Origin of the sequence: Micromonospora ferruginea, assembly GCF_013694245.2 — a bacterium.
GTDB lineage: Bacteria > Actinomycetota > Actinomycetes > Mycobacteriales > Micromonosporaceae > Micromonospora > Micromonospora robiginosa.
Genome location: NZ_CP059322.2, coordinates 3,100,769 through 3,324,311, shown reverse-complemented (window position 1 = coordinate 3,324,311; position 223,543 = coordinate 3,100,769). Strand labels below are relative to the sequence as shown.

Below are 223,543 nucleotides of genomic sequence, written 5' to 3'. Positions count from 1 at the left end.
GACCGATCAGTGCGGCCAGGCCCGTCACGTCCCCCGGCCGGAACAGGGCGTCCGGGGCGAGGAGTTCGGGGATGCCGCCCGCGGTGGAGCCGACCGCCGGCAGGGCCCGGGCCATCGCCTCGATCAGCGCCCGCGGCAGCCCTTCCGTACGCGAGGGCATGACGAACAGATCCGCGGAGTCCAGTTGATCGCGTAGGGCGTCCACCCCCGGCAGCCATCCGACGAACCGGATCCGGTCGGCCACGCCCGACCGCACCGCGAGGTCCTCCAGAGCCGCACGGCTCCGGCCGACCCCCACGTGCACCAGGTGAACCGGCGGCACGGTGGCGTCCAACCGTGCGATTGCCTCGATCAGGGTGTCGATGCCCTTGTAGAGCTGTTCCAACGAGCCCACCGACACCAGGGTCGGCCGCTGGGGGGCCGGCCCGACCACCCGCGGGGCGGCGACGTAGGCGTCGTCCGGCAGGTCGACCGAGGAGATCCCCATCGCCGGCACGTCCGGCCGCGCGGGATAGCGGGCCTGGAGCGTACGGGTGGTCTCGTAGCTGACCGCGACCGCGCTGCGACACTGTCGGCGCATGGCGCCGGTGCACCAGCGACGCAGCACGGGGCGCAACGGGTGGTCGACGACGCCGGGAGCGAACACGTCGTACGGGTCGCCGATGACCTCGAGCGCGTAGGGCCGGCCCCGCCGGTCCAACCAGTTGCTCAGCATGGTGGCCATCGGCGACGGCACCCGGAGGATCACCGCGTCCGCGCCGTCGGTCGCGCCGATCACCGCCCGCCGGATCCCGGGCAGGTTGCGGACGTAGCCCGCCGGGCCGACGTAGTGCGGCAGGGCCCGGACGTGGACGCCCGGGCCGTCGACCCGGTTGGCGCCGGCCGGGGCTTCGGCCACGTCGAGGACGCGGGCGACGACCCGCACCTCGTCGAACGCGGCGAGGTAACGCGCCCAGATGGCGTGGTCGGGGCCGATCTCGATCCACACGTGACCGTCCGGAGTGCGGAGGAACCGCGACTCCGCGGTGACCGCGACCCTCATCGGGTCACCTCCGCCAGTTGCCGAACCACTCCGGCGCCGGCGTCGGCCGACCGGTGCGCCGCGCCGCAGACCCGCTCGACGTACTCGGCGGAGTCGGGCAGCTCGTCGAACTCCGACCGGAGGATCGCCACCCGAAGCAGGTCGCGCCAGTCGCCACGGCGGAAGACCGCCTGCCGCTCCCGGCCCTCGATCCGCCAGCCGCACCGGCGGACGTACGCGCCGAGGCTGGCCGCGTTGAAGTCCAGGATGGTGCTGTGCAGGCGGCGCAGGCCCACCTCGTAGAAGCTCCACGCCATCATCAGCATGATCGAGTCGGTGCCCGCGCCCTTCGGGGCGCGTCCCGGCATCAACTTGACGGCACTGAGTGCCGAACGGTTGTGCCAGTCGATCTCCCACAGGCCGGTCATCCCGATCGGCTCGTCGGTCGCCGCGTCGGTGACGGTGAGCCTGCGGTTCCGCCCGTCACGGTGGGTCTGGGCGAGCCATTCACGTTGGGCGTCGACCGTCACCGGCCAGTCCCAGCCGACGACGTGGGTCCGTACCGGGCCGGCGTTGGTGAGGTCGGCCAGGAACTCGAGGTCGGTGGCGACCATGGGCCTCAGCGCCACCAGTCGGCCAGTCAGCATTCCATCACCTCTCGCGTATCTGTCGGATCGGGCGTCGGCCCCGTCACCGGAGCGAGGACGTCGTGGATCCGAGCGGCGACGCGGAGCATGTCCTCCGCGCGCCAGCGGTGGTCGGTGTGCAGGTGCAACATCCGACGGGAGTAGTCCAGGTGGCGCGCGGGCGCGTCCGGCGGCTGCGGCCACAGGACAGCCGGATAGACGCGGCGGGCGACCAGGGCCGTCCGCAGCGCCTCACGCAGCTCGCCGGAGTCGCACTCCACGACGACGCCGAACGGGTGGACATGCGCCCGCAACCCGACGACGCCGGCCAGCGCGTCACCGAGAACCACGGCGTTGGCCGTCCGTTGCCGGCGCCACCGGTCCACCGGCATGGCCGGCAACGCCTCACGGGTGTAGTCGCTGGCCCCGCTGACCGAGGTCGACCCGTACGCTGCCTCGCCGGCGGCGAAGGCGGACAGGAACGCGTTCTTCTCGACCGGGGAGCCGGACAGGTACGTCGCCTTGAGGCACATGGCGGCCAGGACCTGACCGGCCGCCGCCCGGTGCCGGACCGAGGGCGCGGGCTGCGCGGGCAGGTGATGGCCCGCCGGCGACCACAGCGCGGCCCCGTCGGGCAGGGGCAGCGTCTTGCGCAGGGCGGCCAGCACGTAGTCGGCGCCGGTCGAGGGCAGCCAGGGCGCGAACGGGTCGTGGGTGCTGTCGACCACCAGCGCGGCGCCCCGGGTGACCGGGTCCGCCGGGCGATCACCGAAGTACGACACCGCGACGACCGCCTCGGTCGGACCGGGGCGGGGCGGGTCGACGTGCCCTCGCGGACCGGCGTCGTACCGCCGCACCGGGAGCACGGTCGCGGCGGCGTCCGCCACCGGCGGGCAGTAGTAGGCCGGCAGGTGCACCGCGGTCCAGCCCAGTTCCGTCCTCCCCATCCGCAGGAGGGCGAGCAACGCCTGCCGGCCGGTGCCGTACAGCCGGAGCGGGCTCGGCAGGCGCGTCGTGCCGGGGCCGGCGGCGTGGGTGAGGGGGAACGACGACCCGACCTCCCACCGGTCGTCGGGGTCGGTCCGTGGCCGCGCCCGCAGATGCCGGTCGCCGGGCACTCAGGCTCCGCCGAAACGGTAGGCCGGGAAGTAGCCGCTCTGCCGCAGGTGCGCCGCGGGCAGGCCGAGCCGGGCGGCGCGCTCCTCGGTGAGCCGGTCGTACCGCTCGTGGTCGAGGATCACGGTGCCGGTCCAGAACGGTGTACGCAGCCCGCCGAACGCGCGTTTGAACCGGAAGAGGTTGTCGTCGGCCTGCAACCCGCCCCCGAGGTGGACGACGTCCGCCCCGGTCTCCGCCGCCCACTCCAGGATCGTCCACACGAGCATGTTGTTGGCGCCCTCGCGGGCGGCCTCCGGTCGTGACCCGGCGAGGTGGTAGTGCACCCGGCCGCCGTGCCGCAGCACCAGGGCCGCCGCCACCACGGCCGAGGTGCCGTCGCGTACCTCCGCCAGCAACAGTGACGGGCCGAGCCCGGTCAGCAGGCGCCGGTAGTACGCCTCGGGGAAGAAGTAACCGGCCGCACTGCCGACGCGGGTCATGGTCGACTCGTACAACTGGCGGAAGGGGGACGCGGCAGCCACGTCCTCGGCTTCCGCCGGTCGTACCGTGCCGTGCATGCCGCCGCGCCGCGCCTTGCGGATCGCGGTCCGGGACCGACCCTCCATGTCGTCCCAGATCTCCGTCGGCGTCGCCCGCACCGGCACGGTGACCGTGTCCGCACGCCGGGTCAGGGACATGCCGTCCAATCCGCGAACCGCATCGACCGATGCCGGGTCGAGCGGCGAGAACCGGAGGAAGAGACTGACCACGCCCTCCGCGCGCCACCGGTCACCCAGCGCGGACCAGAACGCGACCAGATCGCTCGGGCGACACTCCGGGGCGACGTGGATGCCGCAGTAGCCGTACGGACTCACCGCGTCGGCCGCGTCATCGCCCAACGGCCGGAGCAGGTACGGCAGCAGCACCAGGTCGTCGTCGTGGTGGGCCAGGCGCCACGATCCCGAGCCGTCGGCGGCCACCGCCTCGCCGTACCCACTGGTGAAGTACACGTCGGGGCGGCGGGAGTCGGTGGCGGGGTCGATCGGGCCGGCGTCGGTGACGTCGACGGTGACGGTCATCGGTGCTCCAGGAATCGGACGACGGCCCCTTCGACGCGGTCCATCTCGGCGTCGGTGAGAGCCGAACCGCTCGGCAGGTTGAGACCGTGGGTGAAGAGGTCTTCGGCGGCTCCGGTGACGAACCGGGCGGCCCGGGCGAAGACCGGTTGCAGGTGCATCGGCTTCCAGACCGGGCGGGTCTCGATGTCGACGGACGCGAGCCAGCGGCCCAGCTCGGTGGCGGACCATCCGGCCCGTTCCGGGTCCACCACGATCGTGGTCAGCCAGCAGTTCGAGCCGGTGTCGGCCTCGTTGAGCAGCCGCACGCCAGGGATCGGCGCGAAGAGCTTGGCGTACCGTTCGCGCAGGTGACGGCGACGAGCGATCATGGCGTCGAGCCGATGCAACTGGGCCCGGCCGAGCGCGGCGAGCAGGTTGCTGAGTCGATAGTTGTAGCCGATCTCGACGTGTTCGTAGTGCGGGACCGGCTCGCGCGCCTGGGTCGCCAGATGGCGGCACCGGCCGATCAGGCCGACGTCGTCGGAGACGACCATGCCGCCGCCGGAGGTGGTCATGATCTTGTTGCCGTTGAAGGAGAACGCGGCGACCCGCCCGAACGAACCGGCGGCCCGGTCGTGATGGGTCGCGCCCAACGCCTCGGCGGCGTCCTCGACGACCGGCACGCCCGCGGCGGCGCACGCCGGCAGCAGGGCGGTGTAGTCGACGCAACCGCCGAACAGGTCCACCGTCATGACGGCGCCGACCCGGCGGCCGTGGGCGCCCAGCCGGTCGAGGGTGTCGAGGAGCAGCGGCACGTCGAGGTTTCCGGTCTGCGGGTCGCAGTCGACGAAGACGGGTTCGGCGCCGGTGTAGACGACCGCGTTGGCGGAGGCGGCAAATGTCAGGGTGGGAACGACCACCACCTGTCCCCGGCCGACGCCGAGCGCGAGCAGAGCCAGGTGTAGGGCGGCCGTGCCGCTGCTCACCCCGACCGCCGCGGCCACACCGGCCCGCGCGGCGACCTCGCGCTCGAAGGCGTCCAGATCCGGCCCGACCGGTGCCACCCAGCCGGAACGCAGCGCGCCGAGCAGGTAGGACTCTTCCAGACTTCCGACGTCCGGAGCGGACAGGAAGATGCGGCCGGCCATACGGCTCCAATCACACGCCTGCGGTGAATTCTATCCTATTGGTAGCTATTTGTCGGTATTTGGAGTTGCGGGTGTCGTCGTCCTCAACGCACCGCTCCCGCTGCGGATACGCTCGCGCGGTCACCTCGGTCGGAAGCGACGGCCACCCGGAGTAGAGTGCGTCGGCCACGCAGGAACGTTCCCGAGCACAGGAGCCTCGATTGCTGCACCTGAGAGTGATCGCTCCCGGCGACCGGTCGTCGGCCGTGGTCGAGCTGCTGACGGCCGACCCCGGAGTGACCCACCTGGTGGTGTTCCCCGGGGCGGCCCGCCAGCCGGCCGGCGACTACGTCACCTGTGACGTCGTCCGGGAGAACGCGGACAAGGTGCTGCGTGAGCTTCAGGAACTCGGCATCGAGACGCACGGGGCGATCGCCGCCGACGACGTGGAGCTGACGCTCTCCGAGGCGGCCGACCGCGCCGCCGAGGACGCGCCCGGACACGGTGAGGACGCCGTGGTCTGGGACGAGATCGCCGCGAAGACCGGCGAGCAGACCGTGCTCACCGGCACCTTCCTCGCCCTGATCGTGGTCGCCACCATGATCGCTGGAATCGGCGTGCTGCTGGACCAGCCCATCCTGATCGTCGGCGCGATGGTGGTCGGCCCCGAGTTCGGGCCGCTCGCCGCGCTCTGCGTGGCGTTGCTGCGGCGTCAGCCGCCGGTCGTCGGCCGGTCGGTGCAGGCCCTGACGGTAGGCTTCCTCGCCGCCATGGTGGCCACCGTGCTCAGCACCTGGGCGCTCGACGCGGCCGGGCTCGTCGACCGGGACATGCTGCTGGCCGAGCGGCCGTTGACCGATTTCATCTGGCGCCCGGACGCCCTCTCCTGGGTGGTCGGACTGCTCGCCGGCGTCGCCGGCATGCTCTCACTGACCTCGAAGAAGTCCGGTTCGCTGGTCGGGGTGCTGATCTCCGTGACCACCGTGCCGGCGGCGGCGAACGTGGCCGTCGCGACCGCGTACGGGGTGTGGCACGAGGCGGCCGGGTCCGCCCTGCAACTGGTGATCAACCTGGCCGCCATCGTGCTGGCCGGCCTGCTCACCCTGGTCGTCCAACTGTGCTGGTGGCGGCACGTGGCACGACGGGCCGGCCACGCGGTGCCGCGACAGCGGGTCGAGCGTGGCGCGACGCCGGTCAGCGCCAGCCGTCGCCCGCCTCGAGACGCCGGCTGAGCAGCGTCGCCAGCGGCACCGACTCGCCGTCCCGCCCACCCCGCCCGACGATCAGCGGCGGCGCGGTGGGCCGGGGCTCGGCCCCGAGCAGCCGGGAGCGCAGGCTCGGCGGCACGGTGAGCAGGTAGTACCGCCCCTCGGTGTCCACCGCCCGGCTACGCGCGCGATCGACGTACCAGCCGGTGAGCCCGGTGCGGTAGCGGCCACGCCCGTCGTGGCCGGTCGCCGTCAGGCGGTCGACCGGCAGCCCGCGCCGCAGTGCCTCGGCGGCGAACCGGGTGACCAGCTCCGTGGCCTGCGCCTGCTCCGCCGCCCGTTCCCGGGCGGCGGCCTCCGCGTGTGCCCGCACCGCCTCACGTTGCCGTTCCCGCCACCGCGTGTCGTCGTCCCCGCCCACACCGGCGAGGGTACGCCGGCATCCGCGCCCTCCGACCGACCCGTCGACTCCCCGCGCCGGGCCCCGCCGAGCTGAGTCGGGCGTGACATCAGCTCGGCGGGCCGCGACGAGGTCAGGCCAGGCCGGCCCGGCGCAGCGCCTCCGCCATGGCGTCGTTGACCGGTGCGGACGCCCCGCCGCCGCGTCCCTGCCGCTGCTGCGGACCGCCGCGTGAGCCACCTCGGTCACCGCGCTGGCCGCCGCCCTCACCACCACCGCGCGGGCCGCCGCCCGGTCCGCCCCGGCTCTGACCGCCACCACGCGGACCGCCACCCTGGCCGCCGCGCTCCCGCCGGCCGTCGCCGCCCGCAGGACGCCCGCTCCCGGCCGGCGCCTCGTCCTCCAGCCGCAACGTCAACGAGATCCGCTTGCGCGGCACGTCCACGTCGAGCACCCGCACCTTCACCACGTCGCCGGACTTCACCACGTCGCGCGGGTCCTTGACGAACGTGTGCGACATCGCCGAGACGTGCACCAGGCCGTCCTGGTGCACGCCGACGTCGACGAACGCGCCGAACGCGGCCACGTTGGTGACCACGCCCTCCAGCACCATCCCCGGCGTCAGGTCGCCGATCTTCTCCACGCCCTCGACGAACGTCGCGGTGCGGAACTCCGGTCGCGGATCCCGGCCGGGCTTCTCCAGCTCGGCCAGGATGTCGGTGACGGTGGGCAGGCCGAACGTGTCGTCCACGAAGTCGGTGGCGCGCAGGCCGCGCAGGATGGCCGACCTGCCGATCAGCGCGCGCAGGTCCTGCCCGGTGGAGGCGAGGATGCGGCGCACCACCGGGTACGCCTCGGGGTGCACGCTGGACGAGTCGAGCGGGTCGTCGCCGCCGGGGATGCGCAGGAAGCCGGCGCACTGCTCGAACGCCTTCGGTCCGAGCCGCGCCACCTTCTTCAACTCCGACCGGCTGCGGAACGGCCCGTTGGCGTCGCGGTGCAGCACGATGTTCTCGGCCAACCCGGCGCCGATGCCGGAGACCCGGGTGAGCAGCGGTGCGGAGGCGGTGTTGACGTCCACGCCGACCCCGTTCACGCAGTCCTCGACCACCGCGTCGAGGGAGCGGGACAGCTTCACCTCGGACAGGTCGTGCTGGTACTGCCCGACGCCGATGGACCGCGGGTCGATCTTCACCAGCTCGGCGAGCGGATCCTGGAGGCGACGGGCGATGGAGACCGCGCCGCGCAGCGAGACGTCGAGGCCGGGCAGCTCCTGCGAGGCGTACGCGGACGCGGAGTAGACCGACGCGCCGGCCTCGGAGACGACCACCTTGGTCAGCGTCAGCTCCGGATGCTGCTTGATCAGGTCGCCGGCCAGCTTGTCGGTCTCCCGGCTGGCGGTGCCGTTGCCGATCGCGACCAGCTCCACGCCGTGTGCGGCGGCCAGCGTGGCGAGCGTGTGCAGCGACGCGTCCCACTGGCGGCGCGGCTCGTGCGGATAGATGGTGTCGGTGGCGACCACCTTGCCGGTGGCGTCGACCACGGCCACCTTCACGCCGGTCCGCAGGCCCGGGTCGAGGCCCATGGTGGCGCGTGCGCCGGCGGGCGCGGCGAGCAGCAGGTCGCGCAGGTTCGTGGCGAAGACCCGCACCGCCTCCTCCTCGGCCGCCTGCCACAGCCGCATCCGCAGGTCCGCGCCGAGGTGGATGAGGATCCGGGTACGCCAGGCCCAGCGCACCGTGTCGGCCAGCCACCGGTCGGCGGGCCGCCCCCGGTCGCTGACGCCGAACCGGCCGGCGACGGCCGCCTCGTAGCGGCTGGGCCCGGTGGCCGCGCCGGCGTCGCCCTCGGCCTCGGGGTCCATGGTCAGCTCCAGCACGCCTTCCTTCTCGCCCCGGAACATGGCCAGGATCCGGTGCGAGGGCAGCTTCGGGTACGGCTCGGCGAAGTCGAAGTAGTCGGCGAACTTGGCGCCGGCGGCGTCCTGGCCCTCGCGTACTCGGGAGACCAGCCGGCCCCGCGACCACATCTGCTCGCGCAGCGTGCCGATCAGGTCGGCGTCCTCGGCGAAGCGCTCGATCAGGACGGCCCGCGCCCCGTCCAGCGCGGCGGCCGCGTCGGCGACGCCCTTCTCGGCGTCCACGAAGCCGGCCGCGACCGTCTTCGGGTCCTGCGCCGGGTCGGCGAGCAGCGTGTCGGCCAGCGGCTCCAACCCGGCCTCGCGGGCGATCTGCGCGCGGGTCCGCCGCTTCGGCTTGTAGGGCAGGTAGATGTCCTCCAGGCGGGACTTCGAGTCGGCCGCGAGGATCTGCGCCTCCAGCGCCTCGTCCAGCTTGCCCTGGCCCCGGATCGACTCCAGCACCGCGGCGCGCCGCTCGTCCAGCTCCCGCAGGTAGCGCAGCCGCTCCTCCAGCGTGCGCAGCTGCGCGTCGTCGAGGGTGCCGGTGGCCTCCTTGCGGTAGCGGGCGATGAACGGCACGGTGGCGCCGCCGTCGAGCAGCTCCACGGCCGCCCGGACCTGACGCTCGGCGACCCCGAGCTCCTCGGCGATCCGCTGGTGCACAGACTGAGTCACGATCTTGATCCGCCTTCTCCGGTGGGTTCCGCCCTGCATTGTGCCGCTCCCGTCCGACCGGCTGTGCCCGGCCCGCCGCCGGCTGCGCTAGCGTGGCGATCATGGAGGCACCTGCGGATCCGCGGGCCCGGCGGCTCTTCGGGGGCAGCGCCCGGGCGCTCGGCGACCTGGCCGCCGGCCCGTTCCGGGCCGACCGGGACCGGATCGTCTCGTCGCCGTTCTTCGCCCGGCTCAACGGCGTCACCCAGGTGATCAGTCCGGGCGGTTCGGGGCTGCTGGTGCACAACCGGCTCACCCACAGCCTGAAGGTGGCGCAGGTGGCCCGGGCGATCGCCGAGCGGCTGACCGCCGACCCGGCGCACCGGGACCTGCTGGAGAAGCTGGGCGGCTGCGACCCGGACGTGGTGGAGGCCGCCGCGCTCGCCCACGACCTCGGGCACCCGCCGTTCGGGCACCTGGGGGAGCGGGTGCTTGACCGGCTGGCCCGGCAGCGGCTCGGGCTGCCCGACGGCTTCGAGGGCAACGCCCAGTCGTACCGGATCGTCACCAGCACCGAGATCCGCGGCGCGGCGACCACCGGGCTGGACCTGACCGCGGCGGTCCGGGCGGCGATGCTGAAATACCCGTGGACCCGGCTGGACCACCCCGACCCGCACCCGCGGCACCTCGACCCGGCGCCCCGGGGCGCGGCCGGCCCGCCGGACGACCCGGAGAGCGGGTCGGTGAAGTTCGGCGCCTACCGGACCGAGGTGGACGACCTGCGGCAGGCCCGGGAGCCGTTCGCCGGCCGGATCCCGGACTGGCAGCAGACGCCCGAGGCGTCCGTGATGGACACCGCCGACGACATCGCCTACGCCATCCACGACGTGGAGGACTTCTATCGCGTCGGGGTGCTCCAGCAGGGCACCGTGGCGGCCGAGCTGATGGCCTGGCAGCGGGAGAGCGGGCACCTGCGCTCGATCACCGCCTCGGCGCTGGACACCGCCGGTCGTCGTCCGGGCGCGGCGATCGAGCGGCTGCGCCGCCAGTTGCACCGCAAGGACGGCTGGATCGCCGACGACGACGCGTTCGCCGCGGCCGTCGAGCACGTCCGCGAGGAGTTGGTGGAGGGGCTGCTGGCGCTGCCGTTCGACGGCTCGATCGAGGCGGAGCAGTACGTCGCCCGGTTCTCGGCCCGCTGGTCCACCCGCTTCGTGGACGCCATCACGGTGACCCCGGAGCCGCACGTGCGCTCCGGGTACGTGCTGCTCGGCAAGGCGCAGTGGCACGAGGTGCAGGTGCTGAAGTTCGTCCACCACCGGTTCGTGCTGGCCCGCCCCGACCTGGCGCTGCACCAGCGTGGGCAGGCCCGGCTGCTGGACACGCTGGTCGAGGCGCTCTGGGAGTGGTTGCTCGACCCGGAGGAGGAGTCCCGGCTACCCCGCCGGCTGCACGACCTGGTCGAGCTGGCCGAGGCGGAGCTGCACCCGCGCACCCCGGACCGGATCGGCCGGGCCCGGGGGCGGGCCATCGTCGACTTCGTCGCGCAGCTCACCGACGGTCAGGCGGTGGCGATGCTGGACGCGCTGTCCGGGCGCTCGGGCGCGCTGTGGACGGACGCGTTCGTGCTCTGAGCCGCCTCGGGCGACCGCGCCGGCTCAGGCGACCGCCTGCCACCAGCCGTCCACCGCCGGCGGCTCGTCGACGACCACCCGCTCGCCGGGGCGGGGCACGGCCAGCCGGACGTCCCGGGCCTTGGCCTCGGCCCAGAGCCGGTCCACCGGCTCCGACCAGTCGTGCAGGGCCAGGTTGAACGTGCCCCAGTGCACCGGCACCAGCAGCTCGCCGCGCACGTCGAGGTGGGCGGCGACCGCCTCCTCCGGGAACATGTGGATGTTCGGCCAGGCCCGGTCGTACGCGCCGATCTGCATCAGCGTGACGTCGAACGGGCCGTGCTCGGCGCCGATGCCGGCGTAGCCGTCGAAGTAGCCGGAGTCACCGGTGTAGAAGACCCGGCGGTTCGCGCCGGCCACCACCCAGGAACTCCACAGCGTGCCGTCGCGACGCAGCCCGCGCCCGGAGAAGTGCTGCGCGGCGGTGGCGGTGAGGGTCAGCCCGCCGACCCGGTGGCTCTCCGACCAGTCCAGCTCCACGACGCGGTCCGCCGGCACGCCCCACCGGTCGAGGTGGGCGCCGACGCCGAGCGGCACCAGGAACGGCGCCGACTGGTGCGTGAGCAGCCCCCGGACCGTCGCCATGTCCAGGTGGTCGTAGTGGTCGTGCGAGATGAGGATGGCGTCGAGCCGGGGCAGCTCGTCCAGGCGGACCGGCGGCTCGTGCAGGCGTCGCGGGCCGACCAGCGTCGACGGCGAGCACCTGTCGCTCCACACCGGGTCGAGCAGCACCCGATATCCCTCGATCTCCACCAGCGTGGAGGCGTGGCCGTACCAGATCACGTTCAGCTCGCGGGCCGGGTCGACCGGCGCGGCGTCGGCCGGGCGCAGCAGCGGCACCGCGCTGCCCGGCCGCCGCTTCTGCTTGCCGAAGATCAGCTCCCGGACCAGGTTGCGGCCCGGGTCGGCGACCATGGTGGCGCCGGTGCCGGTCGGGTTGTGGAACGTGCCGTCGCGGAACCGCGGCGACCGGGCTGCCCGTTCCGCCCGCGCGCCGGTGAGCCGCCCGCCGAGCTGGGCCGGCACGTCCCGCGCCGCCCACGCCAGCCCGGCGACGGCGGCCAGCCCGGCGATCCGCCACCCCCGGCCGCCGCCCGCCGTGTCCGGTTCCCGCTCCGCTGGTGCCCGCATGCTCGTCCCCTCCGCCGTGTCCCGCACTCCACGGTAGCCATCCCCGCGCCCGTGCGGGAAACGACGGGCGCGGGGGCTGGCTCAGCCCAGCCTCCGCCGCATCGCCGACCCGGCCGCCGCGGTCGCCCCGACCGCCGAGCGGACCGCCCGCGACACGTCGGGCAGCCAGCCGCCGCGCGTCGCCTCGCCGGCCGGATTGGGCGCGAACACCACGCCCTCGGTCGGCGGCACCGGGCGGCCGGTGAGCCCGCCGAGCCGCATCAGCGGCCCGACCAGGACGTCGTAGACCGCCGGCAGCGCGGTGAAGCCGACCCGCATGAGCAGGTTGACCGGGCCCACCGAGATCTCCCGGCGGGGTCTGTCGGCGCAGTGCGCGATGGCCCGGGCCACCCGTTCCGGGGTGGTGATCGGCAGCGGCGGCCGGCCGATCCGCCCCACGTAGTTCGCCGCCTGCTGGTAGACCGGGGTGTCCACGCTGCCGGGGGTGACCAGGCAGACGTTGACGCCGGGCAGGTCCCGGGACTCCTGCTGCAACGCCCGGGCCAGCCCCTGCAGGCCCCACTTGCTGGTGACGTACCCGCTCATGTAGGGCGCGGTGATGTGACCGAGCACGGAACCGGTGAGGATCAGCGTGCCCGCGCCGGTCTCCTTGAAGTGCCGCAGCGCCACCCGCGCCACCCCGGCGGAGCCGAGCAGGTCGGTGCGGACCACCTGGTCGAAGACCTCCGCCGGGATCTCCTCGAAGCGCCCGTACGCCATCACCGCAGCGGTGTGCACCCAGACGTCGATCCGGTCGACCTCGGCGGCCAGGGCGTCGAGCGCGCCGGGTTCGGTGACGTCGGTGGGCACGGTCCGGACCTCCGCCGCGCCGGCGTCGGCGCACTCCCGGCGCACCTCGGCGAGCGTCTCGGAGGAGCGGGCCGCGAGGACCAGCCGGTCCCCGCGGCCCGCGAACTCCCGGGCCGCCGCCCGGCCGATCCCGCTGGTCGCGCCGGTGACGACCACCGTCCGGGTCACGGTGCGAGCACGACCTTGACGCAGCCGTCCTCCTTCTTCTGGAACATCTCGTACGCCTGCGGCGCCTGCGCCAGCGGCAGCCGGTGGGTCCGCAGGTCCTCGACGCCCAGCGGGTCGTCGTCGCCCTCCAGCAGCGGGATGATCTCGTCCACCCAGCGCCGCACGTGGCACTGCCCCATCCGCAACTGGATGCCCCGGTCGAACATCTCCATCAGCGGCATCGGGTCCTGCTCGCCGCCGTACACCCCGGAGATCGAGACGGTGCCGCCGCGCCGGACCGCCTTGAGCGCGGCGTGCAGCACCACCAGCCGGTCCACGCCGGCCGCGTCGATCATCGGCTGGGCCAGCTTGTCCGGGAGCAGACCCGCGGCCGCCTGAGCGATCTTGCCGACCGGCGCGCCGTGCGCCTCCATGCCGACCGCGTCGATCACCGCATCCGGGCCGCGCCCGTCGACCAGGTCGATGAGCGCGCCGGGCACGTCGTCGAGCTGGCTCACGTCGAGCACCTCGATGCCGTGCCGGCGGGCCATCTCCAGCCGCTCCGGCACCAGGTCCAGCCCGATCACCCGGCCGGCGCCGAGGTGCCGGCCGATCCGGGCGCTGAACTGCCCGACGGGGCCGAGCCCGAACACGGCCAACGTGCCGCCGGGCGGGGTGTCCGCGTACTTCACCGCCTGCCACGCGGTCGGCAGGATGTCGGAGAGGTAGAGCCACCGCTCGTCCGCCCCGGTCGGCGGGATCTTGATCGGACCGAACTGGGCCTGCGGGACGCGCAGGTACTCGGCCTGGCCGCCCGGGACCGAGCCGTAGAGCGAGGTGTAGCCGAACAGCGAGGCGCCCTTGCCCTCGGCGGTGACCTGCGTGGTCTCGCACTGCGCGTAGAGCTGCCGCTCACACATCCAGCAGTGCCCGCAGGAGATGTTGAACGGGACGACCACCCGGTCGCCCTTCTTGAGCCGGGTCACCCCCGACCCGACCTCCTCGACGACGCCCATCGGCTCGTGCCCGAGCACGTCGCCGGGCTTGAGGTACGGCCCGAGCACCTCGTACAGGTGCAGGTCGGAGCCGCAGATGGCGGTCGAGGTGATCCGGATGATCGCGTCGGTCGGCTCCTCGATCCGGGGGTCCGGGACGTCCTCCACCCGGACGTCACGCTTGCCGTGCCAGGTCAGTGCCTTCATGCCTGTGTGTCCCTCCTCGGTGCCGTCCATGGGACTGCTACCCGGGAGGATCGAGTTGAACCGGAGACGTTCGGGCCGTGTCCGGCGTGGCACACGTGTCAGCGGCATGGCCTGGCGCAGCCTTTCGAGCTGATGCCAGGAACGACTCGCCGGGGTGCCGACCTGGCTCGCGTCGGCTGCGTCGGGGTGTCCTGGTGTCCTGGTGTCCTGGTGTCCCGGTGTCCTGGTGTCCTGGTGTCCCGGTGTCCCGGTGTCCCGGTGTCCCGGTGTCCCGGTGTCCCGGTGTCCCGGGTGAGCGTGCGATATCAGGAACGACTCAGCTCTAAAGGCAGTCGAGGAGCGACTTCTCTGGACCCGGTGACGGACGTGACGATGGCCGGGGAGGGGAGGCGGGTCGGCGGACCGCTGCGCGGTGCGTACCCCCGGAACGGGCGACCGCCGCGCCCCCGGTTGCGGGGCGCGGCGGTCGTGGTCGGCGGCGGGTGGCCCGCGGTGGGCTCAGGAGCCGGGGGTGCCGGCGCGCTTCGTCGTCGCCTTGAGGTAGTCGCGGTTGAGCCGGCCGATGGTGTTCAGCGGAATGCCCTTCGGGCAGGCCGTCGCGCACTCGCCGATGTTGGTGCAGCCGCCGAAGCCGGACTCGTCGTGCGCGTCCACCATGCCGATCACCCGGGTGTAGCGCTCGGGCTGGCCCTGGGGGAGCAGCGAGAGCTGGGTGACCTTGGCGGCGGTGAACAGCATGCCGGAGCCGTTCGGGCAGGCCGCCACGCAGGCGCCGCAGCCGATGCAGGCGGCGGCGGAGAAGGCGGCGTCCGCGTCCTCCTTGGCGACCGGGGTGGAGTGCGCCTCGGGGGCGCTGCCGGTCGGCGCGGTGACGTAGCCGCCAGCGGCGATGATCTTGTCGAACGCGTTCCGGTTCACCACCAGGTCCTTGACGACCGGGAAGGCGCGGGCCCGCCAGGGCTCGATGTCGATCGTCTCGCCGTCGGAGAACTGCCGCATGTGCAACTGGCAGGCGGTGGTGCCGCGCTGCGGCCCGTGCGCCTCACCGTTGATCATGAGGCTGCACGTGCCGCAGATGCCCTCGCGGCAGTCGTGGTCGAAGGCGACCGGCTCCTCGCCGTCGAGGATCAGCCGCTCGTTGAGGACGTCGAGCATCTCCAGGAACGACATGTCCGGGGACACGTCCGGCACCGGGTAGGTCACCATCCGACCCTTGTCCTCGGGGCCGGTCTGCCGCCAGATGCGCAGGGTCAGGTTCACTTGTAGCTCCGCTGCGAGGGGTGGACGTATTCGAAGGTCAGGTCTTCCTTGTGCAGCACCGGCTGGCCGTCGCCGGCGTACTCCCAGGCGGCCACGTAGGCGAACCGGTCGTCGTCGCGCTGCGCCTCGCCGTCCGGGGTCTGGTACTCGGCCCGGAAGTGGCCGCCGCAGGACTCCTCGCGGTGCAGGGCGTCGATGCACATCAGCTCGGCCAGCTCGAAGAAGTCGGCCACCCGGCCGGCCTTCTCCAGCGACTGGTTGAGGCCCTCGCCGTCGCCCGGGACGCGCACCCGCTGCCAGAACTGCTCGCGCAGCGCCCGGATCTCGTCGATCGCCTTGCGCAGCCCGGCGTCGGAGCGCTCCATGCCGCAGTGCTCCCACATGATCTGGCCCAGCTCGCGGTGGAACGAGTCCACCGTGCGGTCGCCGTTGATCGCGAGCAGCCTGCGCAGCCGCTCCTCGACCTCGGTGCGCGCCGCGACCGCCTCCGGGTGGCTGGCGTCGACCTTGTCCAGCGGGCCGGACGCGGCCAGGTAGTTGGCCAGCGTGCTGGGCAGCACGAAGTAGCCGTCGGCCAGGCCCTGCATCAGCGCCGAGGCGCCGAGGCGGTTCGCGCCGTGGTCGGAGAAGTTGGCCTCGCCGATCACGAACAGGCCGGGGATGGTCGACTGGAGGTCGTAGTCGACCCAGAGCCCGCCCATCGTGTAGTGCACGGCGGGGTAGATCCGCATCGGCACCTGGTACGGGTCCTCGCCGGTGATCCGCTCGTACATCTCGAAGAGGTTGCCGTACTTGGCTTCGATGGCCTTGCGGCCGAGCCGCCCGATCGCGTCGGCGAAGTCCAGGTAGACGCCGAGGCCGGTCGGGCCGACGCCGCGCCCCTCGTCGCAGACGTTCTTCGCGGCGCGCGAGGCGATGTCGCGCGGGACCAGGTTGCCGAAGGAGGGGTAGATCCGCTCCAGGTAGTAGTCCCGCTCGTCCTCGGGAATGTCGCGCGGGCCGCGGTCGTCGCCCTTGGCCTTCGGCACCCACACCCGGCCGTCGTTGCGCAGCGACTCGCTCATCAGGGTCAGCTTCGACTGGTGGTCGCCGGAGACCGGGATGCAGGTCGGGTGGATCTGGGTGTAGCAGGGGTTGGCGAAGTACGCGCCCTTGCGGTGCGCCCGCCAGGAGGCGGTGACGTTGCAGCCCTTGGCGTTGGTGGAGAGGTAGAAGACGTTGCCGTAGCCGCCGGAGGCGAGCACGACCGCGTCGGCCATCTCGGTGCTGATCTCGCCGGTGACCATGTCACGGACCACGATGCCGCGGGCCCGGCCGTCGATCGTCACCAGTTCGAGCATCTCGTGGCGGGCGTTCATCTCCACGTTGCCCAGGCCGATCTGCCGCTCCAGCGCCTGGTACGCGCCGAGCAGGAGTTGCTGGCCCGTCTGGCCCCGGGCGTAGAAGGTGCGCTGCACCTGCGCGCCGCCGAAGGAGCGGGTGTCGAGCAGGCCGCCGTACTCGCGGGCGAACGGGACGCCCTGCGCGACGCACTGGTCGATGATGTTGACCGAGACCTCGGCCAGCCGATGCACGTTCGACTCGCGGGAGCGGAAGTCGCCGCCCTTGACCGTGTCGTAGAAGAGACGGTGCACCGAGTCGCCGTCGTTGCGGTAGTTCTTCGCGGCGTTGATGCCGCCCTGCGCGGCGATCGAGTGGGCCCGGCGCGGGCTGTCCTGGTAGCAGTAGGACTTCACGTGGTAGCCCTGCTCGGCCAGCGTCGCGGCGGCGGAGCCGCCGGCCAGGCCGGTGCCGACCACGATCACGGTGAGCTTGCGGCGGTTGGCCGGGTTGACCAGCTTCATCTCGAAGCGGTGCCGGTCCCACCGGGTCTCGACCGGGCCGTCCGGGGCCCGGGTGTCGGCGATCGGGTCGCCCTCGGTGTAGAGATCCATGTCAGGCCACCAATCCGGTGAGTACGGCGAACGGGACCACCAGGTAGCCGGCGCAGAGCGCGACGGCGAAGACGAGCGCGGCGGCGCGGGCCCGGCGCTCGCCCTTCGGCGTCTGCTGGCCGAGGCTGCGGAACGCGCTGAACGCGCCGTGCCGCAGGTGGAAGCCGAGGGTCACGATGGCGAGCGTGTAGAAGAGGGTGACGTACCAGCGTTCCGGGGCGAAGTCGGCGACCACGTTGCCGTAGGGGTTGGCCGAGTCGCCCTGCGGGTTCAGGTGACCGGTGGTCAGGTCCAGGATGTGGTAGATCACGAAGAGCAGGATGATCACACCACCCCAGCGCATGGTGCGGGCCGCGTAGTTCACGTGGATCTTGCGGCGGTGCGCGTACGCCACCGGGCGGGCGGCGCGGGCGCGCATGGCCAGCACGACGGCCGCCCCGATGTGGGCCAGCACCGCCACGGTGAGCACGGTGCGCTGGATCCACAGGTACCAGGTGGTCGGCAGCAGCGGCGTGCCGAGATCCCGCAGCCAGTGCGCGTAGTGGTCGAACGACGTCTCGCCCGTGAAGATCTTCAGGTTGCCGAGCATGTGCACGATCAGGAACAGCACCAGGAGGATGCCCGTCACCGCCATGACGGCCTTCAGGCCGACGTTCGAGCGGATGGGCGACCGAGTTTTCGTGATTACCACATGACCGACGCTAGGAGCAGTTCGATCAGGCGTCCAATGCATCGAAATCACAGTCTTGATAGCCGTAGGCTATAGAGATGCAGCTCCATCAGCTCCGGTACTTCGTCGCGGTCGCAGAAGTACGACATTTCACCCAAGCGGCCGATGTGGTCGGCATAACCCAGCCCTCGTTGAGTAAGCAAATTCACGCCCTGGAGGCCGACCTCGGGGCCCCGCTGTTCGAGCGGGTAAGGGGCAACATCGCGCTCACCGCGGCCGGCGAGGTACTGCTGCCGCTGGCCAAGCGGATCCTCGCCGACGTGGACACCGCCACCCGCGAGGTGCAGGAGCTGGTCGGGCTGCGTCGCGGCCGGGTCCGGCTCGGCGCCACGCCCAGCCTGGCCACCTCGCTGGCGCCCCCGGTGCTGCGCCGCTTCCGTGACGCCCACCCGACCGTCGACCTGCGGGTCGAGGAGGGTGGCTCGCAGGACCTGGTCCGCGACCTGCTCCGCGGCGACCTCGACCTGGCGCTGGTCATCATGCCCTCCGGCGGCGCCGACCCGGGGCTGCGCGTCGATCCGATCCTGGCCGAGAGCCTGGTGGTCGCCTCGGTGGACCCGCTGCCCGGCGCCTCGCCCGAGGGCGAGCTGCGCATCACCGACCTCCGCGACCAGCCGCTGGTGATGTTCCGGGAGGGCTACGACCTGCGCGACGCCACGCTCCAGGCGTGCCGGGCGGCCGGCTTCGAACCGACCCTGTCGGTGGACGGCGGCGAGATGGACGCCGTGCTCAGCTTCGTCGAGGCCGGTCTCGGCGTCGCGCTGGTGCCCGGCATCGTGGTGGCCCGCCGGGCCGGCATCCGGGTCACCCGGCTCGTCCCGCCCGGCGTCCGCCGGACCATCGCGGTGGCCCGCCGCCGCGACGTGGTGCCCACCCACGCCGGCCGCGAGCTGCGGCGCATCCTCCTGGAGTACGTGCACGACGCGACCGCCGCCGACCGGCTCCCGGCCGGCGTGGAGCCGCTGGCCTAACCGGCGTCGGACCCGGGCCAGTTGCGCAACAGGGCGTCGACGGCGTCCAGGACCCGCTCCCAGCTCTCCGCCGGGGCGGGCGGGCTGTGGTCGAAGCTGCCCCCCAGCTCCAGGCCGACGAAACCCTGGAAGACGCTGCCGAGCAGGCGGACGGCGTGCGTCTGGTCCGGCTCGGGCAGGTGGTAGCCGCGCAGGATCGCCCGCATCATCGTCGAGTGCCGGAAACCGGCGCTGTCGGCGGCGGTCTGCGGGTCGAGCCGCAACTGGGCCGCGGCCCAGCGGCCCGGGTGCCGGTGGGCGTAGTCGCGGTAGACGTTCGCGAAGGCGGTCAGCGCCTCCTTGCCGGCCCGCCCGGCCAGCGCGTCGGCGGCCCGGCCGGCGAGGTCGTCCAGCGCGAGCAGCGCGATCCCGGTGCGCAGGTCCTGGGAGTTGCGCACGTGCGAGTAGAGGCTGGCGACCGTGACGCCGAACCGTCTGGCCAGCGCCGAGACGGTCACCTGGTCGAAGCCGACCTCGTCGGCCAGCTCCGCTCCGGCCTGGATCAGGCGTTCCCGGTTCAGTCCCGCACGTGCCATGAGTCCCCTCTCACCAAAGCCTATTATGCCTTTGCCTAATACCTTTAGGCAAACTACCCTCGGTTTTATGCAACCCTTGACCGAACCCGAGATCCGTGCCGCCTTCGTGAACTGCACCAAGGGCGAGGCGAAGCGGATGCACGTCCCGCGTGACCTCGGCACCCGCCCCTGGGACGACCTCGACTTCCTCGGCTGGCGAGATCCGCAGGCGCTCGACCGCGCCTACCTCGTCGCCGTCCTGGACGGCCGCCCGACCGGCCTGGCCCTGCGCCGCCCGAGCCCCGGACCCGGGCAGCAGCGCCGCAACATGTGCTCGGTGTGCCTGACCAACCCGGCCGGCGGCGTCAGCCTGATGGTCGCGCGCAAGGCGGGCAAGGCCGGGCAGCAGGGCAACTCGGTGGGCATCTACCTCTGCGACGACCTCGCCTGCTCCCTGTACGTGCGGGGCCGCAAGGACGCCGGCCCCGGCGCCCGCCTGCCCGAGTCCCTGACCCAGGAGGAAAAGATCACCCGCACCGTAGCCCACCTAACCGCCTTCGTAACCCGGGTAACCACCTAACCCCACCCCGTCCCCGCCCCTGCTTGCGCGTCGATCTTGCACTTGGTGCCCCGGCAAACGGGGCGAATGCCCTGAATCGAGGGCCGCAAGTGCAAGATCGACGAGGTGGGGCGGGGAGGGAGGGAGGGGTGGGTCGGGGTGGGGCGGGGAGGGGGTCAGCGGGACTCGGCTTCGTCCATGGCGCGGTAGATGCGCTGCTCGGAGACCGGGTAGGGGGTGCCCAGGGCCTGGGCGAAGACGTTGACCCGCAGCTCCTCGATCATCCAGCGGATCTGCCGGGCCGCCGGCGACGCGCGCCGGGCCGGGGGCAGCGCGGCCAGCATGTCCTGGTATTCCTTCTGCACCACGGCGATCCGGTCCTGCTGCTGCTTGTCGCGCTGCGGGTTGCCGGGCAGCCGGTCCAGCCGGCGCTCGACCGCGGTGAGGTAGCGCAGCAGGTCGGGCAGGCGGGCGTAGCCGGCCTCGGTGACGAAGCCGGCGTGCACCAGCCCGCCGAGCTGCGCGCGCACGTCGGCCAGCGCGGCCACCACGGCCAGGTTCCGGGTCGCGCCGAGCCGCTGCTCCACCGCGTACCCGGCGGCCAGCACCTGCCGGACCCGGTTCATCACCTCGACCACGGTGTCGACGAGGTCGGCGCGGACCCGTTCCCGCAGCGCCGCGAACCCGTCCGCGTCCCAGGCCGGGCCGCCCGCGTCCGCCACGAGTTTGTCGATCGCGGCGCCGGTGGCGTCCTCGATCAGCGCCGGCACCCCGCCGTGCGGGTTGCGCGACAGGGCCAGCTTCGCCTCGTTGCTGAGCCGGCCCTGGAGGAACTTCGCCGGCGACGGCAGCGTCAGCCGGAGCAGCCGGCGGGTGCCCGCCCAGTGCGCGGCCTCCTGCTCGGCGGCGGAGTCGAACACCTTCACCCCGACGGTGGCGCCCTCGTCCACCAGCGCCGGGTACGCGGTCACCGCGAAACCGGCGCGGACCTGCTCGATGGTGCGCGGCAGCGTGCCGATCGACCACGCGGTCAGCCCGCTGCGGGCCACGTCCGGCGCGGCGGCGGCGACGACCTGGCGTACCTCCTGGCGCAGTTCGCGTTGCAGCGCCGGCAGGTCCTTGCCCTCGGCGACCGGCTTGTCGTCGTCGCCGAGCACCCGGAAGGTGACCCGCAGGTGCGGCGGCAGCCTGGCCGGGTCCCACGCGTCCGGCGGCACGGTCACGCCGGTCATCCGGCGTAGCTGCCGGGTCAGCGCGGCCAGCAGCGGCTCCTCGCCGGGCGTGATCGCGGCCAGCGCGGCACGCGCGTAGTCGGGCACCGGGACGAAGTTGCGCCGGAGAGGTTTGGGCAGCGAGCGGATCAGCGCGATGACCAGCTCCTCGCGCAGCCCCGGCACCTGCCAGTCGAAGCTCTCCGCCGGCACCTGGTTGAGCAGCGGCAGCGGGATGTCCACGGTGACGCCGTCGGTGGGCGCGGTCGGGTCGAACGTGTAGGTCAGCGGCAGCGTGACGCCGTCGGCCCGCCACTCGTCCGGATAGTCCTCCTCGTCCACGCCGCCGCGGCCGGCGTTGACCAGCAGCTCCCGGGTGAAGGTGAGCAGGTCCGGCCGCTCCCGCCGGGTCTTCTTCCACCAGGTGTCGAAGTGCCGGCCGGACACCACGTCGGCGGGGATCCGCTCGTCGTAGAAGGCGAAGATGGTCTCGTCGTCGACCAGGATGTCGCGCCGGCGGGCCCGGTTCTCCAGCTCCTCGACCTCGGTCAGCAGCTTCTGGTTGTCCCGCCAGAACTGGTGGTGGGTCTGCCAGTCGCCCTCGACCAGGGCGTGCCGGATGAACAGCTCCCGGCTCAGCGCCGGGTCGATCCGCCCGAAGTTCACCTTGCGGGAGGTGACCAGCGGGATGCCGTAGAGCGTGACCTTCTCGTAGGCCATCACCGCGGCCTGCTTCTTCTCCCAGTGCGGCTCGCTGTGGCTGCGCTTGACCAGGTGCTGGGCCAGCGGCTCGACCCACTCCGGCTCGACCCGCCCGGCGACCCGGCCGAACAGCCGCGACGTCTCCACCAGCTCGGCCGCCATCACCCAGCGCGGCGGCTTCCGGAACAGCGCCGAGCCCGGGAAGATCACGAACTTCGCGCCCCGCGCGCCCAGGTACTCGTGCTTCTGCGCGTCCTTGAGCCCCAGGTGCGACAGCAGGCCGGGCAGCAGGGACTGGTGCACCTTCGGGGTGTCGATCTCCTCCGGCAGGTCGGCGCCGGCGCCGCGCCGGCCGTCACCCTTGTCGCCGGTACGCAGCACCTGGCGCACCTGGCTGACGATGTCCTGCCATTCGCGTACCCGCAGGTAGTTGAGGTATTCGGCCTTGCACATCCGGCGGAACGCGCTGGAGGACAGCTCGCGCTGCTTGTCCCGCAGGTGCCGCCAGAGGTTGAGGAACGCGACGAAGTCGGACTCCTTGTCGGCGAACCGGGCGTGCGCCTGGTCGGCCTGGGCCTGCTTGTCGGCCGGTCGCTCGCGCGGGTCCTGGATGGAGAGCGCGGCGGCGATCACCACCACCTCGGTGGCGCAGCCGTTGCGCTCACCCTCGATCACCATCCGGGCCAGCCGCGGGTCGACCGGGAGCTGGGCCAGCCGCCGGCCCAGCGGGGTGAGCCGCTTCGCCGGGTCGGTCTCGGTCGGGTCGAGCGCGCCCAGCTCGTGCAGCAGGTTGACGCCGTCGGTGACGTTGCGCCGGTCCGGCGGGTCGATGAACGGGAACGCGGCGACGTCGCCCAGCCCGATCGACGTCATCTGGAGGATGACCGAGGCCAGGTTGGTGCGCAGGATCTCCGGGTCGGTGAACTCGGGACGGGAGTCGAAGTCCTGCTCGTCGTAGAGGCGGACGCAGATGCCGTCCGAGGTGCGCCCGCAGCGGCCCTTGCGCTGGTTGGCGCTGGCCTGGGAGACCGGCTCGATCGGCAGCCGCTGCACCTTGAGCCGGCTGGAGTAGCGGGAGATCCGGGCGGTGCCCGGGTCCACCACGTACTTGATGCCGGGCACGGTCAGCGAGGTCTCCGCGACGTTGGTGGCCAGCACCACCCGGCGGTTGCTGTGCGCGGCGAAGACCCGGTGCTGCTCGGCGCTGGAGAGCCGGGCGTAGAGCGGCAGGATCTCGGTGCCGAGCAGGGATCGCTTGGACTGCACCAGCTTGCCCAGCGCGTCGGCGGTGTCCCGGATCTCCCGCTCGCCGCTGAGGAAGACCAGGATGTCGCCCGGTCCCTCGGCGGCCAGCTCCTCGACCGCGTCGCCGATGGCCTGGATCTGGTCGCGGACGTTCTCCTCGTCGGCCTCGTCCTCCTCCTCGGCCTCGGTGACCTCGACCAGCGGCCGGTAGCGGACCTCCACCGGGTAGGTGCGCCCGGACACCTCGACCACCGGCGCCGGGTTGCCCTCGGCGTCGGCGAAGTGCTTGGCGAACCGGTCGGTCTCGATGGTCGCCGAGGTGATGACCACCTTGAGGTCGGGCCGGCGGGGCAGGAGCTGCCGCAGGTAGCCGAGGATGAAGTCGATGTTGAGGCTGCGCTCGTGCGCCTCGTCGATGATCAGCGTGTCGTACTGCCGGAGCATCCGGTCGGTCTGCAGCTCGGCCAGCAGGATGCCGTCGGTCATCAGCTTGACCAGGCTGGTGTCGCCGACCTGGTCGCTGAAGCGCACCTTGTAGCCGACCACGCCGCCCAGCTCGGTGCCGAGTTCCTCGGCGATCCGGTCGGCGACCGTACGGGCGGCCAGCCGGCGGGGCTGGGTGTGCCCGATCAGGCCGGTGACGCCGCGCCCCAGCTCCAGGCAGATCTTGGGCAACTGGGTGGTCTTGCCGGAGCCGGTCTCGCCGGCCACGATCACCACCTGGTGGTCGCGGATCGCCGCGGCGATGTCGTCCTTGCGCTCGCTGACCGGCAGTTGCGCCGGGTAGGTGATCGCCGGCACCGCGGCCCGCCGCGCCGCCAGCCGCGCCTCGGCCCGGGTGACCTCGGTCGCGATCTCGGCCAGCGTCGACTCCCGCCGCTGCGGGTCGCGCAGCTTCCGCGCGCCGTCGAGCCGGCGCTGGAGGCGGCGCTGGTCGCGGAACATCAGGGCGGCGAGGCGGCGGTGCAGGTCGCGGGCGGTGGCGGGAGCGGCGGGTACGGCTGGATTCTGCATGTCGTCGCCAAGGATAGGCAGCCGCGCGGCGGACCGCCCCCGGGTTACCGCCCGCTGGCGTGCCGTCCGCTGCCGGCGCGTCCGACGCGGATAAAGTTGCCGCCGACGAGGTCGACGAGGACGGGGATGATCATGCGGGACACCGACCGGGCGCTCGTGCAGGCCGCCACCGCCGTCGCCAAGCTCCGCTGTCGCAGCGACAACCACACCGTCGCCGCCGCCGTGCGCAGCACCGACGGGCGGGTGTTCAGCGGCGTGAACGTCTACCACTTCACCGGCGGCCCGTGCGCCGAGGTGGTGGCGCTCGGCGCGGCCGCCACCCAGGGCGCCGGGGAGCTGGAGGCGATCGTCGCGGTGGGGGACCGGGGCCGGGGGGTCATCCCGCCGTGCGGGCGCTGCCGCCAGGTGCTGCTCGACTACTTCCCGTCCATCCGGGTGATCGTCGGGCCGCCGGACGGGTTGCGCGCGGTGCCGGTGTCCGACCTGCTGCCGGAGACGTACGTCTGGTCGGACCACCAGGTCGAGGTGCCGGCCGGCCCGCGTACCGGGGTGTGGCCGCAGCCGGTGGTGCCGGGCAGCCGCCTGTCGGCGGAGGACTGACGCCGGGCCTGACGGCCGCTTTCCCACGTCACCCGCCGGCCGGTCGGGCGCGCAACGCCCGGATCGCCCAGTCCAGCACCGGCGCCAGGCTCTCGACCGGCGGCCACCCGTTCACCACGCCGAGCAGGTGCTCGTACCGCTCCCGCCGGGGATCGTGCGCCGCCTCCAGCCGGTCGAGCAGCCGCCGCCGCAGCCCGGCGTCGTCCGGCCGGCCGCACAGCCCGGCGTAGCGGGCCGTGGCCCGGGCCAGGACCGGATCGGCGCGGGGCGAGACCGGGTCCACGCCGCCGGCCAGCGCCGGGGCCACCTCCGCCCGGACCAGGGCGACCGCGTCCCGGCGTACGCCCGCGACGCCCTCCCGGTCGGCCGCGTGTTGCTCGGCGAGCCGGCGCAGGTCGGCCCGGAAGCCCGGGTCCAGCGCCAGCTCGGCCAGTTCCACCCACGCCTCGATCCGGTGGTCGTCGGCGTCGTCGGGCAGGTCCGGGGTGAGTGAGCGGCGGATGCCCGCGAACCCGGGGTCGGCGAGGCCGGCAAAGGTGGCGTCGAGGAACTCGCTGACCAGCCGCCGGCGCTCCCGCGCGGCCAGGCCGGCCAGCCGGTGCAGCAGCTCGGCCTGGGCCGGGGTGGACCCGCGCCGGGCGATCAGGGTCAGGGCCGCGCGGCGCGACCGCAGCACCCGGATCTGGGCGGCCAGCGCGTCCGCGTGCGTCGCGGCCACCTGCGGCAGGGTGACCTCCAGCGCCACCACCCGGCGCACCGTGGCCAGGTCCACGCCCAGCTCGCGCAGCGTGCGCACCAGGTCGACCCGGGCCACCGCCGCCGGGGCCCAGCGACGGTGACCGGTCGGACCACGGTCGGTGGGCGGCACGATGCCCCGGTCGGACCAGAAGCGGATGGTCTTCACCGGCACGCCGGTCCGCCGGGCCAACTCGCCGATCTCGTAACGCTCGTCACCGTCCATGCCGCCCACCCTCCCGCCTCCCCCCGGTGGAGGCGCAAGCCCATCGACAATGCCGAGTTAGGTTCGCCTTACCTGGTCAGTTAAGGTAAGGCGAACCTAATCGGAAGGCGTACACCCCCGTGACCACCGTCGCCGTCCGGCCCGCCCCGGCCGACGCACCCGCCCGACGCGGCGCCCCCCGCCGCGTGGCGGTCACCGTGGCGGCGGCGCTCCTGCTCGTGCTCGCGCTGCTGGCCAGCCTGGCGCTCGGCAGCCGCCACCTCCCGGTCGACGAGGTCTGGCGCGCGCTGGTGGCCCCGGACGCCGGCGACGCCACCACCGTGGTCCGCGAGCTGCGGGTGCCGCGTACCGCCCTCGGGCTGGTCGTCGGTCTCGCGCTGGCGTTGGCCGGGGTGCTGTTCCAAGCGGTCACCCGCAACCCGCTGGCGGAGCCGCGCATCCTCGGCGTCAGCGCCGGCGCGTCCTTCGGCGTGGTGCTGGCCATCGCGGTGTTCGGGGTGAGCACGCTCGCCGGGTACGTCTGGTTCGGCATCGCCGGGGCGCTCCTCGCCGGGCTGCTGGTCTTCGCCGTCGCCAACCGCACCCGCGACGGCGCCAGCCCGGTCACCCTCGCGCTGGTCGGCGCCGCCCTCGACGCCGGTCTCGGCGCGATCGTGTACGCGCTGCTCAGCATCGACGCGCGCACCTTCGAGGAGTACCGCTTCTGGGTGGTCGGCGGGCTGACCGGCCGGGACGTCGGCGTGGCCGGGCAGGTGCTCCCGTTCGTGCTGGCCGGGGTGCTGCTCGCCGCGCTTGCCGCCCGGGGCCTGGACGCGCTCGCCCTGGGCGACGACGTGGCCCGCGGGCTGGGACACCGGGTCGCCCTGGTCCGGCTGGCCGCCGGCGGCGGGGGCGTGCTGCTCACCGGCGCCGCGGTGGCCGCCGCCGGCCCGATCGCGTTCGTCGGGCTGGCCGTGCCGCACCTGGCCCGGGCGCTGGTCGGCGCGGACCACCGCTGGACGCTGCTGGTCGCCGCGCTGCTCGGTCCCGCGCTGGTGCTCGCCGCCGACGTGACCGGCCGCCTGGTCGCCCCGCCCGGCGAGATCCCCGCCGGCATCGTCACCGCCCTGCTGGGCGCCCCCCTGCTGGCCGTCCTGGTCCGCCGAGCCAAGGTCCTCACCTCATGACCACCCCCACCCCCACCCCACCCCCACCCCCGCCCCACCCCCGCGATCTTGCAGTTACTGCCCCGGCAAAGCGGACAAGTGGCGCGTTCCGGGGCCGAAACTGCAAGATCGCGGGGAGCGGGGTGGGGCGCCGGCGGGGAAGGCGCTGCTGCGCGTGGGGGCGGTGGCGGTGCCGTTCCGGTGGCGGGCGGTTGTTGTGGCGGGGGTGCTGCTGGTGCTTCTTCTCGGGGCGGTGGTGCTCAGCCTGTCGCTGGGGACGCCGTACGTGGCGCCGGGTGACGTGCTGCGGTCGCTGTCGGGGGCGGGCACGCCGTACGACCTCGTGGTGCGCGACCTGCGGCTGCCCCGCGCGGTGCTGGCGGCGCTGGCCGGGGCGGCCTTCGGCGTGGCCGGCACGCTGATCCAGAGCGTGGCCCGCAACCCGCTGGCCAGCCCCGACGTCATCGGCGTCACCCAGGGCGCCGGGCTGGCCGCCACCATCGCACTGACCAGCGGCGCCGCGGCGGTGCTGGTGGCACCGGCGGCGCTGCTCGGCGGCCTGGCCGCGGCCGTGCTGGTGTTCGCGCTCGGCGCCCGGCACGGCCTGGCCGCCCAGCGATTCGTGCTGGCCGGCGTCGCGGTGGCGTTCGCGTTCCGGGCGCTGATCGAGGTGGTCATGCTGACCGCCGACCCCATCGACGGCCTGCGCGCCCAGCTCTGGCTGATCGGCACGCTCGCCGGCAAGGGCTGGACCGAGGCGGCGTGGATCGCCGGCACGCTCGCCGCGCTGCTGCCGGTGCTGCTCTGGGCCGGCTGGGCGCTGCGCGGCTCGGCCCTGGACGACGACACCGCCCGGGGGATCGGGCTGCGCCCGGTGGCCCGCCGGATCGGCCTGGCCGGCACCGGCGTGCTCGCCGCCGCCGCGGTCACCGCCCAGGTCGGCGCGGTGGACTTCGTGGCGCTCGTCGCCCCGCAGGTGGCCCGCCGGCTGGTCCGCGCCGAGCGTCCGCCGATGCTCTGCGCCGCGCTGCTGGGCGCGCTGCTGCTGGTGCTCGCCGACCTGGCCGGACGCCGGCTGTTCGCCCCCACCCAACTGCCGGCCGGCGTGCTGACCGCGGCCATCGGCGGCCCGTACCTGATCTTCGTGCTGCTGCGCACCCGAGGGAGGCGGTCGTGACCGCGCTGCTGTCCACCCGCGACCTGGTCGTCGGCTACGAGGGCCGGACCGTGCTGGACGGGTTGGAACTCGACCTGCCGGCCGACGCGTTCACCGTGATCGTCGGCCCCAACGCGTGCGGCAAGTCGACGCTGCTGCGCACCATGGCCCGGCTGCTCACCCCGCGCCGCGGCGCGGTGCTGCTCGACGGCGCGCAGATCCGCGACCTGCCCACCCGGGACGTGGCCCGGCGGGTCGGCGTGCTGCCGCAGAGCCCGCTGGTGCCCGAGGGGATCACCGTGGCCGACCTGGTGGGGCGCGGCCGGCAGCCCTACCAGCGGTGGTGGCGGCAGTGGTCGGCCGAGGACGGCCGGGCGGTCGACGAGGCGATGCGGCTGGCCGACGTGACCGGGCTGGCCGACCGCGCGGTGGACACGCTCTCCGGCGGCCAGCGCCAGCGGGTGTGGATCGCGATGACCCTCGCCCAGGACACCGACGCGTTGCTGCTCGACGAGCCGACCACCTTCCTCGACCTGGCCCACCAGGTGGAGGTGCTGGACCTGCTGCACCGGCTGCGCGCCGAGCGGGGCCGGACCGTGGTGGCCGTGCTGCACGACCTCAACCAGGCCGCCCGGTACGCCGACCACCTGGTCGCCATGCGCGACGGCGCGGTGGTCGCCGCCGGCCCGCCGCGCGAGATCCTCACCGCCGACCTGGTCCGCGACGTCTTCGGGCTCGACTGCGTGGTCGTGCCCTGCCCGGTCACCGGGGCCCCGCTGGTGGTCCCCGCCCGCACCCAGACCTCGGCCGCTCCGGCCGGCACGCCGGCCCCGGTCGGCGCCCCCGTCGGCGACGCCTGAGCGCGCCGGCTGACACCCGCACCACGGAAAGGAACCTGATGCGTCGCCTCGCCGCCGTACTCACCACCGCCCTCGCCCTCGGCGTCGGGCTCACCGCCTGCGGGGAGAGCGACCCGGTCGCCGACGCCGGCGCCGGGCAGACCCGGGAGATCACCCACGCCATGGGCGCCACCAAGGTGCCCGCCGAGCCCAAGCGCGTGGTGGTGCTCGACACCGACAAGATCGACACCGCGCTGTCGCTGGGCGTCACCCCGGTCGGCGCGGCCACCGCCGGTGAGGCGAAGAGCTGGCCCACCTACTTCGGCGCGGACAAGCTCGCCGGCATCACCGAGGTCGGCGTGCTCACCGAGCCGGACCTGGAGGCGATCAACGCGCTCAAGCCGGACCTGATCCTCGGCAGCAAGTTCCGCCAGGAGAAGTTCTACGACGAGCTGTCCGCCATCGCGCCGACCGTGTTCACCGAGAAGGTCGGCGTCACCTGGAAGGAGAACTTCCTCCTCGACGGCGCGGCGCTCGGCAAGGAGCAGCAGGCCAAGGACCTGCTGGCCGCGTACGAGAAGCGGGCGAAGGACTTCGGCGCGAAGCTCGGCGACGCGGACGCCCGGAAGATCTCCATCGTGCGCTTCATCCCGGGCAACATCCGGGTGTACGGCCCGGACTCGTTCTCCGGCATCGTGGTCGGTGACACCGGCCTGGGTCGCCCGGAGCGGCAGCGCCTGGAGGGCAAGGAGGACAAGCGCTTCGACCTGGTCAGCGCCGAGCGGGTCAACGAGGTCGACGGCGACGTGGTGTTCGTGACCGCGTACGGCGAGAAGGCCGCCGCCGAGCAGGCGAAGGTCACCACCGGCAGCCTGTGGCAGGGCCTGTCCGCGGTCAAGGCGGGCAAGGCGCACGTGGTCTCCGACGAGGTGTGGATGACCGGCATCGGCGTCGGCGCCGCCAACAAGATCCTCGACGACCTGGCGAAGTACCTGGCCGCCTGAGCCGTCGCGCCGTCCCCGCGCCCGTCCGGTCCCCGCGACCGGGCGGGCGCGGGCGCGCTCAGGCGAGCAGTTGCCGGAGCAGGAACGCGTTGAGCGCCACCACGAGCCCGGTGACGGCCACCGCGGCGACGGTGGTGGCCCGACGATTGACCAGGCTCCCCATCAGGTCCCGGCGGCGGGTGAAGGTCACCACCGGCACCAGCGCGAACGGGATGCCGAAGCTCAGCACCACCTGGGACAGCACCAGCGCCCGGGTCGGGTCGACGCCGACCGCGAGCACGGCCAGCGCCGGCAGCAGCGTGACCGTCCGGCGCGCCACCAGCGGGATCCGGCGGCGCAGGAAGCCCTGCATGATGACCTCCCCGGCGTACGTGCCGACGCTCGTCGAGGCGAGGCCGGACAGGAGCAGCGCGACGGCGAAGCCGACCGCCGCCACCGTGCCGAGCGTGCCGGCGAGCCCGGCGTGCACGCCCTCCAGGGTGTCGGTGCCCGGGATGCCGCTGCCGTGGAAGCTGGCCGCGGCGACCAGCAGCATGGCCAGGTTGACCGCCCCGGCGACGCCGAGCGCGATCAGCACGTCGACCCGCAGGCCCTTCGCCACCACCCGCCGTTCGGCCTCCCCGCTGGTGGGGATGCGGTTCGGGGTGAGCGCCGAGTGCACGTAGATCACGTGCGGCATCACCGTCGCGCCGAGGATGCCGGCGGCGAGCAGCATGCTGTCGGTGCCCGCCGTCCGGGGGAGCAGCCCGCCGGCGGCGGCGGACAGGTCCGGGCGGGCGGTGAGCAGGTTGACCGCGAACGCCAGCACGATCACCCCGAGCAGCACCGTGATGGCGATCTCGAACGTCCGGAAGCCGCGGGCGCGCAGCGCCAGCACCGCGAACGCCGCGGCGCCCACGATCAGGCCACCCGGCAGCAGCGGTACGCCGAACAGCAGGCGCAGCGCGACCGCCCCGCCGATCACCTCGGCCAGGTCGGTGGCCATCGCGACCAGTTCGGCCTGCGCCCACATGAGGCGGTTGAGTGGTCGGGGCAGGTGCTCGCGGCACAGCTCGGGCAGGCTGCGCCCGGTGGCCAGGCCGAGCTTGGCGGTGAGCGTCTGCACCAGCATGGCGGAGAGGTTCGCGGCCACCACCACCCAGACCAGCAGGTAGCCGTAGCGCGCGCCGGCGGTGGAGTTGGTGGCGAAGTTGCCCGGGTCGACGTAGGCCACCGCGGCCACGAACGCCGGCCCGAGCAGGATGAGCCGCCCGCGTATCGGGCCGTGGGCGGCCGGCAGCGTGGGCGCGACGGGCAGGTCGTTCGTGACCACGGGTGCTCCTCGGCGGACCTGATCAGGCGGGCTCGTGCCGGCGCGCCGGCCGGACCGCGGAGGCCGGGTCGCGCTCCAGCCCGTCGGCGAGCGGGATCAGCGCGGTGAGCGCGGCCAGCGCCAGGACCGCGGGCGGGGCCAGGCCGACGCTCCACGCGGCGACGGTGAGCAGGGCGAACGCGGTGAGCTTGGCGCGGTTGCGGGCGGACATGGCAGCGGTCTTCCCGACACCGGCTCACATACACCGCTCGAAAGGAGGAATCGGACGCCAGGCACGGCCGAACGGCCGCCCCCGGGATCGGGGACGGCCGTTCGGGTGGGTGAGGTCAGGCGGCGGCGGTGGACCAGATGGCGCGGAACGCGGCGGCCTCGCCGGCCAGCCACTGCTCGATCTGCTCGGGCTTGGCGTCGGCGGGCATCCGGTGCGCCTCGCCGCGCCGCACGTCGACCAGCACCGGCTCGGCGTGCGGCAGCACGGCGTCCATGTGCCGGGCCATCAGGTGCAGCGTGGCCAGGGTGGCCTCCTCACTCGGCGGCGCCTCGTCGAAGTGCAACCGGATCGCCTCGGCCCGACCGTCGGCGTAGCGCACGCCGAACTGCGGGTTGATCTTCACTGGCAGGTCGCCCAGCATCGCCAGGGCGTCGCGAGCCTGGGCCAGGTCGACGCCGGCCGGCTCGCCGAGCGAGTGCAGCCAGCGGGTCGCGCCGGGCACCAGCGCCTCGTAGAGCGGGCGCCACCGCGGCTTGACCAGGTCGACCACCTGGGTCAGGTGGGTGCCGCCGGTGTGGAACGCGACGTCGGCCTTGAGGGCCTTGACGAACTGCCCGTGCGGGTTGAAACCGTGCCGGCTCGCCCGCTGCCGGCGCAGGCCGCCGACGAACGTGGCCTTGGTCGGGCCGGTGCGGTCCACGTAGCGGGTGAATCCGAGCAGGGTGGCGTAGGGGGTGACAGGGGCGGCGGAGGTGGGCGCAGTCACGAGCATCCTCCCAGGTCAACAGCTCGTTTAGTACATACATTCTAATCGACGGGTCTGACATCGCCCAGGGTCTCGGCGGACCCGGACGTGCGGATGGCGCACGTTCCCCCGCGCTGTCGTCCAGCCGACGGCACCGGGCCCGGCACCGGCCTACGCTGAGCGCCGTCACCCCCCGGTTGACCAGGCCGGACGACGCCGAGGAGCACCCCATGAAGCCTCCGCACCGCAGGTTCCGGACCCGGTTCTGGGTCGAGGCCGCCGCCGCGTCGCTCTTCGGCGCGCTGTTCCTGCTGACCCTGGTCTGGAAGGACTGGCTGGAGGCGTTCGGCATCGAGCCCGACAACCATGACGGCACGGTCGAGTGGCTGCTGGTCGCCGGCCTGTTCGTGCTCTGCGCCGGCTGCGCCGTCTCCGCCCGGCTGGAGTGGCGCCGGACCGCGCCGGCGCGGTGAGGTCGACATGACCACGATCGACGACGTCAGCCCCACCCGCGCCAACACGCCGAGCCGCAAGTCGGGGCAGTTCACCACCGGCCGGATGCTCTCCCTCGACAGCTCCGACGACGGCCGGTTGGTCTTCGCCGGGTCCTTCTCCAGCGACCTCTGGGTCTCCGAGGACGGCGGCGAGTCGTGGGCGCAGATCGCGCGACCCCAGCCGGCCGCCGACCAGTTCGGCGTGCCGGGCGCGATCGGCGGCTACTGCGTCACCTCGATCGCCGTCGCGCCGGACGTGGCGCGCTGGTCGGTCGCGCGCAACCCCCGCCTGCTCGGCCGGATCTCGGCGGCCCCCGGCGCCGGCATCGTCGGCTTCGGCGACACCGGGGTGTGGACGGCGACGAGCGGATCCGACGGCACGTTCGCCGCGCCTCGGCTGCTGTCCGCGGACTTCGGGACGCAGGCCGGTGGCTGGCGGGTGGACCGGCACCCCCGGTTCGTGGCGGACGTGACGGGTGACGGTCGGGCGGACATCGTCGGGTTCGGTGACGACGGTGTGTGGGTGGCGTTGAACAACGGCGACGGCACGTTCGCGCCGCCCCGGTTCGTGCTCGCGGACCTGGGCTACAACTCGGGGTGGCGGGTGGAGAGGCACGTGCGCGTGCTCGCGGACCTGACCGGGGACGGCAAGGCGGACATCGTGGCGTTCGGCGACGCCGGGGTGTACGTGGCGCTGAGCCAGGGGGACGGGAGTTTCGCGTTCACGCCGGTGCCGGCGGTGGCGGGTTTCGGCTACGCCGAGGGCGGCTGGCGGGTGGACCGGCATCCCCGGTTCGCGGTGGACGTGACCGGGGACGGTCGGGCGGACATCGTCGGGTTCGGCGACGACGGCGTGTGGGTGGCGTTGAACCACGGCGACGGCACATTCGCCGCCCCCCAGTTCGTGCTCGCCGACCTGGGCTACCACTCCGGTTGGCGGGTGGAGAAGCATCCACGGTTCCTCGCCGACCTCACCGGTGACGGCAGGGCCGACATCGTGGCGTTCGGCGATGCCGGGGTCTACACCGCGCGCAGCAACGGCGACGGCAGCTTCGCGTTCACCCCGGTTCCCGCCCTGGCCGACTTCGGCTACCACGCCGGCGGGTGGCGGGTCGAACGACACCCGCGCCTGGTCGCGGACGTGACCAGCGTCGGCCACGCCGACCTGGTCGGCTTCGGCAACGCCGGCGTGCACCTCGCCCGCAACAACGGCGACGGCACCTTCGCACCCCGCCGGCTGGTGGTCGCCGACTTCGGCTACGACCAGGGCTGGCGGGTGGAGAAGCACCCCCGGTTCCTGGTCGACGTGACCGGCGACGGCCACGCCGACGTGGTCGGCTTCGGCGACGCCGGTGTCTACGTCAGCCTCGCCAACCGCACCGGGTTCGACCCGCCGCGCTTCGTGCTGCCGAACTTCGGCGCCGAGGCGACCGTACTCGCGCTGGCGCAGAGCGACCGGGAGACGCAGGACGCGGGCGTTTGGCGGTCGAGCGACCGGGGCGCCACCTGGGCCCGGGTGCACACGTTCCCCCGGTCCACCGGCAGCGCCCGGCTGCCCGGGGCCGGCCAACTCGTCTGGGCGCCCGGCACCGCCGACCTGGTCTATGCCGCCGGCGGCAGTTCGCTCGCGGTGAGCACCGACGGCGGGGCCACCTTCACCGACGTCCTGCGCCGGCCGACCGGCGACCCGCAACCGGTCAGCCACGTGGCGGTCGCCGAGACGCCCGCCGGCACCCTCCGGCCCCCGATCGTGTACGCCCTCACCAGCGGGAAGGTGTTCGTCTCCGTCGACGCCGGTACGACCTGGACGCCCGACGCCGGCGGAGTCCCGGCCACCGTCGGCGGCGCCACCGGCCTGGCCAACGCCCCGAACGAGCGCGTCATGGTGGTGTCCGCGCGCTCGCCGCTGGAGGTCTTCGCCACCGGCGACGCCAACCTGGTCCCGCCCCAGCTCTGGCGCGGCGACTACGCGCAGTTCGCGCAGACCGGCGCGTCGCAGTGGACGCCGGTGCCGCTGCCGATCCTGGGCCAGCAGTACAGCGGCAACGTGTTCGTCGCGGCCACCCGGCCCGGCCGCGGCGACGTGCTGTTCTACGGCCCGCAGCGCGCCAAGGTCTTCGCCGCGCCGCTCGACCCCGCCTCCGCCGCCGACTGGCAGGAGCTGGACGACGGCCAGCACGCCCACGTCGACCTGCACGGCGTCTTCCTCTCCGGCGACTTCGCGGCGACCTTCCGGGACGGCTCCTACACGCCGACCGCCGGCACGCTCTGGCTGGCGAGCGACGGCGGCATCTTCCGCAGCACCGACGGCGGCCGGCACGTCCACGCGGCCGGCAGCATCAGCACGCTGTCGGTGGTGAACATCGCCGGCCTGGCGCTGCCGGGGCGAGGCCCGGTGATCTCGCTCAACACCGGCGACAACGACGGCTTCGCCTCACCGGACGGCGGGCGGACGTGGCGGCCGCAGGATTACGGCGGCGGCGACAACGACTGCTCCTTCGCCGACCCGCTGCGACCGACGCAGATGCTGGTCTTCACGCCGCGCTGGAACACCGACGGTGGGCTCGCCGTCGGCGGCACCGGTCAGACCCTGGCCCTGTACGGCGCCGCCGAGGGGGAGCTGCCGGACGTGACCGGCACGGCACGCCGCCAGATGATCCCCGGCCCGACGCTCCGGCCGGGCTCGCGGATCTGGAACGCGAGCAGCCCGTTCGTCATCCGCGGGTACCGCCCGGTCGTGCTCGGCCTGCCCGGCGACCCGCCGCAGCCCGACGACCACGTCTTCATCCGCTTCTTCGGCAACTTCTCCTCGTCCGACCTGGGCTCGTTCCCCAACAACCTGGCCGTGCTCCTGCGGGTGCGCGACCTGCGGGCGGTGAAGAAGCGCACCGACTGGGACACCCCCGGCGGCTGGCGGGTGGACCGGCATCCGCGTCTGCTCGGCGACCTGACGGCGGACGGCCACGCCGACATCGTCGGCTTCGGCGACGCGGGCGTGTGGACGGCGTTGAGCACGTCCGGCGGTTCGTTCGCCGATCCCCGGTTCGTGCTGGCCGACCTGGGCTACGACTCGGGGTGGCGGGTGGAGAGGCACGTGCGCGTGCTCGCGGACCTGACCGGGGACGGCAAGGCGGACATCGTGGCGTTCGGCGACGCCGGGGTGTACGTGGCGCTGAGCCAGGGGGACGGGAGTTTCGCGTTCACGCCGGTGCCGGCGGTGGCGGGTTTCGGCTACGCCGAGGGCGGCTGGCGGGTGGACCGGCATCCCCGGTTCGCGGTGGACGTGACGGGGATGGTCGGGCGGACATCGTCGGGTTCGGTGACGACGGTGTGTGGGTGGCGTTGAACCACGGCGACGGCACGTTCGCGCCGCCCCGGTTCGTGCTCGCGGACCTGGGCTACAACTCCGGGTGGCGGGTGGAGAAGCACGTGCGCGTGCTCGCGGACCTGACCGGGGACGGCAAGGCGGACATCGTGGCGTTCGGCGACGCCGGGGTGTACGTGGCGCTGAGCCAGGGCGACGGGAGTTTCGCGTTCACGCCGGTGCCGGCGGTGCCCGGGTTCGGGGCGCAGGCCGGTGGCTGGCGGGTCGACCGGCATCCCCGGTTCGCGGTGGACGTGACCGGGGACGGTCGGGCGGACATCGTCGGGTTCGGCGACGACGGCGTGTGGGTGGCGTTGAACCACGGCGACGGCACGTTCGCTGCCCCGCAGTTCGTGCTGGCGGATCTGGGCTTCAACTCGGGTTGGCGGGTGGAGAAGCACGTCCGGGTGCTCGCCGACCTGACCGGTGACGGGAAGGCCGACATCGTGGCGTTCGGCGACGCCGGGGTCTACACCGCGCGCAGCAACGGCGACGGCAGCTTCGCGTTCACCCCGGTTCCCACCCTGGCCGACTTCGGCTACCACGCCGGCGGGTGGCGGGTCGAGCGGCACCCCCGCGTGGTCGCGGACGTGACCAGCGTCGGGCACGCCGACCTGGTCGGCTTCGGCGAGGCCGGTGTCCTCGTCGCGGTCAACAAGGGCGACGGCACGTTCACGCCGCGTCCGCTCTTCGTCGTCCCCGGCTTCGGCGCCGGCCCGAGCGGGCCGTTCACCCAGCAGGGGCCGTTCCTGCCGGACCCGGACATCGGCCTCGTGCAGGCCTCCGGCGGGCACCGCGACACCGTCTTCCACGTCGGCGGCGACTCCGCCCTCCGGCTGTGGAAGTGGACCGAGGGAATGCCCGCCTGGCAGCAGCTCGTTCCCGGCGGCGGCGCCGGGCAGGCCCGCCGGTTCTTCGTCGACCCGTACCGGCCGAGCCTGCTCTACCTGCTCGACCAGGACCATGTGCGACGCTCCGACGACGGCGGCCTCACCTGGCAGGTCGACGCCGCGCTGGAGCGGATGCTCACCTGCGACGGCCGGATCGAGATCGGCCGGGGCGAGGACGCCGACGGTCAGGGCGACCACTACGGCGCCGTGCTCAACGACATGCAGTTCGACCCCCACGACCCGGGCCGGCGCTTCGCCGTCGGCCTCGCCGGGGCGTTCACCACCGCCGACGGTACGACCTGGACGCGCCTGCTCGACACCGGTGCCCTGCGGGGCCGGCCGGCGAACTGCTGGTACGACCCGGTCTCGAACCCGGCCGCCCCGGCGCTGTACGTGTCGTTCGCCGGCCGGAGCATCGTGCGGATCACCGGGTTCGCGCCGACCGGCGCCCCGCCGATCCCGGTCGTCCCGGCCCGGTTCGCCGACGCGTCCGCCGAGCCGCGCCGCGCGGAGGTGCGCACCCGCGACGGGCGGGCCGGCACCGCACAGGCCCACCCGGACGGTCGCGCTTCGGTCACCTTCGACGACGGCGGGTCCGCCGTCGTCGACGCCGACGACCTCACCCCGCCCGACGACGCCGGCTGAGCCATCGGACCAGGCGACCTCACCCCGCCGACGACGCCGGCTGAGCCGTCGGACCAGGCGACCTCAGGCCGCCCGCCGACGCCGGCTGAGCCGTCCGGCCGGGCGACCGCACCAGGCCCGGCCGCGTCGGCCGGACCGGGCGCGCCAGGTCAGAGCTGACCGACGTCGGTGACCCGGACGACCGCCGCGCCCACCTCGTCCGAGGCGGCCAGGTCCACCTCGGCGCTGATACCCCAGTCGTGGTCGCCGTCCGGGTCGTCCAGGATCTGGCGTACGGTCCACCGCTCCCGCCCCTGCTCGATCATGAGCAGCGCCGGCCCGCGCGCGTCCGGCCCCACCCCGATCGAGTCGTACGCGTCGAAGTACGGCTCCAGCGCGTCGGCCCACGCGTCGGCGTGCCAGCCCTCCCCGGCGTCCAACTCGCCGAGCAGGTCCCAGCGGCGCAGCGCGGCCAGCTCGACGCGGCGGAACAGCGCGTTGCGCACCAGCACCCGGAACGCCCGCGCGTTGCGGGTGACCGCCGGCGGCCGGTCGTCCAGCGAGGCGGCCACCTCGGCCACGTCGGACGGGTTGCGCAGCCGCTCCCACTCGTCGATGAGGCTGGAGTCGACCTGGCGGACCAGTTCGCCCAGCCACTCGATGAGGTCGACCAGCTCCTCGGTCTTGGCGTCCTCCGGGACGGTCTGCCGCAGCGTCTTGTACGCGTCGGCGAGGTAACGCAGCACCAGCCCCTCGGACCGGGACAGCCCGTAGAACTGGACGTACTCCGGGAACGTCATGGCCCGCTCGTACATGTCCCGGACCACGGACTTCGGGGCCAGCTCGTGGTCGGCGACCCACGGGTGGCCCTGCCGGTACATCTCGTACGCGCCCTCCAGCAACTCGGCGAGCGGCTTCGGCCAGGTCACCTCGTCGAGCAGTTCCAGGCGCGCCTCGTACTCGATGCCCTCGGCCTTCATCGCGGCGACCGCCTCGCCACGGGCCTTGAACTGCTGCGCGGACAGGATCTGCCGCGGGTTGTCCAGGATCGCCTCGATCACGCTGAGCACGTCGAGCGCGTACGACGGGGACTCCCGGTCGAGCAGCTCGATGGTGGCCAGCGCGAGCGGCGACAGCGGCTGGTTGAGCGCGAAGTCGAGCTGGAGGTCGACGGTGAGGCGGACCCGCCGCCCGGTCTCGTCCGGCTCGGGCAGCTCCTCGACCACGCCGCCGGCGCGCAGCGCCCGGTAGATGGCGATGGCCCGGCGGATGTGCCGGCGCTGGGCGGCCGGGTCCTCGTGGTTGTCGGTGAGCAGGTGCCGCATCGAGGCGAACGCGTCGCCGGGGCGGCCGATCACGTTGAGCAGCATCGAGTGGCTGACCTGGAAGCTGGACGTGAGCGGCTCCGGCTCCGCCTCGACCAGGCGCTGGAACGTCGGCTCGCCCCAGCCGATCGAGCCCTCCGGCGGCTTCTTCTTCACCACCTTGCGGCGCTTCTTCGGGTCGTCGCCGGCCTTCGCGAGCGCCTTCTCGTTCTCGATCACGTGCTCGGGGGCCTGCACCACGACCCGGCCGATGGTGTCGAAGCCGGCCCGCCCGGCCCGGCCGGCGATCTGGTGGAACTCGCGGGCCTTGAGCAGGCGCGTCCGCACCCCGTCGTACTTGCTGAGGCCGGTGAAGAGCACGGTGCGGATCGGCACGTTGATGCCGACGCCGAGCGTGTCGGTGCCGCAGATGACCTTGAGCAGGCCGGCCTGGGCGAGCGTCTCCACCAGGCGGCGGTACTTCGGGAGCATGCCGGCGTGGTGCACGCCGATGCCGTGCCGGACCAGCCGGGACAGCGTCCTGCCGAAGCCGGAGGTGAACCGGAAGTTGCCGATCGCCTGCGCGATCATGTCCTTCTCGGCGCGGGTGCAGACGTTCACGCTCATCAGCGCCTGGGCGCGTTCCAGCGCGGCGGCCTGGGTGAAGTGCACCACGTACACCGGGGCCTGCTTCGTCTCCAGCAGCTCCTCGAGCGTCTCGTGCAGCGGCGTGGTCGCGTACGAGAAGATCAGCGGGACCGGCCGCTCGGCCGAGCGCACGACGGCGGTCGGCCGCCCGGTGCGCCGGGACAGGTCGTCGACGAAGCGGGTGGTGTCGCCGAGCGTGGCGGACATCAGCACGAACTGGGCCTGCGGCAGCTCGATCAGCGGCACCTGCCAGGCCCAGCCGCGGTCCGGCTCGGCGTAGAAGTGGAACTCGTCCATGACCACCTGGCCGACGTCGGCCCGGCGGCCCTCCCGCAGCGCCAGGTTGGCCAGGATCTCCGCGGTGCAGCAGATGATCGGGGCGTCGGCGTTGACGCTGGCGTCGCCGGTGAGCATGCCGACGTTCTCCGCGCCGAAGACCTCGCAGAGCGCGAAGAACTTCTCCGACACCAGCGCCTTGATCGGCGCGGTGTAGAAGCTGGTCCGGTCGTCGGCCAGCGCCGCGAAGTGCGCCGCGATCGCCACCAGGCTCTTGCCCGAGCCGGTCGGCGTATTCATGATCACGTTCGCGCCGGAGACGATCTCGATGACCGCCTCCTCCTGGTGCGGATAGAGGTCGAGACCGCGCTCGGACGCCCAGGAGGCGAACGCGTCGTAGAGGGTGTCGGGGTCGGCGGTCTTCGGCAGCGCGGCGGTGAGAGTCATGGCGGCTCCCATCGTGCCTGGATCCCACCACGCCGCGCCAACCGGGTTCAGCGCCGCCGGTGGATCAGGTCGAAGACCTCCCGGCCCGCGGTCTGCGCGCGCCGCTCGAACTTGGTCACCGGCCGGTGCGCCGGCCGGGGCGCGTAGCCGCCGTGCACGTCGACCAGCTCCGGGTCGGCGGTCAGCGTCTCGCGCATCGACTCCGCGTACTCGGCCCAGTCGGTGGCGCAGTGCAGCGTGCCACCGGGCGCCAGCCGGGATCGCAGCAACGCCACGTGCGCCGGCTGGATGATCCGCCGCTTGTGGTGCCGGGTCTTCGGCCACGGGTCCGGGAAGTAGACGTGCACCGCGTCCAGGCACCCCTCCGGCATGGCCCGGACCAGGTCCAACGCGTCGCCCTCGGCGACCCGTACGTTCGCCAGCCGGTGCCGCTCCACCAGCTCCAGCAGGTTGGCGATTCCCGGCGTGTGCACCTCGACCGCCAGATAGTGTCGGCTCGGGTCGGCCGCCGCCATGGCGGCGGTGGCGTCGCCCATGCCGGAGCCGATCTCCAGCACCAGCGGCGCCCGCCGTCCGAACAGCGCCGCCGGATCGCACGACCCGTCGAGGGCGGCGATCTCCAGGCCGTACGCGGGCCAGAGCCGGGTCAGCGCGTCGCGCTGCCGGTCGCTCATCCGCCCGCGACGCGGATGGAAGGTGCGGATGCGGGCGGCGGGAACGTCGGTGGTGGTCACAGCGACCCGAGCCTACGCGACCGTCGCGCCGATCGGATGTGAGGTGCGGCCGGGGGTGAGAGGATTCATCCCGTACGCCGGGAGGGGTCATGGGGTCAGTCAGGGGACGTGCGGCGTTGCTGGCCGCGATGGTCGCGTGCGCCGCCCCGCTGTTCGGCGCGGCGGCCGTCCAGGCCGCGCCGCGCGCCGCCGAGCCGGTGCCCGAGCAGCAGCCCGCCGACGTGGTCTTCGTGGAGGTCACCCCGAGCACGGTGGAGCCGGGCTACCTGGTCGGCATCCGGGCCAGTTGCCGTGACAACTCGGTGCCGGCGATCGTGGCCTCCGACGCCTTCGGCAAGATCCAGGTGCAGCCGCAGCGCGGCCTGCTCACCGCCTCGCCGATGGTCAACGAGCGCACCCGGCCCGGCAACTACCGGGTCAAACTCGAATGCCCGAGCGGGGAGACCGCGTCCACCATGCTCCAGGTGGTCAAGCAGGGCCAGCACACCCGGCCGCCGAGTCACTTCCCCAGCCGGGGCCCGGCCACCGGCTTCGGCGGCACCGCCGGCCCCGGCCTCGGCGGCCTGCTGGTGCCCGTCGGGCTGGCGCTGACCGTGGTCGGCGCCGGGCTCGGCGTGGCCGCGTCCCGCCGCAACTCCGGCGCCGCCCGGCCCTGAGTCACGCCATGGCCGACTACTCCGCCCCGCCGCCGGCCGGCTCCCGGCGTTCCGGCTGGCCCTTCCTCGCGCTGCCCCCGGCCGCCTCCCCGCCCCCGCCGGAGCGCCTCCCCGATCCGGCCCTCGCCCGGCCGCCGGTCCGCGTGCCGACGCCGCGCCGTCCACCGGATCCCGGCCGTGGAGTCCGTCGCCGGCCGGTGCGCCGCCCGCCGACGAGCCGCCCGCCGGCGCGGCGTCATCCGCCGGTTCGCGTGCCGGCGCGGCGTCGTCCACCGGTTCGCGTGCCGGCGCGGCGTCGCCCGCCGGTTCGCGTGCCGGCGCGGCGTCGCCCGCCGGGTCCGGAACGTCCACCGGATCCCGGCCGTGGAGTCCGCCCGTCGCCCCGCCGTTCGCCGACGAGCCGTCCGCCGGCTCGGCTCCGTGGAGTCCGCCCGCCGGCTCGCGGCCGGCGCACGCCCCGCCGGCCGGCTCGCGGCCCTGGTTGCCGCCGCCGGCCGCGTCCCGCCCCTGGCAACCGCCGCCGGCCGATCCGCCGGCCGCCCGGGCGCTGCCCGCCGGCTCGCCGCCCGCCGCCGGGCCACCGGGGGCGCCTCCCGTTCCGCCGACGGGACGGGACCGGACGCGGAGCCCCTGGTCGAAACCGATGGCCGTGGTGCTGGTGCTGCTCGGCGTGTTCGCCGTCGGGGCCGGACTCGGCCGTACCGCCGGGCCGTTCGACTTCGCCGACGCCTCGGCCGGGTCGAGCGCCGTGGCGCCCCCACCGGCCTCGTCCGCCGCCCCGGCCCGGAAGCCGGCCAGCGTGCCGGTCCGTCTCTCGGTACCGGCCATCAAGGTGGCCGCGCCGGTCACCCCGGTCGGCCAGGCGCGCGACGGTTCGGTGGACGTGCCGCCGCTGACCGAGACCGACCAGACCGGCTGGTACAACCGGGGCGCGGTGCCGGGGGAGCCGGGCCGGGCGATCATCGTCGGTCACGTCGACACCAAGAGCGGGCCGGCCGTGTTCTACCGGCTGCGCGACCTGAAGCCGGGCGCGCGGATCCAGGTGACCCGCGCGGACCGCAGCGTGGTGACGTTCAAGGTCGACAGCGTCGAGTACTTCGACAAGGCGAAACTGCCCGCCGCCCGGGTCTACGGCGACTCCGGCCCGGCGGAGCTGCGGCTGATCACCTGCGGCGGCACGTGGCTCGGCGGTCGCACCGGCTACGAGGACAACGTCATCGTCTTCGCCTCCCTGACCCCCCGCTGACCCCCGCACCCCGAGTGCGGCGAACTCCGCCGATCTTGGACTTGTGGCGCCCAAGATGCGGCATACAGAGCCTTTGCGAGGTGCCACAACTCCAAGATCGACGAAGCGTGGGCAGGGCGAGCCCCGCTACCCCTCGGGCCCGTCGATCATGAAGTTGGCGGCGGACAAACAGGGCGACCTGTGCGGCCAACTTCATGATCGACGCGGGTGGGGCGGGGCGGGGTGGGGTGGGTGGGGTGGGGTGGGTGGGGTGGGTGGGGGAGTCAGGAAGGGGAGGTGGGGATCTGGAGGGCTACCTCGAACTCCAGGAGGGTGGCGCCGGTGGCCACCGGCTGGCGGGGCTCGCCGCCGCCGGCGGCGTGTGCGGCGCGGGAGGGGCCCTGCGCCCAGGCCTGGTAGGCCTCCTCCGTCTCCCAGCGGGTGTAGACGAAGTAGCGGGTCTCGCCGGCGACCGGGCGCAGCAGCTCGAAGCCGAGGAAACCGGGGGAGTTCTCCACCGCGCCGGCCCGGGCCGCGAACCGCTTCTCCAGCTCCTCGCCGGCGCCGGGCGGGACGTCGATCGCGTTGATCTTCACGACTGCCATGCGGTCCACCCTACGGCGGCTCAGAGCGCCTCGACGGCCGGCACCAGGTCGGCGTCGACCACGATCGGGGCGTGGTCGGAGGGGCCCTTGCCCTTGCGGGCCTCCCGGTCGACGTACGCGGAGCGGACCGCGTCCGCGAACGGCGCGGTGGCGTACACCAGGTCGATCCGCATGCCCTTGTTCTGGTGGAACATCCCGGCCCGGTAGTCCCAGTAGGTGTACGGGTGCGGCCCCTTCATCGGGGTGGGCACCACGTCCGCCAGGCCGAGGTCGCGCAGCGCGGCGAGGGCGGCCCGCTCGGCCGGCGTGACGTGGGTGGAGGTGGCGAACAGCGCCGGGTCCCAGACGTCGGCGTCGGTCGGCGCCACGTTGAAGTCGCCGCAGACGGCGAGCGGGCGGCCGGCGGCCACCTCCGGTTCCAGCGCGTCGCGCAGCGCGGCGAACCAGGCCAGCTTGTAGGCGTAGTGCGGGTCGTCGGGGGCGCGGCCGTTCGGCACGTACACCGACCAGACCCGGACCCCGTCGCAGGTGGCGGCGATGGCGCGGGCCTCGGGCTCGGGGAAGCCGGGTTCGCCGGGGAAGCCGACCGTCACGTCGGCCAGCCCGACCCGGGACAGCACGGCCACGCCGTTCCACCGGCCGTCGCTGTGGCTGGCCACCTCGTAGCCCAGCTCACCCACCTCGGCGACGGGGAACGCCCCGTCCGGGCACTTCGTCTCCTGCAGGCAGACGACGTCCGGCTTCGTGCCGGCCAGCCAGTCGAGCAGCCGGGGCAGGCGGGCCTTCACCGAGTTGACGTTCCAGGTCGCCAGGCGCATGGCCCCAGCCTGCCGCATCGGGTTCGGCCCCGCCCGCTCAGCGCTCCGGGGTGTCGCCCGGGTGGGTCTGCTCGGCGAGGAAACGTTCCAGCTCGGCGCCCAGCTCGTCGGCGGTGGGCAGCGGGCCGGTCTCGGCGGCGAGCAGGTTCTTCTCGCCGCGTCCGCGGGCGAACGCGTCGTACTGCTCCTCCAGCGCCCGGACCAGCGTGGCCGCCTCCTCGGTCTGGGCCACCTGGCGGTCGATCTCCACCCGGATCGTCTCGGCCGCGGCACGCAGGCCGTCGCGCGGCAGCAGCAGGCCGGTGCCCTTGGACACGGCGGCGAGCAGCGCCTCGGCGGCGGCCGGGTATTCGGTCTGGGCGACGTAGTGCGGCACGTGCGCGGCGAAGCCAAGCGCGTCGCGCCCCAGCTCGCCGAGCCGGTATTCGAGCAGGTGCCCGACGCTGGCCGGCACCTGCACCTTCTGCAGCCAGGGCTCGTGCCCGGCGATCAGCTCCGGCCGGGTGGCGTGCGCGGTGACGCCGCTGGGCCGGGTGTGCGGCACGGCCATCGGGATGGAGTTGAGCCCGACGGTGAGCCGGACGTCGAGGCGGGTCGACAGCCCGGCGACGGCGGCCACGAAGCGTTCCCACTGCAGGTCCGGCTCGGGGCCGGTGAGCAGGAGGAACGGCGTCTCGTCGTCGTCGTGCAGCAGGTGCAGTTCGAGTTCCGGGGCGTCGTACTCGGCCCAGTGGTCCTCGACGAAGGTCATCACCGGCCGGCGGGAGCGGTAGTCGAACATCTGGTCGACGTCGAACCGGGCGATCGTCCGCGCGTCCAGCGAGGTGAGCAACTGCTCCCGGGCCAGCCGGGTGGCGCTGCCCGCGTCGACGAAGCCGGTGAGCGCCTGGATCAGCACCGGCTGGCCGAGGTCGGGCAGCTCGTCGGTGAGTTCGTAGAGCTCGTGTGGGTCGAGCACCGGTGGGTCCTCCCTGTCGACGCGTACGGGGAGTGCCGCGCGACGGCGTCCCCGATTCGGCAAACGTACCGGGGGGCGTGGTCCATTCCGTTACGGACCCGTCCGGCGCCCGGATCGTGATCACAGTTCGGCCACGCCCCGGTCGTGCGGTCCATCCCGGGTCGGCCGAAAGGACGAGTTAGTCGATCATCGGCGGCGGGTGGAGCGGTTGCGAGGATCCTGCCCGAGCGCCCCCGCCCCGTGGCGTACCGGAGGTTCGCCCGGTCCGCGTGGTTGGTGCCGGACCGGGCCCGCGCTTCCCGCGATGTCCGGCTGAGAGGGGATGAAGTGTGGTGAGGGCCACCGTTTGGGCCTGGGTGATCCCGGTTTGCCCTGCCTAGCCTCGTCGGATGCGTGACGACGGCACCCTCGACGACTCGAACGGCCCCGCCCGCCCGACTGACCGTTCGGGGAGACCCCCTCCACCGAACGGGTAGACGGTACCCCCTTCATCGACCGCACCGCCGCCCCGCAGGGCGCCGGAACCCGGCGTACCCGCCTGCGGGGCGCGATGAACCGCCGTACCAAGCTGGTGGTCGCCACCGGCGCGGCCTGCTGCCTCGGGCTGGTCGGCGTCAGCCAGGTCGGCTTCGGCGCGGCCGACCGCGCCACCCGGCCGGCGCCCGCGGCGGAGGTCGCCGAGCGGGCGGCGCTCGACGCCGCCTCGCGCAGCCTGGCCCGGCCGAGCACCGCCCCGACCACCCCCAGCGCCGCCCCGTCCCCGACCGCCACGCCGAAGGCGAAGGTCAAGCCCAAGCCGAAGCCCAAGCCGAAGCCCCGCCGGATCGTCCCGGTCGCCGGGTTGGACCGCGTCCAGATGGACAACGCGGTGAAGATCGTCCGGGCCGGCAAGGAGATGGGCGTGCCGCGCCGCGGGCTGGTCATCGCGGTGGCCACCGCGATGCAGGAGAGCACCCTGCTCAACTACGCCAGCGGCGTGCTGCCCGAGTCGCAGAACTACCCGCACCAGGCCATCGGCTGGGACCACGACTCGGTCGGGCTCTTCCAGCAGCGCCCGAGCAGCGGCTGGGGCACCATCGAGGAGCTGATGGACCCCGAGTACGCGACCAGGGCGTTCCTGTCCGCGCTGGAGGAGATCCCCGGCTGGCAGGACCTGCCGCTGTCGGTCGCCGCCCAGGCGGTGCAGATCTCGGCGTTCCCCGACGCGTACGCGCAGCACGAGTGGAACGCGGGCCAGGTGGTGGCCGAGATCCTCGGCTGAGGAGAGTGGACGGTTGCCGGAACGCCGGTTCGGGTATCAGTGACTTGCCGGTTCCAGGTACACATGATGGGAACCGCGGACTGGAGGACGCCATGTCGCTGATGCAACGGATCACCGCCTTCCTCCGCTCGCCGCGCGGCCAGCAGTTGGTCGACCGGGGTCGGCGCGAGATGGCCAAGCCGCAGAACCAGGCACGCCTGCGGCAGCTCGCCAACCGCCTGTCCTCGACGCGTCGCCGCTGACCGGCCCGTCCACCCCGCCGCACGACCCCCGGAGCGTCCCGTGACCGACCCCGCCCCCGTCGACGGGGAACCCACCGTTCCCGCCACTCCGGTCCCACCGGTCGAGGCGCCCGAAGGCCCCCCGGCCACCCTGTGGGACCGGATGCGGGAGGACCCGCAGTACGCGCCGGAGCACCTCGCCCTGGAGGCGGTGCGCCGGCTCGGCCCGGAGGCCGCGCAGTGGGCGGCCCGGGAGCGGGCGCAGCGTCCGGACGCGCCGCCCGAGCAGTTGGCCGACCAGGCGGTCCGCAAGTTCGTCAACCACGCCCGCCTCTCCGGCGCGGTCTCCGGGGCGGCCGGGCTGCCCGGCGCGGTGATCGACGTGGGCGTGCTGGCCTGGACCCAGGCCCGGCTGGTGCTGCACGTGGCGGCCGCCTACGGCGCCGACCCGACGAGCCCCGACCGGGCCACCGACCTGCTGGTGCTCCAGCGGGTGCACAAGGCCGCCGAGACCGCCCGGCTGGCGCTGGGCGTGGCCGCCGGCCGGGAGCGGGCCGGCGCGCTGTTCGGCTCCTCCGGTGACCGGGCGCTGGGCCGGGTGATGCTCCAGCTCGGCGTGCGGCTGGCCCGGATGGCCGGGGTGCGCGCCGCCAAGCGGATGTTCGCCAAGGTCGTCCCCGGCGCCGCGATCATCCTCGGCACCTGGGCCAACTCCTCGGCCACCAAGGAACTGGCCGACCGGGCCCGCGCGCTCTACCGCGCCGCCGGCCCCCGGCAGCTTCCCGGCCCACGCCGGCCCTGACCGGCCCGGTTCAGTCGCGCGCCCAGCCGGACGCGTTCCAGGCCACCTCGGCCAGCCGGCCCTGACCGGCCGCGTTGGGGTGGAACCAGTCCAGCGCGTTCACCTGGTCCAGGCTGAACCGGTGCCGGTGCACCGCGCCGCCGTCCCAGCGGCAGCGCGACCCGTATCCTCGGCAGGCGGCGCGGAGCTGGTCGTCGTACGCCTCGATGCGTTCCTTGACGCGGGCCCGGCGGGCCGCCGCGGCGGGCGCGGTCGACGTGGCGTCGGCCAGCAGCGCCGGGCAGACGCCCCGCTTCCAGGCCCGCACGGCGCGTGCGTCGGTGTGCCCGATCTCCCAGAGCCGGTGCAGGTCCGGAATGCTGACCACCAGCACCCGGGCCTTCGGCCGGCCCTTGCGCAGCACGGTGAGCGCGGCGTCGACCTGATCGCGGAACGTGGCGACCGGCGTCATCGCGTCGACGTCGCCCCGGCAGACGTCGTTCGCCCCGATCAGCACCGTGACCAGGTCGGCCTTGTCGCGTACCGCGGCCCGGGCCTGGTCGGCGAGACCGGCCGCGCGGGCCCCGGGCACCGCCCGGTTGTACGCGCGCAGCGTCGGCGTGTCGGCGCGCAGCCGCCGGTAGAGGCTCTCCACCCGCAGGCTGTCCCCGGTCGACCAGGAGTTGCGCTCGCAGCTCACCAGCACGAGGCAGGAGCCGAAGCCGGTGCTGACCGAGTCGCCGAGCGCGGTCAGCGCCCGGGGCGCGCCCGGGCGGGTCGACTCGGTGGGGCGGGGCGACGCCGAGCCGGAGCCGTCGCAGGCCAGCGCGACGAGCGCGGCGAGGCAGGCGAGCGCGGCGATCCACCGTCGCGGCATGCGGTCCTCCGTCCGGCGGCACGCAGGGGCGGATCGACCCTATGCGCCTCGACCGTCGGTACGGGAGGTCTGTCGCCTTTCCGGCATCGACACCTGTCGTTCACATTCGTGTGCGGCGGACGGTGGTCAGCGCCGCCAGGGGGCCGGCTGGCCGTGCAGCCACCAGTGCAGCGCCCGGGTGATCCGGGGCAGCACCAGATAGGTCATCAGCGGGGTGAGGACCAGCGTCATCAGCAGCGTCCGGCCGGCGAGCGGCACGCCGGCGGCGAACCGGGCGGTCAGCAGCGTCGCGGTGAGGCTCAGCGGGAAGAACGCCAACCAGATGGTGACCGCCTGCTTCCAGCGCGGCGGCGCGGCCGGGACGGCCGGCTCGGGCTCGCCGAACGTCTCCACCACGTGGTCCACCGGCGCGTCGAACCAGCCCTCGATGCCGGTGCGGCGCTCCACCCGGGTGTGCTCCACGATGCCCTGCGCGGAACTCAGCCACCAGTGCCGCTGCGGCGAGTCCTCCCAGTGGTGCAGCGTGTCCGCGTCGGCGAAGCGGTACATCACGTGCCATTCCCCGGACCCGGGCGCGCTGCGGACGAAGCCGGCGCCCAGGAACCCGGGGAAGCTCTCCGCGAGCGCCGTCCCGGCCCGCATCCACGCCACCATCTCCCCGGTACGCGCCGGGTCGGCGCGCCGGGACACGGCGACGGTCACGGGCCCCGCCTGCATCGTGGTCATGCCATCCTCTCCACCGCCGCGGGATCTCCGCCTCGGCCGGCAGCACGATCCAACGCGGCCACCCGGTGATCGCATCCGCCGCGTACCCGTTCCGTGTCCCGGATCACCGGTGCCGCGGCGGGCGCCGGTTAGTCCCGCCGGTGCCGGGGTAGCCGGGAAGAATGACCCGATCACAGCCCCGCCGCGCCCGAGGCACGGTCGGCCACGCGAACAGCGCGCTCAACCTGCGCCTCGCGCTGGCGCTGTTCGGCCTGGTCGTGATGGCCGTCCTCGCGGTGTTCGCGTTCGCCGCCGACCTGGCCTGGCTGGGCGTCGTCTGCGCGGTCCTCGCCGTGGTGGCCGTGGTCGATCTGGTCGTCATCCAGCGCCGTCGCGCCGCCCGCCGCCGGGAGGAGCCGGGCGTGCGGCACTCGCTGTTCGAGTGACAGGAGTACGACATGCCCATCGCCACCACCAATCCCGCCACCGGACAGGTGCTCAAGACGTACGACGCGATGTCGGACGAGCAGATCGACGCCGCGATCGAGCGGGCCGACCTCGCGTACCGGCAGTTGCGTGACACCACCATCGCGCAGCGGGCCCGCTGGCTCACCGCCGCCGCCGACCTGCTCGACGCCGAGCGCGACGAGACCGCCCGGCTGATGACCACCGAGATGGGCAAGACGTTCGCCGCCGCGAAGGCGGAGGTCACCAAGTGCGCCACCGCCTGCCGCTTCTACGCCGCGAAGGCGCCGGAGATGCTCGCCGACGAGCCCGCCGACGCCGCCGCGGTCAAGGCGAAGCGGGCGTACGTCCGCTACCAGCCGATCGGCCCGGTGCTCGCGGTGATGCCGTGGAACTTCCCGCTGTGGCAGGTGATGCGCTTCGCCGCGCCGGCCCTGATGGCCGGCAACACCGGCCTGCTCAAGCACGCCTCCAACGTGCCGCAGACCGCGCTCTACCTGGAGGACGTGTTCCGCCGCGCCGGATTCCCCGAAGGCGCGTTCACCACGTTGCTGGTCGGCTCCGACGCGGTCGAGCGGGTGCTCACCGACCCGCGGGTGCGCGCGGCCACGCTCACCGGCAGCGAGCCGGCCGGCCGCTCCATCGCCGAGATCGCCGGCCGGGAGATCAAGAAGACCGTGCTGGAGTTGGGCGGCAGCGACCCGTTCGTGGTGATGCCCTCGGCCGACCTGGACCGGGCCGCCGAGGTGGCCACCACCGCCCGCTGCCAGAACAACGGCCAGTCCTGCATCGCGGCCAAGCGGTTCATCGTGCACACCGACGTCTTCGACGCGTTCGCCGAGAAGTTCGCGGCCCGGATGTCGGCGCTGCGGGTCGGCGACCCGATGGACGAGAACACCGACGTCGGCCCGCTGGCCAGCGAGCGCGGCCGGGACGAGGTGCACGACCAGGTGACCGATGCGGTGAACCAGGGCGCGACCGTGCTCTGCGGCGGCGAGAAGCCGGCCTCCGACGGCTGGTTCTACCCGCCGACCGTGGTCACCGACCTGCGCCCGGAGATGCGGATGTGGGGCGAGGAGGTGTTCGGCCCGGTCGCCGGGCTCTACCGGGTCGGCTCGTACGACGAGGCGATCGAGGTGGCCAACGGCACCAGCTTCGGCCTCGGCTCCAACGCCTGGACCACCGACCCGGCGGAGCAGGAGCGCTTCGCGGTCGACCTGGACGCCGGCAACGTGTTCGTCAACGGCATGACCACGTCCTATCCGGAGCTGCCGTTCGGCGGCGTGAAGAACTCCGGGTACGGCCGGGAGCTGTCCGCCCTGGGCATGCGCGAGTTCTGCAACACCAAGACGGTGTGGATCGGCGAGGGCGAGGCCGGGGCGGGCGCCGGCGCGCACGCCGAGTGAGGTGAGTGTTAGGCGGGGCCCCCGCCTCTACCGGAGGCGTTAAGCGGGGGCCCCTGCTTACATCTGTGCCGGCGTGGGTAGGAGTGCTGCCCATGACGGCGTTCGGCTTCCACGCATCCCACGAGCAGATCCACCCGGCCAAGCTGCTGGAGGCGGTGATCCACGCCGAACGCGCCGGCTTCGACGCGGCCATGTGTTCCGACCACTTCTCGCCGTGGAGCGAGCGGCAGGGCCAGTCCGGGTTCGCCTGGTCCTGGCTCGGCGCCGCGCTCCAGGCCACCAACCTGTCCTTCGGCGTGGTCAACGCGCCCGGCCAGCGCTACCACCCGGCGATCATCGCGCAGGCCATCGGCACGCTCGGCGCCATGTACCCGGGCCGGTTCTGGGCCGCGCTCGGCACCGGCGAGGCGAGCAACGAGCACATCACCGGCGAGGTGTGGCCGCGCAAGGAGCTGCGCAACGCCCGCCTGCGCGAGTGCGTCGACGTGATCCGCGCGCTGCTGGCCGGCGAGGAGGTCAGCCACGACGGCCTGGTCACCGTGGACCGGGCGAAGCTGTGGACCCGCCCCGAGGAGCCGCCGGCCCTGGTCGGCGCCGCGGTCAGCGTCGCCACCGCCCGCTGGTGCGCCGAGTGGGCCGACGGGCTGATCACGGTCAACGCGCCGCTCGACCACCTTCGCCAGATGATCGACGCCTACCGGGACGCCGGCGGTCGCGGGCCGCTGCACCTCCAGGTGCACGTGAGCTGGGCGCCCGAGCAGGCCGAGGCCGAGGCGATCGCGTACGAGCAGTGGCGCAGCAACGTCTTCGCCCCGCCGGTCTGCTGGGACCTGGAGACCGCCGAGCACTTCGACGTGGCCAGCGCGGACGTGCCGATGTCGAAGGTCACCGACACCGTCAACGTCTCCGCCGACCTGGGCCGGCACGTCGGCTGGCTCCAGGACTACGTGGAGCTGGGCTTCGACCAGATCGCCCTGCACCACGTCGGGCAGGAGCAGCGCGCGTTCCTGGACGCGTTCGGCGCCGAGGTGCTGCCGAAGGTACGCCCGACCGCGTGATCACACGCGGAACCGGGGACGCCTAGGCTCGTACCCCATGGAAGCTCTGTTCGAGGTCGTGGTGATCCTCGCGATCGCCACGTTCGGCGCGGCGCTGGCCCGCCGGCTCGGGTTGCTCGCCCCGATCCTGCTCGTCGTACTCGGCCTCGCGCTGTCCTTCCTGCCGTTCTTCCCGCACGTGCGGCTCGACCCGGACCTGGTGCTCGTCGGCATCCTGCCGCCGCTGCTCTACGTGGCGGCGGTGAACACCTCGGTGCCGGCGTTCCGGCTCAACCTGCGGCCGATCCTGCTGCTCGCGGTCGGGCTGGTGATCTTCACCGCGTTCGTGGTGGGCACCGTCGTGCACCTGTTCCTGCCCGACCTGCCGTACGCGATCTGCCTGGCGCTGGGCGCGGTGGTGGCGCCGCCCGACGCGGTCGCCGCCACCGCGGTGGCCCGCCGGGTCGGGCTGCCCCGGCGGGTGGTCACCATCCTGGAGGGCGAGAGCCTGGTCAACGACGCCACCGCGCTGGTGCTGCTGCGGGTGGCGATCGTCGCCGCCACCGCCAGCAGCGGCGGTGTCGGCGTCGGCGAGGTGGCCCGGGAGGTGCTGGTCGCCGCCGGCGGCGGCATCGTGGTCGGGCTGCTCGGCGTCGTGGTCTTCGGCTACCTGCACAAGCTCATCACCGACCCGGTGCTCGACAACGCGCTGTCGCTGATCGTGCCGTTCGCCGTGGTGTACGCCGCCGAGGAGATCCACGCCTCCGGCGTGGTCGCGGTGGTGGTGACCGGGCTCGGCATCGGGCACAAGCTGCCGATGCTCATGTCGGCCGCCTCCCGCCTGCAGGTGACCGCGTTCTGGCGGCTGATCCAGTTCCTGCTGGAAGGGCTGGTGTTCCTGCTGGTCGGGCTGCAACTGCCCGAGGTCGTGCGCGACCTCGACGAACCGTTCGGGTCGCTGGTCGCGATCACCGCCGGGGTGCTGGTCGCCGTCTTCCTGGCCCGGTTCGTCTGGATGTTCCCGGCCACCTACCTGGCCCGGCTGGTGCCCCGGGTGCGGCAGCGCGACCCCGCCCCGCCGGTGCAGTTCCCCATCGTCATCGGCTGGGCCGGCATGCGCGGCGTGGTGACCCTGGCCGCCGCGCTGGGCCTGCCGCTCACCCTCGCCGACGACCGGCCGTACCCGCGTGCGCTGCTCATCTGGCTGGCCTTCGCGGTGATCGTGGCGACCCTGGTCGGGCAGGGCGCCACGCTGCCCTGGCTGGCCCGGCGGCTGCGACTGCCCCCGGACGACCCGGTGCAGGACGCGCTCTCCGCCGCCGGCGTGCAGCAGCGGGCCAGCCGGGCCGCCCTCGAACGGCTCGACGCGATGGCCGACGACGCGCCGCCGGCCGTGGTGGAGCGGCTGCGCGGGTTGACCACGTCCCGGTCCAACATGGCCTGGGAACGGCTCGGCGGCACCGACCGGGAGACCCCCTCCCAGGCGTACGCGCGGCTGCGACAGGAGATGATCGACGCCGAGCGGGAGGTGTTCCGGGCCGCCCGCGACTCCGGCCAGATCCCGGAGGAGGTGCTCACCCGCGCCTACCGTGATCTGGACCTGGAGGAGTCCCTGCTACGACAGGAGGTTGCCGAATGAGCTGCCAGCACCTGACCGACACCGGTGACGCCGAGCCGGTCACCACCACCGAGTGCCCGGACTGCGTGGCCGTCGGCAACCGGGACTGGGTGCACCTGCGCGCCTGCCTGAGCTGCGGGCACGTGGGCTGCTGCGACTCCTCGCCCTACCAGCACGCCAGCAAGCACTACGAGTCGGCCGGACACCCGGTGATGCGCTCGATCGAGCCCGGGGAGTCGTGGCGCTGGTGCTTCGTCGACGAGGAGATCGGCTGACGTCGGCGGCGCTCAGTCGAGCCGGCGGGCCAGCACCTGCCCCGGCCACGGCGGCCGACCCGGCCGGACCACCGTGAACGGGTCGGTGGCGGTGAAGCCGCAGCCCTCGTAGAAGCGCACCAGCGCCCGGTCCGGGCTGCGGAAGCAGTCCACCCGCAGCAGGCCCAGCCCGCGCTCGCGGGCCAGGTCCGCCGCGTGCGCCAGCAGCCGCGCGCCGACCCCCCGGCCCGCGTACGCCCGGTCCGTGACCAGCAGGTTCACGTACAGCTCGGGCTCGGTGGCCGCCGGCACGTACTCCGTCGCCGCGCCGACCACCAGCGCACCGGCCGCCGTGCCGTCGATCTCGGCGAACCACAGGCCGTCGCCGTGGGCGTAGCCCTCGGCCTGGTCGATCCGGCGCGGATCGGTCGAGGCCGCGTCGGTGCCCCACTGCTCCGGCCGGCCGCGTTCGGTCAGCCAGGCGATGGCGCTGTCGAACAGCCGCAGCACGATCGGCGCGTCCGCCGGGCCGCCCGGTCGGATGGTGATGTCTCCCCGTTCGGTCATGCCGTCATCCTGCTATCCGGATGCGACGGGCTGCCCGGTGGCGTCCTGCTCCCCGGCGGGCGCCGGGCGGCTCGCCGCCGCGCCGGTCGGCGCCGGGCGGCTCGCCACCGCGCGGCGGGCCAGCGTCGGGGCGGCCAGCCCGACGACCGCGTACACCGCGCCGAGCACCAGCCAGCCGGCCACGCCCCCGCCCAGCACCAGCAGCGTGAGCAGGCCACGGCCGAGCGCCTGGGCCAGCCCGGCGAGCAACCCGTCCGCCCCCTGGTAGGCGCCGATCGCCCCGGGCGGGGCCAGGTCGTAGGCGAGGCCCGCCCCGGCCGACCCGTGCCACAGGTCGCCCACCGTCCACACCGCGGTCGCCACCAGCAGCAGCACCACCGCCGGGAGCACCGGCAACCCGGCGGTCACCGCGTACAGCGGGCTCGCGGCGGCCAGCACCAGCCCGGCCCGGCGCAGCTTGCCGGCGGCCGGGGCGGCGGTGTCCGCGCCCCGGCTCAGCCGCACCGCGAGCAGCACGGTGAGCACCGTGTTGACGAGCAGCACCGCCGACACCACCGGCGGCGGCGCGCCGGCCCGGCCCACCGTCCACAGCGGCACGACCAGCACCAGCACGGTGACGTGCGTGCCGAGCACCGCCGACGCGCCGCTCACCGCCAGGAACCGGCCGTCCCGCAACGGCCCGGCCCGCCGCGTCCCGCCGCCCGCGGGCCGGGGGGACGCCGCCGGGCGCCTGCGCCGGCAGCCGCAGCAGCAGCGCCGCCGAGACCAGGTAGGTGACCGCGTTGCCGACCACGAGCACCTGGTACGCCCGGTGGGTGTCCACCGCCAGCGCGAACCCGGCCAGGCCGGTGCCCACGCTGATGCCCAGGTTCGCCACCGCGCGCAGGGTGGCGAACGCGTGCACCCGACCGGTCGGGCCGCCGACCGCGGCCACCAACGCCGCCCGTACCGCCAGGTTGCCGGCGGCCAGCAGCGCCTCCGGCACCGCCACCACCAGGAACGTCGGGAGCGAGTCGACGAGCAGGTACGCCGCGGCGACGAGCGCCTGGCCCACCTGGAGGGCGGCGCGTAGCGTGCGCGGGTCCCACCGGTCGGCCAGCCCGCCCATCGGCACGCTGGCGGTCAGCCCGACCACGCCGGCGACGGTCAGCCCGGCGCCCACCGAGGCGGGGGAGAGTTCGACGTCCCGGGTCAGGTAGAGCGCGCCGCCGGCCAGCCACAGCCCGGTGCCCACGGTGTTGGCCAGGGTGGCGAACGCCAGGGTGCGCAGCGCCCCGGACGCCGGGACGACCCTCACCCGCGCCGGACCGGCACGACGTCCTCATCGACAGTCATCCTCCCGACGCTAGACGCAGCGCCTCCCCGCCGAGGCCCCCACCACCGCGACGCCGCTCACACCGACCCGCGTCCGTCCTCCCCGCCCGCGCCCGTCGATCTTGCAGTTGTGGTGCTTGACAAACCCGGCATTCAACGCGTGCCAGGCACCACAACTCCAAGATCGACGAGAATCGGTGGGGCGGAGGGGCGCGGTCAGGACCTGTGGGTGCGGGTGCGGGGTGGGGACCCGGACGGAGGGCATGCCGGCGGCCGTGGCGGCCTCGACGCCGAGGGTGGTGTCCTCGAAGACCAGGCAGTCGGCCGGGGCCACGCCGAGCCGTCGGGCGGCCAGCAGGTAACCCTCCGGATCGGGCTTGGGGCGGGCGCAGTCCTCGGCGCAGACCAGCGTGTCGAAACGGTCGAGCAGGCCGAGCGCGGTGAGCGAGGCGGTCACCGACTCCCGGGTGCTGCCGGAGACGACCGCGAACGGCAGTCGGCCGTGCGCGTGCTCGATGTGCGCCAGCACCTCCGGCACCGCGGTCACCCCGGGCAGCAGCTCCTGGAACAGGTCCTCCCGGCGGCGGGCCACCGCCTCGACCGGCATGGTCAGCCCGTGCCGCCGGTTGAGGTCCACGACGATGTCGGCGACCGGCCGGCCGCCCCAGGCGTAGAACAGGTCCTCCGGGAACTCGCAGCCCCACTCGCCCAGCGCCGCGCACCAGGCCCGGTGGTGCACCGGCATCGAGTCGACGATCGTGCCGTCGCAGTCGAACAGGTACGCGCGGAAGTCGCCGGCCGGCAGCGGGAGGGTCACCGGTGCAGGGTACGCCGAAATCCGCTCGCCCCGTCCGGCCCGCTCTGCCAGGGTCGGCGCCGTGGAGCACAGCAGCAGGATCGCCCGGCCCGACGAGCTGGCCGAGGTGCAGCGGATCGAGGTGGCCTCCGGCGCCCCGTTCCGGGAGATCGGCATGGCCCGGGTGGCCGACATGCCACCGCTGCCGCGGGAGGCGTTGGCCGCCGGGCAGCGCGCCGGCCGGTTGTGGGTGACGGTCGACCCGGCCGACCGCCCGATCGCGTTCGCACTCGTCGACCTCGTCGACGGGGCCGCGCACGTGCAGCAGCTCAGCGTCGACCCGGCGTACGCGCGGCGCGGCATCGGACGGAGACTGCTGGACGAGGTGGCGCGGTGGGCGGCCGGGGCGGGCCTGCCGGCGTTGACGCTGACCACGTTCCGGTCGGTGCCGTGGAACGGGCCGTACTACGCGCGCTGCGGCTTCCGCGAGCTGGCCGCGTCCGAGCTGACCCCGGGGCTGGTCGGGCTGCTCGCGGCCGAGGCGGCGCTCGGGCTCGACCCGGCCGACCGGATGGCGATGCGCCGGCCGGTCGGCTGAACGGTTGTGTCGAGGTTGGGCGTGTAGCGGTGAGGCCGCCGGCGGTCGCGGCGATCCGGTCAGCCGGGCGGCGGCAGGCGTTCGGTGGCGAGGCACGAGACGAGACAGCGTTCCTTGGCGTCGCCCAGCAGACGGGAGGTCCAGTCGGTGAAGCCGCCGTCGCCGACCTCGTCCTCGCCGTCGGCCAGGGTGAGCCGCAGCGCGGCTCCCCGGTAGTAGCCGTGCCCGTGTTGCCGCCGGGGCTCGTCGTGCAACGGGACCGGACCGGGGCCGAGCGCCGGGCGGACCGTGTCGGCGAGGCGTTCGGCGACCACCGGGTCGAGCGCCGTGACGTGCAGCCGGGGCGCGGCGGCCGGGGTCAGGTCGGCCAGGACCGTACGCCAAAAACGCAGGTGCCGGGTGAGCAGCCGGGCCTCGGTGCGCCCCGAACCGGTGTCCCGCGCGGTGGAGACCAGCGCACAGAGCCTGAAGTGCGCGGACCGGCCGGGGCCGAAGTCCTGCGCGCGAAGCACCCGGTGCACCGCGGCGAGATGCACCTCGTCGGCGTGCCGCCGGCGCGCGGCGGCCTCGACCGCCAGGGCGTTCGTCGGATCGCTGACCACCTCGGTGGCGCGCACGGTGGAGACGATCCGGTGCTGGCTCACCGGCGCGACGGCGACGCAGGTGCCGAGCGGCGCCACCGGCGACAACTCGACCCCCTGCACGTCGTCGGGCAGCAACGCCCAGATCCGTCCCTCCACCCGGGACAACGCGCGCGGGTCGGTGGTCGCCGGCCTGACGAACCGGTCCTCCCGCCAGCGTCGCAGCACCTGAGCCGGCCGGACGGTCGTGGCGCGGTCACGAGCCACGGTGAGCAGAAGCGTCCGCAGGTCGGCCGGGGTGAGTGCGGCGAGAGCCGCGCGGGTGCCGGCCGGCATCCCCGCCCATACTCGACCTTCCGCCTCCCCGGTCACGCGCTCACCCTCGCGTACGCGCCCGTCCGCGTCCACCGGTTTACGGTGACCGACACCAGTTCGGCGACGTGGCGGCATTCGAGTCGCCGTGATGCCACCACGTCGCCGAGCTCGAGTTGATCAGGCCGGAGTCAGTGGGCGCCGCCGAGGTTGAGCACCACCACGCCGGCGATGACCAGGCCCGCGCCGACCACCTTCGTCACGCTCAGCGGCTCACCCAGGAACGCCGCACCGACCACCATGATCGCGGCGGTGCCCAGCCCGGACCAGATCGCGTACGCCACGCCGACCGGGACGTCGCGGACCACGAGGGCGAGCAACCCGAACGCGGTCAGGTAACACGCCACCAGGCCGACCGTCGGCCAGAGCCGGGTGAACCCGTCGCTCGCCTTGAGCAGGCTGGTGCCGATCACCTCGGCCGTGATCGCGAGCGCCAGCAGCAGATACGCCATCTGCGGACCGTACCCGGGGTCCGGTCATTTGTGGGCGGGCTCGGCGGTCTCGCCGACCTCCGCCATTGCGATTCGCCTCGCCGCGCTGATCATGGAGTTGTGGCACCGGACGGAAGCCGCCGAAGCGACATCCTGGGCGCCACAACTCCATGATCGACGAAACGGTTGGCGTCAGGAGACCGTGCAGGCCTTTCCGTTCAGGGTGATCAGGGTGGGGTCGGGGTTGGGGGCGGTGGAGCCCGTGCCGTTCAGGCCGAACGTGGTGGACGCGCCCGGTGCCAGCTTGGCGTTCCACGGCAGGTTCTTCGCGGTCACCGTGGCGCCGGTCTGGCTGACCTGCGCCGACCACGCGTGCGTGACCTTCTGGTCGGTGGTGAAGGCCCACCGCAGGCTCCACCCGTTCACCGCCTTCGTGCCGGTGTTGCGCACCGTCACCTGGGTGGTGAAGCCGGTCGCCCAGCTCCCGTGGGTGGTGTACGTGACCGCGCAGGTGGGCGCCGGCACGGCCGCCGCGTCACCCTGGTCGGCCAGGAACGAGGCGAGCCAGGCCAGCGCCGAGTTCCAGTTGATCGCCACCTCGTTGGTCGCGTACGAGTTGATGTTGTCGACGTAGCAGAACATCGGCGCGCAGCCGGCCAGCAGGTTCGCCGCGTACGGGTCCTGGAGGGCGGCGTTCGGGCCACCGGCGAGCGAGCCGGCCGGCGGGTTCGGCAGCGCCGGGTCCAACTGGTTGCCGAAGATCCGGCTGTGCTGGTTGTGCGCGTTCTGCTCACCCCAGCCGGTCACGTACGACATGTTCAGCGCGTTGCGGCCGAACAGGTAGTCGGCGCTCTGCACCGCCCCGTCGCGGTACTTCGCGTCCCGGCTCAGGTCGAACGCGGTGGCCAGCACGATCGCGTTGTTCACCAGGTTGCTGTTGCTGCCCCAGACGTACGCGTCGGCGGTGCCCGGCATCGCCAGCCCGTACGCCTGGTCGGCGACCGTGGCCAGGTAGCGGTCCGCGGCGGCGGTGACCGAGGCGCGGATCCGGGTCTTCTCCGCCGCCGGCAGCGTGTTCGGCACGGTGGCCAGGTCGAGGCGGCCCAGCGCGGCCACGCTCTGCCAGCCGAACGCCCCGTTGGCGGTGAACACGTCGGCGGTGTGCAGCGGCGAGCCGGTGACGTCGGCCAGGTAGGCCTTGTCGCCGGTGGTCAGCCACAGCTCGACCGCCGCCCAGTAGAACTCGTCGGTGACGTTCGAGTCGTCGTACGCGCCGCCGCCGGTGCCGTCGCTGGCCGAGGCGTAGATCGCCGGGTGCGCCTTCGCCGCCGCGTACGCGGTCTTCGCGGCGGTGCCGCAGCGGGCCGCGTAGGCGGCGTCGTACGGGGCGAACAGCCGCGCGCACTGGGCGGCGACGGCGGCCAGGTTGAGCGTGGCGGCGGTGGACGGCGGGTGCAGCTCACGAAGCTGCGGGTCGTCCTGCGGGGCGAGCGGCAGGCCGGTCCAGTTCTGGTCGTGGATCTTGTGGTGGACCATCCCGGCCAGCGGCTTGCCGGCCGGCACCTGCATCCGCATCAGGAAGTCCAGCTCCCAGCGGGCCTCGTCGAGGACGTCCGGTACGGCGTTGCCGCGCTCGGGCACCCGCAGCGTGGCGTCGCCGAGGGCCGCGCCGCCGTCGGCGGTCTCCGCGGTCTTGGTCCGCTCGAACGTGTTCAGCAACTGATAGGTGGCGATGCCGCCGTTGACCACGTACTTGCCGTGGTCGCCGGCGTCGTACCAGCCGCCGCGCACGTCCAGCTTGTAGTCGCAGACGCCGGGCTGGCAGGGCACGTCGGTGTCACCCTTGTTGGGGGCGACGTCGAGGTGGCCGGCCGGGCGGGCGTACTCCTCGCCGATCAGGTCGCCGTCGATCGCGATGCCGCTGCGCTGGGCGTAGAAGAACTGCAGCGAGTCGGCGCGCAGCCGGTCGTAGAGCGTGCCGGAGATGTCGAACGGGTGGCTGGTCTCGCCGTCGACGGTCAGCGTGTAGCCGGTGCCCGGCGTGCGGTAGGCGGAGAAGTCGACGGTCTGCACGTTCTGCGCGGAGGCGTCGTCCACCCCGCGCGGCGTGGTCTCGCCGCTGGCCACCACCGCGCCGGCGGCCGACGTGAGCTGCCAGCGCAGCGCCCCGGTGGCGTCGGTGACCACGGTGGCGTGCTTGGGGCCGCCGGGCAGGTAGCCGACCTGGTTGACCCGGACCCGGGGCCCGGTGTCCGGCTCGTACGGCGGGGCGGCCTCGCCGCCGCGCAGCGACACGTTGTCGAGGCAGAACGTCTGCGCCTGGGCGCTGCCGCCGACCTGGAAGATGAGCTGGGCGCCCGCGTTGTCGGCCGGCGCGGTGAACGTGGTGCTGACGTGCTTGGCGGTGCCGGTCGCGGTGGCGTCGACGCTCGCGTACGTCGTGTAGGGGGCGCTGCCGAGCTGGAGCACGGCCTTGAGGGCCGCGCCGGGGGTGGCGGAGACGTCGAAGGACAGCTCGTACTCGGCGCCGGAGATCAGCGGCACCGCGTCCTGGCCGATGCCGGCGTCCCACGGGTTCGCCGTGCCGGCGGCGACCGTGGTGCAGAGCCGGCCGTCGGTGACCGCCAGCTCGCCGGTGCCGTAGGAGAACCAGGGGGAGACGCCGGCGCTGAAGTCGCCGTTGCGTAGTTGTTCGGGGGCGTCCGGGGGTACTTCGGCAAGGGCCGGACCGGCGGTGGCGCCGGTGAGGGCCAGCGCGGCGGCCGCGGTGAGCGCGACCAGCCGACGACGGGATCGGGTCACGGAGGTTCCTTCCGTGCTCGGGGGTGGTGGGAGAGAGCACGGGAGCTGGGAGCGCTCCCAATATCAGGCCGATGTTTCCACCGCGTTCCGCCCCTGTCAATCGATCCGGTCCGATGGCGATCGTGCGCCCGTGCGCAGTGAGATTCACCGCGCCACGTACGATGGTGGTGATCTCCTAGAGACAACCGAGTCCCCGACCTGGCAGGCTGCGTCCCATGACCCTGAAGCTTCGTTCCGTCGGAGCGAGCGACCGTGGGCTGATCCGCAGCGGCAACCAGGACGCCCAGCACGCGGGCCCCTGGCTGGTCGCGGTCGCCGACGGCATGGGCGGCATGGCGGCCGGCGACCTGGCCAGCCGCATCGCGATCGACGCGATCGCCCCGCTGGACGTGGAGACGCCGGAGGACGCGCTGGTCGCCGCGCTGCAGGGCGCCATCGAGCAGGCCACCGTGGGCATCCGCCGGGCGGTCGAGGAGGACCCGGAACGCCAGGGCATGGGCACCACGCTGACCGCGCTGCTGTTCGCCCGCACCGGGAGCTGCCTGGCGCTGGCCCACGTCGGCGACTCCCGGGCCTACCTGTTCCGCGACGGCGTGCTCAAGCAGGTCACCCGCGACGACACGTTCGTGCAGATGCTCGTCGACCAGGGCCTGATCACCCCCGACCAGGCCAGCAGCCACCCCCGCCGCGCGGTGGTCACCCAGGCGTTGCAGGGCGACCAGGTCTCCCCGGCGTACGCGACCATGGTGCCCCGCCCCGGCGACCGCTGGCTGCTGTGCAGCGACGGCCTCTCCAACGTGGTCCGCGCCGACACCCTCACCGAGGTGCTCGGCGAGCGCCTGGAGCGCGACGCCTGCGCGGCCCGGCTCATCGACCTCGCGCTGCGGGCCGGCGGGCCGGACAACATCACCGTGGTCATCGCCGACGTCGTCGAGGAGTGAGCCGGGCGGCTCAGCGCCGGCGCGGGCTGGCCCGGCGGGTCGGCTCGGCCGTGGTCGGGTCCTCCGGCCACGGGTGACGCGGGTAGCGTCCGCGCAACTCGGCCCGCACCTGCGGATAGCCACCGCGCCAGAACGAGGCCAGGTCGGCGGTGACCGCCACCGGCCGACCGGCCGGCGAGAGCAGGTGCAGCAGCACCGGCACCCGGCCGTCGGCGATCCTCGGCGCGTCCCGCCAGCCGAACGTCTCCTGAAGCTTCACCGCGAGCACCGGGGCCGCCGGGTCGGCGTAGTCCACCCGCACCCGCGACCCGCTCGGCACCGGCAGCCGTTCCGGCGCCAGCTCGTCCAGCCGCGCCGCCTGCCGCCAGTCGAGCAGCCGGCGCAACGCCGAGGCCACGTCCACCCGGCCCAGGTCGGCCCGCCGCCGGGCCCGCGCCAGCTCCGGACCCAGCCAGACCGGCGCGGAGTCCAGCAGCGCGGCGTCGGACACGTCCGGCCAGTCGTCGCCGAGCGCCTGCCGGCAGAAGGCCAGCCGGCGGCGCAGCCCGATCGCCTCCGGCGTCCACCGCAGCAGCCCGGTGCCCTCCTGCCGCAGCCCGTCCCGCACCGCGGCGGCGACCAGCCCCGGCTCCGGCGCGGACAACGGCCGGTCGACCAGCGTGACGGCGCCGAGCCGAACCACCTCCCGCGCCACCACGTCCCCGCCGGACCAGGCGACCTCCCGAACGGTACGCAGCAGCGCCGACCCGGCCTCGCGGGCGGTGGGCTCGTCGACCGGCGCGGCCAGCCGCACCCGCGCGGCCGGCGCGCCGGGGGAGCGGTCGGCCACCGCGACCGCCAGCCACGTCGACCCGGCCAGCCCCGACCCGGCCGCCAGCTCCGCCTCGGTCCCGCCCGCCATCAGGTACGCGGACCCGCCGGCCCGCCGCACCCGGGCCAGCCGTTCCGGGTACGCCAACCCGGCCAACAACCCCGCGGACAGATCGTCGGGCAGCCGCTCCCTCCGGGCGTCCTCCGGTCGGCTGGTCGCCGGCAGGGCCGCGCGCATGCGGCGTACCTCGTTCCGCCAGCGGGCGGTGGCCGCCGGGTCGACGGCGGCCCGCAGCCGGCGCCAGCGGGCCGGAAGGTCGTCCCCGGCGCCGCCCAGCGTCTCCTCGGCGAGCATCGCCACCACCTCGGCCGCCCGGTCGGCCCCGACCCGCGGCGCGCCGTCGAGCAGCGCCCGGGCCAGCCGGGGATGGGCGCCCACCGCCGCCATCGCCCGTCCCCGCGCGGTGATCCGACCGTCGACGTCGACCGCGCCGAGCGTGGCCAGCGTCTCCCGGGCGACGGTCAACGCGGCCGGCGGCGGCGGGTCGGGCAGGGCCAGGCCGGTGCCGTCGGGCGCGCCCCAGGCGGCCAGCTCCAGCGCGAACCCGGTCAGGTCGGCGGTGGCGATCTCCGGCTCCGGCTGCGGGGCCAGCCGGGCGTGCGTCGCCTCCGACCAGCAGCGGTAGACCGCGCCCGGCGCCTCCCGCCCGGCCCGCCCGGCCCGCTGGGTGGCCGCCGCCCGCGACACCGGCACGGTGACCAGGGCGCCCAGCCCTCGGGCCAGGTCGGTACGCGGCACCCGGCTCAGCCCGGCGTCCACCACGACCCGCACCCCGGGCACGGTCAGGCTGCTCTCCGCGACCGCCGTGGCCAGCACCACCCGCCGCCGTTCGGCTGCTCTCCCGCCGTTCCCGCCGGCGGCTCCGGTGGCGGTGCTGGCGGCGTCCGTCCCGGCGTCGTCGGCGGCCGGTGCGCGGGGTGGGGCCAGCGCCGCGTCCTGGGCGGCCGGGGAGAGCCGGCCGTGCAGCGGCAGCACGTCGACCGTGTCACGCAGGTCCGCCAGCCGCCCCGCCACGGCCGCGATCTCGCCCGCGCCGGGCAGGAAGACGAGCACGTCGCCGGCGCGTTCGCGCAGTGCCCGGCGGACCGTCGCGGCCACGTGGTCCAGCAGCGCCGGGTGCACCCGGCCCGCGCCCGGCGGGACGACCGGTCGCGGCGGCGGCGCCCAGATCCGCTCGACCGGGTGCAGGGCGGCCTCGGCCCGGACGACCGGCGCGGCCTCGTCGCCGCCGAGCAGCGCGGCGAACCGGTCCGCCTGCGGGGTCGCCGACATCGCCAGCAGCCACAGGTCCGGGCGCAGCGTGGCCCGGGCCTCCACGCTGAACGCCAGCGCCAGATCGGCGTCGAGCTGCCGCTCGTGGCACTCGTCCAGCAGCACGGCGGCCACGCCGGGCAGCTCCGGGTCGTGGTGCAGCCGGCGGACCAGCAGGCCGGTGGTGACCACCTCGATCCGGGTGCGCGGCCCGGCGCGCCGCTCGCCGCGTACCGCGTAGCCGACCCGTTCGCCGACCCGCTCCCCGAGCAGGGCGGCCATCCGGTGCGCGGCGGCGCGGGCGGCCACCCGTCGGGGCTGGGCGATCACCACCCGCCCGTCGACCGCGTCGGCGACGGCGAACGGGGCGGTGGTGGTCTTGCCGGTGCCCGGCGGCGCCACCAGGACACCGGTGCCCCGCTTGCGGAGCGCGGCGACCAGGGTGGGCAGCACCGGCCGGACCGGCAGGTCGAGGAACACGTCGGCGAGCACGCCCCCACTCTCGCACCCGCCCCGGAGGAAGGCGGGGGCCCCGCTTAACGCATTCGGTAGAGGAAGGGCCCCCTTTTAACGCTGCCCACCGGCGGCGCTGCCGAACGCCCGCGACTCCCGGTTGGGTGAGCGGCGCGCCGGAAGCGGGGTGTTAAGCGGGGCCCCCGCCTCTACCGAATGCGTTAAGCGGGGGCCCCTCCTTGCACGCGGCGGCCCGGGCGGCGCGTCGCCGACCGGGCCGTTGCGTGTGTGTGCTCAGTAGGTGCCGGCGAGCTGGCCGCGCAGCTTGGTCAGCGCCCGGGCCAGCAGCCGGGACACGTGCATCTGCGAGACGCCGATCTGCTCGGCGATCTGCGACTGGGTCAGGTTGCCGTAGAAGCGCAGCGTGAGGATCTTCTGCTCGCGCGGGTCGAGGGTGGCCAGCGCCGGGCCGAGGGCGACCCGCATCTCGGCCAGCTCGAACTCGCCGTCCTCGCCGCCGAGCAGGTCGCCCAGCTCGGTGGCGCGCTCGCCGTCACCGGTAGGGGTGGACAGCGACACCGCGTTGTAGGCGCGGGCGCCCTCCAGGCCCTCGAGCACCTCTTCCTCGGTGACCTTGAGGTGGGCGGCGATGTCGGCGACCGTCGGCGAGCGGCCGAGGGTCTGGAGCAGCGTGCTGTTGGCGTCGGAGATCGCCAGCCGCAGCTCCTGGAGCCGGCGCGGCACCCGGATGTCCCAGGTGCGGTCGCGGAAGTGCCGCTTGAGCTCGCCGATGATGGTCGGGATGGCGTAGCCGGCGAAGTCGACGCCGCGGGACGGGTCGAACTTGTCGATCGCCTTGATCAGGCCGATCGCGGCGGTCTGCGCCAGGTCGTCGTTGGGCTCGCCCCGGCCGCTGTAGCGGTGGGCGAGGTGGTTGGCCAGCGGCAGCCACGCCTCGATGGCGCGGTCGCGCAGGGCCGCCCGCGAGGGGTGGTTCGCGGGCAGCGCCGCCATCGTGTCGAGCAGGTTGGCGGCGCTGTCGGTGAGCGAGCGGGGGTCGAGCTTCGCGGAGCCGGCCGGCCTTGTCGTCGCCGGGGCGCTCATCGTGTGGGCGGTCATGGTGGTCCTCCCTGCACCTCGTCCGCGGAGAAAAAAGAAGAGACGCTTTGGTTTAGGTTTAACTGGTCCGTTCGGGAGCAACCGTAACCTGATCGGTCGACAAAAATCCAGCCGAAAGTACGATGTACTTAAGGTGCGTCGGGGTAGGAAGTGCCCGGATGGGGGCATAGTCGGCGCAGATGGTCCACCGATCGGTCAAGGGAGAACCCGACAGGCGGCGCACACTGTCGCCTTTCTGTCGTTGTCCCGCCAACGGGACCGCCCGTAGCGTCCGTATGGACACGTCTACGGAGGCACCGTGCTGGATCCCGCCGCGCCGCAACTCGTCATCAACGCCCGGACGCTGCTGTTCAGTTGGCTCCCGGCGGACCCCGGCGCGGCCGAGGCGCTCGTCCCGGCCGGGCTCCGCCCGGACCCCGAGCGACAGGTCTTCTGCTGCCAGTACGTCGTCGACGACGAGACGCAGACCTCCGGCTTCGGCGCCTACTCGCTCACCTACCTCGGTGTCTCACTGGCGGACATGGCGCCGCCGGACGGCGAGACCCCGGGCGGCTGGTGGACGCACTACCTGGCGTCCAGCACCCGGGTGAGGCACTACGCCGCCGCGCGCGGCGCCCCGGCCGCCGAGGGCGTGACCCAGATCGAGCTGCGGGGCGGCCGGCTCACCGCCGAGACCTGGGCCGACGGCCGACCGCTGATCCGGGTCACCGCCCGCGCCGGGCACACCGGCACCGCCGCGCACAGCGGCCACCACCGCTACCTCACCCGCCACGACGGCGAGCTGATCGTCACCGACTATCCGTACGTGGCCGAGCCGGTCTCCCCGTTCGAGGTGGAGTCGGTGGAGTTCCTGGCGCCCGAGCACCCGGTCTACGCGCTGCGCCCGGCCAACCCGCTGCACGTCTGCTGGGGCTTCTACTCGCCGCGGGTCTCCTTCGCGTACCCGGCCCGGCCGAACCCGCTGGACGAGCCGGTGCCGGTTCACCAGGTGCCGGCGCGCCGGGCCCGCAGCGGCCTGCCGTCCGGGTCGTAGACCAGCCGGTACGCCGGCAGCGCCCAGACCCGCGTACGCCAGGGCAGTCGCTCCGGCCGGTGCGGCCGCAACCGGCCCGGCGGGCGGGGACCGACCCGGCCGCCGGCGTGCCAGCGGTCGAGTTCCTCCGCCGCCGCGTCGATCGCCGCCACCGCGTCCGCCGGGTCCAGCAGGTCGTCGTCCTGCGTGCCGTCCGGGTCGCGGTCCAGGTGCTCGCGCCACAGGCGCAGCCGCAGGTCCCGGGCGAAGGTCCGGGCGCCGTCGCCCAGCCCGGCCGGGTCGGTGGGCGCCCGCTCGTCGCGGGTGTCGTCGAGAACGGCGCAGGACAGCTCGCTGTCGTGGGTCCAGGAGCGGCGGTTGAAGTTGTCGCTGCCCACGCTGGCCCAGACGTCGTCCACCACGCAGGCCTTGGCGTGCACGTAGACCGGGGTGCCCTCGTGGTTCTCCACGTCGAACACGTGCACCCGCTCGGGGGCGGCCCGGCGGCAGAGCGAGAGCGCCTGCTCGCGGCCCACCATGTTCGGCGGCAGCGCCAGCCGCCCGTCCACGTCGGGATGCCGGGGCACCACGGCCACCAGGTGCAGCTCCGGGTGCTCGCGCAGCGCCTGGGCGAACAGCTCGGCCACCTCGGTGGACCAGAGGTACTGGTCCTCCAGGTAGATCAGCCGCCGGGCCCGGCGTACCGCCTTGGTGTAGCCGCGGGCCACGGTGCGCTCGCCGTCCGGGGCGAAGGAGTAGCGCGGGCGGACCGCCGGATAGGTGCGCAGCACCTGCACGTGGTGCGGGCCGAGCGGCGGCGGGTCGGCCGGCTGCTCGGGCAGCGGGTCCGGGGTGAGGTCCGAACCGCGCAGCCGGTCCCGCAGGTAGGCCAGCGGGTTCTCCGAGTCCAGCGGCATCGGGTCGGTCCACCGCTCGCGGAACGTGGTGTCGAGCGCGCCGACCACCGGCCCGCGCAGCGCGAGTTGCAGGTCGTGCCAGGGCGGGGTCGGGCCGTACCGGGGGGACATGCCCACCGGCTGCGGGTCGCCGGCGTGGGTCGCGTCGTCGCGGCGGCTGTGGCACAGGTCGATGCCGCCGGCGAACGCGACGTCGCGGCTCGGGTCGTCGGGGTGGCGCAGCACCACCAGCTTCTGGTGGTGCGAGCCGCCGCGGCGGACGCGCTGGTCGAGCAGCACCTCGCCGCCGGCCGCGTTCACGGTCTCGCTGAGGTCGCGGTTCTCCGCCTCGCTGTAGGACAGCGTGTCGAGGTGGGAACGCCAGAGCAGGCCCTTGACGATCACCCCGCGCTGGGCGGCCTGGGCGAACAACTGGGCCACGGTCGGGCCGTCCGGGCGCATCCGTTCGTCCGGGTCGCCCCGCCAGTCGGTGAAGAACAGGTGGTCGCCCTCGCGCAGCGCCTCCACCTCGCTGACCAGCCGGTCAAAGTACGCGGCACCGTGAATGAGCGGCTCGACGAGGTTTCCATCGGTCCAGACGGGTAACTCAGACCCTGGGTTGGCGCGTTCCTGTGCGGTGAGGAACCAGTCCCGCAGGGTCACGTTCCAGCCTCCCGAGGTCGACGACGTCCTCAACACGGTAGGACCCCCGGCAGGGCCCCGCACCACGACGCAGCAGGTCGGCGGCGGTGGTACGCGCCTGGGGTACCCCGGACCCCTGGATCGCGAAACTCAAGGAGGCACCGACATGCCCGCCGAGACGACGAACGCCGTGACCGACGACCGCGACCGGGCGGTGGAGGGGGAGCGGGGTGCGCTGGTGGCGGTCCTGTTGATGGTGATCCTCGGGGTGGCCGGGATCTTCGCCGTCTCCTGAGGCACCGCCCGGGCGCCCCGGTGGACCGGAGCGCCCGAACGTGCTCAGCAGGTCAGGGGCGGTCGCCCTGGCCGTCGCTGTGCGGCAGCCGTCCGCTCGGGATCACCCCGAGCCGGCCGGCCTGGAAGTCCTCGACCGCCTGGATCAGCTCGGCCCGGGTGTTCATCACGAACGGGCCGTAGTGCGCCACCGGCTCCCGGATGGGCAGGCCGCCCATGAGGTAGAGCTCCAGCGTCGGGGTGTGGCCGTCCTGCGACCGGTCGGCGGTGATCCGCAGCGCGTCACCGGGCCCGTGCACGGCGAGCTGACCCAGGTGGATCGGCTGCCGGTCGGTGCCCACCGTGCCGCGACCGGCCAGCACGTAGACCAGCGCGTTGAAGTCCGGCCGCCAGGGCAGGCTCAGCTCCGCCCCGGGCTGGAGCGTCACGTGCGCGATGGTGATCGGGGTGTGGGTCGAGCCCGGCCCCCGGTGCCCGGCGACCTCGCCGGCGATCACCCGGATCAGGCCGCCGCCGTCCGGCGTGGTCAGCAGTGCCGACTCCCGACCGCGGATGTCCTGGTAGCGCGGGGCGCTCATCTTGGCCACCCGGGGCAGGTTGACCCAGAGCTGCAGGCCGTGGAACAGGCCGCCGCTCGTCACCAGGTGCTCCGGCGGCGCCTCGATGTGGAGCAGGCCGCTGCCGGCCGTCATCCACTGCGTGTCGCCGTCGGTGATGGTGCCGCCGCCTCCGGTGGAGTCCTGGTGGTCCATGATGCCGTCGATCATGTAGGTCACCGTCTCGAAGCCCCGGTGCGGGTGCCACGAGGTGCCCTTCGGCTCGCCCGGCGCGTAGTCCACCTCGCCCATCTGGTCGAGGTGGATGAACGGGTCGAGATCGGTCATCGAGACCCCGGCGAAGGCCCGCCGGACCGGGAAGCCCTCGCCCTCGTAGCCGCTCGGCGCGGTGGTGACCCGGCGGACCGGGCGGTAGCTGGTGGTCTCGTCGAGCTTCGGCAGGCGGGGCAGGACGAGGACGTCGTCGACGGTGATCGCGGGCATCGCGGTCTCCTTACTTGTCGGTCGGGGTGGACGACGCGACGCGGTCGGCGCGTAGGCGCCGGCCGAGCCGCTCGAAGACCCGGGTGAGGCAGGCGACCTCGGCGTCGTCGAGATCGTCGATCAGGTGGGTGCGCACGGAGCGCCTGTGGTGCGGCGCGGCCTCGCGCAGGGTCAGCAGGCCGGCCGCGGTGAGCACGGCCTCGCTGCCGCGCCGGTCGGCCGGGCAGGACTCCTTGGCCACCAGGCCGCGCTTCTGCATCGTGGTGATCTGGTAGGTCAGCCGGCTCGGCGAGAACACCAGCCGGTCGGCCAGCTCACCCATCCGCAGCCGCTGCCCGGGCGCCTCGGAGAGCAGCACCAGCACGTGGTAGTCGGCGAAGCTCAGCTCGCTGTCGGCGCGCAGGTCGTCCTCCAGTTGGGTGAACAGCCGCTGGCTCGACTCGATGTAGGCGCGCCAGCAAGCCGTCCGCTCCGCGTCCAGGCTCTCCGTCATGCCGCAACAGTAGCACTATTTAAAATTTAAACAACCTCTGTGAGCGTGGCCCGGCTCACGCCGACGAGCCCGGGCGACGGGTCGATCGAAATTTGAACCGACCGGCCGGTTAGGGTCGGGGGATGGAGGATCTCGACGTGCTGGACTGGCGGGAGCGGGTGGCCGCGCTCTACCTGTCCGACCTCGACCTGGGTGGGTTCCGCCAGGCGCGGGACGCGCTGTTCGGCAGCCACCCGAGCAGCCCGGTGCCGGCCGACGAGCGGGCCGACTTCACCGGGCTGCGCTGGTACCCGCCCGACCCGGCGGCCGTGGTCGAGGCGCCGCTGCGGCCCGCCACGGGTGAGCTGAGCATCGACACCGGTGGCCCGGACGGGGTGGTCGACTACCGCCGGGTGGCGGTCGCCGAGACGCCCTGGGGGCCGCTCACCCTCTGGTGGATCGACGCGTACGGCGGCGGGCTGTTCGTGCCGGTGCGCGACGCGAGCTGCGGCGACGGGTCGTACGGCGGAGGGCGCTACCTCACCGACACGGTCAAGGGCACGTTCGGGCGGGGCCTGACGGTGCTGCCCGGCGACCGGGTCCGGCTGGACGCCAACTACCTCTACAACCCCAGTTGCGCCTACGACGACCGGTGGGCCTGCCCGCTCGCCCCGCCGGAGAACCGCGTCGACGTGCCGCTGCGCGCCGGCGAGCAGGCCTGGCACGACTGATCCGGGCGCACGACCGACGCGTGCGGGAGGGCCCCCGGCGGGGACCCTCCCTCGTGTCGGCGCGGGCCGCCTCAGCGGGCGGTGGCGCCGGTCGGCGTCAGGTGCATCCGGCCGAGCATCTGCCGGGCCTGTTCCGCCAGCTCCGCGTCCACGGTGACCGCGTACTGGCTGGCCCGCAGCGAACTGGCCGAGGTGAAGTCGCGCTGCCCGCCGCTCATGGCGTGCGCGACCGCGCCGAACACGGCGCCCCAGATCGCGCCGATCACCAGGCCGACCAGGATCACCGCCAGCCAGTTGCCCGCGGTGAAGATCCCGAAGAGCAACCCGATGAACAGGCCGAACCACGCGCCGGTGCCGGCGCCCAGCAGGGCCGCCCGGCCGGTCGTCAACCGGCCCATCACCGTCTCCACCAACGTCAGGTTGGTGCCGACGATCGAGGTCCGTTCCACCGGGAACCGGTTGTCGGCCAGATAGTCCACCACGCGCTGGGCGGACGGATAGTCCGGATACGAGCCGATCGTGACGGTCGGCGGGCCGGCCTGCGGCCCGTGCCCGTCCCCGCTCGGCGGCATCGGGCGACCGCCCGGGCCGGACGGGAGGTTGTCGCTGCCCGGCATTCCGGGACGCCAGGCCGCGGTCGGAGTCGAGGGTCTGGTCATGAGCATCCTCCTTCGTCAACCCGCCGCGTTCCCGTCGTCGGCGAGGGGTAACGCGGCGACCGGCGGCGATCCGGCCAGGCATGGCGGCGCCGCCTCCGGGTAGCCACCACCGTGCGCAGCGGACGGATCAGTGAGCACGGCTTCCTCGCCGACGGGCGCAGCGCCGCCCTGGTGGACACCGCCGGCGCGGTGAACTGGTGGTGCCCCGCCCGGTTCGACGGGCCGTCGGTCTTCGGGCGGCTGCTCGACGACGACGCCGGGCACTGGGCGATCCACCCCGACGGCGAGTTCACCAGCACCCGGTCCTACCTGGACGACACGCTGGTGCTGCGTACCGTCTTCAGCACCGCGACCGGGACGGTGGCCGTCACCGACGCGCTCGCGCTGGAGCCCGGCGCGCGCGGCCACGACATCGGCCTGCGCTCGCCCCGGGCGCTCGTCCGGGTGGTCGAGGGCCTCGACGGCGAGGTGCCGATGCGGGTCGACTACGCGCCCCGGTTCGAGTACGGGCGGGTCGGCGCCTACCTCACCGGGCACGACGGCGTGGTCGCCGCCACCGCCGGCGCGTGCCGGCTGGAGCTGCGCAGCGACGTGCCGCTGACGTTCGCCGACGGCGCCGCCACGGGGCGGTTCACCGCCCGCGCCGGCGACGCCCACCACTTCACCCTCGGGTACGCCCCGACGTACGCCGGTGACACGCCGGTGCTGCCCGACGCCGCCGAGGCGGTGGCCGGGGCGGTCGCCGGTTGGCGTTCCTGGGTGGACCTGCACGAGTACCGGGGCGAGTACCGGGACCTGGTACGGCGCAGCGCGCTGGTGGTGCAGGGGATGACGTACGGGCCGAGCGGCGCGGTCGTCGCGGCGGCCACCACCGCGCTGCCGGAGCGGCTCGGCGGGGACCGCAACTACGACTACCGGTTCGTCTGGCTGCGCGACTTCAGCCTGACCCTGCAGGCGCTCTGGCGGGCCGCCTGCCCGGACGAGGCGGACCGGCAGTTCACCTGGGTGGCCCGGGCGATGGGCCGGCTCGGCGACGCCCCCGCGCCGATCATGTACGGCGTCGAGGGGGAGCGGGACCTGACCGAGCACGACCTCGACCACCTCGCCGGGTACGCCGGCAGCCGGCCGGTGCTGGTCGGCAACGACGCCTGGCGGCAGCGGCAGAACGACGTGCTGGGCGAGGTGCTCGACGCCGCCTGGCTGATGCGGCACTACCTCGACCCGATGTCGCCCGACGTGCGTCACCTGCTGAGCACGCTCGCCGACCAGGCGATGCGCGACTGGCGCAAGCCGGACTCCGGGATGTGGGAGGCGCGCGACGCCGAGCGGCACTACGTGTCGTCGAAGGTGCAGTGCTGGACCGCGCTGGACCGGGCGGTGCGCTTCGGGCCGCGGATCGGCGAGCCGGCCGACGTGGCCCGCTGGGCGGCCGCCCGGGACGAGATCCGCGCGGCGGTGCTCAGCCGGGGCTGGAACGAGCGCGTCGGCGCGTACACCGGGGCGTTCGACTCCGACGACCTGGACGCCTCGGTGCTGGCCATGCCGCTGGTCGGCTTCCTGCCCGCCGACGACCCGCGGATGCGCGCCACCATGGACGTGGTCGAACGGCGGCTGTCCCACGACGGACTGCTGCGCCGCTGGGACGGCGACCCGGCCGGCTTCGTGATCTGCTCGTTCTGGCTGGCCGGCTGCCTGGCCGAGGCGGGCGAGCTGGACCGGGCCCGGCGACTGTTCGAGCAGCTCGCCAGCCGCACCAACGACCTGGGCCTCTACGCCGAGCAGATCGACCAGGTCACCGGCGAGCAGCTCGGCAACTTCCCGCAGGCGTTCTCGCACATCGGCCTGATCAACGCCGCCGGCCGGATCACCGACGCGGCGGCGCGGTTCGACCACGACCGACCGGCCGTGCCCGTGGGGGCGGCCCGCACGGAGGGAGTGACCGGATGACCGGACGACTGGCGGGCAAGACCGCCCTGATCACCGGCTCGGACTCGGGCATCGGCCAGGCCACCGCGATCGAGTTCGGCCGGGAGGGCGCCGACGTGGTGGTGCACTACCTGCACGACCACGCCGGGGCGAACCACACCCGAGCCGAGATCGAGTCGGCCGGCTCGCGGGCCGTGGTGGTGCAGGGCGACATCAGCGTCGAGCACCAGGTGGAGGCGATGTTCGACGAGGCCCTCGCCGAGTTCGACCGGCTCGACGTGCTGATGAACGACGCCGGCGTGGACGCCTCCGGCATCCCGGTGGCGGACCTGGACACCGAGACCTGGGACCGGTGCGTCCGGACCAACCTGTACGGCATGTTCTTCTGCTGCCGGCGGTTCGTCCGGCACCGCCGCGACGTGGGCGGCGGCGGCAAGATCGTCAACATCACGTCGATCCACCAGGAGGTGGCCCGGGCCGGCGGCGCCGACTACGACTCCAGCAAGGGCGGCATGCTGGAGCTGGCCAAGAGCCTGGCCCTGGAGGTCGCCCCGATGCGGATGAACGTGAACAACATCGGGCCCGGCATGGTGCTCACGCCGTTCAACCAGGAGGCGATCGACAACCCGGACTACCTGCACGAGCAGGTGCAGAGCATCCCGTGGAAGCGGGCCGCGGAACCGGCCGAGATCGCCAAGCTGGCCGTCTTCCTGGCCAGCGACGACGCCGACTACGTCACCGGGTCGACGTACTTCATGGACGGCGGCCTGATGCAGAACCAGGGCCAGGGCGCCTGAGCGGCACCGCCGCGCCGGGTGCGGGAGGATGGCGCGGTGGAACTGGTCATCATGGCGGACACGCACGTGCCCAAGCGGGCGCGGGACCTGCCGGCCCCGCTGTGGGCGGCGGTGGAGGCCGCCGACGTGGTGCTGCACGCCGGTGACTGGGTGGACGTGGCGCTGCTCGACGCGCTCCAGGCGCGGTCGCGCCGGCTGGTCGGGGTGTACGGCAACAACGACGGGCCGGCCCTGCGCGCCCGGCTGCCCGAGGTGGCCCGGGTCGAACTGGCCGGGCTGCGGGTCGCGGTGGTGCACGAGACCGGTCCGAAGACCCGCCGCGAGGAACGCTGCGCCGCCGCGTACGGCGACTGCGACCTGCTGGTCTTCGGGCACTCGCACATCCCGTGGGACAGCGTGGCGCCCGGCGGCCCGCGGCTGTTGAACCCCGGCTCGCCCACCGACCGGCGCGCCCAGCCGCACGCGACCTACCTGACCGCGCGGGTGGCGGCGGGGCGGCTCGACCGGGTCGAGCTGCACCGCCTGCCCCCGCGCTGACCGAGGTGGCTCAGCGCCCCCGGCCGGTCTCCGCCTGGAGTTCGTCGATCCGCCGGGACGCCTCGGCCTTGGTCAACCCGTCCGGCACCGGCTCGCCCGCCTCCTGGGCCAGCGTGTGCAGGTAGGACTCCTGGGCCGCGGTCGGCGGCTCGTCGCCGGTCACCCAGTCGTCCGGGTCCTTGACGGCGGCGTCCGGGTTCACGGTGCGGTTGTCGTTGGCGCGGTCGGCCATGCTGATCACCTCTCCTCGTACAGGTGTGCCATTACCCCCGCGCCCGCGAGTTCATACCGGCCCGCGCCTACGATCGACCGATGACAGCGGACCGGGCGGGTGTGGTGGTGGTCGGCGCGGGCATCGCCGGGGTGGCGTGCGCGACCGAGCTGGTCCGGGCCGGCATCCCGGTCGAGGTGCGCGAGCGCGCCCGGGTGACCGGCGGGCGGATGGCCAGCAAGCGCTTCGACGGCCGCCCCGCCGACCTGGGCGCCGCCTACTTCACCGTGGACGACCCGGACTTCGCCGCCGTGGTGGACGGCTGGCGGGCCGCCGGGTTGGCGAGGGAGTGGACCGACACGCTCGTCGCGTACGGGCCGCGGGGCCGGGAGGAGGTGGCCGGGCCGGTGCGCTGGGCCGCCCCGCGCGGGCTGCGCTCGCTCGTCGAGCACCTGGCCACCGGCCTGGCGGTGACGCACGACCGGCTGGTCATGACCGTCGAGCCGGGGCCGACCGTGGACGGGCGGGCCGCCGAGGCGGTGGTGCTCGCCATGCCCGGCCCGCAGGCCGCCCTGCTGCTGGACCCGGCGCTGGCCGAGGCCACCCGCGCGGTCGCGGCGCAACGCTGGGCCTCCACGCTGGCCGCGGTGCTGCACTTCCCGTCGCGCCGCTGGCCCGACTTCAGGGGCGCGTTCGTCAACGACCACCCGGTGCTGAGCCTGGTCTGCGACGACGGCGACCGCCGGGGCGACGGCGCACCGGTGCTGGTCGCGCACACCACCCCGGAGTTCGCCGCCGGGCACCTGCTGCAACCCACCGCCGCCCGGCCGGAGATCGAGCAGGCCGTCCGGGACCTGCTCGGCCTGGGCGAGCCGCCCGCGTCGACCCACGTGCACCGCTGGACGTACGCCCGGCCGGCGGCGGTCGGCGAGGCCGGCACGTACCACCTGGACGGCGACGGGATCGGCCTGGCCGGCGACGCGTTCGGCCGTCCCCGGGTGCAGAGCGCCTGGCGCTCCGGCCGGGACCTGGGCCGCGCCCTGGCCGACCGCCTCGGCTGAGCCCGGTCAGCCCGGTCAGCCCGCCGGCACGGGCTGCTCGGCCCGGCCCACCTCGGAGCTGTCCCGGGTGCGTTCGCCGGCCCGGTCCAGCACCTGCATGATCGGGGTCGCGGCGATCCCGTGCGCCACCACCGAGACCACCACCACCAGGCCGACGGTGGCCCACAGCAGCTCCGCCTGCGGGAAGTCGGTCTTGCTGGTGGCGTACGCCAGGTAGTAGAACGAGCCGACGCCGCGGATGCCGAACACCGAGATCACCCAGTGCTCGGCCGCCCGGCCCGGCGCGCCGCGCAGCGACAGCCAGCCGAGCAAGGGGCGGATCACCAGCACCAGGGCCAGGCCGACCAGCGCCGCCGGCCAGGTCAGCGGCGCGAGCAGCCCGCCGATCACCGCGCCACCGAACAGCAGCAGCAACAGCACCGTGAGCAGGCGCTCCACCTGCTCGGCGAAGTCGTGCAGGACGGAGTGGAACTCGTGGGTCCGCTCGGCGGCCCGGATCGCCCGGGCGGCCACGAAGACGGCCAGGAAGCCGTACCCGCCGGCCACCTCGACCAGCCCGTACGCGAGGAACGTCGCGGCCAGCGCCAGGAAGCCCTCGGAGTGCTTGGCCAGCCGCAGCGCGCTCGGGGCCCGGAAGAACAGCTTGCCCAGCAGCCAACCGACGAGCAGCCCGCCGCCGACGCCGACGGCGAGCTTGTACACCACGTCCACGGCCAGCCACTCGGCCAGCCAGTCGGCCGGGGCGAGACTGGTGCTGGCGATCGCGATGGCGGCGTAGACGAACGGGAAGGCCAGCCCGTCGTTCAGGCCGGCCTCCGAGGTGAGCGCGAAGCGGACCTCGTCCTCCGAGTCCTCGGCGTCGGTCGGTTCGCCCACCTGGACGTCCGAGGCGAGCACCGGGTCGGTCGGGGCGAGCGCGGCGCCGAGCAGCAGCGCCGCCGCCGGCACCAGACCGGCCCACCACCAGCCGAGCAGCGCCACCGCGGCGATGCACAGCGGCATGGCGATGGCCAGCAGCCGCCAGGTGGAGGACCAGCGGGTCCAGCTCAACGGCCGGTCGATCTTCAGGCCGGCGCCCATCAGGGCGACGATCACCCCCAGCTCGGTGAGGTGGGTGGTCAGCTCCGGGGAGCGCAGCGGATCCGGCGTCGGCAGGCCGGTCGGCAGCGCGAAGACCAGCATGCCGAGACCGAGGAACGCGATCGGCATGGACAACGGCCGCTTCTCCAGCACCCGGGGCAGGATCCCCGCCAGCAGCGCACCGACGCCCAGCAGAGCGAACGCGACATCGACCGGTTCCACGACCCCACCCTTCCGCCGCCCGGCGGCCGGGCAGTGGTGCTCGCAGTGCCCCGAACCGGTACCGGCTAAGCCTTTCGACGCAACGCGATCGACCGGCGGCTCAGCCGAGCGAACCGATCGCGCTCGCGGGCAGCGCGTCCAGCAGCTCGGCCGGGTCCTCGTACACCGCCACCGCGCCCGCGCCGGCCAGCTCCGCCCGGCCGGTGCCGCCACAGGTCAGGCCGATGCAGGGGATGTCCAGCTTGCCGGCGGCGGCCACGTCCCACACCGAGTCGCCGACGAAGACCACCCGCCCGGCGGCGAGCCCCGACTGGTCCAGCGCGGCGGCCAGGATGTCCGGCGCGGGCTTGCTCTCCTTCGCGTCGGCGGACGAGGTGACGGTGTCGATCACGTCGTCCGCGTCGAGCACGGCCCGCAGCGCGGCGACCTCGTGCTCGGCCGCCGAGGTCGCCAGCACCACCCGCAGGCCCCGGTCCGCGCAGGCGTACAGCAGCTCCCGCGCCCGGGGCAGCGGCGCCAGCCGCTCCCAGTACTCCGCGTAGAGCGCGTCGTGCGCGTCGCGCAGGCGCCCGTCGGCGTCGGTGTCCCGCTCGGCGCCCAGCAGGTGGTCGAGGAGCTTGTCCGAGCCCATGCCGATGGCCCGGTGGATCCGCGCCATCGGCACCCGGTGGTCGGCCTGGCGCAGCGCCTCCCACCAGCTCACCGTGTGCAGGTAGGTGGAGTCGACCAGGGTGCCGTCCACGTCGAAGAGGACACCGTGTCGCATGTCGTCGGCCATGGTCGCCTCCTACCCCGGCGGGACGCCGCCGACTCGCGGCTCACCCGGCCGGAATGAGGATCTCGAACCAGACCGTCGAGCCGCGTACCGTCGGATCGGTGCCCCAGGCGTCGCTCAGCTCCTCGATCAGGCCGAGCCCGCGCCCCCGGCTGCTCAGCGTGTCGGTCTGCGCCCGGGTGACCTGACCCCGGGTGCCGGAGTCGGCGACCGAGACGAGCAGCCGCTCGGCGCTCAGGTCCACCTCCACCCGGGCGGCGGTGCCGGCGTGCAGCAGCGCGTTGGTGGTCAGCTCGCTGGTGCAGAGCACCGCCGCGCCGACCACCGCCTCGGGCACCTGCCACTCGGTGAGCTGGGCGGTCATCCAGTGCCGGACCCGGCTCGGCGCGGTCGGTTCGGCCGGCACCTCCATCCCGGCCGACCGGCTGGGCCGCACCGCGTACTCCACCGCCAGCACGGCCACGTCGTCCTCGGTGGCGCCCGGCACGGCGGCGGTCGCCACCGCGCACAGCGCCCGGGGATCGCCGCCGCTCGCGGCGCTCACCGCCGCGCCCAGCCCGGCCAGCCCGGCGGCCAGGTCCTGCCAGCGTCGCTCCACCACCCCGTCGCTGTAGAGCAGCAGCGTGTCGCCGGGGCGGAACGGCACGGTGACCGTGCGCTGCCGGCCGCCGAGGCCGAGCGGCGGGCCGGGCGGCACGTCGACGAACTCCGCGGCCGGGCCGTCGCCGCCCCGGGCGCGCCGGACCAGCGGCGCGGGATGGCCGGCGCTGGCCAGCGTGAGCCGTTCCCGGTCGACGTCGACCACGCCGAACGCCACGGTGACGAACAGCTCGTGCGTGCCGCCCTCGGTGCCGAGGCTGGCCACCAGCCGGTCCAGGCCGGCGAGCACCGCGTCCGGCCGGGGGTCGGACAGCGCGAGCGCGCGCAGCGCGGCGCGGACCTGGCCCATCCGCGCGGCGGCCTGCACGTCGTGGCCGGCCACGTCGCCGAGCACCACCCCGAGCGCGCCGGTGGGCAGCAGGAACGCGTCGTAGAAGTCGCCGCCGGCGGCGTTGCCGTCGACGCCCGGGTCGTAGCGGGCGGCGATGCGCAGCCGCGGCAGGTCAGGCAACTGCTCCGGCAGCATGCTGCGTTGCAGCAACTGGGCGGTGCCGTGCTGGGTCTCGAACCGGCGGGCCCGCTCGGCGGCCTGGCCGATCAGCTCGGCTGACGCGGCGAGCAACGCCCGCTCCGCCGGGGACCAGGGCCGGGGCGCCTGGTAGCCGACCGTCAACGCGCCCCGGACCACGGTCGAGCGCAGCGGCAGCGCGGCCAGGGCCCGGATCTTCTCGTCGTGCCGGTCGGCCGCGACGTCGCGCAGCGGCTGTCCGTCCGCGGTGAACGAGGGCACGCCGCTGCGCGCGGCCACCGCGGCGGGCAGCGGCGAGTCGGCGGGCATCCGGCGCCACAGCGGGGGCAGGCGCTCGTCGGCCTCGTCGAGCAGCTCGCCGCGGATCCGGCGCACCAACCGCCAGGTGGACCCCTCGTCCACCGCGAAGGAGACCCGGTCGGCGTCGAACGAGTGCAGGCAGTAGCGCAGCGTCACCCGGGCCACGTCGTCGAAGGTGAGGGTGCCGGAGAGCGCCGCGGCGAAGTCGCTCAGGCTCTGCAACTGCCGGGTGAGCTGGGTGGTCTGCGCGGAGACGGTGAGCACGCCGACGATGCGGCCGGCGGAGTCGCGGACCGGGGAGTGGCCGCGGGTGAACACCGCCGGCTCGGCCTGCCGGTCGGCCGGCAGCACCGCCTCCCGCTCCAGGAAGGGCTCGCCCCGCCGGTACACCCGCTCCAGCGCCTCGCCCGCGCCAGCCTCCCGCCACACCTCGGCGAACACCTCCGCCGCCGGGCGGCCCAGCGCGTCCGGGTGCCGGTCGCCGATCAGCTCGGCGTAGCCGTCGTTGTAGAGCAGCACCAGGTCGTCGCCGAGGAGCAGGGCCATCGGTACGGGAGAGGACAGCACCACGTCCGCCACGGCGCGGACCGCGGGATCCCAACTCTGCGGGGCGCCCAGCGGCGTACCGGCCCACGGGTGGGCGGTCGCTCCCGGAGTGGGGGCGGACGGCGTGGGAATCCGACCGACGGTGCCTGGCATGACCGCAGCCTAACCGGAGCGTGGCCGGCGGGTTCCGATCATGCGTCCGCCAGCGGTGCCGAGCCCCGGTGGCCGGGACATCAGGGCAGGTCAGGGCCGGTTCGACGGGTCATGTCGGGAAATTGCCCCGGTCCGGTCCGCGTGCTGCCGAGAGCACCGGGTATGCGGGCGGCGCAGTTCACGCGACAGGAGGGACATCATGCCGAAAACCCTCGCGGTCGGGCAGGTCGACATCAGTGCGGCCTGGACCGACTTCTGGAGGTCGGTGCTGCTCTTCGTACCGAGGGCGATCGCGTTCATCGCGATCCTCGTGGTGGGTTGGCTCATCGCCCGAGCCGTGCTCAAAATCGTGGACGCGGCACTGGAACGGGTCGGGTTCGACCGCGCCGTGGAACGCGGCGGGATCAAACGCGCCCTCGAACGCACCAAGTACGACGCCAGCGACATCCTGGCCAGACTGGCCTACTACGCGGTCCTGTTGTTCACCCTGCAGTTCGCCTTCGGGGTGTGGGGGCCCAACGCGATCAGCGACCTGATCCGCGGGGTGGTGTCCTGGCTGCCACGGGCCTTCGTGGCGATCGTCATCGTGGTGATCGCGGCCGCCATCGCCAACGCCGTGCGGGACCTGGTCTCCGGTGCGCTGGGCGGGCTCTCGTACGGCCGGGTGCTGGCCGACGTGACGGCGGTCTTCATCCTGGCGCTCGGTGTCATCGCCGCGCTGAACCAGGTGGGCATCGCCACCACGGTGACCACGCCGGTGCTGATCGCGTTCCTCGCCACGGTGGCGGGAATCCTGATCGTCGGTGTCGGCGGTGGCCTGATCAAGCCGATGCAGAACCGCTGGGACGGCTGGCTGGAACGGGCCGCGGAGGAGTCCCGGGCGTTCCGGCAGCAGCGGCAGGCCCAGCAGGTCGGTCGCAGCGACTACGACCGGCGGATGGCCGACCGGGGCGGACAGCCCGCGCCCGCGACGCCGCAGTCGTCGATGTCCGGGGCGGGCACCTACCGCTCGGGCCAGGCCGGCGACGAGACGCAGCAGTTCCGCCGGCCCAACGGCTGACGGTGAACGACGGTGACGGGGTGTCCGCGGGGCGATCGCGGGCACCCCGCGCCGCGTCTCAGGCCAGGTGGCGTGGGTCGAGCGCGCGGGCCAGCAGGCAGACCGCGAGCAGCCGGGTGAGCAGCCAGTCCGGCGCCGACCAGTCGACCGCGCCGACGGGGGGAGCCCAGCCGTGCTCGGAGGCGGCGTCGCGCAGCCCCTCCGCGTATCCGGCGAGGGCCGCCACGGTCAGCGGGCGACGGTCGCCGTGCAGGCTGTCGCGTACGCCGGCGGCGTGCTGGTCGACGGCGGCGAGCAGCCCCGGGTTCGTCGCCGCGGCGGCGAGGCCGGCCGTGCCGACGGCGGCGGTGAGCGTGGTGAGGGTCGACCGCGCGGCCAACGCCGCGGAGCGGGTCGCGATCCGGTTGGGTACGCGCATGGTGACCGAGGCTAGCCCCGGGCCGGCCGGGGTGGCCTCGGCCGACCGGACGATGCCCGGATCGTCCGGCTGTGCCGGCGGCGTCGGTGGCCGGGATTGAGCCGCCCGTGGCGGGGCAGAAGGAATCCGCGCAGACGACGCAGGCGAGCCCGCGGAGGCACACCATGGCACAGCAGGTCGACGGACCGGACCGGGCGCACCGGCGGCCGGACGGGGTGAGTGACGCCACGGTCGAGGCGCTGGGCAAGCTCGGCGAGGCCCTGGAGTGCGTGGAGCGGGCCCGCGGCCACCTCTACGAGCTGCACCAGCTCATCGGCCACGCCGACCTGACGCTGGACGAGGCGATGGAGCTGTTCCGGACCGCCGGCCACCCGGAGACCGCCGAGCGGATCGACCGCGACCTGCGGGGTCGCAACGTCATCGCCGGGCGGTGGACCTTCCAGCTCGTCGAGGAGTTCGACGACGGCTACTACGCGCTCTTCCGGGAGGTGGACCGGCGGGCCCGCGACGAGTTGGCCGGGGGCCGCCGGCACCTCTACGAGGCGGAGATGAAGGAGCGACGCCGCAGTCGGGGCCGCCCGGGGCACGAGGCGCGCCCCGCCGAGCGGTGATCAGTCGGAGGAGCGGGCCTGGGCCGGGCGCCGCCGGGCGCCGTCGTCGGCGATGATCACGGTCGCGACCATCAGCGCCACCACCACGCTGAACAACCAGGAGCTGTCGTCGCTGAACTTCGCTGCCACGGGAGCCTGGACGGCGGCGAGCACGAAGCCCAGCCAGGCGAGGCGGCGCTGACGAGTGGAGAGGAAAGAGGAACCCTGATCCATCCCGAAAGTCTTACGTGCGACCGGGGAAGTGCCGTCAGCCGTTCGGCCGATTCTGGATGGGCTGTCCGCTTTCTCGACCGGCCGTACCGTAATTTTTGTCGTTTCGGCCGATGCGGCGCTTTCCGGTTCCGGGCATGCTTCGGCACCCGGAACCGGATGTCTCAGATGGTGTCCGGACCGGTGCGGCCGGTGGTCGACGGCCGGTACGCCCGGTCCGCGTCGGTCATCTCCCGGCGCTCGGCCTCCGGTCCGGCGCCCCGGTCCACCGCCTCCGGGCCGTGGCCGAACGCGGCCTCCTCGCCGGCGTCGTTGCCGGTGGCGTCGTCGGCCTGGCCGTCCAGGGTCGAGCGGGCGATCGCCTGGTCCAGCTCGTGCAGGGGAGTGCGGTCCTCGTCGCGCCACACGTGGCTGTCGTTGTCGGTCATTCCCCTGCGGTACCCGGGCCGGATGATCGCAAACGGCCGCCGGTGATCCGGCGGCCGTCGTGCGTCGGTACGGGGGTGCGCGAACTCAAGGGGTCGGTCGGTCCACGGAACCGCGCCAGGCGCCGGTCTCCTGACCGCGCCGCTCGATGAACTGCTTGAACCGCTCCAGGTCGCCCTTGGCCCGGCGGTCGACCACGCCCAGCTTGTCGCCGGCCTGCTCGACCACGCCGTGCGGCTCGAACTCCATCTGCAGCGTGACCCGGGTGTGCCCCTCGTCGAGCCGGTGGAACGTCACCACGCCGGACTGCTGGGTGCCGCCGGTGGACTTCCAGGCCACCCGCTCGTCCGGGAGCTGCTCGGTGATCTCCGCGTCGAACTCGCGCTTCACGCCCGCGATCTCCACGGTCCAGTGCGTCATCCGGTCGGAGAGCTGCCGGACCTCCTGCACGCCCTCCATGAAGTGCGGAAACTCCTCGAACTGGGTCCACTGGTCGTACGCGGTCCGGATCGGGACGTCCACGTCCACGTGCTCCACGACGCCGCTCATGTCGGTGTTCCTCCTGTTCCGCCGGTGGCCGGTCCGCTCACCAGCGCGTCGTCTCGTTCCGGTGCCCGAGCGCGGCCCACACCTCGGAGACCGTCTGGTAACGGGTGCCGTCCGGCAGGCCCTCCAGGGCGGCGACGATGTCCGCCGGCGCCTCGTTCTCCCGCGCGTTGGCCACCAGCGCGTCCCGGTCACCGGGCAGGGCGGTCATCGTGATGAACCGGCCGAGGCGGCTGCGCGCCTCCACGTCCTCCGAACTCATCCCCTGCGGGGAGCCGGTGCGCAGGTCGCCGGCCGGCGCCGTGGTGGCCTCCGGCTGGTCCTCGCCGGCCGGCTCCGGCTGGCGGAACTCGTCGACCCGGGAGCCGCCGGCACCCGGGCCCTGGACCAGGCCGCTGACCTCGCTGCTCATCTGGTCGTCGACCCTCGGCGAGTGCTTGCTGCTGCCACGTTCCATGCCTTGGGAGATGCCCCGGGGAACCGCCGGTAAACCGGTCAGGAGTCCGCCGGGGAGCGGGGCGGCAGCACCGGCTCGTCCGGGTGCTCGACGCCGGCCTGCATCGCCCGGCCCCGCTGCAACTCCGCGTTGACCTGCACGCCGAGCATCAGCGCGCAGTTCGACAGGTAGAGCCAGACCAGGAACGCGATGACCGCGCCGAGGCTGCCGTACGTCACGTCGTACGAGGCGAAGTTGGCCACGTAGAGACCGAAGCCGAAGGACGCCACCACCCAGGCCACCAGCGCCAGCGCGCCGCCCGGGGTGAGCCAGCGGAAACGCGGCTGCCGCACGTTCGGCGCGATCCAGAACAGCAGCGACAGCAACGTCATCGCGACCAGCGCGAGCACCGGCCACTTCGCCACCGACCAGGTGGTGCGGGCCAGCCCGCCCGCGTTCAGCCGGTCGCCCACCGCGTCGGTGACCGGGCCGCTGACGATCAGCGCGGTGGCGACCACCGCGAGCAGCAGCAGGGTCACCGCGGCCATGCCGATCTGCAACGGGCGCAGGCGGTAGAACGGCCGCCCCTCCTCGACCCCGTAGATCGCGTTGGAGGCCCGGGTGAACGCGCCGATGAACCCGGAGGCCGACCAGAGCGCGCCGAGCAGACCGAAGCTCAGCAGCGCCTTCGCCGGCCCCTGCTGCTCGACCACGTTGCGCACCACGCTCACGAAGGCGTCGTTGCCGACCACCGACCCGGCGCCGATCTCCCGGGCCAGGTCGATCACCGTGTCCACCGTGCGGGGGCCGTCGGAGACCAGGCCGACCAGGGCGACCACCACGACGGTGGACGGGAAGAGCGCCAGCACCCCGTAGTAGGTGAGCGCGGCGGCCCAGTCGGCGCAGTTGTCCTTGACGAAGCCCTGACCGCTGCGCACGAGCACCCCCCGCCAGGTGCGCCAGTTGAGCTGGCGCATCCGCCGGGGGAACCGGGGCCGGGTCCGACCGTCGACCGCGGGTGGTGTCGTCGCCGTCATGACCGCCTCCTCCACGCGCCGGGTGCGCCACCGGGGCGTGGCCGGGCGGTACCCCACGGCGGAAATCGACAAACCGCGCACCGGTTTGCCCCGGGAGCGGGCGGGAACGACAACTGACACCCGATCGAGACGGAGGTGGACGAGATGCCCGGGCGCGAGGTGCTCCCCAGCACGTTGAAACGTTCCCCGGCCAAGGCGCAGCGGACCTGGGAGAAGACGCACGACTCGGCGGTCGAGACGTACGGCGAGGGCGAGCGCGCGCACCGCGCCGCCTTCGCCGCGGTCAAGCACGGCTACGAGAAGGTCGGCGACCACTGGGAGGCCAAGGGTCGCAAGGGGCCGAGCGACAGGCAGGCGGCCGGCGGCGGACCGGCGCGACGCGCGCCGACCGCGGGCGGCGTCGACGCCAACGCCACCAAGGACCACCTGATGGAGGTGGCGAAGAAGCTGGACGTGCGGGGCCGCTCCCGGATGACCAAGCCGGAGCTGGTGAAGGCGATCGAGAAGGCGAACGACAACGCCACCCGCAAGGCCCGCGGCGGTCGCTGACCCGCGACGGTACGACGACGAGCCCGGGACCGTCACGGTCCCGGGCTCGTGTGCGTCTCACCAGTGGCCGCCGCCCGGCGCCTCCAGGTGCACCGCCTTCACGGTGCGGAACTCGTCGAGCAGCTCCGGGCCGTACCCGAAGCCCTGGCCGCTGCCCCGGCGTGGCTGCGCGGCCCCGCCCGGCGCGCCGCCGAACACGGAGTTGATCTTCACGGTCCCGACCGGCAGCTCCCGCCAGGCCCGCTGGGCGTGACTCATCGAGCCGGTCAGCACGGTGGCGGCCAGGCCGTAGGGGGAGTCGGCGGCGCAGCGCAGGCCCTCGTCGAACGAGTCGACCACCACCACCGGGGCGACCGGGCCGAACGTCTCCTCGCGCACCAGCACCATCTCGTGGCGGCAGCCCTCGACCACGGTGGCCGGGTAGAACGCGCCCGGCCCGTCCGGCAGCGCGCCGCCGGCGCGTACCCGGGCGCCCTGCGCCACCGCGGCGGTGACCTGCCCGTGCACGTGGTCCCGGTGCCGCCGGTCGACCAGCGGACCGAGCTGCGTGTCCGGGTCGGCGCCGGCGCCGACGACGAGCGCCTCGGCGCGGGCCACCAGCGCGTCGACGAAGTCCCCGGCGACGTCGCGGTGCACGTAGACGCGCTCCACCGCGACGCAGATCTGCCCGGCGTTGGCGAAGCAGCCGGTCGCCGCCTGCTCGGCCGCCCAGACCGGGTCGACGCCGGCATCCACCAGCAGCGGGTCGCTGCCGCCGTTCTCCAGCAGCACCTTCGCGCCGGTGCGGGCGCCGGCGACGGCGATCGCCCGGCCGGTGGCGGTGGAACCGACGTGCGCCACCACGTCCAGCCCGTCCTGACCGGCCAGCGCCGCGCCCACCTCGCCACCGCCGGTCAGCAGCGACAGCACACCGGCCGGCAACGCCGAGTCCAGCGCCCGGGCCAGCAGCCAGCCGGTGGCCGGGGCGCGTTCGCTCGGCTTGTGCAGCACCACGTTGCCGGTCACCAGCGCCGCGCCGAGCAGGCCGCAGGAGACCGCCACCGGGTCGTTCCACGGGGTGATCGCGGCGACCACCCCGCGCGGCTCGGGCGTCATGAAGTCCAGCGCGTCGTGGCCGCCGTGCAACGTCCGGCCGCCGCGCACCGGGGCCAGTTCGGCGTACTGCCGCAGCGTGCCCACGCCCGCCGCCACGCCGCCCCGGGCGTCGTCGAGCGGCTTGCCCATCTCCGCGGTGGTCGCCCGGGCCAGCTCCTCGGCGGCGGCCTCGACCGCGTCCGCCGCCCGGTGCAGCGCCGCGGCCCGCTCCGCCGGGGCGGTCGCCGCCCATTCCGCCGCCGCCTCCCGGGCCGCCTCCACCGCCTTGGCCACCTCGTCCGCGGTGGCGACCGGCGCCCGGGTGACGGGCGTCCCGTCGGCCGGGTCGTGCACGACCAGTTCGCCGCCCTCGCCCCCGGCGCCCCACACCCCACCCATGAGCTGCGCAACCGTGTACATGCCCGTGCTTGCCCCGGTTCGAGCGAGGCAAACGCGTTTCGCCCGGTGAGCGGCCGGGTAGGCGGATCGGATGATTTCCACCGCCGACGCGGTCGTCATCGGGGCCGGGCACAACGGGCTGGTGGCGGCGAACCTGCTGGCCGACGCGGGGTGGGACGTGCTCGTGCTGGAGGCCACCGGGGCGCCGGGCGGGGCGGTGCGCTCCGCGCAGGTGACCGCGCCGGGCTACCTCAGCGACCTCTACAGCTCCTTCTATCCGCTCGGCTTCGCCTCCCCGGTGCTGAACGGCCTGCGCCTGGAACGGCACGGCCTGTCCTGGACGCACGCGTCCGACGTGCTGGCCCACCTGCTGCCGGACGGTCGCGCCGCGGTGGTCAACCGTGACCTGGACGTCACCGCCGCGTCGCTGGAGGCGTTCGCCCCGGGCGACGGGGAGCGCTGGCGGCACGCGTACGCGGACTGGATCCAGGTGGCCGAGCCGATGCTGGACGCCATCACCAGCCCGTTCCCGCCGGTCCGTGGCGGGCTGGGCCTGCTGCGGAGGCTCCGGGTGGCCGGCGCGCTGCGGCTGGCCCGCCGGCTGGTGCTTCCGGTGCGCAAGCTCGGCGCCGAACTCTTCGACGGCGAGGGCGGGCCGGCGTTGCTGGCCGGCTGCGCCCTGCACACCGACCTGTCCCCGGAGGAGGCCGGCTCCGGGGTGTACGGCTGGCTGCTCGCCATGCTCGGCCAGCAGGTCGGCTGGCCGGTGCCGGTGGGCGGCGCGCAGCGGATCACCGACGCGCTGGTGGCCCGGCTGGTCGAGCGCGGCGGCCGGATCGAGTACGAGGCCCGGGTCGAGCGGGTGCTCACCGCCCGGGGCCGCGCCATGGGCGTACGGACCGCTGACGGCACCGACTGGCGGGCCCGCCGGGCGGTGCTCGCCGACGTTCCCGCCCCGGCGCTCTACCTCGACCTGGTCGGCGCTCACGTGTTGCCGCCCCGGCTGGTCGAGGACCTGGCGCACTTCCGGTGGGACGGCTCCACGCTCAAGGTCGACTGGGCGCTGTCGGCGCCGATGCCGTGGCGCAACCGCGACCTGGCCGGCGCCGGCACCGTGCACCTCGGCGCGGACCTCGACGGCCTCACCACGTACGCGGCGGCGCTGGCCCGGGGCGAGGTGCCGCGTGACCCGTTCCTGCTGGTCGGGCAGATGACGGTGGCCGACCCGAGCCACTCGCCGCCGGGCACCGAGTCGCTCTGGTCCTACACCCACCTGCCGTTCCGCCGGCACTGGCGGGCCGAGGACGTCGCCGGGCACGTGGAGCGGATGGAGGAGGTGCTGGAGGCCGCCGCGCCGGGCTTCCGCGCGTCGGTCGTCGGGCGGCACGTGGCCGGTCCGGCCGACCTCGAGGCCGCCGAGCCGAGCCTGGTGGGCGGCGCATTGGGCGGCGGCACCGCGGCGGCCTACCAGCAGTTGTTCCTGCGGCCGATCCCCGGTCTGGGCCGTGCCGACACCCCGGTGGACCGGCTCTACCTGGCCAGCGCCTCGGCCCACCCGGGCGGTGGCGTGCACGGCGCGCCGGGCGCGAACGCCGCCCGCGCCGCGCTGGCCCGCGACCGGGCGCTCACCGGCGAGATGTACGCCCGCGCCGTCGCCGCCGCCCACCGCGCCGTCTACCCCTGACGCGCCGAGGTCTGGGCTCGGTGCCCGGCCACCTGCCCGCGCAGCACCGTCTGTCGCCGCTGTCGCCGCCGCTGGCGTGTGCCGGCCCGCCGTCGGCTTCGACGGCGGGCCGCCGCGCGGCGGACGGCGACCACGGCGGACGACCGGTGCCGGTTACCCGGCCTCCAGGGGGAAGGCGATGCGCACGGGTGCCCGGCAATCGCCGCAACCCGGTAGCTCAGGGTGACTGCCCGCCGTGCCGGAGGTAGACCTCCTCGCCGCCTTTGCTCTGCAGCCATGGACGCAGCGGTAACTCAGGGTGCCGACGGCCCGGCTGGCCGCCCGATGGCCGATTTTCGTCGTCGCAGCTCAGGTTGGTGCTGCGCCGATGGCTGCAGAGCAAAGGCGGCGGCGGGGGTGAAGCCGGGCGGAACGCAAAATCACGCTGCGTCAGAATGACGCAGCGTGATGAGTGCGACGGGTGGCCGTGGCCTGGGTCAGGAGTCGAGGTTGCGGTGCCGGGTGCGCAGCTTGAACGGCATCAGCGCACTCTCGATCTTGGTGGCGGTGGTCATCTTCGAGTCGCCGTCGCGGCGCTCCTCGAAGCGGATCGGCACCTCCAGGATGGTGTGGCCCAGCTTGGTGGCGAGGTAGTGCATCTCCACCTGGAAGCTGTAGCCGTTGGACTGCACCCGGTCCAGCCCGATGTCGCGCAGGGCGTCGGCGCGCCAGATCTTGAAGCCGGCGGTCAGGTCGCGGATCCGCACCCGCAGCAGCGTGTGCACGTAGAGGTTGGCCCAGCCGCTGAGCGCACGGCGGTAGAGCGGCCAGTTCTCGTCCAGCTCCCCGCCGGGCACGTAGCGGGAGCCGATGACCACGGACGCCTGGGTGGAGAGCAGGGCGCCGAGCATGCCGGGCAGCGCCTCCGGCGGGTGCGACAGGTCGGCGTCCATCTGGGCGACGAACTCCGCGCCGTCCTCGATCGCGCGGCCGATGCCGTCCACGTACGCCCGGCCGAGGCCCTCCTTGCCGGGGCGGTGCACCACCAGCACCCGGTCCGGGTGCTCGATGGCCAGCTTGTCGGCGACCTCGCCGGTGCCGTCGGGGGAGTTGTCGTCCGCGACGAGCACCTTCAACCCCGGCAGCGGCAGCGCGAGGAGGCGCTCGACCACCACCGGGAGGTTGCCCGCCTCGTTGTAGGTCGGAACGACGACGGTCAGGCGCGCGTCCGCCCACGGGGAGGGCAACTGCACGGGTTGGATCATCACGGACTTCCTCGGTCGGCCGACAGGTTCACCTGAGAGGGTAGCCAGTCCGCTTCGCAGGGTTCGCAGTGACGCCCCGGGAGCGGCCCACTCACCGGTCCGGCTGCTGTCGGGTCGCGATGTCCGACAGCCGGGCCAGCGTCTCCTTGTTACGCAGATGCAGCACCAGGTCGTTCAGCTTGGTGCGGACCCAGCGCAGCGGTCCGGCCGCGAAGTCCTCGCCGATGGTCACCCGGGTCCGGCCGTCCGGCAGCCGTTCCAGGACGAACGCCACGATCGCCTCGCCGGCCGGCCAGAGCCCGGCGCGCAGCACGAGTCGCTCCGGCGCCCGGCACTCCAGCACGGTGGAGGCGTCCTGGAGCGAGAGCGGCCACGGACCGGCCCGATGGTGCAGCCGGCTGCCCACCCGCGGCCAGGCGTCGTCCACGTCGCGCACGTGCGCGGTGCCCACCACCCAGTCGCTGTAGGTCCACCCGTCGGCCAGCACCTCGAAGACCCGCTCCGGGGACGCGTCGATCACTTTCTCCACAACCGCCACGAAAGTTCGGTACCCCGCCGAGGCTCCCGCTAACAACGGCCGGGTTAGCTTCTCCGGGTCGGCGGGTATCCGAAGTTGACGTTTACTCCTCGGGGGGTCGGGAACCCGCCGCCCGTGCGACGGGACCACGAGCGGGATCAGTGCAGGTCAGCCGGGGTTTACCCGGTTGGCGGCGTCCCGCGCGGCCTGTACGAGGCGGTGCTGCTCGACCGGGACGGCACGCTGGTGGAGGACGTCCCCTACAACGGCGACCCGGAGAAGGTCCGGCCGGTGCCGGGCGCCCGGGAGGCGCTGGACCGGCTGCGCGCGGCCGGGCTGCGGCTGGCCGTGGTGACCAACCAGTCCGGGCTGGCCCGCGGCTGTTTCACCGCGCACGACCTGCGCCGGGTCAACGCCCGGGTGGAGGAGCTGCTCGGACCGTTCGACAACTGGCAGATCTGCCCGCACGCGGAGCCGGACCGGTGCGCCTGCCGCAAGCCGGCCCCGGGCATGGTGCACGCCGCCGCCCGGGCGCTCGGCACCACGGCGAGCCGCTGCGTGCTGGTCGGCGACATCGGCGCCGACATGGCCGCCGCCGCGGCGGCCGGCGCCGCCGCCGTCATGGTGCCCACGCCGGCCACCCGCGACGCCGAGGTGGCCGCCGCGCCGACCGTCGCCGCCGACCTGCCCGACGCGGTCGACACCATCCTGGCCCGGATGCGGCTGGTGGAGGGGCCGCGGACCGCCCGTCGACCCGGCCGGGGCACGGTGCTCGTGGTACGCAGCGACGCGGCCGGCGACGTGCTGGTCACCGGCCCCGGGATCCGGGCCGTCGCGGCCGGCGCGGACCGGGTCGTGCTGCTCTGCGGCCCCCGCGGCCGTGCCGCCGCCGACCTGCTGCCCGGTGTCGACGAGATCATCGAATGCCCGCTGCCCTGGATCGACGCCCCCGCCCCGCCGGTCGACCCGCACGACATGCGCGCCCTCACCGAGCGGCTCGCCGCCGTGCGCGCCGACGAGGCGGTCGTCTTCACCTCGTTCCACCAGTCACCGTTGCCGCTGGCCCTGCTGCTCCGGCTCGCCGGCGTACCCCGGATCAGCGCCATCAGCGACGACTACCCCGGCGCCCTGCTCGACACCCGCCACCGCGTTCCCGTCGGCGTACCCGAACCCGAGCGCGCCCTCTCCCTCGCCGCCGCCGCCGGCTATCCGCTGCCGCCCGACGACGAGCCGGGGCTACGACTGCGCACCGACCGCCTGCCGCCGGTCCCGGCCGCCGCCGGACCGCCCGGCTACGTGGTGCTGCACCCGGGGTCCTCGGTGGAGACCCGCGCCTGCCCGGTCGAGCTGGCCACCCGGGTGGTCCGGGTGCTCTCCGCCGCCGGCCACCGGGTGGTGGTCACCGGCGGGCCGGACGAGCGCGAGCTGACCGCCCGGGTCGCCGCCGCGGGCGGCACCGACCTGGGTGGACGGACCGGGCTGGACGAGCTGGCGGCGGTGATCGCCCGGGCCGGGGCGCTGGTGGTCGGCAACACCGGCCCGGCGCACCTGGCCGCCGCGCTGGGCGTGCCGGTGGTCAGCCTGTTCGCCCCCACCGTCCCGTTCGGCCAGTGGGGGCCCTACCGGGTGCCCACGGTCCGCCTCGGCGACGCCGCCGCGCCCTGCCGGGACACCCGCGCCACCACCTGCCCGGTGCCCGGCCATCCGTGCCTGTCCGCGGTGGAACCGGGCCGGGTGCTGGAGGCGTTGCGACTGCTCGGGGTGGCCGCATGAACATCCTGCTCTGGCACGTGCACGGCTCCTGGACGACGTCCTTCGTGCACGGCAAACACCGCTACCTGGTGCCGGTCACCCCGGACCGGGGTCCGTACGGCCTGGGGCGGGCGCGCACCTACCCGTGGCCGGACAACGCCGTCGAGGTGACCCCGCAGGACCTGGCCCGCGCCGACGTCGACCTGGTGATCCTGCAACGACCCGAGGAGTTCGACCTGGCCGGCGAGTGGCTGGGCCGCCGGGTGGGCCGGGACGTGCCGGCGATCTACGTCGAGCACAACACCCCCAAGGGCGAGGTGCCGAACACCCGCCACCCGATGGCCGACCGTGACGACCTGCTCCTCACCCACGTCACGCACTTCAACGAGCTGTTCTGGGACAACGGCGGCACCCGCACCACCGTGGTGGAACACGGCGTGGTCGCCCCGGCGGTCGAGTGGACCGGCGAACTGGACCGCCTGGCCGTGGTCGTCAACGAGCCGGTACGCCGCTGGCGGGTCACCGGCACTGACCTGCTCGCCCGGTTCGCCGCGGTGGCCCCGCTGGACGTCTACGGCATGAAGGTGGCCGGGCTCGCCGCCCACCTGGGGTTGCCCGAGGAGCGGCTGACCAGCCACGACGACGTACCCCAGCACGCCATGCACGCCGAGCTGGGCAGGCGGCGCGCCTACCTGCACCTGTGCCGGTGGACGTCGCTCGGGCTCAGCCTCGTCGAGGCGATGACCATCGGCATGCCGGTCGTCGCGCTCGCCACCACCGAGGCGGTGGAGGCGGTGCCACCCGCCGCCGGCGCGCTCTCCACCCGGGTCGACGTGCTGGTCGAGGCCGCCCGGGGTCTGCTGGACGACCCGGCGGCCGCCCGCCGGGCGGGCGCCGCGGCCCGGACCGCCGCCCGCGACCGCTACGGCCTGGAGCGTTTCCTCGCCGACTGGGACCGGCTGCTGGAGGAGGAAGTATGCGCATCGCGATGATCTCGGAACACGCCAGCCCGCTCGCCGTCCTCGGCGGGGAGGACGCCGGTGGCCAGAACACGCATGTCGCCGAGCTCTCCGCCGCGCTCGCGGCCGCCGGCCACGACGTCCGGGTCTACACCCGCCTCGACGCGGTGGACCTGCCGGTGACCGTGCACACCGCCGACGGCTACCAGGTGGTGCACGTGCCCGCCGGCCCCGCCGAGCCGGTGGCCAAGGACGACCTGCTGCCGTACATGCCGGCGTTCTCCGACTGGCTGGCCGACCGGTGGCGCGCCGGTGACTGGCAGCCCGAGGTGGTGCACGCGCACTTCTGGATGAGCGGCCTGGCCGGGCTCGCCGCGGCCCGGCGCAGCGGCGTGCCGGTGGTGCAGACCTACCACGCGCTCGGCACGGTCAAGCGCCGCCACCAGGGTGCCCAGGACACCAGCCCGCCGGGCCGCATCGACCACGAGCGGGAGCTGGGCCGCTCGGTGGACCGGGTGGTCGCCCAGTGCCAGGACGAGGTCGCCGAGCTGGTCCGGCTCGGCGTGCCGCGATCCCGGATGACGGTCGTGCCGTCGGGGGTGAACCTGTCCACGTTCGGCCCGCTGGGCCCGGCCGCCGACTCCGACGGCGGCCGGGCCCGCATCCTCACCGTCGGCCGGCTGGTCGAGCGCAAGGGCTTCCAGGACGTCATCCGGGCCGTCGCCGCGGTGCCGGACGCCGAGTGCGTGGTGGTCGGCGGGCCACCGGCCGGGCTGCTGGAGACCGACCCGTACGCGCTGCGGCTGCGCGCGCTCGCGCGTTCGCTCGGCATCGCCGACCGGGTACGCCTCGTCGGCGCGGTGCCCCGCGAGGAGATGGCCCGCTGGTACCGCTCGGCGGACGTGCTGGTCGCCGCGCCGTGGTACGAGCCGTTCGGGCTCACCCCGCTGGAGGCGATGGCCTGCGGCGTCCCGGTGGTGGCGACCGCGGTCGGCGGGCTCACCGACACGGTGGTGCACGGACGCACCGGCGACCTGGTGCCGGCCCGCGAACCGGCGGCGCTCGGCGCGGCGATCCGCGGCCTGCTCGGCGACCGGATCCGCCGCTTCGCCTACGCCACCGCGGCGCTGGAGCGGGCCCGCACCCACTACTCCTGGGCCACCGCGGCGGAGCGGCTCGGCGAGCTCTACGGCGAGGTGGCCACCGTGGGCCGGCCCACCCGGGTGGTCGCCTGATGGCGGCCGCACCCCACGGCGGTCCGACGGTGCTGGCGGACCACCTGACCCGGCTGGCCGCCGCCCTGCTGCCGCTGCGCCAGGTGGAGCCCCTGCTGGCCCGCTGGGGCGGTGACCTGGCGCACCGGCTCGCCACCGGCGGGCGGCTGCTGGTGGCCGGCAACGGCGGCAGCGCCGCCGAGGCCCAGCACCTCAGCGCCGAACTCGTCGGCAAGCTCCGCGACGACCGCCAGCCGCTGTCCGCCATCGCCCTGCACGCCGACACCAGCGCGCTCACCGCCATCGGCAACGACTACGGGTACGACGACATCTTCGCCCGCCAGGTCCGCGCCCACGGTCGACCCGACGACCTCCTGCTGCTCATGTCGACCAGCGGCACCAGTCCCAACCTCCTCACCGCCGCCCACGCCGCCCACGCCACCGGCCTGCGCACCTGGGCCTTCACCGGCCCCGCCCCCAACCCCCTCGCCGACCTCTGCCACGACGCCCTCACCGTCGACTCACCCGACAGCCAGGTCGTCCAGGAACTCCACCTGGTCGCCGTGCACGTGCTCTGCGAGTACGTCGACGCGGCGCTGCCGGCGGCGCTCGCCGCCCGCGCCCCGGCCGGCGGCGTGCGGACCGGTGTCGAGGTGGTGCTCGGCGACCCGGATCCGGAGGTGCAGACCCGATGAGGAGGTCGAGCATGGCGGGACCCGTGGTGGTGCTCGGTGACACGTTGCTGGACCGGGACGTCGAGGGGCTGGTGAACCGGCTCTGCCCGGACTCCCCGGTGCCGGTGCTCGACGAGACCACATCCGTCGACCGCCCCGGTGGCGCCGGGCTGGCCGCGGTCTTCGCGGCCGCGCAGGGCGCCGAGGTCGCGCTGGTCACCGCCGTCGCCGACGACGCCGGCGGCGCGCGCCTCGGCACCCTGCTCGCCGCCGCCGGGGTGCAGTTGTACGCGCTGCCGCTGGCCGGCGCCACCCCGGAGAAGATCCGGCTGCGGGTGCGCGGGCGGGTGCTGCTGCGCCACGACCGGGGCGGCGCGACGGGCGTGCCCGGTGAGCCGAGCGAGGCGGTGCTGCGGCTGCTCGCCGGCGCGTCCGCGGTGCTGGTCAGCGACTACGGGCGGGGCGTCGCCGGCCAGGGGGCGCTGCGCGCCGCGCTGGCCGCCACCCGCGCACCGGTGGTGTGGGACCCGCACCCGCGCGGCCCGGCGGCGGTTCCCGGCGTGCACCTGGCCACCCCGAACGAGCCGGAGGCCCGTGAGCTGGCGAAGACACCGCCGGGTGGGTCCCGGCTGGCGAACGCCTCACGCAGCGCCCAGGCGTTGCGCCGGCGCTGGCAGGCCGGCGCGGTCGTGGTGACGCTGGGCGGGGACGGCGCGTTGCTCTGCCACGCCGGCTCGACCCCGCTGGTGGTGCCGGCGCCGGCCGCCGAGGGGGACACCTGCGGCGCCGGGGACCGGTTCGCCGCCGCCGCCACGCTGGCGCTGGCCCGGGGCGCGCTGGTGTCCGAGGCGGTCCAGGAGGCGGTCACCGAGGCGTCCGCGTACGTGGCCGGCGGGGGAGTGGCCACCGCGTTGCCGGCGCCGCCGGTGGCCGTCGCCCCGGCCGTGGTCACCGCCGGCGGGGACCGGATCGGCGCCCACGCCGCCGGTGAGGTGGTGGCCCGGGTACGCGCGTCCGGCGGCACCGTGGTGGCCACCGGCGGCTGCTTCGACCTGCTGCACGCCGGGCACGTGGCGACTCTCCAAGCGGCCCGCCTGCTCGGCGACTGCGTGGTCGTCTGCCTCAACTCCGACGCCTCGGTGGCCGGGCTGAAGGGGCCGGAGCGGCCGGTCGTGCCGCAGGGCGACCGGAGCCGGCTGCTCGCCGCGCTCGGCTGCGTCGACGCGGTGCTGGTCTTCGACGAGCCGACGCCGCACGCGGCGCTGTCCTGGCTGCGCCCGGACATCTGGGTCAAGGGCGGCGACTACGCCAGCGGCGGCGGCGCCCAGACGCTGCCCGAGTCGGAGATCCTGGCCCGCTGGGGTGGGCACACGGTGGTCGTGCCGTACCTGGACGGGCGGTCCACCACCGACATGATCGCGGCGGCCCGCGCCGGCTGGCGGGCCGGCACGGTGGCCCCGGCCGGAACCGTCCGGGAGCCGGTCGTCCGGTCCACGGCGAAGGGAGCACGATGAACATGAGCGCCGACGCGCCCGGCACCGGGCGCACCGTGCTGGTCACCGGCGGATCCAGCGGTCTCGGCGCGGCGGTGGTCGCCGCGGTCGCCGCCGCCGGCGGCCGTCCCCTCGTGCTGGACCGGCAGCCGCCCGCCGGCGGGGTGCCCTGGGTCGAGTGCGACCTGGCCGACACCCGCGCCGCCGAGGCCGCCACCCGGGACCTCGCGGAACGCGCCGGTGGGCTGGACGCCGTGGTCACCGCCGCCGGCATGGACGTGCCGGGCAAGCTGGCCGACGTGCCGGCGCAGACCTGGGAGCGGATCGTCACGGTGGACCTGCTCGCCACCGCGGCGGTGATCCGGGCCGCGCTGCCCTATCTGGAGGAGTCGCGGGGCACCGTGGTCACCGTCGCCTCCACGCTCGGCGTCAAGGCGGTGGGCGACGCGACCGCGTACTGCGCGGCGAAGTTCGGGGTGGTCGGCTTCACCCGGGCGCTCGCCGCCGAACTGGCCGGCGCGGTCGGGGTGACCCTGCTCGTCCCCGGTGGCATGCGGACCGCGTTCTTCGACCAGCGGGACGCGCAGTACCGGCCCGGGCCGGACGCGGTGCTCAACGAACCGGCCGACACCGCCGCCGCGGTGATGTTCGCGCTCTCCCAGCCGGCCGGTTGCGCGGTCCGCGAGATGGTGGTCTGCGCCGAGCAGGAGTCCTCGTACCCGTGATCCTGGTGTTGCGCGCGCTCGGGGTCGGCGACCTGGCCACCGTGGTCCCGGCGCTGCGCGGCCTGCGCGCCGGGCTGCCCGGGCGGGAGCTGGTGCTCGCCGCACCGGCCTGGCTGGCGCCGCTGGCGGAGCTGACCGGGGCGGTCGACCGGGTGCTGGACACCACCGGACCGGAGCGGATCGGGTGGACCGGGCCGCCGCCGGAGCTGGCGGTGAACCTGCACGGCCGGGGACCCGAGTCGCACCGGGCGCTGGCCGCCACCGGCGCGGGGCGGCTGCTGGCCTACCGCAACCCGTCGGCCGGGCACCTCGACGGGCCGGCGTGGGACGGCGACGAGCACGAGGTCCGCCGCTGGTGCCGGCTGCTGCACGCGTACGGCCTGCCGGCCGACCCGGGTGACCTGGCGCTGCGCCGGCCGGCGCCGGCCGGCGTACCGGTGGGGGCGACGGTGCTGCACGCGGGTGGCAAGGTGCCGGCGAAGCGCTGGCCGGCGGACCGTTTCGCCGCGGTGGCCCGGGCGCTGGCCGCGCGCGGGCACCGGGTGGTGTTCACCGGCTCGGCGGACGAGCGGGCGCTGGCCGCGCGGGTGGCCGCCGACGCCGGGTTGCCGCCGTCGGCGGTGCTGGCCGGTCGCACCGGCCTGGCCGAGCTGGCCGCGCTGGTCGCCGACGCGCGCGTGGTGGTCAGCGGCGACACCGGCGTGGCCCACCTTGCCACCGGTTACGGCACCGCCTCGGTGGTGCTGTTCGGGCCGGTGCCGGCGGCGCACTGGGGTCCGCCGGTCGACCGGCCCCGGCACCGGGTGCTCGGCACCAGCGAACCTGTCGGATCCGACCGTGATTCGACCGGTTCGCGCGGGGTAGGAACGCACCCGAATCTGGATGCCATCGGGATCGACGAGGTGGTGGCGGCGGTGGCCGAGGTGGAACGGGTGTCCGGTGCGGTTGCGGCGTAGTGACCCGGGCCGGCCGGGGTACGCCCGCCGGCGACGCGGCAAGGGCTGGCTCTTCCTGGACGCGCGGGGCGAGCCGGTCCGTGACCCGGACGAGCTGGCGCGCCTGCGCGAGCTGGTCGTCCCGCCCGCCTGGCGGGACGTGTGGATCTCGCCGTACCCGAACGGGCACATCCAGGCCACCGGCGTCGACGCGGCCGGGCGCAAGCAGTACGTCTACCACCCGCAGTGGCGCCGCAAGCGCGACGAGGCCAAGTTCGACCACGTGCTGGAGGTGGCGCACCGGCTGCCGGCGCTGCGCGACCGGGTGGCGCACGACCTGGCGCTGCGCGGGCTGCGCCGGGAGCGGGTGCTGGCCACCGTGGCGCGGCTGCTCGACATGGGCGCGTTCCGGGTCGGCAGCGACCAGTACGCCACCGGCGACGACCCCACCTTCGGGGTGGCCACGCTGCGCCCCGAGCACGCCCGGTCGCGCGGCGGGTGCGTGGTCTTCGATTTCCCGGCCAAGGGTGGCATCGCGCAGGTGCGCCGGATCGAGGACGCCGAGCTGTGCCAGGTGCTGGTGAACCTGCGCCGGCGGCGGCGCGCGCAGGAGCGGCTGTTCGGCTACTGGGACGGGCGGGCCTGGCGCGACGTGCGCAGCGACGAGGTGAACGACTACCTGCGCGACGCCAGCGGCGGGGAGATGACCGCGAAGGACTTCCGCACCTGGCACGCCACCGTGCTGGCGGCCGCGGAGCTGGCCTCGGTCGGCCCGCAGCGCTCCGCCACCGCCCGCCGGCGGGCCGTGGCGGCGGTGATGCGCTCGGTGGCCGAACTGCTCGGCAACACGCCCACGGTGGCCCGGACGTCCTACGTGGACCCGCGCGTGGTCGACCTCTACCACGACGGGGTGCTGGCGCCGGTGCGCCCGGAGATGCCGCGCGAGGCGGTGGAGAAGTTCGTGTTGACGCTGCTGGAGGAGGAGGCCGACTGACCCGACCGGCCCCGTCGGTCCTGGGGGGAAGCGGCGGGGCCGGAGACCGGGGTCGTGCGTCGCCGGGAGGCCACCGGGGCGGGCCACCCGCGGCTGGACAGCCGCGGGCGCCACGCCACGGCCCCCCGTTACCGGTGGGCCACCGCCGAGGTGCCGACGCCGGCCCGGGTTCAGTCTGTACGCGCCGGGTTGACTTCGGATGCCGCGCTGTTGACGATCCGTGCCCGTTCCAGGTGCCGGGTCCGGTACGCCTGCGGCGTCTCCGCCTGCGCGGCCCGGAAGGCGCGGGAGAAGTGGGCCTTGTCCCGGAAGCCCCAGCGGCCGGCGATGAGCTGGATCGGGCGGCTGACCAGGGCGGGATCGGCGAGGTCCCGACGGCACCGGGCCAGCCGCTCGTCGCGGATGTAGGCCGCGACGGTCGTCTCCTCGGCCTCGAAGAGCCGGTGCAGGGAACGCACCGAGATGTGGTGGGCGTCGGCGATCGTGCCCGGATCCAGCGTCGCGTCGCCGAGGTGCTGCCGCACGTACGCCTGCACCTGGGACAGCAGGGCGCGGCGCCGGACCTCGGTGGGGACCGCGTCCTCGGAGACCAGGTGCCGGCCGAGCAGCGTGGCGACCAGGTCGAGGGCGACGCCGCCCAGCCGTTCGGCGTCGGCCGCGTGGTACTGCTCCGGGTGGCCGGTGATCCGGATGAGGTAGTCGGCGAGCAGCGCGCCGACGCCCTCGCGGCCGGACATCCGGCTGGCGAACAGCGGGGTGAGCCGGCGGTGCGGCAGCGGCAGCGCGTCGTACGGGATGAGCGCCACGATCGACGCGGCGGACCGGTCACCGTCGATGTGGTGGATGAGTTCCTGGGGTCGGGCGCAGTCGTAGAACGTGAGGTCGCCGGGCGGGCAGACGCCCCGCTGCCCGTCCTGGTCGGCGATGCCGGTGCCGACGAGCGTCAGGGCCAGCAGGTAGCAGTCGGCCTCGGAGCGGCTGATCAGCTTGCGGTTCCGGGTGCCGTGCAGCGACGGGTATCGGTGCCGGATGAGCTGCATCGGTCCCAGTTCCAGGAACTCGGCCCGCGCCTCGAAGTTGTCGGCGTGCTCGGTACGGACCCGCATCAACGTCGGCGTCCGGGCGAGCATCTCCAGCCAGAGCCCGAAGCGTTCGGGGGCGGGTATCGCCGCGGTGTCGAAAATCTGCGGTTGCATCGGTGTGTCCATCAACGACCCCCGTGGTCACTCGACATCCCTCCACAAACACGACGCCCCACGGGGCCGAAAAGCGACCATCCGTGGGGCGTGACCTCCGTCATTGACGGACGTGAAAGCTTCTGTTAAGAGTCCGCTCAGTCGTTGAGCACCTGGGACAGCCGGTCCCGGAACCGGCGCTCCGAGTCGCTCACCACGTCCCCACCGATGCCGAGGATGCCGCCGGTGGAGGCGGCGCCCACCACCTGCTCGGCGATCTCCACCAGCCAGTGCCGGTAGGCCCCGGACTGCCCCTCGTCCACCTTGCCGGTGAGCAGGGCGGAGGCCTGGCCGGCGCGGGCCAGCACGTCCTCGATCATCGCGGTCGGGTCGTCCGGCGTGATCACCGGCAGTTCCGCGCCGGCCTCCGGGTCGCCGACCCGGGAGACGACCTCCCCGGCCACGGCCGCCACCAGCGGGCTGGCCGACTCACGGCCGGCGGCGATGGTCTCCAACCCGGCGGCGTTCTCGGCCATCGTCCGCCGGGTGCCGTCGGACTCGGCCGCGGCCGCGGCGGTGATCACCGCCTGCGGCAGACCCACCAGCAGCCCCCACTCCTCGTCGGAGACGCCGAACCGGGTGTACGCCGGCTGCTCGATCACGATCTGGTTCCTTTCGCCGTGGTCGTCGTTGTCGACGGGCACCGCCACGGGTGCCCGGGTCAGGCTAGTCCAGCTCCAGCAGGCCCTGTTCGGACACCACGCGCACGGACAGCGTCTTGTAGCCCACCTCGTCGAAGAGGACGGTCATCCGGTCGTCCTCGTAGTTGAGCACCAGGCCGGGCCCCCACTCGCCGTGGCGGACCTGGCTGTGCACCGGGAACGGACCCACCGCGCCGTCGTTGGCCACGCTGGTGCCGGCGTGGCAGTTGTCGCAGTGCGCGCAGACCTCGGTCATCTGCTCGCCGAAGTAGGCCAGCAGGACCTGCCCGCGGCAGCCGGTGGTCTCGGCGAACGCGCGCATCATGTCGGTCCGCGACCGGGTCACGGTCTGCTGCCGCTCCGCCTCGGCGCGCGCGGCCCGCCCGGCCTCGAGCGCGTCCGGGGCGTAGCGGGGCGCGCCGACGCGCTGCTTGGCGCGGGGCTCGGCGGCGCCGATCTGCTCCAGCAGGGAGAGGTACTGGCCGAGCTTGCGCGGGCCCAGCCCGGTCAGCTCGCGCAGCTCCTTGCGGGTGCGGGCCTTGCTCCGCAGCACCGCGGCGAGATCGCCCAGTTCCTTCTCGTCCGGGAGGCCGCCGCTGAAGTAGCGCTGCAGCCCGACGTCCTCGGCGCGCCAGAGCAGCAGCACCCGCGACGGCGAGCCGTCCCGGCCGGCCCGGCCGATCTCCTGGAAGTAGCTGTCCGGCGAGTCGGGCAGCGCCATGTGCACCACCCAGGCGATGTTCGGCTTGTCGATGCCCATCCCGAACGCCGAGGTGGCCACCATGATCGGCACCCGGTCGGCGAGGAACGCCTCGTGCAGCTCGTGCCGCGCCGCGGTGGGCATGCCGCCGTGGTAGAACTCGGACGGGAAGCCCGCGTCGGTCAGCCGCTGCGCCAGCTCCTCGGCGGCGCGCCGGGTCGGCACGTAGATGATGCCGGGGCGCTCGTCGTCGCGCAGCAGCGCGATCAGCCGCCGCCACCGGTAGTCGTCGGTCGGGCAGTAGGCCACCTCGAGGAAGAGGTTGGGCCGGTCCAGCCCGGACACCACCACCTCGGGCTCGCGCAGCCGCAGCCGGGCGATGATGTCGTCGCGCACCGGCGGGGAGGCGGTGGCGGTCAGCGCCACCACGGGCGGCCGGCCGAGGCCGTCGATGAGGTGGCCGAGCGCGAGGTAGTCCGGCCGGAAGTCGTGGCCCCAGGACGAGATGCAGTGCGCCTCGTCGATCGCGACCAGCGCCGGGGAGAGCGAGCGGACCTCGGCGAGCCGGTCCGGGTTGCTCAGCGCCTCGGGCGTGATGAAGAGGAACTCGGCCCGGCCGTGCCGGATCTCCTCGATCGCCTCGGCCTGCTGCGCGGCGCTCTCGTCGGAGCTGATCCGCACCGCGCGCAGCTCCGGCCGCTGGCGTTCGTTGAGCGCGGCGATCTGGTCCTGCTGGAGCGCGAGCAGCGGCGAGATCACCACGGTCGGGCCGGGGATGAGGCTGGCCGGGATCTGGTAGATCGCCGACTTGCCGGCCCCGGTGGGCAGCACCACCAGGGCGTCGTGGCGCTTCATGACGGCGCGCATGGCGGCGAGCTGGTTGGGCCGCAGCGCGGTCCAGCCGAACAGGTTCTTCGCCGCGCGGCGCAGGTTGGTGGCGTGCGTGGTCAGTTTCATCAACGGCCACAGCTACCCCCGGGTTCCCGACCCGAAACCGCCTGCCGGGTTGACGTACGGTAACGACCGGTGACATTATGAACATATGTTCATGAACGTATGTTCATCCGGGGAGGGTGAAGGTGGCCGACATCCGCAACGACCAGCAGGAACAGGCCTGGAACGGATACGAGGGACGGCACTGGGCCACGCACCGGCACCGCTACGACGCGGTCAACGGCGGCTTCAACGAGATGCTGCTCGCCGCCGTCCGCCCGGGCGACCGGGTGCTCGACGTCGGGTGCGGCACCGGCCACCTGACCCGCCTGGCCGCCGCCCGCAGCGGCACCGGCACGGCGCTCGGGATCGACCTCTCCGCGCCGATGCTGGCCGCGGCCCGCGCGGCGGCCGCCGCCGAGGCGGTGTCCAACGTCGACTTCCTCCGGGCCGACGCCCAGGTGCACCCGTTCGCCCCCGCCGGTCACGACGTGGTGCTGAGCCGGTTCGGCGTGATGTTCTTCGGCGATCCGGTCGCCGCGTTCGCCAACCTCACCCGGGCGCTGCGTCCCGGCGGCCGGCTGGCCTTCGTCTGCCTCGACGACTGGCGGCGCGGCGACCTCGGCGCGGCGCTCGCGCCGCTGGCCGCGCTCCCGGACCCGCCCGGCGACGGCGCCCCTTCCGGCGGCGCCCCGGCCGGGGACGACGTCCCGGCCCGCGGGGACGCCCCTACCGGCGGGCCGCTCTCGCTCGCCGACCCGGTGGTGACCCGTCGGGTGCTCACCGACGCCGGCCTGGTCGACGTCGACTGCGCGCGGCACGAGGTCGCCGGCACGTGGGGCCGCGACGCCGCCGACGCCGGCGCGTTCCTGGCCGGCTGGGGGCCGGTGCGGCACCGGCTCGCGCCGCTCGGCCCGGCCGTCGCCGACCGGGTCCGCGGCGAGCTGGTGGCGGCCATGCGCCCGTACACCGGCCCGGACGGTGTCCGGCTGCGCACCGCCGCCTGGCTGGTCACCGCCCGCCGGCCCGGCTGACCCCGGCCTCCCACGCCGTCGGGGCCGGCTCGCACGGGGGAGCCGGCCCCGGCACACCTAGGATTCCGGTGATGGCACCCAGGAGAGCGGCCGCGCTGCGCGGCGGCGAGCAGAGTCTGCGCGAACACCTGATCGCGGCCGCCGCGCGCCTGCTGGACCGGCGCGGGGCGGCCGGGCTCACCGTCCGCGACGTGGCCCGTGAGGCGGGCGTCGCCGACGGCGTGCTCTACAACCACTTCGCCGACAAGGAGGAGCTGCTGGCCCACGCGCTGCACGCGCACGTGCGGGCGGTGGAGGCGGCGCTGGAGGCCACCGTCCCGCAGCCCGGCGAGGGCACCCTGGCCGGCAACCTGCGCGTCTGGCTGGACCGGGCGCTGGCGCTGCACGCGGCGATCCTGCCGGCCCTCGCCGGCCTGACCACGCAGCCGAAGCTGGTGGCCCGGCTCGCCGAGCTGCCCGCCCTGCCCGGCGGCGACCCGGGCGTACGGGCGGAGTTCGCCGACTACCTGCGCGCCGAGCAGCGCCTCGGCCGGGTCGCGCCGACGGCCGACCCCCGGGCGGCGGCGACGCTGCTCGTCGGCGTCTGCCACGACCTGGTGCTCGGCCGGCTGCTGGACCCGGCCGGCGCGCCGCCGGAACCCGACCCGGAGCTGGTCGGCGCGCTTGTCGACACACTGCTGCGCGGGGTGGCGGCGGCCGGGTCCGGCTGAGCGGCGCTCACCGCAGCCGGGGCAGCACCTCCCGCCGGTAGAGGTCGAACAGCCCCTCCCAGTGCGGGCCGGTGTTGGCCACGTAGACCTCGTCGAAGCCGGCCTTGGCGTACCTGTCGATCATCTCCAGGTGGCCGTCGGCGTCCGGGCCGCAGACGAACGCCTCCCGCACCTGCTCCGGCCGGACCAGCTCCGCGGCCTGCTCGAAGTGGCGCGGCGAGGGCAGCACCTGGGACAGTTCGCCCGGCACGCCCGCGTTGGGCCACCGCTCGTACGCGATCCGCGCGCCCTCGTCGGCGGTGTCGGCGTACGCGGCCTTGAACCCGCCCTGGCACGGCTTGTCGCCGCCTCCGGCGTCACGGAACCGGCGCACCATGTCCGCGTCCGGCATCATGCTGACGTAGCCGTCGCCGATGCGGGCCGCCAGCTCGATCGCCTTCGGGCCGAAACCGGAGACGTAGATCGACGGGGGCGTCTCGGGTCGGGTGTAGATCCGGGCGTGCTCCACCGTGTAGTGCCGGCCGTGGTGGTTGACGAAGTCGCCGCGCCACAGCTCGCGGATCACCTCGACGGCCTCCGCCAGCATCTCCAGCCGGACGTCGGCCTGCGGCCAGGCGTCGCCGAAGATGTGCTCGTTCAGCGCCTCCCCGCTGCCCACGCCGAGCACGAAGCGGCCCTCGTGCAGCACCGCGCTGGTGGCCGCCGCCTGGGCGACGACCGCCGGGTGGATGCGGACGGTGGGGCAGGTGACCGCCGTGGTCACCGGCAGCCGGCAGACCTGGCTGAGCGCGCCGATGGTGGACCAGACGAACGGGCTCTGGCCCTGCGCGTCGACCCACGGGTGGTAGTGGTCGGAGATCCACAGTGCCTCGAAGCCGGCCTGTTCCGCGCCGCGCGCCTGGGCCAGCAGCTCCGCCGGGGTGTACTCCTCGCTGGACAGGAAGTAGCCGATCCTCATGGGTTTCCCTCCGCCGTGTCCGGACACCGGACTCCCTACCCCGAGGGTCAGCGGCGGAACATCGCCCGGATCGCGATCAGCAGGAACAGCGCGCCGACCACCAGACCGAGCAGGCGTACGCCGGGGATGTCGGCGGCGCTGGTGGCGTCGGCGAGCGGCAGGACGGGCATGCCTGAACTCTCCCACGCTGGGTCGCCGGAGGCCAGCGCCTAACAGTAAGGATTGTTGACTATTTAGCTGCGCGGTGTGACCATGTCAGCACCCGCCGGTCGTGGCGGGTCCGTGGGGAGACGGGGGTACGACAGGGTGAGCGCGAGGAGCGAGCGGATCGTCGGATCGACCGGAGACCTGGCGGCGCTCGCCGCCGCCGTCCTGCAACCCGGGTTCGTCGGCACCACCCCACCACCCTGGGTCTGCCGCTGGCTCGGTGCGGGGCTCGGGTCGGTCGTCCTCTTCGCCCGCAACGTCGTCGACCACGAGCAGGTCGCCACGCTGACCGCGAACCTGCGGGCGGAACGGCCGGACGTCATCGTGGCGATCGACGAGGAGGCCGGCGACGTCACCCGGATCGAGTCCGCCCGGGGCAGCTCCCGGCCCGGCAACTTCGCCCTCGGCGCGGTGGACGACCCGACGCTGACCGAGGACGTCGCCCGCGACCTGGGCGCCGAGCTGGCCGCCGTCGGCGTCACCCTCGACTACGCGCCGGACGCCGACGTCAACTCCAACCCGGCCAACCCGGTCATCGGCGTCCGCTCGTTCGGCGCCGACCCCGACCTGGTCGCCCGGCACACCGCCGCCTGGGTACGCGGGCTGCAGGCCGGCGGCGTGGCCGCCTGCGCCAAGCACTTTCCCGGGCACGGTGACACCCGCGTCGACTCGCACCACGACCTGCCCCGCATCGGCGCCGACCGGGCCCGCCTCGACGCGGTCGAGCTGGCCCCGTTCCGGGCCGCGATCGCGGCCGGTACGCAGGCGGTGATGACCGGCCACCTGCTGGTGCCGGCGCTCGACGCGGAGCTGCCGGCCACGCTCAGCGCGCGCATCCTGGGCGGGCTGCTCCGCGAGGAACTGGGCTTCAACGGCGTGGTGGTCACCGACGCGGTGGAGATGCGGGCGGTCTCCGACCGGTACGGCTTCGCCGGCGCGGCGGTGCGCGCGCTCGCCGCCGGCGCCGACGCCATCTGCGTGGGCGGGGAGCGGGCCACCGAGGCCGACGCCCGCGAGCTGCGCGACGCGATCGTCGCCGCCGTGGTGAGCGGGGCGCTGCCCGAGGAACGGCTGGCCGAGGCGGCCAAGCGGGTCGGGCAGCTCGCCGCCTGGAGCGTCGCCGCCCGCGCCCACCGGAGCGCCGGCCCGGTCGCGCCGGACGGGTCCCCGATCGGCCTGGCCGCCGCCCGCCGGGCGGTCCGGGTCACCGGCGACGCCGCGCTGCTGCCGCTGGCCGGCCCGGCGCACGTGGTGGAGTTCGCGCCGCCGCGCAACATCGCCATCGGCGAGGAGACGCCGTGGGGGATCGCCGCGCCCCTGACCCACCTGGCACCCGGCACCACCACCGCCCGCTACGCCGCCGACGCCGTCCCGGCCGACCCGGCGACCGGCCCCGCCGACCGGCCGTTGGTGCTGGTCGTGCGCGACCTGCACCGGCACGGCTGGATGCGGGACGCGGTGTCCCGGGCCCTCGCCGCCCGCCCGGACGCGGTGGTGGTCGAGCTGGGCGTGCCCGAGCTGGCCGCCGGCCGGGTGCACCTGGCCACCCACTCCGCGACCGCGGCGGCGGCCCGGGCCGCCGCCGAGCTGCTGGCCGGCGCCCGCTGAGACTCCCGGTCCGGCCGGGTGGGGAGGTCCCCCGGTCGGACCGGGCCTCAGGGCGCGTCGACCACCAGGTCGGCGTAGTCCGGGTGGCGCTCGATGAACGCGGCCATGAACGGGCACCGGGGAACCACCCGGCCGCCGCGGGCGCGGACCTGGTCCAGCGTGCCCCGGATCAGCGCGCCGCCCACCCCCTGCCCCTGGTAGCGGTCGTCGACCTCGGTGTGCGTGAAGACCAGCACCTCGCCGCGCGGCAGGTAGGCGGTGAAGCCGGCCAGCGCGTCGTCGACCAGGATCTCGAAGCGGTGCTTCGCGGCGTTCTCCTCGACCAGGGCGTTCATCGGTCCATCGTCCCCCCGTCGCCGGCCAGCCGGTCGAGTTCGGCCAGCAGCCGGTCCACCTCGTCGACGGTGTTGTAGTGGTAGACGCTCGCCCGGACCGCGCCGCCGGAGTCACGCAGTCCCATCGCCTGGAAGTACTCGTAGGCGTAGTAGTCGCCGGAGGAGAGGCAGAAACCCGCCTCGCCCAGCGCCGCCGTGGTCTCCGCCGGGGTCCGGCCGGCCACCCGGAACGACACCGTCGGGCAGCGCCGGGCCGGCGAGCCGTAGACGGTGACGAAGGGCCGGGACGTCAGCCCGGCGAGCAGCCGGTCGAAGACCGTCTCCTCGTGCGCCTGCGCGGCGGCCAGGCCGGCGCGTACCCGCTCCCGGCGGTCGCCGGTCGCGGCCGGGTCCAGCGCGGCCAGGTGGTCCACCGCGGCGGTCACGCCGGCCAGCAGCGGGAAGCTCGGGGTGCCGTACTCGAACCGGTCCGGGACCGTGTCGGCGGAGGGCAGCAGCTTCGCCGGGCGCAGCGTCGCCCACCACCCCGGGTCGGCGACCATCGCCGCCAGGTGCGGCCCGGACCACTTGTAGGCGCTGGTGACCAGCACGTCCGCACCGAGCGAGGCCAGGTCGGTGGGCCCGTGCGGCACCGAGTGCACCCCGTCCACGCAGACCAGCGCGCCGGCGGCGTGCGCGGTCTTGGCGATCGCCGCCACGTCCGGCACGGTGCCGGTGGCGTTGCTGCCGGCGGTCACCGCGACCAGCCGGGTGCGCCCGGTGACCAGCTCGCCGTACTGGCCGGCGGGCAGCTCACCGGTGGCCGGGTCGAACTCGGCCCAGCGCACCGTCGCGCCGGCCTCCTCGGCGGCCTGCACCCAGGGGCGGACGTTGGCGTCGTGGTCCAGCCGGGACACCACCACCTCGTCGCCGGGCCGCCAGCCCGCGCCCAGCGTCCGGGCCAGCGTGTAGGTCAGCGCGGTGGCGCTCGGGCCGAGCACCACGCCGGACGGGTCCGCGCCGAGCAGGTCGCCGACCGCGGCCCGGGCGCCGGCGACCAGCTCCAGCGCGCGCCGGCCGGGGGCGAAGGCGGTGCTGCGGTTGCCGGTGGCGGCGCGCATCGCGTCGGTCACCGCCTCGATCACCCCGGCGGCGGTCTGGGTGCCACCGGCGCCGTCGAAGTGGACGAAGCCCTCGCCCAGCGCGGGATAGAGGCCCCGTACCCGGGCCACGTCGAAAGCCATTCCCGCACCCTAGCGTGAAAGGAGGGGGCCCTTCTTAACGCCTTCGGTAGAGGCGGGGGCCCCGCCTAACGCCCCCACCTCGGCGCGCACGCCGCCCGGGCGCGTGGCCGACGGGCGGTACCGTTGGGGAGGTGACGAACCGACGCGCCACCTTCGCCCCGATCCCCGCCCGCCGCGCCGCCGGGCTGCTCGCCGGTCTCGCCCTCGGCGCCGCGCTGCTCGCCGGTTGCAGCTCCAACGGCGCCGACACCGACTGCGGCCTGGACGCCTGCACCATCACCTTCGACCGGGGCGTGGACGCCAGCGCCACCATCCTCGGCGTCGAGGCCAAGCTCATCGGCGCCCAGGACGACCAGGTCACCGTCGAGGTGGCCGGGGAGCAGCTCTCGCTCACCACCGGCCAGCAGGCCACCGAGGTCGGCGGCTTCCAGGTCAGCCTGGACAGCGTCACCGACCAGAACGTCGTGCTGCGGGTGGCCCGCAACCCCAACGGCTGATCCCTTTCGGCCTGACGGCGGTGGCCTCGGCGCGCGGCGACGTTTGGAAAACCGCACGTCGGGAGATTGAGGGCGCATGTCTGTCACCCGAAACGCCGGAGCCACCGCCACGCGGGCCAAGAACAGCCGGTGGCTCGAACTGTTGACCCGCGCCGGTTTCATCGGCTATGGAATCGTGCACCTCCTCTTCGGCTGGCTGGCGCTGCAGATCGCCTTCGGCAATTCCGGGGAGGAGGGCAACCAGAACGGTGCCCTGCGCACCCTCGGCGAGCAGCCGCTCGGCAAGTTCGTCCTGGTCGTGATCGCGGTCGGCCTCTTCGCGATGGCGATCTGGCAGGCGTCCGAGGCGCTCGTCGGCCACCAGTCGAAGACCGGCAAGGAGCGCGTCTTCGAGCGGATCGCCTCGGTCGTCCGGGTGATCATCTTCGTGTGGCTGGGCTGGACCGCGATCAAGGTCGTCCAGGACGCCAGCTCCAATTCGTCGGACCAGCAGCAGCAGCTCACCGAGAAGCTGATGGCCTCGGACGGCGGCCGGTGGCTGGTCGCGCTGGCCGGTCTGGTGCTCGCCGCGGTCGGCATCGGCATGGTGATCTACGGGCTGAAGAAGAAGTTCGAGCGCAACCTCAAGACCGGTGAGATGAACCCGAAGACGCACAAGCTGGTCCGTCGTCTCGGCATGGCCGGGTACGCCGCCCGGGGCGCGGTCTTCGCCATCGCCGGCCTGCTCATCGTGGTCGCCGCCGTGAAGTACGACCCGGAGAAGGCGCGCGGACTGGACGCCGCCCTGCGGACGCTGCGCGACCAGGCGTACGGCCCGTGGCTGCTGGCGCTGATGGCGCTCGGCATCGCCGCGTTCGGCGTCTACTGCTTCTTCCAGTCCCGGTTCCGCAAGGTCTGAACCTGGTCGATATCCGGTCCGCCGGGCACCATTGGGCCTTTGCCCGATTCCCGGCCGGGCCGGAGGGAGAGAGCACGTGCAGAGCTATCTGGTGACCGTCGCCGCCGCGCTGGCCGCGGCGGCGGTCGCGTTGGTGCTGGTCGCGGTGGTGCACCGGGTGACCCGTCGGCTCGGCCGTCGGTCGCTGCTGATGACCGAGCTGACCGAGCACGCGCATCGCGCGTTCCAGGTCGCCGTCACCGTGATCGCCGTGCAGCTCGCGGTCCGGTTCACCACGCTCTACGCGGTGGGCAGCCCGTGGCGGCAGTTCGTCCTGCACACGCTCGGGCTGGTCATGATCGCGGCGATCGCCTGGTTGGTGGCCGCCCTGCTGGTGGTGGCGGAGGACACCGCGCTGGCCCGGTTCCGGGTGGACGTGCCGAACAACCGGCACGCCCGTCGGGTGCGGACCCAGGTGGTGCTGCTGCGCCGGCTGACCATCGCGGTGATCGTGATCCTCGCCGTCGGCGTGATGCTGATGACCTTCCCGGCGGTACGCGGCATCGGGGCCGGCGTGCTCACCTCCGCCGGTGTGGTGGCCGCGGTCGCCGCGCTGGCCGCGCAGAGCCTGCTCGGCAACGTCTTCGCCGGTCTCCAGCTCGCCTTCAGCGACGCGGTCCGCCTGGACGACGTGGTGGTGGTCGAGGGGGAGTGGGGCCGGATCGAGGAGCTGACGCTGAGCTACGTGGTGGTGCAGATCTGGGACGACCGCCGGCTGATCCTGCCCACCTCGTACTTCACCAGCAAGCCGTTCCAGAACTGGACCCGCACCGAGGCCGCGGTGCTCGGCACCGCCGAGTTCGACCTGGACTGGGCGATCCCGGTGCAGGCCATGCGGGAGGAGCTGCGCCGGCTCTGCGAGGGCACCGAGCTGTGGGACGGCCGGGTCTGCGTACTCCAGGTCACCGACGCCACCGGCGGCATGGTCAAGGTGCGGGCGCTGGTCAGCGCGGCGGACGCCGGCAGCCTCTGGGACCTGCGCTGCCTGGTCCGCGAGCACCTGGTGACCTGGGTGCGTGACCACCGCCCGACCGCCCTGCCCCGGCTGCGCGCCGAGGTCGGCGACGCCACCGGCCCGCTGCCGTGGCAGTCGGTGCAGCCGCGTCGCCCGGTCCGCCGCGCGGCCGACACCGAGGCGCCCGACGACGCGCGGGTCTTCGGCGGCAGCGACGACGGCGACGCCCGCAGCGAGGTGTTCGTGGGCCGGGAGGACCACGCCGAGGCGCGGCGCTGACCCGCGTACCCCGATCGGAGCCCCCGGCCGCCGCCCGCGGCGCCGGGGGTTCCGCGCGTCCGGCGCCGGTCGCGGCTGGTCGTCCCGGCCGGGACGGTACGCGGAGTGTCGGGCCGCCTGGGTTTGATCGGCCCGTTTCGGGGGACCTGCTGCCCATGCCCCGGATTCCGGCCGGTCGACGCCGGGCTCCGGTGGCGCGCGGCCGGGCCGACCGGTCGCTCCGCGCAGGATTGACGGGCGGCGACTCCGGGCATACAGCGCGGTGATGATGAAAGGAGGACAGCATGGCTGACGTCGCGAGTCGCAGCACGTCCCGGACCGGGAACGAGCCGTCCACCGCGGAACTGGTGCAGCGGGCCACCGAACAGGTCACCCGCCTGGTGCGGGACGAACTGGCCCTGGCCCGGGCGGAGCTGACCCAGAAGGGCAAGCACGCCGGGATCGGAATCGGTCTGTTCGGCGGTGGCGGGGTGATGGCGCTCTACGGCGCCGGCGCGCTCGTCGCCACCGTGATCCTGCTGCTGGCGCTGGTCATGCCGGCCTGGCTGGCGGCCCTGATCGTGGCGGTGGCGTTGTTCCTGCTCGCCGGGATCCTGGCGCTCGTGGGCAAGAAGCAGGTCAGCCGTGCCGTCCCGCCGGTTCCGGAGGCGGCGGTCCGCAGCGTCCGGGCGGACGTCGACACGGTCACCGCCGCGGTGAAGGACGGGAGGCGGGCATGACCGGCAACGGGACCGGGGACGTGGCGGCGCTCCGGGAGGAGATCCGGCGGACCCGGGTGGAACTCGGTGAGACGATGGAGCTGCTGGCGGCCCGGGCCGACCCGAAGGCACTGATGCGGCACTCCGCCGAGCAGGCCAAGGCGCGGATGCGCGAGCAGGCGGCCACGACCGTGGCCCGGGTCCGCACCCGGGCGGCCGAGCGGGCCCGGCTGGTCCGGGCGCAGGCGGTGTACGAGCCGGGCGCCCTCGCGCGCGGCCCGCTGCCGTGGGCGGCGGTCGCGGCCGGCGCGGTGGTGACCGTGGTGGTGCTGTTGGTGGTTCGAGGGAGGCGCAGGTGAGCGGCAGGATCGGCAAGGCGGCGTACAAGCCGGTGGGGGTGCTGCTCGGCCTGGCCGCCGGCGCGGTCGCCGGCATGGTCTTCCGGCAGGTCTGGAAGCTGGCGGCGGGCGACGACGACGCGCCCAGCGCCACCGACGAGGACCGCCGCTGGGGCGAGGTGCTCGCCGCAGCGGCCCTGCAGGGGGCGATCTTCTCGGCGGTGCGGGCGGCCGTCGACCGGGGCGGCGCGGTCGGCGTGCGCCGGCTGACCGGGCACTGGCCCGACTGATCCGGCGCTCCGACGGACCCCTTTCCCGCGACCTGGGGAAGGGGTCTTTCGCACGACCCTGTCGGCCCGCCCGTCGATCATCGTGCAACCTTCAGGTCACATGTCGGAGAATTTCGTCCGGTAGGCTGTGCGAAGTTTTTGCGTACGTGGTTTGCTTTCTCACGCTGTTGCGAGACGCGTGGGTTGAGAGACGTTCCCTGCACCGGGGGGCCACCTCAGGCGCCGCTGCTCGAAAACGGCCAATCGGCCGCACGGCGTGCTCGGCCGCCAGTTTTAGAAGGAGTTGCACATGGCGCAGGGAACCGTGAAGTGGTTCAACGCTGACAAGGGCTTCGGCTTCATCACCGTCGACGGCGGGGGTGCTGACGTGTTCGTCCACTTCTCGGCCATCCAGACCAGCGGCTACCGCTCGCTGGAGGAGAACCAGCGGGTGGAGTTCGAGATCGCCCAGGGTCAGAAGGGTCCGCAGGCCGAGCAGGTCCGCCCCATCTGAGCTGACAGGGCGCCGGCCGGGCGGGCCGGCGCGACGAAGCCCCGCATCCCGTACGGGAGGCGGGGCTTCTCCATGCCCGGGTGCCTCAGCGGCGGCGGGCCCGCATGCCCAACCAGAGCGCGACGAGTCCGATCAGGACGACGACCGGGCCGACCGCCGCCCAGAGCCGCTGGTCGGTCAGCGCGCTGCCCTCGACGTAGCCGAGGCCCAGCACGGTCCACAGCGCACCCAGCACCACGGCCAGCAGCCCCACGGTGAGCCGGAACCAACCCCTCATCGCGCCCCCTCCGCCGATGTCCACTCCGGTCCAGCATGCCCGCCCGCGGCCGGCGCCGGTGGCGCCGCGCCGGTCACCACCGGTCGTGCACCTGCGGCCGGATCAGCTCGTCGTAGGTGGCCCGCACCGAGGCCAGCTCCACCTCGGTCAGTGGCGGCTGGCCGGCCGCCTCGGCGTTGCGCCGGGCCTGCTCGGCGGAGCGGGCGCCGGGGATCACCACGGTCACCCCGGGCTGGTCGAGGATCCAGCGCAGCGCGAACTGCGCCATGGTGCGGCCGTCGCCGACCAGCGGTGCGAGCCGGCGCACCGCGGCCAGGCCGAGGTCGTAGTCGACGCCGGAGAACGTCTCGCCCACGTCGAACGACTCGCCGTGGCGGTTGAACGTGCGGTGGTCGTTCTCCGGGAACGTGGTGTGCTCGTCGTAGCGGCCGGAGAGCAGGCCGCTGGCCAGCGGCACCCGGGCGACGACACCCACCCCGGCGGCCGCGGCGGCCGGCAGCACCCGCTCCAGCGGCTTGTGCCGGACCGCGTTGAGGATGATCTGGACGCTGGCCACGCCGGGCCGGGCGATCGCGGTGAGCGCTTGGTCGCAGGTCTCCACGCTGACGCCGTACCCGGCGACGCGCTTCTCGGCGACCAGCGTGTCCAGGGCGTCGAAGACCCGGTCGTCGGCGAAGACCGCGGTGGGCGGGCAGTGCAACTGCACCAGGTCGAGCGTGTCGACGCCGAGGTTGGCCCGGGACCGGTCGGTCCAGGCCCGGAAGTTCTCCAGGGTGTACGCCTCCGGCGTCTGCGGCACCCGGCGGCCCATCTTGGTGGCCACGGTCAACCCGTGCTCCGGCCGGGCGCGGAGGAACCGCCCGATGAGCTGTTCGCTGCGGCCGTCGCCGTAGACGTCGGCGGTGTCCAGGAAGGTGACGCCGGCGTCCACCGCGGCGGTGAGCACGTCGAGCGCCGCGTCCTCGCTGACCTCGCCCCAGTCGGCGCCGAGCTGCCACGCGCCGAGTCCGATGATGCCGACGTGCCGGCCGAGCCGGTCGAAGTTGCGCTGTTCCATCCGGTTCAGCCTAGTGAGCGGGTTGCCGTCGCGCCCGTCGGGCCGTACGGTCTTAACAAAACGTACGTACGGTTTGGAGAATGTCATGTGGGATCCCGGCACCTACCTGCGCTACGACGGCGAGCGGTCACGGCCCTTCGTCGACCTGCTGGCCCGGGTCGGCGCGCGCCACCCGCGCGCGGTGGTCGACCTCGGTTGCGGGCCCGGCACGCTCACCGCCACCCTCGCCGAGCGCTGGCCCGGCAGCCGAGTCACCGGCCTGGACTCCTCACCCGAGATGATCGCGCGGGCCGGCGAGCTGCGCGCCCCGGTCGACTTCGCGGTCGTCGACGTCCGCGACTGGCGGCCGGCGCCGGAGGTCGACGTGCTGGTCGGCAACGCCGTGCTCCAGTGGGTGCCGGAGCACCGCGAGCTGCTCACCCGCTGGGCCGCCGAACTGCCGGCCGGCGCGTGGCTCGCGTTCCAGGTGCCGGGCAACTTCGCCGCCCCGTCGCACCGGGCGCTGCGCGAGGTCGCCGCGCGGGACCGGTGGCGCGACCGCCTCGCCGGGCTGCTGCGCGAGGCCCCGGTCGACGAGCCGGTCGACTACGCCACGTTGCTGACCGGCGCGGACTGCGCGGTGGACGCCTGGGAGACTACCTACGTGCACCTGCTGCCGGCCGCCGGAGCGGACCACCCGGTGCTGGCCTGGATGGAGGGGACGGCCCTGCGCCCGGTCCGCGCCGCGCTGGACGCCGCCGGCTGGGCCGACTTCCGCGCCGAGCTGGGGGTACGCCTGGCCGAGGCGTACCCGGTGCGGCAGGGTCATGTGTACTTCCCGTTCCGCCGGATCTTCGTGGTGGCCCGCACGGGCGCCCGCGCAGAGGAGAACTCGTGACCGACCTGCCCACCTTCATCGCCGGACTGCCCAAGGTGGAGCTGCACGTGCACCACGTCGGCTCCGCCTCGCCCCGGATCGTCGCCGAGCTGGCCGCCCGGCACGAGGGGCGCAGCCCGGTCCCGGCCGACCCGGAGGCGCTCGCCGACTACTTCGCGTTCCGCGACTTCGCCCACTTCATCGACGTCTACCTGAGCGTGGTGGACCTGATCCGGGACGCCGACGACGTCTGGCTGCTCACCCACGAGGTGGCCCGCGAGCTGGCCCGCCAGCAGGTCCGGTACGCCGAGCTGACCGTCACGCCCTACTCGCACGTGCACCGGGGCATCCCGGCGCCGGCGTTCTGCGAGGCCATCGAGGACGCCCGCAAGCGGGCCGAGGCCGACTTCGGCATCGCGCTGCGCTGGTGCTTCGACATCCCCGGCGAGGCCGGCCTGCCGGCCGCCGAGCAGACCCTGCGGATCGCGCTCGACCAGCGGCCGGACGGGCTGATCAGCTTCGGCCTCGGCGGCCCCGAGATCGGGGTGCCCCGACCGCAGTTCAAGCCCTACTTCGACCAGGCCCGCGCGGCCGGGCTGCGCTCGGTGCCGCACGCCGGCGAGACCACCGGCCCGGAGACGATCTGGGACGCGCTGAACGAGCTGGGCGCCGAGCGGATCGGCCACGGCATCTCCGCCGCGCTCGACCCGGCGCTGCTGGCCCACCTGGCGGAGCGCCGGATCCCGCTGGAGGTGTGCCCCACCTCCAATGTGCGGACCCGGGCGGTGGCCAGCCTCGACGAGCACCCGTTGCCGCAGTTGGTCGAGGCCGGTGTGCCGGTCAGCATCAACTCCGACGACCCGCCGATGTTCGGCACCACGCTCAACGACGAGTACGCGGTCGCGGCCCGGCTGCTCGGCATCGGCCCGGAGGGCGTCGCCGCGCTGGCCCGCGACGCGGTCGCCGCCGCGTTCCTGGCCCCGGCCGAGGCGGCCCGGATCAGCGCCGAGATCGACGCGTACCTGGCGAGCACCTGACCGGGCGCGCCCTCACCGCCCTCGCTGCGGTCGCGTGCGCGCGCCGAGCGGTCGCACGGGCGCCGGCCGCCGGGACAACCGGGGCGGCCGGCGCCGAGTGGCCAGGAGCACCCCGAGCGCGGCCGGCGCGAGCAGCGCGACGGTGAGACCGGACATCGCCGTGGCGACCCGGCCCGGACCGTGCGCGAGCACCGGGTCCTGCCAGGCGGCGAGCGTGAGGACGATGCCGAGGCCGATCACGGCGGCCCAGCGGAGCAGCCGGCTGACGGTCGGTGTCATGACCTCACCTCCGCCGGCTCGACTGACGAGAGCGGCGCGCGACGGGAGCGAGGTGTGGGGGGACCGGACTCCCGCCGCGCGCACGGATCCGCCGGCCGGAAGGTGTAACGGGGCGTCCCGGCCGACGGAACTGATGGGTTCTGGGGAAGATCCTGGCATTTCGCGACCCCGTGGTGGCCGTCGTTAAAACACTCCTAAGGAGAACTTGCGCCGCCACACAACCACGGGGTCAGCGCGGGCGCGGCCAGCGTCGCCCGGCGCGCGGCTCACGGGCCTCCCGGGTCATCCGGCCGACCAGCCCGAACCGGTTGACCTGTCGGGGCGCCGCGTCCGGATCGGCCAGCAGCATCACCACGCTGGCCCCGCCCAGGCGCGCCCGGTCGAGGCTCACCGAACCGTTCGCCTGCAGGGCGACCCGCTTGGCGATGTCCAGCCCGAGGCCGGTGGAGCCCTGGTCGCTCTCGCCCCGGCGCAAGGCCCGGTCCGGGTTGGCGATGCCCGGGCCGGCGTCGTCGATCCGGATCGCCACCCAGCCGTCGCGCCGGCTCACCGCCACCTCGAACGCGGTGCCCTGCGGCGTGTAGCGGAAGACGTTGCCGATCACCGCGTCCAGCGCGGCGGCCAGCTCGGCCCGGGGCACCGGCGCCGGGATGCGCAACTGCGCCCCGACCACCCGGTGCGGCCGGTTCTGGTCGCCGGCCAGCGCCGACCAGAAGACCATCCGGTCCCGGACCACCTCGCTCACGTCGCAGGACGCCGGCGCCGTCTCCTGGCTGACCGCCTTGCGGGTGGTCTTGATGAGCTGGTCGACCTCGCCCTCCAGCGTGACGATGGCCTGCCGGATCCGCCGGATGCCGCGCCGCCGGTCCAGCTCCGCCTCGCTGAACGTGCCGATGCTGGTGTCGTCGGACTCCAGCGCCTCCGCGTCCAGCCGCAGCGCGGTCAGCGGGGTCCGCAGCCGGTGCGACAGGTCGGCGACCAGCTCGTGCTCGTCGGCGCGCAGCGCCACCAGCCGTTCCGCCATCCGGTTGAACGCGTGCCCGGCCTCGGCCAGCTCCCGCGGCCCGGCCGGCTCGACCCGTACCCCAAGCTCGCCGTCGCCCACCGCGAGCGCCGCCTTGACCAGGTCACGCGTGGCGTCCACGGCCCGGGCCGCCACCCGGTCCACCACGATCACCGCGGCGCCGACCAGGGCCAGCGCCACCGCGAGCAGCAGCAGCCACCGACCGCCGGCGCCGGCGTCGAGCACCTCGTCGGGTACGAAGACCTCCACCACCGCCACCCGGTCGCCGAGCACCACCGGGTCCAGCCGCAGCACGCCGCCGTCCACCTCGGTCACCACCGAACGCCGCTGGTCGGCGGCTTCGGCCAGCGCGGCGGGGTCGGCGCGCCCGGCCGACTCGTCGGCGCCGATGCCGTGCACCACCGGCCGCAGCGCCGGGTCGTCGCCGCTGGCGGCCACCGCCCGCTTGACCACCTCGGCGTCGGTGCTGACCGCCAGCGCGCCGGTGACCAGCGCGCCGCGGCGGGCGGCGTCGGCCAGTCTCTCCTCGCGGGACTGGTCGGACAGGGTGATGCCGAGCGGGATGAGGAAGGCGAGCGCGACCAGGCTGCACATGCCGGCGGTGAGCCCCGCCAGCACCGGCCTCAGTCCGGCGCCACCAGCCGGAAGCCGACCCCCCGCACGGTGCGCAGGTAACGCGGCTTCGCCGCGGACTCGCCCATTTTGCGGCGGAGCCAGTACAGGTGAACGTCGATGGTCTGGTCCTCGCCGACCGATGGCTGCCGCCATACCTCCTCCAAGAGTTCCCGCCGGGACACTACCCGGCCGGGACGAGCGGCGAGATACGCCAACAGGTCGAATTCCTTGCGGGTCAGGGCCAGTGACTCCCCGTCCAGCACCGCGCTGCGCTCGCCCACGTCCACCCGCAGACCGCCGACCGTGTGCACGGCCGGTTGCACGGTACGGCTGGCCCGGCCGGCCCGGCGCAGCACGGTGGTGATCCGCGCGTCCAGGTGCGCGCCGGTGAACGGCTTGACCATGTAGTCGTCCGCGCCGGCCCGCAGCAGCCGGACCACCGACTGCTCGTCGTCGCGGGCGGTGGCGATGATGATCGGCACGTCGGTGATGCCCCGCAGCATGCGCAGCGCGTCCGAGCCGTCCAGGTCCGGCAGGCCCAGGTCGAGCACCACCAGGTCGGGCGTCTCCGCGGCGACCCGGCGCAACGCGTCCAACGCGGTGCCGACGGCGTGCACCGCGTGCCCCCGGTCGGTCAGCGACCGCAGCATCGCGCCACGCACCACATGGTCGTCTTCGACCAGCAGGACGGTTGCCACGTCAGCACCGTACTCGGCGTGGCAAGTCGATCGCGTTGCGACGGTCCGGGGAACCGGGCAAGCTGGGACGGCGATGACGTTCACGTTGTTCCCCGACACCCGCCTCACGCTCGCCCGCGACGCGCTGGCCGGCCTGTCGGTGGGCGACGCCCTCGGCTGCCGGTTCTTCGTCCCCGGCGGGGCGGTCGCCCCCTGGCCGGACGCGCTCCCGCCCGGCCCGTGGCCGTGGAGCGACGACACCGAGATGGCGTGCTCCGTGCTGAGCGTGCTCGCCACGCACGGCCGGACCGAGCCGGACGCCCTCGCGCTCTCCTTCGCCACGCACTACGACCCGGCCCGTCGCTACGGCGCGGGCGCGGTCGAACTGCTGGAACTCATCCGCGCCGGCACGCCCTGGCCGGTCGCCGCCGCGTCGGCCTTCGACGGGCAGGGGTCCTGCGGCAACGGCGCGGCCATGCGCGTCGCCCCGCTCGGCGCCTGGCACGCCGACTCCACCCGACGCGCCGCCGACCAGGCCCGCGCCTCGGCCGAGGTGACCCACGCCCACCCGGAGGGCGTCGCCGGGGCGGTGGCGGTGGCGGTGGCCGCCTCGCTGGCCGCCCGCGCCCGCCTCGACGGCGACCGGCCCGAGCCGGCCCGGCTGCTCGGCGCGGTGGCCGGCGCGCTCGACGCCGGCGGCGAGGTGCACCGAGGGGTACGCCGGGCCGCCGCGCTTCTCGGCCGCCCGGCCGGCGAGGTGGTCGAGGCGGTGGGCAACGGCTCGCGGATCACCGCGCAGGACACCGTGCCGTTCACGCTCTGGGTCGCCGCCACGCTGCTGCACGACTACCCGACCGCGATCCGTACGTGCGTGGAGGCGGGCGGCGACGTGGACACCACGGCGGCGATCGTCGGCGGGATCGTCGCCGCCCACACCGGCGTCGGCACCCCCCACGGCGTCCCCGAGGGCTGGCTCACCGCCCGAGAACCCCTGCCCCCTGGCTCACCACCCCCACCTGACCCCGCCCCGCCGCGCCCTGCCTCGCCGCATCCTGCCGCATCCTGCCGCGCCCCGCCCTCGCCGCGCCCTGCCTCGCCATCCTGCCGCGCCCGCCGCGCCCCGCCGCGCCCGCCGCACCCTGCCTCGCCGATCTTGGACTTGTGGTCGTTGACAAAGGGCGCGATCCCGACCATCCGGGCGCCACAACTCCAAGATCGACGGTGCGGGCCGGGGCAGAGCGGGCGGGCAGGGCGCGGCAGGGCGAGGCGAGGCGCGGCGCGGCAGGGCGGGGCGCGGCAGGGCGCGGCAGGGCGGGGCAGGGCGAGGCGAGGCAGGGCGAGGCGAGGCGAGGCAGGGCGACGGGTCATGGGGCGGGGCGGGTGCTGCCTGCGGTGACGGGTTCAGGGGTACGGGGGCGGCGGGGTTGGTGGGAGCGGCCAGGGCGGCGGCGTCTGTGGGAGCGGCTTGGACGGCGCAGTCCGTGGGAGCGGCCAGGGCAGCCGCGTCGGCGGCGTCGGCGGGGTCGGCGGGGTCGGCCGGGTCGGCGGGGTCGGCCGGGTCGGCCGGGTCGGCGGGGTCGGGGAGGGCCATGGTGCCGCGCCGGCGGCGGCTGAGCAGCCAGCCGATCGCCGCGCCGCCGGCCAGGCCGGCGAGCAGGCCGCCGCCGAGCAGCAGGTCGGCGCTCGGCCCGTCGTCGGCCGCCCCGGTCGTCGGGCCCCCGGCGGTGGCACCGGCCGGCGCCGCGCCGTCCTGGCCGCCGGACACGCCGCCGTGCCCGCCGTGGGCCGCGCCGCCCGTACCGGCGTCGCCGCCGCCCGTGGCGGTGCCCGCCGGCGGCGGCAGCAACGCCACCGTCGGGGCCGGGTGCGCGCCGCCGGCCGGATCCGCCCAGCGGACCACCGTGCCGTCGGCGTACGTCTGCACCACGGTGAAGGTCAACCGGTCGGTGGCCGGCATCGGGCCCATGCCGAGTGGCAGCCGGGCCGCGCCGGTGCCGCCCCCGGGCACCCGCAGCCAGGTCACCGCGTGGGTCACCTGGTTCAGCTCGGGCGCGTGGATCCCGGCGACCGGCCGGTCCAGGGTGCGGGTGGTGATGGTCGGCGCCCAGTCCGGCACGGACAGTGGATAGACCTCGCCGATCGGGGCGTCCGCCGGCATGGTCAGCTCCACCTTGGTGGTCCGGCTGCCCGGCCGGTCCGCGGGCACCACCACGGACAGTTCGATCGCGTCGCCCTGGTGCACCTCACCGGGGGAGGTCGTGACGGTCACGCCGGCGGCGCCGGCCGGGCCCGGCCAACTCACCGCTCCGGCGAGCGCGGCGGCCAGCAGGGCCGCCGCCCACCGGCCCTGACGGGTCATCCTCATCGTCGTCCCCATCCTTCTCGACCGGGGCCGGTTCCGGCTCCGGCCCCACCCGGTAGTTCGGACCGGACGGTCGAAAGGTTCAACGCGGCGCGGAACTCGGGACCGGGGGCCGCGTCCCCGGCGGCGCGGATCCGGGCGACCGATACCATCGCAGGGGCCGGTCATCCGGCTGATCCGTACCGTCGACGACAGGAGTCACCGTGTCCGCACCCCGTATCCCCGTCGTGGCCGACCCCGTCGTCGTCGCCGCCGGGACCACGGCGGCCGACGCGGTGGCCGCGGCCGGCCTGCCCACGACCGGGCCGAAGGCGATCGTGGTGGTCCGCGACCCGCACGGCCAGCTCCGCGACCTGGACTGGAAGCCGGCCGAGGAGACCTCGGTCGAGCCGGTGCCGCTGGACAGCCCGGCCGGCCTGGAGGTGCTGCGGCACTCCACCGCGCACGTGCTCGCCCAGGCCGTGCAGGACGTCTTCCCGGATGCCAAGCTCGGCATCGGCCCGCCGATCGAGAACGGCTTCTACTACGACTTCGGTGTCGCCAAGCCGTTCCAGCCGGAGGACCTGGCGAAGCTCGAGAAGCGGATGCAGGAGATCGTCAAGTCCGGCCAGCGGTTCCGCCGGCGTCGCTTCGCCAGCCTGGACGAGGCCCGGGGCGAGTTGGCCGCCGAGCCGTTCAAGCTGGAGCTGATCGAGGTCAAGGGTGAGGGGCTGGACTCCTCCGAGGTGATGGAGGTGGGCGGCGGCGAGCTGACCATCTACGACAACCTCGCCGCGAACGAGGACAAGGTCTGCTGGTCGGACCTGTGCCGTGGCCCGCACCTGCCGAACACCCGGCTGATCGGCGCGTTCAAGCTGATGCGCTCCGCCGCCGCCTACTGGCGCGGCTCGGAGAAGAACCCGCAGCTCCAGCGGGTGTACGGCACCGCGTGGCCGACCCGGGACGAGCTGAAGGCGTACCTCAGGTTGTTGGAGGAGGCCGCCCGGCGCGACCACCGCAAGCTCGGCGCGGACCTCGACCTGTTCAGCTTCCCCGACGAGATCGGCTCCGGCCTGGCCGTCTTCCACCCCAAGGGTGGCGTGCTCAAGCGGGTGATGGAGGACTACGTCCGCACCCGGCACATCGAGGAGGGCTTCCAGTACGTCGGGACGCCGCACATCTCCAAGGAAGGTCTGTTCCACACCTCGGGCCACCTGCCCTACTACGCCGACGGCATGTACCCGCCCATGGAGCTGGAGGGCGCGGACTACTACCTCAAGGCGATGAACTGCCCGATGCACAACCTGATCTACCGCTCGCGCGGGCGGTCCTACCGTGAGCTGCCGATGCGGTTGTTCGAATTCGGGTCGGTCTACCGGTACGAGAAGTCGGGCGTGGTGCACGGGCTGACCCGGGTGCGTGGCCTGACCCAGGACGACTCGCACTCCTACTGCACCCGGGAGCAGGCGCCGGGCGAGATCAAGCACCTGCTCAACTTCGTGTTGAGCCTGCTGAAGGACTTCGGCATCGACGACTTCTACCTGGAGTTGTCGACCCGCGACGAGGCCCGGCTGGACAAGTTCGTGGGGTCCGACGAGGACTGGGCGACGGCGACCGCGGTCCTGGAGCAGTGCGCCCGGGAGACCGGCCTGGACCTGGTGCCGGATCCGGGCGGCGCGGCCTTCTACGGCCCGAAGATCTCGGTGCAGGCCAAGGACGCCATCGGGCGCACCTGGCAGCTCTCGACCATCCAGTACGACTTCAACCAGCCGAAGGGCTTCGGGCTGGAGTACCAGGCGGCCGACGGCACCCGGCAGCAGCCGGTGATGATCCACTGCGCGAAGTTCGGCTCGATCGAGCGGTTCATCGGTGTGCTCACCGAGCACTACGCGGGCGCGTTCCCGGCCTGGCTCGCCCCGGTGCAGGTGGTCGGCATCCCGATCCGCGACGACCACGCCGACTACCTCCAGGACTTCGTCACCACCCTGCGCCGCAACGGGATCCGGGCCGACGTCGACATGGGCGACGACCGGATGCAGAAGAAGATCCGCAACGCCCAGCAGCAGAAGATCCCGTTCATGGTGATCGCCGGGGACGACGACGTGGCCGCCGGCACGGTCTCCTTCCGCTACCGCGACGGGTCGCAGCGCAACGGCGTACCGGTCGAGGAGGCGGTGGCGCACGTCCGCGAGGTGGTCGAGTCCCGCGCCAACGGCGGCCCGACCGCCGCCTGAGCGGCGGCGCGGTTCGGCGGCGGACGGCGGTGGATCGTAGGATCGCCGGTGTGACTGGGGTGGAGCGGCACGCGGACAGTGGTCTGGCGGACGGGCTGGAACGGCTCTGGACGCCGCACCGGATGACCTACATCTCCGGGGAGGACCGGCCCGAGGGGGGCTACGAGAAGCCGACCGGCTGCCCGTTCTGCCTGGCCCCGGGCCGCCCGGCGGAGGAGAGCCTGGTGGTCGCCCGCGGCGAGCACGTGTTCGCGGTGCTCAACCTCTATCCCTACAACCCCGGGCACCTGCTGGTCTGCCCCTACCGGCACGTCGCCGACTACACCGAGCTGGACGCGCCGGAGACCGCCGAGTTGGCCGTGTTCACCAAGGCCGCCATGCGCGTGGTCCGGCAGGTGTCCAGCGCGCACGGGTTCAACCTGGGCATGAACCAGGGTGGCGTGGCCGGCGCGGGCATCGCCGCGCACCTGCACCAGCACGTGGTGCCGCGCTGGGGCGGCGACGCCAACTTCATGCCGGTGATCGGGCGCACCAAGGTGCTGCCGCAACTGCTCACCGACACCCGTGACCTGTTCGCCAAGGTGTGGCCGGCCTGACTCAGCGCAGCCGGCCCCGCACCCGGGCGAGCCGGCGGCGGGCGCCGGTGGCGGTTCGCTGGGCGGCGGCGGCCCGGTCGGCGGCGAGTTCCGCGCGGACCGCGAGCTGACGCAGCCGCCGCTGCACCATCCGGTCCCCGTGCCGGGCGATCCACAGGCACACCCCGGCCAGCGGCAGCTCGACCAGCGCCGCCAGCACCACCGACACCACCAGGTCCGGACCGGGCGGTGTGGTGGTCACGTCGAACCAGGCGTCCACCGCGAGCATGGTCGCGGTGGCGGCGGCGGCGAGCACCACCTGCCGGTTTCCCCGGTACGCGAGCCAGGCGGTCAGCCCGAGCAACGCCACCAGACCGAGGTCGAAGCCGACCCAGGCGGCCCGGTAGTGCACGGTCACCTGGTGCCGGGGCAGGGTGAACGCCAGGTAGCCGATCCAGGGCAGGGTGAGCACGGCCAGCGCCACGAACGTGGGCGCCACCCAGCGCGGCACCGGGCGTACCCGGGCCGCCTCGTCGACCTGTTCCACCGACGTCTCCATCCGCGCCTCCCGGCCCCGGTGGTGCCCCGGCCGCCGGGCTCGGCAAACCCGCCGGGCACCCCTTCGACAGTACGATCTTGCGCATGGCCCTGCTGCATCGCGCGGAACTGCGCCCCTCGAAGTTGGAACTGCTCGCGCCCTGGCTGCCCGGCCGGCCCTGGTTCGCCGGTGCGGCCGGCGCGCCGGTCAGCCGGGTGGCGGCCTACCGGTTCGACGACCCGGCCGGTGCGGTCGGCATGGAGACGCTGCTGGTGCGGGCCGGGGACGGTCCGGTGCTCCAGGTGCCGTTGACCTACCGGGGCGCCCCACTGGCCGGCGCGGACCGTTTCCTGGTCGGCGTGGTGGAGCACTCCGTGCTCGGCCGCCGCTGGGTGTACGACGCCGCCGGCGACCCGGTCTACCCGCCGGCGCTGGCCGCCGCGGTGCTGGCCGACGCCGGCCAGGCGCAGGAGTTCTTCGAGGTCGACGGCGAGCGGCAGGTGCGCGAGCCGAGCATGACGGTGTCCGGCAGCCGCACCGACCGGGCGCTGCCGGCCGGCCCGGCCGACGAGGTGGTCGACGGCGACCCGACGGTGATCCGGGCCGGGGGCGTCGAGTTGGCGCTGGTCCGTCGCCCCGTCCCGGCGTCGGCCGCCGGCCCGGCACCGACCGGCGTCCCGGCGTCGGCCGGGCTCACGATCGCCGGCCGGCTCGTCGGCGCCTGGCCCGGACAGGACGCCGAAGTCCTCCTGGCCTTCGTGCGCTGAGCCGCCGCCGGCCACCTGCCGGCGGCCGGCGGCGAGGACCATCCGGTTCGAGCGACATGACCAGGAGTCATAGTTATGACTCTGCGGTATATCGCACTCACCTCGACCATTCGCCAGGCGCGTCACGCGCAGTAACGGTCATGGCGGACATGGAGTGACGAACCGCCCCAGCCGGGCCGCGAAGGTGACAGGATTCGGCGATGGCAGTCAGCACGCGTCCGCTGGGTCGCAGCGGCATCGAGGTGAGTGCCCTCGGTATGGGGTGCTGGGCGATCGGCGGCCCGTGGGCCGAGGGCGCCCGCCCGCTGGGCTGGGGCGCGGTCGACGACGACGAGTCGGTGCGGGCGGTCCGCCGCGCCCTCGACCTCGGGGTCACGCTCTTCGACACCGCCGACACCTACGGGGCCGGGCACGGCGAGCGGGTGCTGGGGCGGGCTCTCGCCGGCCGGCGGGACGAGGCGGTGATCGCCACCAAGTGGGGTTACACGTTCGACGAGCGCAGCCGGCAGGCCACCGGGGAGAACGCGTCGCCGCAGTATCTGCGCCGGGCAGTGGTGGACTCGCTGCGCCGGCTGGACACCGACCGGATCGACCTCTACCAACTGCACCTGGGAGACCTGCCGCTGCCCCGCGCCGAGGCACTGGTCGGCACGCTCGACGACCTGGTCGCCGACGGCCTGGTCCGGGCCTACGGGTGGAGCACCGACCGGGCCGACCGGGCCGCCGCGTTCGCCCAGGTGGCCCGGGGTGCGACCGCCGTGCAGCACGCGCTCTCGGTGCTCCGGGACGCCCCGGCCGTGCTGGCCGCCTGCGAGAAGCACGACCTGGCCAGCCTGGCCCGGGGGCCGTTGGGGATGGGGCTGCTCACCGGCAAGTACACGCCGGAGTCGACGCTGCCCCGTGACGACGTCCGCGGTCTCGGGCCGACCTGGCTGGAGTGGTTCCGCGGCGGCCGGCCGGCGCCGGAGTGGCTGCGCCGTGTGGCCGCGGTCCGCGGCGCGCTCACCGCGGACGGGCGCACCCTGGCCCAGGGCGCGCTCGGCTGGATCTGGGCGCGCAGCGACCGCGCGGTGCCGATCCCCGGCGCCCGCACGGTCGCCCAGGTCGAGGAGAACGCCGCCGCGCTGGCCCGGGGCCCGCTGGAGGCGGACCACTTCGCCGAGGTGGAGCGGCAGCTCGCGGCCGTCCGGTCGGCGGCCCGCCGGGACGCCGACCGCCCGCACTGGCCGATGCCCCCGATCCCCGCCGTCCGCCCCTGAGCGGTCCGGACCCGATCCCCGCCGTCCGCCCCTGAGTGGTCAGGCGCGGTCAGGAGTGGTTGCCGGCCTCCTTGCGGGCCTGGTCGGCCAGGTGGCTCGGCATCGGGTCGTGACGGGCGAACTCGCGGCGGAACGTGCCGGTGCCGGCGGTCATCGCGCGCAGCTCGACCGCGTACCGCAGCAGTTCGGTGGCGGGCACCTCGGCGCGGACCAGGGTGCGGCCCTCGGCGTCCGGGTCGGGCTCGGTGCCGAGGACCCGGCCGCGCCGGCCGGACAGGTCACCCATCACCGCGCCGACCGACGAGTCGGCCACCCGCACGGTGATCTCGTCGACCGGTTCGAGCAGCGTCGGCTGGCCCTTCTCGGCCGCGTCGCGCAGCGCCAGCGCGCCCGCGGTCTGGAACGCGGCATCGGACGAGTCGACGCTGTGCGCCTTGCCGTCGACGAGCGTCACCCGCAGGTCCACCACCGGGTGGCCGGCGACCAGGCCGCGTTCCATCTGCGCCCGGACGCCCTTCTCCACCGACGGGATGTAGTTGTGCGGCACCGCGCCGCCGACCACCCGGTCGACGAACTCGAAGCCGGCGCCCCGGGGCAGCGGCTCCACCTCGATGTCGCAGACCGCGTACTGGCCGTGGCCGCCGGACTGCTTGACGTGCCGGCCGTGCCCCCGGGCGGCGACGGTGAACGTCTCGCGCAGCGACACCCGGACCGGCTCGGTGTCCAGCTCGACGCCGCCGCCGCGCAACCGGTCGAGCACCACGTCGGCGTGCGCCTCGCCCATGCACCAGAGCACCAGTTGGTGGGTCTCCGGGTTGCGCTCCAGCCGCAGCGTCGGGTCGCCGGCGACCAGCCGGGACAGGTTGCGGGCCAGCGCGTCCTCGTCGGCCCGGCTACGTGCCACGATCGCCACCGGCAGCAGCGGCTCCGGCATCTCCCAGGGCGCGACCAGCAGCGGCTCGTCCTTGGCCGAGACCGTGTCGCCGGTCTCCGCGCTGCCCGACTTGGTGATCGCACAGAGGTCGCCGGCGACACACGCCGACACCTCACGCAGCGTCGCGCCCAGCGGGGTGTAGACGTGCCCGACCCGCTCGTCGGCGTCGTGGTCGGGGTGGCCGCGCTCGGACAGGCCGTGCCCGGACACGTGGATCACCTGGTCGGGGCGGAGCGTGCCGGAGAAGACCCGGACCAGCGAGACCCGCCCGACGTGCCGGTCCACGGTCGTCTTGACCACCTCGGCGACCAGCGGGCCGTCCGGGTCGCAGGTCAGCGGCGGGCGGGGCGAGCCGTCCAGGCCGGTGACCGCCGGCAGGTCGTGCTCCAGCGGCGACGGGAACGCCGAGACCAGGCCGTCGAGCAGCGCGTCGAGGCCGACGCCGGTCTCCGCGCAGACCGGGACGACCGGGTAGAAGTGGCCGCGCGCGACCGCCGTCTCCAGGTCGGTGATGAGCACCTCGGGGTCGATCTCCTCACCGCCCAGGTAGCGGTCCATCAGGGTCTCGTCCTCGCTCTCCGCGATGATCCCCTCGATCAGCTCGTCGCGACTCTCCTGGATCGCTGGCAGGTGCTGCGGGTCCGGCTCGCGCACGGTCGGCGGCAGCCCGGCGGAGTAGTCCAGGACCCGGCGGGTGATCAGGCCCATCAGGCCGGCGACCGACTCGCCGTCGTCGCCCAGCATGGGCAGGTAGAGCGGGAGCACGTTGTCGCCGAAGACGCGCTGGCACAGCGCCACCGCCTCGTCGAAGTCGGCGCGGGGGTGGTCCAGCCGGGAGACCGCCACCGCGCGCGGCATGTCGACCGCGGCGCACTCCTCCCAGAGCGCGGCGGTGGCGGCGTCCATCCCGTCGACCGCGGAGACCACGAACAGCGCCGCGTCGGCGGCGCGCAGCCCGGCGCGCAGCTCGCCGACGAAGTCGCCGTAGCCCGGCGTGTCCAGCAGGTTGACCTTGACGTCGCGGTGGACCAGCGGGGCGCAGGCCAGGCTCACCGAGCGCTGCTGGCGCACGGCCGCCGGATCGTGGTCGCAGACCGTGGTGCCCTCGGCGACCGACCCGGCCCGGCCGATCGTGCCGCTGGCCGCGAGCAACGCCTCGACCAGGGTGGTCTTGCCGGCGCCGGAGTGCCCGACGAGCACCACGTTGCGAACCCTGCCGGGCTCGGTCACCACCGGCGCCGAGCCGGTGACACCCTTCTCGTTCTTCTGCGCCATCGCGGCGCACCTCCCTCAACCGGTGGTGGTGGCGACCGCCGCGGGCGACGGGGAAGCGGACCCCGACGGGCGCCGCGGCGATATCTTCCGGTGGACTGCTGCGGGACGGGCACGCCGACCGGTGCTCCGGTGAAGTGGCTCACCTCCCACGCTCGATCTCACACCCGCGCCGGTGCCCGCACAAGGCCCGCCGGGCGGGTCGTACGCCCGGCTGTGTCCCCGGCCGCCGCCGGCCGTTATCGTGGGACCGCCATGGCGAAGATCTTCCAAGTGACGGCCCGCGCGGGCATGACCCGCGTCGTGGAGCCGATCGCGCGCGGACTGCTCCGCGCGGGTGTGTCCCCCAACGCGGTCACCGTGACCGGCACGGTCGGCGTGCTCGTCGGCGCGCTCGGCTTCGGCGCGCGCGGCCATCTGGTCGCCGGTGCGCTGATCGTCACCCTCTTCGCCCTCACCGACCTGCTCGACGGCACGATGGCGCGGATGAGCGGCGGCTCCACCCGGTTCGGGGCGTTCCTCGACTCGAGCATGGACCGGGTCGCCGACAGCGCGGTGTTCGGCGCGGTCGCCTTCTGGCTGGCCACCGAGCACCAATACTCCGGCGTGGCCGCCGCGCTGCTCTGCCTGGCCGCCGGCGGGCTGGTCTCCTACGTCAAGGCCCGCGCCGAGGGGCTCGGCATGACGTGCAACGTCGGCATCGCCGAGCGCACCGAGCGGCTGCTCATCGTCGGGGTCGGTGGCCTGCTCACCGGCCTCGGCCTGGACCAGGCGCTGGAGGTCGCGCTCTGGCTGCTCGCCGCCGTCTCGATCTTCACCGTCGGGCAGCGGATGGCGCACGTGTACCGGCAGGCCCAGCGGGTCGGCGTCGAGTGAACCTGACCGAGGCGGGCTACGTCGCGGGCTGGCGCCTGATCCGGGCGCTGCCCCGGCCCGTCGCGGCCGCGGCCTTCCGCGCGGGCGCCGACCGCGCCCACCGCCGCGACGGCGGGGGTACGCGTCGACTGCGCTCCAACCTGCGCCGGGTGGTCGGCCCGGAGCTGCCCGAGGCGGAGCTGGACGCGCTGGTGCGCGCCGGCCTGCGCTCGTACGCCCGCTACTGGATGGAGGCGTTCCGGCTGCCGGGCCTGAGCCGGCCGGAGATCCTCGCCGGGTTCCGCCTCGACGGCGCGGAGCTGCTCGCCGCCGACGTGGCGGCCGGGCGCGGCGCGGTGGTGGCGCTGCCGCACGCCGGCAACTGGGACGCCGCCGGCGCCTGGGTGGCGGCCACCGGCTGGCCGATGACCACGGTGATGGAACGGCTGAAGCCGGAGGGCGTCTACGAGCGGTTCGTCGCGTTCCGGGCCGGCCTGGGGATGGAGATCCTGCCCACCCACGGCGGCCCCCGCCCCCCGTTCGACGTGCTGGTGGACCGGCTGCGGACCGGCTCGGTGGTGCCCCTGCTCGCCGACCGGGACCTCTCCGCCCGGGGCGTGGAGGTGGACTTCTTCGGCGGTCGCACCCGGATGCCGGCCGGTCCGGCGCTGCTGGCGTTGCGCACCGGCGCGCCGCTCTACGTGGCCTCGATGTGGTACGAGCCGGACGCCGCCTGCGCCTCGATCGACGGCCCGCTGCCGCTGCCGGCGGAGGACAGCGCCCCGCTGGACGCCCGGGTGAAGGTGGTGACCCAGCGGATTGCCGACGGTCTGGCGGCGGGCATCGCCCGGCATCCGCAAGACTGGCACATGTTGCAGCGGATGTGGCTGGACCAGGGTCCGGGCGGGGCGCCGACGTCGGCGCAGCCGCCGGCCGCCACCGGGACGGTCTAGGGGGACGCCATGCGGATCGGCATCGTGTGCCCGTACTCCTTCGACGTCCCGGGCGGGGTGCAGAACCACGTGATGGACCTGGCCGAGGCGCTGCTCGGCCTCGGGCACGAGGTGAGCGTGCTGGCCCCGGCGGACGAGGACTCGGCGCTGCCGCCGTACGTGGTGTCGGCGGGGCGGGCCGTGCCGCTGCCGTACAACGGGTCGGTGGCCCGGATCGCGTTCGGCCCGGTGTCCACCGCCCGGGTCCGTCGGTGGATCAACCGGGGCGACTTCGACGTGCTGCACGTGCACGAGCCGCTCACCCCGAGCCTGTCGATGCTGGCGGTGCTCTGCGCCCGCGGCCCGGTGGTGGCCACCTTCCATACCGCGATGACCCGCTCCCGGGTGCTCTCCGCGGCGCAGGGCGTGCTCCAGATCCTGCTGGAGCGGATCACCGCCCGGATCGCGGTCAGCGCGCTGGCCCGCAAGGTGCAGGTCGAGCACATGGACGGCGGCGCGGTGGAGATCCCGAACGGGGTGGCGGTGGCGAAGTTCGCCGGGGTGGAGCCGCTGCCCGGCTGGCCGGGGGAGTGCGCGGCCGGCAGCGGCGGCACGCTGGGCTTCCTGGGCCGGTTCACCGAGCCGCGCAAGGGCTTCCCGATCCTGCGCGACGCGTTCGTCGCGCTCGCCCCGCGCCGCCCCGGGCTGCGCCTGCTGGTCGCCGGTCCGGGCGACGCCGACGAGCTGTACGGGCGGTTCCCGGCCGACCTGCGCGACCGGGTCACGTTCCTCGGCCTGGTCTCCGAGCCGGACAAGGCGCGCATGCTGCGCAGCGCGCACCTCTACGTCGCACCGAACACCGGCGGGGAGTCGTTCGGGATGATCCTCACCGAGGCGCTCGCCGCCGGGACCACCGTGGTCGCCAGCGACCTGGACGCGTTCCGCCGGGTGCTCGACGGCGGGCGGGCCGGGCGGCTCTTCCCGACCGGGGACCCGGTCGCGCTGGCCGCCGTGCTGTCCGAGCTGCTCGACGACGACGGCCAGCGAGCCGGGCTGACCGCCTCCGGCGACCAGGTGGTGGCGAATTTCGACTGGCCCGTGGTTGCCCGCCGCGTTCTGGAGGTATACGCAGCCGCGATCGAGGCCACCGACGGCCGGGTCATGGACCAGGAGTGGGCGGGGCTGGGCTGACCGCGGTGGCCGGTGGGGCCGCTGTGACGAGCGCGTCGACCGGTGCCCGCGCCGGCCGGGCGGGATGAGGAGCGGCACTACGATGCGGGGCATGTGGTGGGTGGTGGGTGCGGCCCTGGTGCTCGGGCTGGTCTCGGCGTACCTGATCTGGACCGCCGGCCGGGTGCAGCGGCTGCAGGTCCGCGCGGACTCGGCGGCCCGCGCGCTCGACGCCCACCTGCTGCGCCGCGCGGCCGCCGCCGCGGTGCTGGCCGAGCAGCGGTACGGCGTGGAGCTGTACGCCGCCGCCCGGATCGCCCTGGACGCGGTCCCGGAGGAGCGTGAGGCCGCCGAGAACGACCTGACCCGGCAGTTGCGGGCGGTGCGGCTGGCTCCGGACGATCCGGCCTGCGGCGCGGTGATCGCGGCCAGCCGGCGGCTGGCGCTGGCCCGGCAGGTGCACACCGACCTGGTCCGGGACGCCCGGTCGGCGCGGGGGCGTCCGCTGGTGCGGCTGTTCCGGATGGGGCGGGGCCGGGACTGGCCCCGCTACTTCGACATCGACGACCCGACGCTGGCCCCGCGCGCGGACGTGACCACCGGCTGAGCGCCACCGGTGGCCGTGACGGCGGCCACAGGGCAGGCCACCGTGGGTGCGATTGGCTGTCGGAGCGGCGTCGCGGCGGCTTTAGCATTTCCGCGCAGCCCACCGTGACAGCACGCCGAGGAGCGATGACCCGTGTCTGAATCCAGCGCCCCGACCACCGATCCCGCCGTCGGCACCGCCCGCGTCAAGCGTGGCATGGCCGAGATGCTCAAGGGCGGCGTGATCATGGACGTGGTCACCCCCGAGCAGGCCAAGATCGCCGAGGACGCCGGCGCCGTCGCCGTGATGGCGCTGGAGCGGGTGCCGGCCGACATCCGCGCCCAGGGCGGCGTGTCCCGGATGAGCGACCCGGACATGATCGACGGCATCATCGCCGCCGTCTCGATCCCGGTGATGGCCAAGGCCCGCATCGGCCACTTCGTCGAGGCGCAGGTCCTCCAGTCGCTCGGCGTCGACTACGTCGACGAGTCCGAGGTGCTGACCCCGGCCGACTACGCCAACCACATCGACAAGTGGGCGTTCACCGTCCCGTTCGTGTGCGGCGCGACCAACCTGGGTGAGGCGCTGCGCCGGATCACCGAGGGCGCGGCCATGATCCGCTCGAAGGGTGAGGCGGGCACCGGGGACGTCTCCAACGCCACCACCCACATGCGGAAGATCCGGCAGGAGATCCGCCGGCTGGCGAACCTGCCGGCCGACGAGCTGTTCGTCGCGGCGAAGGAGCTGCAGGCCCCGTACGAGCTGGTGAAGGAGGTCGCCGAGCGCGGCAAGCTGCCGGTCGTGCTGTTCACCGCCGGCGGCATCGCCACCCCGGCCGACGCGGCCATGATGATGCAGCTCGGCGCCGAGGGCGTCTTCGTCGGCTCGGGCATCTTCAAGTCCGGCAACCCGGCGCAGCGGGCCGCCGCGATCGTCAAGGCGACCACGTTCCACGACGACCCGGACGTGCTGGCCAAGGTGTCCCGTGGCCTGGGCGAGGCGATGGTCGGCATCAACGTCGACGACATCCCCCAGCCGCACCGCCTGGCCGAGCGCGGCTGGTGAGAAGGAGGGGCCCCTTCTTAACGTTTTCGGTATAGGCGGGGCCCCCGCCTAACACCTCTGGGAGGAGCGGCGTGACCGTACCCGTGATCGGCGTGCTCGCGCTTCAGGGCGACGTACGCGAACACGTCGCGGCGCTGACCGGCGCGGGCGCCGACGCCCGCCCGGTGCGCCGCCCCGGCGAGCTGGACGCGGTCGACGGCCTGGTGGTGCCCGGCGGCGAGTCGACCACGATCAGCAAGCTGGTGGACATCTTCGAGATGCGCGAGCCGATCGACAAGCGGATCGCCGGCGGCATGCCGGTCTACGGCTCCTGCGCCGGCATGATCATGCTGGCCGCGGAGGTCCTGGACGGCCGCCCCGACCAGCGCGGCTTCGCCGGCATCGGCATGACGGTCCGGCGCAACGCGTTCGGCCGGCAGGTGGACTCGTTCGAGGCCCCGGTGTCGATCGCCGGCGTCGACGGTGAGCCGTTCCACGCGGTGTTCATCCGCGCGCCGTGGGTGGAGCGGGTCGGCCCGGACGTCGAGGTGCTGGGCCGGGTCACGGACGGCCCGGCCGAAGGGCGGATCGTCGCGGTCCGCCAGGGCAACCTGCTGGCCACCTCGTTCCACCCGGAGCTGACCGGTGACCTGCGCCTGCACCGCCTCTTCGTGGACGTGGTCCGGGCCGCCGCCTGACCGGTCGGCGGCGCGTACCGTGCCGGTCGTCGTGACGGGAGTGACGCGCGGTGACGTCCGCTCGGTAGGATTGCCGGGTTCGGCTCCGGCGTGGGCTGTCGACGCAGGCGTGGATCACTAACGGAGGTACTCAGATGTCCGGCCACTCAAAGTGGGCGACCACCAAGCACAAGAAGGCCGTGATCGACGCCAAGCGCGGCAAGATGTTCGCCAAGCTGATCAAGAACGTCGAGGTGGCGGCCCGCACCGGCGGCGGCGACCCGGCCGGCAACCCCACCCTCTTCGACGCCATCCAGAAGGCGAAGAAGAACTCGGTCCCGAACGACAACATCGACCGCGCGGTCAAGCGCGGCTCCGGCCTGGAGGCCGGCGGCGCCGACTGGCAGACGATCATGTACGAGGGCTACGGCCCCAGCGGCGTGGCGATGCTGATCGAGTGCCTGACCGACAACCGCAACCGCGCCGCCACCGAGGTCCGCACGGCGCTGACCCGCAACGGCGGCTCGCTCGCCGACGCCGGCTCGGTGTCGTACATGTTCTCCCGCAAGGGCGTGGTGATCGTGCCGAAGGCCGGCACCAGCGAGGACGACGTGATGATGGCCGTCCTCGACGCCGGCGCGGAGGAGGTCAACGACCTCGACGAGGCGTTCGAGGTGATCTCCGAGCCGGGCGATCTGATCGCGGTGCGCACCGCGTTGCAGGACGCCGGCATCGAATACGAGTCGGCCGAGTCGTCGCTCGTGCCCAGCGTGAACGTGCCGCTGGACGAGGAGGGCGCCCGCAAGATCTTCAAGCTGATCGACGTCCTGGAGGACTGCGACGACGTGCAGAACGTCTACGCCAACTTCGACGTCTCCGACGAGGTGATGGCCGCGGTCGGCTGACCGCGTACGCCGGGCCGAACGCCGGACACCCCTGATCCGGGTGCCCGGCGTTCGTCGTCTGCGCTCCGCGGAAAACGCGTGGGGGCGACCCGCGGTCGCGCGTACCCTGCCGGGGTGCTCGTACCCGATCTGCCGCTGCGCACCGACCGCCTGGTGCTGCGGGCCTTCACCGCCGACGACCTCGCCGTGGTCCGGGACTACCGGGGCCGCCCGGAGGTCACCCGCTTCCTCTACCACCAGCCCTACGACGACGAGGCCGCCCGGGCGGCGATCGACCGGCTGGTCCGGCGCACCGCGCTGCGCGTGGAGGGCGACGTGCTCAACCTGGCCGTGACGTTGGCCGGCACCGGCGATTTCGTCGGTGACGTGCTGCTGACCTGGACCAGCCGGGAGCACCGGCAGGGTGAGATCGGCTACGTGGCCCACCCCGACCACACCGGCCGCGGCTACGTCACCGAGGCGGCCCGGGAGCTGCTGCGCCTGGGCTTCGAGGGGCTGGGCCTGCACCGGATCGTGGGTCGGCTGGATGCCCGCAACGCGGCCTCGGCCCGGGTGCTGGAGCGGCTGGGCATGCGGCGTGAGGCGCACCTGCGGGAGAACGAGTTCGTCAAGGGCGAGTGGACCGACGAGGCCGTGTACGCCGTGCTGGCGCGGGAGTGGCGGGCGGCGGCCTGAGCGCCGCCGCCCGGGGGTTCAGCGGGAGGCGAACTGCCGGCGGACGCGGGCGCGCAGGGTGGGGGAGACGACGAAGGGCAGGACGGCCAGGAGCAGCGCGGCCAGGCCGGCGAGCAGCAGAACCCACCGCCGGGAGCCGTCGGCGCTGGCCGGGGCGCCCCAGGCGTTACGGCCGTCCGGGAAGGTCAGGGTGCCGGTGGCCTCCCGGTGGATCCGGCCGCTCTCCAGGCGCAGCCGCACCCGCCAGGGCCCGTTCGGGAGCTGCCGGTCCAGGGGCACCTGCACCTGCGCGCTGCCCCCGATCGGCACGGTGGTGCCGAGCTGGGCGGGGAACGGCCCGGCGGTGAGGCCGCCCGGCCCGTCCGACAGCCAGAGCTTCCCGGTCATGTCCAGGGCCCGCTCACCGGTGTTGTGGACGGTGGCGCGCACCACCGGGTCGCCGGTGTCGGTGCGACCGGGGACCAGGTCGCCGATGCCGAAGTCGGAGGGCGGGTCGCCGCCCGGCCCGACGTCCAGGTAGATCCGGATGCCCACCCGGTTGACCTGTTCGACCTCGGTTCCCTGGCGGTCCTTCTGCCGGGAGGCGACCGCCGCCCAGATGGCGCCGTAGCGCTCACCGCGCGAGGCGTCGGGCGGGACGGCGACCGTGGCGCGCAGCTCGGTGGTGCTGTCCGGCGGGGCGACGAACGTCCGGCGGTTCACGGTCACCCATTCGGGCAGCTCGTTGGCCTGCGGGTCGTCGCTGGGGACGAACTCGTTCCCGGTGATCTGGGCGGGCCCGACGGAGAGCGTGATCCGTTGTGGACCGCTCGAGGTGTTGGTCACCGCGAACCGGCGGGTCATCCGCGCGCCCGGGTTCAGGTGGTCGATGAGATAGATGCTGGCGCGCGGGTCGTCCCGGCGACCCCGGGTGGCCTCGAGGAGTTGGACGCCGATGCGCCCGTCGGCCCGGGCACCGTGGGGCGGGCGTCCGCCGCCGGTGTCCCCGTGGCCGTCGGCCGAGGCGGGGGCACCGGCGGCGGCCGTGCCCAGCAGGACGGTGAGTGCCGCGAGCGCGCGACCGTACGGCGGGATGGTGCTGCCATGCGCTCAGGTGACGGTGTGCGTGATGGTGCCGGTGTAGGTGCCGGCGACGGCGTTCAACGGGATCTGCACGCTGAGTGACGGCGTCCACGTCGCGTTGTTGACGCCGATGCCCGAGGCGTGGGTGAACGCGGTCTGCGAGGAGCCCAGCGCGTCGCCGACCGGTGGCGGCGGCGCGGTGCAGGGTCCGAGCTGGCCGGGGGTGAAGGTGCCGACGCCGCCGGTGGTCGTCGCGGGGCCCGAGCAGTAGTAGACGTCGGAGCTGGGGATGAGTGGACCGGTGCCGCTGTGGGTGAAGTCGGTGCTCGCCACCGTGACCACCCAGTTGGCGGGGTTGCTGGCGCGCAGGTCCGTCACGGTGACGTCGCCCAGCGATCCGTACGCCCACCAGGTCGTCGGCGTGCCGGAGGGCGTCTGGGTGGTCAGCGTGGCGTTGTCCGGCACGGTGATGTTCAGGGCGCCCGCGGTGATGGTGAACGTGACGTCGGTCGGGCAGGCCACGGTGTTCAGGCAGTCGGCGGCGTAGGCCGGTGCGGCGTTGAGCAGGCCGGCGGCCAAAGCGGCCGCGCCGATCGTGGCGGCTGCGGTCAGGTGGCGTTTCATGCAGGTAGTACCTCCCGTCGGTTGGAACCCTCGTTCCGAGCAGGAGATTAAGTGCCGTTTTGGGGGCTTTGATTGCCTATGCGTTTTTTGTACAGCTCAGACGACCGAGTGGACGACCGTGCCCCGGTAGGGTCCCGCCACCGCGGCCGGGGGAGTACCGATGATCAGCGACGGGTTCCAGGCCACGCTGCTGAGGAAGAGCAGGTTCAGGTCGGCCCGGAACGCCACCCGTGAGACGTCGAGGCTGACCGCGTCCGCGGCGGTGAGCTGCCCCGGGTGCACCGCGAGCGTACCGACGGCCAGCGTCGCCGGGCCGGACCAGTAACGCACGTGGTCGGCGCCGATCGTCCTGGTCGGATCCCCGGCGCCGGTGGTGAAGGAGGTCGCGGTGACCGAGGTGGTCCAGCTCCCGCCGAGCAGGCGGTCGTCGTCGACCTGCACCGTGCCGAGGTGCCCGGTGAGCGTCCCGCCCGGGGCGGTCGCGCCGAAGGAGACCGGACCGGTCGGCACCGAGATGGAGAGCCCGGCCTGGAAGGGCACGTCGGGCGGCGCGGCCCGGGCCGCCGGGGCGATGGCGGCGACCGCGGTCAGCAGGACCGCGGTGAGTGGGACGGCGCGAAGTGGACGGTGGACGGGCGGCATGGGCATCGGCATCACCGGGAGCTGGCGGACGAATTCCGGCATACCGTAACCGACCCGGACCGAGCGGTCCGGATTCTTCGCGTTGTCGGCGACGCGGTCCCGGTCCGGCGCCGTCGTGGGCGCCGGACCGGGACCGGGGCTCATCGCCCCGCGCGTCGGGCCTTGACCGCGCTGTCCACCACGTCCCAGACCGCGATCACCACGGTCACCACGACGGCGACGCGGGCGACGTCCTCCGCGCCGCCGTCACGCAGCCAGGCGAACCGGTCGACCAGCTCCGGGTTGAGCAGCCGGTCGGTCCGCAGCAGCCAGACCACCGGCGCCGCGAACGCCAGGTTGAGCAGCGCGTTGACCGCGACCAGCGGCCAGGTCCACCGCCGGGCCCGGTACTTCGCGACCTCCAGGCCGACGGTGGCGAGGAGCACCACGATCAGGGCCGGGAGCCAGAAGCTCCACAGTGCCGGGTCGAGCACCGGCAGCCGCGCGCCGTCGCCGATCCAGGTTTGGAAGTGCTGCCACACGATCGCCGCGACGGTGCCGAGCAGGAAGACGACCGAGGCCACGCTGTCCGGCTGGCTGATCTGTCGGTCGCCGGTCTCCTCGGGGAGCTGGTCGACGGTCCACTCGGGCAGGCCGAGCGGCGCCCGCGTGCGCTCCAGGACGGCGAAGCTCAGCGTCACCCAGAACGCGACCTGCACCGCGGTCTGGAGCGCGACCGAGATCGCCGCGCCGACGGCCCGGCCCGGCTCGTCGCCGACGGTGGCCGTGACGAGACCGGTGAGCACGCCGACCGCCGCCGGGATCCAGGTGAGCAGGGTGCGCAGCACCCGCCACCAGACCAGGTAGTAGCGCGGGCCGATGAGCTGGAGCGTGCGGTCGCTGTAGCGGGCGGCGAGCTGCTCGGGGCGGCCCATCTCGGTGAGCACCTCGCGCTCGGCGGCGGCGTGGTCCTGCCCGCCGGTGGTCCGGTCGTCGATCATGTCGGCGATGGAGGCGCGCAGCTCCTCGGCCAGTTCGGCGCGGCGGGGCGCCGGCACGGTCCGCAGGGTGGCCGCCACGTAGCGGTCGGTCAGGGAACTCATCGCCCCACTCCTTCGATCAGTTGGGTGACGGACGTCCGCACCGCGGTCAGGTCGTCGAGCAGGCGGCCGAGCACCGTCTCGCCGTCGTCGCTGGTGCGGTAGAACTTGCGCGGCCGGCTTTCCTCGGTGTTCCACTCGCTGGTCAGCAGCCCCTGGTCCTCCAGGCGGCGCAGCAGCGGGTAGAGCGTGTTGGCGTCGACCGCGAAGCCGTGCGCGGCCAACCGTTGCAGCAGGGCGTAGCCGTAGTCGGGGCGGCGGAGCGCCACCAGGCTGGCGACGACGACCGTGCCGCGCCGCAGCTCCTGAAGGTGGGTCCGGAGGACCTCGTCGCTGACCATGTATCACACGATAGTGTGTGCCACACACCATTGCAAGCTGATACACCGTCGTGTGGCACGCACCAGTGTTCGGAGAGACCCGGGCCACCCTCGGCGCGGACGGTGGAGCCGGCGAGATCACCTCGGTAGGGTGGGTCGGTCGACTCCGACGCAGCTTGATCCACAACCCGGGGGGCGCCACGCATGGGCGATTCGTTCGCGCATCTGCACGTACACACCGAGTACTCGATGCTCGACGGTGCGGCCCGGCTCAAGGACCTCTTCGCCGAGGCGGCGCGGCTCGGCATGCCGGCGGTCGCGATCACCGACCACGGCAACATGCACGGCGCGAACGACTTCTACAAGCAGGCCATGGCCGCCGGGGTCAAGCCGATCCTCGGCGTCGAGGCGTACGTCGCGCCGGAGTCGCGCTTCCACAAGGCCCGGGTCAAGTGGGGGCGCCCCGAGCAGAAGAGCGACGACGTCTCCGGCAACGGCGCCATCACCCACATGACCATGTGGGCGGCGAACCGCACCGGCCTGCACAACATGTTCCGGCTTAACTCCCGGGCGTCGATGGAGGGCCACTACGTCAAGTGGCCCCGGATGGACATGGAGCTGATCGCCGAGCACGCCGAGGGCATCATGGCCACCACCGGCTGCCCGTCCGGCGCGGTGCAGACCAGGCTGCGGCTCGGCCAGTTCGACGAGGCGCTCAAGGTCGCCGCCGCCTACCAGGACATCTTCGGCAAGGACAACTACTTCCTGGAGATCATGGACCACGGCCTCGACATCGAGCGCCGGGTCCGCGACGGGCTCACCGAGATCGCCCGCAAGCTCGACATCCCGCCGGTCGTCACCAACGACTCGCACTACACCCACGAGGCGCAGGCCGAGGCGCACGACGTGCTGCTCTGCGTACAGACCGGCAGCAACGTCGCCGACCCCAACCGGTTCCGCTTCGAGGGCGGCGGCTACTTCGTCAAGTCCGCCGACCAGATGCGCGCGGTCGACTCCTCCGAGCTGTGGCAGCAGGGCTGCCGCAACACGCTGCTGGTGGCGGAGAAGGTCGACCCGGCCGGGATGTTCACCTTCCACAACCTGATGCCGCGGTTCCCGATCCCCGAGGGCGAGACCGAGGAGTCCTGGTTCCGCAAGGAGACGTTCGTCGGGCTCAAGCGCCGCTTCCCGAACGGCATCCCGGAGGGCCACGTCGTCCAGGCGGAGTACGAGCTGGGCGTCATCATCCAGATGGGCTTCCCGTCCTACTTCCTCGTGGTCGCCGACTTCATCCAGTGGGCGAAGAGCCAGGGCATCGCGGTCGGCCCGGGCCGTGGCTCGGCGGCCGGCTCGCTGGTCGCGTACGCGTTGGGCATCACCGACCTCGACCCGATCCCGCACGGGCTGATCTTCGAGCGGTTCCTCAACCCCGAGCGCGTCTCGATGCCCGATGTCGACATCGACTTCGACGAGCGCCGGCGCGGCGAGGTCATCAAGTACGTGACCGACAAGTGGGGCGAGGACAAGGTCGCGCAGATCGCCACGTTCGGCACGATCAAGGCGAAGGCCGCGATCAAGGACTCGGCCCGGGTGCTGGGCTTCCCGTACGCGGTCGGCGACCGGATCACCAAGGCCATGCCCCCGGCCGTGATGGGCAAGGACATCCCGCTGTCGGGCATCTTCGACCCGAAGCACCCGCGCTACGCCGAGGCCGGCGAGATCCGCGGCCTCTACGAGTCCGACCCGGACGTCAAGAAGGTCATCGAGACCGCGAAGGGCATCGAGGGGCTGATCCGGCAGACCGGTGTGCACGCGGCCGGCGTCATCATGTCCGCCGAGCCGATCATCGAGCACATCCCGCTGATGCGACGCGACGCCGACGGCGTCATCATCACGCAGTTCGACTACCCGACGTGCGAGTCGCTCGGGCTGCTGAAGATGGACTTCCTCGGCCTGCGCAACCTGACCATCATCGACGACGCGGTGAAGAACATCCAGCTCAACCACGGCAAGGAGCTGGACCTGCTTGGCCTGCCGCTGGACGACAAGGCCGCGTACGAGCTGCTCGCCCGCGGCGACACGCTGGGCGTGTTCCAGCTCGACGGCGGCCCGATGCGCTCGCTGCTGCGGATGATGAAGCCGGACAACTTCGAGGACATCTCCGCCGTGCTGGCGCTCTACCGGCCCGGCCCGATGGGCGTGGACTCACACACCAACTACGCGCTGCGCAAGAACGGCCTCCAGGAGATCACCCCGATCCACCCGGCGCTGGAGGAGCCGCTGCGCGAGATCCTCGCCCCCACCCACGGCCTGATCGTCTACCAGGAGCAGGTGCAGCGCGCCGCGCAGATCCTCGCCGGCTACACGCTCGGCCAGGCCGACCTGCTGCGCCGCGCGATGGGCAAGAAGAAGAAGGAGATCCTGGACAAGGAGTTCGTCCCGTTCCGGGACGGCTGCCGCGCGAACGGCTATCCCGACGACGCCATCCAGGCGGTGTGGGACGTCCTGGTGCCGTTCGCCGGCTACGCCTTCAACAAGGCGCACTCCGCCGCGTACGGCCTGGTGTCGTACTGGACCGCCTACCTCAAGGCGCACTACCCGGCGGAATACATGGCGGCGCTGCTCACCTCGGTCGGCGACGACAAGGACAAGATGGCGCTCTACCTGTCCGAGTGCCGCCGGATGCGGATCCAGGTCCTGCCGCCGGACGTGAACACCTCCGCCGGGCCGTTCACCCCGGTCGGCAAGGAGATCCGGTTCGGTCTCGGCGCGGTCCGCAACGTCGGCGCGAACGTGGTCGCGTCGATCATGCGCTGCCGCGAGGAGAAGGGCGAGTACGCCGACTTCTACGACTTCCTGTCCAAGGTGGACGCGGTCGCCTGCAACAAGAAGACCATCGAATCGCTGATCAAGGCGGGCGCGTTCGACTCGCTGAACCACGCGCGCAAGGGCCTGCTGGCCGTGCACGCCGACGCCATCGACGCGTACGCCGACGTCAAGCGCAAGGAGGCGGTCGGCCAGTACGACCTCTTCGGCGCCGGCTTCGGCGACGCCGACGTCGGCGGCAGCACCACGGTCATGCCGGTCATCGGCGACGGGGAGTGGGACAAGCGCGACAAGCTGGCGTTCGAGCGGGAGATGCTCGGCCTGTACGTCTCCGACCACCCGCTGTTCGGCCTGGAACACGTGCTCGGCGCGGCGGCCGACACCACCATCGCCGCGCTCTCCGAGGAGGGCACGGTGCCCGACGGCGCGGTCGTCACGCTGGCCGGCATCCTCTCCGGGGTGCAGCGCCGGGTCACCAAGCAGGGCCGGGCGTGGGCCTCGGCCACCCTGGAGGACCTGGCCGGCGGCGTGGAGACGCTGTTCTTCCCCAACACCTACGAGGTGATCGGGCAGTACATCGCCGAGGACGCCATCGTGGTGGTCAAGGGCCGGGTGGACCGGCGCGACGACACCCCCCGGATCATGGCGATGGACATGTCCATGCCGGACGTCACCAGCAACCCGGCCAACAAGCCGGTCACGCTGACCATCCCGGTGCACCGCTGCACCCCGCCGCTGGTCGAGCGGCTCAAGGAGACCCTGGTGCTGCACCCCGGCGACACCGAGGTGCACGTCAAGCTGCTCAACGGCGGCAAGGTCACCACGCTGCGCCTCGGCCCGTTCCGGGTGGCCGCGACCACCGCGCTGATGGGCGACCTGAAGAGCGTCCTGGGTCCGGCCAACGTGAGCTGACGTGCGGGGTGGGCGGTGATCGGGCAGCATCGCAGGGATGCCGCCCCCCGACCTGCTGCACGTGCGTGACCTGGTGCCGGACGCGCTGGCCAGCCTGACCGAGTGCCGGTCCGCCGGCGCGGAACGTTGGCCGGAGCTGTGGCGGTCCCGCTACCTGTCCCGGCACCCGGACGTGTTCCGGGCCCTGGACGGCGACGGCGAATGGTCCGACCCGGCGGCGGTGACCACCGCCGTGGCCGGCCTCCGCGACCGGGTCACCGACCTGGCCGCCCGAGCCGAGGCGGTACGCGACCTGCTGCCCGCCGGCGTCGCGGACGCGGCCGGGGCGCTGGGCTGGTCCGGCGAGGGTGGACCGGTCGAGTGCGTGGTGCTGGTCGGGCTGCGCCACGCCAACGGCTGGGCCGACGACCTGGGCGGCCGGTACGCCCTCTTCCTCGCCGTGGAGCTGCTCGGCCCGGAGGAGGACGTCGGGCTGCTGGTGCGGCACGAGACCGCGCACGTGGTGCACGACCGCCGGGCCGGGATCCGCGACTGGCCGTCGCACGGGGTGGCGAACCAGCTCTTCGCCGAAGGGCTGGCCACCCAGGTCACCGCCGAACTCGATCCGGGCCGGCCGCTGGAGGCGTACCTCTGGTTCGGCCGGCCCGGCCACCGGGCCTGGCTCGACGAGTGCCGCCGCCGCTGGCCGGAGATCCTCGGCCGGGTCCGGGCCGACCTCGACGCCGTCGACCCGGACCATCACGCCGCGTACTTCCTCATGCGGGACTCGCTGCGGCGCGGCGACCTGCCCCGGCGCTGCGGCTACCTGGTCGGCCTGGCGGCCGTGCGGCGGCTGCGAGAACGCCACGGCCTGCCCGAGCTGGCCGGCTGGTCGCTGCCCCGGGTCCGGGCGGAGATGGCGACCGCGCTCGCCGGCCTGCCCGCCCCGGGCTGAGCGGGTGCGGTCCGGTGAGACCTGCCTCACAGTGTGGACATGGACACCACCACCCCCACCCCCGCGGATGTCCGGCCCGCCCGCCGGGACCGGACCCGGTACCTCTACCTGGCGGTCATCGCCGCCGTCGTCGCCGGCATCGTGGTCGGCCTGGTCGCCCCCGACGTCGGCAAGGCGCTGAAACCGCTGGGCACCGGCTTCGTGAACCTGATCAAGATGATGATCAGCCCGGTCATCTTCTGCACGATCGTGCTCGGCGTCGGGTCCGTCCGGCAGGCGGCGAAGGTCGGCAAGGTCGGCGGCCTGGCGCTCGGCTACTTCCTGGTCATGTCGACCGTGGCGCTGGCGATCGGCCTGGTGGTCGGCAACATCATCCACCCCGGGTCGGGTCTGGACCTGGGCCCGGACGTGGCCGACGCGGGCCGGTCCGCGGCCGGCGAGGAGAGTGGCGGCACGGTCGACTTCCTGCTCGGGATCATCCCGACCACGCTGGTCTCCGCGCTGACCGAGGGCGAGGTGTTGCAGACCCTGCTGGTCGCGCTGCTGGTCGGTTTCGCGGTGCAGAGCCTCGGCAGCCGGGGCGAACCGGTGCTGCGGGCGGTCGGCGTGCTCCAGCGCCTGGTCTTCAAGGTGCTGGCGATGATCATGTGGCTGGCCCCGATCGGCGCGTTCGGCGCCATGGCGGCGGTGGTCGGCGCCACCGGCGTGGACGCGCTCAAGAGCCTGGCGCAGATCATGCTCGGCTTCTACGCCACCTGCCTGATCTTCGTGATCGTGGTGCTCGGCCTGCTGCTGCGCCTGATCGCCGGGATCTCGATCTTCTCCCTGCTGCGTTACCTGGGCCGCGAGTTCCTACTCATCCTCTCCACCTCGTCGTCGGAGTCGGCGCTGCCCCGGCTGATCGCCAAGATGGAGCACGTTGGCGTGGGCCGGCCGGTCGTCGGCATCACGGTCCCCACCGGCTACTCGTTCAACCTGGACGGCACCGCCATCTACCTGACCATGGCGTCGCTCTTCGTGGCCGACGCGCTCGGCAAGCCGCTGGCGGTCGGCGAGCAGATCTCGCTGCTGGTGTTCATGGTGATCGCCTCGAAGGGCGCGGCCGGAGTGACCGGCGCCGGACTGGCCACGCTGGCCGGCGGCCTGCAGTCGCACCGGCCGGACCTGGTCGACGGCGTCGGGTTGATCGTCGGCATCGACCGGTTCATGTCCGAGGCCCGGGCGCTGACCAACTTCGCCGGCAACGCCGTCGCGACCGTCCTGGTCGGCACCTGGACCGGCGAGTTCGACCGGGACCAGGCCCGCGCCGTGCTGGCCGGGGACCGACCGTTCGACGAGGCCAGCATGGTCGACGAGCACGACGACAAGCGCGCCCCCGACGCGGCGACCCCACCCGACGCCGACCGCCCCTTGGCCGGCTCCACCACCTGACCCGCCCCACCCGGCTCGGCTCGGCCTGGCTCGGCCCGGCCTGGCTCGGCCCGGCCTGGCTCGGCCCGGCCTGGCTCGGCCCGGCCTGGCTCGGCCCGGCCTGGCTCGGCTCGGCTCGGCCTGGCTCGGCTCGGCCTGGCTCGGCTCGGCCCGGCCCGGCCCGGCCCGGCCCGGCCCGGCCCGGCCCGGCCCGGCCCGGCTTGGCTCGGCTTGGCCGGACGTTCTCCGGCCCTGCGGTGCTCGCCAGACGACACATCACTTTTCGGCGGTATACCTCTCAGTCATTCTTATGACTCAGAGGTATACCGCTCTGAACTCATCCCTCCTGCCGACCGGCTGGCAGAACGAGCGAACCAACCGTGCCCCGTCCCGCACCCACCCCGTCGATCTTGCACTTGATGCCCGGGAGTATCGGGTGAATCGGGCGAGAGGTGGGCCGAAAGTGCAAGATCGGCGAGGGCGAGGGCGAGGGCGAGGGCGAGGGCGAGGGCGAGGGGCGAGGGGCGAGGGGTGAGGGCGGGGCGAGGGGCGAGGGGTGAGGGCGGGGCGAGGGGCGAGGGGCGAGGGCGAGGGGCGGGGTGGGGGTGGGGGTGGGGGCCACGGGGGTGGGATTGGCGGTGTTGGGGTGGGGTGGGGGTGGTTAGCGTCGCGGGTATGGAGTTGGAGCAGGCGCAGAAGTTGTGGCAGCCGGCGCCGGGCTGGTTGAACACGGCGACCTACGGGTTGCCGCCCGACCCGGTGTGGGAGGCCGTGCAGCAGATGCTCGCCGACTGGCGGACCGGCCGGGTGTCGTTCGAGGTGTGGGACGAGTCGGTCGGCCGGTCCCGGGCCGCGTTCGCCCGGCTGGTCGGCGCGGACCCCGTCGACGTGAGCGTCGGCGCCGCCGTCTCCCAGTTGGCCGCGCCGATCGCGGCGGCGCTGCCGCCGGGCGCCACGGTGGTGGTGCCCGAGGGGGAGTTCACCTCGATCCTGTTCCCCTGGTTGGTGCAGGAGGAGCGCGGGGTGCGGGTGCGGACCGTCCCGCTGGCCGGGCTGGTCGACGCGATCGACGCCGACACCGACCTGGTGGCGTTCAGCCTGGTGCAGTCCGCCGACGGCACGGTCGCGGCGTACGACGAGATCGTCGCGGCGGCCCGGGCGCACGGCGCGCTCGTGGTGGTCGACGCGACCCAGGCGTGCGGTTGGCTGCCGTTCGACGCCGCCCAGGCGGACGCGGTGCTCGTCGGGGCGTACAAGTGGTTGGCGGCTCCGCGTGGCGCGGCCTTCGCCTACCTGGCGCCGGCGCTGCGCGAGCGGCTGCGTCCGGACGCCGCGGGCTGGTACGCCGGCCGCGACCCGCAGACCTCTTTCTACGGCACGCCGCTGCGGCTCGCCGACGACGCCCGGCGGTTCGACGTCTCGCCGTCGTGGCTGTGCTTCGTCGGCGCGGCCCCGGTGCTGGAACTGCTCGCCGACCTGGACCTGGCGGCGGTGCGGGACCATGACGTGGCGCTGGCCAACCGGTTCCTCGCCGGGCTGGGCCGGCCGCCCGGTGACAGCGCGATCGTCGCCGTGGAGGTGCCGGACGCGCAGGAGCGTCTGGCTCGGGCCGGGGTGCGGGCGGCGGTCCGGGCGGGCCGGGTGCGCGCCTCGTTCCACCTCTACACCACCGAGGCGGACGTCGACCTGGCCCTGGAGGCGTTGGCCGGGTGATCAGGCCAGGTGGCCGCCGATCTTCGTGTAGCCGCGCAGCAGGTCCCGGGAGATGATCAGCCGCTGCATCTCGTCGGTGCCCTCGAAGATCCGGTACAGCCGCACCTGCCGGTACCAGCGCTCGATCGGCAGCTCCCGGGTGTAGCCCATGCCGCCGTGGATCTGGAGCACCCGGTCCACCACCCGGTTGACCATGCCCGCGCCGTAGAGCTTGCCCATGGACGAGGCGTGCCGGGGGTCCAGCCCCCGGTCGACCGTCCACGCCGAGCGCAGGATCAGCCAGCGGGCCGCCTCCAGCTCGGTCTCCGAGTCGGCGATCATCCACTGGATGGCCTGGTTGGTGGCGATCGGCGCGCCGAACGTCTCCCGCGTGTTGGCGTGGTCGATCGCCATCTGCAGGGCCCGTTCGGCGATGCCGATCGCGTGCGACGGGATGGTGTAGCGGCCCTTGCCGATCCACTCCATGCCCAGCGTGAAGCCCTGGCCCAGCTCGCCGAGGATGTTGCGGTGCGGCACGCGTACGCCGTCGAAGACCAGGGAGGCGGGGCCGCCCTCGCCCATGGTCGGGATGAACTCCGACCGCCAGCCCATCGCCCGGTCGACCAGGAACGCGGTGGCGCCGCCGCGCCGGGCGCCCTTCTCCGGGTCGGTCACCGCCACCACGATGGCGAAGTCGGCGTCGTTGCCGTTCGTGATGAACGTCTTCTCGCCGTCGAGGACCCAGTCGTCGCCGTCGCGGCGGGCGCGCAGCCTGATGTTCGCCGCGTCCGAACCGGCGCCCGGCTCGGTGATGGCGAAGCAGGAGATCCGGTCCCCGGCGATGGTGGGGAGCAGGAACTCCCGCTGCTGCTCCTCGGTGGCGTGGAACAGGATGTTGTCCGCCTCGCCGCCGAACCGGAACGGCACGAAGGTGCGGCCCAGCTCGGTCCAGATCAGCGACTGCATGACCGCGGGCAGCGCCATCCCGCCGTACGCCTCGGGCGTGGCCAGCCCCCAGAAGCCGAACTTCTTCGCCTTGAGCTGGAGTTCGCGCAGCTCGGAGCGGTCCAGGCCGGGCTGGTGGGCGCGCTCGCGGCGCAGCAGCTCCGCCTCCAGCGGCATCACCTCGCGGGCGACGAAGTCGCGTACGGTGTCCCGGACCGCGCGTTCCTCGTCGGACAGATCGAAGTCCACGGTTCCCCCTCGGGTCGGCGTGCGCTCCAACCTAGCGCCCCTCGTGCCCCGCTGGAGCGGGCCGGCGGGCCGGGGTAGCGTCGGTGCTCCACCCCCACCGAAGGACGCCATGGATCTCGCTGCCGCGCCGCCCGCCCTGCTGACGCGCCGTCACCTGCACGTCGCCGGCGACTGGGTCGACCCGTCGTCGGGCGACACGATCGCGGTGGAGAACCCGGCCACCGGGGAGACGATCGGCGAGGTGCCCGCCGGCGCCCCGGCCGACGTGGACCGCGCGGTGGCCGCCGCCCGGGCCGCGTTCCCCGGCTGGGCCGCCACCGCCCCCGCCGAGCGGGCCGCGCACCTGGACCGGCTGCACACCACGCTCGCCGCCCGCGCCGACGACGTCGCCCGCACCGTGGCGACGGAGCTGGGCGCCCCGCTCAAGCTGGCCACCCGGGTGCAGGCCGGCCTGCCGCTGCTCGTGCTGCGGAGCATGGTCGAGCTGGCCGCCCGGCCGGTCGCGGAGCAGGTCGTCGGCAACTCGCTGGTGGTCCGCGAACCGGTCGGCGTGGTCGGCGCGATCACCCCGTGGAACTACCCGCTGCACCAGGTGGTCGCCAAGCTGGCCCCGGCGCTCGCCGCCGGCTGCACGGTGGTGCTCAAGCCCAGCGAGCTGACGCCGCTCACCGCGTACCTGCTCTTCGACGCGGTGACCGAGGCGGGGCTGCCGCCGGGGGTGGTCAACCTGGTGCCCGGCACCGGCCCGGTGGTCGGCGAGGTGCTCGCCGCGCACCCGGACGTCGACCTGGTCTCGTTCACCGGCTCCACGGCCACCGGCCGGCGGATCGCGCACCTGGCCGCCGACCGGATCGCCCGGGTCGCGCTGGAGCTGGGCGGCAAGTCGGCGAACGTGATCCTGGCCGACGCCGACCTGCCCACCGCGGTCAAGGTCGGCGTCGGCAACGTGCTGGTCAACTCCGGCCAGACCTGCACCGCCTGGACCCGGATGCTGGTGCACCGCGACCGCTACGACGAGGCGCTCGACGTGGCCGCGTCGGTGGTGGCCGGCTACCGGCTCGGTGACCCGTTCGACCCGGCCACCCGGCTCGGCCCGCTGGTCTCGGCCGCCCAGGCCGATCGGGTACGCGGGCACGTCGACCGTGCGCTCGCCGACGGGGCCCGGCTGGTGGCCGGCGGCCCGGACGCGCCGCTGCCGTCGCGGGGTCACTTCGTCGCGCCCACCGTCCTGGCCGACGTGCACCCGGACAGCGCGCTGGCGCAGGAGGAGGTGTTCGGGCCGGTGCTCGCGGTGATCCCGTTCGACGACACCGACGAGGCGGTCGCGATCGCCAACAACTCCCGGTACGGGCTGGCCGGCGCGGTCTGGTCGGCCGACGAGGACGCGGCGCTGGCCGTGGCCCGGCGGCTGCGCACCGGGCAGGTGGACGTCAACGGTGGCGCGTTCAACCCGCTTGCCCCGTTCGGCGGCTACCGGCAGTCCGGGCTCGGCCGCGAGCTGGGCACGTACGGCGTGGAGGAGTTCACCGAGGTGAAGGCGATCCAGCGATGAGGGCGTTGGTGGTCCGCGGCCGGGGCGCCGCCCCGGCGGTCGAGGAGGTGCGCCTGCCCGCGCCCGGCCCCGGCGAGCTGCGGGTCCGGATCCGCGCCGCCGGCATCTGCCACTCCGACCTGGCCATGGTGGACGGCACGCTGGCGCCCGCGTACCCGCTGGTGTTGGGGCACGAGGCGACCGGCGTGGTGGCCGAGGCCGGGCCGGGCACCCGGCTGGCCGTGGGCACGCCGGTGGTGCTCAACTGGGCGCCGGCCTGCCGCGACTGCTGGCACTGCCGGCACGGCGAGCCCTGGCTCTGCGCCGCCAACACGGCCGCCTCGGTGGCCCGGGGCGAGACCGCGACCGGGGAGCCGTTGCAGGTCACGCTCGGGTTGGGCGCGCTCGCCGAGGAGGTGGTGGTGCCGGAGCGGGCGGCCGTGCCGGTGCCGTCCGGCCTGCCGCCGGCCGAGGCGGCGCTGCTGGGCTGCGCGGTGCTCACCGGCACCGGCGCGGTCCGCAACACCGCCCGGGTCGCCGCCGGGGAGTCGGTCGCGGTGATCGGGCTGGGCGGCGTCGGGCTGGCGGTGCTCACCGCGGCCCGGCGGGCGGGCGCGTCGCCGATCCTCGCGGTGGACGTGGTGGAGGCCAAGCGGGACCTGGCGCTGGCCGCCGGCGCGACCGACTTCCTCCGCTCCGACGACACGCTCGGCAAGGAGGTGCGGGCGCGCACCGGCGGGCGCGGGGTCGACCACGCCTTCGAGTGCGTGGGCCGGGCCGCCACCATCCGCGCCGGGTGGCGGGTGACGCGGCGCGGCGGAGCGGTCACCGTGGTCGGCATGGGCGGCAAGGACGACCTGCTCAGCCTCTCCGCGCTGGACATCTTCCACTCGGCGCGCACGCTGCGCTCCTCGGTCTACGGCTCGACCGACCCGGATCGCGAGGTGCCGGAGCTGGCCGCCGCGCTGGCCGCCGGTGACCTCGACCTGGCGCCGCTGGTCAGCGGCACGGTGTCGCTGGCGGAGGCGCCCGCGGCGCTGGAGCGGCTGGCCCGGGGCGAGGGCGCCCGCTGGGTGGTCACCTTCCCGGACTGACCGGCCGCTCGATCAGGGTCGCGACGCCGTCCAGCAGGCGCTGGAGGCCGAAGTCGAAGACCGTCTCCAGGTCCAGGTCGACGCCGCCGGCGGTCAGCGCGTCCATGGTGGCCAGCCCGCCGCCGGCCATCAGCCGCTGGAACGTGTCCTGCTGCCGGTCCACCCACTCCTCGTCGGTGAGCCCGGTGTCCTGCACGGCCTGCGCGCCGGCCTCCAGGTTGACGGCGACGCCCTTGACGTACGTCATCAGGGTGATCGCCACGTGCCAGCGGGTGTTGCGGTCCAGGCCCAGGCCGGCGGTGGCCCGCAACGCCCGGTCGGTGTGCGCCATGCCGTGCGGCAGCGGCTGCGGCCGGGCGATGGTGATGACGTGCGGCAGCCAGCGGTGCCGCCGGTAGACGGCCCACTGGGCCCGGGCGAGCACCTCCAGCCGGGCCCGCCAGCCGGTCGGCTCGACCGCCGGCAGCGGCGAGTCGGCCAGCGCCGCGTCGGCCATCGCCAGGATCAGCTCGTCCCGGCCGCGCAGGTGCCGGTGCAGCGCCAGGGTGGCCACGCCCAGCTCGGCGGCGACCGCGCGCAGGGTGACCGCGGCCAGCCCGCCGGCGTCGGCCAGCGCGACGGCGGTCCGCAGCACCCGGTCCCGGCTCGGCTCCGGCCGGGCCCGGGCGGGTCGCGCGGTGGCGGCGGTCTCCGCCACCACCGTGCCGGCGCCGGGTCGGGTGAGCACCAGGCCGTCGTCGCGCAGCCGGGCCAGGACGCGGGTGGCGGTGGCGATGGCGATGCCGTGCTCGCGGGTGAGCTGCCGGGCCGAGGGCACCCGGTCGCCCGGGAGCAGCTCGCCGCGCTCGATCCGGTGGCGGATCTCGGTGGCGATCCGCTGGTACGGCGGCTGCTGCCGCGCCTCGTGCTGCGACATCCCGGGCACCTCCGCGCCGAAGCGTACTAGTGCGATCGGCGGCCCGGGGGCCCCGCGGCGGCGGCGTACTAGGTCGCCGGGCGGGTCGGGCGCGTGCCGGCTCTAGCGTCCGGCGTGACCGATGGATGCGAACCGGGGGAGATCTCGAATGACCGACAGGACCGTGCTCGTCTCCGGCGCCGGGGTGGCCGGCCCGGCGCTCGCCTTCTGGCTGGCCCGCCGCGGCTTCGCGGTGACCGTGGTGGAACGTGCGCCCGGGCTGCGCCCCGGCGGGCAGGCGGTGGACGTGCGGGGAGCCGCCCGCGAGGTGCTCGACCGGATGGGGTTGACCGGCCCGGTCCGGGCCGCCGGGGTCGGGGAGCGGGGATGGCGTACGTGGACGCCCGGGGGCGCACCCGGGCCCGGCTGCCGGTGGCGGCGTTCGGCGGGGAGGGGATCGTCGCCGACCTGGAGATCGAGCGCGGCGCCCTGGCCCGGCTGCTGTACGAGGCGACCCGGGGCGACGTCGAGTACGTCTTCGACGACTCGATCGAGACGCTGGCGCAGGACGACGCCGGGGTGCGGCTCACCTTCGCCCGGTCCGCCCCGCGCACCGTCGACCTGGTGGTCGGCGCGGACGGCTCGCACTCGCGGACCCGGGCGCTGGCGTTCGGCCCGGAGTCGGCGTACGTCCGGCCGCTCGGGGCGTACCTGGCGTACTTCTCCACCCCGTACCGGGACGCGGGCGGATGGTTCACGATGCACAACGCGCCCGGTGGCCGGGTGGTCGGCACCCGGCCGACGAGCGACGGGCGGACCGCGGCGCTCTTCAGCTTCCGCTCCGACGCGCTGGACGTCGACCGGCGGGACCGGGCCGCCCAGCAGCGGCTGCTGGCCGAGCGGTTCGCCGACGTGGGCTGGCGGGCGGCCGAGCTGCTGGCCGCCGCGCCCGCCGCGACCGACTTCTACTTCGACAGGTACGCCCAGGTGCGGATGGACTCGTGGAGCGCCGGGCGGGTGGCGCTGCTCGGCGACGCCGCCTGGTGCCCGTCGCCGCTGACCGGGCAGGGCACCAGCCTGGCCCTGGTGGGGGCGTACCTGCTGGCCGGGGAGCTGGCCGCCACCGGCGGCGACCACCGGACGGCCTACCGCCGCTGGGAGGCGGCGCTGCGGGCGCACGTGGCGAAGGGGCAGGAGTTGCCCGGCGGCGGGATCTCCGGTTTCCTGCCGACCGGCCGGGCCGGGATCCGGCTGCGCGACGCGTCGATGCGGGCGATGGCGTCCCGGCCGATGCGCGGGCTGGCCCGGCGGCTGTTCTTCAGTCACGCCGACGGGATCGACCTGCCGGAGTACGCCGCCGGCCGGTGACGGTGCCCGGCCACATGTCGACGGCCACCGATCCGTCCCGAGCCGCCGGTACGGGGTCGACCGCTGTGGCGGACGGCCCCGTGCCGCACCGGGGGAATGTGTGGCGCATCGACATGGCTCGACCGCTGCGACGCGCCGTAGGTTTCCTGCACGCGACGGCCCTGTGACCCCGGTCACCGATCTGGCATCGCGTGCGGACCTGCGGAGGGTGGGGCGATGGCCGGGCAAGCGATCCTGTCGGCCCGTGGGCTGACCCGGGACTTCCGGGGCTTCCGGGCCGTCGATCGCGTCGACCTCGACGTGGCGCCGGAGACCGTGCACGCCCTGGTCGGCCCGAACGGCGCCGGCAAGACCACACTGTTCAACCTGCTCACCGGCTTCCTGCCGCCCAGCGGCGGGCGGATCGAACTGGACGGCCGGGACGTCACCGGGCTGCCCCCGGAGCGGGTGGCGCGCCTCGGCGTGGCCCGGTCGTTCCAGATCACCAGCCTCTTCCCGCAACTCGGCGCGCGCGAGCACGTCAAGTTGGCCCTCCAGTCGCCGAGCGGGCTGGGCTGGCGGTTCTGGCGGTCGGCGAAGCTGATGCGCCGCTACCGGGAACGGGCCGACGAGCTGCTGGACATGGTCGGCCTGGCCGACCTCGCCGAGGCCCCGGCCGAGGCGCTCGCGTACGGGCGCAAGCGGGCGCTGGAACTGGCCATCGCGCTGGCCCTCGACCCGAAGGTGCTGCTGCTCGACGAGCCGACCGCCGGGATGGGGCTGGAGGACGTCGACCGCACCGTCGAGCTGATCGCGACGGTCCGCGCCGGACGGACCGTGGTCATGGTCGAGCACAACATGAGCGTGGTGGGCCGGCTCGCCGACACGGTCACCGTCCTGCAGGCCGGCACGGTGCTGGTCGAGGGGCCGTACGAGCAGGTCCGCGCCGACGAGCGGGTCATCACCGCCTACCTGGGAGCCGCGGATGCTGCGCATTGACAACCTCTCCGCCTCCTACGGCGAGGCCCAGGTGCTGCGGGAGGTGAGCCTGGAGGTGGCCGCCGGGGAGGTGGTCACCCTGGTCGGGCGCAACGGCGCCGGCAAGTCCACGCTGCTGCGGTGCGTGATGGGGCTGCACGCCGGCCAGCGCGGCGGCGTCCACCTCGACGGGCGGGACATCAGCAAGCTGCCGGCGTACAAGCGGGCGCGGGCCGGGCTCGGCTGGGTGCCCGACGACCGGGGCGCGTACGCCACGCTCACCGTCACCGAGAACCTGACGCTGCCGCCCCGGGTCGGCCCCGACCCGTGGCCGCTGGAGCGGGTGTACGAGGCGTTCCCCGCCCTGTACGCCCGGCGCGCCTCGGCCGCAACCATGCTCTCCGGCGGCGAGCAGCAGATGCTCGCGCTGGCCCGGGTGCTGCGGATGGGCGCCCGGCTGCTGCTCTGCGACGAGCCCACCGAGGGGCTGTCGCCGCTGCTCGTGCAGCAGGTCGGTGACCTGCTGCGGGAGGCCAAGAAGCACGGCGTGACCGTGCTGCTGGTGGAGCAGAACCTGCACTTCGCCACCGGCGTCGCCGACCGGCACTACCTGCTGGCCGAGGGACGGATCGCGGAGGCGATGGAGAACGCCGAGGTGCGCTCGCGGGAACGCGAGCTGCTGGCGTACCTCGGCATCTGAATTCCGACGGCTGACCCGCGCGGACCGCGCGGTACGAAGGGGATGAACATGCGTAGGAGCGTGGGTGTGGCCGCCGCCTCGGCGGCGGCGCTGCTGGTGGCCGGCTGCGGCGGCGGTGGCCCGCAGTCCGGCGGTGACTCGAAGCTGACCGGCGACAAGATCGTGCTGGGCGTGCTCAACGACCAGTCGGGCGCCTACTCGGAGCTGTCCGGGCGCAACTCGGTGAAGGCCGTGGAGATGGCCATCGCCGACTTCAAGGCCAAGCACGGCGACGACGCGGTGACCAAGAACATCAGCGTGGAGACCGCCGACCACCAGAACAAGCCGGACGTGGCCAACAGCAAGGCCCAGGAGATGTACGACCGCAAGGGCGTCGACGCCATCCTGGACGTGCCGACGTCCTCGGCCGCGCTGAAGGTCGCCGACGTGGCCAAGGAGAAGAAGAAGCTCTACTTCAACATCGGCGCGGCGACCACGGACCTGACCGGCAAGAGCTGCAACAGGTACACGTTCCACTACGCGTACGACACCTACATGCTGGCCCACGGCACCGGCACGGTGACCACCGAGCAGGTCGGCAAGAACTGGTACATCCTCTACCCGAACTACGCGTTCGGGCAGGACATGGAGAAGAGCTTCTCCGCCGCCATCGGCGCGGCCGGCGGGCAGGTGGTCGGCAAGGACGGCGCGCCGTTCCCGAACACCAGCGGCGACTACTCGTCGTTCCTGCTCAAGGCGCCGACGCTGAACCCGAAGCCGCAGGTGCTGGGCACCATGCAGGCCGGCGCCGAGCTGGTCAACGTGGTGAAGCAGTACAACGAGTTCAAGCTGCGGGAGAAGGGCGTCGGGCTGGCGGTCGGCCTGATGTTCATCACCGACATCCACTCGCTCACCCCGGCCGCGCTGGCCGGCACCACCTACACCGACGCCTGGTACTGGAACTTCGACCAGCAGAACCGGGAGTGGGCGGACCGGTTCCAGTCCGAGACCGGCACCCGGCCGTCGTTCGCGCACGCGGCGAACTACTCCGCCGCCATGCAGTACCTGGAGGCGGTGCAGGCCGCCGGCAGCGACGACGCGGACGCCGTGGTCAAGGAGCTGGAGGGCAAGGAGGTCAACGACCTCTTCCTGCGCAACGGCAAGATCCGCGCGGAGGACCACCGGGTGGTGCACGACGCCTACCTGGCCCAGGTGAAGCCGCAGGCCGAGGTGAAGGAGCCGTGGGACTACGTGAAGATCCTCAAGACCATCCCGGCGGCGGAGGCGTTCCGGGCGCCGTCGGCGGACTGCAAGCTCTGACATGTCCGGGTTCCTGCAGAACACGTTCAACGGGCTGGTGGGCGGGGCGTTCTACGCCCTGCTCGCCCTCGGGCTCGCGGTCATCTTCGGCATGCTCCGGGTGGTGAACTTCGCCCACGGCGCGTTCTACATGCTCGGCGCGTTCGGCGCGTACGTGCTGCTCGCCGAGGCGGGGGTGCCGTTCTGGGCCGCGCTGGTGATCATGCCGCTGGCGCTGGGCCTGCTCGGCATGGTGCTGGAGCGGGCGGTGATCCACCGGCTCACCCGGCTCGACCCGCTCTACAACTTCCTGCTCACCTTCGGCCTGACGCTGATCCTGCAGGACCTGGTCAAGTCCCGGTACGGCGTGCAGTCCAGCCCGTACGCCACCCCGGCCGGGCTCACCGGCTCGGTGGACTTCGGGCTGTTCGACTTCCCGGCGTACCGGGTCTTCATCCTCGGCTTCACCGTGCTGCTCTGCGTCGCGGTGTGGTGGGTGCTCGGGCGGACCCGGATCGGCATGGTGGTCCGGGCCGCCACCGAACGGCCGGAGCTGACCCGGGCGTTCGGCATCGACGTGGGGAAGTGGGTCACCCCGGTGTTCGGCTTCGGCATCGCCCTCGCCGGGCTGGCCGGGGTGCTCGCCGCCCCGATGCGCGCGGTCAACCCGCTGATGGGCGCCGACCTGATCATCGTGGTCTTCGCGGTGGTGGTGATCGGCGGCCTCGGCTCGATCTTCGGTTCGGTCGCCGCCGGTTTCGGCATCGGCCTGATCCAGGCGTGGGGCGAGGCGTACCTGTCGGACTACCCGCTGGTGTCGCAGACCGTGGTGTTCGTGGTGATGGCCGCCGTGCTGCTCTGGCGCCCGGCCGGCCTGTTCGGCCGTGAGGAGGCACCGGCATGACCGAACGCACCGAGCGGAGCGAGGGCCGTGAGGGCATGCCCGGCCAGCACGGCATGAGCGCGACCGTGGACACCAAGGCCCCACCGGCCCGGTCCGGGTTGCTCGCCGTGGCCCGGGCGCCCGGCTGGGTCCGGTACGCGCTGCTGGCCGCCGGCCTGCTGGTCGCGCTCTGGCTGCCCAACGGCCTCTACCCGGCGGTCGCGGTGGACATCCTGTGCTGGGCGTTGTTCGCCGTCTCGGTGGACCTGCTGCTCGGCTTCACCGGGCTGATGTCGTTCGGGCACGCGGCGTTCTGGGGCACCTCGGCGTACCTGACCGGGCTGGTCGCGATCCACGCCGGCCTGCCCTTCCCGGCGGCGGTGCTGGCCGGGGCGCTGGGCGCGGCGCTGCTCGCGCTGCCCATCGGCTACCTGGCGGTGAAGCGCACCGGGATCTACTTCGCCATGGTCACGCTGGCGTTCGCGCAGATGGTCTACTACGTGGCCAACGAGTGGCGTTCGGTCACCCAGGGCGAGAACGGACTGCAGGGCGTGCCGCGCGCGTTCTTCGGCGCCGACCTCACCGACGACTACTACTTCTACTACGCGATCCTGCCGATCGTGCTGCTCGGCCTGTTCGCGGCCTGGCGGATCGTGCACTCGCCGTTCGGCCGGGTGCTGGTCGGCATCCGGGACAACCCGGCCCGGGCCCGTGCGCTCGGCTACCCGGTGCACCGCTACAAGCTGACCGCGTTCGTGCTCTCCGGGTTCCTGGCCGGGCTCGGCGGCGGGCTGTTCGCGGTCGGCCACCGGTTCGTCTCGCTGGACGTGCTGCACTGGACCACCTCCGGCAAGGCGGTCATCGTGGTGGTGCTCGGCGGCATCGGCACGCTGTGGGGCGGCGTGCTCGGCGCGGCGCTGGTGGTCCGGCTGGAGGACTGGCTGTCGTTCTCCGGGTTCGAGGCGATCGGGCTGGTCACCGGCGGCATCTTCGTGCTGGTCGTGCTGCTGTTCCGGCGGGGCGTCTGGGGCACGGTCGCCCACCTGCTCCGGCGTCGGGGAGCCGCCCGACGCGAATGAGTTTCCCGCGGGCGCATCCGGATCCGGTCGCCCGGACGAACCCCCTGGTAGGAGAGCTACCCGGGGGTACGTCCGTTGCTGAGGAACAACATGCCGGCCGGGGCCGCCGAGACGGCCCGCAAGCGGCTGCTGGCCGCCGCCGAGGACCTGGACGACAACCAGGTCGCCGGCCTGGTGCTCGACCTGGCCGCCGAGGCCGGGGTGACCGCGCTGTGGGAGCAGGTCTGCCTGCCGCTGCTGGGCGGGTTGCGGGGCGACAGCCCGGCCGAGATCGCGGTGGAGCACGCCCTGTCCGAGGGCGTGCGGGTCGGGCTGGACGTCTTCCGCCGGGAGCCGAGCCGCCCGCTGCCGGCGCGGGGGGTGCTGCTCGCCGGCGCCGAGCACGAGACGCACTGCCTGGGGCTGCACGCGCTGGCCGCGGCGTTGCGCGAGCGCGGCCGCGGTTGCCTGCACCTCGGCCCGGCGCTGCCCTGGTCGGCGCTGGCCGGCGCGGTGGCCCGGGTCCGGCCACGGGTGGTGGTGGTCTGGTCGCAGACCCCGGTGACCGGCCGGGCGTACCGGCTGGTCCGGCTCCGGCGGGACCTTCCGGGGGTGCGGGTGCTCGCCGCCGGCCCGGGCTGGATCGAGCCGTTCCCGCCCCCGCTGCGCCTGGTCACCCTCCCCGACGCCATCTCCGCCTGCCTGCAAGGCGGGGGCCCCTCTTAACGCCTGCGGTAGAGGAGGGGGCCCCGCCTAACAGCGCCCGCCGGCGCGCGCCTCAACCGCCGGCGCGGAAGCCGTGCAGCAGGGTGGCCACCGCGGACTCGGGGTCGAAGGTGTCCTCGGGTGCGGCGAGCTGGTTGCCGAAGAGCCCGTCGACCAGCGCGAGCAGCATCCGGAAGTGGGCCGGGGGGTCGGTCGCGCCGAGCGCGGCGAGTAGCGGTTCCCCCCACTCGGCCAGCCGGGCCCGGCCGGCCTCGATCGCCGGCCGCAGCTCGGGGCGTACCGCCGCTTCGACGAACAGGGCGTAGCGGGCCAGCGTGACCACCCGACGGCCGGTGGTGAACTCCCGGATCAGCCGGCCGAGCACCCGGGCGGTCGCGTCGACGTCGCCGGGGGGCAGGTCCGCCGCGAGCCGCTGCCAGGCCTGCGTCTCCACCTCGACCAGCCGGGCGAAGACGGCGTCGACCAGGGCCTCCCGGGTGCGGAACCGGTTGGACGCGGAGCCCTCGGCCAGCCCCGCCTCGGCGTCCACCGCGCGGTGGGTGAGGTGGCGTGGCCCGCGGGTGCCGAGCACCCGGATGGCGGCGTCGAGCAGGAGTTGCCGGCGGTCGGTCACCGGTCCAGACTACAGGCGTAGTGCACCCGACTACATCTGTAGTACGGTGGCGCCATGGACGGTCGGGCGGTGGTGGTCGGCGGCGGCATCGGCGGGCTCGCGGCGGGCCTCGGCCTGCGCGCGGCGGGCTGGGAGGTGACCGTCCTGGAACGGGCCCCGGGCCTCCCGGACGCCGGCACCGGGCTCGGCATCTGGCCCGGCGCGATGCGCGCCCTGGACGCGCTCGGCGTCGGCGACGAGGTGCGCCGGCGTGGTCGCCGGCAGAGCGGCGGGTCGATCCGGCGCCCGGACGGCAGCCGCATCGCCACCATCGACGTCGGCCGCATCGAGCGACGCCACGGCGAGCCGGTGCACCTGGTCACCCGGCCGGCGCTGCTCGCCACGCTGGCCGCCGCGCTGCCCGGCGCGGCGCTGCGGTTCGCCGCGCCGGTCGCCGACCCGGGCGCGCTGCTCGACGCGTACGACCTGGTGGTCGGCGCGGACGGGATCAACAGCGTGGTCCGCGCGGCGGTGCACGGCGAGCGCTACCCGCTGCGCTACGCGGGCACGGTGGCCTGGCGCGGCGTGGTCGACGCGGAGCCGGCCGAGGGCGGCGAGACCTGGGGCCGCGGGCGCAAGTTCGGCCTCACGCCGGTCGGCGGCGGGCGGACCAACTGGTACGCCTCGGTGAGCCTGCCGCCGGGGCATCCCGCGCCGGCCGACGACGTCGCCGAGCTGCGCCGCCTCTTCGGCGACTGGCACCCGCCGGTGCGCCGGGTGCTGGACGCGCTCACCCCGGCCGGTGTCCTGCGGCACGAGATCCGCGAGCTGACCCCGCTGCCGTCCTACGTGTCCGGCCGGGTGGCGCTGCTCGGCGACGCCGCGCACGCGATGACCCCGGACCTCGGGCAGGGCGCCTGCCAGGCGCTGATCGACGCGGTGGCGCTGGCCGACTGCGTCCGCGCGGCCGACGACCTGCCGGCCGCGCTGCGGGCGTACGACCGGCGACGCCGCCGGCCCACCCAGCGCATCGCGGCCGGCGCGCGGTGGGCGGGGCGGCTCTCCCAGGCCCGGCGGATGCTGCCGCTGCGCGACGCGGTGCTGCGGCTGGCGCTCGCGGCCGGCCCGCCCGCCTGAGCCCCCGGGCGCGGGCCCACGCACGGGGGTGGGTCCGCGCCCGGCCGTGACCTGGCGCACATTCGATACGAACCGGTTCCGTATCGAAATTCCCTCACCTACGCTCGGCGTGAGTTACGAGTCTGGCCCGTTTCGTATTCGGACGCGGGTGAACCGGGGGGAGAACCCGAATGGAACCGCACGAGAACACCGGACACCCGAGGAGGTGGGCGATCCTCGGAGTGCTGGTGATCAGCCTCCTCGTGGTCGTCCTCGACAACACCATCCTCAACGTCGCGCTGCGCACCCTCGCCGACCCGGTGCACGGCCTCGGCGCCAGCCAGGGCGAGCTGGAATGGGCGATCAACTCCTACACGCTGGTCTTCGCCGGCCTGCTCTTCACCTTCGGCGTGCTCGGCGACCGGCTCGGCCGCCGGCGTTTCCTGATCCTCGGGCTGGCGCTGTTCGGGCTGGCCTCACTGCTGTCGGCGTACGCGCAGGACCCGGGGCAGCTCATCGCCGCCCGGGCCCTGATGGGCGTCGGCGGCGCGGCCATCATGCCGGTGACGCTCTCGATCATCTCCAACGTCTTCGACCCGCGCGAGCGCGGCCGGGCGATCGGCGTCTGGGCCGGCGCGGTCGGCCTCGCCGTGGCCATCGGCCCGGTGCTCGGCGGCGCCCTGCTGGAGCACTACTGGTGGGGCTCGGTCTTCCTGATCAACGTGCCGGTGGTCGCCGTCGGCGTGCTGCTGGTCGCGCTCCTGGTCCCCGAGTCCCGCGACCCGTCCCCGGGCCGGGTGGACCTGCTCGGCGTGCTGCTCTCCGTGGTCGGTCTGGTCGCGCTCACCTACGGCATCATCGACGGCGGCGAGCACGGCTTCGGTCGCCCGCAGGTCTGGGTCTCGATCGTCGGCGGCCTCGCGGTGCTCGGCTGGTTCGTCGCGCACGAGTTGGGCAGCGACCACCCGTCGCTGGACGTGCGGCTGTTCCGGGTGCCCCGGTTCGCCGCCCCGGTCGCGCTGGTCGGGCTGGTCTTCTTCGCCGCGATGGGCGTGATGTTCTTCGGCGCGTTCTACCTGCAACTGGTGCGCGGCTACAGCCCGCTGGAGAGCGGCCTGCTGTTCCTGCCCTTCGCCGCCGCCCAGCTCATCTTCGCGCCGCGCAGCGCCGCGATGGTCCGCCGGTACGGCGGCCGGGCCGTCGCCGCGGTCGGGCTGCTGCTCACCGTCGTGGCGCTCGCCGCGTTCGTCCTCATCGACGCGGACACGCCGATCTGGATCTTCTCGGCGCTGGGCTTCCTCCAGGGCGCCGGGATGGCCAACATCATGCCGCCGGCCACCGAGTCGATCATGTCGGCGCTGCCCCGGGAGAAGGCCGGCGTGGGCTCGGCGGTCAGCAACACGATCCGCCAGGTGGCCGGCGCGCTCGGCGTGGCGGTGCTCGGCTCGGTGCTCTCCGCGGTCTACCGCGACCAGATCGCCCCGGCCGTGTCCGCGCTGCCCGCCCCGGTCCGCGACGCGGCCCGCGAGTCGGTCTCCGGCGCGTACGCGGTCGCCGACCGGCTCGGCCCGGCCGCGCCGCGCCTGATCGACGCGGCGAACGACTCGTTCGTCTCGGCGATGCACTGGGCGGCCGGGATCTCCGCGCTCGTCGCCCTGTTCGGCATGGTCATCGTGTTCCGCTGGATGCCGGGCCGGCCGCTCGTCGCGCCCGACGCGTCACCGGCCACCGAGCCGGAGTTGGCCGGGACCGCATAGGTTCGTGGACAATGTCTGACATGACTTCCACGGCGGATGCTCCGCGGTCGCCCGGGCGACCGCGGAGCACCCGCGCGGACGAGGCGATCGTGGAGGCCACCCTCGACCTGCTGGCCGAGGGGAGCACCATCGAGGCGCTCTCCATCGAGGCGATCGCCGCCCGGGCCGGCGTCGGCAAGGCCACCATCTACCGCCGCTGGTCCGGCAAGGAAGCTCTGCTGCTGGACGCGCTGGGCCGGCTCAAGGGCGCCCCGCCCCGCATCGGCGGGCACTCCGTCCGCGACGACCTGGTGCAGCTCGTCGGCGCCGTCGGTCAGCACGTCGACCCGCGGGCCCGCATGATCATGCCGTGCCTGGTGCCCGAGGTGAGCCGCAGCTCCGCCCACCGGCAGGCCTACGAGGCGATCATCGAGCCCCGCCGGGAGGCGATGCGCGAGGTGCTGCGCCGCGCGGTCGAGCATGGTGAGCTGCGCGCCGACCTCGACGTCGAGGTCGCCATGGCGTTGCTCACCGCGCCGATGCTGACCCAGCGGATGGTGCACTGGTATCCGGGGACGGACGAGCGGATCCTGCCCGAGCGCATCGTGGACACGGTCCTGGCCGGCCTGCGCGCCCGCTGACCCGGTCGGCAGCTCAGGGGACACGGTCCTGGCCGGCCTGCGCGCCCGCTGACCCGCCGGGCAGCTCAGGCGGCGGGCGTGCGCAGCCGGTGCAGGCGCAGCGCGAGCTGCACCTCCAGCGCCCGCTCCGGCTTCTGCCAGTCGGCGCCGAGCAACTGCCCGACCCGCTCCAGCCGCTGGGTCACCGTGTTCACGTGCACGTGCAACTGCTCGGCCGCCCGGGCCAGGCTGCCGCCCACCCCGAAGTACGCCTCCAGCGTCCGCACCAACGCGGTGCCCCGCCGCGCGTCGTAGTCGACCACCGGCCCCACCGTCGCGGTCAGGAACCCGCTCACGTCCCGGTTGCCCGCGTCGCCGACCGCGCCCAGCAGCAGCCCGACGAAGCCCAGCTCCGCCGTGCTCGCGCCCTGCCCGGATCGACCCAGCGCGCCGAGCGCGGTCAGGCAGCGCTCCGCCTCGGCGAACGTCACCGCCAGCGACGCGGGGCCGGTGGACGGCCCGCTCGCCCCGGCGGTCACCGGCCGGCCGGTCACCCGGGACAGGTCCCGGGCCACCGCGCGGGCCGCCCCGCCGGCGTCCCGGCCGGGCAGCATCAGCACCACCCGCCCGTCGCGCGCCGCGGCCAGCCCGCCCCGGGTCGAGGCGTACGTGGTGGCCCACGACAGCACCCGCTGCCGGGCCGACCCGGTCTCGGCGAACGCGTCGTCGCCGACCGCCACCAGCACGTGCGGGGCGTCCAGGTCGACCCCGATCCGGCGGGCCCGGCTGCGCAACGCGTCGGCGTCCCGCAACGGCCGGGCGATCAGGTCGTCCAGCAGCTCGCCCCGGACCCGCCCCTCCGCCTCGGCCACCGTGCGGCGGAACAGCAGCAGCAACGCGGTCACCAGCGCGGCCCGCTCCAGGATCCGCTGGTCGGCGTCGACCAGCTCGTCGTCCGGGCGCAGCACCAGCGCGCCCAGGTTCTCCGCGCCGGCCACCACGGCCGCGTACCAGAGCGGGCCGCGTCGCACGCTGCGCCCCTCGGTGCGGGACGCGGCGACCGCCTCCACGATGTCCGCCCGGTCCGGCTCCTCGATCTCACCGACCCGGGCCAGCCGGCGGCCCTCGGCGTCCAGCGCCAGCAGCGCCCCGCCGAGCACCTCGGTCACCGCCGCCGCCACGTCCTCCATCCCGCCGCCGCGGACCACCAGCGCGGTCATCCGGTCGTGCGCGGCGGCGGCCCGCTCCACCGAGCTGCTGTGCGCCCGGATCGTGCTGTTCGCCGAGGACAGCTCGGCCAGCGCCGACCGGGTCTCGGCGAGCAGCCGGGCGGTGTCGATCGCCACCGCCGCGTGCGCGCCCAGCGACACCAGCAGCGACACCTCCTCCCGCGCGAACGGGCGGGCCGAGCGGTTGGCCGCGTAGAGCACGCCGATCACGCTGGAGCCGAGCCGCAGCGGCACGCCGAGGATGGCCACCAGGCCCTCCTCGCCCACCCCGCCGTCGATCTCCCCGGTGTGCCGGAACCGCTCGTCCTCCTGGTAGTTCGACGTCACGTACGGGGTGCCGGTCTGCGCCACCAGCCCGCCCAGGCCGTCGCCCATCTCCAGCCGCAGCCGCTGGAACCGCGCCGAGATCGACCCGTCGGTGACCCGCATGTACGTGTCGCCGCGCTCGTCGTCGTTGAGCGTCATGTATGCCACGTCGGTGCCGAGCAGGATCCGCGCCCGGTGCACGATCGCCCGCAGCACGTCGTCCAGGTCGCGCAGGCCGGCCAGGTCGCTGGCGGTGTCGTAGAGGCCGGACAGCTCGGTCTCCCGGCGGCGCCGGCGCTCCAGCAGCGCCCGGACCCGCAGCGCCACGATCTTCGCCTGCTCCAGCTCGGCCAGCCGGTCGGCGGGCAGGCCGGCGGCGCGCGCGGCGACCAGCGGGCCCTCGAACTCGACCGCGGCGGCCTCGCGCGCCAGCAGTTCCAGGAACTCCACCGGCGACGACATGACCGACATTGTGCGCGGCGCCACTAGTTCGCCGTCCAGCCCCCGTCGAGGGCGATCGAGGCGCCGGTGAGGAACGCGGCCGGCGGGGCGCACAGGTACGCCACCAGCTCGGCCACCTCCTCCGGCTCGATCAGCCGCTTGATCGCCGCCCGGGCCAGCATGATCTTCTCGATCACCTCGTCCTCGCCGATGCCGTGACTGGCCGCCTGGTCGGCGATCTGGCTCTCCACCAGCGCGGTCCGCACGTACGCCGGGTTGATGCAGTTGGCCGTCACCCCGTGCGCGGCGCCCTCCAGCGCCACCACCTTGGACAGGCCCTCCAGCGCGTGCTTCGCCGAGACGTACGCCGCCTTGAACGGCGAGGCGCGCAGCCCGTGCACCGAGGAGATGTTGACGATGCGACCCCAGCCGTTGGCGTACATCCGGGGCAGCGCCCGGCGGATGAGCAGGAACGGCGCCTCCACCATCACCCGCTGGATGTACTCGAACCGCTCGACCGGGAAGTCCTGCACCGGCGCGACGTGCTGCAACCCGGCGTTGTTGACCACGATGTCGGCGTCCACGTCGAGGCGGTCCACCGCCTCCGGGTCGGCCAGGTCGATCCCCTCGGCCCGGCCGCCCGCCTCGGCGGCCACGGCCTTGGCCGCCTCCACGTTGCGGTCCAGCACCACGACCGAGGCGCCGGCCGCCGCCAGGCGCAGGGCGCAGGCCCGTCCGATGCCACTGCCACCACCGGTCACCAGGGCATGGCGACCGGAGAGGTCGACGTGTACGACGTGGGGGACCGCCACGGGTTCTGCCGTCATGGCGCAGAAGTTACGAGGCGTGTGGCCCCGGGCACATGGGGCGGCGACACATACTCGACCGCTTCGGTGTGTGGTGCGGGTCGCGCCGATCGTCCCCGGCGTGTCCGCCCGTCCGGCCGCCCGGCGGCATCGGTAGGGTGTGTCGAACACACGTACTGCTGGCGGCTCGGGGAGGAGGCGGCGTGCGCGTGCTGGGCGTCGACCCGGGGCTGACCCGGTGCGGGGTCGGCGTGGTCGAGGGCGTGCCGGGCCGCCCGTGCACCCTGGTCGCCTACTACGTCGTCTACACCGATCCCGCCGACGAGCTGCCGTTGCGCCTGCTGCACCTGGACCGCTCGCTGACCGACCTGGTCGCCGAGCACCGGCCGGACGCGGTCGCGGTGGAGCGGGTGTTCAGCCAGCACAACGTCCGTACCGTGATGGGCACCGCGCAGGCCAGCGGCGTGGCGGTGCTGGCCGGCGCGCGCGCCGGGCTGCCGGTGACCACCTACACGCCGAGCGAGGTGAAGGCGGCGGTGACCGGCTCGGGCCAGGCCGACAAGAAGCAGATGACCACCATGGTCACCCGGTTGCTGCGGCTGGCGGAGCCGCCCAAGCCGGCGGACGCCGCTGACGCGCTGGCGCTGGCCATCTGTCACGTCTGGCGCGGCGGCACCCGGTCCAAGCTGGCCGCCGCGGCCGACCAGGCCCGACGAGGAGGGGCGCGACGATGATCGCGAGTGTGCGCGGCACGGTGACCGCGACCGGTCCGGACCACGCCGTGGTGGAGGTGGGCGGCATCGGCCTGGCCGTGCAGTGCGCCCCCGGCACCATCGCCGACCTGCGGGTCGGCCAGCCGGCCCGGCTCGCCACCAGCCTGGTGGTCCGGGAGGACTCACTCACCCTCTACGGCTTCGCCGACGACGACGCCAAGCAGCTCTTCGAGCTGTTGCAGACCGCCAGCGGGGTCGGTCCCCGGCTGGCCCAGGCGGTGCTCGCCGTGCACACCCCGGACGCCGTCCGCAAGGCCATCGCCAACGCCGACACCGCCGCGCTGACCCGGGTGCCCGGCATCGGCAAGAAGGGCGCCGAGCGGCTCGTGCTGGAGCTGCGGGACCGGGTCGGCCCGGTGGCGATCGGCCCGGACGGCGCGGGCGGGGTGACCGCGGGCGCCTGGCCGGAGCAGGTGCGCCAGGCCCTGGTTGGGCTCGGTTGGTCGGCCGCGCAGGCGGAGCAGGCGGTCGCCGCGGTCGCCGAGACCGTCGACGGGGAGACCCCGCCGGTGCCGGTTCTGCTCAAGCAGGCGATCCGCCTCCTGGGTCGCACCCGATGAGTGGGGACAACCTCGTCTCGGCGTACGTCAGCGACGCCGAACTGGACGCGGAGGCCAGCGTCCGGCCGAAGCGGCTCGGTGAGTTCATCGCCCAGCACCGGGTCCGCGACCAGCTCGACCTGCTGTTGCAGGGCGCGATGCGGCGCGGCTCCCCGCCGGACCACATCCTCCTGTCGGGGCCGCCCGGCCTCGGGAAGACGACCTTGGCCAACATCGTGGCCGCGGAGCTGGGCACCGGGATCCGGGTGACCAGCGGGCCGGCGATCGAGCGCTCCGGCGACCTGGCCGCGATCCTGACCAGCCTGGCCGAGGGCGACGTGCTCTTCATCGACGAGATCCACCGGATCGCCAAGCCGGCCGAGGAGCTGCTCTACAGCGCGATGGAGGACTTCCGGGTCGACGTGGTGGTGGGCAAGGGTCCCGGTGCGACCGCCATCCCGCTCGACGTGGAGCCGTTCACGCTGGTCGGCGCCACCACCCGGTCCGGCCTGCTGACCGGGCCGATGCGCGACCGGTTCGGCTTCGTCGCGCACCTCGACTTCTACTCCCCGGCCGACCTGGAGACGCTGCTGCACCGCTCCGCCCGGATCCTCGGCGTGCCGATCACCCCGGAGGGCGCGGCGGAGGTCGCCGGCCGGTCCCGGGGCACGCCCCGGATCGCCAACCGGCTGCTGCGCCGGGTCCGCGACTACGCCGAGGTGCGCGCCGACGGGGTGGTCAACCTGGAGACCGCCCGGGCCGCGCTCACCGTCTACGACGTGGACGCGCTGGGCCTGGACCGGCTGGACCGGGCGGTGCTGAAGGCGCTCGTCGACTCGTTCCGCGGTGGCCCGGTCGGTGTCTCCACCCTCGCGGTGGCGGTGGGGGAGCAGCCGGACACGGTCGAGGAGGTCTGCGAGCCGTTCCTGGTCCGGGCCGGGCTGCTGGCGCGGACGCCCCGGGGCCGGGTGGCGACCGAGGCCGCCTGGCACCATCTGGGCCGTACGCCCCCGAATGGTACATTTGGTGCGGATCCCTCCCGGGGACCCGATCTGTTCTCGACGCAGCCCGACACGCCGTGATCCGTTCGTGATCTGTGCCGCATTCGGTCTTCTCAGGAGCAGCGACTAGACTTCGCCGCGGTCTGTACAGGACGTGAGAATCCGCCTCCGCTGCGGCGCCCTCAGGGGTCGGCGGAGGCCAACCGGAAGGTCGACACCGTGCTTTACGCAGCAGCGAGTGGCGGGGGAGCCGGCGGTCTGACGCCGATCCTCATGATCGCTCTGCTCTTCGTCGTCATGTACTTCATGATGATCCGTCCGCAGCAGAAGCGCCGCCGCGAGGCGGAGCAGATGCAGTCCGCGCTCGCCCCCGGCGACGAGGTGGTCACCATCGGCGGCCTGCACGGCACGGTCACCGTGGTCGAGGACGACACGGTCCTGCTCGAGGTCGCCCCGGGCGTGCAGACCCGCTACGCGCGTCCCGCCGTGGCCCGCGTGGTCAAGCGGGCCGAGGCGCCCGAGGCGGAGACCATCAGCGAGGAAGTCGAACCGGTCAAGGAGTGACCACCCGCCCCGGACGGGGCAGCGGAATCACCCCCACAAGTGGATAGTTGGGCCGGCATCCGACGCCGGCACGCGGCCGGGCCCGCGCGACGCCCCCGCGTCGCGTCCGGGCCGGCGTGCCGGTGACCGGCGCCGGCCAAGCCGGAGCAGTCGGGCGGACACCCCCGGCCCGACAGGTGTCGCCGCCGTGGAAGCGGCGCGACCGTACAGGGAGACAGGACAGCCGTGGCACCACCTCAGGGACAGATGCGCCCCGGACGGCAGCTCGCCGTGCTCGGGTTCATCTTCGTCGTCCTCTATCTTTTGGTGTTCTTCTCGGGCGGTGCCAGCGGTGGCTGGAAGGACCGGCTGGAGCCCCGGCTCGGCCTGGACCTCATCGGCGGCACCCGGCTGACGCTCGAGGCCACCAACACGGTGGACGGCAAGCCGCCGACCTCGGCCAACCTCGAAGAGGCGCGGCAGATCATCGAGAGCCGGGTCAACGCCTACGGCGTGGCCGAGGCGGAGGTGGTCACCGAGGGCAACCGCAACATCGTCATCTCCCTGCCCGGCCAGAACCGCGACCTGACCGACGTCGGCAGCGCGGCCGAGCTGCGCTTCCGCAAGGTGCTCAAGGCCACCGACGGCAGCGGCGCGGCCGCCGCGCCGGCGCCGAGCCCCAGCGCCTCCGCGGCCCCGTCCGGCAGCGCCTCGCCGAAGCCGTCCGGCAGCGCGTCGCCGAAGCCGAGCGCGAGCGCCAAGGTCTCCGCGTCGCCGAGCGCCGGCGGCCAGGGCGGGATGGCCCCGGCGCCGAGCGCCAGCGCCACGCCGACCCCGTCGGCCTCGCCGAGCGCCGCCGCGCCGAGCGCCAGCGCCGAGCCGGTGCCGCAGAGCATCGAGCAGCAGCGGCAGGCCGTGCAGAAGAAGGTGGGCCCCGCCGCGTGGGCCGCCGCCTCCGGCCTGCAGGCCCCGGCCGACCTGACCGCCGACCCGTCGCTGGCCGACAAGCTCAAGCCGTTCGGCACGCTCTCCCCGCAGGAGATCGCGGTGCTGCCGGTGGAGATGCAGTTCAACGTCCCCACCATCACCTGCGCCCAGCTCGACAAGCGGCCGCCCGCCTCGATCAAGGACCCGAAGCAGAAGGCGGTGGCCTGCGAGGCCGGCGCGAAGAACCTGCTCGACGTGGCCAAGGTCGAGGGCACCGACGTCAAGAACGCCTCCGCCCAGCTCGACCAGACCAGCTCCTGGGTGGTCAGCCTCAACTTCACCGGCAAGGGCCAGGAGAAGTGGACCGCGCTGACCCGCGAGTCGTTCAACAACGAGGGTCAGGCCTGCGACCAGAGCGCGCTCGGCCAGGACGGCAAGTGCCGGGTCGCGGTGGTGCTGGACAACGAGATCGTCTCCTCGCCGGAGATCCAGGGCGTGCTGACCGGTGACTCGCAGATCACCGGCAGCTTCGACAACAAGTCGGCGAACGCGCTGGCCAGCCAGCTCCGCTACGGCGCGCTGCCGGTGACGTTCGTGCCGCAGGAGCAGCAGAACGTCACCGCGACGCTCGGCGACAGCCACCTCAAGGCGGGTCTGCTGGCGGCCGGCATCGGCATGCTGCTGGTCATCATCTACTCGTTCTTCTACTACCGGCTGCTCGGCTCGGTCATCTTCCTCAGCCTGGTGCTCTCCGCGCTGCTGGTCTTCGGCGCGCTGGTGGTGCTCGGCCGGTCGATCGGCTTCACGCTGACGCTCGCCGGCATCGCCGGCATGATCGTCTCGCTCGGTGTGGCGGCGGACTCGTTCGTCATCTACTTCGAACGACTGAAGGACGAGATCCGCGAGGGCCGCAGTCCGCGCAGCGCGGTGCCGCGGGCCTGGATCCGGGCCCGCCGGACGATCATCTCGGCGAACGCCATCACGCTGATGTCGGCCGTGGTGCTCTACATCGTCTCGGTCGGCGCGGTGAAGGGCTTCGCCTTCGCGCTCGGCCTGGCGACCGTGCTGGACCTGGTCGTCGTGTTCCTGTTCCGCCACCCGATCATGACGATGTTCGCCCGCACCCGGGCGTTCCTGTCGCCGCGGGTCAGCGGTCTGGGTCGGGCGCTGCCGGCCCGGTCGGCCGAGTCGGGCACCGCCCGCAACCCGCGTGTCAAGGAGGCCTGAGATGGCGAAGAGTGGTCTGGCCGCCCGGCTCTACCGGGGCGAGGCCGATCTCAACATCGTCGGCAAGCGCAAGGTGTGGTTCGGCGTGGCCGGCGCGCTGGTGCTGATCGCGGTGCTGAGCTTCGCGCTCAACGGCTTCAAGCTCGGCATCGAGTTCGCCGGCGGCAACTCGTTCCAGGTGCCGGCCAGCGTCGGCACGCTGGACCGGGCCGAGACGGTCGTCGACGACGCGCTCGCCGCCGAGGCGCCCGGCGTCGAGGTGGTCAGCGCGCAGAAGGTCGGCGGCACCAGTGGCGAGTACTACGAGATGCGCACCGGGCAGCTCACCGCCGAGCAGGCCAACGCCGCCAAGACCGCGATGGCGCAGGAGTTCGGCATCCAGGCCGACCAGATCAGCGGCAGCCAGGTCTCCGAGGCCTGGGGCAGCCAGGTCACCTCGCGGGCGTTCCTCGGTCTGCTGATCTTCCTCGCCGTGGTGTCGGTCTACCTGGTGCTGCGCTTCGAGTGGCGGATGGCGGTCGCCGCGATCATCTCGCTGCTCACCAACCTGATCCTCACCTCCGGCATCTACTCGCTGGTCGGCTTCGAGGTCACCCCGTCGACGATCATCGGCTTCCTCACCATCCTGGGCTTCGCGCTCTACGACGTGGTGGTGGTCTTCGACAAGGTGCAGGAGAACACGCGCGGCATCACCGCGAACAACAACCTCACCTACGGCGAGGCGTCCAACCTGGCGCTCAACCAGAGCCTCATGCGCTCGCTGAACACGTCGGTGGTGGCGCTGCTCCCGGTCGGTGGTCTGCTCTTCATCGGCGCCGGCCTGCTCGGCGCCGGCACCCTGAAGGACCTCGGCCTGGTGCTCTTCGTCGGTATGGCGGTGGCGTTCCTGACCTCGATCCTGCTGGCCACGCCGCTGCTGGTGTTGCTGAAGAACCAGGACCCGCGGATCAGCGCGCACAACAAGCGGGTGCTCGCCCGCCGGGCGGCCGCCGCCCGGGGCGAGGTCACCCCGAAGGGCGCGCCGCGCCCGGCGCCGACCGGCGACCAGCCGGTCGACCCGGACGGAGCGCTCGCCGGCGTCGCACCGAAGGTCGGCGCACGGCCGACCGGCAAGCGTCCCAGCGGCGCCCGGGGCGGTCGCCCCGGTGGTGGCGGGGGCAACCGGCCGGGCGGCGCGAAGCGCCGCTGACCACCGGCCCGGACGGAATCGATCCGACGGCGTCCGTCATGCTGTTGCCACGGCATGACGGACGCCGTCGTCGTTTCGAGAGGACATGGGACGCACCGTGACGGAGACCCACACCACCGGCGTACGCGGAGACAGCGGCCCGGAGGTCGCCCAACTGGTCGCCAGCCGGCTGCTGGACGTGCCGGACTTCCCCAAGCCGGGGGTCATGTTCAAGGACCTGATGCCGCTCTTCGCCGACGGGGTCGCGTTCCGTGAGGTCATCGACGGGATCATCGCGTACCACGGGCCGGAGTCGTTCGACGTGGTCGCCGGCATCGAGGCGCGCGGGTTCGTGCTGGCGGCGGCGGTGGCCTACGCCACCGGCGTCGGCGTGGTGCCGGTGCGCAAGGCCGGCAAGCTGCCCCGCGCGACCCACGCGGCCTCCTACGCCCTGGAATACGGCGAGGCGACGCTTGAGGTCCACCAGGACGCGTTCACCGCCGGGCATCGGGTGCTGGTGCTTGACGACGTGCTCGCCACCGGCGGCACCGCCGAGGCCACGCTCGACCTGGTGGAACGGGCCGGCGGCACGGTCTCCGGGTTCACCGTGCTGCTGGAACTGGGCTTCCTCAAGGGCCGGGAGCGCCTCGCCCCGCGTCCGGTCCATGCCCTGTTGACCGTTTGACCCCGGCCGCCGGTCCGGTTCGTCGGCACGGACCGTCCGGCGGAGCGGTGGCGTACCCTGCGTACGGGTAGCATTGCCCTTTGCCTGACCGGGCGGGTGACCGTCGGCAGGCGGCGGAGCCGCCGGGGCGCAGCCCCGGTGACCGGCGCGGAACAACACCGGCCCCCGGGTCGGTTGGACCAGACGTCGGCCGGACGGCCGGCGCATCCCGGCGAACGGTGAGGAGGCCGGTGTCCCACGATGTCGTCCCTCCGGTGGAGGGCACGGTGCACCCGACAGGCGACGCGGACGGCTCGGTGACCGAGCGCAGCGGCAACCCGCCGGCCCGGGCGACCGGCGCCACCGACGGCGCGCCGGACGCGACGGTCGACGGCGGGGCGGTGGTGGTGCCGTTCCCGACCGACGGCGACCCCTCGACCAGCGGCGGCTTCGCCCTCTCCAACGCGCCCACCGGCCGGCGGGTGCGGGCCCGGTTGGCCCGGTTCAACGCGCCCTGGCAGACCTCGCAGGTGAGCGAGGTGCTGGAGCCGCTGATCGCCTCCCACCGCGACGCCCACCCCAAGGCCGACGCCCGGCTGCTGCAGCGCGCCTTCGACACCGCGGCGCGCTGGCACTCGGGGCAGTACCGCAAGTCCGGCGACCCCTACATCACCCACCCCCTCGCGGTGGCGACCATCCTGGGCAACCTGGGCATGGACACCACCACGCTGGTGGCGGCGCTGCTGCACGACACGATCGAGGACACCGAATACACCCTCGACGCGATGCGCGCCGACTTCGGCGGTGAGGTCGCGCTGCTGGTCGACGGCGTGACCAAGCTCGATAAGGTGAAGCTGGGCGACGCGGCCAAGGCGGAGACCATCCGCAAGATGGTCGTGGCCATGGCCAAGGACCCCCGGGTCCTGGTGATCAAGCTGGCCGACCGGCTGCACAACATGCGGACGCTGACCTTCCTGCCCCGCCCCAAGCAGGAGCAGAAGGCCAAGGAGACGCTGGAGATCCTCGCCCCGCTGGCGCACCGCCTCGGTATGAACACGATCAAGTGGGAGCTGGAGGATCTCGCCTTCGGCACGCTGTTCCCGAAGCGGTTCGAGGAGATCAACCGGCTGATCGGGGAGCACCAGCCGCAGCGTGAGGCGCTGCTGCGGCAGGTGACGCAGAAGGTGCAGACCGACCTGAAGGCCGCCAAGATCAAGGCGGAGACCACCGGGCGGCCGAAGCACCTCTACTCGATCTACCAGAAGATGATCGTGCGGGGGCGCGACTTCAACGACATCTACGACCTGGTCGGGGTGCGGATCCTGGTCGACACGGTGCGCGACTGCTATGCGGCGTTGGGCGTCATCCACGCCAACTGGCAGCCGGTGCCGGGCCGGTTCAAGGACTACATCGCGATGCCCAAGTTCAACATGTACCAGTCGTTGCACACGACGGTCATCGGGCCCACCGGCAAGCCGGTGGAGATGCAGATCCGCACCTACGCGATGCACCGCACCGCCGAGTTCGGCATCGCCGCGCACTGGAAGTACAAGGAGCACAAGGGCACCCAGGTGGTGGGCCCGCCGGCGCACATCGACGAGATGACCTGGCTGCGGCAGTTGCTGGACTGGCAGCGCGAGGCGGCCGACCCGAGCGAGTTCCTGGACGCGCTGCGCTTCGACCTGTCCAGCCAGGAGGTGTACGTCTTCACGCCGAAGGGCGACGTCATCCCGCTGCCGACCGGTTCGACGCCTGTCGACTTCGCGTACGCGGTGCACACCGAGGTCGGGCACAAGTGCATCGGGGCGCGGGTCAACGGCAAGCTGGTGCCGCTGGAGTCGACGCTGTCCAACGGCGACGTGATCGAGATCTTCACCTCGAAGTCCGACACGGCCGGCCCGACGCAGGACTGGCTCGGCTTCGTCAAGAGCCCGCGCGCGCGCACCAAGATCCGGCAGTACTTCAACAAGGAGCGGCGCGAGGAGGCGATCGAGGCCGGCAAGGACGCGATCGTCAAGGCGATGCGCAAGCAGGGCATGCCGTTGCAGCGGATGCTCACCTCGGACGCGCTGATGGCGATCGCCCGGGACCTGCACCTCGCCGACGTGGCCTCGCTCTACGCGGCGGTCGGCGACAGCCAGGTCTCCGCGCAGTCGGTGGTGCAGAAGCTGATGGCCTCCTACGGTGGCGAGGAGGGCGCGGCGGAGGACATCGCCGAGACCGCCGTCGCCACCCGGCCGCCCCGCAGCCGGCAGAGCAGCGCCGACCCGGGCGTGGTGGTGCGCGGCGTCAGCGACGTCTGGATCAAGCTGGCCCGCTGCTGCACGCCGGTGCCGCCGGACTCGGTGTTCGGGTTCGTCACCCGCTCCGGCGGGGTCAGCGTGCACCGTGACGACTGCGCCAACGCCGAGGACCTGCGGGCGCAGCCCGAGCGGGTGGTCGAGGTGAGCTGGAAGCTGACGTCGGCCTCCACGTTCCTGGTCGCCATCCAGGTGGAGGCGCTCGACCGGCACAAGCTGCTCGCCGACGTCACCCGGGTGCTGTCCGAGGAGCGGGTGAACATCCTCTCCGCGACGGTGACCACCACCCGCGACCGGGTGGCGGTCAGCCGGTTCAGCTTCGAGATGGCCGACCCGAAGCACCTCGGGCACCTGCTGGCCGCGGTGCGCAAGGTCGACGGCGTCTTCGACGCGTACCGGGTCACCTCGGGGGCCTGAGAGCGCCTACGAGAAACGCCCGCCGGATCGACCGGCGGGCGTTTCTCGGTGAACCAGGTCAGCCCTCGATCGGGCTCATGCTCACCTTGGTCATGGTGATCTCCTTCTTCGGGTGACCACCGCCTGCCTGCTTGGCGAAGGCGCCGTCGTCACCGGCCGCGGCGACCTGCTTCACCACGTCCATGCCGGCGGTGATGGTGCCCAGCACCGTGTAGTTCGGGTCGAGCTGGGAGTCGCCGTACACGATGAAGAACTGGCTGCCGGTGCTGCCGGGCTGGCCGGAGTTGGCCATCGCGATGACGCCCTCCGGGTACGGCGGACGCTTGTTGGTGGGCAGGTTCTCCTCGGCCAGGTTGTAGCTCGGCCCGCCGGTGCCGTCGGTGTCCCGCCAGCCCTTGCCGGTCGCGCTCGGGTCGCCGCACTGCAACACCTTGATGCCCTCGGTGACCAGCCGGTGGCACTTGGTGTTGTCGAAGAAGCCCTTGCCGGCCAGGTGGGTGAAGCTGCCCGCGGTGCAGGGCACCGCGGCCCGGTCGAGCTTGGCGGTGATCGGCCCCAGGTTGGTGTCGATCGTCATCGTCTGGCTGCCCTTGTTCGCCTGCTGCGCCGGCGGCAGCCCGACGTCCTTGATCTGCGCCGGGCGGCCCTGCTTCGGCACCTCGGTGTAGGCGCACTGGGCGAACCCGGCGCCGGCCCCGGCCTGCTTCTTGTCGTCGTCACCGCCGAGCGACGTGGCGAGCCAGATCGTGCCGGCCACCACGAGCACCAGCACGGCCGCGGCGCCGACGATCGCCTGCGTCTGCCGGCGCTTGCGGGCCTTGCCGGACCGCTCGGCCATCTCCCGTTCGAGCCGGGCCCGCGCCGCCGCCCGCTGGCGGTCTCTCGTGGAGGTCACGCTCACTCCTCAGCTGCTGTGTATCGGGGGGCGACGCCGCGCGCCGCCGAGTCAACGGTGGATCAACCGGCGCTGGGGCTGGCCGCCGGCGCGGTCTTCGGCTCGCCGACGGTGAGGCTCTGGATCACCACGTCCGTCTTCGGCTTGACCTTGGCGCCGCTGCCGTTGTCCACGGTCGGCAGGGCGCCGATCTTCTCCACCACGTCCAGCCCGCCGGTGACCTTGCCGACCACGCTGTAGGCCGGTTTGGCCGGGTTGAAGTCCTTGAAGAAGATCAGGAACTGGCTGCCGTTGCTGCCCGGCGGGTTGCCGACCAGGGCGACCGTGCCCTTCGGGTACGCCGGCGGCTGTCCCGGCGCCGGCGAGGCCGACGGGCTGGGCTCGGGCGCGGTGGGGACGTTCTCGTCGTAGAACGAGTAGGTCGGGCCGCCGATCCCGGTGCCACTCGGGTCGCCGCAGCGCAGCGCGCCCTCGGCGGTGATCTCGTGGCACTTGGTGTCGTTGTAGAACGACCGGCTCGCCAGGTGGGCGAGGCTCGCGCCGCCGCACGGGGCGGCGGCCAGGTCCAGGTCGACGGTGATCGGCCCGCCCTGGTTGGTGGTGACCGTCATCGGCCGGGTGCCCGAGGTGGGCAGGTCCTTGGTGGCGGGGGTGCCGACGTCCTTGACGTTGGCGTTCCCGGCGCCGTCCTGCGGGGTCCAGAGGCAGGTGTCCTCGGCGGCCTGCTTCTTCGGCTCCGAGTCGAACGCGCCGAGCGCCCAGGCCGAACCGGCGACGATCAGCGCGAGCACCACCGCGGCGCCCACCCCGGCCTGGATCTGCCGGCGACGCTTCGCGGACGCGGCCCGCCGGGCGAGTTGCCGGTCGAGCTTGGCGCGCGCCAGTTTGCGCTGCCGGTCCCTGCTGGAAGCCACAGGTGCTCCCCTTCCTCTGCCTGATCGTGGCCGGCGTCCGGGCGCTGCCCGCCGCCGGAACCGGGGTGCGCCACGCCACACGCCCGCCAGAGTGTACGGGTACGCGCTGTGAATGTGGTGTACGAGGTCCCGCCTGCGCTTATCGGATGTTGTCACTGTGCTCGACGGGGCCGGTGGGGTCGGTGCGGGCGAAACGCGCCCGCCGGTACGACTAGGCTGCTGGGCGAGGACGACGACCGGACGGAGAGGGGACGGACGTGCTCGTGGCGGGCTTTCCCGCGGACGCCTTCGGCACCAACTGCTATGTGGTGGCGACCGCGCCGGGGGAGCAGTGCGTGGTGGTCGACCCCGGCATCGGGGTGCTCGACCGGCTCGACGCCGTGCTCGCCGAGCACCGCCTGCACCCGGCCGCCGTGCTCCTGACCCACGGCCACCTCGACCACACCTTCTCGGTCGCGCCGGTCTGCGGCGCCCGGGGCATCGCGGCCTACGTCCACCCGGAGGACCGGGAACTGCTGGCCGACCCGTCCAAGGCGCTCTCCATGGACCTCACCGCGCTCTTCGGCGGCCGGCTGCCGTACGCCGAGCCCGACGACGTGGCCGAGCTGACCGACGGCGCGACGCTGTCGCTGGCCGGGTTGGAGATCACCGTCGACCACGCCCCCGGCCATACCGGCGGGTCGGTGCTGTTCCGGATGCCCGGCGCCGGCTCGCCCTGGGAGGCCGACGAGATCTGCCTCTCCGGTGACGTGCTCTTCGCCGGCTCGATCGGCCGCACCGACCTGCCGGGCGGCAGCATGCCCCGCATGCTGTCCAGCCTCCGGGAGAAGGTTCTCCCGCTGGCCGACGACACCGTCGTCCTGCCCGGCCACGGCCCCGCGACCACCATCGGCCGCGAGCGCGCGAGCAACCCGTACCTCGTCGAGGTGGCGGGGTCCGCGCGCCCGGCCGCGCCCACCCGAGGCCTCTAGACCCTCGCCCGCGCCCCGCGCGGGTGCCCAAGGAGCACGCCATGAGCAAGCCCACGCCCATCTCCGGCTTCCCCGAGTGGACGCCGGCGCAGCGGATGATCGAGCAGTTCGTGCTGGACCGGATCCGCGCCACGTTCGAGCTGTACGGCTTCGCGCCGCTGGAGACCAGGTCGGTCGAGCCGCTGGACCAGTTGCTGCGCAAGGGGGAGACCTCGAAGGAGGTCTACCTGCTGCGCCGGTTGCAGGCCGACGCCGACGGCCCGACCGGCGACGACGCGCTCGGCCTGCACTTCGACCTGACCGTGCCGTTCGCCCGCTACGTGCTGGAGAACGCCGGCAAGCTGCAGTTCCCGTTCCGCCGCTACCAGATCCAGAAGGTGTGGCGGGGCGAGCGCCCGCAGGAGGGCCGCTACCGGGAGTTCCTCCAGGCCGACATCGACATCGTCGACCGGGACACGCTGCCGCCGCACTACGAAGCCGAGATGCCCCTGGTCATCGGCGACGCGCTGCGCGCGCTGCCCATCCCGCCGGTACGCATCCAGGTCAACAACCGCAAGATCTGCGAGGGCTTCTACCGGGGCATCGGGCTGACCGATCCGGAGGCGGCGCTGCGCGCGGTGGACAAGCTCGACAAGATCGGGCCGGCGAAGGTGGCCGAGCTGCTGGCCGAGACCGCCGGGGCGAGCGAGGCGCAGGCCAAGGCGTGCCTGGCGCTGGCCGAGATCTCCGCCCCCGACGCGTCCTTCGCCGACGCGGTCCGGGCCCTCGGGGTGAGCGACCCGCTGCTGGACGAGGGCGTCGCGGAGTTGACCGCCGTGGTGGAGACCGCCGCCGCGCACGCCCCGGGCCTGTGCGTCGCCGACCTGCGCATCGCCCGCGGGCTCGACTACTACACCGGCACCGTCTACGAGACGCAGATGGTCGGCTACGAGCGGTTCGGCTCGATCTGCTCCGGTGGCCGCTACGACAACCTGGCCAGCTCCGGCGCCGTCCGGTTCCCGGGCGTGGGCATCTCGATCGGCGTGACCCGCCTCCTCGGCCTGCTCTTCGGCGCGGACGCGCTGTCGGTGTCCCGGTCGGTGCCGACCTGCGTGCTGGTCGCGGTCACCGCCGAGGAGGACCGGGCCGCCAGCGACGCGGTCGCGGCAGCGCTGCGGTCGCGGGGCGTCCCGACCGAGGTGTCACCGTCCGCGGCGAAGTTCGGCAAGCAGATCCGGTACGCCGAGCGGCGCGGCATCCCGTACGTCTGGTTCCCCGGCGCGGACGGCGACGAGGTGAAGGACATCCGCTCCGGCGAGCAGGTGGCCGCGGCGGCGGGCGAGTGGACGCCGCCGCGCGCGGACCTGGCGCCGCTGGTCGCCGGCACTGGCGCCTGACGACGATTCGACCTACGGTGGCGTAAGTTACGCCACCGTAGGGAGAACGTCGTGACCGTGCTCAGCCAGACCGCCCTGCTCGTCGAACTCGAGCCCGTGGTCGAGAAGAACCTCGACCGGCACCTCTCGCTTGCCAAGGAGTGGTTCCCGCACGAGTACGTGCCGTGGAGCGCCGGCCGCACCTTCGACGGCCCGCTCGGCGGCGAGGCCTGGTCGGACTCCGACTCGACGATCCCCGAGGTGGCGCGGACGGCGCTGATCGTCAACCTGCTCACCGAGGACAACCTGCCCTCCTACCACCACGAGATCGCCACGCTGTTCGGGCGCGACGGCGCGTGGGGCACCTGGGTGCACCGGTGGACCGCCGAGGAGGGGCGGCACGGCATCGCGATCCGCGACTACCTCACGGTGACTCGGGCGGTGGACCCGGTGGCGCTGGAGCGGGCCCGGATGGTGCACATGTCCGCCGGCTACCACAACGTCCACGACGACGAGGTGCTGCACTCGCTGGCGTACGTGTCGTTCCAGGAGCTGGCGACCCGCATCTCGCACCGCAACACCGGCCGGGCCACCGGCGACCCGGCCTGCGAGGCGTTGCTGGCCCGGGTGGCGGCGGACGAGAACCTGCACATGGTCTTCTACCGCAACCTGCTCGCCGCGGCGTTCGAGTTGGCGCCGAGCCAGGCCATGCGGGCGGTGGCCGACGTGCTGGCGGACTTCCAGATGCCCGGCGTCGGCATCGACGGCTTCGCCCGCAAGTCGGTGGCGATCGCCCTGGCCGGCATCTACGACCTGCGCCAGCACCGGGACGAGGTGGTGATGCCGGTGCTGCGCCAGTGGAACCTGTTCGAGGTGACCGGCCTGACCGGTGACGGCGAGGCCGCCCGCGAGCAGATCGCCGCCCACCTGGACACCCTGGAGACCCAGGCGTCCCGCTTCGAGGACCGCCGAGCCACCCGAGCCGCCCGCCTAACCCCCACCCCTGACCCCCACCCCTCCTCCTCCCCGCAGGCCCCCTCACCAGGCCCCGGCGATCATGAAGTTAGCGGCGACAAAACGGACGCCCCGCACCGCTAACTCCATGATCAACCCCGCTTTCACTCCTTCGTGCGCGTGCCGGACCCCTGCCGCGGCGTGATCAAGGGCTTTGTGTCGGAGTTGATCTCCAGACTGACACGAACTCCTTGGTCACCCGACCAGCCCGGCTCGTCCGGCCCGGCTCGTCCGGCCCGGCTCGTCCGGCCCGGCTCGTCCGGCCCGGCTCGTCGGGTCCGGTCCGTCCGTCCGGTCCGGCTCGTCGGGTCCGGGGCCGTCCGGTCCGGTCCGTCCGGTCCGGTCCGTCCGGTCCGGTCCGTCCGGTCCGGTCCGTCCGGTCCGGTCCGTCCGGTCCGGTCCGGTCTGGCTCGACCGGTCCGAGGGTCGGTGGGACTGGGTGAGCGTGAGCGGGTGGGTGAGGGGTTGTTCGTGAGGGCTGTGGGTGGGTGGGCTGCGATCGCGGGGCGCGTGGTCGTGGGGCAGCCGGGTGGAACGCCGCGGGCGTCTGCCGGGCCGTGACGCACCCACGCTGGTCCTGTCGCGAGCGACGCATGGGCGCGGGTGGAACGCCGTAGGTGCCTACGGCGGCCCGACGCACCCATGGCGTTCCACCCGCCGGCCCCGGGTGGCCGGGAGCGCCGGGGACACAGCGCCTGATCCTCGACCGGAACCCTCCCGTCCCCGGCGATCTTGCACTTGCGGCCCCGGCAAAGGGTGCGATCCGGACGTTTCCCGGGCCGAAAGTGCAAGATCGCCGGGGAGGGCGGGGGCGAAAGAGGGGAGGGGAGGGGAGGGGGTTAGGCGGGGTGGTGGTTCAGGGGAAGAGGAGGCAGGTTGAGGTGGCGTGGGCTACCAGGCGGTTCGCCGGGTCGGTGAGGCGGGCCTCGGCCAGGGCGGTGCGGCGGCCGCGCTGCAGCACGGTGCCCTCGCAGCGCAGGGTGCCGCTGGCCACGGTGACCGGGCGCAGGAACTTCACGTTGAGGTCGAGCGACGTGTAGCCGACGCCGGCCGGCAGCGTGGTGTGCACGGCGCAGCCGGCGGCGGTGTCCAGCAGCGTGGAGAGGACGCCGCCGTGCACGGTGCCGAGCGGGTTGTAGTGGAACTCCTGCGGCAGCAGCTCGACCACGACCCGGCCCTCGTCGGCCTCCATCCGGGCGATGTCGATCAGGTTGGTGATCGGCGGGGCGGCCAGTTCGCCGGCGATCATCGCGCGCATCAGGTCGAGGCCGCTGCGCCGGCCCACATGGGCGGCGCCGGCGACCGGGTCGGCCCAGGTGAACGTGCGGCTGCGCTCCTGCGTCTCAGTCATGGACCCAGCCTCGCAGCGCGTTGCTGAGTCTGTCAATCAGACCTAGCCTGGTCGGCATGAGACCCGCGGCACTGGACTGGTCGGTGGAGAACTGCACCATCGCGCGCGCCATGGAGATCCTCGGCGAGCGGTGGACCGTGGTCGTGCTCCGTGAGGTGTTCAGCGGCGTGCGCCGCTTCGACGACATGCGGGTGCGCACCGGCGTCCCGCGTCAGGTGTTGACCAACCGCCTGGCCATGCTGGTGGAGCGCGGGGTGCTGCGCCGGGAGCCGTACCGCGAGCCGGGCAGCCGGGAGCGGCACGAGTACCGGCTCACCGAGATGGGGCTGGACCTGTGGCCGGTGTTGGTCGCGGTGCTCGGTTGGGGCGACCGCTATCTCGCCGATCCGCAGGGCGCGCCGCTGACCGTGACGCACCGCGACTGCGGCGCCGAGGTGCGGGTGGCGTTGCGCTGCGCCGAGGGGCACGAGCTGACCGAGCCGCGCGACGTGCTGCCGCGCCCGGGCCCCGGGGCGCGTCGCCGCGACTGAGCGAGCCGGCGGCGGCTCTGACACCCGGTGACGATCTTGTTGCTTGGGTGTTACATCGGGTGTCGGTGCGAATCCGGGCAAACACATGTCTTGCTTACGATCTTAAATATGTGAATACTTTGGTCAGCCCGGACGGTTTCCCCAGGTCGCCCGGGTTGCCCTCGGGCGTTTCCCCATGACGACGCCCGTTCACCCCCATTCGGAGGTTGTTACATGCGACCCACGAGGTCCACGCTCCGTCGCGCCGCCGCCATCGCCGTGGCCGGCACCCTCGTCACCGGCTCCCTGCTCGGCGCGCCCGCCCAGGCCGCCCCGTCGGCCGCCTCACCCGACGCCGCCGCCGGCCTCGTCGCCAAGCTCGGCGACCGCGCCGCCGGCACGTACGCCGACGCCAGCGGCAAGATGGTCGTCACGGTGACCGACGCCGCGGCCGCCCGCCAGGTGCACGCCGCCGGCGCCATCCCGAAGCTCGTCACCCGCGGCGCCAACCAGCTCAAGGCCGCCACCAGCGAGCTGGAGCGCTCCGCCAAGATCCCGGGCACCGCCTGGTGGACCGACGCGGCGACCAACCAGGTCGTCGTCTCCGTCGACAGCACCGTCACCGGTGCCAAGCTGGAGCGGGTCAAGGCCGCGGCCGCCCGCACCGGCGGCGCGGTCCGCATCGAGGCCGAGGCCGGCACCCTGACCACCCGGATCTCCGGCGGCCAGGCCATCTACACCGGCGGCTACCGCTGCTCGCTCGGCTTCAACGTGCGCAGCGGCTCGACCTACTACTTCCTGACCGCCGGGCACTGCACCAACCTCGGCTCGACCTGGTACTCGAACTCCAGCCAGACCTCCGTGCTCGGCACCCGGACCGGCACCAGCTTCCCGGGCAACGACTACGGCATCGTCCGGCACAGCAACTCGGCCAACGCGGCCGGCAACGTCTCCCTCTACAACGGCAGCTACCAGGACATCACCACGGCCGGCAACGCGTACGTCGGCCAGGCGGTGCGGCGTTCCGGCAGCACCACCGGCCTGCGCAGCGGCTCCGTCTCGGCCACCAACGCGACGGTCAACTACGCCGAGGGCAGCGTCTCCGGCCTGATCCGCACCAACGTCTGCGCCGAGGGCGGCGACAGCGGCGGCTCGCTCTTCGCCGGCAGCACCGCGCTCGGCCTCACCTCCGGCGGCAGCGGCAACTGCCGTACCGGCGGCACCACCTACTTCCAGCCGGTCACCGAGCCGCTCAGCGTCTACGGCGTGAGCGTCTTCTGATCCCCCGCCACACGAACGGGCCGCCGGGCGACCGGCGGCCCGTTCCGCGCGTACGGACCGGCGCGGGCCGCCCGACGGGTGCGCCTCGACGGGTGCCGGGGAGCCGGCCGGCCCGCCCTGACAGAATGCGGGGAGCAGTCGTGGACAGATGAGGAGTCGCCAGCCGTGATCCGTACCCACAATGCCGGAAGCCTGCGCGCCGCGGACGCCGGCTCGACGGTGACGCTCGCCGGGTGGGTGGCCCGCCGGCGCGACCACGGCGGTGTCATCTTCGTCGACCTGCGCGACGCCTCCGGCGTGGTGCAGGTGGTCTTCCGCGAGGAGGACGCGCACGCGCTGCGCAACGAGTTCTGCGTCAAGGTCACCGGCGAGGTGACCCGCCGCCCCGAGGGCAACGAGAACCCCGAGCTGCCGACCGGCGAGGTCGAGGTGACCGCCGCCGCGCTGGAGGTGCTCTCCGAGGCCGCGCCGCTGCCGCTGCCGGTGGACGACCAGGTCGAGGCCGGCGACGACATCCGGCTCAAGTACCGCTACCTGGACCTGCGCCGGGGCGGCCCGGCGAAGGCGATGCGGCTGCGCTCGCGCGCCAACCAGCTCGCCCGCACGGTGCTGCACGAGCGGGGCTTCCTGGAGATCGAGACGCCCACGCTGACCCGCTCCACCCCGGAGGGCGCGCGCGACTTCCTGGTCCCGGTGCGCCTGCAGCCGGGGAGCTGGTACGCCCTGCCGCAGTCCCCGCAGCTCTTCAAGCAGTTGCTCATGGTCGGCGGCATGGAGCGCTACTACCAGATCGCCCGCTGCTACCGCGACGAGGACTTCCGCGCCGACCGGCAGCCGGAGTTCACCCAGCTCGACATCGAGATGTCGTTCGTCACCGAGGACGACGTGATCGACCTCGGCGAGGCGATCGTCTCCTCGCTCTGGAAGGACCTGGCCGGACACGAGATCAGCCGGCCGATCCCGCGCATCACCTGGCACGACGCGATGGCCCGCTACGGCTCCGACAAGCCGGACCTGCGCTACGGCGTGGAGCTGACCGAGCTGACCGAATACCTGCGCGGCACCGCGTTCCGGGTGTTCGCCGGCGCGATCGACGCGGGCGGCTACGTCGGCGCCGTGGTCATGCCCGGCGGCGCGAGCCAGACCCGCAAGGAGCTGGACGGCTGGCAGGACTGGGCGAAGGCGCGCGGCGCGCGCGGCCTGGCGTACGTGGTGCTCGACGCGGAGACCGGCGAGGCGCGCGGGCCGGTGGCGAAGAACCTGTCCGAGGAGCACCTGGGCGGGCTGGCCGACGCGGTCGGCGCGAAGCCCGGCGACGCGGTGTTCTTCGCCGCGAGCACGAACACCCGGGAGGCGCAGGAGCTGCTCGGCGCGGCCCGGATCGAGATCGCCAAGCGGGCCGGGCTGGTCGACGAGAGCGCCTGGGCGTTCTGCTGGGTGGTCGACGCGCCGATGTTCGAACGGACTGACGACGGCGGGTGGACCGCCGTGCACCACCCGTTCACCTCGCCGAACGCCGAGTGGGTGGACCGGTTCGAGGAGGCGCCGGACCGGGCGCTGGCCTACGCGTACGACATCGTCTGCAACGGCAACGAGATCGGCGGCGGCTCGATCCGTATCCACCGGGGCGACGTGCAGCAGCGGGTGTTCGACCTGCTCGGCATCACGCCCGAGGAGGCGCAGGACAAGTTCGGCTTCCTGCTGGAGGCGTTCAAGTACGGCGCCCCGCCGCACGGCGGCATCGCGTTCGGCTGGGACCGGGTCTGCATGCTGCTGGCCGGCGCGGACTCGATCCGCGAGGTGATCGCGTTCCCGAAGACCCGTGGCGGCTTCGATCCGCTGACCGGCGCGCCGACGCCGATCACCGGGCAGCAGCGCGCCGAGGCGGGCATCGACGCCAAGCCGAAGGCGCCGGCCGCCCCGCACGCCGGCACTGCCGGCCCGGCCGCGCCGGTGGCCGACCCGACCTGATCCTCGCCTCGTCGAAGGGCCCGCGTCATGATGACGCGGGCCTTTTCGATCATCAGGGGGACGGATGGACCTGCTCGTGGTGGGCGCCAGCGGCTTTCTCGGCGGCGAGGTGTGCCGGCGGGCGGTCGCCGCCGGGCACCGGGTGGTCGGCACGTACCACTCGACCGCCGTCGCGGTGCCGGGCGCCGCGTCGCGCCGGCTGGACGTCACCGACCGCGCCGCGGTGCGCGCGCTGCTGACCGGGGTACGCCCCGACGCGGTGGTCAGCACGCCGTACCGCTTCGACGACTGGGCGGTCACCGCCGACGGGGCGGGCCACGTCGCGTCCGCCGCCGCCGAGGTGGGGGCGCGGTTGGTGCACCTGTCCAGCGACGCGGTGCACGCCGGGCGGCCGGAGCCGTACCCGGACGCGGCGGTGCCCACGCCGGTGTATCCGTACGGGGCGGCGAAGGCGGCGGCCGAGACGGCGGTGCGCGCGGTCGACCCGGGCGCGCTGCTGGTGCGGACGTCGCTGATCCTGGGGGAGGGCAGCAAGCAGATCCAGCGCTGCCGGGACGCGCTCGTCGGCCGGGCCACGCTGTTCAGCGACGAGATCCGTTGCCCGGTCGACGTGGGCGACCTGGCCGCCGCGGTGCTGGAGCTGCTGCCCACCGACCTGGCCGGGCCGCTCAACGTGGCCGGCCCGGACGAGGTCAGCCGCGCCGACGTGGGGCGGCTGCTGGCCCGCCGGCTCGGCGTCGACCCGGCCGGGCTGCGGACCACCACCACGGTCGCCGCCGGCCTGTTCCGCCCGATCGAGGTACGCCTCGACTCGGCCCGGGCGGCCGGCCTGCTCCGGACCCGGCTGCGCGGCGTCGCCGAGCTGTTCGGCTGAGCCCCACCGGTTGCACAGTTTCTTTGCACGGGTCTTGTGCACACTAAATTTGCACAGATATTGTGCATCGCATGGAGAGTGAACCGACCCGTCCCGAGCCGCGCCGCGTCCGCCTCGACCACCAGCAGGTGCGGGTGCTGGCCCATCCGCTGCGGATGCGCCTGGTCGGCGCGCTGCGGGTGAACGGGCCGTCCACCGCCACCCGGCTGGCCGAGCTGCTCGACACCAACACCGGCGCGACCAGCTACCACCTGCGCCAGCTCGCCGAGGTCGGCATGGTGGTCGAGGACCCGGACCTGGGCACCGGCCGGCAGCGATACTGGCGCGCCGCGCACGAGGTCACCCAGTGGGAGGCCAGCGACTACGACGACGACCCGGACGCCCGCGCCGCCATCGAGTGGATCGAGGCGGACTACATCCGCTTCTTCAGCCACCACGCCGAACGGTGGGCCGCCCGGCGGCACGAGTGGTCGCCGGCCTGGCGCGACGCGTTCGGCATGGGCGACTTCTTCATGCGCATCCCGGCCGCCCGCCTCGAGGCGATCAAGGCGGAGGTGTTCGCGCTCTTCGAACGTCACCGCGACGAGACCGACCCCGACGACCCCGACGCCGAGATGGTGCAGCTCTACCTCGCCGCCTTCCCGTTGAGCACCGTCCTGCCACCCGCCGAGGAGAAGCCGTGAGCACCCTGTCCGTACGCCAGGTCCGGTTCCGCTACCTCACGCTCTACGGCCTGCGCTGGCTGCCCAGCGGCCTGCTGATGACCGTGATGATCCTGTTGATGCAGGAACGCGGCCTGTCGCTGTCGCAGATCGGTCTGGTCGCCACCGCGCAGGGCCTGGTGGTGCTGGCGCTGGAGCTGCCCACCGGCGGGCTCGCCGACGCGCTCGGCCGCAAGCCGGTGCTGCTGGTCGCCTGGGCGGTCGCGCTCGTCTCCCTGGCGCTGATGGCGGTGGCCGACTCGTTCTGGATGTTCTTCCTGGTCTGGGCGTTGCAGGGCGTCTACCGGGCGCTCGACAGCGGCCCGCTGGAGTCCTGGTACGTCGACGCCACCCTGGCCGCCGACCCGGACGCCGAGTACGAACGCGGCCTCGGCTGGGCCGGCACCGTCGTCGGGGTCGCCATCGGCGCCGGCGCGCTGCTCGGCGGCGGCCTGGTCGCGCTCGGCCCGGTCGGCCCGGTCAGCGCGCTGACCCTGCCGGTGCTCGTCGCCGCCGTGCTCCAGGGGGTCTCGATCGTGGCGCTGCTGCTGCTCATGACCGAGCAGCGGCCCGCCTCCGGTCCGGCCGCGCTGCGCGCCTCGGTGGTGGAGGCGCCCCGGATGGTCGGCCAGGCCGTCGGCCTGCTGCGCCGCAACCGGGTGCTGCTGGCGCTGGTCTCGGTCGAGCTGTTCTGGGGCTTCGGCATGGTCACCTTCGAGTCGCTGCTGCCGGTGCGGCTCTCCGAGGTCGTCGGTGACGCCGACCGCGCGGCGACGCTGCTCGGCCCTGCCGGCACGGCGGCCTGGCTGGCCAACGCGGCCGGCGCCGCGCTCACCCCGCTCCTGCTGCGCCGGCTCGGCGCCGCCCCGGCCGCCGCGCTGCTGCGCGTGCTCCAGGGCGTCACCGTGGTCGGCATGGGCCTGCTCGCCGGCCCGATCGGCGTGCTGATCGCCTACCTGGCCTGCTACGCCGTGCACGGCGCGTCGAACCCGCTGCACATGGGGCTGCTGCACCGGCAGGTCGACGGGCCGTACCGGACCAGCGTGCTGTCGCTGAACTCGATGATGGCCCAGCCGGCCGGGGCGCTCGGCGCGGTGGTGCTGACCGCGCTGGCGGACGCCACCAGCATCGGCACCGCCATGCTGGTCGGCGCCGTGGCGCTGGCCGTGGCCGCGCCGCTCTACCTGCCCGCCTGGCGGGCCGGCCGGGCCGCCACCCGTGCCGGGAGCGCGGAGCCCGAGGCGGTGGCGTCCGGGGAGGCGGCGCGCTCCGGTGCCGGCCCGGTGCTTGCGACCGGACCCGACGGGAGCCCCGCAGGCCCCGGTCCGGTGGCGGTCCCGACGTCGGCACCATCCGCTGGTGCTGCTGCCGCGGGCCGGTCCGTCTGATGGATGGCGTCTCGCCCGGCGCGGGGGTGGCCGCCCGAGGGAGGGTCACGCGCCGCCGACCGGGTCGCCGATCGCCCCGCATGCCGTCGAGCCGGGGCGGTCGGGCCGCCGGTGCGGGAGGACTCAGGCCAGGCGGATCGAGGTGCGGTGCGCGACGTTCGTGAAGCCGAGGCGGCGGTAGAGCCGGATCGCGCCGACGTTGACCGGGTAGACGCCCAGCGCCACGTGGTCGTAGCGGGCGAACAGGGCGCGGGTCATCCCGGCGGTCAGCGCGGCGCCCAGCCCTCGGCCGCGTCGGCCGGGTGCCACGGTCAGCCCGGCGAGGAAGCCGACGTCGCCACGGCTGCGGTCGGCGCCGCAGGCGATCAGCCGGTCACCGTCGCGGATGCCGTACCAGTCGACGACGCCCCGGTCACCCGGCCGGGAGGTGCTGTCGGGGAAGGCCTCCTCGATCAGCGCGGCCAGCGCCGGGTGGTCGGCCCCGGAGAGCCGGACCACCCGCTCCTGCGCCGGCTGCGCCGGTGGCGGGGCGGTGGTCCAGAGGAAGTCCCAGTCGCTCAGCCCGGCCGCCGGCAGGCGCGCGGCCACCTCGGCCGGCGCGACGCGGGACAGGTTCACCGACCGACCGGCCGGCAGCGTCCCGTCCGCCCGCAGGGCGGCGAAGACCTCCAGCGCCGGGCCGGGCGTGCCGAGCGCGGCGCCGGCCGACCACTCACCCGGCGGGAGCAGCCAACCGACCGCGCCGTCGCGCCGCCAGCCCCGTGCGACCTGGTCGCGCCGGAGCGCGTGCCGGGCGTACGGGTGGTGGTCGGTCGCGGCGAGCACCGCCTCCCGCCCGGTCAGCACCTGGTCGGCAGCGATCATGCCGCCAGCCTACGAGAGGAGCAGCCATGACCCCCGTCCGCTCCGTCCGGGCGGTCCACCTGCCCGGCGCGCGGTGCACGCTGCGCGAGTGGACCGACGCGGACGCCCCGGTCCTGCACGCGTTCCTCACCGAGCCGGCCGTGGCCGACGGGCTGCTGGACGACGACGTGCCGACCCTGGACGCGGTGACGGCCGCCGTCGCGGCCTGGCGGGCGGCGGCCGGCGACGAGCCACGCCCGGAGTACCGGTTGGCGGCGGTCGACGGCGACCGGCTGGTCGGCCTGGGTGTGCTCGCGGTGACGTCCGCGGAGCACCGGCGCGGTGAGATCGGCTACGCGGTGCGGACCTCGTACCAGGGCGGCGGCCTCGGCACGGAGATCGCGGCGCTGCTGCTGGACCTCGCGTTCACCCGGGTGGGGTTGCACCGGGTGGAGGCGACCACCCGCCCCGACAACGTCGCCTCGCAACGGGTGCTGGCGAAGGCCGGCCTGCGACCGGAGGGGGTGAGCCGCGACCACCTGCTGGTCCGCGGTGTCTGGTGGGACTCGGCCCGGTACGCGATCCTCGCCACCGACCGGTTCCACGGTGGAGATTGACGAACAGACCGATCGGGTACATCCGTCGCCGACCTACTGGGAACCCCCACCGGAGGAACCACATGCTCGCCATTCTCGCGGCCATCGTGTTCGGCTTCGCGCTGCTGCTCGACTTCATGAACACCGACCTCGGCGCGCCGGATCTGTTCAGCACCTCGACCCTCATGCTCATCGGTTTCCTGCTGCTCTCGCTCTACCTGGCCGGCGTCGGCTCCGGCCCGCGCGGCGGTGGGGGCGGCCGCTGGTACCGCGGCCGTCGTCCGGGCCGCGGCTGACCGGAAACGACCACCCGGGTCGGGTCGGCGGCGCGATTCCGGCGCCGTCGGTCCGGCCCGGTACTGTTCTCGTGATGGAATCCGACGCCCTCTTCACCCTCGGCGAGCCCGCCGGAGCGCCCGGCGCACCCGGGGCCGCCGGCGGCGTCGACGGGTTCACCGCCGCCCGGGCGGACTCGCCGCTGCCGGTGCGGATGCGGCCGGCCGGCATCGACGAGCTGGTCGGCCAGGACCACCTGCTCGCGCCCGGCGCGCCGCTGCGTCAACTGGTCGAGGGCGCGGCGCCCATGTCGGTCATCCTCTGGGGCCCACCGGGCAGCGGCAAGACCACCATCGCCCACCTGGTGGCCCACGCCACCGACCGGCGCTTCGTGGCGATGTCCGCGCTGACCGCCGGCGTGAAGGACGTCCGCGCCGTCATCGAGACCGCCCGGCGACAGCGCCGCTCCGGCGGCCCACCGACCGTGCTCTTCATCGACGAGGTGCACCGGTTCAGCAAGACCCAGCAGGACTCCCTGCTCGCCGCCGTCGAGGACCGCACGGTGACACTGCTGGCCGCGACCACCGAGAACCCCTACTTCTCGGTCATCTCACCGCTGCTCTCGCGCTGCGTGCTGCTCACCCTCCAGGCGCTCGACGACGACGCCGTACGCGGGCTGCTGCGCCGGGCGGTGGCCGACGAGCGTGGTCTCGCCGGCACGCTGGCCCTCGCCGAGGAGGCGGAGGACCACCTGGTCCGGCTCGCCGGCGGCGACGTGCGCAAGGCGCTCACCGCGCTGGAGGCGGCGGCGGCCACCGCGACCGCCACCGGCGTCGACCGGATCGACCTGGCCGTGGCCGAGCAGGCGGTCGACGTGGCGGCGGTGCGCTACGACCGCGACGGCGACGCGCACTACGACGTGACGAGTGCCTTCATCAAGAGCATGCGCGGCTCGGACGTGGACGCGGCGCTGCACTGGCTGGCCCGGATGCTGGTGGCCGGCGAGGACGCCCGGTTCATCGCCCGCCGGATGGTGATCTTCGCGAGCGAGGACGTGGGCATGGCCGATCCCACCGCGCTGACCGTGGCCACCGCCGCAGCGCACGCGGTGGAATACGTGGGCCTGCCCGAGGCGCAGCTCAACCTCGCCCAGGCGGCGATCCACCTCGCCACCGCCCCGAAGTCGAACTCGGCCACCGCCGCCATCGGCGCGGCCGTCGCCGACGTACGCGCCGGTCGCGGCGGTGCGGTGCCGCGCGGGCTGCGCGACGCCCACTACGCCGGGGCGCGCGGGCTCGGCCACGGGACCGGCTACCGCTACCCGCACGACGACCACCGGGGGGTGGTCACCCAGCAGTACGCTCCGGACGACCTTGTCGGGACGGACTACTACCGGCCCAGCGGGCACGGCGCGGAGCGGGCGGTGGCCACCCGGCTGCCGGTGCTGCGGCGCATCGTGCGGGGGTTGCCGGCACCGGCGACGCGGGGGGAGGCCGGTGCGCCGGCAGCCGCGAACGGTGCCCGGGTGGGCGGCACCGAGCAGGCCGCCGGGGCGAGCGAGGGTGGCGGCGACGCCACCGAGGGGGGTCAGTAGTGATGGCGCGTGGTCCGGAGCGGCCGGCGGACGGCCCCGACGAGCGGCGCGATCCGAAGGCCCGGGGCCGCCGGTGGGGACGCGGCCGGGCCGAGGCCGAGCCGGAGCAGGCTCCGGCCGGCGAGGAGTTCGGCTGGATCGACGACCTGCGCACGGCCAAGCAACAGCGCGGCGAGCTGGGTCCGGAGGGGCCCGGGCCGGTCGCCGACACGCCGGGCGGCCCGAGGCCGCGGCCCGGCGGCGCCTTCCCGCCCGGCGCGGCGCCGTCCGGTCCGTCCGCTCCCGGCCCCGGCGCGCCACCGGCGCCCGGTGGACCGACCCCGCCGGCGAGTCGCGCGGCTGCGCGTCCTCCCGCCCCCGGCGCGCCCGCGCCGGGAACGGCCCGACCCGGCGCGCAGCCTCCCGCTCCGGGGCGGCCGCTGCCGCAGCCTCCGGTGGCCGGCCCGGGCGGGCAGCCCTCGGCCCCGGCGCGCCCGATGGCACAGCCTCCGGTTCCGGGGCGCCCGGGGCCACAGCCCTCCGCCCCGGGTCACCCTGGGTCGCAGCCCTCCGCTCCGGGTCACCCTGGGTCGCAGCCCTCCGCCGCGGGCCGCCCGGGGTCGCCGCAGCCCCCGGGGCCGGACCGTCCGGGGGCGCCGACGCCGCCGACCGGCCGTTCCGGTCCGCCGCCGGCTGCCGGCCAGCCCGGGCCCTCGCCGCAGGCTCCGGGCCGGCCCCACCCGACGGCCGCCCCCGGGGCCGCCGACCGCACCGGCGCGTCGATGCCGCCGGTGACCGGTCGTTCCGGCGCACCGACGCCGCCGGCCGGCCGCCCCGGTACGGCGACGCCGCCGGCGGGCCGCCCCGGCGCGGCGACGCCACCTGCAGGCCGCACCGGTACGGCGATGCCGCCGGCGGGCCGTACCGGCGCGACGACGCCACCCGCGGGCCGCACCGGTGCGACGATGCCGCCGGTGACCGGACGTCCGGGTGTCGACACGCCGCCCGGGGTCGGGCGACCCGGCGCCGACACGCCCCCAGGAATCGGGCGGCCCGGCGCCGCGATGCCCCGGGTCCCGGCCGCCCCGGCGGGAACCCGCCGCCCGGCGCCGGTCGTCCCGGCCCGCCGGCGTCACCCGGTGGCGGCGGACCCGATCCCCGTGCCGCCGGTACCCGACGCGGCCCGGACGGATCCGTGCCCGCGACGCCGCCCGCCCGCCCGGCCGGCCCCGAGGCGGGCGGCCCCGCCGCCCCGTCGACGGCCCCTGGCCCGGCATGCCCGAGGCGCCCCGGCCGGGTGGTCTCCCGCCGCGCGGCGGCACGGACGCCCCGACCGGCCAGCAACCACCCGTCCCCGGCCGCCCACTCGGCCCGGCGGGTCCCCGGGTGCCGTCCGCAGCCGGACCGGGCGCCGGACGGTCCGGGCCCGACCGGGGCCCGGTGGAGCCGGGTCCGGGTCGACCGCCGTCCGCCGACGGTGACGGCGACCGGGTGGTGACGCCGCCCACCCCGCGTGGCCGGCACGGTGCGGAGACGCCCGAGATCCGCCCGGTCGGGTCCGGCCCCGCGGCCCGGCCCGCCGCCGGTGGACGCCGTGCGCTGCCCGAGGACTCCAGCGCGATCCGGCCGGTCTCCGGCGCCGGTCGGCGTGCCCGCCCGGACGACGTGCCGGCCGACGGCCGGCGTGCCTGGGCCGACGACGACCCGGCCGGGGTCCGGCCGGTCTCCGGTCCGGGTCGGCGTGTCCGGCCCGACGACGACCCGGCCGGGGTGCGGCCGGTCTCCGGTGCGGGCCGCCGGGCACGGCCGGACGAGGCACCCTCCGGTGGGCCCGCCTCCCGGGCCGGTCGTCGCGCGGCGCCGGAGGGCGCGGTCGACGGCCCGACCGGTGGTGGCGGTCCCGACGTCGAGCCGGGTGCCCGCCCGGTCCCCGGCGGCGGGCGGCGCTCCCGCCCGGACGAGACGCCGGCCGGCCGGCGGTCGGCGGTCGGCGGGGTCGACTCCGCCGCCCGGACCACCTCGGGAACCGGTCGACGGGCCGCCCCGGAACCGGACGGCCCGGTGGTGCCGCGCAGCGGCAACGCACCAGGCCTGCCCGGCGCTGCCGCACCCGTCTCCGGCGGTCCGGTTCAGGGCGCGGGTCCGCCCGCCGCCCGTCGCGAGCCCGGCCGTGGCCGCAGGGCCGCCGCCGGGGAGGCCGATCCGGGTGCCGACCCGACCTGGGCCCGGCGTCGTGCGGCCGACGAGTCCGCCGAACCACGTCCGCAGCGCCCGGAGCGCCCCGCCGACTGGCTGCGGCAGGCCGGGCGTACGCCGCACACCGATCCGGCCATGCCGGCCACCCGCCGTCCGGCCGGCCCACCGACCGAGGAGCCGGCCCGTCCGGGCGGTGCCGACCGTGGGCCGGGTGGCCGCGCCGGAGCCGCCGTGCCGCCGGTCCGTCCCGACCAGCCCGGCCCGGCCGTACCGGTGAACCGGGCCGAGCCGGCCGCACCGCCGGCCCGTACCGCGCAGCCGGGACCGGCGAGGGGCGCGGCGCGTCCCGGTGTGCCGTCGGCCCCCGGCACGGATCGTGGGGGTGTGCCACCGGGTGCGCCCGGCTCGCACGGCGACGGCGAACGCGGCGGCGGCATGCTGGCCGGCGGTGGCCGGCCGGGCGGGCGCGGCCCGGCCGACGACCCGGCACGCTCCGGTGGCCGCCCGCCCGGTGGGCGCGCCGCTCGCGGCTCGGGTGCGGCGGCGGTCCGCCCGGGCGGTGACCGGCCAGGCCCGGGTACGGCGGCGGTCCGGCCGGGCGGTGACGGGTCCGGCCCGGCCCGGCCCGACGGCGCCGCCCCGCCCGGGGGCGCACCCGCGCCGGGACCGCGTACGGCCTCCGCCGGACCGGGGGTGGCCCGGGCGGCGGCGGGGGTGGCCCGCCCGGCCGCCCCGGACGAGCAGACCGGCGGGCGGACCGTTCCGCCCGGCCCGGACCCGGCCCGGCCCGCCGGCGCCCAGACGCCCGGCGCGCCGGCGGTGGCGCGAGCGGCCGCGGTCGTACCGTCGCCGGGGGAGCCCGTGGGGGCTCGGCCCGGTGCGGGCGACGGACCGGCGCCGCGACCGGCCGGCCTCGGCACGGTCGAGGAGGGCACGGCGGCCGACGGTCCGCGCGGCGCCCGCTCCGACCTGCGGCGGCAGTTGCGCGAGCGGCGCCGGCTGCGGATGGCCGTGCTCGCCCTGGTGAGCCTCGTGCTGCTGGGGGCCGTGCCGCTCTACTTCGGGATGCGGACGCTGAGCCGCGACCCGGTCTTCGACACCCTCGACGCGCTCGACGTGCCGTCCTGGGCGGCGACGAAGACGGTCGACAACGTCAGCGGCAGCCGCTGGTGCCTGCAGGACTGCCGGTTGCGGGAACGCGCGGTCGAGTCCGACCAGGGGTGGAAGCAGACCGTCGCCGTCTACGAGCAGGCGCTGGCCAAGGACGGTTGGCAGCGGTGGAAGGTCGATCGCTGCCCGGAGGAGAAGGTCGAGGGCAGCTACACCTGCTGGCGTCGGGACGAACTCACGCTCGACCTGTGGGTCCGCGACCCCACCTGCACGCCCCCGCCGGTGGACGGGGAGCCCGCGCCGTCCGGACCGCCGGCTCCCGCAGCGGCGAAGTGCACCGGCTCGTTGGTGTCGGTGAAGGTGCGCAACGCGATCGACGACGAGCGCACCGGCCCCACGCCGACGACCGACCCGTCACTCACCGGTGAGGATCCGTACCCGACCCTGACCGACGACCCGCTCGGTGAGCCGACCCCCTCACCGTCGTGAGCCGACTTCCATCACGGACGGTAGGGTCTGGGGCTGGCGCGCCCGTCCGCGCCCGGTGACCGGGTCGGCGTGGCGCGCGGTGGGTAGGTACGGTCGCGCGTCCCGGGACGTCCGGTTCGGGGACACTGCTTGAGGAGGACATACGCGTGAGTGGTGGAGAGATCGCTGCGCTGATCGCGGCCGGCGCGTTCCTGATGCTGGTGCTCGTGCTGGCGGTGCCGATCCTGCGGTTGCGGCACACCGTGGACGCGACGACCCGCATGATCGGCGATCTGAACGACCGCACCGGGCCGCTGCTCGGTGACGTGAACACCACGGTGAAGAACGTGAACACCGCGCTGGAGCAGGTGCAGACCTCGCTGGACGGGGTGAACCTCCAGCTCGCCAAGGTGGACACCATGACCAGTCACGCGCAGAACGTCACCGCGAACGTGGCGAACCTCGCCACCGTGGTCTCCGCCGCCGCCGCGAACCCGCTGGTGAAGGTGGCCGCGTTCGGCTACGGCGTGCGCAAGGCCGCCTCCGCCCGCCGGCACGCCGAGACCGAGCGCGAGGTCCGCGACACCATCAAGCAGCAGCGTCGGGCCGCCAAGCGCGGCAACCGCTGACCCCGACCGGCGTACGCGGGAAGGATGAGAGCATGAGGCGGTTGTTCTGGCTGGGTATCGGCCTGGCCGTGGGCGTCCTGGTGGTGCGCAAGGCCACCCGGGCCGCGCAGGCGTACACCCCGGCGGGCATCGCCGGCGGGCTGTCCGAGTCCGCCGGTGGGCTGGTCGAGTCGGTGCGCGCCTTCGTGGACGACGTACGGATCTCGATGGCCGAACGTGAGCAGGAGATCCACGAGGCCTTCGCGCGCGGCGAGGCGTACGAGGACGAGTTCGCCGAGCTGCGGGAGGACCCGCGGATCGGCGACCGAGAGATTTTCCCGGAGGAGCACCAGCGATGAAGACGGCGGAGATCAAGCGGCGGTTCCTCGCCCACTTCGAGGCGAACGGCCACGCCGTGGTGCCGTCCGCTCCGCTGCCCGCCATCAGCGACCCGAACCTGCTGTTCATCAACGCGGGCATGGTGCAGTTCGTGCCCTACTTCCTGGGCCAGCAGGCCCCGCCCTACCAGCGGGCGACGAGCGTGCAGAAGTGCATCCGCACGCCGGACATCGACGAGGTCGGGAAGACCAGCCGGCACGGCACGTTCTTCCAGATGAACGGCAACTTCTCCTTCGGTGACTACTTCAAGTCCGGGGCGATCCCGCTCGCCTGGGACCTGGCCACGAAGTCGGTCGAGGCGGGCGGCTTCGGGCTGGACCCGGAGCGGATCTGGGCGACGGTCTACCTCGACGACGACGAGGCGTACGACATCTGGCGCGCCACCGGCGTGCCGACCGAGCGGATCGTGCGCCGGGGCAAGGCCGACAACTTCTGGTCGATGGGCATCCCCGGCCCGTGCGGCCCCTGCTCGGAGCTCTACTACGACCGCGGCCCGGAGTACGGCCGCGAGGGTGGTCCGGAGGTCGACGAGGACCGCTACCTGGAGTTCTGGAACCTCGTCTTCATGCAGTTCGAGCGCGGCCCGGGCGTCGGCAAGGAGGACTTCCCGATCCTCGGCGACCTGCCGGCGAAGAACATCGACACCGGCATGGGCCTGGAGCGGATGGCCTCGCTGCTGCAGGGCGTGGACAACCTCTACGAGATCGACGAGGTCAAGCCGATCCTGGACCGGGCGGCCGAGCTGACCGGCAAGCGCTACGGCGCGCACTCCGGGCACGCGGCCAACCAGTCGCACCCGGACGACGTGCGGCTGCGGGTGGTCGCCGACCACGTGCGCACCGCGCTGATGCTGATCGGCGACGGGGTGACCCCGTCGAACGAGGGGCGCGGCTACGTGCTGCGCCGGATCATGCGCCGGGCGATCCGGGCGATGCGGCTGCTGGGCTACCAGGACCGGGCGCTGCCGGAGCTGCTGCCGGTGGCGCGCGACTGCATGGCGCCGTCGTACCCGGAGGTGGCCGAGGAGTTCGGCCGGATCTCGCAGTACGCGTACGCCGAGGAGGACGCGTTCCTGACCACGCTGCGCGCCGGCACCACGATCCTGGACACCGCGATCGCGGAGACGAAGTCGGCCGGCAAGCCGGCGCTCTCCGGTGACAAGGCGTTCCAGTTGCACGACACGTACGGCTTCCCGATCGACCTGACCCTGGAGATCGCGGCCGAGCAGGGCCTGCAGGTCGACGCGGACGGCTTCCGTCGGTTGATGGCCGACCAGCGCAGCCGGGCCAAGGCGGACGCGCAGGCGCGCAAGACCGGGCACACCGACGTGTCGGCGTACCGGTCGGTGCTCGACGGCGGCGGGCCGGTGGAGTTCACCGGCTACACCGAGCTGAACCGGGAGTCCCGGGTGCGGGCGCTGCTGGCCGGCGGCGCGGAGATCGGCGCGGCGGCCGAGGGCGACACGATCGAGTTGGTGCTCGACACCACCCCGTTCTACGCCGAGGGCGGCGGCCAGCAGCCCGACCAGGGCCTGATCACGGTCGGCGGCGGCCAGGTCGAGGTCTTCGACGTGCAGCAGCCGGTGCCCGGCCTGATCGTGCACCGGGCCCGGGTGGTGCGCGGCGAGGTCCGCGCCGGGGAGACCGGGTACGCGGAGATCGACGTGTCCCGTCGCCGGGCGATCTCGCGGTCGCACACCGCGACGCACCTGGTGCACCAGACGATGCGCAACTTCCTCGGCGAGTCGGCGACCCAGGCGGGTTCGCTGAACGCGCCGGGCCGGCTGCGGTTCGACTTCAACACCCCGACCGGGGTGGCGCCGAGCGTGCTGCACGACGTGGAGCAGCAGGTCAACGAGGTGCTCCTGGCCGACCTGGAGGTGCACGCGTTCGTCACCAGCCAGGAGGAGGCCCGCCGGATCGGCGCGATGGCGCTGTTCGGCGAGAAGTACGGCGAGCGGGTCCGGGTCGTCGAGGTCGGCGACTACGCCCGCGAGCTGTGCGGTGGCACCCACGTGGCCCGCTCGGCCCAGCTCGGCCTGGTCAAGATCCTCTCCGAGGCGTCGGTCGGTTCCGGGGTACGCCGGATCGAGGCCCTGGTCGGCATGGACGCGTTCGGCTTCCTGGCCCGGGAGCACCTGCTGGTGTCCCGGCTGGCCGAGATGTTCCGGGTGCCGGGTGAGCAGGTCGCCGACCGGGTGGAGCAGACCGTCACCCAGTTGCGTGACGCGGAGAAGGAGCTGGAGAAGCTCCGCGCCCAGCTCGTGCTCGGCGGGGCCGGCGCGCTCGCGGCGCAGGCGAGGGACGTGCGCGGGGTCGCGTACGTCGGCACCGAGGCGCCCGAGGGCGCGGCGGCCAACGACGTGCGGACGCTCGCCCAGGAGATCCGGGGCCGGATCGACGCGGCCCGCCCGGCGGTGGTCGCGGTGGCCGCCCGGGCCAACGGCAAGGCATCCCTGGTGGTGGCGGTCAACCAGGCCGCCCGGGGCCGGGGCCTGAGCGCCAAGGACCTGGTGAAGGCGGCGTTCTCCGGCCGGGGCGGCGGCAGCGACGACCTGGCCCAGGGCGGCGGCCTGCCCGCCGCGGAGGCGGCGAACCTGCTGGTCACCGTGGAGAAGGCGGTCGCGGACGCGGCATGAGCGAACGCACCGAGCGGAGCGAGGGCCGTGAGGGCGTGCCCGGCTGGCACGGCATGAGCGAACGCACCGAGCGGAGCGAGGGCCGTGAGGGCATGCCCAGCCCGCACGGCTTGAGCACACCGATCGACGCCAGGGCGGACCGTCCGGTCCGCCCTGGCCCGTACCCGCTGAAGGAGTGTCCGGGCGATGGCTGAGTGGTCCCGCGGCGTCCGGTTGGGGGTCGACGTCGGCCAGGTCCGGGTGGGGGTGTCCCGATCCGACCCGCACGGCATCCTGGCCACCCCGCTGGTCACCCTGGCCCGGGACCTGACCGCCGAGCCGGACGTGGTGCCCGCCGACATGGCGGAGCTGGTCCGGCTGGCGGCCGAGCACGAGGCGGTCGGGATCGTCGTGGGGCTGCCGGTCAACCTCGCCGGGAAGCACGGTCCGGCCGCGGCGAACGTATCGGCATATGCCACCCGTTTGGCCGATGTAATGGGGCCGATTCCGGTGACGCTGACGGACGAGAGGATGTCGACCGTCGTCGCGAGTCGTAGGCTGGCCGAACGGGGCGTCCGGGGAAAGCGTCAACGAGCGGTGGTCGACCAGGCCGCCGCGGTGGAAATTCTGCAGAGCTGGCTGGACGCACAGCGGAGGCGGACGGATGATCGACGATCTTGATCTGGGGTTCGACGAGCAGGACAGGGGGGAGAAGGGCCGGCACCGCCGCGGCGCGGTGCGTCGGCGGCAGGGCAAGTCCGGCGGCAGCCGGGGGAAGACCCTTCTCGCTCTCGCGCTCGCGCTGGTCCTGCTCGGCGGCATCGGCGGCGGCGTGTTCTACGGCTTCGACCGGGTCCAGAACTACTTCGTCACCCCCGACTACGACGGGTCCGGCACCGGTGAGGCGGTCGTCCAGATCAAGCAGGGCGCGCTGATCGCCGACATGGCCGACGCGCTCGTCGCCGCCGACGTGGTGAAAAGCACCAAGGCGTTCATCGAGGCGGCGGAGGAGAACTCCCGCAGCAAGAACATCCAGCCGGGCACCTACAAGCTGCGCAAGCAGATGAGCGGTGACGCGGCGGTCACCGCGATGCTCGACCTGAAGAACAAGATCGTCAACGGGATCACCATCCCCGAGGGTCGCACCGCGAAGAACATCTACAAGCTGCTTTCCGACAAGACCGAGATCCCGGTCAAGGAGTTCGAGGCGGCGGCGAAGGACCCCGAGGCGCTGGGCGTCCCGGACTGGTGGTTCAAGCGCTCGGACGGCAAGAAGGTGACGCCGTCGATCGAGGGCTTCCTCTTCCCGGACACCTACGAGATCCCGCCGAAGGCGACCGCCGAGACGGTGCTCAAGCTGATGGTGGACAACTTCCTCAGCGTCACCGGTGAGCTGAAGTACGCCGAGAAGGTGCAGGCGAAACTCGGTGGCGTCACCCCGTACGAGGCGCTGATCGTCGCGTCGCTGTCCCAGGCCGAGGCGGGCAACGCCGACGACCTGGGCAAGGTCGCCCGGGTCGCCTACAACCGCGTCTATGGCGAGTTCGACTGCAACTGCCTGGAGATGGACGTCACGGTCAACTACTACCTGGAGTTGACCGGCCAGAAGACCAAGACGTCCAAGCAGATGACCCAGGCCGAGCTGGACAACCCGAAGAACCCGTACAACCGGAAGCTGAAGGGCCTGGTGCCCACGCCGATCAACAATCCAGGCAAGCAGGCCCTGGAAGGGGCGATGGATCCCCCGCCGGGCAAGTGGCTCTACTTCGTGGCGATCGACAGGAAGGGCCACTCCGAGTTCGCCGAGACGTTCGAGCAGCACCAGCGCAACGAGCAGAAGGCCAGGGAAGCCGGGATCATCTGACGGTGCACGTGATCAAGCGTGACTACGCCCAGTAATGACCTCTTTACAGCAGGCTGTTTGTTGCGTAGTGTCCCCATTCCTTACACATCGAGGAATGGCGAATCGTGAATCGAAGCCACAGCCACAGCCGACTGTCCCGCTACACGGCCCGGACCCTCGTGTTGCTGCCCGTGCTGATGGGGGTGTCCGTCGTCTCTGCAGGTCCCGCCGCGGCGAGTTGCCCTCAGTCCTGGAGCGACAAGAGTTGGTTCACGGGGACGATCAGCGGAACCAACGTGAACTACCGCAGCGGTCCTCAGACCAATTGCTCGGCGTACGGGCAGTGGTCGAACGTCTCGATCAACCATCACTGCTGGGCGACCGGCACCTACGTAAACGGGAGTTCGCAGTGGTGGCACGTGCAGCGAGTGGGAACTTCGCAGCAGGGGTGGGTGCACGAGTCGTATGTCAGCGTGACCTCGGCTACCGCCTCGATGAAGTGCTGACCGGCTTCTGAAGCTTCGCCGCGCCATCTCGAAGGTGAGCGGCTCGTCGCTCGATTGTGACTCCTGCCGGTTGTGGGCGGGTTGATGTTCTACACTTGCCCACAACCCGCCGGCAGGTCTTGCGCGGACTGGGCCACATCCACCCGACGCAGCTCACATCGACGAGTGCCGTCGGATGGGACTCCCCTGGTGAGGAGCATCGGTCGTGTCTGCGCACATGGCGGCGGTGGTCGGCAAGCCGATCGCCCATTCGCTCTCCCCGGCGATCCACTCCGCCGGATACGCGGCGGCCGGGCTGACCGGCTGGTCGTACACCCGGATCGAGGCCGGCGCGGACGAGCTGCCCGGCCTGGTCGCGGGCCTCGGCCCGGAGTGGGCCGGGCTGTCGGTGACCATGCCCGGCAAGGAGGCGGCGCTCGCGCTGGCCGACGAGGTCTCGCCGGTCGCCGCCGTGGTCGGCGCCGCCAACACGCTGGTACGCCGGCCCGACGGCACCTGGTACGCGGACAACACCGACGTGACCGGCATGGTCGAGGTGCTCACCGGTGCCGGGTGCGTGGCCGGGGCGGTGGTCACGGTGCTCGGCGCCGGCGGCACCGCCCGGGCGGCGATCGCGGCGGCGGCGCGGGTCGGTGCGGCCGAGGTGACCGTGGTGGCCCGCCGACCGGAGGCGATCGACGAACTGCGTCCGGTGGCGGCGGCGGTCGGCGTGCCGCTGGCCGGCGCCGAGTGGGACGGCGCGCCCGCGCACGCCCGCGCCGACCTGGTGATCTCCACCGTGCCGCAGGGCGTGGCCGACCCCCTCGCCGCGCACTTCGACTGGCGGCCGGAGACGGTGTTCTTCGACGCGCTCTACGATCCGTGGCCGACTCCGCTCGCGGCCGGGGCGCTGGCCGCCGGATGCCGGGTGATCTCCGGGCTGGACCTGCTGCTCGCGCAGGCGGTCGGCCAGTTCGAGCACTTCACCGGCGTCTCCGCGCCCCGCGCCGCGATGCGCGCCGCGCTGGGGCGGTAAGGAGGGGGCCCTTCTTAACGCCTGCGGTATAGGCGGGGGCCCCGCTTAACACCTCGCGGGTGAGCGGGGCGGGACGGCGACCGGAGGGCGGACGCTGCTGTCCGCAGGGCGGGACGCCGTCGCCACCGCGTCGCGACGGCCGGTGGTCGTGACAGACTGTCCGCTGTGTTGCGCTGGCTGACTGCAGGTGAATCGCACGGACCCGCCCTCGTCGCGATGCTGGAGGGGGTGCCCGCCGGGATCGAGGTGACGACCGCCGAGATCGGCGGCGAGTTGGCCCGCCGCCGGCTCGGCTACGGCCGGGGCGCCCGGATGGCGTTCGAGCAGGACGAGATCGAGGTCATCGGCGGGCTGCGGCACGGCGTGACGCTCGGCAGCCCGGTGGCGATCCGGGTGGGCAACTCGGAGTGGCCGAAGTGGCAGACCGTGATGGCCGCCGACCCGGTCGACGCCGACGAGCTGGCCGGTCAGGCCCGCAACGCGCCGCTGACCCGTCCCCGCCCGGGCCACGCCGACCTGGCCGGCATGCAGAAGTACGGGCACACCGACGCCCGGCCGATCCTGGAGCGGGCCAGCGCCCGCGAGACGGCCGCCCGGGTGGCCGTCGGCACGGTCGCCAAGGCGCTGGTCCGGCAGGCGCTCGGCGTCGAGATCGTCTCGCACGTCGTGGAGCTGGGCCCGATCGCCGCCAAGCCGGGGCTTCGGCCCACCCCCGAGGACGCGGCGCGGATCGACGCCGACCCGCTGCGCTGCCTCGACCCGGAGGCCAGCGCCCGGATGGTCGCCGAGGTCGACGCCGCGAAGAAGGCCGCCGACACGCTCGGCGGCGTGGTCGAGGTGCTGGCGTACGGGGTGCCGCCGGGCCTGGGCAGCCACGTGCAGTGGGACCGCAAGCTCGACGCCCGCCTCGCGACCGCGTTGATGTCCATCCAGGCGATCAAGGGCGTGGAGATCGGCGACGGGTGGCAGCAGGCGCGCTCCCGTGGCTCCGAGGCGCACGACGAGATCATCCCCACCGCGACCGGGGTGCGCCGGGTCACCGACCGGGCCGGTGGCCTGGAGGGCGGCATCACCACCGGCGAGCCGCTGCGGGTGCGGGCGGCGATGAAGCCGATCTCGTCGCTCAACCGGGCGCTCGCCACGATCGACGTGACCACCGGCGAGCCGGCGACCGCGATCAACCAGCGTTCCGACGTGTGCGCGGTGCCGGCCGCGGCCGTGGTCGCCGAGGCCATGGTGGCGCTGGTGCTGGCCGAGGCGGCGGTGGAGAAGCTCGGCGGCGACTCGGTCGCCGAGATGCGCCGCAATCTGGCCGGCTACCTCGACAACCTGGTGATTCGGTGAGCGCGAGGAACGCAGCGCAGCGGAGTCCCGCAGTCGCGAACGAAAGGTCGGCACGGTGAGCACCCGGCCGGTCTGTGTGCTGGTCGGCGCGCCCGGCTCCGGCAAGACCACGGTGGGGACCGCGCTCGCCGGCATGCTCGGCGTCGACTTCCGGGACACCGACGCGGACATCGAACGGATGGCCGGCAAGCCGATCCCGGAGATCTTCGTCGACGAGGGCGAGGACCACTTCCGTACGCTGGAGCGGGCCTCGGTGGCGGCGGCGCTGGCCTCGCACCCCGGGGTGCTTGCGCTCGGCGGCGGCGCGGTGCTCGCCGAGGAGAACCGGGCCGCGCTGATCGGCCACACCGTGGTGCACCTGTCGGTGGAGCTGCCCGACGCGATCAAGCGGGTCGGCCTGGGCGCCGGGCGGCCGCTGCTGGCGTTGAACCCCCGGGCCACCCTCAAGTTCCTGCTGGACCAGCGTCGTCCGCTCTACGCCGAGGTGGCGACCGCGACCGTGGCGACCGACGGCCGCGCCCCGGAGGAGTTGGCCGCCGAGATCGCCGCCCTGCTCAAGCCCTGACCGCCGTGCCGGTCGTCGGGGCAGCCCGGCGGGTGTGACACCCCACACGTCGCACCGAGCGTCCTCGACGTCGGTGCGGACAACCACGGTGTGGACAGTCGCCGCGCCGGGGGCGGGCGCTGGACTAGGCTGCCGGCGATGGACGAGGTGACCCGGATCCCGGTCGGCGGCGAACGGCCGTACGACGTGCTGGTGGGACGCGACCTGCTCGACCCGCCGCCCGAGCTGCTGCCCGGCGCCGAGCGGGTGGCCTACCTGTTCGCGCGGCCGTTGAAGGCGCTGGCCGAGCGGCTCGCCGAGCGGGCCCGTGCCGACGGCGTGACGCCGCTGCTGCTGGAGGTGCCGGACGCGGAGGCGGGCAAGCACGTCGACGTGGCCGCCACCTGCTGGGACCGGCTCGGCGCGGCCGGTTTCACCCGTACCGACGCGGTGGTCGGGGTGGGCGGCGGCGCGGTCACCGACCTGGCCGGCTTCGTCGCGGCCAGTTGGCTGCGCGGGGTGCGCTGGGTGCCGGTGGCGACCTCGCTGCTCGGCATGGTCGACGCGGCGGTCGGCGGCAAGACCGGGATCAACACGGCCGCCGGCAAGAACCTGGTCGGCGCGTTCCACCCGCCGGCCGGCGTGCTCTGCGACCTGGCGACGCTGGACGCGCTGCCCCCGGCCGACCTGGCCGCCGGGATGGCCGAGGTGGTCAAGTGTGGCTTCATCGCCGACCCGGTGATCCTCGACCTGGTCGAGCGCGACCCGGCCGCCGCCCTGGACCCGGCCGGCCCGGTGCTCCGCGAGCTGGTCGAGCGGGCGGTGCGGGTCAAGGCCGACGTGGTCGGCGGTGACCTGCGCGAGTCCGGGGTCCGCGAGGTGCTCAACTACGGGCACACGCTCGCGCACGCGATCGAGAAGGCGGAGGGCTACCGCTGGCGGCACGGCCACGCGGTCGCGGTGGGGCTGGTCTACGCGGCCACCCTCGCGCGGCTCGCCGGTCGGCTGGACGACGCCACCGCGCGGCGGCACCGCGACGTGCTGGCCGCGCTCGACCTGCCCACCGGCTACCGGGCGGACGCCTGGCCGGAGCTGCTCGCCGCGATGCGGGTGGACAAGAAGACCCGGGGGAGCCGGCTGCGCTTCGTGGTGCTGGACGGCCTGGCCCGCCCGGCGATGCTGGAGGGGCCGCCGGACGAGCTGCTGGCCGAGGCGTACCGGGAGATCAGCTCGTGAGGGTGTACGTGCTCAACGGGCCGAACCTGGGTCGGCTCGGCACCCGCCAGGTCGACGTCTACGGGGTGACCAGCTACGCCGAGCTGGTGGCCGACTGCGAGCGGACCGGCCGGGAGCTGGGGCTGGACGTGGTGGTCCGGCAGACCGACGCCGAGCACGAGCTGCTGGGCTGGCTGCACGAGGCGGCGGACGAGGCGGCGGCGGTGGTGCTCAACCCGGCCGCCTGGTCGCACTACTCGATCGCGGTGCGGGACGCCTGCGCCATGCTGCGTGCCCCGCTGGTCGAGGTGCACATCTCCAACATCCACGCCCGGGAGGAGTTCCGGCACCACTCGGTGGTCTCCGCGGTCGCCACCGGGGTGATCTGCGGGTTGGGCGTGGACGGCTACCGGCTGGCGCTGCGCCATCTGGCGCAGCGTGCGAGTCCGATTCGACACGGCGAGTAGACTTTACAGGTCTGTCCGCCAATTGATGATCAAGGCAGGAAATGGCCTCCACCAACGACCTGAAGAACGGCCTGGTACTCAACCTGGACGGCGAGCTGTGGGCCGTCGTCGAGTTCCAGCACGTCAAGCCCGGTAAGGGTGGTGCGTTCGTGCGCACCACGCTGAAGAACGTGCTGTCCGGCAAGGTGGTCGACAAGACCTTCAACGCGGGCACCAAGGTCGAGACCGCGACCGTGGACAAGCGCACCATGCAATACCTCTACGCCGACGGTGAGGACTACGTCTTCATGGATCTGGAGACGTTCGACCAGATCACCGTGCTCGGCGGCACGGTCGGCGAGGCCGCCAACTACCTCCTGCCGGAGGCCGAGGCGACCGTCGCCACCCACGAGGGCGTGCCGCTCTACATCGAGCTGCCGACCTCGGTCGTGCTGGAGGTCACCTACACCGAGCCGGGCCTGCAGGGCGACCGCTCGACCGGTGGCAACAAGCCGGCCACCGTCGAGACCGGCGCCACCGTGCAGGTGCCGCTGTTCATCACCACCGGCGAGAAGATCAAGGTCGACACCCGCGACGGCCGTTACCTCGGCCGAGCCTGATGGCCGAGGGTCCGAAGCAGCAGATGCCGGCGCGCCGCAAGGCGCGCAAGCGGGCGCTGGACGTGCTCTTCGAGGCCGACCTGCGGGACCGACCGCCGGTCGAGGTGCTCGCCGGCTACCTGGAGCGGATCGAGCAGCCCCGCCCGGACCACATCGGCTACGCGGTCGGGCTGGTCGAGGGCGTCGCGGCGCACCTCGACCGGATCGACGAGACGATCGCCAGCTACGCCGAGGGGTGGACGCTGGACCGGATGCCGGTGGTGGACCGCAACCTGGCCCGCATCGCCGTGTACGAGCTGCTCTACGTCGACGAGATCGACGACGCGGTGGCGATCAGCGAGGCCGTCGAGCTGGCCCGGCAGATGTCGACCGACGACTCGCCCCGCTTCCTCAACGGCATCCTCGGCCGGATCGCCGAATACGCCAGCCGCTGAGGCCCGCAGGCAGGAACGACGAAGGGCCCGTGCCGGACGGCACGGGCCCTTCGTGCGGGCGTCAGGAGGCGAAGAACGCGCGCGGGTCGGCGACGAGCACACCGTGCTCGGTGAGCCGCTCGATCAGGCCGGACGGCGAGGCGTCGTAGACGATCGCGAGGGCGCGCAGGTCGTCGGCGCGGATGGAGAGCACCCGGCCGTTGTAGTCGCCACGCTGCTGCTGGATGGCGCGGGCGTACCGGGCGACGTACGCCAGGTCCTCGGAGGCCTCGTCGTAGAGGCGCTCCAGGTCCAGCACGATCTTGCTGGTCGGCTCGTGACGCACCCCACTGCCGTCGGGCAGCAGCTCGGAGACGGGAACGCGGTAGAAGTCGGCCAGCTCCGCCAGGCGGGACACGGTGACGGCGCGGTCGCCGCGCTCGTACGAGCCGACCACCACGGCCTTCCACCGCCCGTTCGACTTCTCCTCCACCCCCTGCAGGGACAGGCCCTGCTGCTGGCGGATGGAGCGCAGGCGGGCGCCCAGCGACTTGGCGTATTCAGAGGGCATTCGGACACTCCCAGTGCTGCTCGGGGTTCTCCCAGCTATCGCTACGGAGCGTGACGGTACGGGGATTGCGACACGTGGTCAAGTGTTGCCGTCGACGAGGTCCGGGAGGCTGGTGTGGCTTGTCCGCATTTCTCCGGGCTGACCTGCAGGTCAGGACCGGCGGCGGTGGGCCCGGTGACCGCTGGTAACGTGGCGTGAAGCCCCGGTCCGGGCCCCTCGCGGGTCCGCCGGAGTCGATAGACGTCCTTTAACGACCCGTCCCGTGAGGCGGGGAAGGAGGTCCGCCGTGGCCTACCCACCGGCTGCCCATTCGTCGCCGCCGCGACAACCCTCGGTGAAGGTGATCCTCGCCGCCGCCGACGTCTCGCGGGTGGTCGACCGCATCGCCCACCAGATCCTGGAGAAGACCCAGGGCGCCGCCGACACCGTGCTGCTGGGCATCCCCACCCGGGGTGTGCCGCTGGCCCGCCGCCTGGCGGCCCGGATCAGCACGTTCGAGGACGTGACCGTCCCGGTCGGCGTGCTCGACATCACGCTCTACCGCGACGACCTGCGCCGGCACGCCACCCGCGCGGTCGGCCCGACCGACCTGCCGCCGGGCGGCATCGACGGCCGGCGGGTCGTGCTCGTCGACGACGTGCTCTTCTCCGGCCGCACCGTGCGGGCCGCCCTGGACGCGCTCAGCGACGTCGGCCGCCCGGCGTCCGTGCAGCTCGCGGTCCTGGTCGACCGCGGCCACCGCCAACTGCCGATCCGCGCCGACTACGTCGGCAAGAACATCCCGACCGCGCTGGCCGAGAACGTCAAGGTCACCCTCGCCGAGACCGACGGCGACGACGAGGTCAAGTTGTACGGAGGGTCTCCCCGGTGAGCGCGAGGAGTGCAGCGAAGCGGAGCCCCGCAGTCGCGAACGAAAGGTGGGCTCCGGTGAGCGCGAGGAGTGCAGCGAAGCGGAGCCCCGCAGTCGCGAACGAAAGGTGGGCTCCGGTGAGCGCGAGGAGTGCAGCGAAGCGGAGCCCCGCAGTCGCGAACGAAAGGTGGGCCCAGTGATTCGGCATCTGCTCTCCGGCGCCGACCTGGACGCCGACACCGCCACCCTGGTCCTGGACACCGCGGCCGAGATGGCCACCGTGGCCGGCCGGGAGGTCAAGAAGCTGCCCGCGCTGCGCGGGCGGACCGTGGTCAACCTCTTCTACGAGGACTCCACCCGGACCCGGATCTCGTTCGAGGCGGCCGCCAAGCGGCTGAGCGCCGACGTGATCAACTTTTCCGCCAAGGGGTCCAGCGTGACCAAGGGCGAGAGCCTGAAGGACACCGCGCTCACCCTGCAGGCGATGGGCGCCGACGCGGTGGTCGTCCGGCATCCCGCCTCCGGCGCCCCGCACCGGCTGGCCGACTGGGTGGACGGGTCGGTGGTCAACGCCGGCGACGGCACCCACGAGCACCCCACCCAGGCGCTGCTCGACGCGTACACGATGCGCTCCCGGCTGGGCCGGCTCGCCGGCCTGCACGTGGCGATCGTCGGCGACGTGCTGCACTCCCGGGTGGCCCGCTCCAACGTGCTGCTGCTGAGCACGCTCGGCGCCAAGGTCACCCTGGTCGGCCCACCGACGCTCATCCCGGTCGACATCTCGCCCGCGCTCGCCCCCGGCATCGACGTCTCCTACGACCTGGACACCGTTCTACCGAACGTGGACGTGGTGATGATGCTGCGGGTGCAGCGGGAGCGGATGAGCGACTCCTACTTCCCGTCGGCCCGCGAGTACGCCCGCCGCTACGGGCTGGACGGGCCGCGGATGCGCCGGCTGCCCGAGCACGCGATCGTCATGCACCCGGGCCCGATGAACCGGGGCATGGAGATCACGCCCGAGGTCGCCGACTCGCCCCGCTCCACCATCGTCGAACAGGTCGCCAACGGGGTCTCCGTGCGGATGGCCGTCCTCTACCTGCTGCTCGGAGGGAGCAACCGGTGACCGCGTACCTGATCAGAAACGTCAGCCCGGTCGGCGGCGAGCCGACCGACCTGCTCATCCGCGACGGCGTCGTGGCCGAGGTCGGCGCCGGCCTGAGCGCGGACGACGCCACGGTGATCGACGCGACCGGCCTGGTCGCGCTGCCCGGCCTGGTCGACCTGCACACCCACCTGCGCGAGCCCGGCCGGGAGGACGCCGAGACGGTCGAGTCCGGCTCCCGGGCGGCGGCGCTCGGCGGCTACACGGCGGTCTGCGCGATGGCGAACACCTCGCCGGTCGCGGACACCGCCGGCGTGGTCGAGCAGGTGTGGCGGCTCGGCCGGGAGGCCGGCCTGGTCGACGTGCAGCCGATCGGCGCGGTCACCGTCGGGCTGGCCGGCGAGCGCCTGGCCGAGCTGGGCGCGATGGCCGACTCCGCGGCCCGGGTGCGGATCTTCTCCGACGACGGGCACTGCGTCGCCGACCCGCGGCTGATGCGCCGCGCGCTGGAGTACGTCAAGGCGTTCGACGGGGTGATCGCCCAGCACGCGGAGGAGCCCCGGCTCACCGAGGGCGCGCAGATGCACGAGGGCGAGGTCTCCACCCGGCTGGGCCTGACCGGCTGGCCGGCGGTCGCCGAGGAGGCGATCATCGCCCGGGACGTGCTGCTGGCCGAGCACGTGGGCAGCCGGCTGCACGTCTGCCACGTCTCCACCGCCGGCAGCGTCGAGGTGCTGCGCCACGCCAAGGCGCGCGGCGTGCGGGTGACCGCCGAGGTGACGCCGCACCACCTGCTGCTCACCGACGAACGGGCCGAGAGCTACGACCCGGTCTTCAAGGTCAACCCGCCGCTGCGCACCGCCGCCGACGTCGACGCGCTGCGGGCCGCGCTGGCCGAGGGCGTGATCGACGTCATCGCCACCGACCACGCGCCGCACGCGGTGGAGGACAAGGAGTGCGAGTGGGCGTACGCCCGGCCGGGCATGCTCGGCCTGGAGACCGCGCTCTCCATCGCGCTCGACGTGCTCGGCCCGCGGTGGGACCTGATCGCCGAGCGGATGTCGCGCGTCCCCGCCCGGATCGCCGGGCTGACCGGGCACGGCCTCGACCCGGCGCCCGGCGTGCCGGCCAACCTGACGCTGGTCGACCCGGCCGCCCGTCGGGTGATCGAGCCGGCCGAGCTGGCCAGTCGCAGTCGCAACACCCCGTACGCCCGCATGACGCTGACGGGTCGCATCGTGGCGACCTTCCTGCGCGGCGAGCCGACGGTCCTGGACGGAAAGGCTGTCAAGTAAATGGGTAAGAGGCGAAGCGCGATCCTCGTTCTGGAGGACGGGCGCACGTTCCACGGCGAGGCGTACGGCAGCGTCGGGGAGACCTTCGGCGAGGCGGTCTTCAACACCGGCATGACCGGCTACCAGGAGACGCTCACCGACCCCTCGTACCACCGCCAGGTGGTGGTGCAGACCGCGCCGCACATCGGCAACACCGGCGTCAACGGCGAGGACGACGAGTCCGGCCGGATCTGGGTGGCCGGGTACGTGGTGCGCGACCCGGCCCGGATCGGCTCGAACTGGCGCGCCACCGGCGGGCTGGAGGACCGGCTCGCCGCCGAGGGCGTGGTCGGCATCAGTGGGATCGACACCCGCGCGCTGACCCGGCACCTGCGCGAGCGCGGCGCGATGCGGGTCGGCGTCTCCAGCGTCGCCGACGACCCGGCCGCCCTGCTGGAGCGGGTCCGCACCTCGCCGGGCATGGTAGGCGCGGCCCTGTCCGCCGAGGTGAGCACCGCCAAGCCGTACGTGGTCGAGGCGCGGGGCGAGCACCGGTTCACGGTGGCCGCGCTGGACCTGGGCATCAAGCGCAACGTGCCGCGCCGGCTCGCCGCCCGCGGCGTCACCACCCACGTGCTGCCCGCCGGCTCGACCGTCGACGACCTGCTCGCCACCGGCGCGGACGCGGTCTTCCTGTCGCCCGGCCCGGGCGACCCGGCGACCGCCGACGGCCCGGTGGCCCTGGCGCGGGAGGTGCTCACCCGGCGGATCCCGCTGTTCGGCATCTGCTTCGGCAGCCAGATCCTCGGCCGGGCGCTCGGCTTCGGCACCTACAAGCTGGGGTACGGCCACCGCGGCATCAACCAGCCGGTGCTCGACCGGGCCACCGGCAAGGTCGAGGTGACCAGCCACAACCACGGCTTCGCCGTGCAGGTGCCGGGCGTCTCCGCCGGCGCGGTGGTGCCCGACCAGGTGGTCGACACCGAGTTCGGCGGTGTCCGGGTCTCCCATGTGTGCCTCAATGACAACGTGGTCGAGGGGCTGCGGGCCGAGGACGTGCCCGCCTTCACCGTCCAGTACCACCCGGAGGCGGCGGCCGGCCCGCACGACGCGGACTACCTGTTCGACCGCTTCGCGGAGCTCATCGAAGGCGGAAAAAATGCCTAAGCGGACCGACCTGAAGCACGTCCTGGTGATCGGCTCCGGGCCGATCGTGATCGGACAGGCCTGCGAGTTCGACTACTCCGGCACCCAGGCCTGCCGGGTGCTGCGCAGCGAGGGGATCCGGGTCAGCCTGGTCAACTCCAACCCGGCGACGATCATGACGGACCCGGAGTTCGCCGACGCCACGTACGTCGAGCCGATCACGCCCGAGTTCGTCGAGCTGGTCATCGCCAAGGAGCGCCCGGACGCGCTGCTGCCGACGCTGGGCGGGCAGACCGCGCTGAACACCGCGGTGGCGCTGCACTCCGCGGGCGTGCTGGAGAAGTACGGCGTCGAGCTGATCGGCGCCAACATCGAGGCGATCAACCGGGGCGAGGACCGGCAGCTCTTCAAGGACATCGTGGCCCAGGCCGGCGTACGCCTGGGCGTCGAGGACCCGTCGACGCTGACCCCCCGCTCGCGGGTCTGCCACTCCATGGACGAGGTCCGCGCCACGGTCGCCGAGCTGGGCCTGCCGGTGGTCATCCGGCCGTCGTTCACCATGGGCGGCCTGGGCTCCGGCATGGCGCACACCGACGCCGACCTGGAGCGCATCGCCGGTTCCGGCCTGGCCGCCAGCCCGGTGCACGAGGTGCTGATCGAGGAGAGCGTGCTCGGCTGGAAGGAGTACGAGCTGGAGCTGATGCGCGACCGCCACGACAACGTGGTGGTGGTCTGCTCGATCGAGAACGTCGACCCGATGGGCGTGCACACCGGCGACAGCGTGACCGTCGCCCCGGCCATGACGCTGACCGACCGGGAGTACCAGCGCCTGCGTGACCTGGGCATCGCGGTGCTGCGCGAGGTCGGGGTGGACACCGGCGGCTGCAACATCCAGTTCGCGGTCAACCCGGTCGACGGCCGGATCGTGGTGATCGAGATGAACCCGCGGGTGTCGCGCTCCTCGGCGCTGGCCTCGAAGGCCACCGGCTTCCCGATCGCCAAGATCGCCGCGAAGCTCGCGGTCGGCTACACGCTCGACGAGATCCCCAACGACATCACGCTCAAGACGCCCGCCGCGTTCGAGCCGACGCTCGACTACGTGGTGGTTAAGATCCCCCGGTTCGCGTTCGAGAAGTTCCCCGGCGCCGACCCGGAGCTGACCACCACGATGAAGTCGGTGGGCGAGGCGATGAGCCTGGGCCGCAACTTCACCGAGGCGCTCAACAAGGCGATGCGCTCGATGGAAACCAAATCATCTGGTTTCTGGACCGTGCCCGACCCCGACGGGGCCACCCGGGAGAACACCCTCACGGCGCTGCGGATGCCGCACGACGGCCGGCTCTACACCGTCGAGCGGGCGCTGCGCCTCGGCGCGTCGATCGCCGAGGTGGCCGAGGCGTCCGGCGGCATGGACCCGTGGTTCCTGGACCAGATCGCCGGGCTGATCGAGCTGCGCACCGAGATCGTCGACGCGCCGGTGCTCGACGCCGGCCTGCTGCGCCGGGCCAAGCGGGCCGGCCTGTCCGACCGGCAGCTCGCCGCGCTGCGCCCCGAGCTGGCCGCCGAGGACGGCGTCCGCACGCTGCGGCACCGCCTCGGCATCCGGCCGGTCTACAAGACGGTGGACACCTGCGCGGCCGAGTTCGAGGCGACCACGCCCTACCACTACTCGACGTACGACTCGGAGACGGAGGTGGCGCCCTCGGTCCGGCCGAAGGTGCTCATCCTCGGCTCCGGGCCGAACCGGATCGGGCAGGGCATCGAGTTCGACTACTCGTGCGTGCACGCGGTGCAGGCCCTTCGGGAGGTCGGCTACGAGACGGTGATGGTCAACTGCAACCCGGAGACCGTCTCCACCGACTACGACACCGCCGACCGGCTCTACTTCGAGCCGCTGACCTTCGAGGACGTGCTGGAGGCGTGGCACGCCGAGGACTCGTCCGGCAAGGCGGCCGGCGGTCCCGGCGTGGTCGGGGTGGTGGTGCAGCTCGGCGGCCAGACCCCGCTCGGCCTGGCCCAGCGGCTCAAGGACGCCGGCGTGCCGGTGGTCGGCACCTCCCCGGAGTCCATCCACCTGGCCGAGGAGCGGGGCGCGTTCGGCGCGGTGCTGGCCCGGGCCGGGCTGCGCGCGCCCGCGCACGGCATGGCCACCTCGTACGAGGAGGCCAAGGCGATCGCCGACGAGATCGGCTACCCGGTGCTGGTCCGGCCCTCGTACGTGCTCGGCGGCCGGGGCATGGAGATCGTCTACGACGACGCCACGCTGCGCGACTACATCGGCCGGGCCACCGAGATCTCGCCCGACCACCCGGTGCTGGTGGACCGGTTCCTCGACGACGCCATCGAGATCGACGTGGACGCGCTGGTGGACGCGGACGGCGACGTCTACCTGGGCGGCGTGATGGAGCACATCGAGGAGGCCGGCATCCACTCCGGCGACTCGTCCTGCGCGCTGCCGCCGATCACGCTGGCCGGCTCCCACCTCACCCAGGTGCGCCGCTACACCGAGGAGATCGCCCGCGGCGTCGGGGTGCGCGGCCTGCTCAACGTGCAGTACGCGTTGCAGGGCGACACGCTCTACGTGCTGGAGGCCAACCCGCGCGCGTCCCGGACCGTCCCGTTCGTCTCGAAGGCGACCGCGGTGCCGCTGGCCAAGGCGGCGGCCCGGATCGCGCTGGGCGCCACGATCGCCGAGCTGCGCGCCGAGGGGATGCTGCCGCCGACCGGCGACGGCGGCACCATGCCGCCGGACGCGCCGATCGCGGTCAAGGAGGCGGTGCTGCCGTTCAAGCGGTTCCGCACCCCGTCGGGCAAGGGCATCGACGTGCTGCTCGGCCCGGAGATGCGCTCCACCGGCGAGGTGATGGGCATCGACACCGGCTTCGGTCAGGCGTTCGCGAAGTCGCAGGCCGCCGCGTACGGGTCGCTGCCCACCGCCGGGAAGATCTTCGTCTCGGTGGCCAACCGGGACAAGCGCGGCATGATCTTCCCGATCAAGCGCCTGGCCGACCTGGGCTTCCAGATCGTCGCCACCACCGGCACGGCCGAGGTGCTGCGCCGGCACGGCATCGCGTGCGAGCAGATCCGCAAGCACTACGAGTCGGGCGAGGGCGCGGACGCGGTGTCGCTGATCCTCGGCGGCGACGTGGCGCTGGTGGTGAACACGCCGCAGGGCTCCGGGGCGAGCGCCCGCTCGGACGGCTACGAGATCCGCAGCGCCGCCGTCACGGCCGACATCCCGTGCGTCACCACCGTCCCCGGCGCGGCGGCGGCGGTGATGGGCATCGAGGCGCGCATCAACGGCGACCTCCGCGTCCGCCCCCTGCAGGACCTGCACGCCGCCCTCCGGGCCGGCGAGTGACCACCCCGACTTCCGCGTCGATCATGAAGTTGGCGGCGATGTGGATCTCCTCCGCCGCCGCCAACTTCATGATCAACGGACTGGAGGGCGCGCGGTGATCTTCGAGCGGGTGGTGCGGCCCCGGCTGTTCGCGCTCGGAGGCGGGGACGCGGAGGCGGCGCACGAGTGGACGTTGGCGCGGTTGGCCGCCGTGTCGCGGCGGGCGGGGGTGCTCGCGGCGCTGCGGCGGGTCTACTTCCGGGCCGCGCCGCGTGAGGTGTTCGGGGTGCGGTTCCCGAACCCGGTCGGGCTGGCGGCCGGGATGGACAAGAACGGTGTGGCGCTGCCGGCCTGGCCGGCGCTGGGCTTCGGCTTCGTCGAGGTCGGCACCGTGACCGCGCACGCCCAGCCGGGCAACCCCCGGCCCCGGCTGTTCCGGCTGCGCGACAGCGAGGCCGTGGTCAACCGGATGGGCTTCAACAACGCCGGCGCCGAGGCCCTCGCGGTCCGGCTGTCGGCGCTGCGCCGCCCGCTCGGCGTGCCGCTGGGCATCTCGCTCGGCAAGTCCAAGGTGACCCCGCTGGACGAGGCGGTCGAGGACTACCTGGCCTCCTACCGGGCGCTCAAGGGCCACGGCGACTACTTCGCGGTCAACGTGTCCTCGCCGAACACCCCCGGCCTGCGGTCGCTTCAGGACCGGTCGCACCTGGACGCGCTGCTCGCCGCCCTGGTCGGGGAGAAGCCGGTGCTGGTGAAGATCGCCCCGGACCTCACCGACGCGGCCGTGGCCGAGCTGCTGGAGGTCTGCCTGGACCGGGGCGCGGCCGGCGTCATCGCCACCAACACCACGCTCGGGCGCGACGGGCTCGCCCCGGCCGACCGGGCGCGTGGCGCCGAGGCCGGCGGCCTGTCCGGCCGGCCGCTGACCGCCCGATCCCGGGAACTGGTCGCGTTCGTGCACCGGGAGACCGGGGGCCGGCTGCCGGTGATCGGCGTCGGCGGCATCCTCGACCCCGACGACGCGACGCGGATGTTCGACGCCGGCGCCGCCCTGGTCCAGCTCTACACCGGCTTCATCTACCGCGGCCCGCCCCTGACCCGAGCCATCACCCACGCCGCCCCCACCCCGCTGACCCCCACCCCCCACCCCGCCACCCCCGCCACCCCGCCACCCCACCACCCCACCACCCCGTCGATCTTGCACTTGGTGCCCCGTCACATCGCCCATAGCGGGGCAGAAGGTGGGCCGAAACTGCAAGATCGCGGGGGAGGGGCGAAGGAGGAACCGTGACGCCCGACGAGATCCTGGCCGTGGACCGGCGGCATGTGTGGCATCCCTACGCGGGGTTGCCGGCGGCCAGCCCGCCGCTGGTCGTCGACAGCGCGTCGGGGGTACGGCTGCGGCTGGCGGACGGGCGGGAGTTGGTCGACGGGATGTCCTCGTGGTGGGCGGCCATCCACGGCTACCGGCACCCGGTGCTGGACGCCGCGGTGACCGACCAGCTCGGCCGGATGAGTCACGTGATGTTCGGCGGGCTCACCCACGAGCCCGCCGCGCGCCTGGCCGCCACCCTGGTCGAGCTGGCCCCGGACGGGCTGGAGCACGTCTTCCTGGCCGACTCCGGCTCGGTGAGCGTCGAGGTGGCGGTGAAGATGTGCCTGCAGTACCAGCGCGCCGTGGGGCGCCCGGAGCGCCGCCGCCTGGGCACCTGGCGGGGCGGCTACCACGGCGACACGTTCCACCCGATGAGCGTCTGCGACCCGGAGGGCGGCATGCACCACCTCTGGGGCGACGTGCTGCCCCGGCAGGTCTTCGCGCCGCTGCCGCCGGCCGGCTTCGACGCCCCGCCGGACCCGGCGTACGAGGCGGCGCTGGTGGACGCGGTCGAACGGCACGCCGACGAACTGGCGGCGGTGATCGTCGAGCCGGTGGTGCAGGGCGCCGGCGGGATGCGCTTCCACCACCCGCACTACCTGCGGGTGCTGCGCGAGGTCACCCGGGCGCACGGCATCCTGCTGGTCTTCGACGAGATCGCCACCGGCTTCGGCCGGACCGGGCGGATGTTCGCCGCCGAGCACGCCGGCGTCACGCCGGACGTGCTCTGCGTCGGCAAGGCGCTCACCGGGGGCTACCTGACGCTGGCCGCGGCGCTCTGCACCCCGGAGGTGGCCGGCGCGATCTCGGCCGACGGGGTGCTGGCGCACGGGCCGACGTTCATGGGCAACCCGCTCGCGTGCGCGGTCGCCAACGCCTCCCTGGGCCTGCTGCGCGCCGGGGACTGGGCCGGGCGGGTGGCGGGGATCGCCGAGGGGCTGCGGGCCGGCCTGGCGCCGCTGCGCGACGTGCCCGGGGTGACCGACGTGCGGGTGCTCGGCGCGATCGGCGTGGTGCAGCTCGACCACGAGGTGGACCTGCCGGCCGCCACGGCCGCCGCGGTGGCCGAGGGGGTGTGGCTGCGCCCGTTCCGGGACCTCGTCTACACCATGCCGCCGTACGTGTGCGACGCCGCGGACGTGGCCCGGATCGCGGCCGGCGTGGCGGCGGCGGTCAAGGCCGGCTGAGTCCGGCCGCAGCGGGAGCGGCGCGACGGAGGGTCCGTCGCGCGGCAGGGAGGCGGCCGGGCCGCCGGGAGAGGGAGAGAGGCGATGGAGACCTTCGGGGTACGCCTGCACCGGGCGGTGGCGGAGCGGGGACCGCTCTGCGTGGGGATCGACCCGCATCCCGGGTTGCTGGCCGACTGGGGACTGCCGGACGACGTCGACGGGCTGGAGCGGTTCTGCCGCATCGTGGTGGAGGCGATCGGCGACCGGGTTGCCGTGGTCAAGCCGCAGTCGGCGTTCTTCGAGCGCTTCGGCGCGCGGGGAGTGGGCGTGCTTGAGTCAACTATCCGACAGTTGCGAAATGCGGGCTCGCTCGTTCTCCTCGACGTCAAGCGTGGCGACATCGGATCAACGGTCCGCGCGTACGCCTCGGCGTACCTCGATCCATCCAGTCCGCTGTATGTCGACGCGATCACCGCGAGCCCCTACCTGGGAGTAGGTTCGCTCGAGCCGATGATCTCCACGGCTGCCGAGCACGGTGGTGGGGTGTTCGTCCTGGCGCTCACCTCGAACCCGGAGGGCGCCTCCGTGCAGCGTGCCGTCGGCGCCGACGGGCGCACCGTCGCGCAGACCGTGATCGACGAGATTTCCCAGCTCAACCGGGGTGCGGAGCCGCTCGGCAGCTTCGGTCTGGTGGTCGGCGCGACGATCGGTGAGACCGGTCACGACCTCGGCGCGGTCAACGGCCCGCTGCTCGCGCCGGGCCTCGGCGCGCAGGGCGGCACCCCCGCCGGGCTCCGTACGGTGTTCGGTGCCGCGCTGCCGTCGGTGCTGCCGTCGTACTCCCGGGAGGTGCTGGGCGCGGGGCCGGAACCGGACGCCCTGCGGGCCGCCACCGAGCGGGTGCTGGCCGAGTGCCGGGCCGCCCTGGCCACCGTCTGACTGACTGACGGCTCGGTCACTTTACGTTGATCATCGCGCGTCCACGTTGCCGAAAGCTCCGTTGACCGCTAGTTTTCCCCGCGCTGGGAACCACGGACCCCTTTGGTTGCCAGCGACACCACGTTTCACAGCTGCGGTGGGGCTCCGCCCGCCGTACTAGGGACCTGAGGAGAACTGGTGCCGCTCCCGTCACTGACCCCCGAGCAGCGCGCTGCCGCGCTGGAGAAGGCCGCGGAGATCCGCAAGGCCCGCGCTGAGCTGAAGGAGCAGCTCAAGCAGGGCAAGACCACCCTCGCCACCGTCCTTGAGCGGGCCGAGTCCGACGACGTCGTGGGCAAGCTGAAGGTTTCGGCCGTGCTCCAGGCGATGCCGGGCATCGGCAAGATCCGGGCCACCCAGATCATGGAGAAGCTCAAGATCGCCGACAGCCGTCGCCTGCGCGGCCTCGGCGAGCAGCAGCGTAAGGCGCTGCTGGGTGAGTTCGCCGCCAACTGAACGGCCCACCGTGTAGAAACAAGCGGTGAGCACGGATGACGAGGCGCGCTCGGCGGCTCGGCTCACCGTCCTGTCCGGCCCTTCCGGGGCCGGCCGGGGCGGTGTCGTCGAGCAGGTCCGGGCGCGCCTTGCGTCGGTGTGGGTGCCGGTCGTCGCCACCACCCGACCGCCGCGCCCCGGCGAGCGCCAGGGCGTGGACCGGCTCTTCCTCGACCCGGCCGGCTTCGACCGGCTGGTCGCCGCCGGCGCGCTGCTGGAGTGGTGCCGGATCGGGCCGTACCGCCGGGGGGTGCCCCGCGCGGACGTGCGGTCCCGGCTGGCCGAGGGGCGGCCGGTGCTGCTGCCGATGGACCTCGCCGGCGCGCTCGCCGTGCGGGCCGCCGTGCCGCAGGCCCGGTTGGTGCTGCTCGCGCCGCCGGCGTACCGGGCGGATCCGGTCGTCGCGGACGCGTTCGCACACGCCGTGACGCACGACCGCACCGAGCGCGCCGTGGCGGAACTGGTAGGATTGATCGGTTCGTCAGTCCTGGCTCCGGCCCGACCGCCCGCGAGCGGTTGAGCGGCCACCGACCGCCCGCGCGGCGGCGCACGAGACGCAGAGGTCAAATTTCGTGGGATCCATCGCCACCAACCCCGAGGGCATCACCAACCCGCCGATCGACGAGCTGCTCGAGAAGACCACCTCGAAGTACGCGCTGGTGATCTTCGCCGCCAAGCGGGCCCGTCAGGTCAACGCCTACTACAGCCAGCTCGGCGAGGGCCTCCTGGAATACGTCGGCCCGCTCGTGGAGACCACCCCGCAGGAGAAGCCGCTCTCCATCGCCATGCGCGAGATCAACGCGGGCCTGCTCACCGCCGAGCCGACCGACCAGCCGTAACCGCGCCCGCGCCGATGCCCGCCGAGATCGTCCTCGGGGTCGGCGGCGGCATCGCCGCCTACAAGGCGTGTGAGCTGCTCCGGCTCCTCACCGAGTCGGGTCACCGGGTCCGGGTCGTGCCGACCGCCTCGGCGCTCCGCTTCGTCGGGGCGCCGACCTGGGCGGCGCTCTCCGGCCGGCCGGTCGCCGACGACGTCTGGTCCGACGTGCACGAGGTGCCGCACGTGCGGCTCGGGCAGCACGCCGACCTGGTCGTGGTCGCGCCGGCCACCGCCGACCTGCTCGCCAAGGCCGCCCACGGCCTCGCCGACGACCTGCTCACCAACACGTTGCTGACCGCGCGTTGCCCGGTCGTGCTGGCGCCGGCCATGCACACCGAGATGTGGGAGCACCCGGCCACCGTCGCCAACGTCGCCACGCTGCGCTCCCGCGGCGTCCGCGTGATCGAGCCGGCGGTCGGCCGGCTCACCGGGCAGGACTCCGGCAAGGGCCGGCTGCCCGACCCGGCCGAGATCTTCGCGGTGGCCCGCCGGGCACTGGCCCGCGGCGTCGCCGCCCCGGCCGACCTGGCCGGCCGGCACGTGGTGGTCACCGCCGGCGGCACCCGCGAGCCGCTCGACCCGGTCCGCTTCCTGGGCAACCGGTCCTCCGGCAAGCAGGGGTACGCGTTCGCCCGCGCCGCCGTGGCACGGGGCGCGCGGGTGACGCTGGTCTCGGCCAACGTGGCGCTCGCCGACCCGGCGGGGGTGGACCTGGTCCGGGTGGGCACCACCGACGAATTGCGGACGGCCACGCTGGCGGCGGCCGCCGACGCGGACGCGGTGGTGATGGCCGCCGCGCCCGCCGACTTCCGCCCGGCCCACTACGCGACCGGTAAGATCAAGAAGTCGGACGACGGCGTCGCGCCGACCATCGAGCTGGTCACCAACCCGGACATCGCCGCCGAGCTGGGTCGGCACCGCCGCAGCGGGCAGGTGCTCGTGGTGTTCGCCGCGGAGACCGACGACGCGGAGACCAACGGCCGGGCCAAGCTGGCCCGCAAGCGCGCCGACCTGATCGTCGTCAACGAGGTGGGCGTCGACAAGGTCTTCGGCGCGGAGACCAACGCGGCCACCGTGATCGGCGCCGACGGCGCCGTGCACCGGTTCGCCGAACAGCCCAAGGAGGCCCTGGCCGACGCCGTCTGGGACCTCGTGGTCGCCCGACTGGACCCGCCGTCCTGACGGTTGGTCGACAAGCATTCCTTGAGCCACGCGCCAGCGCGGACGACTAAACTGCCGCCGAGCGACCTTTAAAAGTCTTCACATGCTTAGGAGTGCCGTGACACGTCTCTTCACGTCCGAATCGGTCACGGAGGGCCACCCGGACAAGATCGCCGACCAGATCAGCGACGGCATTCTCGACGCGTTGCTCGACCAGGACCCGCACAGCCGGGTCGCGGTGGAGACGATGATCACCACCGGGCAGGTGCACGTCGCCGGCGAGGTCACCACGAAGGCGTACGCCGACATCCCGACGATCGTGCGCGAGACGATCCTCGGCATCGGCTACGACTCGTCGAAGAAGGGCTTCGACGGCGCCTCCTGCGGGGTCAGCGTCTCCATCGGCGCGCAGTCGCCGGACATCGCGCAGGGCGTGGACAACGCGTTCGAGCTGCGGACCGGTGGTTCGGAGAGCGCACTGGACGCGCAGGGCGCGGGCGACCAGGGCATGATGTTCGGCTTCGCCTGCTCCGAGACCCCGGAGCTGATGCCGCTGCCGATCGCGCTGGCGCACCGCCTGGCGCGGCGGCTGTCCCAGGTGCGCAAGGACGGCACGATCCCCTACCTGCGCCCGGACGGCAAGACGCAGGTCACCATCGAGTACGACGGGCTGCGCCCGGTGCGGTTGAACACGGTGGTGGTGTCCAGCCAGCACGCGGCGGACATCTCGCTGGAGTCGCTGCTCACGCCGGACGTGCGCGAGCACGTGATCGCCCCGGAGCTGGAGGGTCTCGGCCTGGAGACCGAGGGTTACCGGCTGCTGGTGAACCCGACCGGCCGGTTCGAGATCGGCGGGCCGATGGGTGACGCCGGCCTGACCGGCCGGAAGATCATCGTGGACACCTACGGCGGTTACGCCCGCCACGGCGGCGGGGCGTTCTCCGGCAAGGATCCGTCGAAGGTGGACCGGTCGGCCGCGTACGCGATGCGCTGGGTGGCGAAGAACGTGGTCGCCGCCGGCCTGGCCGAGCGGTGCGAGGCGCAGGTCGCGTACGCGATCGGCAAGGCGCACCCGGTCAGCCTGTTCATCGAGACGTTCGGCACCGAGACGGTGTCGGTGGCCTCGATCGAGAAGGCCGTCGCCGAGGTGTTCGACCTGCGCCCGGCCGCGATCATCCGGGACCTGCACCTGCTGCGCCCGATCTACCGGCAGACCGCCGCCTACGGCCACTTCGGCCGCGAGCTGCCGGAGCTGACCTGGGAGGGCACCGACCGGGCCGCCGACCTCAAGTCGGCCGCGGGAGCCTGACCACCGCCACGCGTCGCGACCGGCGACCCGCCGATGGGTCGCCGGTCGCTCGTGTCTGCGTGGACGTGCCGCTGCCACACCTGGACCGCCCGTTCGACTACCTGGTCCCGGAGGCGCTGGACGCCGACGCCCGGCCCGGGGTCCGGGTGAAGGTCCGCTTCGCCGGGCAGCTCGTCGACGGCTGGCTGCTGGAACGCGTCGCCGAGTCCGACCACCCGAAGCTGGCGTACCTGGAGAAGGTCGTCTCCCCGGTCCCGGTGCTCTCGCCGGAGGTGGCCCGGCTGGCCCGGGCGGTCGCCGACCGGTACGCCGGCAGCCTGGCCGACGTGCTCCGGCTGG

The 223,543-nt window shown here is 74.0% G+C and carries 211 protein-coding genes and 5 pseudogenes (2 of these 216 cut by a window edge); 134 read left to right on the top strand and 82 right to left on the bottom strand.

The features are described from left to right. The 5 genes in view from H1D33_RS14245 to H1D33_RS14225 are tightly spaced (each overlapping or abutting the next) and all read right to left on the bottom strand, a layout consistent with a single transcriptional unit that may run on beyond the window. A protein-coding gene (locus tag H1D33_RS14245; protein ID WP_181567610.1) for a glycosyltransferase family 4 protein crosses the window boundary here: on the bottom strand, positions 1-1,042 show its 5' portion. It extends 161 nt beyond the left edge of the window; 1,042 of the gene's 1,203 nt are visible here — the first part of the coding sequence; its start codon is at positions 1,040-1,042; its stop codon lies beyond the left edge, outside the window. After that, positions 1,039-1,668 carry a GNAT family N-acetyltransferase gene (locus H1D33_RS14240; protein WP_181567611.1) on the bottom strand — a complete coding sequence of 210 codons (630 nt, stop codon included), beginning with the start codon at positions 1,666-1,668 and terminating at the stop codon, positions 1,039-1,041. Before H1D33_RS14240 ends, H1D33_RS14245 begins: the two co-directional genes overlap by 4 nt. After that, positions 1,662-2,765 (bottom strand): aspartate aminotransferase family protein, encoded by a 1,104-nt coding sequence (locus H1D33_RS14235; protein WP_181567612.1) that lies wholly within the window; start codon positions 2,763-2,765, stop codon positions 1,662-1,664. Before H1D33_RS14235 ends, H1D33_RS14240 begins: the two co-directional genes overlap by 7 nt. Beyond that, entirely contained in the window at positions 2,766-3,824 is a 1,059-nt protein-coding gene (locus tag H1D33_RS14230; RefSeq protein WP_181567613.1) for a lipid II:glycine glycyltransferase FemX, read from the bottom strand. Beyond that, complete coding sequence (locus H1D33_RS14225) at positions 3,821-4,951, bottom strand: aminotransferase class I/II-fold pyridoxal phosphate-dependent enzyme (protein WP_181567614.1); 1,131 nt, start codon at positions 4,949-4,951, stop codon at positions 3,821-3,823. Before H1D33_RS14225 ends, H1D33_RS14230 begins: the two co-directional genes overlap by 4 nt. Positions 4,952-5,151: 200 nt before the next feature. Between H1D33_RS14225 and H1D33_RS14220 the strand changes: the two genes are divergently transcribed. Beyond that, positions 5,152-6,162: a DUF389 domain-containing protein gene (locus H1D33_RS14220; RefSeq protein WP_181567615.1), complete on the top strand. Its 1,011-nt coding sequence runs from the start codon at positions 5,152-5,154 to the stop codon at positions 6,160-6,162. On the opposite strand, the gene H1D33_RS14215 is transcribed toward H1D33_RS14220, so the two are convergent. Both H1D33_RS14215 and H1D33_RS14210 read right to left on the bottom strand, forming a co-directional pair. Beyond that, the gene (locus H1D33_RS14215) at positions 6,125-6,559 is read right to left on the bottom strand and encodes a hypothetical protein (protein WP_181567616.1); all 435 of its coding nucleotides are present in this window, start codon (positions 6,557-6,559) and stop codon (positions 6,125-6,127) included. The genes H1D33_RS14220 and H1D33_RS14215 overlap by 38 nt on opposite strands. Before the next feature lie 112 nt (positions 6,560-6,671). Next, complete coding sequence (locus H1D33_RS14210) at positions 6,672-9,152, bottom strand: Tex family protein (RefSeq protein WP_181567617.1); 2,481 nt, start codon at positions 9,150-9,152, stop codon at positions 6,672-6,674. Between the two features lie 62 nt (positions 9,153-9,214). Here H1D33_RS14210 and H1D33_RS14205 point away from each other — a divergent pair, with 62 nt between their 5' ends. After that, on the top strand, positions 9,215-10,726 hold the full coding sequence (locus H1D33_RS14205; protein WP_181567618.1) for a deoxyguanosinetriphosphate triphosphohydrolase family protein: 1,512 nt from the start codon (positions 9,215-9,217) through the stop codon (positions 10,724-10,726). 24 nt (positions 10,727-10,750) lie between these two features. Here the strand turns inward: H1D33_RS14205 and H1D33_RS14200 are convergent, their stop codons facing one another. The 6 genes from H1D33_RS14200 to H1D33_RS14175 all read right to left on the bottom strand — a co-directional run bounded on the left by H1D33_RS14200 (position 10,751) and on the right by H1D33_RS14175 (position 18,021). Further along, a complete protein-coding gene (locus H1D33_RS14200) occupies positions 10,751-11,896 on the bottom strand; it encodes an MBL fold metallo-hydrolase (protein ID WP_181567619.1) in 1,146 nt (381 codons plus the stop codon). An 81-nt stretch (positions 11,897-11,977) separates the two neighbouring features. Then, the gene (locus H1D33_RS14195) at positions 11,978-12,913 is read right to left on the bottom strand and encodes an SDR family NAD(P)-dependent oxidoreductase (protein WP_181567620.1); all 936 of its coding nucleotides are present in this window, start codon (positions 12,911-12,913) and stop codon (positions 11,978-11,980) included. After that, a complete protein-coding gene (locus H1D33_RS14190; RefSeq protein ID WP_181567621.1) occupies positions 12,910-14,094 on the bottom strand; it encodes a zinc-dependent alcohol dehydrogenase in 1,185 nt (394 codons plus the stop codon). Before H1D33_RS14190 ends, H1D33_RS14195 begins: the two co-directional genes overlap by 4 nt. A gap of 498 nt (positions 14,095-14,592) precedes the next feature. Beyond that, entirely contained in the window at positions 14,593-15,354 is a 762-nt protein-coding gene (locus tag H1D33_RS14185; protein WP_181567622.1) for a succinate dehydrogenase/fumarate reductase iron-sulfur subunit, read from the bottom strand. Continuing rightward, complete coding sequence (locus H1D33_RS14180; protein ID WP_181567623.1) at positions 15,351-17,288, bottom strand: fumarate reductase/succinate dehydrogenase flavoprotein subunit; 1,938 nt, start codon at positions 17,286-17,288, stop codon at positions 15,351-15,353. Before H1D33_RS14180 ends, H1D33_RS14185 begins: the two co-directional genes overlap by 4 nt. Position 17,289: 1 nt before the next feature. Beyond that, the gene (locus H1D33_RS14175; protein ID WP_181567624.1) at positions 17,290-18,021 is read right to left on the bottom strand and encodes a succinate dehydrogenase cytochrome b subunit; all 732 of its coding nucleotides are present in this window, start codon (positions 18,019-18,021) and stop codon (positions 17,290-17,292) included. A 29-nt stretch (positions 18,022-18,050) separates the two neighbouring features. Between H1D33_RS14175 and H1D33_RS14170 the strand changes: the two genes are divergently transcribed. Next, positions 18,051-18,989, top strand: a complete 939-nt coding sequence (locus tag H1D33_RS14170; RefSeq protein ID WP_181572747.1) for a LysR family transcriptional regulator — start codon at positions 18,051-18,053, stop codon at positions 18,987-18,989. On the opposite strand, the gene H1D33_RS14165 is transcribed toward H1D33_RS14170, so the two are convergent. After that, positions 18,986-19,564, bottom strand: a complete 579-nt coding sequence (locus H1D33_RS14165) for a TetR/AcrR family transcriptional regulator (protein ID WP_181567625.1) — start codon at positions 19,562-19,564, stop codon at positions 18,986-18,988. The two genes, H1D33_RS14170 and H1D33_RS14165, sit on opposite strands and share 4 nt — an antisense overlap. Before the next feature lie 67 nt (positions 19,565-19,631). On the opposite strand from H1D33_RS14165, the gene H1D33_RS14160 reads away from it, so the two are divergent. Next, complete coding sequence (locus H1D33_RS14160) at positions 19,632-20,123, top strand: FBP domain-containing protein (RefSeq protein WP_181567626.1); 492 nt, start codon at positions 19,632-19,634, stop codon at positions 20,121-20,123. Between the two features lie 155 nt (positions 20,124-20,278). On the opposite strand, the gene hrpA is transcribed toward H1D33_RS14160, so the two are convergent. Beyond that, positions 20,279-24,274: an ATP-dependent RNA helicase HrpA gene (gene hrpA, locus H1D33_RS14155; RefSeq protein ID WP_181567627.1), complete on the bottom strand. Its 3,996-nt coding sequence runs from the start codon at positions 24,272-24,274 to the stop codon at positions 20,279-20,281. A gap of 126 nt (positions 24,275-24,400) precedes the next feature. Between hrpA and H1D33_RS14150 the strand changes: the two genes are divergently transcribed. After that, positions 24,401-24,874, top strand: coding sequence for a cytidine deaminase family protein (locus tag H1D33_RS14150; protein WP_181567628.1), 474 nt, complete (start codon positions 24,401-24,403; stop codon positions 24,872-24,874). 28 nt (positions 24,875-24,902) lie between these two features. Here the strand turns inward: H1D33_RS14150 and H1D33_RS14145 are convergent, their stop codons facing one another. Continuing rightward, positions 24,903-25,835 carry a MerR family transcriptional regulator gene (locus H1D33_RS14145; protein WP_181567629.1) on the bottom strand — a complete coding sequence of 311 codons (933 nt, stop codon included), beginning with the start codon at positions 25,833-25,835 and terminating at the stop codon, positions 24,903-24,905. A 119-nt stretch (positions 25,836-25,954) separates the two neighbouring features. Between H1D33_RS14145 and H1D33_RS14140 the strand changes: the two genes are divergently transcribed. From H1D33_RS14140 to H1D33_RS14125, 4 genes are all read left to right on the top strand, one after another. Further along, the gene (locus tag H1D33_RS14140) at positions 25,955-27,001 is read left to right on the top strand and encodes a FecCD family ABC transporter permease (RefSeq protein WP_307755415.1); all 1,047 of its coding nucleotides are present in this window, start codon (positions 25,955-25,957) and stop codon (positions 26,999-27,001) included. A 163-nt stretch (positions 27,002-27,164) separates the two neighbouring features. Next, positions 27,165-28,157 (top strand): FecCD family ABC transporter permease, encoded by a 993-nt coding sequence (locus H1D33_RS14135; protein WP_307755414.1) that lies wholly within the window; start codon positions 27,165-27,167, stop codon positions 28,155-28,157. Beyond that, on the top strand, positions 28,154-28,996 hold the full coding sequence (locus H1D33_RS14130; protein WP_181567631.1) for an ABC transporter ATP-binding protein: 843 nt from the start codon (positions 28,154-28,156) through the stop codon (positions 28,994-28,996). The genes H1D33_RS14135 and H1D33_RS14130 overlap by 4 nt, the downstream gene beginning before the upstream one ends. 38 nt (positions 28,997-29,034) lie before the next feature. Further along, positions 29,035-29,979 (top strand): ABC transporter substrate-binding protein, encoded by a 945-nt coding sequence (locus H1D33_RS14125; protein WP_181567632.1) that lies wholly within the window; start codon positions 29,035-29,037, stop codon positions 29,977-29,979. Between the two features lie 58 nt (positions 29,980-30,037). Here the strand turns inward: H1D33_RS14125 and H1D33_RS14120 are convergent, their stop codons facing one another. The 3 genes from H1D33_RS14120 to H1D33_RS14110 all read right to left on the bottom strand — a co-directional run bounded on the left by H1D33_RS14120 (position 30,038) and on the right by H1D33_RS14110 (position 32,268). After that, a complete protein-coding gene (locus H1D33_RS14120) occupies positions 30,038-31,291 on the bottom strand; it encodes an Nramp family divalent metal transporter (RefSeq protein ID WP_181567633.1) in 1,254 nt (417 codons plus the stop codon). Between the two features lie 22 nt (positions 31,292-31,313). After that, positions 31,314-31,502, bottom strand: coding sequence for a hypothetical protein (locus H1D33_RS14115; protein WP_181567634.1), 189 nt, complete (start codon positions 31,500-31,502; stop codon positions 31,314-31,316). Positions 31,503-31,617: 115 nt separating this feature from the next. Then, on the bottom strand, positions 31,618-32,268 hold the full coding sequence (locus H1D33_RS14110) for a hypothetical protein (RefSeq protein ID WP_181567635.1): 651 nt from the start codon (positions 32,266-32,268) through the stop codon (positions 31,618-31,620). Between the two features lie 209 nt (positions 32,269-32,477). Between H1D33_RS14110 and H1D33_RS14105 the strand changes: the two genes are divergently transcribed. From H1D33_RS14105 to H1D33_RS14095, 3 genes are read left to right on the top strand one after another with little or no spacing between them, the layout of a single operon-like run. Further along, the gene (locus tag H1D33_RS14105) at positions 32,478-32,720 is read left to right on the top strand and encodes an ABC transporter permease (RefSeq protein ID WP_181567636.1); all 243 of its coding nucleotides are present in this window, start codon (positions 32,478-32,480) and stop codon (positions 32,718-32,720) included. Between the two features lie 7 nt (positions 32,721-32,727). Continuing rightward, positions 32,728-36,087 (top strand): FG-GAP-like repeat-containing protein, encoded by a 3,360-nt coding sequence (locus H1D33_RS14100; RefSeq protein ID WP_307755413.1) that lies wholly within the window; start codon positions 32,728-32,730, stop codon positions 36,085-36,087. Beyond that, positions 36,078-37,640 carry an FG-GAP repeat domain-containing protein gene (locus H1D33_RS14095; protein ID WP_307755412.1) on the top strand — a complete coding sequence of 521 codons (1,563 nt, stop codon included), beginning with the start codon at positions 36,078-36,080 and terminating at the stop codon, positions 37,638-37,640. Before H1D33_RS14100 ends, H1D33_RS14095 begins: the two co-directional genes overlap by 10 nt. Positions 37,641-37,789: 149 nt before the next feature. Here the strand turns inward: H1D33_RS14095 and H1D33_RS14090 are convergent, their stop codons facing one another. After that, positions 37,790-40,294, bottom strand: a complete 2,505-nt coding sequence (locus H1D33_RS14090) for a DEAD/DEAH box helicase (RefSeq protein ID WP_181567638.1) — start codon at positions 40,292-40,294, stop codon at positions 37,790-37,792. Positions 40,295-40,341: 47 nt separating this feature from the next. Beyond that, a complete protein-coding gene (gene trmB, locus H1D33_RS14085; RefSeq protein ID WP_181567639.1) occupies positions 40,342-41,028 on the bottom strand; it encodes a tRNA (guanosine(46)-N7)-methyltransferase TrmB in 687 nt (228 codons plus the stop codon). 89 nt (positions 41,029-41,117) lie between these two features. Between trmB and H1D33_RS14080 the strand changes: the two genes are divergently transcribed. Beyond that, positions 41,118-41,684 (top strand): hypothetical protein, encoded by a 567-nt coding sequence (locus H1D33_RS14080; RefSeq protein ID WP_181567640.1) that lies wholly within the window; start codon positions 41,118-41,120, stop codon positions 41,682-41,684. 643 nt (positions 41,685-42,327) lie between these two features. Further along, positions 42,328-42,930: a class F sortase gene (locus H1D33_RS14075; protein WP_414685523.1), complete on the top strand. Its 603-nt coding sequence runs from the start codon at positions 42,328-42,330 to the stop codon at positions 42,928-42,930. A gap of 263 nt (positions 42,931-43,193) precedes the next feature. Here H1D33_RS14075 and H1D33_RS14070 read toward each other — a convergent pair whose 3' ends face one another. Genes H1D33_RS14070 through H1D33_RS14060 form a run of 3 tightly spaced genes read right to left on the bottom strand, consistent with a single transcriptional unit; the run spans position 43,194 to position 45,290 of the window. Next, complete coding sequence (locus tag H1D33_RS14070; RefSeq protein WP_181567642.1) at positions 43,194-43,514, bottom strand: antibiotic biosynthesis monooxygenase family protein; 321 nt, start codon at positions 43,512-43,514, stop codon at positions 43,194-43,196. A gap of 20 nt (positions 43,515-43,534) precedes the next feature. After that, positions 43,535-44,332, bottom strand: coding sequence for an exodeoxyribonuclease III (locus H1D33_RS14065; RefSeq protein WP_181567643.1), 798 nt, complete (start codon positions 44,330-44,332; stop codon positions 43,535-43,537). Between the two features lie 37 nt (positions 44,333-44,369). Further along, positions 44,370-45,290 (bottom strand): proteasome assembly chaperone family protein, encoded by a 921-nt coding sequence (locus H1D33_RS14060; protein WP_181567644.1) that lies wholly within the window; start codon positions 45,288-45,290, stop codon positions 44,370-44,372. A 550-nt stretch (positions 45,291-45,840) separates the two neighbouring features. Between H1D33_RS14060 and H1D33_RS14055 the strand changes: the two genes are divergently transcribed. The 3 genes from H1D33_RS14055 to H1D33_RS14045 all read left to right on the top strand — a co-directional run bounded on the left by H1D33_RS14055 (position 45,841) and on the right by H1D33_RS14045 (position 47,574). Beyond that, entirely contained in the window at positions 45,841-46,551 is a 711-nt protein-coding gene (locus H1D33_RS14055; protein WP_307755411.1) for a peptidase M23, read from the top strand. 92 nt (positions 46,552-46,643) lie between these two features. Continuing rightward, a complete protein-coding gene (locus tag H1D33_RS14050) occupies positions 46,644-46,793 on the top strand; it encodes a hypothetical protein (RefSeq protein WP_181567646.1) in 150 nt (49 codons plus the stop codon). A 40-nt stretch (positions 46,794-46,833) separates the two neighbouring features. Continuing rightward, the gene (locus H1D33_RS14045) at positions 46,834-47,574 is read left to right on the top strand and encodes an EcsC family protein (protein WP_181567647.1); all 741 of its coding nucleotides are present in this window, start codon (positions 46,834-46,836) and stop codon (positions 47,572-47,574) included. A 10-nt stretch (positions 47,575-47,584) separates the two neighbouring features. On the opposite strand, the gene H1D33_RS14040 is transcribed toward H1D33_RS14045, so the two are convergent. Both H1D33_RS14040 and H1D33_RS14035 read right to left on the bottom strand, forming a co-directional pair. Then, positions 47,585-48,430: a GDSL-type esterase/lipase family protein gene (locus tag H1D33_RS14040; protein WP_181567648.1), complete on the bottom strand. Its 846-nt coding sequence runs from the start codon at positions 48,428-48,430 to the stop codon at positions 47,585-47,587. Positions 48,431-48,556: 126 nt separating this feature from the next. Continuing rightward, positions 48,557-49,156 (bottom strand): antibiotic biosynthesis monooxygenase, encoded by a 600-nt coding sequence (locus H1D33_RS14035; protein ID WP_181567649.1) that lies wholly within the window; start codon positions 49,154-49,156, stop codon positions 48,557-48,559. Between the two features lie 161 nt (positions 49,157-49,317). On the opposite strand from H1D33_RS14035, the gene H1D33_RS14030 reads away from it, so the two are divergent. From H1D33_RS14030 to H1D33_RS14010, 5 genes are all read left to right on the top strand, one after another. Beyond that, positions 49,318-49,581, top strand: a complete 264-nt coding sequence (locus tag H1D33_RS14030; protein ID WP_181567650.1) for a DUF6343 family protein — start codon at positions 49,318-49,320, stop codon at positions 49,579-49,581. Positions 49,582-49,593: 12 nt separating this feature from the next. Beyond that, entirely contained in the window at positions 49,594-51,006 is a 1,413-nt protein-coding gene (locus H1D33_RS14025) for an NADP-dependent succinic semialdehyde dehydrogenase (protein ID WP_181567651.1), read from the top strand. 92 nt (positions 51,007-51,098) lie between these two features. Then, positions 51,099-52,064 (top strand): TIGR03885 family FMN-dependent LLM class oxidoreductase, encoded by a 966-nt coding sequence (locus tag H1D33_RS14020; protein WP_181567652.1) that lies wholly within the window; start codon positions 51,099-51,101, stop codon positions 52,062-52,064. 37 nt (positions 52,065-52,101) lie between these two features. Next, on the top strand, positions 52,102-53,682 hold the full coding sequence (locus H1D33_RS14015; protein WP_181567653.1) for a Na+/H+ antiporter: 1,581 nt from the start codon (positions 52,102-52,104) through the stop codon (positions 53,680-53,682). Further along, a complete protein-coding gene (locus H1D33_RS14010; RefSeq protein ID WP_181567654.1) occupies positions 53,679-53,936 on the top strand; it encodes a UBP-type zinc finger domain-containing protein in 258 nt (85 codons plus the stop codon). Before H1D33_RS14015 ends, H1D33_RS14010 begins: the two co-directional genes overlap by 4 nt. Before the next feature lie 12 nt (positions 53,937-53,948). Here H1D33_RS14010 and H1D33_RS14005 read toward each other — a convergent pair whose 3' ends face one another. From H1D33_RS14005 to H1D33_RS13990, 4 genes and pseudogenes are all read right to left on the bottom strand, one after another. Beyond that, positions 53,949-54,482, bottom strand: a complete 534-nt coding sequence (locus H1D33_RS14005; protein ID WP_181567655.1) for a GNAT family N-acetyltransferase — start codon at positions 54,480-54,482, stop codon at positions 53,949-53,951. A gap of 12 nt (positions 54,483-54,494) precedes the next feature. Then, on the bottom strand, positions 54,495-55,133 hold the full coding sequence (locus tag H1D33_RS14000) for an MFS transporter (RefSeq protein ID WP_246411384.1): 639 nt from the start codon (positions 55,131-55,133) through the stop codon (positions 54,495-54,497). A gap of 109 nt (positions 55,134-55,242) precedes the next feature. After that, a pseudogene (locus tag H1D33_RS13995) lies at positions 55,243-55,716 on the bottom strand (MFS transporter); the annotation flags it as partial. A gap of 111 nt (positions 55,717-55,827) precedes the next feature. Then, positions 55,828-56,613, bottom strand: coding sequence for an HAD family hydrolase (locus H1D33_RS13990; RefSeq protein ID WP_181567656.1), 786 nt, complete (start codon positions 56,611-56,613; stop codon positions 55,828-55,830). A gap of 61 nt (positions 56,614-56,674) precedes the next feature. Between H1D33_RS13990 and H1D33_RS13985 the strand changes: the two genes are divergently transcribed. Beyond that, a complete protein-coding gene (locus H1D33_RS13985; RefSeq protein ID WP_181567657.1) occupies positions 56,675-57,190 on the top strand; it encodes a GNAT family N-acetyltransferase in 516 nt (171 codons plus the stop codon). A 59-nt stretch (positions 57,191-57,249) separates the two neighbouring features. Here H1D33_RS13985 and H1D33_RS13980 read toward each other — a convergent pair whose 3' ends face one another. The 3 genes from H1D33_RS13980 to H1D33_RS13970 form a co-directional block, all read right to left on the bottom strand. After that, positions 57,250-58,107, bottom strand: a complete 858-nt coding sequence (locus H1D33_RS13980) for a hypothetical protein (RefSeq protein WP_181567658.1) — start codon at positions 58,105-58,107, stop codon at positions 57,250-57,252. A gap of 167 nt (positions 58,108-58,274) precedes the next feature. Continuing rightward, entirely contained in the window at positions 58,275-58,595 is a 321-nt protein-coding gene (locus tag H1D33_RS13975; protein ID WP_181567659.1) for a DMT family transporter, read from the bottom strand. A gap of 171 nt (positions 58,596-58,766) precedes the next feature. Next, entirely contained in the window at positions 58,767-61,376 is a 2,610-nt protein-coding gene (locus H1D33_RS13970) for a glycoside hydrolase family 9 protein (protein WP_181567660.1), read from the bottom strand. A gap of 215 nt (positions 61,377-61,591) precedes the next feature. Between H1D33_RS13970 and H1D33_RS13965 the strand changes: the two genes are divergently transcribed. Then, entirely contained in the window at positions 61,592-62,317 is a 726-nt protein-coding gene (locus H1D33_RS13965) for a PP2C family protein-serine/threonine phosphatase (RefSeq protein WP_181567661.1), read from the top strand. Positions 62,318-62,327: 10 nt separating this feature from the next. Here H1D33_RS13965 and H1D33_RS13960 read toward each other — a convergent pair whose 3' ends face one another. Next, positions 62,328-64,931, bottom strand: coding sequence for an ATP-dependent RNA helicase (locus tag H1D33_RS13960; RefSeq protein WP_181567662.1), 2,604 nt, complete (start codon positions 64,929-64,931; stop codon positions 62,328-62,330). A 255-nt stretch (positions 64,932-65,186) separates the two neighbouring features. Continuing rightward, complete coding sequence (locus tag H1D33_RS13955) at positions 65,187-66,011, bottom strand: SigB/SigF/SigG family RNA polymerase sigma factor (RefSeq protein WP_181567663.1); 825 nt, start codon at positions 66,009-66,011, stop codon at positions 65,187-65,189. 298 nt (positions 66,012-66,309) lie between these two features. On the opposite strand from H1D33_RS13955, the gene H1D33_RS13950 reads away from it, so the two are divergent. Next, positions 66,310-67,044, top strand: coding sequence for a hypothetical protein (locus H1D33_RS13950; RefSeq protein ID WP_181567664.1), 735 nt, complete (start codon positions 66,310-66,312; stop codon positions 67,042-67,044). Here H1D33_RS13950 and H1D33_RS13945 read toward each other — a convergent pair. Further along, positions 66,993-68,582, bottom strand: a complete 1,590-nt coding sequence (locus H1D33_RS13945) for a phospholipase D family protein (protein ID WP_181567665.1) — start codon at positions 68,580-68,582, stop codon at positions 66,993-66,995. The two genes, H1D33_RS13950 and H1D33_RS13945, sit on opposite strands and share 52 nt — an antisense overlap. 145 nt (positions 68,583-68,727) lie before the next feature. On the opposite strand from H1D33_RS13945, the gene H1D33_RS13940 reads away from it, so the two are divergent. Beyond that, positions 68,728-68,856, top strand: a complete 129-nt coding sequence (locus tag H1D33_RS13940; RefSeq protein WP_281370352.1) for a hypothetical protein — start codon at positions 68,728-68,730, stop codon at positions 68,854-68,856. 52 nt (positions 68,857-68,908) lie between these two features. On the opposite strand, the gene H1D33_RS13935 is transcribed toward H1D33_RS13940, so the two are convergent. Both H1D33_RS13935 and H1D33_RS13930 read right to left on the bottom strand, forming a co-directional pair. Next, positions 68,909-69,895 carry a pirin family protein gene (locus H1D33_RS13935; RefSeq protein WP_181567666.1) on the bottom strand — a complete coding sequence of 329 codons (987 nt, stop codon included), beginning with the start codon at positions 69,893-69,895 and terminating at the stop codon, positions 68,909-68,911. Between the two features lie 10 nt (positions 69,896-69,905). Further along, positions 69,906-70,388 (bottom strand): MarR family winged helix-turn-helix transcriptional regulator, encoded by a 483-nt coding sequence (locus H1D33_RS13930; protein ID WP_181567667.1) that lies wholly within the window; start codon positions 70,386-70,388, stop codon positions 69,906-69,908. Positions 70,389-70,510: 122 nt separating this feature from the next. Here H1D33_RS13930 and H1D33_RS13925 point away from each other — a divergent pair, with 122 nt between their 5' ends. Next, the gene (locus H1D33_RS13925; RefSeq protein ID WP_181567668.1) at positions 70,511-71,098 is read left to right on the top strand and encodes a DUF1684 domain-containing protein; all 588 of its coding nucleotides are present in this window, start codon (positions 70,511-70,513) and stop codon (positions 71,096-71,098) included. A 71-nt stretch (positions 71,099-71,169) separates the two neighbouring features. On the opposite strand, the gene H1D33_RS13920 is transcribed toward H1D33_RS13925, so the two are convergent. Beyond that, positions 71,170-71,757 (bottom strand): general stress protein, encoded by a 588-nt coding sequence (locus tag H1D33_RS13920; protein ID WP_181567669.1) that lies wholly within the window; start codon positions 71,755-71,757, stop codon positions 71,170-71,172. Between the two features lie 111 nt (positions 71,758-71,868). On the opposite strand from H1D33_RS13920, the gene H1D33_RS13915 reads away from it, so the two are divergent. The 3 genes from H1D33_RS13915 to H1D33_RS13905 are packed head-to-tail and all read left to right on the top strand — an operon-like array spanning position 71,869 to position 75,017. Then, on the top strand, positions 71,869-73,704 hold the full coding sequence (locus H1D33_RS13915) for a glycoside hydrolase family 15 protein (RefSeq protein WP_181567670.1): 1,836 nt from the start codon (positions 71,869-71,871) through the stop codon (positions 73,702-73,704). After that, positions 73,701-74,480, top strand: a complete 780-nt coding sequence (locus H1D33_RS13910; protein WP_181567671.1) for an SDR family oxidoreductase — start codon at positions 73,701-73,703, stop codon at positions 74,478-74,480. Before H1D33_RS13915 ends, H1D33_RS13910 begins: the two co-directional genes overlap by 4 nt. Before the next feature lie 36 nt (positions 74,481-74,516). Next, positions 74,517-75,017, top strand: coding sequence for a metallophosphoesterase family protein (locus H1D33_RS13905; RefSeq protein WP_181567672.1), 501 nt, complete (start codon positions 74,517-74,519; stop codon positions 75,015-75,017). Between the two features lie 10 nt (positions 75,018-75,027). On the opposite strand, the gene H1D33_RS13900 is transcribed toward H1D33_RS13905, so the two are convergent. Beyond that, complete coding sequence (locus H1D33_RS13900; RefSeq protein WP_181567673.1) at positions 75,028-75,249, bottom strand: DUF3072 domain-containing protein; 222 nt, start codon at positions 75,247-75,249, stop codon at positions 75,028-75,030. An 80-nt stretch (positions 75,250-75,329) separates the two neighbouring features. Here H1D33_RS13900 and H1D33_RS13895 point away from each other — a divergent pair, with 80 nt between their 5' ends. Further along, entirely contained in the window at positions 75,330-76,289 is a 960-nt protein-coding gene (locus H1D33_RS13895) for an NAD(P)/FAD-dependent oxidoreductase (RefSeq protein ID WP_181567674.1), read from the top strand. Positions 76,290-76,304: 15 nt separating this feature from the next. Here the strand turns inward: H1D33_RS13895 and H1D33_RS13890 are convergent, their stop codons facing one another. The 3 genes from H1D33_RS13890 to H1D33_RS13880 form a co-directional block, all read right to left on the bottom strand. Then, positions 76,305-77,591: a cation:proton antiporter gene (locus H1D33_RS13890; RefSeq protein ID WP_181567675.1), complete on the bottom strand. Its 1,287-nt coding sequence runs from the start codon at positions 77,589-77,591 to the stop codon at positions 76,305-76,307. 100 nt (positions 77,592-77,691) lie between these two features. Continuing rightward, positions 77,692-78,369: an HAD family hydrolase gene (locus H1D33_RS13885; RefSeq protein ID WP_181567676.1), complete on the bottom strand. Its 678-nt coding sequence runs from the start codon at positions 78,367-78,369 to the stop codon at positions 77,692-77,694. Positions 78,370-78,409: 40 nt separating this feature from the next. Further along, on the bottom strand, positions 78,410-80,494 hold the full coding sequence (locus tag H1D33_RS13880) for a SpoIIE family protein phosphatase (RefSeq protein ID WP_181567677.1): 2,085 nt from the start codon (positions 80,492-80,494) through the stop codon (positions 78,410-78,412). A 199-nt stretch (positions 80,495-80,693) separates the two neighbouring features. Here H1D33_RS13880 and H1D33_RS13875 point away from each other — a divergent pair, with 199 nt between their 5' ends. After that, entirely contained in the window at positions 80,694-81,554 is an 861-nt protein-coding gene (locus H1D33_RS13875) for a mechanosensitive ion channel family protein (RefSeq protein WP_181567678.1), read from the top strand. Positions 81,555-81,612: 58 nt separating this feature from the next. On the opposite strand, the gene H1D33_RS13870 is transcribed toward H1D33_RS13875, so the two are convergent. After that, the gene (locus H1D33_RS13870) at positions 81,613-81,972 is read right to left on the bottom strand and encodes a DUF6401 family natural product biosynthesis protein (protein WP_181567679.1); all 360 of its coding nucleotides are present in this window, start codon (positions 81,970-81,972) and stop codon (positions 81,613-81,615) included. A 164-nt stretch (positions 81,973-82,136) separates the two neighbouring features. Here H1D33_RS13870 and H1D33_RS13865 point away from each other — a divergent pair, with 164 nt between their 5' ends. Next, entirely contained in the window at positions 82,137-82,583 is a 447-nt protein-coding gene (locus tag H1D33_RS13865; protein WP_181567680.1) for a hypothetical protein, read from the top strand. Here the strand turns inward: H1D33_RS13865 and H1D33_RS13860 are convergent, their stop codons facing one another. The 5 genes from H1D33_RS13860 to H1D33_RS13840 form a co-directional block, all read right to left on the bottom strand. Then, the gene (locus H1D33_RS13860; protein WP_181567681.1) at positions 82,584-82,796 is read right to left on the bottom strand and encodes a hypothetical protein; all 213 of its coding nucleotides are present in this window, start codon (positions 82,794-82,796) and stop codon (positions 82,584-82,586) included. Between the two features lie 161 nt (positions 82,797-82,957). Then, positions 82,958-83,221, bottom strand: coding sequence for a hypothetical protein (locus tag H1D33_RS13855; RefSeq protein ID WP_181567682.1), 264 nt, complete (start codon positions 83,219-83,221; stop codon positions 82,958-82,960). 85 nt (positions 83,222-83,306) lie between these two features. Then, entirely contained in the window at positions 83,307-83,768 is a 462-nt protein-coding gene (locus H1D33_RS13850) for an SRPBCC family protein (protein WP_181567683.1), read from the bottom strand. Positions 83,769-83,805: 37 nt separating this feature from the next. Beyond that, on the bottom strand, positions 83,806-84,222 hold the full coding sequence (locus tag H1D33_RS13845; RefSeq protein WP_181567684.1) for a DUF2795 domain-containing protein: 417 nt from the start codon (positions 84,220-84,222) through the stop codon (positions 83,806-83,808). A gap of 38 nt (positions 84,223-84,260) precedes the next feature. Next, positions 84,261-85,238, bottom strand: coding sequence for a YihY/virulence factor BrkB family protein (locus H1D33_RS13840; RefSeq protein ID WP_181567685.1), 978 nt, complete (start codon positions 85,236-85,238; stop codon positions 84,261-84,263). 144 nt (positions 85,239-85,382) lie between these two features. Here H1D33_RS13840 and H1D33_RS13835 point away from each other — a divergent pair, with 144 nt between their 5' ends. Then, a complete protein-coding gene (locus H1D33_RS13835) occupies positions 85,383-85,787 on the top strand; it encodes a ChaB family protein (protein WP_181567686.1) in 405 nt (134 codons plus the stop codon). A 57-nt stretch (positions 85,788-85,844) separates the two neighbouring features. Here the strand turns inward: H1D33_RS13835 and H1D33_RS13830 are convergent, their stop codons facing one another. Then, a complete protein-coding gene (locus H1D33_RS13830; RefSeq protein ID WP_181567687.1) occupies positions 85,845-87,281 on the bottom strand; it encodes an aldehyde dehydrogenase family protein in 1,437 nt (478 codons plus the stop codon). Between the two features lie 70 nt (positions 87,282-87,351). Here H1D33_RS13830 and H1D33_RS13825 point away from each other — a divergent pair, with 70 nt between their 5' ends. Further along, positions 87,352-88,944, top strand: a complete 1,593-nt coding sequence (locus tag H1D33_RS13825; RefSeq protein ID WP_181567688.1) for a phytoene desaturase family protein — start codon at positions 87,352-87,354, stop codon at positions 88,942-88,944. A gap of 476 nt (positions 88,945-89,420) precedes the next feature. Here H1D33_RS13825 and H1D33_RS13820 read toward each other — a convergent pair whose 3' ends face one another. Both H1D33_RS13820 and H1D33_RS13815 read right to left on the bottom strand, forming a co-directional pair. Then, the gene (locus tag H1D33_RS13820; RefSeq protein WP_181567689.1) at positions 89,421-90,188 is read right to left on the bottom strand and encodes a polyprenol monophosphomannose synthase; all 768 of its coding nucleotides are present in this window, start codon (positions 90,186-90,188) and stop codon (positions 89,421-89,423) included. A gap of 91 nt (positions 90,189-90,279) precedes the next feature. Continuing rightward, the gene (locus H1D33_RS13815; protein ID WP_181567690.1) at positions 90,280-90,726 is read right to left on the bottom strand and encodes an SRPBCC family protein; all 447 of its coding nucleotides are present in this window, start codon (positions 90,724-90,726) and stop codon (positions 90,280-90,282) included. 114 nt (positions 90,727-90,840) lie between these two features. On the opposite strand from H1D33_RS13815, the gene H1D33_RS13810 reads away from it, so the two are divergent. The 8 genes from H1D33_RS13810 to H1D33_RS13775 are packed head-to-tail and all read left to right on the top strand — an operon-like array spanning position 90,841 to position 99,451. Further along, positions 90,841-92,478: an HAD-IIIA family hydrolase gene (locus H1D33_RS13810; RefSeq protein ID WP_181567691.1), complete on the top strand. Its 1,638-nt coding sequence runs from the start codon at positions 90,841-90,843 to the stop codon at positions 92,476-92,478. Further along, positions 92,475-93,449: a glycosyltransferase gene (locus H1D33_RS13805; protein ID WP_181567692.1), complete on the top strand. Its 975-nt coding sequence runs from the start codon at positions 92,475-92,477 to the stop codon at positions 93,447-93,449. The genes H1D33_RS13810 and H1D33_RS13805 overlap by 4 nt, the downstream gene beginning before the upstream one ends. Continuing rightward, positions 93,434-94,651, top strand: a complete 1,218-nt coding sequence (locus tag H1D33_RS13800; protein WP_181567693.1) for a glycosyltransferase — start codon at positions 93,434-93,436, stop codon at positions 94,649-94,651. Before H1D33_RS13805 ends, H1D33_RS13800 begins: the two co-directional genes overlap by 16 nt. Further along, the gene (locus H1D33_RS13795; RefSeq protein ID WP_181567694.1) at positions 94,651-95,325 is read left to right on the top strand and encodes a D-sedoheptulose-7-phosphate isomerase; all 675 of its coding nucleotides are present in this window, start codon (positions 94,651-94,653) and stop codon (positions 95,323-95,325) included. The genes H1D33_RS13800 and H1D33_RS13795 overlap by 1 nt, the downstream gene beginning before the upstream one ends. Positions 95,326-95,351: 26 nt before the next feature. Further along, positions 95,352-96,818, top strand: coding sequence for a PfkB family carbohydrate kinase (locus H1D33_RS13790; protein WP_414685541.1), 1,467 nt, complete (start codon positions 95,352-95,354; stop codon positions 96,816-96,818). Between the two features lie 2 nt (positions 96,819-96,820). Then, positions 96,821-97,522, top strand: a complete 702-nt coding sequence (locus tag H1D33_RS13785; RefSeq protein WP_181567696.1) for an SDR family oxidoreductase — start codon at positions 96,821-96,823, stop codon at positions 97,520-97,522. Continuing rightward, positions 97,519-98,478, top strand: coding sequence for a glycosyltransferase family 9 protein (locus H1D33_RS13780; RefSeq protein ID WP_181567697.1), 960 nt, complete (start codon positions 97,519-97,521; stop codon positions 98,476-98,478). The genes H1D33_RS13785 and H1D33_RS13780 overlap by 4 nt, the downstream gene beginning before the upstream one ends. Beyond that, positions 98,462-99,451, top strand: coding sequence for a DNA topoisomerase IB (locus H1D33_RS13775; RefSeq protein ID WP_181567698.1), 990 nt, complete (start codon positions 98,462-98,464; stop codon positions 99,449-99,451). Before H1D33_RS13780 ends, H1D33_RS13775 begins: the two co-directional genes overlap by 17 nt. A 170-nt stretch (positions 99,452-99,621) precedes the next feature. Here the strand turns inward: H1D33_RS13775 and H1D33_RS13770 are convergent, their stop codons facing one another. The 3 genes from H1D33_RS13770 to H1D33_RS13760 form a co-directional block, all read right to left on the bottom strand. Continuing rightward, positions 99,622-100,647 carry an AraC-like ligand-binding domain-containing protein gene (locus H1D33_RS13770; RefSeq protein WP_246411387.1) on the bottom strand — a complete coding sequence of 342 codons (1,026 nt, stop codon included), beginning with the start codon at positions 100,645-100,647 and terminating at the stop codon, positions 99,622-99,624. Between the two features lie 137 nt (positions 100,648-100,784). Continuing rightward, positions 100,785-101,288 carry a hypothetical protein gene (locus H1D33_RS13765; protein WP_181572748.1) on the bottom strand — a complete coding sequence of 168 codons (504 nt, stop codon included), beginning with the start codon at positions 101,286-101,288 and terminating at the stop codon, positions 100,785-100,787. Positions 101,289-101,352: 64 nt separating this feature from the next. Continuing rightward, entirely contained in the window at positions 101,353-102,984 is a 1,632-nt protein-coding gene (locus tag H1D33_RS13760; protein WP_181567700.1) for a RecQ family ATP-dependent DNA helicase, read from the bottom strand. Between the two features lie 122 nt (positions 102,985-103,106). Between H1D33_RS13760 and H1D33_RS13755 the strand changes: the two genes are divergently transcribed. Further along, the gene (locus H1D33_RS13755) at positions 103,107-103,994 is read left to right on the top strand and encodes a class I SAM-dependent methyltransferase (RefSeq protein WP_220138663.1); all 888 of its coding nucleotides are present in this window, start codon (positions 103,107-103,109) and stop codon (positions 103,992-103,994) included. Positions 103,995-104,065: 71 nt separating this feature from the next. Further along, a complete protein-coding gene (locus H1D33_RS13750; protein WP_220138664.1) occupies positions 104,066-104,704 on the top strand; it encodes a TetR/AcrR family transcriptional regulator in 639 nt (212 codons plus the stop codon). Positions 104,705-104,711: 7 nt separating this feature from the next. On the opposite strand, the gene H1D33_RS13745 is transcribed toward H1D33_RS13750, so the two are convergent. Together H1D33_RS13745 and H1D33_RS13740 are read right to left on the bottom strand one after the other, a co-directional pair. Beyond that, complete coding sequence (locus tag H1D33_RS13745) at positions 104,712-105,662, bottom strand: TIGR03557 family F420-dependent LLM class oxidoreductase (RefSeq protein WP_181567701.1); 951 nt, start codon at positions 105,660-105,662, stop codon at positions 104,712-104,714. A gap of 47 nt (positions 105,663-105,709) precedes the next feature. Next, positions 105,710-105,832: a hypothetical protein gene (locus H1D33_RS13740; protein WP_281370353.1), complete on the bottom strand. Its 123-nt coding sequence runs from the start codon at positions 105,830-105,832 to the stop codon at positions 105,710-105,712. Positions 105,833-105,989: 157 nt separating this feature from the next. On the opposite strand from H1D33_RS13740, the gene H1D33_RS13735 reads away from it, so the two are divergent. Beyond that, complete coding sequence (locus H1D33_RS13735) at positions 105,990-107,477, top strand: glycoside hydrolase family 3 protein (protein WP_181572751.1); 1,488 nt, start codon at positions 105,990-105,992, stop codon at positions 107,475-107,477. 47 nt (positions 107,478-107,524) lie between these two features. Here the strand turns inward: H1D33_RS13735 and H1D33_RS13730 are convergent, their stop codons facing one another. Further along, a complete protein-coding gene (locus H1D33_RS13730; protein WP_181567702.1) occupies positions 107,525-107,812 on the bottom strand; it encodes a GNAT family N-acetyltransferase in 288 nt (95 codons plus the stop codon). Then, on the bottom strand, positions 107,809-109,035 hold the full coding sequence (locus tag H1D33_RS13725) for a cysteine desulfurase-like protein (protein ID WP_181567703.1): 1,227 nt from the start codon (positions 109,033-109,035) through the stop codon (positions 107,809-107,811). Before H1D33_RS13725 ends, H1D33_RS13730 begins: the two co-directional genes overlap by 4 nt. A 131-nt stretch (positions 109,036-109,166) precedes the next feature. Between H1D33_RS13725 and H1D33_RS13720 the strand changes: the two genes are divergently transcribed. The 7 genes from H1D33_RS13720 to H1D33_RS13690 all read left to right on the top strand — a co-directional run bounded on the left by H1D33_RS13720 (position 109,167) and on the right by H1D33_RS13690 (position 113,522). Further along, complete coding sequence (locus H1D33_RS13720; RefSeq protein WP_181567704.1) at positions 109,167-109,532, top strand: hypothetical protein; 366 nt, start codon at positions 109,167-109,169, stop codon at positions 109,530-109,532. 76 nt (positions 109,533-109,608) lie between these two features. Beyond that, positions 109,609-110,430 (top strand): DUF1206 domain-containing protein, encoded by an 822-nt coding sequence (locus tag H1D33_RS13715; protein ID WP_181567705.1) that lies wholly within the window; start codon positions 109,609-109,611, stop codon positions 110,428-110,430. 76 nt (positions 110,431-110,506) lie between these two features. Continuing rightward, positions 110,507-111,703, top strand: coding sequence for a mechanosensitive ion channel family protein (locus H1D33_RS13710; protein WP_181567706.1), 1,197 nt, complete (start codon positions 110,507-110,509; stop codon positions 111,701-111,703). Positions 111,704-111,987: 284 nt separating this feature from the next. Continuing rightward, positions 111,988-112,422, top strand: a complete 435-nt coding sequence (locus tag H1D33_RS13705; RefSeq protein ID WP_043325014.1) for a phage holin family protein — start codon at positions 111,988-111,990, stop codon at positions 112,420-112,422. Then, positions 112,419-112,760 (top strand): DUF3618 domain-containing protein, encoded by a 342-nt coding sequence (locus H1D33_RS13700; protein WP_181567707.1) that lies wholly within the window; start codon positions 112,419-112,421, stop codon positions 112,758-112,760. Before H1D33_RS13705 ends, H1D33_RS13700 begins: the two co-directional genes overlap by 4 nt. After that, the gene (locus tag H1D33_RS13695; RefSeq protein ID WP_181567708.1) at positions 112,757-113,029 is read left to right on the top strand and encodes a DUF4235 domain-containing protein; all 273 of its coding nucleotides are present in this window, start codon (positions 112,757-112,759) and stop codon (positions 113,027-113,029) included. Before H1D33_RS13700 ends, H1D33_RS13695 begins: the two co-directional genes overlap by 4 nt. A gap of 289 nt (positions 113,030-113,318) precedes the next feature. After that, entirely contained in the window at positions 113,319-113,522 is a 204-nt protein-coding gene (locus H1D33_RS13690) for a cold-shock protein (protein ID WP_030338233.1), read from the top strand. Positions 113,523-113,607: 85 nt separating this feature from the next. Here H1D33_RS13690 and H1D33_RS13685 read toward each other — a convergent pair whose 3' ends face one another. Together H1D33_RS13685 and H1D33_RS13680 are read right to left on the bottom strand one after the other, a co-directional pair. Next, positions 113,608-113,799, bottom strand: coding sequence for a hypothetical protein (locus H1D33_RS13685; RefSeq protein ID WP_181567709.1), 192 nt, complete (start codon positions 113,797-113,799; stop codon positions 113,608-113,610). Between the two features lie 73 nt (positions 113,800-113,872). Beyond that, on the bottom strand, positions 113,873-114,856 hold the full coding sequence (locus H1D33_RS13680) for an aldo/keto reductase (protein WP_181567710.1): 984 nt from the start codon (positions 114,854-114,856) through the stop codon (positions 113,873-113,875). An 85-nt stretch (positions 114,857-114,941) separates the two neighbouring features. Here H1D33_RS13680 and H1D33_RS13675 point away from each other — a divergent pair, with 85 nt between their 5' ends. Then, positions 114,942-115,733: a trans-aconitate 2-methyltransferase gene (locus tag H1D33_RS13675; protein ID WP_181567711.1), complete on the top strand. Its 792-nt coding sequence runs from the start codon at positions 114,942-114,944 to the stop codon at positions 115,731-115,733. After that, on the top strand, positions 115,730-116,749 hold the full coding sequence (locus H1D33_RS13670; RefSeq protein WP_181567712.1) for an adenosine deaminase: 1,020 nt from the start codon (positions 115,730-115,732) through the stop codon (positions 116,747-116,749). The genes H1D33_RS13675 and H1D33_RS13670 overlap by 4 nt, the downstream gene beginning before the upstream one ends. Before the next feature lie 12 nt (positions 116,750-116,761). On the opposite strand, the gene H1D33_RS13665 is transcribed toward H1D33_RS13670, so the two are convergent. The 3 genes from H1D33_RS13665 to H1D33_RS13655 form a co-directional block, all read right to left on the bottom strand. Continuing rightward, positions 116,762-117,028, bottom strand: a complete 267-nt coding sequence (locus H1D33_RS13665; RefSeq protein WP_181567713.1) for a hypothetical protein — start codon at positions 117,026-117,028, stop codon at positions 116,762-116,764. A gap of 229 nt (positions 117,029-117,257) precedes the next feature. Then, positions 117,258-118,646, bottom strand: coding sequence for a HAMP domain-containing sensor histidine kinase (locus tag H1D33_RS13660; protein WP_181572752.1), 1,389 nt, complete (start codon positions 118,644-118,646; stop codon positions 117,258-117,260). 29 nt (positions 118,647-118,675) lie between these two features. Next, positions 118,676-119,365, bottom strand: coding sequence for a response regulator transcription factor (locus H1D33_RS13655; protein ID WP_018784999.1), 690 nt, complete (start codon positions 119,363-119,365; stop codon positions 118,676-118,678). A 73-nt stretch (positions 119,366-119,438) separates the two neighbouring features. On the opposite strand from H1D33_RS13655, the pseudogene H1D33_RS13650 reads away from it, so the two are divergent. Continuing rightward, a pseudogene (locus H1D33_RS13650) lies at positions 119,439-120,353 on the top strand (ADP-ribosylglycohydrolase family protein); the annotation flags it as partial. Here H1D33_RS13650 and H1D33_RS13645 read toward each other — a convergent pair. Next, positions 120,348-121,550 (bottom strand): DUF1775 domain-containing protein, encoded by a 1,203-nt coding sequence (locus H1D33_RS13645; RefSeq protein WP_307755428.1) that lies wholly within the window; start codon positions 121,548-121,550, stop codon positions 120,348-120,350. The pseudogene H1D33_RS13650 and the gene H1D33_RS13645 overlap by 6 nt on opposite strands. Between H1D33_RS13645 and H1D33_RS13640 the strand changes: the two genes are divergently transcribed. From H1D33_RS13640 to H1D33_RS13630, 3 genes are all read left to right on the top strand, one after another. Beyond that, a complete protein-coding gene (locus tag H1D33_RS13640) occupies positions 121,501-121,695 on the top strand; it encodes a hypothetical protein (protein WP_307755439.1) in 195 nt (64 codons plus the stop codon). The two genes, H1D33_RS13645 and H1D33_RS13640, sit on opposite strands and share 50 nt — an antisense overlap. A 214-nt stretch (positions 121,696-121,909) precedes the next feature. Beyond that, the gene (gene thrS, locus H1D33_RS13635) at positions 121,910-123,919 is read left to right on the top strand and encodes a threonine--tRNA ligase (RefSeq protein ID WP_181567716.1); all 2,010 of its coding nucleotides are present in this window, start codon (positions 121,910-121,912) and stop codon (positions 123,917-123,919) included. 50 nt (positions 123,920-123,969) lie between these two features. Continuing rightward, complete coding sequence (locus H1D33_RS13630) at positions 123,970-124,515, top strand: HIT family protein (protein ID WP_246411390.1); 546 nt, start codon at positions 123,970-123,972, stop codon at positions 124,513-124,515. A gap of 1 nt (position 124,516) precedes the next feature. Here H1D33_RS13630 and H1D33_RS13625 read toward each other — a convergent pair whose 3' ends face one another. Next, a complete protein-coding gene (locus H1D33_RS13625; RefSeq protein ID WP_181567717.1) occupies positions 124,517-125,053 on the bottom strand; it encodes a hypothetical protein in 537 nt (178 codons plus the stop codon). Positions 125,054-125,136: 83 nt separating this feature from the next. Between H1D33_RS13625 and H1D33_RS13620 the strand changes: the two genes are divergently transcribed. Both H1D33_RS13620 and H1D33_RS13615 read left to right on the top strand, forming a co-directional pair. After that, on the top strand, positions 125,137-125,799 hold the full coding sequence (locus tag H1D33_RS13620) for a CG0192-related protein (RefSeq protein WP_181567718.1): 663 nt from the start codon (positions 125,137-125,139) through the stop codon (positions 125,797-125,799). Between the two features lie 200 nt (positions 125,800-125,999). Beyond that, a complete protein-coding gene (locus H1D33_RS13615; RefSeq protein WP_181567719.1) occupies positions 126,000-127,058 on the top strand; it encodes an aldo/keto reductase in 1,059 nt (352 codons plus the stop codon). Positions 127,059-127,107: 49 nt separating this feature from the next. Here H1D33_RS13615 and H1D33_RS13610 read toward each other — a convergent pair whose 3' ends face one another. Beyond that, a complete protein-coding gene (locus H1D33_RS13610; protein WP_181567720.1) occupies positions 127,108-129,267 on the bottom strand; it encodes an elongation factor G-like protein EF-G2 in 2,160 nt (719 codons plus the stop codon). Positions 129,268-129,519: 252 nt separating this feature from the next. On the opposite strand from H1D33_RS13610, the gene pgsA reads away from it, so the two are divergent. The 8 genes from pgsA to H1D33_RS13570 all read left to right on the top strand — a co-directional run bounded on the left by pgsA (position 129,520) and on the right by H1D33_RS13570 (position 136,108). Then, complete coding sequence (gene pgsA / locus H1D33_RS13605; protein ID WP_181567721.1) at positions 129,520-130,140, top strand: phosphatidylinositol phosphate synthase; 621 nt, start codon at positions 129,520-129,522, stop codon at positions 130,138-130,140. Beyond that, complete coding sequence (locus H1D33_RS13600) at positions 130,137-131,072, top strand: phosphatidylinositol mannoside acyltransferase (protein WP_181567722.1); 936 nt, start codon at positions 130,137-130,139, stop codon at positions 131,070-131,072. The genes pgsA and H1D33_RS13600 overlap by 4 nt, the downstream gene beginning before the upstream one ends. A gap of 9 nt (positions 131,073-131,081) precedes the next feature. Then, complete coding sequence (locus H1D33_RS13595) at positions 131,082-132,242, top strand: glycosyltransferase family 4 protein (protein WP_181567723.1); 1,161 nt, start codon at positions 131,082-131,084, stop codon at positions 132,240-132,242. Between the two features lie 82 nt (positions 132,243-132,324). Further along, the gene (locus H1D33_RS13590; RefSeq protein WP_181567724.1) at positions 132,325-132,828 is read left to right on the top strand and encodes a hypothetical protein; all 504 of its coding nucleotides are present in this window, start codon (positions 132,325-132,327) and stop codon (positions 132,826-132,828) included. A 132-nt stretch (positions 132,829-132,960) separates the two neighbouring features. After that, positions 132,961-133,872, top strand: coding sequence for a pyridoxal 5'-phosphate synthase lyase subunit PdxS (gene pdxS / locus H1D33_RS13585; RefSeq protein ID WP_181567725.1), 912 nt, complete (start codon positions 132,961-132,963; stop codon positions 133,870-133,872). Between the two features lie 71 nt (positions 133,873-133,943). Beyond that, the gene (pdxT, locus tag H1D33_RS13580) at positions 133,944-134,549 is read left to right on the top strand and encodes a pyridoxal 5'-phosphate synthase glutaminase subunit PdxT (protein ID WP_181567726.1); all 606 of its coding nucleotides are present in this window, start codon (positions 133,944-133,946) and stop codon (positions 134,547-134,549) included. 134 nt (positions 134,550-134,683) lie between these two features. Then, positions 134,684-135,433: a YebC/PmpR family DNA-binding transcriptional regulator gene (locus tag H1D33_RS13575; RefSeq protein ID WP_091067368.1), complete on the top strand. Its 750-nt coding sequence runs from the start codon at positions 134,684-134,686 to the stop codon at positions 135,431-135,433. 114 nt (positions 135,434-135,547) lie between these two features. Continuing rightward, the gene (locus tag H1D33_RS13570; protein WP_181567727.1) at positions 135,548-136,108 is read left to right on the top strand and encodes a GNAT family N-acetyltransferase; all 561 of its coding nucleotides are present in this window, start codon (positions 135,548-135,550) and stop codon (positions 136,106-136,108) included. Positions 136,109-136,126: 18 nt separating this feature from the next. Here H1D33_RS13570 and H1D33_RS13565 read toward each other — a convergent pair whose 3' ends face one another. The 5 genes from H1D33_RS13565 to H1D33_RS13545 all read right to left on the bottom strand — a co-directional run bounded on the left by H1D33_RS13565 (position 136,127) and on the right by H1D33_RS13545 (position 139,856). Continuing rightward, positions 136,127-136,951, bottom strand: a complete 825-nt coding sequence (locus tag H1D33_RS13565; protein WP_181567728.1) for a hypothetical protein — start codon at positions 136,949-136,951, stop codon at positions 136,127-136,129. A 246-nt stretch (positions 136,952-137,197) separates the two neighbouring features. Next, complete coding sequence (locus tag H1D33_RS13560) at positions 137,198-137,794, bottom strand: hypothetical protein (RefSeq protein ID WP_181567729.1); 597 nt, start codon at positions 137,792-137,794, stop codon at positions 137,198-137,200. A 96-nt stretch (positions 137,795-137,890) separates the two neighbouring features. Further along, positions 137,891-138,442 carry a hypothetical protein gene (locus H1D33_RS13555; protein ID WP_181567730.1) on the bottom strand — a complete coding sequence of 184 codons (552 nt, stop codon included), beginning with the start codon at positions 138,440-138,442 and terminating at the stop codon, positions 137,891-137,893. Between the two features lie 134 nt (positions 138,443-138,576). Next, positions 138,577-139,518: a permease prefix domain 1-containing protein gene (locus H1D33_RS13550; RefSeq protein WP_181567731.1), complete on the bottom strand. Its 942-nt coding sequence runs from the start codon at positions 139,516-139,518 to the stop codon at positions 138,577-138,579. Further along, a complete protein-coding gene (locus tag H1D33_RS13545; RefSeq protein WP_181567732.1) occupies positions 139,515-139,856 on the bottom strand; it encodes a PadR family transcriptional regulator in 342 nt (113 codons plus the stop codon). The genes H1D33_RS13550 and H1D33_RS13545 overlap by 4 nt, the downstream gene beginning before the upstream one ends. A 183-nt stretch (positions 139,857-140,039) precedes the next feature. Here H1D33_RS13545 and dnaE point away from each other — a divergent pair, with 183 nt between their 5' ends. From dnaE to H1D33_RS13525, 4 genes are all read left to right on the top strand, one after another. Further along, positions 140,040-143,573, top strand: coding sequence for a DNA polymerase III subunit alpha (gene dnaE, locus H1D33_RS13540; RefSeq protein WP_181567733.1), 3,534 nt, complete (start codon positions 140,040-140,042; stop codon positions 143,571-143,573). A 37-nt stretch (positions 143,574-143,610) separates the two neighbouring features. Further along, complete coding sequence (locus H1D33_RS13535; protein ID WP_181567734.1) at positions 143,611-144,507, top strand: DUF2268 domain-containing putative Zn-dependent protease; 897 nt, start codon at positions 143,611-143,613, stop codon at positions 144,505-144,507. Between the two features lie 39 nt (positions 144,508-144,546). Then, entirely contained in the window at positions 144,547-145,938 is a 1,392-nt protein-coding gene (locus tag H1D33_RS13530) for a cation:dicarboxylate symporter family transporter (RefSeq protein ID WP_181567735.1), read from the top strand. Between the two features lie 654 nt (positions 145,939-146,592). Next, positions 146,593-147,630, top strand: coding sequence for an aminotransferase class V-fold PLP-dependent enzyme (locus H1D33_RS13525; RefSeq protein WP_181567736.1), 1,038 nt, complete (start codon positions 146,593-146,595; stop codon positions 147,628-147,630). On the opposite strand, the gene H1D33_RS13520 is transcribed toward H1D33_RS13525, so the two are convergent. Continuing rightward, complete coding sequence (locus H1D33_RS13520) at positions 147,631-148,803, bottom strand: acyl-CoA dehydrogenase family protein (protein WP_181567737.1); 1,173 nt, start codon at positions 148,801-148,803, stop codon at positions 147,631-147,633. A 109-nt stretch (positions 148,804-148,912) separates the two neighbouring features. Here H1D33_RS13520 and H1D33_RS13515 point away from each other — a divergent pair, with 109 nt between their 5' ends. Both H1D33_RS13515 and H1D33_RS13510 read left to right on the top strand, forming a co-directional pair. Then, complete coding sequence (locus tag H1D33_RS13515; protein WP_181567738.1) at positions 148,913-150,355, top strand: aldehyde dehydrogenase family protein; 1,443 nt, start codon at positions 148,913-148,915, stop codon at positions 150,353-150,355. Further along, positions 150,352-151,428 (top strand): alcohol dehydrogenase catalytic domain-containing protein, encoded by a 1,077-nt coding sequence (locus tag H1D33_RS13510; protein ID WP_181567739.1) that lies wholly within the window; start codon positions 150,352-150,354, stop codon positions 151,426-151,428. The genes H1D33_RS13515 and H1D33_RS13510 overlap by 4 nt, the downstream gene beginning before the upstream one ends. On the opposite strand, the gene H1D33_RS13505 is transcribed toward H1D33_RS13510, so the two are convergent. After that, on the bottom strand, positions 151,412-152,344 hold the full coding sequence (locus H1D33_RS13505) for a TetR/AcrR family transcriptional regulator C-terminal domain-containing protein (RefSeq protein ID WP_181567740.1): 933 nt from the start codon (positions 152,342-152,344) through the stop codon (positions 151,412-151,414). The genes H1D33_RS13510 and H1D33_RS13505 overlap by 17 nt on opposite strands. 121 nt (positions 152,345-152,465) lie before the next feature. On the opposite strand from H1D33_RS13505, the pseudogene H1D33_RS30295 reads away from it, so the two are divergent. The 8 genes and pseudogenes from H1D33_RS30295 to H1D33_RS13470 form a co-directional block, all read left to right on the top strand. Then, positions 152,466-152,654: pseudogene (locus H1D33_RS30295) on the top strand (NAD(P)-binding protein); the annotation flags it as partial. Between the two features lie 56 nt (positions 152,655-152,710). Beyond that, a complete protein-coding gene (locus H1D33_RS13500) occupies positions 152,711-153,691 on the top strand; it encodes an FAD-dependent monooxygenase (RefSeq protein ID WP_307755409.1) in 981 nt (326 codons plus the stop codon). Between the two features lie 216 nt (positions 153,692-153,907). After that, a complete protein-coding gene (locus H1D33_RS13495; RefSeq protein WP_181567742.1) occupies positions 153,908-154,669 on the top strand; it encodes an ABC transporter ATP-binding protein in 762 nt (253 codons plus the stop codon). After that, positions 154,656-155,348 (top strand): ABC transporter ATP-binding protein, encoded by a 693-nt coding sequence (locus H1D33_RS13490; RefSeq protein ID WP_181567743.1) that lies wholly within the window; start codon positions 154,656-154,658, stop codon positions 155,346-155,348. The genes H1D33_RS13495 and H1D33_RS13490 overlap by 14 nt, the downstream gene beginning before the upstream one ends. 42 nt (positions 155,349-155,390) lie before the next feature. Then, entirely contained in the window at positions 155,391-156,647 is a 1,257-nt protein-coding gene (locus H1D33_RS13485) for an ABC transporter substrate-binding protein (protein WP_181567744.1), read from the top strand. Between the two features lies 1 nt (position 156,648). Further along, on the top strand, positions 156,649-157,530 hold the full coding sequence (locus H1D33_RS13480; protein WP_181567745.1) for a branched-chain amino acid ABC transporter permease: 882 nt from the start codon (positions 156,649-156,651) through the stop codon (positions 157,528-157,530). Positions 157,531-157,583: 53 nt separating this feature from the next. Next, positions 157,584-158,588, top strand: a complete 1,005-nt coding sequence (locus H1D33_RS13475; RefSeq protein WP_181572754.1) for a branched-chain amino acid ABC transporter permease — start codon at positions 157,584-157,586, stop codon at positions 158,586-158,588. Between the two features lie 75 nt (positions 158,589-158,663). Continuing rightward, positions 158,664-159,293, top strand: a complete 630-nt coding sequence (locus H1D33_RS13470; RefSeq protein WP_246411393.1) for a transcriptional regulator — start codon at positions 158,664-158,666, stop codon at positions 159,291-159,293. A gap of 52 nt (positions 159,294-159,345) precedes the next feature. Here H1D33_RS13470 and H1D33_RS13465 read toward each other — a convergent pair whose 3' ends face one another. Next, positions 159,346-159,906: a TetR/AcrR family transcriptional regulator gene (locus tag H1D33_RS13465; RefSeq protein ID WP_181567746.1), complete on the bottom strand. Its 561-nt coding sequence runs from the start codon at positions 159,904-159,906 to the stop codon at positions 159,346-159,348. 54 nt (positions 159,907-159,960) lie between these two features. On the opposite strand from H1D33_RS13465, the gene H1D33_RS13460 reads away from it, so the two are divergent. The 3 genes from H1D33_RS13460 (at position 159,961) to H1D33_RS13450 (ending at position 163,378) form a co-directional block, all read left to right on the top strand. Continuing rightward, on the top strand, positions 159,961-161,022 hold the full coding sequence (locus H1D33_RS13460) for an FAD-dependent monooxygenase (RefSeq protein WP_181567747.1): 1,062 nt from the start codon (positions 159,961-159,963) through the stop codon (positions 161,020-161,022). Between the two features lie 170 nt (positions 161,023-161,192). Then, positions 161,193-162,758 carry an MFS transporter gene (locus H1D33_RS13455; RefSeq protein ID WP_181567748.1) on the top strand — a complete coding sequence of 522 codons (1,566 nt, stop codon included), beginning with the start codon at positions 161,193-161,195 and terminating at the stop codon, positions 162,756-162,758. An 11-nt stretch (positions 162,759-162,769) separates the two neighbouring features. Then, positions 162,770-163,378: a TetR/AcrR family transcriptional regulator gene (locus tag H1D33_RS13450; RefSeq protein WP_181567749.1), complete on the top strand. Its 609-nt coding sequence runs from the start codon at positions 162,770-162,772 to the stop codon at positions 163,376-163,378. 65 nt (positions 163,379-163,443) lie between these two features. Here the strand turns inward: H1D33_RS13450 and H1D33_RS13445 are convergent, their stop codons facing one another. Together H1D33_RS13445 and H1D33_RS13440 are read right to left on the bottom strand one after the other, a co-directional pair. Beyond that, on the bottom strand, positions 163,444-165,363 hold the full coding sequence (locus tag H1D33_RS13445; RefSeq protein ID WP_181567750.1) for a helix-turn-helix domain-containing protein: 1,920 nt from the start codon (positions 165,361-165,363) through the stop codon (positions 163,444-163,446). A 14-nt stretch (positions 165,364-165,377) separates the two neighbouring features. Next, a complete protein-coding gene (locus tag H1D33_RS13440; RefSeq protein WP_181567751.1) occupies positions 165,378-166,160 on the bottom strand; it encodes a 3-hydroxybutyrate dehydrogenase in 783 nt (260 codons plus the stop codon). A 182-nt stretch (positions 166,161-166,342) separates the two neighbouring features. On the opposite strand from H1D33_RS13440, the gene ruvC reads away from it, so the two are divergent. The 8 genes from ruvC to H1D33_RS13400 all read left to right on the top strand — a co-directional run bounded on the left by ruvC (position 166,343) and on the right by H1D33_RS13400 (position 175,698). Beyond that, positions 166,343-166,873 (top strand): crossover junction endodeoxyribonuclease RuvC, encoded by a 531-nt coding sequence (ruvC, locus tag H1D33_RS13435; protein WP_091067263.1) that lies wholly within the window; start codon positions 166,343-166,345, stop codon positions 166,871-166,873. Continuing rightward, positions 166,870-167,472 carry a Holliday junction branch migration protein RuvA gene (gene ruvA, locus H1D33_RS13430; protein WP_181567752.1) on the top strand — a complete coding sequence of 201 codons (603 nt, stop codon included), beginning with the start codon at positions 166,870-166,872 and terminating at the stop codon, positions 167,470-167,472. The genes ruvC and ruvA overlap by 4 nt, the downstream gene beginning before the upstream one ends. Then, positions 167,469-168,533 (top strand): Holliday junction branch migration DNA helicase RuvB, encoded by a 1,065-nt coding sequence (gene ruvB / locus H1D33_RS13425; RefSeq protein WP_181567753.1) that lies wholly within the window; start codon positions 167,469-167,471, stop codon positions 168,531-168,533. Before ruvA ends, ruvB begins: the two co-directional genes overlap by 4 nt. A gap of 138 nt (positions 168,534-168,671) precedes the next feature. Next, positions 168,672-169,016, top strand: a complete 345-nt coding sequence (gene yajC / locus H1D33_RS13420; protein WP_181567754.1) for a preprotein translocase subunit YajC — start codon at positions 168,672-168,674, stop codon at positions 169,014-169,016. A gap of 225 nt (positions 169,017-169,241) precedes the next feature. Further along, positions 169,242-171,149, top strand: a complete 1,908-nt coding sequence (gene secD / locus H1D33_RS13415; protein ID WP_181567755.1) for a protein translocase subunit SecD — start codon at positions 169,242-169,244, stop codon at positions 171,147-171,149. Between the two features lies 1 nt (position 171,150). Next, positions 171,151-172,338, top strand: coding sequence for a protein translocase subunit SecF (gene secF / locus H1D33_RS13410; protein WP_181567756.1), 1,188 nt, complete (start codon positions 171,151-171,153; stop codon positions 172,336-172,338). Between the two features lie 97 nt (positions 172,339-172,435). Further along, the gene (locus tag H1D33_RS13405) at positions 172,436-173,002 is read left to right on the top strand and encodes an adenine phosphoribosyltransferase (RefSeq protein ID WP_181567757.1); all 567 of its coding nucleotides are present in this window, start codon (positions 172,436-172,438) and stop codon (positions 173,000-173,002) included. Between the two features lie 254 nt (positions 173,003-173,256). Continuing rightward, positions 173,257-175,698, top strand: coding sequence for a RelA/SpoT family protein (locus H1D33_RS13400; protein ID WP_181572756.1), 2,442 nt, complete (start codon positions 173,257-173,259; stop codon positions 175,696-175,698). Positions 175,699-175,756: 58 nt separating this feature from the next. On the opposite strand, the gene H1D33_RS13395 is transcribed toward H1D33_RS13400, so the two are convergent. Together H1D33_RS13395 and H1D33_RS13390 are read right to left on the bottom strand one after the other, a co-directional pair. Then, positions 175,757-176,593, bottom strand: coding sequence for a peptidylprolyl isomerase (locus H1D33_RS13395; protein ID WP_181567758.1), 837 nt, complete (start codon positions 176,591-176,593; stop codon positions 175,757-175,759). 62 nt (positions 176,594-176,655) lie between these two features. Then, entirely contained in the window at positions 176,656-177,507 is an 852-nt protein-coding gene (locus tag H1D33_RS13390) for a peptidylprolyl isomerase (RefSeq protein ID WP_181567759.1), read from the bottom strand. 257 nt (positions 177,508-177,764) lie between these two features. Here H1D33_RS13390 and H1D33_RS13385 point away from each other — a divergent pair, with 257 nt between their 5' ends. From H1D33_RS13385 to H1D33_RS13375, 3 genes and pseudogenes are all read left to right on the top strand, one after another. Further along, on the top strand, positions 177,765-178,478 hold the full coding sequence (locus tag H1D33_RS13385; protein WP_181567760.1) for an MBL fold metallo-hydrolase: 714 nt from the start codon (positions 177,765-177,767) through the stop codon (positions 178,476-178,478). A gap of 41 nt (positions 178,479-178,519) precedes the next feature. Continuing rightward, positions 178,520-179,854: a histidine--tRNA ligase gene (gene hisS, locus H1D33_RS13380; RefSeq protein ID WP_181567761.1), complete on the top strand. Its 1,335-nt coding sequence runs from the start codon at positions 178,520-178,522 to the stop codon at positions 179,852-179,854. Positions 179,855-179,905: 51 nt separating this feature from the next. Further along, positions 179,906-180,823 (top strand): annotated as a pseudogene (locus tag H1D33_RS13375) (acyl-ACP desaturase); the annotation flags it as partial. A gap of 880 nt (positions 180,824-181,703) precedes the next feature. Here the strand turns inward: H1D33_RS13375 and H1D33_RS13370 are convergent. Next, positions 181,704-182,198 (bottom strand): PaaI family thioesterase, encoded by a 495-nt coding sequence (locus tag H1D33_RS13370; RefSeq protein WP_181567762.1) that lies wholly within the window; start codon positions 182,196-182,198, stop codon positions 181,704-181,706. A gap of 56 nt (positions 182,199-182,254) precedes the next feature. Between H1D33_RS13370 and H1D33_RS13365 the strand changes: the two genes are divergently transcribed. The 6 genes from H1D33_RS13365 (at position 182,255) to H1D33_RS13340 (ending at position 188,922) form a co-directional block, all read left to right on the top strand. Beyond that, positions 182,255-182,728: a winged helix-turn-helix transcriptional regulator gene (locus H1D33_RS13365; RefSeq protein ID WP_181567763.1), complete on the top strand. Its 474-nt coding sequence runs from the start codon at positions 182,255-182,257 to the stop codon at positions 182,726-182,728. 213 nt (positions 182,729-182,941) lie between these two features. Next, positions 182,942-183,988, top strand: coding sequence for a S1 family peptidase (locus tag H1D33_RS13360; RefSeq protein WP_181567764.1), 1,047 nt, complete (start codon positions 182,942-182,944; stop codon positions 183,986-183,988). A gap of 165 nt (positions 183,989-184,153) precedes the next feature. Then, positions 184,154-185,959, top strand: a complete 1,806-nt coding sequence (gene aspS / locus H1D33_RS13355) for an aspartate--tRNA ligase (RefSeq protein WP_181567765.1) — start codon at positions 184,154-184,156, stop codon at positions 185,957-185,959. Between the two features lie 64 nt (positions 185,960-186,023). Next, positions 186,024-186,833 carry an SDR family oxidoreductase gene (locus tag H1D33_RS13350; protein WP_181567766.1) on the top strand — a complete coding sequence of 270 codons (810 nt, stop codon included), beginning with the start codon at positions 186,024-186,026 and terminating at the stop codon, positions 186,831-186,833. Positions 186,834-186,904: 71 nt separating this feature from the next. Then, positions 186,905-187,516 carry an ArsR/SmtB family transcription factor gene (locus tag H1D33_RS13345; protein ID WP_181567767.1) on the top strand — a complete coding sequence of 204 codons (612 nt, stop codon included), beginning with the start codon at positions 186,905-186,907 and terminating at the stop codon, positions 187,514-187,516. Beyond that, positions 187,513-188,922 carry an MFS transporter gene (locus H1D33_RS13340; RefSeq protein ID WP_181567768.1) on the top strand — a complete coding sequence of 470 codons (1,410 nt, stop codon included), beginning with the start codon at positions 187,513-187,515 and terminating at the stop codon, positions 188,920-188,922. The genes H1D33_RS13345 and H1D33_RS13340 overlap by 4 nt, the downstream gene beginning before the upstream one ends. Positions 188,923-189,045: 123 nt before the next feature. Here H1D33_RS13340 and H1D33_RS13335 read toward each other — a convergent pair whose 3' ends face one another. After that, positions 189,046-189,786 (bottom strand): GNAT family N-acetyltransferase, encoded by a 741-nt coding sequence (locus H1D33_RS13335; protein ID WP_181567769.1) that lies wholly within the window; start codon positions 189,784-189,786, stop codon positions 189,046-189,048. Between the two features lie 26 nt (positions 189,787-189,812). On the opposite strand from H1D33_RS13335, the gene H1D33_RS13330 reads away from it, so the two are divergent. From H1D33_RS13330 to nusB, 17 genes are all read left to right on the top strand, one after another. After that, complete coding sequence (locus H1D33_RS13330; protein ID WP_181567770.1) at positions 189,813-190,382, top strand: GNAT family N-acetyltransferase; 570 nt, start codon at positions 189,813-189,815, stop codon at positions 190,380-190,382. A gap of 62 nt (positions 190,383-190,444) precedes the next feature. After that, positions 190,445-190,657, top strand: coding sequence for a hypothetical protein (locus tag H1D33_RS13325; RefSeq protein WP_018785054.1), 213 nt, complete (start codon positions 190,445-190,447; stop codon positions 190,655-190,657). Positions 190,658-190,731: 74 nt separating this feature from the next. Then, positions 190,732-192,231, top strand: a complete 1,500-nt coding sequence (locus H1D33_RS13320) for a replication-associated recombination protein A (RefSeq protein ID WP_181567771.1) — start codon at positions 190,732-190,734, stop codon at positions 192,229-192,231. A 3,156-nt stretch (positions 192,232-195,387) separates the two neighbouring features. Beyond that, positions 195,388-196,005, top strand: a complete 618-nt coding sequence (locus H1D33_RS13315; RefSeq protein WP_181572757.1) for a hypothetical protein — start codon at positions 195,388-195,390, stop codon at positions 196,003-196,005. Between the two features lie 146 nt (positions 196,006-196,151). Next, positions 196,152-196,613, top strand: a complete 462-nt coding sequence (locus H1D33_RS13310) for a DUF948 domain-containing protein (RefSeq protein ID WP_181567772.1) — start codon at positions 196,152-196,154, stop codon at positions 196,611-196,613. A 32-nt stretch (positions 196,614-196,645) separates the two neighbouring features. Next, on the top strand, positions 196,646-196,951 hold the full coding sequence (locus H1D33_RS13305; RefSeq protein ID WP_181567773.1) for a hypothetical protein: 306 nt from the start codon (positions 196,646-196,648) through the stop codon (positions 196,949-196,951). Next, positions 196,948-199,629, top strand: coding sequence for an alanine--tRNA ligase (alaS, locus tag H1D33_RS13300; RefSeq protein WP_181567774.1), 2,682 nt, complete (start codon positions 196,948-196,950; stop codon positions 199,627-199,629). Before H1D33_RS13305 ends, alaS begins: the two co-directional genes overlap by 4 nt. Next, complete coding sequence (locus tag H1D33_RS13295) at positions 199,626-199,823, top strand: hypothetical protein (RefSeq protein WP_181572959.1); 198 nt, start codon at positions 199,626-199,628, stop codon at positions 199,821-199,823. Before alaS ends, H1D33_RS13295 begins: the two co-directional genes overlap by 4 nt. After that, positions 199,816-200,289 (top strand): Holliday junction resolvase RuvX, encoded by a 474-nt coding sequence (gene ruvX, locus H1D33_RS13290; RefSeq protein ID WP_181567775.1) that lies wholly within the window; start codon positions 199,816-199,818, stop codon positions 200,287-200,289. Before H1D33_RS13295 ends, ruvX begins: the two co-directional genes overlap by 8 nt. Beyond that, positions 200,273-201,472, top strand: a complete 1,200-nt coding sequence (mltG, locus tag H1D33_RS13285; protein ID WP_181567776.1) for an endolytic transglycosylase MltG — start codon at positions 200,273-200,275, stop codon at positions 201,470-201,472. The genes ruvX and mltG overlap by 17 nt, the downstream gene beginning before the upstream one ends. Before the next feature lie 702 nt (positions 201,473-202,174). Continuing rightward, complete coding sequence (locus H1D33_RS13280) at positions 202,175-202,972, top strand: shikimate dehydrogenase (RefSeq protein ID WP_181572758.1); 798 nt, start codon at positions 202,175-202,177, stop codon at positions 202,970-202,972. 165 nt (positions 202,973-203,137) lie between these two features. After that, positions 203,138-204,316, top strand: a complete 1,179-nt coding sequence (gene aroC, locus H1D33_RS13275) for a chorismate synthase (RefSeq protein WP_181567777.1) — start codon at positions 203,138-203,140, stop codon at positions 204,314-204,316. Positions 204,317-204,371: 55 nt separating this feature from the next. Then, on the top strand, positions 204,372-204,881 hold the full coding sequence (locus tag H1D33_RS13270; RefSeq protein WP_181567778.1) for a shikimate kinase: 510 nt from the start codon (positions 204,372-204,374) through the stop codon (positions 204,879-204,881). 138 nt (positions 204,882-205,019) lie between these two features. Next, positions 205,020-206,096: a 3-dehydroquinate synthase gene (gene aroB / locus H1D33_RS13265; RefSeq protein ID WP_181567779.1), complete on the top strand. Its 1,077-nt coding sequence runs from the start codon at positions 205,020-205,022 to the stop codon at positions 206,094-206,096. Continuing rightward, positions 206,093-206,542: a type II 3-dehydroquinate dehydratase gene (gene aroQ / locus H1D33_RS13260; protein ID WP_181567780.1), complete on the top strand. Its 450-nt coding sequence runs from the start codon at positions 206,093-206,095 to the stop codon at positions 206,540-206,542. The genes aroB and aroQ overlap by 4 nt, the downstream gene beginning before the upstream one ends. 41 nt (positions 206,543-206,583) lie before the next feature. Beyond that, positions 206,584-207,141: an elongation factor P gene (gene efp / locus H1D33_RS13255; RefSeq protein WP_091067144.1), complete on the top strand. Its 558-nt coding sequence runs from the start codon at positions 206,584-206,586 to the stop codon at positions 207,139-207,141. A 23-nt stretch (positions 207,142-207,164) separates the two neighbouring features. Beyond that, positions 207,165-207,575 (top strand): transcription antitermination factor NusB, encoded by a 411-nt coding sequence (gene nusB, locus H1D33_RS13250; protein ID WP_181572759.1) that lies wholly within the window; start codon positions 207,165-207,167, stop codon positions 207,573-207,575. Positions 207,576-207,636: 61 nt separating this feature from the next. On the opposite strand, the gene bldD is transcribed toward nusB, so the two are convergent. Further along, a complete protein-coding gene (gene bldD / locus H1D33_RS13245; protein ID WP_013285505.1) occupies positions 207,637-208,125 on the bottom strand; it encodes a transcriptional regulator BldD in 489 nt (162 codons plus the stop codon). Between the two features lie 286 nt (positions 208,126-208,411). Between bldD and pyrR the strand changes: the two genes are divergently transcribed. From pyrR to H1D33_RS13175, 14 genes and pseudogenes are all read left to right on the top strand, one after another. Beyond that, positions 208,412-208,996, top strand: coding sequence for a bifunctional pyr operon transcriptional regulator/uracil phosphoribosyltransferase PyrR (gene pyrR, locus H1D33_RS13240; protein ID WP_181567781.1), 585 nt, complete (start codon positions 208,412-208,414; stop codon positions 208,994-208,996). Between the two features lie 175 nt (positions 208,997-209,171). Beyond that, a complete protein-coding gene (locus H1D33_RS13235; RefSeq protein WP_181567782.1) occupies positions 209,172-210,098 on the top strand; it encodes an aspartate carbamoyltransferase catalytic subunit in 927 nt (308 codons plus the stop codon). Next, positions 210,095-211,372 (top strand): dihydroorotase, encoded by a 1,278-nt coding sequence (locus H1D33_RS13230; protein ID WP_181567783.1) that lies wholly within the window; start codon positions 210,095-210,097, stop codon positions 211,370-211,372. Before H1D33_RS13235 ends, H1D33_RS13230 begins: the two co-directional genes overlap by 4 nt. Continuing rightward, a complete protein-coding gene (gene carA, locus H1D33_RS13225; protein WP_181567784.1) occupies positions 211,373-212,518 on the top strand; it encodes a glutamine-hydrolyzing carbamoyl-phosphate synthase small subunit in 1,146 nt (381 codons plus the stop codon). It begins immediately after the preceding gene. Continuing rightward, positions 212,511-215,858, top strand: coding sequence for a carbamoyl-phosphate synthase large subunit (gene carB / locus H1D33_RS13220; RefSeq protein WP_181567785.1), 3,348 nt, complete (start codon positions 212,511-212,513; stop codon positions 215,856-215,858). The genes carA and carB overlap by 8 nt, the downstream gene beginning before the upstream one ends. A gap of 94 nt (positions 215,859-215,952) precedes the next feature. Then, positions 215,953-216,966: pseudogene (locus H1D33_RS13215) on the top strand (quinone-dependent dihydroorotate dehydrogenase); the annotation flags it as partial. Between the two features lie 158 nt (positions 216,967-217,124). Next, complete coding sequence (locus H1D33_RS13210) at positions 217,125-218,399, top strand: adenosylmethionine--8-amino-7-oxononanoate transaminase (RefSeq protein WP_181567787.1); 1,275 nt, start codon at positions 217,125-217,127, stop codon at positions 218,397-218,399. Positions 218,400-218,483: 84 nt separating this feature from the next. Next, positions 218,484-219,320: an orotidine-5'-phosphate decarboxylase gene (pyrF, locus tag H1D33_RS13205; RefSeq protein ID WP_181567788.1), complete on the top strand. Its 837-nt coding sequence runs from the start codon at positions 218,484-218,486 to the stop codon at positions 219,318-219,320. Positions 219,321-219,497: 177 nt separating this feature from the next. Beyond that, positions 219,498-219,815 carry an integration host factor, actinobacterial type gene (gene mihF / locus H1D33_RS13200; RefSeq protein ID WP_013285515.1) on the top strand — a complete coding sequence of 106 codons (318 nt, stop codon included), beginning with the start codon at positions 219,498-219,500 and terminating at the stop codon, positions 219,813-219,815. Between the two features lie 25 nt (positions 219,816-219,840). Then, on the top strand, positions 219,841-220,374 hold the full coding sequence (locus H1D33_RS13195; protein WP_181567789.1) for a nucleoside/nucleotide kinase family protein: 534 nt from the start codon (positions 219,841-219,843) through the stop codon (positions 220,372-220,374). Between the two features lie 52 nt (positions 220,375-220,426). Continuing rightward, positions 220,427-220,693, top strand: a complete 267-nt coding sequence (gene rpoZ, locus H1D33_RS13190; RefSeq protein WP_013285517.1) for a DNA-directed RNA polymerase subunit omega — start codon at positions 220,427-220,429, stop codon at positions 220,691-220,693. Between the two features lie 14 nt (positions 220,694-220,707). Continuing rightward, the gene (coaBC, locus tag H1D33_RS13185) at positions 220,708-221,916 is read left to right on the top strand and encodes a bifunctional phosphopantothenoylcysteine decarboxylase/phosphopantothenate--cysteine ligase CoaBC (protein WP_181567790.1); all 1,209 of its coding nucleotides are present in this window, start codon (positions 220,708-220,710) and stop codon (positions 221,914-221,916) included. A gap of 97 nt (positions 221,917-222,013) precedes the next feature. After that, on the top strand, positions 222,014-223,204 hold the full coding sequence (gene metK / locus H1D33_RS13180) for a methionine adenosyltransferase (RefSeq protein WP_307755408.1): 1,191 nt from the start codon (positions 222,014-222,016) through the stop codon (positions 223,202-223,204). Positions 223,205-223,263: 59 nt separating this feature from the next. Then, positions 223,264-223,543: the beginning of a primosomal protein N' gene (locus H1D33_RS13175; RefSeq protein WP_246411398.1), read on the top strand. Its footprint extends 1,709 nt past the window's final position; the window shows 280 of its 1,989 coding nt (coding positions 1-280); its start codon is at positions 223,264-223,266; its stop codon lies off the right edge, out of view.

What these genes read in the sequence shown, in the direction of transcription:
- pyrF (WP_181567788.1), top strand. Translation starts at nt 218,484, where the DNA reads ATGGAGACCTTCGGGGTACGCCTGCACCGGGCGGTGGCGGAGCGGGGA.
- H1D33_RS13965 (WP_181567661.1), top strand. Translation starts at nt 61,592, where the DNA reads ATGACCCTGAAGCTTCGTTCCGTCGGAGCGAGCGACCGTGGGCTGATC.
- H1D33_RS13730 (WP_181567702.1), bottom strand. Translation starts at nt 107,812, where the DNA reads ATGAACGCCCTGGTCGAGGAGAACGCCGCGAAGCACCGCTTCGAGATC.
- H1D33_RS14065 (WP_181567643.1), bottom strand. Translation starts at nt 44,332, where the DNA reads ATGCGCCTGGCGACCTGGAACGTCAACTCGGTGAAGGCCCGCCTGCCC.
- H1D33_RS13615 (WP_181567719.1), top strand. Translation starts at nt 126,000, where the DNA reads ATGGCAGTCAGCACGCGTCCGCTGGGTCGCAGCGGCATCGAGGTGAGT.
- pgsA (WP_181567721.1), top strand. Translation starts at nt 129,520, where the DNA reads ATGGCGAAGATCTTCCAAGTGACGGCCCGCGCGGGCATGACCCGCGTC.
- H1D33_RS14035 (WP_181567649.1), bottom strand. Translation starts at nt 49,156, where the DNA reads ATGACCACGATGCAGGCGGGGCCCGTGACCGTCGCCGTGTCCCGGCGC.
- secF (WP_181567756.1), top strand. Translation starts at nt 171,151, where the DNA reads ATGGCGAAGAGTGGTCTGGCCGCCCGGCTCTACCGGGGCGAGGCCGAT.
- H1D33_RS13525 (WP_181567736.1), top strand. Translation starts at nt 146,593, where the DNA reads ATGGAGTTGGAGCAGGCGCAGAAGTTGTGGCAGCCGGCGCCGGGCTGG.
- H1D33_RS14180 (WP_181567623.1), bottom strand. Translation starts at nt 17,288, where the DNA reads ATGGATCTCTACACCGAGGGCGACCCGATCGCCGACACCCGGGCCCCG.
- H1D33_RS13940 (WP_281370352.1), top strand. Translation starts at nt 68,728, where the DNA reads ATGCCCGCCGAGACGACGAACGCCGTGACCGACGACCGCGACCGGGCG.
- H1D33_RS13825 (WP_181567688.1), top strand. Translation starts at nt 87,352, where the DNA reads ATGATTTCCACCGCCGACGCGGTCGTCATCGGGGCCGGGCACAACGGG.
- H1D33_RS14075 (WP_414685523.1), top strand. Translation starts at nt 42,328, where the DNA reads ATGGCCGTGGTGCTGGTGCTGCTCGGCGTGTTCGCCGTCGGGGCCGGA.
- dnaE (WP_181567733.1), top strand. Translation starts at nt 140,040, where the DNA reads ATGGGCGATTCGTTCGCGCATCTGCACGTACACACCGAGTACTCGATG.
- H1D33_RS13685 (WP_181567709.1), bottom strand. Translation starts at nt 113,799, where the DNA reads ATGAGGGGTTGGTTCCGGCTCACCGTGGGGCTGCTGGCCGTGGTGCTG.
- H1D33_RS13535 (WP_181567734.1), top strand. Translation starts at nt 143,611, where the DNA reads ATGCCGCCCCCCGACCTGCTGCACGTGCGTGACCTGGTGCCGGACGCG.
- H1D33_RS13900 (WP_181567673.1), bottom strand. Translation starts at nt 75,249, where the DNA reads ATGGCCGACCGCGCCAACGACAACCGCACCGTGAACCCGGACGCCGCC.
- H1D33_RS14105 (WP_181567636.1), top strand. Translation starts at nt 32,478, where the DNA reads ATGAAGCCTCCGCACCGCAGGTTCCGGACCCGGTTCTGGGTCGAGGCC.
- H1D33_RS14145 (WP_181567629.1), bottom strand. Translation starts at nt 25,835, where the DNA reads ATGGACGGTGACGAGCGTTACGAGATCGGCGAGTTGGCCCGGCGGACC.
- H1D33_RS13680 (WP_181567710.1), bottom strand. Translation starts at nt 114,856, where the DNA reads ATGGAACAGCGCAACTTCGACCGGCTCGGCCGGCACGTCGGCATCATC.
- H1D33_RS14200 (WP_181567619.1), bottom strand. Translation starts at nt 11,896, where the DNA reads ATGCGGGCACCAGCGGAGCGGGAACCGGACACGGCGGGCGGCGGCCGG.
- H1D33_RS13610 (WP_181567720.1), bottom strand. Translation starts at nt 129,267, where the DNA reads ATGGCGCAGAAGAACGAGAAGGGTGTCACCGGCTCGGCGCCGGTGGTG.
- H1D33_RS13785 (WP_181567696.1), top strand. Translation starts at nt 96,821, where the DNA reads ATGAGCGCCGACGCGCCCGGCACCGGGCGCACCGTGCTGGTCACCGGC.
- H1D33_RS13870 (WP_181567679.1), bottom strand. Translation starts at nt 81,972, where the DNA reads ATGCGCGTACCCAACCGGATCGCGACCCGCTCCGCGGCGTTGGCCGCG.
- H1D33_RS13760 (WP_181567700.1), bottom strand. Translation starts at nt 102,984, where the DNA reads ATGAAACTGACCACGCACGCCACCAACCTGCGCCGCGCGGCGAAGAAC.
- H1D33_RS13335 (WP_181567769.1), bottom strand. Translation starts at nt 189,786, where the DNA reads ATGATCGCTGCCGACCAGGTGCTGACCGGGCGGGAGGCGGTGCTCGCC.
- H1D33_RS13925 (WP_181567668.1), top strand. Translation starts at nt 70,511, where the DNA reads ATGGAGGATCTCGACGTGCTGGACTGGCGGGAGCGGGTGGCCGCGCTC.
- H1D33_RS14225 (WP_181567614.1), bottom strand. Translation starts at nt 4,951, where the DNA reads ATGGCCGGCCGCATCTTCCTGTCCGCTCCGGACGTCGGAAGTCTGGAA.
- H1D33_RS13935 (WP_181567666.1), bottom strand. Translation starts at nt 69,895, where the DNA reads ATGCCCGCGATCACCGTCGACGACGTCCTCGTCCTGCCCCGCCTGCCG.
- H1D33_RS13305 (WP_181567773.1), top strand. Translation starts at nt 196,646, where the DNA reads ATGAGGCGGTTGTTCTGGCTGGGTATCGGCCTGGCCGTGGGCGTCCTG.
- H1D33_RS13740 (WP_281370353.1), bottom strand. Translation starts at nt 105,832, where the DNA reads ATGCCCGTCCTGCCGCTCGCCGACGCCACCAGCGCCGCCGACATCCCC.
- H1D33_RS13865 (WP_181567680.1), top strand. Translation starts at nt 82,137, where the DNA reads ATGGCACAGCAGGTCGACGGACCGGACCGGGCGCACCGGCGGCCGGAC.
- H1D33_RS14115 (WP_181567634.1), bottom strand. Translation starts at nt 31,502, where the DNA reads ATGTCCGCCCGCAACCGCGCCAAGCTCACCGCGTTCGCCCTGCTCACC.
- H1D33_RS13885 (WP_181567676.1), bottom strand. Translation starts at nt 78,369, where the DNA reads ATGGCCGACGACATGCGACACGGTGTCCTCTTCGACGTGGACGGCACC.
- H1D33_RS13495 (WP_181567742.1), top strand. Translation starts at nt 153,908, where the DNA reads ATGGCCGGGCAAGCGATCCTGTCGGCCCGTGGGCTGACCCGGGACTTC.
- H1D33_RS13880 (WP_181567677.1), bottom strand. Translation starts at nt 80,494, where the DNA reads ATGCCAGGCACCGTCGGTCGGATTCCCACGCCGTCCGCCCCCACTCCG.
- H1D33_RS13455 (WP_181567748.1), top strand. Translation starts at nt 161,193, where the DNA reads ATGGAACCGCACGAGAACACCGGACACCCGAGGAGGTGGGCGATCCTC.
- H1D33_RS13365 (WP_181567763.1), top strand. Translation starts at nt 182,255, where the DNA reads ATGAGACCCGCGGCACTGGACTGGTCGGTGGAGAACTGCACCATCGCG.
- H1D33_RS13440 (WP_181567751.1), bottom strand. Translation starts at nt 166,160, where the DNA reads ATGACGGCAGAACCCGTGGCGGTCCCCCACGTCGTACACGTCGACCTC.
- H1D33_RS14160 (WP_181567626.1), top strand. Translation starts at nt 19,632, where the DNA reads ATGCAACCCTTGACCGAACCCGAGATCCGTGCCGCCTTCGTGAACTGC.
- H1D33_RS13895 (WP_181567674.1), top strand. Translation starts at nt 75,330, where the DNA reads ATGACAGCGGACCGGGCGGGTGTGGTGGTGGTCGGCGCGGGCATCGCC.
- H1D33_RS14015 (WP_181567653.1), top strand. Translation starts at nt 52,102, where the DNA reads ATGGAAGCTCTGTTCGAGGTCGTGGTGATCCTCGCGATCGCCACGTTC.
- H1D33_RS14020 (WP_181567652.1), top strand. Translation starts at nt 51,099, where the DNA reads ATGACGGCGTTCGGCTTCCACGCATCCCACGAGCAGATCCACCCGGCC.
- H1D33_RS13530 (WP_181567735.1), top strand. Translation starts at nt 144,547, where the DNA reads ATGGACACCACCACCCCCACCCCCGCGGATGTCCGGCCCGCCCGCCGG.
- H1D33_RS13955 (WP_181567663.1), bottom strand. Translation starts at nt 66,011, where the DNA reads ATGACCGCCCACACGATGAGCGCCCCGGCGACGACAAGGCCGGCCGGC.
- H1D33_RS13930 (WP_181567667.1), bottom strand. Translation starts at nt 70,388, where the DNA reads ATGACGGAGAGCCTGGACGCGGAGCGGACGGCTTGCTGGCGCGCCTAC.
- H1D33_RS13565 (WP_181567728.1), bottom strand. Translation starts at nt 136,951, where the DNA reads ATGACCCGCCGGTTCGCGGTGACCAACACCTCGAGCGGTCCACAACGG.
- H1D33_RS14205 (WP_181567618.1), top strand. Translation starts at nt 9,215, where the DNA reads ATGGAGGCACCTGCGGATCCGCGGGCCCGGCGGCTCTTCGGGGGCAGC.
- H1D33_RS14080 (WP_181567640.1), top strand. Translation starts at nt 41,118, where the DNA reads ATGGGGTCAGTCAGGGGACGTGCGGCGTTGCTGGCCGCGATGGTCGCG.
- H1D33_RS14070 (WP_181567642.1), bottom strand. Translation starts at nt 43,514, where the DNA reads ATGGCAGTCGTGAAGATCAACGCGATCGACGTCCCGCCCGGCGCCGGC.
- H1D33_RS13620 (WP_181567718.1), top strand. Translation starts at nt 125,137, where the DNA reads ATGGCCCTGCTGCATCGCGCGGAACTGCGCCCCTCGAAGTTGGAACTG.
- H1D33_RS13980 (WP_181567658.1), bottom strand. Translation starts at nt 58,107, where the DNA reads ATGCCGGCCGGCACCCGCGCGGCTCTCGCCGCACTCACCCCGGCCGAC.
- H1D33_RS14165 (WP_181567625.1), bottom strand. Translation starts at nt 19,564, where the DNA reads ATGGCACGTGCGGGACTGAACCGGGAACGCCTGATCCAGGCCGGAGCG.
- H1D33_RS13860 (WP_181567681.1), bottom strand. Translation starts at nt 82,796, where the DNA reads ATGGATCAGGGTTCCTCTTTCCTCTCCACTCGTCAGCGCCGCCTCGCC.
- H1D33_RS14190 (WP_181567621.1), bottom strand. Translation starts at nt 14,094, where the DNA reads ATGAAGGCACTGACCTGGCACGGCAAGCGTGACGTCCGGGTGGAGGAC.
- H1D33_RS13910 (WP_181567671.1), top strand. Translation starts at nt 73,701, where the DNA reads ATGACCGGACGACTGGCGGGCAAGACCGCCCTGATCACCGGCTCGGAC.
- H1D33_RS13445 (WP_181567750.1), bottom strand. Translation starts at nt 165,363, where the DNA reads ATGTCGGTCATGTCGTCGCCGGTGGAGTTCCTGGAACTGCTGGCGCGC.
- carB (WP_181567785.1), top strand. Translation starts at nt 212,511, where the DNA reads ATGCCTAAGCGGACCGACCTGAAGCACGTCCTGGTGATCGGCTCCGGG.
- H1D33_RS13505 (WP_181567740.1), bottom strand. Translation starts at nt 152,344, where the DNA reads ATGTCGCAGCACGAGGCGCGGCAGCAGCCGCCGTACCAGCGGATCGCC.
- H1D33_RS14025 (WP_181567651.1), top strand. Translation starts at nt 49,594, where the DNA reads ATGCCCATCGCCACCACCAATCCCGCCACCGGACAGGTGCTCAAGACG.
- H1D33_RS14125 (WP_181567632.1), top strand. Translation starts at nt 29,035, where the DNA reads ATGCGTCGCCTCGCCGCCGTACTCACCACCGCCCTCGCCCTCGGCGTC.
- H1D33_RS13625 (WP_181567717.1), bottom strand. Translation starts at nt 125,053, where the DNA reads ATGGAGACGTCGGTGGAACAGGTCGACGAGGCGGCCCGGGTACGCCCG.
- H1D33_RS13820 (WP_181567689.1), bottom strand. Translation starts at nt 90,188, where the DNA reads ATGATCCAACCCGTGCAGTTGCCCTCCCCGTGGGCGGACGCGCGCCTG.
- H1D33_RS13750 (WP_220138664.1), top strand. Translation starts at nt 104,066, where the DNA reads ATGGCACCCAGGAGAGCGGCCGCGCTGCGCGGCGGCGAGCAGAGTCTG.
- efp (WP_091067144.1), top strand. Translation starts at nt 206,584, where the DNA reads ATGGCCTCCACCAACGACCTGAAGAACGGCCTGGTACTCAACCTGGAC.
- H1D33_RS13295 (WP_181572959.1), top strand. Translation starts at nt 199,626, where the DNA reads ATGAGCGAACGCACCGAGCGGAGCGAGGGCCGTGAGGGCGTGCCCGGC.
- coaBC (WP_181567790.1), top strand. Translation starts at nt 220,708, where the DNA reads ATGCCCGCCGAGATCGTCCTCGGGGTCGGCGGCGGCATCGCCGCCTAC.
- H1D33_RS13665 (WP_181567713.1), bottom strand. Translation starts at nt 117,028, where the DNA reads ATGACACCGACCGTCAGCCGGCTGCTCCGCTGGGCCGCCGTGATCGGC.
- H1D33_RS13875 (WP_181567678.1), top strand. Translation starts at nt 80,694, where the DNA reads ATGCCGAAAACCCTCGCGGTCGGGCAGGTCGACATCAGTGCGGCCTGG.
- H1D33_RS13840 (WP_181567685.1), bottom strand. Translation starts at nt 85,238, where the DNA reads ATGACGGCGACGACACCACCCGCGGTCGACGGTCGGACCCGGCCCCGG.
- bldD (WP_013285505.1), bottom strand. Translation starts at nt 208,125, where the DNA reads ATGCCCTCTGAATACGCCAAGTCGCTGGGCGCCCGCCTGCGCTCCATC.
- H1D33_RS13800 (WP_181567693.1), top strand. Translation starts at nt 93,434, where the DNA reads ATGCGCATCGCGATGATCTCGGAACACGCCAGCCCGCTCGCCGTCCTC.
- H1D33_RS14030 (WP_181567650.1), top strand. Translation starts at nt 49,318, where the DNA reads ATGACCCGATCACAGCCCCGCCGCGCCCGAGGCACGGTCGGCCACGCG.
- H1D33_RS13485 (WP_181567744.1), top strand. Translation starts at nt 155,391, where the DNA reads ATGAACATGCGTAGGAGCGTGGGTGTGGCCGCCGCCTCGGCGGCGGCG.
- H1D33_RS13555 (WP_181567730.1), bottom strand. Translation starts at nt 138,442, where the DNA reads ATGCCCATGCCGCCCGTCCACCGTCCACTTCGCGCCGTCCCACTCACC.
- H1D33_RS13510 (WP_181567739.1), top strand. Translation starts at nt 150,352, where the DNA reads ATGAGGGCGTTGGTGGTCCGCGGCCGGGGCGCCGCCCCGGCGGTCGAG.
- H1D33_RS13320 (WP_181567771.1), top strand. Translation starts at nt 190,732, where the DNA reads ATGGAATCCGACGCCCTCTTCACCCTCGGCGAGCCCGCCGGAGCGCCC.
- H1D33_RS13595 (WP_181567723.1), top strand. Translation starts at nt 131,082, where the DNA reads ATGCGGATCGGCATCGTGTGCCCGTACTCCTTCGACGTCCCGGGCGGG.
- H1D33_RS13660 (WP_181572752.1), bottom strand. Translation starts at nt 118,646, where the DNA reads ATGTGCAGCCTGGTCGCGCTCGCCTTCCTCATCCCGCTCGGCATCACC.
- H1D33_RS13450 (WP_181567749.1), top strand. Translation starts at nt 162,770, where the DNA reads ATGTCTGACATGACTTCCACGGCGGATGCTCCGCGGTCGCCCGGGCGA.
- H1D33_RS13835 (WP_181567686.1), top strand. Translation starts at nt 85,383, where the DNA reads ATGCCCGGGCGCGAGGTGCTCCCCAGCACGTTGAAACGTTCCCCGGCC.
- H1D33_RS13830 (WP_181567687.1), bottom strand. Translation starts at nt 87,281, where the DNA reads ATGTACACGGTTGCGCAGCTCATGGGTGGGGTGTGGGGCGCCGGGGGC.
- H1D33_RS13590 (WP_181567724.1), top strand. Translation starts at nt 132,325, where the DNA reads ATGCGGGGCATGTGGTGGGTGGTGGGTGCGGCCCTGGTGCTCGGGCTG.
- H1D33_RS14230 (WP_181567613.1), bottom strand. Translation starts at nt 3,824, where the DNA reads ATGACCGTCACCGTCGACGTCACCGACGCCGGCCCGATCGACCCCGCC.
- H1D33_RS13705 (WP_043325014.1), top strand. Translation starts at nt 111,988, where the DNA reads ATGGCTGACGTCGCGAGTCGCAGCACGTCCCGGACCGGGAACGAGCCG.
- H1D33_RS13350 (WP_181567766.1), top strand. Translation starts at nt 186,024, where the DNA reads ATGGACCTGCTCGTGGTGGGCGCCAGCGGCTTTCTCGGCGGCGAGGTG.
- H1D33_RS13560 (WP_181567729.1), bottom strand. Translation starts at nt 137,794, where the DNA reads ATGAAACGCCACCTGACCGCAGCCGCCACGATCGGCGCGGCCGCTTTG.
- H1D33_RS13855 (WP_181567682.1), bottom strand. Translation starts at nt 83,221, where the DNA reads ATGACCGACAACGACAGCCACGTGTGGCGCGACGAGGACCGCACTCCC.
- H1D33_RS14100 (WP_307755413.1), top strand. Translation starts at nt 32,728, where the DNA reads ATGACCACGATCGACGACGTCAGCCCCACCCGCGCCAACACGCCGAGC.
- H1D33_RS13700 (WP_181567707.1), top strand. Translation starts at nt 112,419, where the DNA reads ATGACCGGCAACGGGACCGGGGACGTGGCGGCGCTCCGGGAGGAGATC.
- H1D33_RS14055 (WP_307755411.1), top strand. Translation starts at nt 45,841, where the DNA reads ATGAACCGCCGTACCAAGCTGGTGGTCGCCACCGGCGCGGCCTGCTGC.
- hrpA (WP_181567627.1), bottom strand. Translation starts at nt 24,274, where the DNA reads ATGCAGAATCCAGCCGTACCCGCCGCTCCCGCCACCGCCCGCGACCTG.
- H1D33_RS13845 (WP_181567684.1), bottom strand. Translation starts at nt 84,222, where the DNA reads ATGGAACGTGGCAGCAGCAAGCACTCGCCGAGGGTCGACGACCAGATG.
- H1D33_RS14040 (WP_181567648.1), bottom strand. Translation starts at nt 48,430, where the DNA reads ATGCCGCGACGGTGGATCGCCGCGCTCGCCTGCCTCGCCGCGCTCGTC.
- H1D33_RS13725 (WP_181567703.1), bottom strand. Translation starts at nt 109,035, where the DNA reads ATGGCTTTCGACGTGGCCCGGGTACGGGGCCTCTATCCCGCGCTGGGC.
- H1D33_RS13345 (WP_181567767.1), top strand. Translation starts at nt 186,905, where the DNA reads ATGGAGAGTGAACCGACCCGTCCCGAGCCGCGCCGCGTCCGCCTCGAC.
- H1D33_RS13640 (WP_307755439.1), top strand. Translation starts at nt 121,501, where the DNA reads ATGGTCAGCTCCACCTTGGTGGTCCGGCTGCCCGGCCGGTCCGCGGGC.
- H1D33_RS13500 (WP_307755409.1), top strand. Translation starts at nt 152,711, where the DNA reads ATGGCGTACGTGGACGCCCGGGGGCGCACCCGGGCCCGGCTGCCGGTG.
- H1D33_RS14090 (WP_181567638.1), bottom strand. Translation starts at nt 40,294, where the DNA reads ATGACTCTCACCGCCGCGCTGCCGAAGACCGCCGACCCCGACACCCTC.
- H1D33_RS14210 (WP_181567617.1), bottom strand. Translation starts at nt 9,152, where the DNA reads ATGCAGGGCGGAACCCACCGGAGAAGGCGGATCAAGATCGTGACTCAG.
- H1D33_RS13975 (WP_181567659.1), bottom strand. Translation starts at nt 58,595, where the DNA reads ATGGCGTATCTGCTGCTGGCGCTCGCGATCACGGCCGAGGTGATCGGC.
- H1D33_RS14005 (WP_181567655.1), bottom strand. Translation starts at nt 54,482, where the DNA reads ATGACCGAACGGGGAGACATCACCATCCGACCGGGCGGCCCGGCGGAC.
- H1D33_RS13770 (WP_246411387.1), bottom strand. Translation starts at nt 100,647, where the DNA reads ATGCAACCGCAGATTTTCGACACCGCGGCGATACCCGCCCCCGAACGC.
- H1D33_RS13515 (WP_181567738.1), top strand. Translation starts at nt 148,913, where the DNA reads ATGGATCTCGCTGCCGCGCCGCCCGCCCTGCTGACGCGCCGTCACCTG.
- H1D33_RS13325 (WP_018785054.1), top strand. Translation starts at nt 190,445, where the DNA reads ATGCTCGCCATTCTCGCGGCCATCGTGTTCGGCTTCGCGCTGCTGCTC.
- H1D33_RS14010 (WP_181567654.1), top strand. Translation starts at nt 53,679, where the DNA reads ATGAGCTGCCAGCACCTGACCGACACCGGTGACGCCGAGCCGGTCACC.
- ruvX (WP_181567775.1), top strand. Translation starts at nt 199,816, where the DNA reads ATGGCTGAGTGGTCCCGCGGCGTCCGGTTGGGGGTCGACGTCGGCCAG.
- H1D33_RS13280 (WP_181572758.1), top strand. Translation starts at nt 202,175, where the DNA reads ATGGCGGCGGTGGTCGGCAAGCCGATCGCCCATTCGCTCTCCCCGGCG.
- mltG (WP_181567776.1), top strand. Translation starts at nt 200,273, where the DNA reads ATGATCGACGATCTTGATCTGGGGTTCGACGAGCAGGACAGGGGGGAG.
- H1D33_RS13805 (WP_181567692.1), top strand. Translation starts at nt 92,475, where the DNA reads ATGAACATCCTGCTCTGGCACGTGCACGGCTCCTGGACGACGTCCTTC.
- H1D33_RS13550 (WP_181567731.1), bottom strand. Translation starts at nt 139,518, where the DNA reads ATGAGTTCCCTGACCGACCGCTACGTGGCGGCCACCCTGCGGACCGTG.
- H1D33_RS13575 (WP_091067368.1), top strand. Translation starts at nt 134,684, where the DNA reads ATGTCCGGCCACTCAAAGTGGGCGACCACCAAGCACAAGAAGGCCGTG.
- H1D33_RS13360 (WP_181567764.1), top strand. Translation starts at nt 182,942, where the DNA reads ATGCGACCCACGAGGTCCACGCTCCGTCGCGCCGCCGCCATCGCCGTG.
- H1D33_RS13480 (WP_181567745.1), top strand. Translation starts at nt 156,649, where the DNA reads ATGTCCGGGTTCCTGCAGAACACGTTCAACGGGCTGGTGGGCGGGGCG.
- H1D33_RS13690 (WP_030338233.1), top strand. Translation starts at nt 113,319, where the DNA reads ATGGCGCAGGGAACCGTGAAGTGGTTCAACGCTGACAAGGGCTTCGGC.
- aroB (WP_181567779.1), top strand. Translation starts at nt 205,020, where the DNA reads ATGGACGAGGTGACCCGGATCCCGGTCGGCGGCGAACGGCCGTACGAC.
- H1D33_RS13675 (WP_181567711.1), top strand. Translation starts at nt 114,942, where the DNA reads ATGTGGGATCCCGGCACCTACCTGCGCTACGACGGCGAGCGGTCACGG.
- H1D33_RS13460 (WP_181567747.1), top strand. Translation starts at nt 159,961, where the DNA reads ATGGACGGTCGGGCGGTGGTGGTCGGCGGCGGCATCGGCGGGCTCGCG.
- nusB (WP_181572759.1), top strand. Translation starts at nt 207,165, where the DNA reads ATGCCGGCGCGCCGCAAGGCGCGCAAGCGGGCGCTGGACGTGCTCTTC.
- H1D33_RS13715 (WP_181567705.1), top strand. Translation starts at nt 109,609, where the DNA reads ATGTCTGTCACCCGAAACGCCGGAGCCACCGCCACGCGGGCCAAGAAC.
- H1D33_RS13920 (WP_181567669.1), bottom strand. Translation starts at nt 71,757, where the DNA reads ATGACCAGACCCTCGACTCCGACCGCGGCCTGGCGTCCCGGAATGCCG.
- H1D33_RS13745 (WP_181567701.1), bottom strand. Translation starts at nt 105,662, where the DNA reads ATGAGGATCGGCTACTTCCTGTCCAGCGAGGAGTACACCCCGGCGGAG.
- H1D33_RS13475 (WP_181572754.1), top strand. Translation starts at nt 157,584, where the DNA reads ATGAGCGCGACCGTGGACACCAAGGCCCCACCGGCCCGGTCCGGGTTG.
- H1D33_RS14175 (WP_181567624.1), bottom strand. Translation starts at nt 18,021, where the DNA reads ATGCATTGGACGCCTGATCGAACTGCTCCTAGCGTCGGTCATGTGGTA.
- H1D33_RS13795 (WP_181567694.1), top strand. Translation starts at nt 94,651, where the DNA reads ATGGCGGCCGCACCCCACGGCGGTCCGACGGTGCTGGCGGACCACCTG.
- H1D33_RS14240 (WP_181567611.1), bottom strand. Translation starts at nt 1,668, where the DNA reads ATGCTGACTGGCCGACTGGTGGCGCTGAGGCCCATGGTCGCCACCGAC.
- hisS (WP_181567761.1), top strand. Translation starts at nt 178,520, where the DNA reads ATGAGCAAGCCCACGCCCATCTCCGGCTTCCCCGAGTGGACGCCGGCG.
- ruvA (WP_181567752.1), top strand. Translation starts at nt 166,870, where the DNA reads ATGATCGCGAGTGTGCGCGGCACGGTGACCGCGACCGGTCCGGACCAC.
- H1D33_RS13850 (WP_181567683.1), bottom strand. Translation starts at nt 83,768, where the DNA reads ATGAGCGGCGTCGTGGAGCACGTGGACGTGGACGTCCCGATCCGGACC.
- H1D33_RS13330 (WP_181567770.1), top strand. Translation starts at nt 189,813, where the DNA reads ATGACCCCCGTCCGCTCCGTCCGGGCGGTCCACCTGCCCGGCGCGCGG.
- H1D33_RS13490 (WP_181567743.1), top strand. Translation starts at nt 154,656, where the DNA reads ATGCTGCGCATTGACAACCTCTCCGCCTCCTACGGCGAGGCCCAGGTG.
- H1D33_RS13370 (WP_181567762.1), bottom strand. Translation starts at nt 182,198, where the DNA reads ATGACTGAGACGCAGGAGCGCAGCCGCACGTTCACCTGGGCCGACCCG.
- ruvB (WP_181567753.1), top strand. Translation starts at nt 167,469, where the DNA reads ATGAGTGGGGACAACCTCGTCTCGGCGTACGTCAGCGACGCCGAACTG.
- H1D33_RS13545 (WP_181567732.1), bottom strand. Translation starts at nt 139,856, where the DNA reads ATGGTCAGCGACGAGGTCCTCCGGACCCACCTTCAGGAGCTGCGGCGC.
- carA (WP_181567784.1), top strand. Translation starts at nt 211,373, where the DNA reads ATGGGTAAGAGGCGAAGCGCGATCCTCGTTCTGGAGGACGGGCGCACG.
- H1D33_RS14050 (WP_181567646.1), top strand. Translation starts at nt 46,644, where the DNA reads ATGTCGCTGATGCAACGGATCACCGCCTTCCTCCGCTCGCCGCGCGGC.
- H1D33_RS14150 (WP_181567628.1), top strand. Translation starts at nt 24,401, where the DNA reads ATGATCATGCGGGACACCGACCGGGCGCTCGTGCAGGCCGCCACCGCC.
- alaS (WP_181567774.1), top strand. Translation starts at nt 196,948, where the DNA reads ATGAAGACGGCGGAGATCAAGCGGCGGTTCCTCGCCCACTTCGAGGCG.